The sequence below is a fragment of the Streptosporangium sp. NPDC004631 genome (genome assembly GCF_053601935.1).
This window is the reverse complement of the sequence record NZ_JBSGCR010000009.1, coordinates 1-214,518: the sequence shown is the minus strand read 5'-3', so window position 1 is coordinate 214,518 and position 214,518 is coordinate 1. Positions and strand designations below refer to the sequence as shown.

Below are 214,518 nucleotides of genomic sequence, written 5' to 3'. Positions count from 1 at the left end.
CCAACATCGCCGCCGCCACCGACCACTACCGCAGCCACCCCGCAGACGGTCTTCAGCTACTCGGTCTCACGACGTGAGAACGCTTCGGCCCTGGGGTGTCAAGAGCCTCGTGAGATCACCGTCGACACCGACGGAACCAAGGGCACCAAGACCGGCGTGGTCATCGCCACCGATACCCCCCTTCTGGGTCAACCTACGCGAATGGGTACCGGCCACCCGGCTCACCCCCGGAGCCTGGCTACGCACCAGCACCGGAACCCACGTCCAGATCACTGCCATTACCAAACAAACCGTGGGACATCAGCGAGTCCACAACCTCACCATCGCCGACACCCACACCTACCACGTCGGTGTCGGGACCGAAAACGTCCTCGTTCATAATACTGGTCTCTGCAATGTTGGAATCGATGCGCTTAATGACGCGCGAGCCATGAACTATAAGCGTTTCGCGAGCAAGCTTACGAAGTATCGAGACAATATCGAAATCACTCTATATGGCACTGGAAATGTGAAATTTGAGGTTCGGGTGTCCGGTAGAGCGCCAGGATCATATGCGATTTATCGCAAAATTGTTGACGTCAACGGCAAGACACTATCGGTTCAGAAGGTTACTATCGCTCCAGACGGAAGTGTCGTCCACATTAAGGACAAGATGTGATGCCCGAAGAGGTGAACGAAGATCGTCGCGGCTTGCTTAGGGATCTGATTGAGCTGCGACGATCGGTATCCAATCTTGTCGATAGGCTTCGCGAATATTCGTGGGATGTTGACTTCCCTCTCGTGTCCGTCGAGGTTGAAGATGTTGTGCGAATCCTTGACTTCTATCTGTCCGGGCGAATTCTCGGGACTACTGTAACGGAGTGGGCTGATGCGCTAGAGATGAGAGAAAATGTGCAAATTAATGAGCATCTCTCCGAATTCTTCTCTGAAGCTTCTTCTCCTGAAATATACGAGCCGATATCGACGAAATTTGCTGCACGATGGATATTGCGCCTGAGGTTAATGTTAGGCCAGTAGTGGCTGCGTAAGAGAGAATTCCAGGGCGATTCTATTAGCCCTGGAGATTCGTTTGACGGCTACGCGAACCGTGATCGTTTTCTGACGGCTACGGTTCGGGGCTGTCGTCGAGGGCGTCGTTCATACGGTCGATGGCGTCGCGTTGGAGGCGGAGCCGGACGTGGGCGTAGACATCGGCGGTGATCGAGATGTGCGCATGGCCGAGGAGTTCCTTGATGACGATCAGGTCCTACGCCCTGATCGAGCAGGAGCGAGGCGCACGAATGCCACAGGTCGTGGAAGCAGATCGGGTGGATTCCGGCGCGCTGGAGTAGGGCTCGGAAGGCACGGCCTAGGTTGATCGGGGTGCCGACGCGGGTGGTGAAGACGAGCCCGGTGTCCGGCCAGTCCGCGCCGAGGGTCGCGCGCTCGTCGTCGTGCTGGTCACGATGGGCGGTGAGGGCGTCGATGCAGGGGCCAGGTAGGGGATGAGGTAGAGCCACAAGCAGGCGCGGTAGCGGGCCAGGGTGGAGGCCCGGACGGCGTGCACGGCCACGTGGTCGAGCCAGTTCGTAAGGTAGTCGGCCAGCAGCAGGTCCCGGGTGGTGCGCGGAGTGCTGTGCTGATGGTCGGCGATCTTCTTGGTGAGCTTGTCGGCGGCCTCGCGGCGGGTCTTGCCGTAGACCCGGACGCGGGTGGTCTGCCCCTTGGCGCTCAGGACGTAGGCGGCCCCTTCCCACCGACCGTCGGTGCGCTGGTAGAGGGTTCCCTCCCCGCTGGTCCGTCTGTGCAGGGTCCGGGCTTTCCTGGTCTGCGAAGTGGTGGGCTCTTCCTCAGGAGAGCCGATCAGGGTTGTGGTCATGCTGCGGCCTCCTTGTCGGTCAGGCGGATGACGTAGTCGTGCAGGGCAGAGAGCGGGATGCGGCGTGCGCCGTCGATGTGGATCGAGGAGAGCGCGCCGCAGGCGAGCAGCTGGTAGAGCTTGCTGCGGGAGATCGACAGCGCGGCGGCGGCCTCGGGCACGGTGAGCAGGAGCGTGATCATGTGTCACCTCCTCCCGGACTCATCGGGCCGGGCGGAGGCCGGTCGGTGATCTCGGCGAGAACTTGCTCCAGGGACGGCGCACGGCCGAGGTAGCGCCACTGGTTGATGACGAGGATCGAATCCTGGTCGGGGATCTCAAGGACAAGCTGAAGGTCGCCGAAAAGGCCCGGGAAGCCGCCCAGCACGCCTTCTCAGCATGCGCCAGACCGAACAGCTTCGTGCCCGGCACCCTCGTGCTGATGGCCGACGGCACCCACAAGCCCATCGAACAGGTCAAGACCGGCGACAAGGTCCTGGCCACCGACCCCGACACCGGCAAGACCAAGGCCAAACCCGTCATCGCGCTAATCACCGGCGAAGGCGCCAAGAACCTCGTTCAGATCACCGTCGACACCGACGGCACCAAGGGCAACAAGACCGGCGCGATCATCGCCACCGACACCCACCCCTTCTGGGTCACCAACCTGCGCACCTGGGTCCCCGCCACCCGGCTCACCCCCGGAGCCTGGCTCCGCACCAGCACCGGAACCCACCTCCAAATCACCGCCATCACCAAGCGAACCGTCAACAACCAACAAGTCCACAACCTCACCATCGCCGACATTCACACCTACTATGTAGCGGTCGGTGAGGTTGATGTCCTCGTTCACGACGCTGGCTGCTGGTCGACAGCCTACGAGAATGCCAGTGATCTCGCTAAGAAGTACAAGGAGGGGCAGTCGACTCGGGATCCAGCATCGCAGTGGTATCACGAAGAGCTGAGCAACAAAGAACTCCCGGACGCGATCAACAACGCCGCAGATGGAGACGGGATTGTCGTCTCGCGCAATGGGAGGATTCTTGGAGGTCATCACCGTTGGGACGAACTCCTGCGAAGAATCAAAGGTGGGCGTATCGACCCAAAGACGAGAGTCCGTATCGACGTCTACGGCGGAGAATAGTGCTCTGATGTCTATAATTCATTCGACTGACCCCGATTTTCGGGTGTGTCAGATCAGTTTCGATACTCTGCTTGAGATCCAATTGGAGGCGGAGGGTCGAGGCTGGGCGACTCGGTGGAGCTCGGTGGACGCACTTCGCAGCCAGGTCAAGGAAGAAATCGTATTCCTCCAATCACTGATGCGTGAGGAGCGAGGAGGGGTTGTTCGAGCCTACCGATGCCTCCTGATCTTCTCGACCGTGAATGGCAAGGATGCTGGCGGAATTGCCACGATCGATCTTGATCCGGGGAGATTTGAATCGCTGGGTCGGCTCGATCGAGACCCGGATGTTCGGAAGGCGCTTGTCCGGATTTTCTCACTTGCGCTAGGTGAGATTTCGGCGGTCTCAAAGAAGTAGCGGGGCGGCCCGACGGGATGATCGATTTCCATGAGTCCAGCCGATGCGGAGCTTGTCCAAGATTTTCGCGACTGCATTGGCGCCCTATTGAGAATGGGGGCATTGATTGCGGAATCAAGGACTCTGTGGATTCATGGTATTGGCGCTGTTTGATGGCTACGCGAACCGTGATCGTTTTCTGACGGCTACGGTTCTGGATGATCGCCGAGAGCGTCATTCATGCGGTCGACGGCCTCGCATTGAAGGCGGAGGCGGACGTGGGCGTAGACGTCAGCGGTGATGGAGGTGTGAGCGTGGCCGAGTAGAAAATGTCCGAAAAGTTCCTAAATGAGGATGATGATGGCGTAGCGTCCCGTCTGGAAGTACGGGAGGCCGCCGATGCCGGGGAAGGGCGCCGCGTATCCGGCGGACCTGTCCGATCCCGAAACGGAGGTTCGCGGGGCGTTGGGGGGCGGTGACCGCCACGCCGAGGCCGCGCGGTCTGGCATGCTGTACATGATCTCGGCGAAGGACACCAAACCGCACCTTATTCCGATATACATATACGGATAAAATGGGATTCCTTCCCTGCCCTGTCCGCTCAGTGGCCGCCCGCGAGCCCTTCGCTCCGCCCTACCATCTCCCTGCGGCGCTCAGGCGCGAGGGAGATCGGGGAGCAGGTGCGGAACAGATCGAAGCCGCAGGGGGCATTCGCGGTCATCGGATGGACGGCCCTGTCCGTCGTCGCGCCGGGGGCCGCCCACCTGCGCGCCGGATGGCGGAAGACCGGACTGGCACTGCTCTCCACTCATACGGCGCTACTGCTGGGCCTGCTCTGGACCGCGCTCACCGCGGACCTCGGCGAGCTGGCCGGACGGCTGGTCACCTCGTCCTGGCTGACCGGCGTCACGGTGATCTCCCTCACCCTCGGCGTCGCCTGGTTCACACTGGTCCTGCACTCGTTCATCGTGCTGAACCCCGGCACGCTCCCGAGGGTCCGGCGGGCGATCGCGGGCGGCGTCGCGGGGGTGCTCGCGGTGGCGGCGCTGCTGCCGTTCGGTCTGGCCGGGCAGTACGCCATGGTTTCGCAATCGGCGCTGGACCGGGTCTTCAACGCGGCGCCCACCCCCGCCCCCTCCCAGACCTCGGGGATCTCCGAGGCCTCGGCCCAGCGGGAGGAGGACCCGTGGGCGGGGCGCGATCGGGTGAACATCCTGCTGCTCGGCGGTGACGCCGGCGCCGATCGGGTGGGTGTGAGGACCGACAGCATCAACGTGGCCAGCATCGACGTCAAGACCGGCAACACCGTGCTGCTGAGCCTGCCGCGCAACCTGGAGAACGTCCGCTTCGTACCGGGGTCCCCGATGGCCAGGCGGTTCCCCGGCGGCTTCCGGCTGCCCGCCAATCCCGACGGCTCGCGGGAGGACCTGCTGTTCGCGGTCTGGGAGTACGCCGACGCCCATCCCGAGATCTTCGGTGGTCGCAGGGGGCAGGGCACCAGGACGCTCATGGAGACGGTGGGGCACGCCCTCGGCCTGAAGATCGACTGGTACGCCCTGGTGAACATGTGGGGCTTCGCCCGGCTGATCGACGCCATCGGCGGCGTGCGGCTGACCGTACCGCAGGACGTGGTCTTCGGCAGATACAACGAGGGCCTGGTCAAGGCGGGAACCCGCAGGCTGGACGGGGCCGACGCCATGTGGTTCGCCCGCTCGCGCACCTACAGCGACGACTACAGCCGGATGGGACGCCAGCGTTGCGTGCTGGGCGCCCTGCTCCGGCAGGCCGATCCGGCGACCGTGCTCTCCCGGTTCAACCGGATCGCGCTGGCCACCAGGGACCTGCTGAGAACCGACATCCCACGCCCGATGCTGGAGCACCTGGTCCCGCTGGCCCTGAAGGTCAAGAACGCCAGGGTGACCACCGTCCAGTTCGTCCCGCCGCTGATCAGCACCGGCTACCCCGACTGGCGGAAGATCCGCGCCGTCACCGCCCGGGCCGTCCGCGCCTCGGCGGCCTCCCCGGAGCGTTTCGATATGACCGCCGCACCCGTGGCCGCGCCCTCCTCCTCACCCGCCACTCCCGCCCCCTCGCGGGTCACCACCTCGCCCACGGGTACGCCCACGGCCTCACTCACGCCCGCTCCCACCGGCACGCCGACCGCCGGCCCGGCCGACACGGCGACCACCAGGCCGAAGGGCGGGTCCGAGGCCAGGCGGAGGGGTCCGGCCGTGCCGAAGGGCATCACCGAGGGCTGCGCCTGACCTCAACCGAGACGGACGGCCCCGGCACCGTCCGGAGAAGGCCGCCCAGGGAAGGGGCTCGGTCACGCCGCCGCATCTCGCCGGTTCGATTTCTCATCGATACGCTCTGGAACATCGATGGATCGTAGGAGAACGTAATTGCCGGCCTCCGCCGTGAGGTAAGAAAACCAAAGATGATGGCTTGAATGGACTCCGGGTTCGGGCGATCGGTTTCTCCTGATCGCCCGAACCAGGTCAGCGGTCGAACTCGCCGGTCTTGACCCCACCGACGAAGGATCGCCATGCGCCGGGGGTGAAGAGCAGCTTGGGGCCGCCAGGGTCCTTGCTGTCACGAACAGCGACCACTCCAGGCAGGTTGGCCACCTCCACACACTGGCCACCATTGTCCGAAGAACGCGATGACTTCCGCCACACAGCGGCGCTCAGGTCCATTCCCGCTTCACTTCCTCGATCTTTTTGAGGGATATGTGCTCAGGATAGGTCCATAGCCGTATCGCCTCATAGCGCTTCCAGATCGAGATCACAATGTCGTGGTCGGTCGTGACCTGCCCCTGGGCCGGTGAGTCTGCATGGACAACATTCGGCTCTCCATTCGGAAGCTCAGCGATCATAAAGGCTCCTGCCAGCCCCGCTACACATTCCGAATCCACAACCTGGATGGAGATGGTGGGCCGCTGCGCGGCCTCCAGCAGGTAAGAAAGTTGTTCCCGCATCAGCTCAGGACCGCCGATTCGACGGTGCAGCACACCCTCGTCGATGAGGACCAAGAACATGGGTGGGTCTTCCCTGTCAAAAATCCGCTGTCGCCGCATGCGGGCCTCGACACGTTGCTTCACCTCTTCGCACGCGACCTGAGGGCCTCGGCTGAAGAGGTGATGTGCATAGGCTTCGGTCTGGAGAAGTCCCGGCACGAGCAGAGGATCCCAGGAACGCAGGACGAGGGCGATAGGTTCGACCTCCTCGGCCCAGCTCCGGAACCAGACCGGACCGCCGGGCTGGGCGACGATGCGCTGGTAGAACCGGACGAAGGAGACGCCGTCGGCCGCTCCGAAGAGCCGGTCCAGCCTCTCGGCGTCGGACTTCGACGGGGTCCGGGTGGCCTTCTCCAGGCGGCTCACCTGGGTCTGGGTGCAGCCGAGGCGGGGGGCCACGGCGGCCTGCGAGAGCTGCGCGGCCTCCCGCATGCGGCGCAGCTCGACGCCGAATCGCACGCGCGGGGACCCAGGGTCGAGAGCCGGCACCACTTCCATCGCATTTCCTCCCGAATTATAAAAAACGGACTTAACATCCCGGCGGCGATACCGAATTCAGTCCAGGGCAGACCAATGAGTGTCATCATCTCCCCTGCTCTGGACTGCCGAACCGGTCACCGACCAGATGCCAGAAGGGCATCCTAAACGCAGATCTTCTCGTCCGGGAAGCGCAAAAGAGAAAGTAAGCCATCACCTTTCAAACCAGGAATGAATCACGTCGCCCGTGGATACGGCGGCGCTATTTCGCACCCCGGTCACTTGCGTTGGAAAGCACTTTGGAGGCGGCCTATGACGGCGGGCGAGCAATACGAAAGGTTCGAGCATCTGGTCCGGCTGAGCTGGGCGCTGCACGCCCTCGGCATCTGCACCTCGCTGGTCCTCCCCGTGACCGGGCAGCCGGTCCTGGAAGTCCGGTCGGTGTCCGGCTCCCTGGTCCGCATCACCGTCATATGGCGTTCCGGCTGGGTCTTCACCTGGCGCCCGTGGTGGGCACGCCTGTGGCTGTGGAACAAATGGGTGGTGGCCCACGCCGACAACGCCGCCGACATCATCATGGCGGAGGTAAGCGCGTGAGAGGCCAAGGGGCGATCCACCACTACGACGCCCCGCCACGGAAGACCTACACAAATGCGCCGTACGGCACCTGGAAGCGAGAATTCCCAGGAAAGGAGATATCCGTCCCTATCGCCCGAAAATGGGCACATGAAGTGCTGGCCGGGCGAATCGCGGCTCCGGTCCTCGACGACGTGCTGCTCCTGCTGAGCGAGCTGGTCACCAACGCGGTCACCCACTCGGACTCGGGGCGTACGCCGGACGGACAGGTCATGGTGCGGGTGCCCCACTTCCCCGGCGACATCCGCGTGGAGGTGACCGACGGCGGGTCCGCCACCAGCACACCAACCGTGCGCAGGCCCGAATCCGACGAGGACGGCGTGCGAGGCCTGTGGCTGGTGGACCTGCTCGCGACCGCGTGGGAGTCACACCGTGACGAGGCCACCGGATCGGCCTGGTTCCAGGTGGCCAAGTGCTGACAGGCGAACACGGAAAGAACGTGGCGGCGGCGAGCCGATTGAGTGAAGATCGATACGTCTCAGCGTCACCCACCCCGCGGAGGTAAGGCATGCGCGTCACACGGCTACTGGCCATTGGCTTGATACTGGCAATAGCGGCATCGGGATGCACCACTTCCGAGCCGTCCTTGAAGGAAGCCGCAGCAGAACTCCAGAAAGACACCCAACGCCTGGAAACCGACGACCTTTTCAAAAATCCCCTTATGAAGCTCCGCGTCCTACAGCGCCCAGACAAAGACATTCCCTGTGGGGAGGATGGGTTCAAACGGGTACTGCGGGCGACGGCCGACGAGGAACGGGGTAAAGAACAGTCTCTGGACTCGCACCTGGACGGAGCCGAGAGAGTTATGGAGAACACTCTTTCCCGGATCCTGGGATATAAGATGGAATATGATATCAGCCAGGTAGACGCTCCGGAAGGACGATTCATCAAAGGCAGCAAGAAGACAGGGATCACCGTGAACGTGTATGTGTCACCGGAGGCCCCGACCTGGCGGTTGCACGCACAAACCGATTGCCTGCCACGGTGAGGAAATCACTGCGTCATTTCGGGATCCTCAATAGGCTTTCAGCCAGATCGCTGCTCTGAAAGCGCGAGGAATACTCAATTTTTTTGTCGAGATTTCCGTTTTCATCCATCCAGTCCTCATAAACGTCCAGTTTCTTCTGGAGCACCTGCTCCCACTTCTTGGTGCCGGTGGCCTCCCGCTTGGCTTCGGCTACGAACTCTTCATACGTCTTGAGAGTGCCGTTGGCCGTACTGATGAGCTCTTGAGGAGGTTTGCTCACCGGATAACCGCCGCTGTAGAGAAGGTGCGCCATATCGAATTTCATACGTCTAGTGAGGTCGACCCGTTTCCCCGTTGCCACTTCTACTTGCTTCTCAAAGTCGGCGGCCCAATCATCCGATACAGAGCTGAAGACGTACGATTGGAAGACCTCCCAGCTGAGTGCTGCGATCTCATTTAAGGGTGAAATTCTACCCAATGCAAAGCCAGCGGTGTTCTTAATGAAATTACGAGCACTCAAACGTGCTGCGTCTTCCTCGCCGAGCACGTCCTTCGTCGCCTTGAACGCGACACTGCCAAAATCGCCAAACATCATCGAGATGTCATGAAAGTGGTCAGTACCGCTCTGCACGTCCAGGCGAGCGGCTGCCAGCAGGATGTCATGGCGGAACCTCGCCACCGTCGCATTGAACTCGCCAGCGGACTTCTCTTCGCCGACGAAGGTTCTCATGAAGCGATAGGTGTCTCCGGGACTGAGGTAAAACGCGGGGATCACCCCGGGAAGGGGGAGCCAGTGCTCAGGCATTGTGAATCCGGAGGCCCGATACGCGGCCCTGTCAAAGCGGGTGCCCGAGACCAGTTCATGGACGTACGATCTGGCGATCACTCCCATGGAGTCCTTAGCAGTTATCGGCAAGTTGGTGCCGAAGGGGCCTGCGGCCAGCATCGTGTCCAGGGCGAAGGCGGCGGCGGCCGGGCTGTGCTGCCCCGGCTTCTCCTCCACTGCCCCGGCGCCCGCCTCCATGACTCGGCCGAAGGCGTCGGCCACATCGTCCCCGGTCCCCACGCTCTTGGCGTAGTCGAGGAAGCGTTTCATCTTCTCGGTCCGGCTCAGCTTTACCTCGGCTCCGCCCATCGTGGCGAAAGCGTCTCGCACCGCCGTACCGTCCCCGGCGAGCACCTCCAGAGCCAGGGCGACCACGTCGGAGGACAGGCCGTACGCCTTCATCTCGGTGAAGGCGGCGCCGCGCCAGTCCTGGTGGGGGTTCTTCATGAAGTCGTCCAGGGCCAGCGCGCGGGCCGCCGCGACGCGCACCTTGGAGGGGGCGTTCGCACCCTTGAGCAGTGCGAGCCGGTTCCACGCGGCGACCTTGCCGCCGACCGGTTTCACCAGGTCGGCCCTGACCTTGGCGAACGCCGGGACGAGGGCGGGGGCGCGCAGGGCCGCGCCGAGGGCCTCGCTGAAGGCGGCCAGGTCCTGCTTGGCGGTCTTGCTGCCGGTGGCCGCGATGACGCTGGGCAGGGCGTCGCGGACCTTCGACGGCAGCAGGGCGAAGAAGGCTGCGGCGGCCTGGGGGTTGTCGGCCAGCCGGGCGATCTCGTCGGCGTGCTCGTGGATGAGCGCGGCCTGAAGCTCGCTGTTGCGTTGCACCAGAATGTCGTCGCCGTACATCCGGGCCAGCCCCCGGGCGAATTCGAAGCCTTCCAGCTCGTCGGGCAGGCGGATCAGCCCCTGACCGCCGCCTCCACCGTCCGGCTCCGCGGTGCACTTGGCCGGTACCACGGCGGCGCCGCCCAGCTCGGGAGCGCCGCTACCCAGATTTCTGACCAGGTCGATCCGGTTGTGGAGCATGGAGACCTGGGTGCCGCCCCAGTCGGCGATGTGGGCGATCTCGCGCAGCGCGGGGGTGCTGATGCCGTGCCGGCGGAGTGTGATCTCGAACTCCCCGCTGAACGCGGTCAGCCGGTCGGCCGCGCCGCGCAGAGAGGTGGCCAGCTGTCCCATCTCATCGGGGTCGATCCCGCAGAACTCTTCGGTGGGCGCCACGGAATCTTCCCCTCAATGGTCACGACGATCACGTGCGGCCGGCCATCTCCCGGCGCATGGCGTTCGCCTCGGTCTCCGTCACCAGCGGAGGATGCCGGCGCAGCTCCTCCTCGATCGCCTCCACCACCCGCCGCGCGAGCTGTCCCAGACGCTGGTGCCGCTCTCCCAGCTCGGTGGTCCATGTGACGGCCGTCGGCCCCGTCCAGACCTTTCCCGACCGCATCGCCGCCAGGGCGTGCTGGTAGGCCTGCCGTACCTCGTGCGCCCTGGTTTCGGCCTCCAGCAGCAGTTGCCTCAACCGCTCGTGCCGAGGGCTGGGCACCATCCGCTCGGCCATGCCGCCCCGTCTCCCCAGACCCATTATGGACGAAAAAGCCAGATATCACACTAAACACTGGACATTCATAACGACAAGACCCGGCCCCCGCCAGTGCCGCACTCCTGCCGCCGTCGTTTCGTTTACTTCGCCCGCTTCAGCTAATGCGATTACGAGGGGAAGATAGACGTGCCCGGCATTCACGTCAAGCTCTCGATCCCCCCGGGAGCGATAGACGTCCAGATCGCGGCCCGCGCCGCCAGATGGATCGAGAATCGCCTCAGGCGGCACCCCGGCGAGGCGGCCGTCCCGCTCACCGTGGGGTCCGGCGACGAGGAGGCCCTGATCTTGCCACGCGAGGCCGTGAACCTGCTCGCCTGCGCCCTGACGCAGGTCGCGGAGGGACGGGGCGTGTCGGTCATTGCCTCGCACACCGAACTGACCACCCAGCAGGCGGCGGACATATTAAACGTGTCCCGCCCCTACTTGATCGGGCTGCTGGAATCCGGCGCGATCCCCTACCGACTGGTGGGAAAACACCGCCGTATCACCGCCGAGGACCTCATGAAGTACACACACCGACGATGACCGGAGAACAGCTTTCCGTCGCATCATTGTCATGATCGCATGGAGCAGAATAGCCTGGCTTTCGGGTCGTCTCGCATCATACCGACCACTCCGTTCACAAGGAGCGCGTTAACGAATGTCGTTTTTCGACAGAATCATCGACGCCATGGAGACCGCCACTAAAATCGTGTTATGGGGAAGCGTCATAACCGGTCTCGCGCTTCGCTTCACCAATCATGTGGGCATGCCCTTGGCCATCTCGGTAACCATCACCTTCGTGTCCCTGGTCATCCTGTGTTCCATCAGGGAACCCCAGGAACACTGGAATGACAGGGCCGCCGAAGAGGTGGTGCTACGGCGTGAGCAGCTGCGGGCGAACCGTGAGATCGAGCTGCGCCGCGAGATTCGGCGGCTACAGCAGCAGGAGCAGAGGCGTTAACCGTACGGCTCGCGCCGGGTTCTCCCGTGATCACGGCCTGAAATGTCATGCCCTTCGCCATGAGGGGTGAGACGGTGCTCGAACGTCCCGATGAGGCCCGGATCCGGTGCGAACTGGAGGAGATGGTCGTTCACGATCGCCACAACCCCTCCACGGCGACGGTGAGTTCGGGGAACGCCCGACCGGCCGTTACACCCTGGGCAGGCTCGCCCCGGAGAGTGGGGTGGTCGAGCCGGACCCGACTGGGCCTGGACGGATCGGCCGAGGGTCGGCGGGTCGATTCCCGCGCTGCACGCGAAGGTCGTCGCCGCGGACGAGGACGTCGCACTGCTCGGCAGTGCGAACCTCACCGATCGGGCGCTCGCCCACAACCTCGAAGTCGGTGTGGTTCTCCGCGATCCCGACGTGGTGCGCAGACTCGTCGGGCATTTTCGCGCGCTCATGCGGCCGCAGGACGGCCCGCTGCGGCCCATCGGGTAACGGCCGGGGACGGCCGGTCCCTCCGCTCCGCGCCGCCGGGAGACGTCACCGGGGACGGTCAGATCGCGTAGGAGTCCTTGGCGAGGCGGCGGACGCGGGTCACGTCGACGGTGTGGCCGAGGCCGGGCTGGGTGAGGGGTACGGCCACGACTCCGCCGGAGGCGCCGACCGGCGGGGTGACGATCTGGGCGCTGCGCGGGGGCTCGGCCACGTCGCAGGGCAGCCCGCAGCCGGGCAGGCTGGCGGCGGCGACCGTCGCGGCCCTGGCCAGGCCGGTGCCCCGGCCTCCCGCGCAGGCGATCTCCCAGCCCGCCGCCACGGCCCGGTCGTGCATCCGCCGTACCTCGCGTAAGGAGCCCACCTCCGCGGGGCGCAGCAGCAGCGCCCGGCCCGCGTCCGCGCCGATCGCCTCGTCGAGTTCAGCCACCGAGGACGCCTCAAGCAGCACCGGGGCCGCGACGCGCTGTTGCAGGTCGGCGTGGCCGGTGAGGTCGGCGAACGGGCGCTCTATGGACGAGAGCGTGTAGGCGTCCAGCGCCTCCAGGGCGTCGATGTCGGTGTAGGCGGCGCGGGCGTCCACGCCGATGCCGAGCGCGGGGTACGCCCGGCGGACGGCGCGGAGCGGCTCGATGTCCCAGCCGGGGTGGATGTCCAGGGTGACGTGGGCGTATCCGGCGCAGACATGGCGGTTCACCCGCGCGACCAGGCTCTCCAGGTTACGCTCGGCGCCGATCCTGACGGTGGCCGTCAGCGAGGTACGGCTGCCGCCCAGCGCGTGGGCGAGCGGGACCCCGCGCATCCTGGCCCACAGGTCCCAGCAGGCCATGTCGGCGGCGGAGCCCCCGGGGACGTCGCCCAGCTCGTCGGGGTGTTCCCAGTCAAGGCCGACCAGCGCCTGTCCGAACCCCTCCTGCAGGAGTGCCCAGGTCTTGGGGTCGGGATCGACGACCTCTCCCCATCCGGTCATGCCCCCGTAGTCGGTGAGTCGGACGAGGATGCTCTCGGGCCGTCTGCCGTAGGGCAGGACCAGCCGGAACACCTCAAGCTCACACACGCGCGGCATGGACCCCCCTCGATCTCTCACAGTCCGGGAGAACGCGAATCCCGCCGGGGGCGGGGCTCGTCCGTCACCACGGAGCGGTTCGGCGTTCCTCCCATGGTGTCATGGCCTTCAGGTCCTGAAGCGCCCCCCGACCAGCACGCCGGTGCCCGCCAGGAGCGCCGTCAGCCCGAAGCAGGCCAGGTAGACGGGGCCGGCCGCCCCGAAGACCGCGACGATCGCACCGACGACGGCGACCGTGACCACGGTGAAGACCAGCTCCCCGATCCCCAGCGAGGCGCTGTTCTCCCCTTCCTCGCCGGGGTTCGACATCTCCAGGACGAGGACCGACAGTGTCGGGTAGACCAGCCCGATGCCGAACCCGGCGATGACCTCACCGAGGACGGCCACCAGGACGGGGACGCCCTGGAAGACGGTCAGGGCCATCAGCAGGATGCCGGCGGCGATCAGGGCGGGGCCGATCCGCAGGATCAGGACACGGTCGTACCGTTTGTGCCCCATGATCCACGCGGCGGCGGACCAGGCCAGCGCGCCCGAGGTGAGCACCATACCGGCCTGGGTGGGTGACAGGCCGCGCTCCGCGGTGAGCATGAGCGGCAGGAACACCTCGCTGCCGAGGACGGTGCCCGTGACGATGCCGCGCAGCGCGATCACCGCCGGCAGGCCGCGGGCGGCACGGAGGGTGCCGGGCGGCAGCAGCCTGGGCAGCGACAGGATCAGGACGGCCAGGCCGATGGCCAGCAGGACCGTTCCGGCGCCGCGCGCCGCTCCGCCGTACTGCATGAGCACGGCACCCACGGCCGTCAGCACCGTCCAGCCCAGTTTTCTGAGGATGGGGATGCGCTTGCCGGTCTCCGGGAGGTTTCCGGCCGAGCCGGAGGTGGTGGAGGCTGGGGCGAGACCGCGCCAGAGCAGCAGCGCCGCGGGGAGGACGAGCAGCGGCACCCCGAGGAAGACCCAGCGCCAGCCCAGATGTTCCACCACCGTACCCGCGACCGCCGGTCCGACCATGGAGGGCACCACCCAGCACGCGGCGAAGACGGCGAAGACCCTGGGATGCATGGCCGCCGGATAGACCCGCGACACCAGCACGTACATCGAGACCTGGAAGATCCCGCCGCCGAAGCCCTGGACGAAACGCCCGAGGACGAACACGTCCATGGTGTACGCCAGCCCGGCGATCACCAGGCCGCCGGAGAAGGTGGCGACGCCCGTCCAGAGCGGGGCGACCGGCCCGCGCAGGTCCGCCCACCGCCCGCCGAGCACGGTTGCGATCATGCTGGCGGCCAGCGTCCCGCTGAAGGCCAGGGCGTACAGCGAAAGCCCTTTGAGATCGTGTCCCACGACCGGCATGGCCGTCGCCACCGCGAGCGACTCGAACGCCACCAGGACGATCAGTGCCACCATGCCGACCGTCAGCGCACGGTACGGATGCCCGAATATCCCCGTAGATGGCGCGTTAGTCGCCGTAACCGTCATAGTCGGACAATACGGCTAACGCTCGGCCCACCGGCCGACGTCCCGGCGTTCGATGGCCGCGGCCATGAGACCGGGAAAGGCGTCGGGGGTGCAGGCGAAGGCGGGCACGCCCAGGGCGGCGAGCGCGGCGGCGTTGTCGTGGTCGTAGAAGGGCGCCCCCTCGTCCGAGAGCGCGAGCAGCACGATCACCTGCACTCCGGCCGCCGTCATCTGGGCGACCCTGCGGAGCATCTCCTCCCTGACACCGCCCTCGTAGAGGTCACTGATCAGGATGAGGATCGAGTCGGTGGGCCGGGTGATGAGGCCCTGGCCGTAGGCGATGGCCCGGTTGATGTCGGTGCCACCGCCGAGCTGCGTGCCGAAGAGCAGCTCGACCGGGTCGTGGAGCCGGTCGGTGAGATCGACGACCGAGGTGTCGAAGACCACCAGCGACGTCTTGAGCGAGCGCATCGAGGCGAGCACCGCGCCGAAGACACTCGAATAGACGACGGAGGCGGCCATCGACCCGCTCTGGTCGACGCAGAGCACGACCTCCCGCTGGACCGCCCGCTGCCGCCTGCCGTACCCGACGAGCCTGGAGGGCACCACGGTGTTCCGCTCGGGAAGATAGTTCTTCAGGTTGGCCCGGATCGTACGGTCCCAGTCGATGTCGGCGGCCCGTTTGGGCCGGTGGGTCCTCGCCGATCGGTCCAGTGCGCCGGTCACGGCCGCCTTCGTCTTCCGCGCGAGCCGGCGTTCGAGATCGGAGACGACCTTGTGGACCAGTGCCCGGGCGGACTCACGCGCCCTGTCCGGCATCACCCGGTTGAGTGACAGCAGCGTGCCGACCAGATGGACGTCCGGTTCGACCGCCTCCAGCATCTCCGGCTCCAGCAGCAGCCGGGTCAGGTTCAGCCGCTCGACGGCGTCCTTCTGCATGACCTGGACGACGGTCGAGGGAAAGTAGGAGCGGATGTCGCCCAGCCAGCGCGCCACCCTGGGGGCGGAGGCGCCGAGTCCCCCGCTACGCCCGCCCTCGCCGCCCGCGTTGTAGAGGGCGGCCAGGGCTCCGTCCATCCGGGTGTCGGTCCCGTCGAGCGCGCACCCGGTGCCGTCGGCGTCCCCGCCGAGCACCAGCCGCCAGCGGCGCAGCCTCTCGTCCGTCACGTGATCTCCGTCCTTCCCAGAATCGCCAGTACGGTCCGCACGGCCGCCGCCGCGCGCTCGTCGTCCACGTCCTCCAGGACCGCGGCCCCCTCTCCGGCCTCCAGCGACCGGATCCGCGAGCCGATCGAGCGCCGTTCGGGCGCGGCGAAGGCACCGAAGGTACGGCGGAGCAGGGGCAGCACGTCGACGAACGTCTCCGGGGCGAGCCCGGTGAGCCACCCGTCGACCAGCGCGAGCAGCCGGGCGTCGTGGACGAGCAGCAGGCCGCCTCCGGCCAGGAAGCCCTCGACCCAGGCGGCCGCACGGGCCGGTGGATGCCCCGCCGACATGGCCCTGGACATCAGCGTGCCCGCCTGATCCGGGTCAAGATCCCCGGCGTCCAGCAGGATCCTGGTGAACCGTCCCTCGATCACCCCGTGCAGGTCGGAGCGGCCGGACATCCCCCGCAGCGCGGCCAGCCACCGCCCCCGAGGCGTTTCCTCAGCGGAGGCTCCGGCCATACGGGACGTCCCGGAACGGCCGGACGTACGGGAATCACCCGGATCGCCGGAGCCGCCGGGGGGACCGCCACCGAAGGTGCCGGGGAGACCGAAGGCGTCGGGGAGCAGGGCCACGGCGGCGTGCACCGCGTCGACGTGCCCGAGCAGGTCGCGGGCGGCGTCGTCGTCCAGCCCGGCGACCACGCCCCCCAGCCCGACGCAGACCCTGGTGAGCAGGGCGTCGACGATGGCGGCCAGCCCGATCGCGGGGGTGCCGCGCACGTCGCCGTAGCGCTCGGCGCGGACCATCGCGGGAAGCGCGGCCATCAGGTGGGTGACGTCGCCGTCCAGCGCGGCCCGTTCCGACAGCGCGTCGAGCACGTACGGCAGCGCGTCCGGAAGGTCCGCGAGCAGGCACCGTTCCACCAGCCCGGTGAGACCCGCCAGCGAGGCTCCGGGGGCTGCCGCCCTCCCCGGCCCGCCTCCGGACGTACCCCGGCCACCCGGCGCCCCCGGACCACGCGACCCCGGGCCGGGGGACGCGGCCCCCTGTGCCGTGGCCGGGCCGGGTGCCCGTCCGCCGGCCGCCAGGTCGCGGACGCGGGCGGTGGCCGCGGCGGGGACGGTGGTGCCCCAGGCGCCGGCCTCGATCAGGTCGATGTCGAATTCGGGCCGCCAGGCGAGCGTCCAGGACTCGCGGAAAGTACCCTTGCCCCGGCTCTCCCGCTGGGTGCCCCAGTCGACGCCGAGCAGGCGCAGCCGGTGCAGCAGTCTGCTGCGCTCCAGGTCGAGGGGCTTGCGCAGATCGAGGTCGTGTTCGCGGCCGAGCGCCTCGGGCTTGAGCTTGAGCCGCCGCTGTTCCTGGCGGAGGTGGCGCTGGAGGGGGACCATCGGGGTCGAGTCGGGAACGTGGCCGAGCCGCTCCCCCACGACCAGGCGCCGCTGGATCAGCTCCACCGGCAGGTCGTCGCCCTCGCAGAGCACGGCCCTGACCGCTTCGGTGACCTCCGCGAGCCCGGCCAGCGGGCGCCCCCGGAGCGCGGCCAGACTCCGCGCGAGGCGTACCGCCTCGATGACGTGCGCGGAGGAGACCGGCAGGTCCTCTTCGCGTAGCACGCCTGCGGCGGCGGTCAGCCATCGCTCCACCGGCCGGTCGGGGGAGGCGAACAGGTGGTGGTACCAGCCGGGCGAGGTCACCCCCGCGCCGTAGCCACTCCAGGCGGCCAGCCGCCCGTACGTCCACGGCACCCATGTGGTCTCCACCTTGACTTTGGGCAGCCCCCGCAGCAGCGCGTCGTCGGCTCTGACGGTGGGCAGCCCGGCGCCCCAGGCGGATCCCCCGTCCTGCGACCCGGCCAGCGCGGGCACGTGCCAGGCGCCGCAGACGACGGCGATCCGCTCGAACCCGTCCCTGACCGCCCTGCGGATCGTACGCCGCATGAACGCCTCACGCCGGGCCTCGTGCCCGTCGGCGCGGTGGCCCTCGCGGACCGCCGCCATCGCCTCGGCGATGACCCGGAACGGTGTGTCCCCCCGGTGCTCGACCACGTCCTCCCACCAGCGCTCCGGATCGTCGTATCCGGCGGCGCGGGCCAGGACCCCAATCGGATCGACGTGTACGGCGGGCGTTCCGGCGTCCGGGTCGCCTGGGGCATCCGAGGTATCAGGGGTGTCCGGCCGGTTGGCGAGGCTGTGCGCGGCGGGCAGGTCACAGAAGCGGACCGGGACACCCGTCCGCACGGCGTGACGGATCGCCTGCCACTCGGGCGAGAACACCGCGAACGGCCAGAACGCCGCCCTGGACGGTTCGCCGGGCACATGGGCCAGGAGCGCCACCGGCGGTTCGAGGCCCGGATCCCCGGCCGGCTCGACCAGCGCGTCGGCCTCCGGCGGCCCCTCGATGAGCACGATGTCGGGTGCGAGGCGTTCCAGCTCGTCCTTCAGGGACCGGGCCGACCCGGGCCCGTGGTGCCGCACCCCCAGCACGGAGACGTTCATCGGCGATCTCCAGACCCCGTGACACCCCTCTGCCCGGCCGGTCCGCGCCGCACCGAACCCGGCCCACCGGCCTCAGTCCGCGTCACGGCAGGCCCGGTAGAAGTCACGCCAGTTCTGGCGCTCGCGGACGACGGTTTCCAGGTACTCGCGCCAGACGACCCGGTCGGAGACCGGGTCCTGGACCACGGCGCCGACGATTCCGGCGGCCACGTCGCAGGGGCGGAGCACACCGTCGCCGAAGTGGGCGGCCAGGGCGATGCCGTTGGTGAGGACCGAGATGGCCTCGGCCGTGCTGAGGATGCCGCTGGGAGACTTGATCTTGGTGCGGCCGTCCTCGGTGACTCCGGCGCGCAGCTCCCGGAAGACCGTGACGACCCGGCGGATCTCCTCCAGGCCGGTGACGGCCGGGGGCAGCTCCAGCGAGCGGCCGAGCTGGCCGACGCGGCGGGAGACGATGTCCACCTCCTCCTCCGCGGTGGCGGGGACCGGCAGCACGACGGTGTTGAACCTGCGGCGCAGCGCGCTGGACAGGTCGTTGACGCCCCGGTCGCGGTCATTGGCGGTGGCGATGACGTTGAACCCCCGGACGGCCTGGACCTCCTGGTTGAGCTCGGGGATCGGCAGCGTCTTCTCCGACAGCACGGTGATCAGCGCGTCCTGGACGTCGGAGGGCATGCGGGTCAGCTCCTCGACCCGGGCCAGGCGCCCCTCCGCCATCGCGCGCATCACCGGGCTGGGGGTGAGCGCCTCCCTGGACGGCCCCTCGGCCAGCAGCCGCGCGTAGTTCCAGCCGTAGCGGACGGCCTCCTCCGGGGTGCCCGCCGTACCCTGCACCAGCAGGGTGGAGTCGCCGCTGATCGCGGCGGCCAGGTGCTCGGACAGCCAGGTCTTGGCGGTGCCGGGCACACCGAGCAGCAGCAGGGCGCGGTCGGTGGCGAGGGTCGCCACGGCGACCTCCACGATGCGCCTGGGGCCGATGTACTTGGGGGTGATCCGGTCGCCGTCGCCCAGGATGTAGCCGGTCACCGCCCAGGGGGACAGTTTCCAGCCCGGTGGACGGACCCGGTCGTCGTCCTTGGCCAGGATCGCCAGCTCCTCGGCGTACTGGTCTTCGGCGTGGGCCCGCAGAACCGTTGTCACTGAAGCTCCTTCACCATGTCGTCGCGGAAACGCAGGAGGGCGGCGACCTCCTGGATGGGCGGTTCGGGGGAGAGCCCTTCCGCCAGGCCGTACAGAGTGGGGTCGATGCGTTCACCGGCGAGCCTGGTCAGCTCGCCGAGGTTCCAGGGCTGGGTGCCGGCGACCTCAAGGATCTTCTCCAGCACCGCCTGCGCCAGGTCCGGCCCCCAGGGGGCCGAGGCGCCGCCGAGGACCATGATCAGCTGGCCGTCCAGCCCATGCCTGCGGACGAAGTCGACCGTGACCCCCTCCCGCTCGGTGCGGGGCAGCACCGCCAGCAGGTCGGCCAGCGGATCCCAGGCGAACAGCTCCCGGGCCCACTCGGGGTCGCCCTGGAGCACGGCGGCCCTGACCCACCCGGCGGTGACCTCTCGGCCCCAGTCGGCGGCCCTCAGGCGGACGAGCTCGCCGGGCGGGCGGCCGAGCAGCCGGGTCCAGACGTCGAGCGGGGTACGGGCCACGGCCTGCTGAAGCCACCAGCCCCGCTCGCCGGTCCCCCTGGGCGGCCTGGCCCGGATGCCGTCGCGCTCCATCGCGGCGTCGCAGGCGGTGGGCGGGGTGACCTGGATCCTCCCGTCCTCGACGGCGAGGTAGCGGGTGGCCCGCTCGGCCATCCGCCGGCCCAGCCGTGAGCCGGGCAGCCGGGTGAGCAGGTCGGCGGCCTGGTGCCGGACCTCTCGGCGGCGGTCGTCGAGCGCGGCCTCCAGGAACGGCTCGTCGTCGAGGGAGAGCCGGTCGGCGAGAACCTCCAGGAAGGCCGCCCGGTCGTCGGGGGTCTCCGTCCCCCAGGTGGTCTCCAGCAGCAGCCTGGCCGCGGCCGGGTCCACCGCCCGCAGCGTGCCGAGGTGGGCACGGCGATCGCCGGGGGTGCCCAGTTCCCAGGTCTCCCGGCAGATCTCCCGGACCACGTCGGGGCCGGCCGCGCGGGGCGCGGTGATCTCCTGGAGCAGGAAGCCCCAGGCCGGGTTGAGCCCGGCCAGCCAGCGGCCCCGGTCGCCGGCGAGGACGCCGAGGTGCGGGCGGATCGATCGGTCCGCGGCGCCCTGTCCGAGAAGTTCGGGCAGCAGGTGGGGCGGGACACGGCGGCCTCGCGCGGCTGCGGTCTCCAGCCACTCGGTCAGCAGTCTCGGCTGCTCGCCCCCCAGGATCCGGGCGAGCCGGTCGCCCGCGGCCCGGGAGACCACGGGCTGCGTCTCGGCGGGGGCGGCGGCGAGCGGTCCGCCCTGGCGGAGCGTCTGACCGGCCCGCGCCCGGACGGTCCGTACGGCGGCGCGTTCGAGCAGTTCGACCTCGCTCGCCGCGGCTCCGGGGAGAGGGCGGCGGCCGGTGCCGACGAGCGCGGTGGAGACCAGGTCGTCCCATTCGGACGGAGCGTTCACAGCACGATCACCCTGCCTTCGGCGTCCCAGGTCGTGAGGGGGCGCAGGCCCCTGGGGGTCCACTCGGCGGCCACGGTCAGCGGATGTCCGCCGGAGGTGGCGACGAGCCGCCACGGGGTGCCCGCGGACGGGTGCAGCGGGAGACCTCCGGAGGGGCCGGTGAGCAGCCAGCGGCCGTTTCGCGCAGGGATGCCCGCCGAGGTCGCCGGGGGCATCGGGGTCACCGGGTCGAGCACGACGGGCCAGGAGTCCAGCCAGGGGTCTTTCGCAAGGGCCGCCGCCACCTCCGCGAGCGCCCGCTCAGGGGCGACCCCGGACGGCGGGGCCGCGGGAGCCGCTCCGTGGTGGACGGCGACCAGCGCGCGCAACGGCGCCGACCCGGGATAGAACGCCAGGTCGGCGTCGAGGGCGGTACCGGTGGCGGGCGGGGCGTCGAGCGCCTGACCGGCGTGGGCGTAGGAGAGCAGGAGCGCCACCCTGCCGGTGGTCCTGCCGAGGAGCCAGACCCGCCGCGCGGTCAGCCGGTCGTGCTCCTCGTCCCGGCCTCCCAGCACGTCCCAGACGTCGCGGACGGCGGGGGCGGCGAGCACCTCCTCCCTGGCGACCGGGAATCCGGCCCGCTCGCGGACCGTGTGGAGCAGGCCGGCCTCCGGACCCGCGCCGGACCGCTCGGCCCCGGGCAGCCGCCGGTACGCCACGGCGAGCAGGTACAGCAGGGCGTATTCGCCGAGCAGCCTGCCGGGCCAGTCGTCGGCGGCCAGGACGGCGCCGAGCCGTGAGACGGCGCCGGCCACGGCCGGGGCCTGAGCGTCGATCAGACGTTTGGCGAGGTCGTCCCAGTGGTCGTGCCGGGTCCCGGCGAGGCCCTGCCTGACCTGGTCGGCCAGTCGGCGCTCCAGCTCCGCCAGGCCCGCCGCGACCCGCCGCTCACGCTGCCCGGCCCGGCGGGGGTCCGGTCCCGTTCCCGGCTCCGCCGCCTGGGCGGCGCCGGGAAGGGGGACGACGCCGCGGGCGGAGGCAGGGCCGGGAACAGGGCCGGGAACAGGGGTGGCCGCGTGGGCGGAGACGGGGACCGGGCCGGGAACGGGGGCGGCGGCACGGGCGCGGCGCCGGTCGAGCCACTCGGTCACCCAGGCCGCGGGCTCGGCGACGGCCGGGACACCGTCCGCCGACCACAGGAGCAGCAGGCCGAGGACGTGCTTGCACGGGAACTTCCGGCTGGGGCAGCCGCACCGATAAGCGGGACCGGACAGATCCACGCACGCGCGGTAGGGTGTGGCACCACTGCCCGCGCACTCACCCCACAGCGCGTCGGCGGTGGCCCCGGCGCCGGACCATTTGCCGGGTGAGGAGACCCCCTGAGCCGCTTTTCTGGACGGGGCGTCGGGTGCGAGCGCGAGCACCTGATCCCGGTTCCACCGTTCGATCACGGTCGGAACGCTAGCCAAGCCCTCCGACAGAAAAGCCGCCGCGAATCGGTCTGGCGCATATCGGACATTCCGTCTATTGTATTCAAAACTCAGTATTCACCACATGACATACCACTGTCCGCCCAAGGAGCAGCATGGTGAAGAAAATCCACGTCATCGCAGGGGTCGCGATCGTCAGCGGGCTCACGATGAGCGGCTGCGCCACCGGAGGCGGCCCCGTCAAGGACGGGCCGAAAATCGCGCAGAGCCCCAGCGCCAAGCTCTCCGGAGAGATCAAGGTCTGGTCGTGGGACGTGGCGGCGAAGGCGCTGCAGCGCATGGCCCCCGCCTTCGAGAAGGCCAACCCCGGGGTGAAGGTCGAGGTGGTGGACATCGGCTACGACAACGCGTACGACAAGATCACCGTCGGCCTCAAGTCCGGCTCCGGCCTGCCGGATGTGATCACCCTGGAGGACACTCAGATCCCAGGGTACACCGAGAACTTCCCCGGCGGCCTGGTAGACCTGACCAGCGTCGCGAGCAAGTACAAGGCGGACTTCGACCCGGCCAAGTGGGCCGCGTCCTCCTCCGCCAAGGGCCTGTTCGCCCTGCCCTGGGACTCGGCCCCGGTGGGACTGTTCTACCGCCGTGACTACTTCAAGCAGGCGGGGATCGACCCCGAGTCCATCGTCACCTGGGACGACGCGGTCAAGGCCGGCGAGAAGATCAAGCAGGCCACCGGGAAGCGGCTCTTCGTCTCCGACCTCACCAGGCCCGACGGGTTCACCATGCTGCTCCAGCAGCTCGGCCAGGGCTACTTCAAGGACGGAAAGGTCGCGGTGAACAGCCCCGAGGCCGTCCGGGCGCTCACCCTGCTCAAGACCCTCAAGGACAAGGACCTGATCCAGAACGAGAAGGGCTGGGACGGCCGGGTCACCGCCACCAAGCAGGGCAAGGCCGCCACCCAGCCGACCGCCGCCTGGTGGAGTGGGACGCTGACCGGGGAGATGGCCGAGCTGTCGGGCAAGTTCGGGGTCATCCCGCTGCCCGCCTTCGACGCGAACGGCAGCCGCACCTCGGTGAACGGGGGCTCGGCGCTGTCGATCACCTCGCAGACGAAGAACCAGGACCTCTCCTGGGCGTTCGTCGAGTGGCTGCTCGCCAACAAGGAGAACCAGGTCTCCATGATGCGGACCGAGGCGCTGTTCCCCGCCTACCTGCCCGCGCTGGCCGACCCGCTGTTCGACGAGCCGCAGCCGTACTTCGGCGGGCAGCAGATCAACCGCCTCTTCGCCGACCAGGTGAAGGACATCCCCCCGGTGGAGCTGACCGGGGACGACACCCAGGCTCAGGAGTTCCTGAAGAAGGCGGTCTCCGCCTCGCTGCTGAACGGCGCGGACCCCAAGGCCGAGCTCGACGGTGCCGCCAAGCGGATCGCGACCGCGACCAAGCGCCCCCTGGCCCAGTGACGTCGCCGATGACCTCTCCCGTGACGTCGTCGGCGACCCGTTCGCCGCGCCGCGCCGCCCCGCCCCCGGCGCCTCCCTCCAGGAGGTCCGGGGTGCCCGGGCGGGGCCGTACGATGCCGTGGATCTTCGTGGGGCCGGCCGCGGCACTGTTCGTGCTCTTCTTCGCCTACCCGCTGGCCGCGTCGTTCCTGCAGAGCCTTCAGACCACGGAGGCCGGGGTCGCCGAGTGGACCGGTGTCGGCCAGTACACGCGCATGCTGGACGACCCGTCGTTCCTGCAGTCGCTCAGCAACGTCGCGCTGATCCTCGTCGTCCAGGTCCCCATCATGATCGGCCTGGCCGTGGTGCTGGCCTACGTGCTCAACCAGTCGTGGCTGCGTTTCCGGGCCACCCTTCGCGCCGCCTACTTCCTGCCCGCCGTGACGACCCTGGTCGCCTACGCCGTGGTCTTCCGGGTGCTGCTCAAGACCGAGGGCGGCGCGGTCAACCAGATCCTGGGCGTGGAGGTGGACTGGCTCAACGACCCGTTCTGGGCCAGGGTCGCGCTGATCGCCTCGATCACCTGGCGGTGGACGGGCTACAACGCGATCATCCTGCTGGCCGGGCTGCAGGCCGTCGGCCGCGAGCAGTACGAGGCCGCGGCGATCGACGGCGCGGGGCCGCTGGTAACGTTCCGGCGGGTCGTGCTGCCCCAGCTCCGGCCGGTGGTGCTGTTCTGCTCGATCACCTCGACGATCGGCACCCTGCAGCTCTTCGACGAGCCGCTGGTGCTGACCGGCGGCGGTCCCGCGGACTCCACGCTCACCCCGATCCTCTACCTGTACCAGGTGGGTTTCCGCCAGTTCGACTTCGGCTACGCGGCGGCCATCGCCTGGGTCGTGGTGGCGCTGATCGGCGGCCTGTCCTATCTGCAGTTCCGCTACTTCGGAAGGGAGCGGTCGTGAAGCGGACCCTGTTGTGGCTGGCGGCCGCGGCGGGCGCGGTGGTCAGCGTGGTGCCGTTCTACTGGATGGTCGTGGCGTCCACCCACGACAGCGGCGAGCTGTTCGCCGCTCCCCCGCCGTTCCTGCCGGGCGCCGAGCTGATGGCCAACCTGGCGGGCCTGGAGGAGACGATCCACTTCTCCCGGGTCATGGTCACCAGCGTCTGGACCGCGGTCGTCTACACGGTGCTCAGCGCGCTGGTGTCGGCGATGTGCGGGTACGGCCTGGCGAAGTACCGGTTCAAGGGCCGGGGGATGCTGCTCGGGGTGGTCCTGGCCACCATGATGATCCCGTTCCAGGTGCTGCTGGTCCCGCTGTTCCAGATGATGGCGAGCGTCGGCTGGGTGGACACCTATCAGGCGATCATCATACCGTTCCTGGCCAACTCGTTCGGCATCTTCCTGATGCGCCAGGCGTTCGTCGACTTCCCCGACGAGCTGCTGGAGAGCGGCCGCCTGGACGGCGCGGGAGATCTGCGGATCTTCTATCGGATCGTCCTGCCGTGTGTACGGCCCCAGCTCGGCGCGCTGGTCATCTTCACCTTCATGGGGCAGTGGAACGCGTTCATCTGGCCGTTGCTGATGCTCAACACCGAGGAGAGGTTCACCGTCCCGGTGGCGCTGAACCATCTGATCGGCCTGTCCCACGTGGACTACGCGGGGCTGATGCTGGGGGCGTTCCTGGCCACCCTTCCGCTGACGCTGATCTTCCTGCTGTTCCAGCGGCAGTTCGTCTCCGGTCTCCTCGGCGGCGCGCTCAAGGGGTGACGGTCACCCGATATCAGATCAAATATCCACTCAAAGGGTGATGCCCACCCGGGCTCCCACCTCACCCCTTCCGTATGATCTAACCGCGACGGCGTGACGCCCTTCCCCGCCGGGGGAAGGATGCGACCACAACCGAAACGAGGAGGTCAGCGGTGACCGACGAGATCGTCTCTGTCATCGGCGGAAAGCACGCTCTCCCCGGCGCGGCCTACGACTCGGTCAATCCGGCCCGGCCGGACGAGGTGGTCGCCCGGGTTCGGCTGGCGGACGCGGAGACGTTCGCCGCGGCGTGCCGTACGGCCGCCGCGGCACAGGCGGAGTGGGCCCGGGTGCCGGCCCCCGTCCGGGGCCGGGTGATCGCCTCGATGGGCCGGCTGGTCGAGGCCAACGCCGAGCCGCTGGCCCGCCTGGTCACCCGGGAGATCGGCAAGCCGTACGCCGAGGCTCTGGGGGAGGTCCGCGAGATCGTCGACACGTGCGACTTCTTCCTCGGCGAGGGGAGGCGGCTCTACGGGCAGACGGTGCCCTCGGAGATGCCGGACAAGAACCTGTTCACCTTCCGGGTCCCGGTCGGGGTGGCCGCGGTGATCACGGCGGGTAACTTCCCGGTCGCGGTGCCCTCCTGGTATCTCGTCCCGGCCCTGCTGTCCGGCAACGCGGTCGTGTGGAAGCCCGCCGAGTACGCCGCGGCCTCCGCGCACGCCCTCTACCTGCTCTTCGCGGCGGCCGGGCTCCCCGAGGGGGTGCTCAATCTGGTGCTCGCCGACGGCCCGGCGACCTTCGAGGGCCTCGGGACCGCGCTGGGCGAGGGCACGGTGCACAAGGTGGGGTTCACCGGCTCCACCGAGGTCGGCCGGAGGATCGGCGAGCTGTGCGGGCGGCACCTGCAGTCCCCCTGCCTGGAGCTCGGCGGCAAGAACCCGATGGTGGTCATGCCCGACGCCGACCTGGACCTGGCGGTGGAGGGCGCGCTGTTCGCCGGGTTCGGCACCGCGGGACAGCGCTGCACCTCGCTCGGCACGGCGATCGTGCACGAGAGCGTCCACGGCGAGTTCCTCGCCCGCTACGCGCGCGCCGTGGCGGACGCGGCGATCGGCGACCCGGCGGGGGACGTGCTGTGCGGGCCGCTGCTCGATCGGAGGTTCGCCTCCCGGTACGAGGAGTATCTGGGCTGGATCCAGCCGCACCACACGGTCGTCTCCGGGCCGACCGGCCGGATCACGCCGGAGAACCCGCGCGGGGACTTCACCGGGGACGGCGGGCTCTACTACCACCCGGTGATCGTGGACGGCGTGCGCGCCGACGACCGGCTGTTCCTGGAGGAGACCTTCGGCCCGATCGTGGGCGTGACCGGTTTCGCGACGCTGGACGAGGCCGTCGAACTGGCCAACCTTCCCGGTTACGGACTCTCGTCCTCCATCTACACCACCGACCCCGCGGCCGCCTTCCGGTTCCGCGCGGGCATCGGCGCGGGCATGGTCAGCGTCAACAACTCCACCTCCGGCGCGGAGGCCCACCTGCCCTTCGGCGGGAACGGCAAGTCGGGTAACGGCAGCCGCCAGTCGGGCGTCTGGGTGCTCGACCAGTTCACCCGCTGGCAGGCGATGAACTGGGACTACTCGGGCAGGCTGCAGAAGGCCCAGATGGACGTCGCCGAAATCATCCCGGATCTGGACTTCAGGCTCTGACTTTGCCATGCCGGGAGGTTCTCCCCATCATGATCGCGGGATGCCTCCTGGTGAGGACGGACGGGTACCGCGACGGCCGGTGTGCCCCTCGGGGCGGACCGGCCGCGCGCCGGCCCCCGGCGGGCATCCGGAGCCCCGCCCTCGTCACTCCGCCCACCGGTCCGCGCGCCGTACCGGGAACGTCCTGGTACGGCCCGCGCGGCCGCCACCCGCCTGGAAGGTCGTCAGACCTGCCGGGGACACGTGAGGGGCCGCGTGCTGCGGCGCGGCCCCTCACGGACTCGGTCTCCTCGGTGGTGCATGACTCAGTGGTGCATGACGACGTACTCGACGATCGTGAAGCCGGTGAGGAGCAGGAACGCGCTCCCGAGCAGAGCGTAGAGCAGGACGGGCTGCCGCTGACCTCCGGGCACGGGCCCCGTCTCCGTCTTCTCCGTCGTCTCCGTCTTCTTCTCCGCGTTGTTGGTGACGGGCGTCCCGGCGTCCTTGGCGACGGCCGCCCCGAGCCTCGTACGGCCCACGGGCGGCCGTGTCGTCCTTCCGGTGGTCATGGTGCCGGGTCTCACGGCGAGGCCCGCCGCGGCGACCTGGTACGAGCGGCTACCCGGCGGGAACACCGTCACCCGGCTGTGCCCGCAGTCCGGGCAGGTCATTCCCGACCAGGGCGGCTGGACCATGGTGCCGGCTCGGAGCCAGACCACGACGTCGCGACCGTATTTGTTGGTCAGGTGCCGGACGACGTATTCCTCCAGCCAGATGTGCCAGCAGTGCAGGCACTCCATCGGCCAGGTCTCGCGAGTGCTGAACTCCTCGTTCACGAGGATCACCCCCACTGTGACTCCGATATTTGACCGAGTGTGGGCGCGCTCTCTCACCGCAACAAGCGTCCTAACCATACAAAATCCTAATCATCAGGTTTTGATATGATTTCTCATTAAATCTGAGACAAACGCTAAGTTCTCCGGCAAGACGTCCGGGAAGGACCAGCATGTCCCGCCGACGGCGATCAGAGCCGGACTTCCGGCCGGGCCGGCCGGAAGTCCGGCTGCGGTCAGAGCTGTTGTGTGATCTTGACGTCGTCGATTCCGGCCTCGACCAGCGAGGCGCCCGCGGCGTCGGCCGCCTCGACGAGGATCCGGACCGTCTGCCCGGCGAAGGCGGAGATGTCGACGGCCGCGGCCGCCCAGGAGCCGTTACGGTTGCCGGCCGCACCGAGCTGCTGGAACACCTGGGTCGTGGTGGAGCCGACCACCTTCACCCGCAGGAAGTCGGCGCTTGAGGCGTTGGCCGCGTGGGCGAGATACCAGGAGAAACCCAGCTTGAGGGAGCCGCCCGGCGGCAGCGTGATGGCCGGTGACCGGATGCCGGTGGTACCGCCGTCGACGTCGTGCTCTCCGGCGGAGGCGCCGGCCGACCGGCCGGTGACCAGGTCGTTGACGCCGCTGACCGTGGTGCCGAGCTGCTTGGCCCCGCCGGAGGCGGTGGCCTCGGGGTCACCGCGCTCCCAGGCGCCTGAGGTGGCGGTGTCGGTGCCGCCCGGGTTGACGGTCCAGCCGGTCGCCGTCTCGAAGGTGTCGGAGTAGACCGGCACCGGCGGGTTGCCGGCGCCGCAGTGCCGGGACTCCTCGCCGATGATCCGGTAGACGCAGTCGGAGTACTCCAGGAAACGCAGCATGGCCTCCCGATTGCGGGTCGTCTGCGGGACGATCTGCTCGTCGGGTGGGTAGAAGCCCGGGGACACGCCGGTCGGATACATCTCGACGGTGTAGCTGAAGATCTTGAAAGAGGCCCACATCCAGTCCTCGATCGAACCGTCGGTGATGTAGAGGTCACTGGCCTGCTGGGGGGTGTAGCCGTTGGTGGAGGCCATGTTCCGGCCCAGGGCCGCGAAGGCGTCGCGGTCGTCCTGGGTCAGCCCGGGGGCGGTGTCGCTCACGGTGTAGCCGAAGGGCCACAGGATCAGCTCGCTGTAGGTGTGCCAGTCGATGTGCGACCTGATCTGCTGGACACCGCCGACCACCCGGCCGCGCACCCAGTCGGCGACCGCCTTGACCTCGGGTGCCGACTCGGGGGCCTCACCGCGGTAGGTGTCGCTGGAGGGGGATCCCGAGGAGCCGCCGCAACAGCCCCACTGGTGGGCCCAGTTGCGGTTCATGTCAACGCCCACCGCGGTCGAGCCGGGGTTGGGCCGGCGGTTCTTGCGCCAGTAGCGGTAGGAGCCGCCGGCGATGTCGTACTCGCCGCCGTCGGGGTTGAGGTCCGGCATGACCCAGATCTCACGCGAGTTCACCAGGTTGGTGATCCTGCCGTCGGTGCCGTAGCCGTCGGTGAGCGTGTTGAGGATGTAGAGCGCCATCTCGACGGTCAGGTGCTCCCGGGCGTGCTGGTGGTGGGTGAACAGCACCTCGGGCTCGTTCTCGTCCGTCCCGGCGTTGTCGCTGATCTTGATGGCGATCAGGTCACGGCCCTCATAGGAGGTGCCATAGCTGCTCCTCCTCGCGATCTCCGGATGGTCGGCGACAATCTTGTTGATCTCGGCGACCATCTCGCCGTAGTTGTGGTAGCCGGAGTCGGCCGGCGGGAAGTCGAAGGCCCGCGCGCCCAGGGACGACGGCCTGAGGATCTCTGCGACGGTGTAGCCGAGCCTCTTGATCGCGGCGACCTCGGCCTTGTCGGCGGTGACCACGACCCCGCCGGGCTCCACCAGGTCGATCGCGGCGCCTGTGGCCGCGACGGCGGTCCGCTGCGCGGAGTCGCCCGGGCCCCGCACCCTGTACTGGCCGTTGGGCGGCGGTTCGGCCGAGGCTCCCGCCCCGGTGACGCCAACGCACAACAGCGTCAGGACCGCGAGTAACACGGTCAGGCGACGTCTCACCTGTGTCCTCCTCGGGCGCGCGCTAGGGGGTTTTCACGCGCCTTCACCGAGAGTCAGGCAAGGCTGTCGATTGGCAAAGGCCCAAAACCAGGAGATCGCTGTGTTTTTCAACACAGCGCGTTTTTCAACACAGCGTCAGAAATCGACCTCGAACCACACCGTCCTGCGCCCGCCACGGCCGTCGTCCTTGATCCCCCACCGCGACGCGAGCAGGTCCACCAGGAACATCCCCCGCCCGCTCTCCGCCTCCGGGTCGTTGCGCACATGCGGCGCCGACGCCCCGGAGCCCGCGTCGGACACCTCCACCACCACGGTCCCCGGGCCCGCCGCCACCGTCATCGCGACCTCCCCGCCACCACAGGAGGTCGAGTGAACCACCGAGTTGGTCACCACCTCGCTCACCAGGAGGACGACCTCGTCGGACGCGGGATGTCCCGCACCGAGAAACCTCCTGACCCGGCACCGCGCCGCCGAAACCGACTGCGGCACGCCCCGCAGGGTCGTCGTCGACCCAGGCGGAAGGCTCCGCCGCGCGATCGCCATGATCGACCTCGCTCCCCGACACACATATTTCCATGCGCGTCGCGCTCTGAGATGGCACACTCACTCACGGTGAACTGTTCTATCAGGGACTTCAACAGCTCATATTGAGATTCCTCAGTTTTGTTGCCATCTGACGGAGAACGGAGGTGCCGCATGGCTTCACGGCGCAGCCCCACGGCCCGCCATCGCCGCCTGATGGCCGAGCTGAGCCGCCTGAGGAGGAGCAGCGGACTGTCGCGGGTGGAGGTGGCCGAGCGGATCGGCTCCACCGACACCACCATCTGGAGATACGAGACGGGTCTGACCCGCCCGAGACCCTCCGACGTGTCGGTCCTCACCGAGGTGTACGGCGTGACCGGGGAGGCCCGCGACTCCCTGATCCAGATGGCCGGGGAGGCCCGCAGGCGTGGCTGGTGGCACCGGTACCGGCAGGCGCTGAAACCCGGCTTCGACTCCTACATCGGGCTGGAGGCCGAAGCCGCCGTGGTGCGCTCCTACGAGCCGCTGGTCGTCCCCGGCCTCATGCAGACCGAACCGTACGCGCGGGCCGTCATCGAGGCGACCGCCATCACCCAGACCCCGGCCGAGGTCGACGAGAAGGTCTCCGTGCGCGTCTCACGTCAGCGGTTGCTGCACGGCCCCGGTGACCCGATCCAGCTCGTCGCGCTCCTCGACGAGGCGGTGCTCCGGCGCCGGATCGGCGGCCCCGGGGTGATGCGCGAGCAGCTGGAACACCTCGTCGATCTCGGCGGGCTGCCCAACGTGGAGATCCGGGTCGTCCCGTTCTCCGCGGGGGCGCACGCGGCGATGGACGGCAAGTTCTGCCTGCTCAGCTTCCCCGACCCCGAGGATCCCGACCTGGTCTACCTCGAACAGGCCACGAGCGGGCTCATGCCCGAGGACCCGGAGGAGGTGCGCCGGTACACGCTGATGTTCGGGAGCCTGACGGCACTGGCCCTCGGCGCGGAGGCGTCGGCCGCCTTCATCGCCCGGACGGCGCGGAGATGTTCCAGCCATTAGGAAGAGAGATGCGAGGATCACGATGGATCTGTCCAGCGTCGTGTGGCGCAAGAGCAGTCGCAGCACCAACGGAGGCGACTGCGTGGAGGTGGCGGTCGTCCCAGGCGACCCGGCTCTGGCCGCCCACAAGGCCGGTGCCGGCGAGCTCTACCTCGTCCGCGACTCCAAGAACCCCGACGGTCCGGCACTGGCCTTCACCCGGGGCGAGTGGGACGCCTTCGTCGGCGGCGTGAAGGACGGCGAGTTCGGCTGAGACGCGTCCGGGGGGAACCGGGCACCTGAGGTTCCCCCCGGATGTGTGCGGCACGACCGTACCGGCGCCCGGCGGCTCAGAGCCGCTCGACGTCGGCGCCCCGGCACCGGTCGCGCGTGTCGAAGACGAACGCGGCCGTCCGCTGGATGAGCTCGTAGTCGAAGCAGTCGTGGTCGGTGAGGATGACGACCACGTCCGCCTGGGTCAGCTCCACGGTCGTGGGCTCGACCATCTCGATCCCCGGTGGCAGCATGAAGTCGTCCACGTGGGGGTCGGCGGCCAGCACGTCGGCCCCCAGCTTGCACAGGATCCTGGCCACCTCGATCGCCGGGGACTCGCGGCAGTCTCCCGCGTTCTTCTTGTAGGCGAGCCCGAGCAGCAGCACCCGGCTGCCCTTGATCGGCTTGCAGCGCTGGTTCAGCGCGAGGATCAGCCGGTGGACGACGTGCTCCGGCATGTGGTCGTTGATGTCGTTGGCCAGCTCCACGAACCGGAAGTTGTGCCCGAGACTGCGCTTGACCTTCCACGACAGGTAGGACGGGTCGATCGGAAGGCAGTGGCCTCCGACACCCGGCCCCGGGGTGAAGCGCATGTAGCCGAACGGTTTGGTGGAGGCGGCGTCGATGGCCTCCCAGACGTCGATCCCCAGTTGCTGCGCGAAGATGGACAGCTCGTTCACCAGGGCGATGTTGACGTGCCTGAAGGTGTTCTCCAGGAGCTTGCACAGCTCGGCCACCCGCAGCGAGGAGACGGGCACGACCTGATGGACGATCCGCTCGTAGAACGCCTGGACCCTCTTCAGGGAGGCGGCGTCGAGGCCGGAGACGACCTTGGGGGTGTTCTCCAGGCGCCACCGCGCGTTCCCCGGGTCGATCCGTTCCGGGCTGTAGCCCAGCAGGAAGTCCTCGGGCGCGCGCAGCCCGGACCCCTCCTCAAGCAGGGGGCGGAGATACTCCTCGGTGGTTCCGGGATAGGTGGTGGACTCCAGGATCACCGTGGCGCCCGGCCGCAGCAGCGGGGCGATGGACTGGCCGGCCGAACCGATGTGCCGGAGGTCGGGTGCCCCCTCGCGCAGCGGTGTCGGCACCGTGATCACGCAGATGTCGAACGCCTCCGCGTCGGCGTAGCGGGTACCGGCCAGATAACGGCCGGAACGGTGGGCGGCGGCCAGCACGTCGTCGCCGACGTCCTCGACGTACGACTCGGCGGCGTTGAGCCGTTTGACCCGCCACTCGTCGACGTCGACCCCCACGACGTCGAACCCCGCCTCGACCGCCCGCATCGCCAGCGGCAGTCCTACGTACCCCTGGCCGACGACGACCAGCTTCTCTCCCATGTCGGGACCCCCGTCGCTTCGAGATGAGATACGACCCGACTGTAGGAGTCCGGGCTTCCCACGGTGGCGATTCGGCGCCGGTCCCGGCGTGTCGCTCCAGATCAGGTGAGCTCAACCCGGAGAAGCGGACCGATACGGCCGGCAACACCATGACCACCCCGCCAAACAACACACAATTCTCGAAACACCAATACATATCGCCATAAATACAAATTTCCACCGATCAATCGACGGCCAGAAACGGTGCGCGAACCAAAAATCGGCCCCCACCCCAAAGAAGGGCGTCGAACGGAGAACGCGGGGAGCCTTTTGACGCTCCAAGGTAAGTAATGACCGGGCGTATTCACGAGTAAAATCCATTCCAATATCACAGGAAAGGAGATTCTTGATCGAACATTAGCGCTCAGCGCCCTCCCGTTCAAGGCGCGGCCACCACCCGCGCTGTGACGCCCTCTCTCATATGACGACATTTCTCGTCATCGACATTCTCCAGGTTTCATACGCAATGCGAAGAACCCGGCAGAGCTGGAACGAGGACCACGAGGTTGACCCCTGGTGGGCCGTGGGCCACCCGCCGGACCGGACCCCTGACACGGCACAGGATCAGTGAGGTAAGGAGTTGTGTCGCATGTCCAACTTCCATGACGACGCACCCGGCCGGGCAGCCGGTACGGCTGCGCAGGCAGAATCAGGAGACACGGCCGGCCCCCGGCGACCCCCCGGGGATCCGGCGGAGGCGGTCGCCCGCCGTACGGAACCCACCCGCGAAACCACCGCGACCACGCGGGGGGCCGGCCGCCACCGCTCACCGCGGCGCGGCACCGGACGCCGCTGGCTGAGGGTGTCCTTCGCCGCCGTGCTGGCGATGGGAGTCGTCACCGCGACACCGGACAGGGCGGACGCGACACCGGTGAGCATCGGCAACGCCGCACCCTACGGGGTCCTCGCCGGAAACGCGGTCAGCAACACGAACCTGACCGCGATCACCGGGAACCTCGGGGTGAGCCCGGGGTCGTCGGTGACCGGCTTCCCGCCCGGCACCGTGTCGGGAGCCGTGCACGCGGGCGACTCCGCCGCGGCGCAGGCCAAGACCGACCTGGTCTCCGCCTACAACGACATCGCGGGGCGGACCCCCGACGCCACCCTCCCCGCCCAGCTGGGCGGCACCACCCGGAACCCCGGCGTGTACAACTCGACCGGCGGGACCTTCACGATAACCGGCACGCTCACCCTCGACGCCCAGGGCGACCCGGACGCCGTCTTCGTCTTCCAGGCCACCACCCTCACCGCGTCGAACGTCAGCAACATCAACCTTCTCCGCGGCGCCCAGGCGAACAACCTCTTCTGGCAGGTCGGCAACTCCGCGACGCTCGGCACGTTCTGCACCTTCCGCGGGAACATCCTCGCTCAGAGCGGGGTCACGGTGGGCAGCGGCGCGGCCATCTTCGGCCGGGTCTTCTCCCTCGGCTCCACGGTCACCACGGTGGGCACGGCCAGTCCGCCGGCCACCCGCGTCACGGTGCCGAACGACCCGCCGACCACGACCACCCTGGCGTCCTCGGCCAACCCCTCCTGGAGGGGCGCGCCGGTCACCCTCACCGCCACGGTACAGGCCAACTCCGGCTCGGTCGTCCCCGCCGGCGAGGTGGTCTTCAAGGAGGGGACGACCGCTCTCGGCTCGGACTTCCTCGACCCGTCCGGCGACGCCGTGTTCACCACCGCGGCCCTCTCCCGGGGGCAGCACGCGATCACCGCCGTCTATCTGGGCGGAGACACCTTCAGCGGCGAGCAAATGATCCACTTCGCGCCGAGCACCTCGGCCGTGCTGAACCAGACCGTGTCGGACAGCCTCTGGAACGCCGCCGCGACCCCGGACACCCCGATCCACGAGGACTCCCGGGCGGTCACGCTCGGCGTGAAGTTCAGGGCGTCGACCGCCGGAACCGTGACCGGAGTCCGCTTCTACAAAGGCTCCGACAACACCGGCACCCACACCGGAAGCCTCTGGGACAGCACCGGCCAGCTCCTCGCCACCACCACCTTCACCGGCGAGACCGCATCCGGCTGGCAACAGGCCACCTTCGACACCCCCGTCGCCATCACCGCCAACACCACCTACATCGCCTCCTACCACACCCCCTCCGGCTACTACTCGACAACACGCCCGTACTTCACCTCGTCCTACACCAACGGCCCCCTCACCGCACTCGCCGACGGCACGGACGGCGGCAACGGCGTGTACGCCTACAACGCCGTCGACACCTTCCCCATCAACACCTACCAATCAACGAACTACTGGGTCGATCCGGTGTTCGCCCCGTCGGACAGCCTGTGGAACGCCGCGGTGATCCCGGGAGCCCTCACCGCGATCGACTCCCAGGCGGTCACGCTCGGCGTGAAGTTCAGGGCGTCGACCGCCGGAACCGTGACCGGAGTCCGCTTCTACAAAGGCTCCGACAACACCGGCACCCACACCGGAAGCCTCTGGGACAGCACCGGCCAGCTCCTCGCCACCACCACCTTCACCGGCGAGACCGCATCCGGCTGGCAACAGGCCACCTTCGACACCCCCGTCGCCATCACCGCCAACACCACCTACATCGCCTCCTACCACACCCCCTCCGGCCACTACTCGACAACACGCTTCTATTTCGAGTTTTCCTACACCAACGGCCCCCTCACCGCACCCTCCGGCGGCAACGGCGTGTACGCCTACAACGCCGTCGACACCTTCCCCACCAACGTCTACGACTCAACGAATTACTGGGTGGACGTGATGTTCCACGGCTAGCCGGCGGTCCCGGCGACCGCCTCTCCGTCGGAGGGCGGAACCCCTATCGGAGATGTCCCCTGCCGGCCGCATGTCAGTTCGCGAAAACGGCGCCGGCCACCGGTACGGTCGAATATTCGGAGCCGAGTATTGAGACCGTGCCGACGGCCGGCATTGGCTGCGAACCGCCTATGAAAAGGGCCATCTCATAATGATTATCAGTAAGCATCGCACTTCTCGACGGAATATCAGGGGCTCCCTGCCGGCGGCCCTCGCCATCGTCCTGGCGATGGGCGCGCTCACCGGGACACCGGTGAGCGCGCATGCGCAACAGCCGCCCGTGAATCTCGGCAACGCCCGGAGTTACGCGGTCATGGCCGGGACCGCGGTCATCAACACGGGCCTCACCCGGGTGGTCGGGAGACTCGGGGTGAGTCCCGGCACCTCCGTGACCGGCTTCCCGCCCGGCTTCGTTTTCGGCAGGGTGCACAGGGGGGACAGCGAGGCGGCCTCGGCCATGGCGGACGTGGTGGCCGCCTACGCCGACATCGCCGGCCGGACGCCCGACGCCACCGTGCAGGCCGAGCTGGGCGGGACGGCGATGGCCCCCGGGCTCTACGAGTCAGTGGGGGGAGGTTTCACAATAAACGGGACACTCACCCTCGATGCCCAGGGCATCCCAGGCGCGGTCTTCATCTTCAGGGCCGACACCCTCACCACGGCGGGGGTCAGCAACATCAACCTCGTGGGCGGCGCCCAGGAGAACAACGTGTTCTGGGAGGTCGACTCCGCGACGCTGGGCACCTACTCCGTCTTCCGGGGGAACATCCTGGCACTAAAGTCGATCATGGTGGGTGCGGGGGCGGTCCTCCACAGCCACGCCCTCGCCATCAACGAGACGGTCATCATCCAGGGCACCCCCCGCCGGCCCGCCACCCGCCTCGCCCTGCCGGACAGGCCGCCGACCGCCACGACCCTCGCCTCGTCTCTCAACCCCTCCACGGCGGGGCAGGCGGTCACCTTCACCGCCACGGTGCAGGCGATCACCGGTTCAATCGTCCCCACCGGTAGAGTGATCTTCAGAGACGGCTCCACCATCATCGGCGTGGCCCGGCACGGCAGCGGTGTCCCCGCGGTGTTCACGACATCGAGCTTGGCGGTGGGAGCACACCAGATCACCGCCGTCTATCTGGGCGGCAAGACCGCCGTCAACGAGGCGTGGATCAACTTCGCCCCGAGCGTGTCGCCCGTACTGATCCAGACCGTCAACAGCTGAACCCTGAGATCTCCGGACGGTCCCCTCCGGAGATCTCAGCGCGCCCCTCCCTTCGGGCCGCGTCACCGGCCCCGGAACCGCCCGTCACCGGTGACAGAGACCTTCAGGCGGGCACCTGAATTCTGCTGTGATCGCCCACCATCAGCTCGTGGGTGTTCGGCATGCCCGTCGCGCGGCTCACCTCGACGTTGCGCCCGATCAGGGAGTGCGCGATGCGCGACACCCCGTGGACCGAGGAGCCGTCGAGCACGATCGAGTAGTCGATCTCGGCGTTCTCCACCAGGCATCTCGCCCCGATCGAGGTGAAGGGCCCGATGTAGGAAGAAGTGATCTTGGTGTCCGCCCCGATCACGATCGGCCCGCGCAGGATCGAGTTCTCCACCACCGCGCCCCGCTCGACGACGACCCTGCCGGTGATCTCACTGAGCCGGTCCACCGTGCCCCTGACGCCGGGCTCGATCCGTTCGAGAACGATGCGGTTGCACTCCAGCATGTCCTGCAGCCGCCCGGTGTCCTTCCAGTAGCCGTCGACGAGGTGTGAGTGGACCCGGGAGCCGTGGTCGATGAGCCACGTGACGGCGTCGGTGATCTCCAGCTCGCCGCGCGCGGAGGGCGTGATCGCCCGGACCGCCTCGTGGACGGCCGGGGAGAAGATGTAGACCCCGACGATCGCGAGGTCGCTCCGCGGGTGCTCCGGCTTCTCCTCCAGTCTCAGGATCTCGCCCGCGGGCCCGAGTTCGGCGACCCCGTAGAACTGCGGCTCGGCGACCCTGGTGAGCAGGATCTGGGCGTCGTAGTCCGCCCGGCGGAAGGTGTCCACCAGGCCGGCGATGCCGCCCACCAGGAAGTTGTCCCCCAGGTACAGCACGAAGGGCTCGTCTCCGAGGAACTCCCTGGCGATCAGAACGCAGTGGGCCAGGCCGAGAGGAGCCTCCTGGGGAATGTAGGTGACGTCGAGGCCGAACATCGAGCCGTCCCCGACGGCGGCCCGGACCTCGGCCGCGGTGTCGCCGACCACGATGCCCACGCCGGTGATGCCCGCCTCCCGGATCGCCTCAAGCCCGTAGTAGAGCACCGGTTTGTTGGCGACGGGTACCAGCTGTTTCGCCGAGGTGTGGGTCAGCGGGCGCAGCCTCGTCCCTTTGCCACCCGCTAGAACGAGTGCCTTCACGTTCTGTGGTTCCTTTCGCGAGGAAACGCATGGCCGCGGTGACCACATGCCGTCGGAGTTTACAGTGGGCTTGAATCGGCGTTTCTTCACCGTCGCGCACCTTTGCCGAAGGGCGTGGGAGACGTTGCCGGGCTCACACGTTTCCGCGATTACGGAAGGTCCATGTCCGGTGGATCGCATAACTTAGCGGAGGACTCATGACTATTATCATCGCCTGCGCCACCATGATGGGAATTCCACAGAATTCCACCAGAATCGGCAGCCCGATGAGTGATGCGGCCAGGAAGGCCGCCCCGACCAGGTAGAACCGCAGGTAACCGGCCAGCCACGGCTCCCCGGAGACACGGAAGACCACCAGCCGGTACCACGGATAGACAATCACCACGGTGATAAAATGGCTGACCACGACCAGGAAAAGATAGGCGACCCCACCTTTGGTCGTCAGCAATCCTAGACCCAGGAGAGCGTAATAGAGCGCGGCCGTCATGGCGCCGGCCAGCAGATATGTGATGCGGTGGCCACCAAGAGCCGAGATCACAGCTCTCCGTCCCAAATGTGAATCCCTGTCACGGGCGGTTCGACTTTCGACGTCAACCATGTGGCGGTCACTCCGGATCACGGTCGGGCAGCGGAATCGACGAAATCCTAGTCGGCTCCGGATAACAGTCGGGGGATCAATGTCAGTGTCGGTGGTTATTCCGTGTTACCGCTCCGCGCGGACTCTTCCGGCGCTGGTGGCCAGGCTCACCCAGGTTCTCTGTGACATGTCCGTCCGCCACGAGGTGATCCTCGTCGTCGACGGAAGCCCGGACGACACCTGGAGGACGGCCGCCGAACTGGCCCACCGGATCGACGGCGTCCGCGCGGTGCACCTGTCCCGCAACTACGGCCAGCACAACGCGCTGGTCGCCGGGGTCAGGGAGGCCCAGTTCGAGGTCGTCGTCACGATGGACGACGACCTGCAGCACCTGCCGGAGCAGATCCCCCTCCTGCTGGCCGCGCTTGAGGGCGACCATCTCGACCTGGTGTACGGCGTGCCGCACCGGGAGGAGCACGGATTCGTCCGCAGCCTCGCGTCCCGGTCGGTGAAGGCGGGCATGGCCGGCGCGCTGGGCATCCGCACCGCCCGGACGATCAGCGCCTTCCGCGCCTTCCGGACACGCCTGCGGGACGGGTTCGAGGAGCTGTCCGGACCACACGTGTCGATCGACGTGGCCCTGTCCTGGGTCACCACGAGGGTGGGCTCGGTCAGGGTGCACATGAGCGGACGCGACCACGGGCGGTCCAACTACACGCCGCGCCTGCTGATACGGCACGCGGCGAACATGCTCCTCGGCTACAGCACGGCTCCGCTGCGCGCGGCGAGCTATCTCGGGTTCCTCGCCGGGCTCGTCGGCCTGGCACTGGGCTGCGCCGTACTGTGGCGCTTCGCCACCGGTGACACGACGGTGGCCGGGTTCACCACCGTCGCCTCGATGATCGCGATCTTCTCCTCAGCCCAGCTGATGTCCATCGGCGTCCTCGGGGAGTACGTCGGCCGGATACACGGCAGCGGAATGGGACGGCCGGCCTACGTGGTGTGCGAGCGCGCCGGGGGTGCCGGCGGCCTCGACGTGCCCCGGCAGTCCGACGGGCTCGGCCTGCCCGTGCACGCGGGGATCGGCTCCGGACCGGACGAACGGTGAGAGCAGGCCGGGCGAGACCAGGTGAACGGTGAGCAGGGTCCGCACGGGTTCGAACCCGTACCTCGCCCAGGCCCGCTGCACCCGCGTGTTGTGGCCCTGGGTGGAGATGACGACCTCGGCGGCGCCCCGCGCCGACGCGCGGTCCTCGACGGCCTTCAGCAGGTGGGCGTAGACGCCGCGCCCGCGCGCCTCGGGGACCACCCCGGCCAGCAGGATCTCCGTACGGCCGGCGGTCTCCTCCAGCGTGGCCAGCCCGAGGACGCTCCCGGAGCCGTGATCCCGCAGGGCCAGGCAGCCGCCCTCGGCGGCGGACCTCAGCGCCCACTCCCGGTAGCCCGCCAGCGCGCCGGCGGCGTCGAACAGGGGGTTGGCCAGGTAGTGGTTGCCGTACCCGGCGAAGATGGCGGACACCGGCCGGCGCGCCACCTCGGGACCGACCGGCTCCGCCGTCCACGGATCCGGCGACGGTCCGGGTGCCCGCCCCCGGCCGGCGCGCAGCCGCCAGTACACCAGCGAGTCCGCGAACACGGCGGTCCGGCCGAGCACGGTCAGTTCCGCGAACCAGCCGACATACTCGGCCGGATATCGCAGCACGATGACGTCGGCGGCCGACCCCAGCACGGCCTCGCGGACCACGGGGAACGGGGTCACCGCCGCCGCGGAGACGGTGAGCCGCTCCACGGAACGGCCGAACCGGGCGGACTCCAGGGGGGACTCCACGGCCTGTACGGCCCGCTCCTCCATCACGTCGTCCCAGCCCATCAGCGCATCCGGCAGGTCACGACGGCGTCGATCACCCGGGCCGTCCCGGCGTCGCCCAGGTCGGCGAAGAGCGGCAGCCGTACCAGGCGGTCGGCGACCTCCTCGGTCACCGGGCACCCGCCGGGGGCGACCCGCCCGTGGCGCAGACCGGCGGGCGCGGTGTGCAGCGGCTGGTAGTGGAACGTCGCCTGCACCCCCCGCCCCGCGAGGTGGCCGATGAACGCCTGCCGGTTCTCCAGGTCGGGAAGGAGCAGGTAGTACAGGTGTGCCGGATGGGCGCAGCCGTCCGGGACCATCGGCTGGGCCACCCCGTTCTCCGCGGCCCAGTCCGCCAGCCCCTCGTGGTAGTCGCGCCACACGGCGTGCCGCCGGAGCTGGATCCCGCCGAACGACTCCAGCTGCGCGGTCAGCTGCGCGGCGAGGACGTCGGACGGCAGGTAGCTCGACCCCACGTCGACCCACCGGTACCTGTCGACCTGGCCGCGGAAGAACCGGCTGCGGTCGGTGCCCTTCTCCCTGACGATCTCGGCGCGGGCCACCAGGTCGGCGTCGTTCAGCAGGAGCGCACCGCCCTCACCGCACTGCGCGTTCTTGGTCGCGTGGAAGCTCTGGGTGGCCATCCGGCCGAACGATCCGAGGGGCCGTTCCCGGTAGGAGCCGCCCAGGCCGTGGGCGTTGTCCTCGATGAGAGCCAGGCCGTACCGCCGGCAGAGCTCGCCGAGGGCGTCCATGGCGCACGCGACCCCCGCGTAGTGCATGACCACGACGGCCCGGGTGCGGTCGGTGATCGCGGCCTCGACCAGTTGCTCGTCCAGGTTCAGGGTGTCCGGCCTGCAGTCGACGAACACGGGCACCGCCCCGCGCAGGACGTAGGCGTTGGCGGCCGACACGAAGGTGAACGACGGCATGATCACCTCGTCGCCGGGCCGCAGGTCGAGCAGGATCGCCGACATCTCCAGCGCGTGGGTGCAGGAGGTGGTCAGCAGCGCCTCACCGGCGCCGGTCATCTCCCTCAGCAGCCCGGCGGCCCGCCGGGTGAACGGCCCGTCCCCGCAGGTGAACCCCTGGCGTACGGCCTGTGCCAGGTAGTCGAGCTCGTTGTCCGAGATATGCGTTCGATTGAATGGGATGCTCTTCAGATCGGTTTCGCTCACGGTCGCAGTGAACACCGGCCTGATCGGCCGACACGCATTACACTCTCATTTCCTGGCGAACCATTACGTAAGCCTTACATAATGCCGATCCATCCAGCACTCCACAAAAAAGGGGATTGTCAGAAATGGCAGCCCACCGTTCCTGAAAAGGCTACGGAAGGGCATTGCCCCCGCCACAAATGATCTTCTGACATAAGATCGGAACCGGCGCTCGTTCCGCGAGGAAACCCCCTTCTCCCTCGGTAATATTGCCCGGAACTCGGACATCGCCGCCTTTCGCCCGCCCCTGCCTCTCCCCGGCCGCCGGGGGCTCCGCCGCGAGGTCGCGATCAGAGGCTGCACGCGACGCACAACGAGGAGAGGTCTCATGCGACGGCGGATGTTCCCGATCGCGGTACTCGCCCTTGGGGTCTGCACGGCCGTCACGGCCGTCACCCCGGGGGCCGCCTGGGGGCTGGCCCCCGTCCCGCGCATCGGCCAGAGCGATGCGCGGGCGGGGAGCACCGATGGCCCGGAAGCCCCGCCCGCGCAGGAGGGCGCCCCGCAGGTGGCGGCGGATACCCCCCTCCCGGAGGGAGTACGGTCTCCGCGAGACGCCCGTCCCGCGGAGACCGGCCCGGCCCCGGCTGCGGACGCCGCCCAGGAGACGGCGCCGCCCGCCCCACCTCCCGCCGCCCCACCTCCCACCGGTCCGGCATCCGGCCACCCGGCGCCCGGCGGGGAGAACACCACCCCCGTGGAGACCGGCTCACCGGGTGAGGAACAACCGGATGGGGAAAAACCCGGAGTAGAACGGCCCGTCGGGGAAAAACCCACTGAAAATAGCCAAGGCAGAGCGAGAAAGGCCACGAACCCCGGTAACCGGGCATTCCGTGCCGCCTGCCCGCCGACTTCCGTGATCTGCCTGGAGAACAGCCTCCCCGGTAATCCCTCCAGCGAATGGAACATCCCGGGAGCGGGCAGCAGCAACATTCAGGGATATGCCACCAAAATAAGCGTCAACCACGGCGAAACCATACAGTTCAAGGTGAACACCGCGGCGACCAGCTACCGGATCGACATCTACCGCATCGGATATTACGCCGGAATGGGGGCGCGGAAGATAACGACCGTCAACCCCTCGGCCTCCCTGCCCCAGACGCAGCCGGCCTGCGTGAACGACGCGGCGTCCCAGATGGTCGACTGCGGCAACTGGGGGGTCTCCGCCTCCTGGGCGGTGCCCGCCGACGCCGTCTCGGGGGTCTACATCGCGAACCTCATCCGGCAGGACGGGACCAGCGGCGCCAGCCAGATGATATTCGTGGTCCGGGACGACGAGCGCGGCGCGGACATCCTCCTCCAGACCTCCGACGCCACCTGGCAGGCCTACAACACCTACGGCGGGACCAGCCTCTACCTGAGCAGCGGCCCGCCGGGGCGGGCCTACAAGGTCAGTTACAACCGCCCGTTCACCACCCGCGGCAGTAGTTGCTGTAACGGCTCGGTGGAGAGCTGGTTCTTCAACTCCGAGTACCCGATGGTCAGGTGGGTCGAGGCCAACGGATACGACGTGAGCTACACCACCAACGTCGACACCGTGACGCGGGCGGCGGAACTGCTCGAACACAAGATCTTCATCTCCTCCGGTCATGACGAGTACTGGTCGGACGAGATGCGGACCAACGTGACGAACGCCGGGAACGGCGGCGTCAACCTCGCCTTCTTCTCCGGAAACCAGAGCTTCTGGAAGACCCGGTGGGAGAACAGCATCGACGGAACCGGCACACCGTACCGGACGCTCGTCTGCTACAAGGAGACGCTGGCCAACGCCAAGATCGACCCGAACACCCAGTGGACCGGGACATGGCGCGACCCGCGTTTCTCCCCGCCGTCGGACGGCGGCAGACCGGAGAACGGCCTGATGGGGACGTTGTTCAGCGTCAACGGCGTCGTCAACGACGCGATAACCGTCCCCGCCGAGTACGGCGACATGCGGCTGTGGCGCAACACCTCCATCGCGACCCTGCCCGCCGGCCAGACGGCCACCTTCCCCGCGGGAACGCTCGGCTACGAATGGGACGAGGCCCCCGACAACGCCGTCACGCCGTCGGGGCTGGTGAGGTACTCCCAAACACCGCTGAGCGTTTCGTCCTATCTGCTGGACTTCGGCAGCACCTACGGCAACGGGGAGGCGGTTCACAACCTGACGCTGTACAAGGAGGCGAGCGGAGCCCTCGTCTTCGGCGCGGGCACCACCCAGTGGGCGTGGGGGCTCGACGCCAACCACGACCGGTCCGGCTCACCGACGGACATCCGGATGCAGCAGGCGACGGTCAACCTCTTCGCCGACATGAACACCCAGCCGGTCACCCTTCAGGAGGGCCTGGTGCCGGCGACCGCGTCGACGGACACCACTCCCCCGACGTCGGCCATCACCGCCCCGGTGAGCGAGGCGTCCGTGCCGACCGGAGCGGAGGTGCTGATCCAGGGAACGGCGGCCGACACCGGGGGCGGCGTCGTGGGGGGCGTCGAGGTGTCACTCGACGGCGGCACCACCTGGTCCTCGGCGGTCGGCCGCGCCACCTGGCAGTTCGTATGGACACCGACCACCACCGGACCGGCGACGATCACGGTCAGGGCGGTCGACGACATCGGCAACCTTCAGGCGCCCCCGACGACCACGACCGTGAACGTGACCTCGGGATGCCCCTGCACCCTCTGGTCGCCGACCGCCGTACCCGCCGAAGCCTCGCACAACGACCCCGCCCCGGTCGAGGGCGGGGTGAAGTTCCAGGCCGCGAACTCGGGTTTCGTCACGGGGATCAGGTTCTACAAGGGGGAACTCAACACGGGCACCCACGTCGGCGACCTCTGGACCGCCGGCGGGCAGCTCCTCGCCACGGCGACGTTCGTCAACGAGACCGCCTCCGGCTGGCAGCAGGTGGACTTCCCGACCCCCGTCCAGATCACCGCCGGCACCACCTACATCGCCTCCTACCACACCACCTCGGGCTTCTACTCGGTGTCGAGACCGTACTTCACCGCACCGCTGACGAACGGGCCGCTCACCGCGCTCGCCGACGGGGCGAGCGGGGGCAACGGCGTCTACGCCTACGGCGCGTCGAGCGCCTTCCCCAGCAACACCTTCGAGTCCAGCAACTACTGGGTCGACCTGGTGTTCATTCTGGAGAACAGCCTCTGGGACAACACCGCGGTCCCGGATGAGGCGTCCCACGACGACGCCCAGGCGGTCACCCTGGGGACGAGGTTCACGGCGAGCACGACCGGCACGATCAGAGGCGTCCGGTTCTACAAGGGCGCGCTCAACACCGGCACCCACACCGGCAGCCTCTGGACCGCCGACGGGCAACTCCTCGCCACGGCGACCTTCACCGGCGAGACCGTCTCCGGCTGGCAGCAGGTGAACTTCTCCACCCCCGTGCCCATCACCGCCGGCACCGTCTACGTCGTCTCCTACCACACCACCTCGGGCTTCTACTCGGTGTCGAGACCGTACTTCACCGAGCCACTGGCGAACGGGCCGCTCACCGCGCCCGCCGACGGGGCGAGCGGGGGCAACGGCCTCTACGCCTACGGCGCGTCGAGCACCTTCCCCAGCAACACCTTCCAGTCCAGCAACTACTGGGTCGACGTGGTGTTCGCGCCGTCGAACACCCTGTGGACCTCCCTGACCTCACCGGAGGTCGACTCCAACAACGACGCCCAGGCGGCCACGCTGGGGGTGAAGTTCACCTCGACCACGACCGGCCTGGTCAGGGGCGTCCGGTTCTACAAGGGGACGCTGAACACCGGCACCCACACCGGCAGCCTCTGGACCGTCGGCGGGCAGCTCCTCGCCACGGCGACGTTCGTCGACGAGACCCCTTCAGGGTGGCAGCAGGTGAACTTCTCCACCCCCGTCCAGATCACCGCGGGCACCGTCTACGTCGTCTCCTACCACACCACCTCGGGCTTCTACTCGGTGTCGAGACCGTACTTCGTCTCACCGCACGTGAGGGGACCGCTCACCGCGCTCGCCGACGGGACGAGCGGAGGCAACGGCCTCTACGCCTACGGCGCGTCGAACACCTTCCCCACCGGTTCCTTCCAGTCCACCAACTACTGGGTCGACGTGGTGCTCGACTATCTCTGAGAACCTCGCCCGGGGATGAGTCCCCGGGCGCAGACGAGCCCGGCTCCCCGGGAAAGGGGAGCCGGGCATTCAGGGGGGTTCGGGTGTTCAGGGGGCGTCGGGAAGCCGGTAGACGGCGTAGTCGCCGGAGCGGAAGCGGAGATCGGCGACATCACCGATCCGCGAGCCGAGGCCCAGGCCGCGCTCGTCGGCCAGAAGCCAGCGCACACCGTAGCGTTCCCTCAGCAGCCGGACCGCGTCCGCCGACGGCGCGGCGAAGACCGCCTCGTTGGCCCGCATCAGCTCGCCGTCCCAGAAGGGACGGTACTGGGGCGGCACCTCCGAACCGCGGCGGTCCATGTTCGTCGAGGTGTAGGCCCAGCCCTCGACCAGCACGTGCCGCTCGGTCAGCGCGGCAGCCCAGAACTGGCTGCTGTCGCACGGGCTCTCCCGCCCCCAGCGGCAGTGCGTGTTCGTGGCGATCAGGTCGTCGGGGGCCGAGTGGGCGCGCAGCCATTGACCGGCCGTCAAGGCCCCCGCGGGGACCCGGCCGAGCTCCGTCCATCCGCTGTCACCACCGGTCTGATAGGCGGGCCAGCCCCTGTAGACGAGGGAGAGGACACGCGCGTGCGCGGCCGACGGCAGGCCGACGGCCGCGACCATGACGAGCAGCAGAGCCCGGGCGCGCAGCCTGTGCCGCCCGGTTCCAAGCCCCCTGGCGGCCCGCCTTACGGCCACGCGCCGCCCGGCGAGGGCCAGTACGGCGAAGGCCAGGATCACCACGGCGACCAGCGCGGCGTAGGGACGGTACAGGGCATCGGCCGCCTGGCCCGGATCGAGCGGGACCCGCACCCCGCAGGCGACGGGGACCAGGTAGGCGGTGGTGGCCCCCGCGGCGGCGGCGCACGCCGTCGCGCCGAACGACGCCCGCGCCCGGCGCAGGACGACGAGGAGCCCGTAGACGGCGACGATCACCGGATAGGGGGAGGCGCTCCGCAGGAAGTAGAGCTGGCTGAGGCCGGGATGGGCGAGAAGGAGCACCGCGCCGAGACCCGCCACGCCCACGCCGAGCATGAGGACCACGGCGGGCCGTACGAGCAGGCGCGGACGGCTCAGCAGCCCGAGGACACCGCACCAGGCGACGGCCCAGCACAGCAGGTAGACCGCGGTGAAACCGAGCGCCGCCCCCGGTGACGGACCGGCCTCGCCGCCGGGGCCGGCCAGCTTCTCCCACGTCAGGTTGGTGAACGAGAGGGGGGAGACGACCGTGCCCTGCCGTACCTGCCCGAAGAGCACGAGCTGCGCGAAGATCAGGCATGCCACGGTCATCCCCAGCGCGGCGAGCGAGGGCAGGTGCGGACGGCGCCGCCGGATCGTCTCCGTCACCGTCACCGCCGCCAGGCCGGCGGCGAGCAGGGGCAGGTAGGTCGCCTTGGCGCCCATCACCGCGATGAGAAGGACACCCAGCAGGAGCCAGGCGCCGCCGTCACGCCTGGGGCGTTCGAGCAGGTCGACGAGAATGACGACGGCCGGGGCGAACAGCAGTGCCCCGAAGGTCTGGGTGGGACTCAGCCACGCGATCTCCTGGATGCTTCCCCAGGTGAAGTTCGGGTTCGCGCCCAGATACAGGCTCGGGGCCGCGACGAAGAGCGTGGAGACGACGGCCACCAGCGCCCCGGCCCACGAGTTCATGATCTGCCGCCCGGTCATGGCCAGGAGGACGACGAGCGCGGCCAGGATGGGCAGCATGCCGAGACGGAGCAGCAGCACCGCCGGTTCCACTCCGGTCACCCAGCTCGCCGCCGCCAGGTGCGCGTAGACGAACCAGTGGTAGAGGAGGGGCTCCCCCTCGACCCAGGGCACCGAGGGAGGCATGTGATGCCGCAGCTCGCCGACGAGGGCCAGGTGGAACGGCATGTCGATCGCGGCGGCGGCACGGTCGGGCCAGGTGAGGGCCTGCCTGCCGAAGAACGTCAGGGCGCTCCAGACCACCAGGAAGGCTGTGACCAGTGCCAGGGACCACGACCACCAGAGCGGTGACTCCCGCAGGTGGGACGCGTCTCTCCAGTGTCTCCGCAGCCGGGGGACGGTCAGGAAGACCGCGTACGTGGTGATCGGCCACAGGAGCACGAGCAGTGGTGCCCCGGCCGCGCGGGCCACGATGTAGGCGATCACCTCGACGGCGTAACCGAGCGTGGTGCCGAGCGCGACCTCCTCGGCCCGGGTGCGCGTGCCGCCGTACAGGGCGCGGATCAGCAGCAGCCCGGGCAGGGTGAGTCCCAGGACGACATAGGCCGCGAAGAGGGCCGTGTCCGCGAGGGAGACTCCGTGGAAACCCAGCACCACCACGGTGAGGACGGTCACGGACGCCGCGGGCGACCACCTCGACACACGGGGGCGCCACGGTCTCCGGCGCCGGATGGAGGGCGTTTCCCCACCGGGACGCCGGGCGGCCTCGGTACCCGCGCCGAGCCCGGACGGGCCCGGCGCGGGATCATGACGGAGCGAAGGCTTGATCATGGGCGCAAGTCTGGCGACACGAACTCCGGGGCCGAGCCGGGACGTTTACGCTCCGCGATGTTTTGCCCGTCTTTTCCGCGGGACGGACCGGTGTCGCCGGGACAATGGCACGACCTTGACCGAGCCACCACGACACGCCTTCCGACGACCTTGACCACGACGGCCGATCCGGACACTCTCGGTTAGATCACGATCACCCTGAGCGTCGACCGGAAGGGGATACCGTCGTGACGGCAGAAGACCGGGCAGACCTGCGACGCGTTGCGCTCGTCATCAACCAGCTGGGACGGGGAGGCGCGGAGGCGCAGCTGTCCCTGCTCGCTCAGGGGTTGCGGGCGAGGAACATCGACACGCATGTGATCCTCACCTGCGAGAGCGGACCACACCTGACGGCCCTGCGCCTGGCGGGGGTGGAGGTGCACCAGCTCGACTTCGTCCCCTCCCTGACGTCCCTGGTGCGGCCGTCGGCCCTGGTCCACAACCTCGGCGCCGGCATGCGCCTGCTCCGCCTGCTGCGACGGCTGCGACCACAGGTGCTCCACGCCTTCCTGTACTTCGACTATGTGCTGAGCGCGCCCGCCGCCCGGCTGTCCGGGGTTCCGGTCGTCGTCTCGGGCCGCCGCAGCCAGGGCTTCTACAAGCGGGGGCGCCGATGGGTCTTCGCCCTGGAGCGGGCGGCGACCCGCATCACCGACCACGTGGTGGCCAACGCGGTCGCCGTCGCGCAGGACGCCCGCGCATCCGAGCGTCTGCCGGCACGCAAGTTGAGTGTGATCTACAACGGCCTGCCGGCGTCGGCGTTCGAGCCGGTCGAGCCGGAGGAGGTCGGCACCCACCTGCCCGTGATCGTCTGCGTGGCCAATCTCCATCCGGTGAAGGGGCACCGCTTCCTGCTCGACGCCGCCGCGACGCTCGCCCGGCGGGGGCGGCCGTGCACGCTCGTCCTCGCCGGCGACGGGCCCGAGCGCGACCGGCTGGAGCGGCAGGCCTCCGTACTCGGCCTCGACGTCCGCTTCCGGGGGTCCGTCGACGACCCCCGGGGGCTCGTGGCCCGGGCCGACGTGGTCGTCCTCCCCTCGCTCTCCGAGGGACTGAGCAACGCCGTCATGGAGGCGATGGCCGCGGGGCGGCCGATCGTCGCCACCTCGGTGGGCGGCACCCCCGAGCTGCTCGACGGCCGGGGGGTGCTGATCCCCGCCTCGGACCCGGCGGCTCTGGCTGAGGCGGTCCTGCGGCTGCTCGACGATCCGGAGCTCGGCGCCGGGCTGGGAGCCGCCGCACGAGCCTGGGCCGCCAAGAACCTCGACATGACCGTCATGGTCGAGGAGCACATCGCCCTGTACCGACGACTGCTGGAGGCCAGATGTGCGGAATAGCCGGAATGGCGTCGATGCTCCACCCCGACCCGGAGCTCGTCCGGCGCATGTGCGACGTCATCGTGCACCGGGGTCCCGACGGCGACGGCTACCACCACGACGAACGCGCGGCGCTCGGCATGCGCCGGCTGGCGATCATCGACGTGGCCACCGGCGGCCAGCCCGTCTACAACGAGAACGAGCGGATCGTCGCCGTCTTCAACGGTGAGATCTACAACTTCGCCGAGCTCCGTCAGGACCTGGCACGGCGGGGGCACCGGCTGCGCGCCGCGGGTGACTCCGAGTGCCTCGTCCACCTCTACGAGGAGCACGGCGCCGACCTGGTCCAGCGGCTCCGCGGCATGTTCGCCTTCGCCGTCTGGGATCGCGACCGGGAACGGCTGGTCCTGGCCCGGGACCGGGTGGGAAAGAAACCGCTCTACTGGCGGGCCGACCAGACCTCGATCTGGTTCGGCTCGGAGCTGAAGTCCCTCGCGCAGGATCCGGGGATGCGCCGCGAGCTCGATCCGGTCGCCCTGCACCACTATCTGACCTACAAGTACGTCCCCGCGCCGTGGTCGATCTACCAGGACGTGCACAAGCTTCCCCCCGGACATCTGCTCGTCTGGGAGCGCGGCCGGGTCACCGTGCGCCGCTACTGGGAGCCGGACCGCACCCCTCGGACGGTGACGGACGAGCGGGCGGAGGAGGAACGGCTGCGCGAGCTGCTCCTGGAGGCGACCCGGATCCGGATGGTGAGCGAGCGGCCCCTCGGGGCGTTCCTGTCCGGTGGGGTCGACTCGTCGGCGGTCGTGGCGGCCATGGCCATGCAGAGCCGGGAGCAGGTCAAGACGTTCTGCATCGGTTTTGAGGAGAGCCGCTACGACGAGCGGCACAAGGCGCGGATGGTCGCCGAACGGTACGGCACCGACCACCACGAGCTCGTCGTGACGACCGACCTGCTCGGCGTCCTGCCCCGTCTCGCCTGGCACTTCGACGAGCCGTTCGCCGACTCCTCTGCGATCCCCAGCTTCTACGTGGCGCAGCTGAGCCGCGACCACGTCACCGTCGCGCTCAACGGCGACGGCGGAGACGAGAGTTTCGGCGGCTACCAGCGCTACGTCCTGATGAACCAGACGGGCCGGGTCCCGGCCCTGCCCTCCGCCCTCGCGGCGATGACCGCCCGGCTCGGCACCCTGCTCACCGAACGCGGCGACACGGGGACCACGGCCAGGCGGCTCGGCTGGCTGCTGCGCTTCGCCGCGGAACGGCCGGCCCGGCGCTACCCCCATCTGATGTCCTGCTTCACCCGGGAGCAGAAGTCCGCGATCTACAGCGACGCGTTCCGTGACCGGGTGGCGGGGGTGGACAGCCACCACCTGCTGGAGACGGTCTTCGACCGCTCGTCGGCCGACACCGATCTCGGCCGTGTCATGGACGTCGACACCGTGACCTATCTCCCCGGTGACCTGCTGGTGAAGGTCGACATCACCACGATGGCCAACTCCCTGGAGGCCCGCTCCCCGTTCCTGGACCACCATCTGATGGAGTGGGCCGCCGGCCTTCCCCCGGCGTCGAACATCCGCGGCACCCGGACAAAACTACTGCTGAAGAGGGCGGTCGCCCCCTGGCTGCCCGAGGAGCTGCTGCGCTGCCCCAAACAGGGGTTCGGCGTGCCGCTGGCCGCCTGGCTCCGCGGCGAGCTGCGGGAGCTGGCCCACGACACGCTCACCGACGACACCGCCCGGGACAGGGACCTGTTCCGGCCGGCGGCGATCCGAGCCCTGCTCCGGCGGCACATGGAGGGCGCCGACCACGGCGAACGGCTGTGGACGCTGCTCCAGTTCGAGCTGTGGCACCGGGCGCACGCGGTCCCGGGCGGCGCCACCACGGCGGCGGCCGGGTGCCCGGCGCCGCTGACATGAGCCCGACCACCACCAGGATCGTCCAGACCGCGGCCAGTAACGGGCTGCGGCTGGCGCTGTCCGCCGCGACGACCGTGCTCATAGCGCGCACGCTGCAGCCCGAGGGCCGAGGCGTCTACGCGATGATCGTGACCACGGCCACCACGGCGATCGTCGCGGGCCACCTGTCGGTGGGGAAGTCGCAGATCGCGCTCTGGCCCGACCCCACGCGGCACCGCTCCCTGACGGGCAACGGGCTTCTCCTCGGGCTGCTCTTCGGCACGGTGTCCGCCCTGTTCACCCTCGGGGTGGTGATCACGTTCGTACCGGGCCTGACACCCCACCCGCTGGGCATCGCCCTGCTGGCCGTACCGTTCGGCATCGCGTCGAGCAACCTCAACGGCATCGCGCTCCTGCAGTTTCGGACGGCCCTGGCCAACCGGGGGGTCATCCTGTCCGCCCTGGTGCTCTCCCTGCCGGTCGTGGTCCTCGCGGTCACCGGAAACCTGACCGTCACCTCGGCGGTCGTCTGCTGGGCGATGGCCACGACCGCACCCGTCGCGCTGTTCCTGCGATCACTCGGTCCCGCCGTACTCCGCGGCGACGCGACGCTCGCCCGGCGGCAGCTCTCCCTGTCGGGCCGCTACCACATCGGGCTGATCTGCCACCATCTCCTGCAGACCGCGGACGTGTTCCTGCTGAACATCTTCGTCTCGGAGGCCGAGGTGGGCCTGTACGCCGCGGCCGGCGCCCTCCTGGCCCTCGCGTGGGTACCGACCGACGCGATAGCCCAGGTCACCGTGTACCGTCAGGCGGGCGAGGACGAGGGCACCGCCCGGGACGTGACGGCTCGCGCGCTCCGGTTCAACCTGCTGCTCTGCTCGGCCGTCACCGCCGTGCTGGCGATCGCCTCCCCCACGCTGATCCCCCTCCTGTACGGCGACGCCTACACCGGCAGCGTGGCCCCGCTGCTCCTGCTGGCTCCCGGTGCGATCGCACTGTCGCTGACCCGGCCCACCGACCAGTATCTCGTACGGCTCGGCCGGCCCCTGAGCATGGCCGTCCTCCCCCTCGGGGCCCTCGCGCTCAACCTCGCGCTGAACGTGCTGCTGATCCCGCGGTGGGGTGCCGCCGGGGCGGCTCTGGCCTCCAGCCTGGGCTACACGGCGCTGGCGGCGACGGCGGTGGGGTGGTTCGCGTGGGTGGCCGGGGTGGGGGTACGGGAGCTGCTGCCCCGGGCCGACGATGTGCGCTGGGTGATCTCGCTGCTCCCCCGGCGGCCCGGCCCGGCCGCCCGGTCTGCGACCGGTGGGACCGGGCCGGAGGACGGGATTCCGTCAGGTCCGCGCGGGCGCGGTGAAGACGTACTCGTTGCAGCCAAGGCTGCCCCGGCACGTCTTCAGAAAGCTCAGCTCGAACCCACGGACATGGAGGAATGAGAAGATCTGCTCGGGCGAGGCGACCTCGAACGGGAAGCCCCCGATCCAGTCGACGAGATCGTGCCGGAACGACATCCCCCTCGGGAGGGCGCCATCCGCTGGCGTGCCCGACGCCGCCTTGACCAGCCTCACCATGACCTGCCGGGCACCGAAGTACGCTCCCCCCACCGCGACGAGCGTGTGCCTCGTCAGCGGGCCGGCCTGGACGTAGCGCCGCTTCACGCGCCACCACAGGCGGCTGGCCGGGCCCTGATCGTTGTAGATGGAGACGAACAGCGACCCGCCCGGCGCGACCAGGGAGGAGGCGCCGCCGATCGCGCGCCACATCTCACCGGTGTGGTGCAGAACGCCCCAGGAGTAGACGACGTCGAAGACGCCGAGTCCCCCGATGTAGGTGTCGTCGAGGATCGAGCCCCGCTCCACGGTCCATTCGCCACGCCGATCCCCGGCGAACCTCTCTCTGAGCCGTCCGCACGCGGCCACCGAGTCGGGGTCGTAGTCGAACGAGTGGACCCTGGCCCCCAGGCGGAGGGCCGCGAGTGAGAACAGCCCGCTGCCGCAACCGATGTCGAGAAAGGCGCGGCCGGTCAGGTCTGTGACGCCGAGGGCGGCCGTCAGCGACGCCGCGGCCTGCTCGACGCGCCGTTCGTCCACGAGCTCGATGAATTTCAGCCAGTTGTCACCGAAGGCGAAGCGGTCCCGGGAGGCCGTCTCCATTCGACTCATCGTCACGGCTTGGCTCCGATCCTAAAAAGTGCACTGCAGAGGGTGAGACAGCGGGTAGAGAACAGAGGCGGGGCGAGAAGGGCCCGGCTCGGGAATCCAGCTCATCGACCTGCGAAAGCGGGCCTTTCAACCGGGAGTGAGTCCGAGGGCTCCGGGCTTTCCGACGAAGGGCTTTCCACGGAAGGGCCTTCTGGTGAAATCCTGGTCCATGCTAATGCCGCCAGCAGGCTTGTGATCATGACGATCGGCATGCGCTGGCGAAAGATAAGCCCAATGTTGGCCATGGTCGTCGCATAGGCGATCGTGCTCGGAACGATGAAGAGCAGGAGAATCATCAGCATCGCACGGTCGGTTCTCCAGAGCCGCCGAGCCCCGCGGACGGCGCCGTGGAGAAGGAAATACCACACCAGCACGTCGACCTTGCCGAGTTGCAGCGCCAGGCTCCCCCCCGTCCAGGGAAAGGGAGAGAGAAGCGTGTAGAGGAGTTTGGGGCCGAGGGCACCCCACGGGTCACCGCCGTCGTCGAAGACGACACCCGAGCCCTCGTCGGTGTTGGCGCGGATGGCGACCTCCGACTGCCCCTGGTCCAGTTGCCCGCGCATGGCGCCTATGGGCGTCTCCTCATCGGCGCCCCCCAGGAGGAGCAGTACAGACGCCAGCAGCGCGGAGAAGACGAGCAGGGCACGCGGGGAGAGGCCGCGACCGCGGTTGACGGCGGCGAAGAGCAGCGGCACGGCGCACATGAAGACCATGTACGGGCGCACGTACCACAGCGCCCAGAGCAGAATCCCGAGCAGGAGCAGTTTCCGCACACCGAACCGGCGCATGTTCGAGACCGCGAGACCGAGACAGGCCACGACCAGGAGCGCGTTGAAGCCGTCCTTGAACGTGTCCGAGGTGTGCAGCAGGAACGCGGGCATGAACGCGGTCACGCACAGCAGCCGGAACGACGCGTTCTCGTCCGCGCCGACGAGCCTCGCGAACCGGTACACCACAGTGCACAGCGCGCAGGCCAGGAGGGCCACCACCGCCGTGCAGGCCAGCGAGGCCGGGCCGCCGCACAGGTAGATGACGACCGCGAAGACGTTGCACGGCAGGCTCGCGTCGTAGAGGTAGGGCATCTGCTCGGAGGTGACGTACTGGAAACCCGCGTGCCTCCAGTACTCGACGACGTCCAAGGCCCTCATCTCGTAGCCGACGTTGTCGCCGCCGTATCCGATGACGGTGCCCCGCAGCACCAGGACATGGACGACCAGCCGGACGGCGAACGCGGCGAGCAGCACCGGGAGCACCCGCCGCGCGACCTTCGCCTCCAGGCCGGCGTGCACGAGAAGGACCAGCACCACCGCGGCCGCGACGACGATGAAATATTCCATTGGCAGTCACCCTCAGCCGCTTTTCTGGATCGCGCCGCGGAGGCCGGCGGTCGGCTGAATCACCGGCAGGCGGCTTTGCAACGGCGACGCTAGCGCCGGGAAGATGCGACATCGCCCCCCGGGGCCGTTCCTGGTCCGGCGATTACCACCGCATGCGGTTTCTTTCCGATCCGCCGCCGCAAAACCGTGATCCGGCGGCCACGCGCGGGCCTTTCCCACCGATCGGGTCACGACCGGCCCCCCGAACAACACCAGCGACCGTCACATACAACCAACAGGTCACCGAAAACCGTAAATCGGGCGTGTCCTTGTCTAATCCTTTGTCAATCACCCGAAATATGGATCTCGCGCCGACGAGGTATCGCGGTTTGTCGGGACTGCGCCCACATCCGGCCCGGTGAACGCCCCGAGCGGAACAACTCGATCATGCGGAGGTAGGGAGCGGGAAAACATTTCGCCGCCGCCGTGACGGTGGCGGCGAACAGGTCAAACGGCGAGCTAGCTTCTCCGGGGTGACCAGGCCCACCACTGAGGAGCCAGTAATGAAGCCGGATAGACGGATTCGTGTCATGGAAATCATCGCACGCATGAATGTCGGCGGCCCGGCCACCCAGGTCTTGGGGGTGTACGAGCGACTGAACCGTGAGGAGTTCGACCATCGCCTCTACACCGGGGAGGTCGACGCCAGCGAAGGCGATCACCTCCGGCTCCACGAGGCCGACGTGCGGATCCACCGGGTCCCGGGTCTCGGCCGGTCGGTCCGGCCCGCCGACGACCTCCGCGCCCTGATCCACCTGACCTCCGCCATGCGCGAGTTCCGCCCACACGTGGTGCACACCCACACGGCCAAGGCGGGCGCGCTGGGGCGTACGGCCGCCCGGCTGGCCGGCGTCGGCTCCGCCAGGGTGCACGTCTTCCACGGCCACCTCCTGCACGGATACTTCTCATCGCCCAAGCGCCACCTCTACATCTGGTCGGAGCGGCTGCTCGCCACCATGTCCGACCGGCTGGTGGCCGTCGGATCCCAGGTGCGCGAGGACCTGCTGAGGGCCCGGATCGGCCGGCCCGAGCAGTACGCCGTGATTCCGACCGGTGTCGAGCTGGGTCACGTTCCCGAACGGGGGGCGGCCCGTGCCGCGCTGGGTCTTCCGATGGACGCGCCCGTCGTGGCGTACGTGGGCCGCCTCACCCAGGTGAAGCGGCCCGACCGTTTCCTGGCGGTGGCCGACGCCGTGCTCCAGCGGGTCCCGGGATGCCGCTTCGTCGTCTGCGGAGGCGGTGAGCTGAGCCGGGAGGTCGAGCGGAGCATCGAGCCCGTCCGCGACTCCTTCCACCTGCTGGGGTGGAGAAGAGACGTGGAGACGGTCTACGCCGCGGCCGACGTGGTCGTGCTGACCTCCGACAACGAGGGCACACCGCTGACCCTCATCGAGGCCGGGATGACCGGGACCCCGGTCGTCTCCACCCGGGTGGGGAGCGTCGCCGAGATCGTCAGAGACGGTCACACCGGTCTGCTGGCCTCGGCCGACGTGGGCGAACTGGCGGCGCACACCGTACGGCTGCTGTTCGATCCGGGGCTGGCACGGCGGATGGGCGAGTCCGCGCTCTACTGGACGACCGCCTCGTTCGGAGTGGAGCGCCTCGTCGCGGACACCGAGGCGCTCTACCGGTCGCTCTGCGGCGCGCGCGGGTCCCGGCCGGTCGCGGAGGGAACACTCCGATGAGATTCCTTGTCACCGGCGGCGCCGGGTTCATCGGCGCGAACCTCTGCCGCGCGCTCACGACCAGGCCGGAGACCGAGGGCGTCACGGTGCTGGACGACCTGAGCAGCGGAGATCCGGCCAACCTGGACGGCCTCGGGGTGGACCTCGTGACGGGCAGCATCCTGGACGGGGAGCTGCTGGCGAAGCTCGTCGCGGACGCCACCCACGTGATCCACCTGGCCGCGCGGCCCTCGGTGCCGCGGTCGCTGGCCGACCCCCTGGCCTCCCACACCGTCAACGCCACCGGAACCGTCCACGTCCTGGAGGCGTGCCGCCCGAGGAGGCCGCATCTGATCCTCGCCTCCTCGTCCTCGGTGTACGGCGACAGCATGGAGCCGCACAAGCACGAGGACCTGCCCACCCGTCCGCTCAGCCCGTACGGCGCCGGCAAGCTGGCCGCGGAGGCGTATGCCCTGGCGTACGCCGAAAGCTACGGCCTGCCGGTTCTGCCGTTCCGCTTCTTCAACGTCTACGGCCCCCTGCAGGCCGCCGACCACGCCTACGCGGCCGTCATCCCGATGTTCGTCTCCGCAGCCCTGCGGGGGCGGCCGGTGCCGATCCACGGCGACGGAGAGCAGGCACGCGACTTCACCTATGTGGGATCGGTGACCGACGTCCTGGTGGACGCGGCCACCCGGCGGGTGACAAGTGGAAAGCCGGTGAATCTGGCATTCGGCACACGCGTCTCACTGCTGTCTCTGAAGGACGTCCTCGCCTCGGTCCTCGGCCAGCCGGTCGAGGCGACCTTCCTGCCGCCGCGGACGGGGGACATCCGCGAGTCGCAGGCCGCTCCCCACCTGCTGGCCGGGCTGTTCCCCGGTGTCCGTCCCGTCTCCCTGGACGACGGCCTCCGCAGAACCGTGGCGTGGTTCGAGAAGACCGTGGATTCACGTCGCGGTGACGGGCGGGGACTCGGCACGTGCACCTGACGCCGTGCTCTCGCCACCCGCAAATACCCAGCAGTCTCCATCCCACACGAAATTCGGGAGAAGTCGGTGAGCAACTCAACAGCAAACACCTACCTGATAACCGGAGGGAGTGGTTTCGTCGGATCCCATCTGACCGACGCGCTGCTCGCACGCGGTGACTCGGTCGTGATTCTGGACAACCTGTCGACCGGACGCTCGGCCAACCTTCTCCAGGTCACGGGCCACCCCCGGCTACGCGTCGTCCACGGCTCGGTCCTCGACGAACTCATGGTCGACGAACTGGTCCACCGGTGCGACGTGGTCGTCCACCTGGCGGCCGCCGTCGGGGTCAAACTGATCGTGGAACAGCCGCTGCGCTCCCTGACCACCAACATCCGCGGCTCGGAGATCGTCATCGAGGCGGCCCACCGCTACCGGCGGAAGATCCTGATCACCAGCACGAGCGAGATCTACGGCAAGAACTCGGGCGGCCCGCTCACCGAGTCCTCCGACCGCATCCTGGGCAGCCCGGCGGTGGTCCGCTGGGCCTACAGCACGGCCAAGGCCGTGGACGAGATCCTGGCCAACGCCTACCACAAGGAACGCGGCCTGCCGACGATCATCGTCAGGCTCTTCAACACGGTGGGACCGCGCCAGAGTCCGGCCTACGGCATGGTCATCCCCCGGCTCGTCCGGCAGGCGCTCGGCGGGAGACCGCTCACCGTCTTCGGCGACGGCGGGCAGACCCGCTGCTTCGCCCATGTCAAGGACGTGGTCGACGCGCTGCTACGGCTTCTCGACCACAAGGACGCGATCGGCCAGACCTTCAACGTCGGCTCCAACGACGAGGTGAGCATCCTGGAACTCGCCAAGTTGATCACCGAGCTCACCGGCACCACGGCCGGGGTCGATCTCATCTCCTACGCCGAGGCCTACGAGGAGGGCTTCGAGGACATGATGCGCAGGGTGCCCGACACCACGAAGCTCCGCGAGCTCACCGGGTGGACGCCGAGGCGATCCCTCGACGACATCCTTACCGAGACGATCGCCGAGGCCCGTGCCGATCTGGCGGCGTCGCCGCGGTGAACGGCGTCACCGTCCTCACCGCGGGAGCGGTCGGCTGCCTGCTGAGCGCCGGAGCCACCCGGACGCTGGGGCGTCTCGCACTGCGCTGGGGTTTCACCGACCGGCCGGGCGGCTACAAGGCGCACGAGCGACCCGTTCCCTACCTGGGCGGCGTCGCGATCATGCTCGGTACGGTCACCCCGCCGCTCGGCCTCCTCGGCCTGGTGGACGACCAGGTCACCGCGATCATCATCGCCGCCGTGGCGGTGTCGCTGCTCGGACTGGTGGACGACCTCGCACCGCTGTCCCCGTTCACCAGACTGGCGGTCGAGTCGGTGGCCGCCGGCGGGGTCGTGCTGAGCGGGGTCCAGGCACCGGTGACCGGGTCGTGGCTGGACGCCCCGATCACCCTGCTCTGGATCGTCGTGATCACCAACTCGTTCAACCTGCTGGACAACATGGACGGGGCTCTCGGATCCGTCGCGGCGGTCAGCGCCGCCTTCCTCGCGGGAACGGCCTTCGTGTACGGCCAGCCGGTGGTCGGGGTGCTTCTGCTGACCCTGGCCCACGCCGGCATGGGCTTCCTGTTCTACAACTGGGCACCGGCGAAGGTGTTCATGGGGGACGCCGGTTCGCTGTTCATCGGCTTCGTCATCTCCTGCTCGGCCGTCCTGCTGACCACCGGCCGGGGTATGGGCACGGCGGTCGCGGGTCTGCTGCTGCCGACCTTCGTGGCGGCCGTGGACACCGCGGTGGTGATTCTGGCACGGAGAAGGGCGGGCCGTCCGCTGCTGCAGGGTGGCACCGACCACATCTCTCACCGGCTGCGCCGCCTCGGCCTCAGCACCAGGCTGACCGCCGCCATGCTCGCAGGCACCGCGGCCGTCACCGGCGCGCTCGGCCTGACGGTGGCGCTGGGATGGATCTCACCGCTCATCGCGACGATCGCCGCGGTAGGACCGGGCCTCGTCCTCCTCGACCTGCCCCAGCGGATGCGGGCCCGTCCGCCGGCCCAGCCTGCGACCCCTCCGACAGTCATCCATGAAAGGCGGCGATAGATCAGTGGAAATGCTCTACTACCTACGGCTCGTGGGCAGGAACTGGCTGCTCGTCCTGGTCTCACTGATCATCTCGGTGGCCGCCGCGCTCGTCGTCACCTCCAACACACCGCCCCGGTACATCGCGACGATCTCCATGCTGGTCTCCGGCCAGGACAGGGAGGGCAGCCTCTCCACCGCCTACCAGGCGGGAATGCTGTCGGCGCAGCGGGTGAAGTCCTACGCCAACCTGCTGACCAGCCGCCGGGTGGTCGGCCAGATCACCGAGAGCGAGGACGTCGAGCGTCTGCAGAGCAACATCACCGCCGAGGCGGTCCCGGAGACCGTGCTCCTGCGGGCCACGGTCACCGACACCGACCCGGCTCGGGCCGCGCGGCTGGCGAACGCCCTGGGGGTCGCGTTCACCGAGCTGATCAGCCAGATCGAACGGCCCACCCCGGCCAGCCGCCCCACCATCAAGGTGACGACGGTGGACGAGGCGGAGACCCCGGTGACCCCGATCAGTCCCCGGCCGCTGGCCAACCTCGCGCTCGCCGTGCTGGCGGCACTGTCCGTCTCCATCGGCGCGCTCATCCTCCGTGACCGCCTGGACACGACCATCAAGACGAGCGAGACGCTGCAGCGCGTGTCGAAGAGCTCGATCCTCGGCGTGATCGGCTACGAGCGGGACGCGCGGCGCCACCCCCTCATCGTCCGGGACCAGGGCCGCTCCTCCAGGTCGGAGGCGTTCCGCTCGCTCCGCACCAACCTGCAGTTCATCGGGGTCGACCGGCAGCCGAAGTCGCTGGTGGTCACCAGCTGCCTGCCGAGCGAGGGCAAGTCGTCCACCTCGGCCAATCTGGCGATCACGCTCGCGCAGGCCGGGTGGCGGGTGATCCTGGTGGACGGAGACCTCCGCCGGCCGAGCATCCCGCGCTATCTCGGGATCGAGGGGGCGGTCGGCCTGACCGACGTACTGATCGACAAGGCGCAACTGCCGGACGTCATCCAGACGTGGAGCGAACCGAACCTGTCGATCCTGCCCAGTGGCCGTATCCCGCCGAACCCGAGCGAACTGCTCGGCTCGCAGGGGATGCGGCAGCTGCTCGCCCGGCTCACCGAGGCGTACGACATGGTGATCGTCGACGCGCCGCCGCTGCTGCCCGTCACCGACGCCGCGACGCTCGCGGCGGTCTGTGACGGCACGCTGCTGGTCGCGCGGTACGGCAGGACCCGGCAGGAGCACATCACCCGTGCCGTGGAGATGCTGTCGTCGATCAACGCCCGTGTGGTGGGCAGCGTGCTGAACTTCACCCCGGCCAGGAGCGACCAGTACCGCGGCTACGGCTATGGCTACGAGCCCCAGGTCAAGACGTTGACGACTGTGTGAGCAACCGGAGCGGGACGGCGAGCGACCTGGCGATCCCCCGTCCCGCCGCCCGGTAGGCCCAGCGGGAACGCCGGTAGGGGTCCGGGATGTCGGGCCGATCCACCCGGACCAGCCCGCGCAGCGCCCGCGCCTCGGCCACCAGGGCGCGGGCCCGCCGTACCGGATCCCGGTGGCCGGCGATCCTCTCGGCCGGTACCGCGCGGGCCAGCGCGCCGAACTCGGCGATGGTGAAGGCCCGGGTTGCCGCGGGCAGGTGCCCGGCCACCGCTTCGGCGCGGTGCTGGGCGGTGGCGGTCAGCACCAGGTCGGCGGCGGCCACCAGTTCCGGGGTCAGCCGCCGGGAGACGAAGCCGCCGGGATCGCCACCGAGACGGACGAGGACGCGCCGCGCGTGCTCGGTCATCGCCCTTCCCTGCTCCGCGTGGGTGCCCGCGCTGGTCACCTGGAACGCCGGGCACGACCCGAGCGCCGACCGCGCCAGCCGTTCGGCCAGCGGGGAGCGGCAGATGTTCCCCGTGCACACGAACAGGATGTGGAAACCGGTGTCGTCCCCCGGCATGGGCATCGCTCTGTACATCCCTCCAGGATCGCGGATCGAGATCGTCGTGTCCGGGGGTCTCCGGGGCGTCAGGAGTGGCCGCCGGGGAGCGCGCAGCCCCGTGGGTCCTGGGTGATCCCGGTGTGCTGGGGACGGACCAGCGGCTGTACCGGAACCACCGGTGGCGCGCCGGAGGCGGGTTCCATCAGGTCGAGCTCCAGCGTCCTCGACTGCCCCGGGTTCAGCTCCAGCAGCGTCGAGTAGACGGGATGGGAGCGTTCGACCTCGCTGATGACCGACACACGGTCACCGTCGAGCCGTGCCGCGCCGAGTTCCGCGCCGACCCCGGCGTACAGCGAGACCCAGAGCAGGTTGGAGCCGACGACGTGCGGACGGCCGGGCGAGTCGAGACGGCCGGTGACGTAGCCGGGCAGTCTCCCCGCCGGCACGTCGTTGGTGAGCCGGACGCGGACCCTCACCGGACGCGTCCCGCCTCGGCAGGGACCCAGCTCGTAGTCGAGGGAGCGTTCCAGGTAGTAGTCGAGCTTGCCGCCGGCCGAGTTGTTGATCACCAGTCCGGCGAACGGGCCCGGCCGCCGGGACAGCACTCCGCCGAGCGGCGTCTCCGCCAGGTACCGCTGCTCGGCGGGCCTGCGGCTCCAGATCTGGAGCCGCCGCTCGCTCACCATGCGGGACAGCACGGTGAACAGCCTGGTGGGTCCCGCGGACGACTCGGTCAGCGCGTCGCCGACGGCGCCCGCGACTCCGACGAGGAACCGCTTGCGCTCCAGGGGGTCCGGATATCGGGCGTAGGCCGTCCGCTCGGTGAGGTCGACGACGTTCTCCGCGGTCAGCGTCTCCCCGCTGGGGAGGGTGACCGGGCCGATCAGCTCCAGCAGGTAGGAGAGCCCGACCGGGTCGGTCGCCACCGCGCCGTCCAGCCGCCGGTGGCTCTGCCGTTCCCAGAGCGCGGACCAGGTGGCCGCGGCGTACGGGAAGTGCGGGGAGAGGTTGGAGACGGAGAGCAGCCGGGTCGCGCCGGTCCCGTATCGGGACCGGTAGGCCGGGCCGTGGTCGGTGACGGGGACGGCGCTCTCGTCGAGGCCGGTGTTGGCGGAGAGCCGCCGGATGCCGATCTTGCCGCGATCGGCGTCCACCAGGCCGAACGCGCCGACCAGGCCGCCGGTGCCCCGCGCCTCGGCGTTGGTCTGGAAGGCCAGGAAGTAGCGGCGCGGGCCGTCGTGGCCCAGCATCGGGGGCAGCAGGGCGGCGGCGGTCGCCGCGTCACCGAGCCAGCCGCTCAGCCGATCCACTTCGCGCAGCGCCGTGTCGCGAGCCTGGTCCAGTACCCCGGCCCCGGTGTCCGCCGGGGTGACCGCCAGGCGGGCTCTCGCCCGGGCGAGGCGGGCGGCGGCGGTGTGCAGCACCGGGGCCGCCGCGTCGAGGTCGGCCAGCATCTGCCGCACGTCGTCCAGGGAACGTGTTCCGCCGGTGACGAACGCGTCCCCGGCCCGCTGAACCCCGGCCAGCACCTCGGTCAGCTCGGCGGCGGTCTCGGCCAGCCCGCGCACGGTCGCCGCGCCGTTCCCCACCAGCGGGGCGTGAGTGAGCAGCGACCAGTCGAGGCCGCCGGTGAGCCGGCGCGCCTGGGCCGCGGGCCGGCTCGCGTCCGCGAGCGCCCCGGCCAGATGGCCGAGGTCGCCCTCGTTCGCCAGGGCGCGCAGCCGGAGCAGCGCGCCTCTGGTCTCCTCCAGCCGATCTCGCACGCTCAGGCCGAGATAGGCCGACCAGCCCCCGGCCAGCGCGAGAACGGCGGCCGGGGCCAGCAGGCCGATCGCGACGACTCGCCGGCGCCTCTTGCCCGTCCTACCTGGCACTGGAAGTGCGACGGCGCCGTACGGAGATCAGGCTGCTCGCAGCCCCGGCGACCAGCAGTGAGGCACCCGCCGCGGCCACGGCCGACAGTGGCGCCCCGGTGAGGGGCAGTTCCTCAGAGGCCCGGTGCTCCCTGGTGAAGGCGGCCCGCTCGATGAGCTCCGCGCAGCGGGCGTCACCGCACTCGAAGCCGTCGGCGGACCTGTGCTCGGCCCCCAGGGCGTGGGCGTTCCGATGATGGTGGTGGTGGGCACTTCCGCCACCGCCACCGCCACCGCCACCGCCACCACCGCCGCCACCGCCCCCGCGACCACCACCGCCCCCGCCGCGACCACCACCGCGGCCACCGTTCCCGCCGTCGTCGTCATCGTCGTCGTCATCGTCGTCACAGGGGCGCGGTGGGTAGGGCGGCTTGTCCGGCGTGGACGCCGCGGCGGACAGACAGCCGGTCCAGGCAACCGCCGGTCCCGCGCTTATGAGCATCGGCCCGCCTCCCACGACCACCGCGAGAAGAACGGACACCGTGTATTTTCCAGCCATTTCAAAACTCCCCGCCAGCGTTGATCAAGGCTCGGGACACGTCATTCGGAATACGAATAAACATCTCCACGGAACCCGTTATATCGACCACCGCGAAAAGCGGCCCGCGCAGTCCGCGCCCCTTACTGAACGATCACCGACTGTTCTCTGTCCATTGACGGTCCGCCGGGGCCCGCCGGACGGCGGACTCCGTCCGGCCGCGCGGCGGGGTCAGCGCGCGCCTTCCAGCCGGTAGACCGGACCGGTCAGGCTGAGCGCGTACAGTTCGCCGTCGTGATCCTCACCGAAGGAGGACAGCTGCTCCACCCGGCCCTCGACCTCGCCCCGGCCCGGCTGGTCCGCGGGGGCCGACCTGACCCATCCGGCGCAGAAGTCACCGTAGAGGAAACGCCCGGCCAGGCCGGGGATCCGGCTGCCGCGATATACGTATCCGGCGATGACCGAGCAGTTCCCGTCCTCGCGCAGGGAGTACTCGATAACCGGGTCGACCGCGTCGCCGGGCGCCTCACCGGCGAACGGGTGGCGGCCCTCCCTGCGATTCCAGCCGTAGTTCCGGCCCCCCTTTCCCCGAGGCTCGAAATCGACCTCCTCCCAGGAGTTCTGGCCGACGTCACCGATCCACATGTCGCCCGTTCTCCGGTCGAAGGTGAACCGCCAGGGGTTGCGCAGGCCGTACGCCCAGATCTCGGGCTTCGCCCCCTGCCTGCCGACGAACGGGTTGTCCCGGGGCACCCGGTACGGCGTGCCGCGCGGGTCGATCCTGAGGATCTTCCCAAGCCAGGTGCCGGTGTTCTGGCCGTTGCCCTGTGGATCTCCCGCGCCGCCGCCGTCGCCGAACGCCACGTAGAGATGGCCGTCGGGGCCGAAGGCGAGCTGTCCGCCGTTGTGGTTGGCGTACGGCTTCCGCTGCACGAGCACGTCCCTGCGGCCGGTGGCCCTGCCGTCGGCGAAGGCCCACTCGGTGACGTGGACGTGGCCGTCGCGGTCGGTCCAGTCGAGGTAGAGGAAGTCGCCGCCGGGGTGGAAGGCCACCCCGAGCAGCCCCTGCTCGTTTCCCCGGCTCACCTCCGCCGAGAGGTCGACGACGGGTTCCGCGGTGACCTTGCCGTCCACCAGCGCGCGCAGCCGGCCCGGCTGCTCGGCCACGTAAAGGGTCCGGTCGCCCTTGCGCACGGCCATCGCCACCGGCATGTCCAGCCGCGCGACCTCGGCGAACCGCACCCGCTCCGCGGTTTTCCAGGTCGCCGGGCCGGAAGCGGCGGGGCGGGTGGGCGCCGAGCCGGCCGCGGAACAGGCCGCCAGCGTCGCGCAGAGCACGGCCGCCCCCACTCCGGCCCGGTAGAGAATCGGCATGTTCGTCATTTCTCAATGATGGGCGACGGCGGGCGGCGGAACGCGCGGGTTGCCGAATCCGGCCGGGCGGTCTCTAGACTGCGGACATGCCTTCAGCACTGATCACGGGCGCGACGGCCGGCATCGGTGCCGCGTTCGCCCGCCGCCTGGCCGCGGACGGATTCTCCCTTGTCCTGGTCGCGAGGGACAAGGATCGCCTGGGCGCCTCCGCCGAGAGCCTGCGCCTGCGTTACGGGGTGGGGGTCGAGGTGCTCCCCGCGGACCTGTCCACCGACGAGGGGCTGGGGAAGGTCGAGAAACGGCTCGCCGAGGGGGTCGACCTGCTGGTCAACAACGCGGGCTTCGGTCATCCGGGCTCCTTCCTCGACGTCCCGGTCGCCGAGGAGCTGCGGATGCTCAAGGTGCACTGCGAGGCGGTGCTCCGGCTGACCATGGCCGCGCTGCCCGGAATGCGGGAGCGGGACCGGGGCGCGGTGATCAACGTGGCGTCGGTCGCGGCGTTCTTCACCCGGGGCAGCTACAGCGCGTCCAAGGCGTGGGTGGTCAGCTACAGCGAGTCCGTGGCCGCGGAGCTGACCGGCACCCGGGTGCGGGTGATGGCGCTGTGCCCGGGGTTCGTCCGCACCGAGTTCCACGAGCGCGCCTCGATGGACACCTCGGGCATCCCGGCTTTCCTGTGGTTGTCGGCGGACGACGTGGTGCGGGAGGCCATGCGGGATCTGGCCAGGGGCAGGCGGGTGAGCGTTCCCGACCTGCGCTACAAGGTCATCGTCGGGGTCGGCAGGTTGATCCCCAAGGGCCTGGCCGGTCAGGTCTCCCGCCGTCTCGGCCGCGAGTAGGAGGCGGTCCCGCCCCGGCGGGGAGAGCGGAACGTTCAGACGCGGGCGGCGGCCGGGTGGCCGATCGCCAGACCCGAGACCGGGTCGAAGAAGTGCAGGTTGTGGGTGTCGACGGCCAGGTCGACCTGCTGGCCGGGGCGGACGTGGCTGCGGGAGTTCACCCGGGCGGTCCACAGCGACTTGTCGCCGACCAGCGGCAGGGTCGCCTCCTCGTCCTCACCGGCGTCGGCCGCGGCGACGGTGTCCTGGTGCTGGACGGGCGGGGCGTCGATCAGGAACAGGACGTTGATCTCGGAGCCGAGCTCCTCGGTGACCTGGGCGCGGACCTGCAGACCGCTCCAGCCCCCGGCCGTGCCGTTGGCGGCGACGGCGTCGTCGAAGTCGGAGGGGCGGATGCCCAGGATGAGCTTCCTGCCGAACCACCGGTCGAGGCCGGGCTTGCCGGCGAAGGTCGCGTCCGGCACCGGGAGGCTGAAGCCGGCGAAGGTGACGGCCGCGCCGCCGTCGCCGCGGACCAGCTCGGCGTTGACGAAGTTCATCGACGGGGAACCCATGAAGCCCGCGACGAACAGGTTGACCGGCTGGTCGAAGAGGTTCTGCGGGGTGTCCACCTGCTGGAGCAGGCCGTCGCGCAGCACGCAGACGCGGTCGCCGAGGGTCATGGCCTCGACCTGGTCGTGGGTGACGTAGACGGTGGTCACGCCGAGGCGCTCGTGCAGGGTGTTGAGTGAGGCGCGCATGGAGACGCGGAGCTTGGCGTCCAGGTTGGAGAGCGGCTCGTCCATGAGGAACGCCTGGGGCTCTCGGACGATGGCGCGGCCCATCGCGACACGCTGGCGCTGACCGCCGGACAGGGCGGCCGGCTTGCGCTTGAGGTACTGCTCCAGGCCGAGCATCTTGGCGGCCTCGTTGACCCGCTTGGAGATCTCCGTCTTGGGCATCTTGCGGAGCTTGAGGCCGAAGGCGAGGTTCTCCTCGACGGTCATGTGCGGGTAGAGCGCGTAGTTCTGGAAGACCATGGCGATGTCGCGGTCTTTGGGAGGCAGGTGGTTGACCACCCGGTCGCCGATGGAGATCTCGCCACCGCTGATGTCCTCAAGGCCGGCGATCATGCGCAGGGCGGTGGACTTGCCACAGCCGGACGGGCCGACCAGCACCATGAACTCGCCGTCCCGGATCTCAAGGTCGAGACCGTTCACGGCTTTGACACCGCCCGCGTAGATCTTGTCGACTTTGCTGAGCACGATGGATGCCATGGAGAATCCTTAGCTCCTCGGGCCAACCCCGCGTTCACCCGGTGTGGATACGTTTTCATGCATCTCACCGGAAACGGACATCCGTGTCAAGAGTTCTGCCGACCTCGCCTAGTCAGCACCACATCTTTTCTCCCTGCGCACTGGATCAACTACAGAAAATATGTTGGAATCGTTTCCATGAACATGCGTCGTACCACCATCAAGGACGTCGCCGAGGCGGCGAGGGTGGGGGTGGCCACGGTGTCGCGGGTGCTGTCCGGCGGCTCGGCCAGTCCCGAGACCAGGGAGCGGGTGCTGAGCGTCGCGGCCCAGCTCGACTACCGGCCGAGCGCGCTCGGCCGCAACCTGCGTCAGCGGCGCTCGGGCGGGATCGGGCTGCTGCTGCCCGACATCACCGACACCCTCTACGCCCGCCTGGCCGACGGCGTGCTCACCTGCGCGCGCTCGGCGGGCGAGCCGGTGATCCTGGGCGCGACGGGTGACGACGAGGAGCGCGAGGCCGAGCTGATCGGCATGCTGCTGGAGCAGGGCGTGGACCGGGTGATCGCGGTCCCCTCCGGCGACGGCGAGACCTGGGCGCCCACCCTGCGCGCCGGGCTCACCACGGTGTTCGCGCACCGGATCGCCGCCGGGCGCGACGACGTGCCCGCGGTGCTGGCCGACGACCGCACCGGGGTGCGGACCGCAGTGGACTACCTGACCGGACTGGGCCATCGCCGCATCGCCTACCTCGGCGGCCCGGGGCAGGAAAAGCGGCTCTCGGCGTTCCGGCAGACGCTGGGCCCCCTGGTCGACGAGGAGCTCATCGTCCTGGCTCGCGGCACCCGCGACTCCGCCTACGCGGTCGCCGCCGGGCTCTTCCAGCACCGGCCCGACCTGACCGCGGTGCTGGCCGGGGGCAACCTGCTGGGCGAGGCGGCGGTGCTGGCCGCCAGGGAGCTGGACCTGCGGGTGCCCAGGGACCTGTCGCTGGTCATGTTCGACGACGTGCCCTGGGCCGAGCTGTGCTCTCCTCCGCTGACCGTGATCGCCCAGCCCGCGCAGGACATCGGCTACCGCGCGGCCGAACTGGTGCTGCGCGCGGGCGGCCGACGGCCGCGGAACGTGCTGCTGCCCACCGAGCTGATCGTCAGGGGGAGCTGCGGGCCTAGAGGGACTTCTCGATCGCCTCGATGACCGCGGGGTCGCCGGGCTCGGTGCCCGGGCGGAAACGGGCCAGCACCTCTCCGTCACGCGAGATCAGGAACTTCTCGAAGTTCCACCGGACGTCCCCGGCCTCCCCCTCGGCGTCGGCGGCCTGGGTGAGCGAGGCGTAGAGGGGGTGCCGGTCGTCACCGTTGACGTCCGTCTTGGCGAGCAGCGGGAAGTCGGCACCGTAGGTGGTGGAGCAGAACTCCTGGATCTCCTCGGCGCTGCCCGGCTCCTGGCCCATGAACTGGTTGCAGGGGACTCCGACGACGGTGAGACCCGCCTCGCCGTAGGTGCGCTGGAGCTGAACCAGGCCCTCGTACTGCGGGGTGAGCCCGCACCGGGAGGCCACGTTCACCACCAGGGCCGCCCGGTCACCGGCCAGCTCGGCGAGCGTGGTGGGCGCGTCGGCGAGAGTGCGGATGGGGATGTCACGAATACTCATGATCTACACCCTAATCCTTTATCAGGTTTGGGAGTTATGTCATCTATGGCGTGAAATGTGAGAGGGCCACCGGCGAGACGGCGGGCCTCTCACCGGGGGCCGGTCCCTTCCCCGCCGATCCGAGGAGCGCCGGGAGGCGCCACGGCTCGCCACGCACGGGCGTGGACGCGCCTCCAATCACCCGGCCGGCACTGATCCAAACCCCATGCCGGAATGATTTTCACCTCGTCCCGCCGCATAGGTGAACCGCCGGCGGTCAGTCGGACCCCGCCGAACCACCCGTAGACCACGAAGATCGGGCAAACACCTTCTCTCCGCATGTCGCAATCACCTCTCGCCGCTCCTCCGGCGTACTAGAAAGCGGCCTAGAGAAACCGTCGTGGTGTCTCATGCCGGAAACGGGCCGGCGAGACCACGCGGGTATTCCCCGTCCGAGCCACGGGCGCCGGAACGTCAGGCGCACGGGGGGCCATGTCCCCCGCGCGCCCCCCGCACGCGGCCAGCGGACAAGGATGAATGTGAACAGCTACCGCGTTCTGCGCAACACCGTTGTGACCATGCTCGCCGCCTCAACCATGGTCGGGTCGATGGCGATCGGGCGAGCCGAGGAGATGGGGCAGGCCGAGGAGGCCGGTCAGATCGGGCAGATCGGGCAGGCCGAAGCCGAGCAGGCCGGGGAGATCGCGGAGCCGGCCCTGAGGGCGCCGACGAGGACGATCCACCGGGCCGTCTGGTTCACCCGGACCGCCCCCAGGGTCAGGCCGGTCGTGCGAGCTCCGAAGGTCAGGAACAAGGCGATCGCGTTCCGCCTCGTCGCCCGCCGCTCGTGGTCCCACGACCAGTTCCAGTGCCTGGACAGCCTGTGGACCAGGGAGAGCAACTGGAATCATCAGGCGCACAACCCGTCATCGGGTGCCTACGGCATCCCCCAGGCGCTGCCGGGCTCGAAGATGAGCGACAGCGGCGGGGACTGGCGGTCGAACCCGATCACGCAGATCCACTGGGGTCTGCGCTACATCAAGAGCCGCTACGGGTCACCGTGCGGCGCCTGGGGTCATTTCCGGTCCAGCAACTGGTACTGACCGCGCGAGGAGTATCCAGGGGAAGGGAGCACTCCTCGGACGCCCGGGGCCTCCGGGTCCCGGGCGTCACCCCGCGAGCCGTACGGCGATCGCCTGGATGAGCAGGTCCAGGCCGAACGCGAACTCCGCCTCGTGGTCGCACTCGGCCAGCTCAGCGGCCACCCCGTTCACCCGCGGGAACAGCAGGGGATCGACATCGCCGACCTGGATGTCGGAGCAGTGCACCGGGGCGAACGTCGGGGTGACCCCGACCTCGCGCAGCAGCGAGCCCACGATGTAGGCGATGAACACCCGCAGGACGCGCAGCGCGTCACGCCCGTCGAACCCGGCGCTGTGCAGCGTGGCCAGGGCCCGCTCGACCGCCGGAAGCCCCGCGGTCGACTGGAGCCGACGGCTGACCACCACCATCGTGCAGCGGGGGTGGTGGTGCGCGATCTGCCGGAACGCGAGCGCCTGCGCCCGCACCCGATCGGGCCAGCCGGCGTCCGGATCGTCGATGAACTCGATCTTCGAGAGCACGGTCTCGGCCACCCCGTCCAGCAGCGCGGACTTGTTGGGCACGTGGTTGTAGAGGGACATCACCCCCACCCCCAGATCCGCCGCGATCCTGCGCATGGACACCGCGTCGGCACCCTCCCGCTCAATGAGGTCGATGGCGGCGGCGACGATTCGCGGTCGGGAGAGCGGCTCGGCAGACATACGGCCCATTGTCTACTCCTCCCGGCGCCCGCACGCCGTACACGCGCGACTCCGTACGCCCCCCGCCGGGACGGCGTACGGCTCACCGGAACGGGCGGCCGGCGAGCAGGTCCGGCGGGACCGCGCGCCCCACCGGGCGGGACCGCCGGAGCCCTCCCGGGCCGGCGTCCGGAGCCCTATCGGATCAGCATGAAGACGGCTGCTCCGGCGGCGACGGCGAGGGTGGCGAACCAGGCGATGAGGGCGTCGGCCCTGTTGTCGAGGGGGCTGCACTCGTGGAGGGCCCGCTGGACGCGCTGATAGCGGATACCGGTGCGGGCGAGCAGGAGCGCACCGCAGGCCGCGGCCAGGACGAAGGGGATCGCGGCGGGCGGTGGGACGCCGGCGCGCAGCGCGACACCCCCCGCCCCCAGGCTGCCGACCGCCAGCAGGGCCGCGGTACGGACCCAGGCCAGCCGGGTCCGCTCACTCTGCAGGCCCTCGTCCCAGATGCGGGTCATCGGCCCATCAGGATAAGGATCATGGCGAGCACGGCCACGGCCGCCACGCCGTACCCGAGGACGGGGGCCAGCGCGGGCGCCGGTAGCGGGGCGGCGCTGCGCAGGGCGCGCTCAACCCGGCGCCAGCGGGGGTAGGCCATCGCGGCGGACAGGGCCGACAGCGACACCAGGGTCAGCGCCAGCACCGTCCGCATCCACGGGACGAAGACATCGGCGGAGACCGCGGCCATCGCGACACCGCCCGCGCTCAGCGCGAGCGACGTGCTCAGCCAGGTCAGAAAGGTGCGTTCGTTCGCGAGCGTGAACCGAGGGTCCGGTTCGTCTCCAGACGTAGCCATACCACCGACGCTACTTCCACCCCTTTTCCCCTAGAGAACCCGGGAATGTTTCTCACCGGGAGCTAGGGGGAAAGGAGCCGGACCTCAGCTGCAGGCGGAGGTCAGCTGCTCGACCCACTTCACCGAGTCCGTCGCGACCTTCTGCGCCGCGTCGACCGCGCCGTTGGCGTCGGTGACGTTCAGGCCCTCCAGGGACTTGCCGATCCCGTCGGCGGCCTCCTTGAGCGTGGTGTTGGACGCCTTGTCCGCCAGGTCGCCGAGCTTGGCGCCCCCGTCGTTGAGCGCCTTCTCCATCGCGGCGGGGTCGTCGACCAGGCCGGTGATCTTCTGCAGGGTGTCGGTGACGATGCCGGTGGCCTGCAGGCACTGCTGAGCCCTGTCGATGCCCTCGGACGCCTGCTGAACCTCCGAGCATCCGGTGGTGACGACAAGAGCGGCCAGCGCGGAGGCGGCGAGAACGGGGATCCGTCGCGAAAGGGGGCGCATGCCCAGACCCTACCCAACGAACCGATATCACAGGCGCATACATACCGGCTCGTTACCGGTCGGTTCCGGCGGGCGCGGAGAACAGAAGGGGCGGGAGTAAGGTGGAACCGCCCTCGGCGTTCGGCTGAGCGTCACCCCGAGTGACCACGGACCGCCACAACCCGCGACGGGGACCCGCCGGCATCCGCGACGCCACCCGGCGCCCGCGGCGGATCGGCCGGCCTCCGGGACACGGTCCTCCAGGACCGTCAGAGACCCACGAGGGAGAACATGCCTACCTGCGAACATCTCACGTCGGCCCAGGACCCGTCCCCGCGCACGCCCGAGGGATGCCAGGAGTGCCTGGCGATCGGCAGCAGATGGGTCCATCTGCGCAAGTGTCTGTCCTGCGGGCACGTCGGCTGCTGTGACTCCTCGCCCAACAAGCACGCCACCGCCCACTTCAAGGAGGTCGGCCACCCGGTCATCGCCTCCTTCGAACCGGGCGAGCACTGGCGGTGGTGCTATCTCGACAACATCGTCGGCTAGCTCCGCGACCGGCTCGTGATCGGCCCGGCGGGCTAGTCGCGCTCCAGGGTGGCCTCTTCGAAGTCGAGCTCGTGGATGACCCTGTTGAGCACCTCGTCGTCGATGCGCCCCTCGTCACGCAGGCGTACGAACACCTCGCGCCCGGCCGCCAGCATCTCCCTGCGCAGCCGCCGGTAGACGGTGCTCGGCGTCTCCTCGCCCTCGGGCCCCGTCCCCCCGCCGAGCCGTTCCCAGGCGGTGAGCGCCCGGCGTTCGGCCCGGGACCTGAGCTGCTCCACGACCTCCTCGTGCACGTCGGCGACGCCCTCGGCCACCAGTTCCTCCAGCCGGGCGAGCTCGGCGGCGGCCGCCGCCTGCTGGGCCTCGGCCTCGGCGAGGTTGTCGGCGAAGACCTCCTCCTCGTTGGAGACCCGCAACCGCCGGATGAGCGCCGGAAACGACATCCCCTGGACCAGCAGGGTGCCGATCACCACCACGAAGGTGAGGAAGAGCAGCGTGGGCCGGCCGGGAAATCCCTGCGGGATGGCGAAGGCCGCGGCCAGGGAGACCACCCCGCGCATGCCGGCCCAGCCCACCACGACCACGTTCTCCCAGGGCGGCGGACGCGGCTCGCGCCGCCGGACCCCCCCGAAGAGGACCCTGGGCAGGTAGACGCTGGGCACGATCCAGACGGCCCTGGCGAGGACGGTGGCGGCGAAGACCGCCAGCGCCATCCCGGCGAGCCTCCAGGGGCTCTCCCCCTCCAGCGCCCTCATGATCGGCCACAGCTGCAGGCCGATCAGCACGAAGACGACCGTCTCCAGGAAGAAGTCCACCACCCGCCAGACGGCGTCGGACAGCAGCCGGGTGCCGAAGCCCGCGCGGGGCATGCGGTGGCCGACGTAGAGGCCGACGATCACCACGGCGATCACGCCGGAGGCGTGCGCGGCCTCGGTCGCGAGATAGACGCCGAACGGGATGAGCAGCATGACGGTGTTCTCGACGAGCGCGTCCCGGAGCCTCATCAGTATCCACGTCAGGCACCAGGCCAGGACGAGGCCGATCACCACGCCGCCCGCCGCGGAGTAGAGAAAGCCTGTGGTGGCCTCCAGCCAGCTGATCCCCTCCCCCAGCGTGGCGGCGACGGCCACCCGGTAGACGGTGAGCGCGGTGGCGTCGTTGAACAGGCTCTCCCCGATCAGGATGGTGACCACCCTGCGTGGAAGCCCGAGTCTGCGCGCCACCGCGACCGCGGCGACCGCGTCGGGCGGCGCGACGATCGCGCCCAGCGCGAACGCGGCGGCCGGCGGCAGGGCGGGCAGAAGCAGATGGGTGACCCAGCCGACGACCAGCGTGGTGAACAGCACCAGGCCGACCGAGAGCAGCGCGACCGGACGGCGCACCGCCTTGAGCCTCAGGTAGGAGCTGTCGATGGCCGCGGAGTAGAGCAGCGGCGGCAGGAAGACCAGCAGGATCAGTTCGGGGTCCAGCTCGTAGCCGGGCACCAGCGGGGACAGCACCAGCCCGGCCGGCACGAGCAGCAGCGGCGCCGGCCAGCCCCTGCGCCTGGCCACGGCCGCCACCGCGATGGCGACGATCGGCACGGCCAGCAGTCGCACGGCCGACACCTGATCCATGCCACTCCCCACCCGTTTACGGGTGATCAGCCTACGGGAGACCCGCTACCCGCGCGGCATCCGCCACGGCGGGGCCCCGCGGCTCACCACTCGCGGCGCTCGTCGCGGTCGTCACGGCGCTGCTCGTCGTAGCGCTGCTCCGGGCGAAGCCGCTCACCGGTGGAGTGCGGCGGATCCTGGACGTAGGGGCGCGGCACCCGCTGGCCGGGCTGCCGGCCGCGCAGTCCCAGCGGGTCGGACGGGTCCACCTCCTGCTGGTAGGCGGGCGGCGTACCGTACAGGTCGCGCAGGTCCGCCGGATGACCGGCCTGCGGGGACCGCTGGGCGCCGAACCCGTAGGGGTCGGGCTGGGCGGGGGCGGGATAGCCGTAGGGGTCGGGCTGCGCGGTGCCGTAGGCGGGCTGCTCCGGGAATCCGGAGGGGTCGGTGGAGTGCCCGGGCGGAGGGTGGGGTGCCGGGTGCGGCCGGTGGCCCGAGGCCGGGAACTGCTCGGCGTGGGGGGCGAAGGGGTCCACCGGCTGCTGCCTGGTGGGCGGGGGGGCGAAGGGGTCCACCGGGGCCGGGGGGGCCGTGCCGTACGGATCCGGCTGCCGGCTCTGCGGCGGCATGCCGTACGGGTCGGGCTGCGGGCCCTGCGACGGCGCGGCGAACGGGTCGGCCTGCGAGGGGGACGGGGTGAACAGATCGGGTTGCGGGGACGGTCCGGCGAACGGGTCGGGCTGCCGGGCGGTGCCGTACGGATCCGGCTGACGGCCGTGGGACGCCAGGCCGTACGGGTCGGCCTGGCGGGCCTGTGGCGCCCCGTAGGAGTCGGGTTGCGGGGACGGCGCGCCGTACGGGTCGGGCCCCTGCGGCGCGTAGGGGTCGCCGGGCAGCTGGTAGGGCGGGTCGCCGGGACCGGAGCCGAGCGGGTCGCCCGGCTGCGGCTGCCCGTAGGCCAGGGAGTCGTTCACGATCATGTTCTCCCGCGGCACCGCGTCGGCCGGGCCGTATCCGGCGAGCGCCCGTTCCTGGGATCGGTCCAAAGGCGACGCGACACCGCGTGCGACCAGCACATCGGTGGGGCTGAGGGCCGCGGCCTGGCGCGGTTCCTCCGGCGGGGCGATCACCTGGGGGGCCGGGTCGGGGTGCTGCGGCGGCCGGGGGTAGTCCTCGGGACGGGGCCGGGCGTACTGCCCGGTGCCGGGGAACTCGCCGTGCGCCGGGTAGCCGGGCCGGTCGGCCGTCTGGGGCTGCTCGTCGACCTCGTCGGGATACTGGCCTCCGGCCTCGACGAAGCCCTCGTCAAGGGTGTCCACCAGGCGTCCCACGTCGTTCATGGGCATGCGGAAACTCGCGGTGCACATCTCACCGCGCCACAGGCTCAGCACCAGGGTGCCTTCGTGCCAAGTGACCCGGAGCACCCGCTCCTGGCCACGCTCGTCAAAGAACACCTCGCCGAACGACGGCAACGGGACAACTTCCGACATGGAGGACATAGTGCTTTAACCAGCCTTTATTAGTCCACTCAACCTCGGGAAACCCTACCGAACCGGTCTTTCCGTCCCCATCCTCCGCCTGGTTAACACCCCAGCGGACGATCTTCCTTGACCTTATCCAGGTCGGCGAGCCGGATGATCCAGCCAGTTTGCCATGCGATACGAGCCTCACGTTCCGGAATACCGGGATGCGTCCGCCAGATGACTCCCCGGAGCCAGCCACGTCTGTCGGGAGGAGCGGGTACGGTTGGCTGTCGTGCCGACCGACTCCATCGCTCCCGCCGAAGACGCCTCCGCCGCAGGGGACATGCCCCCGGTCGAGGAGCTGCTCAGCACCGCCGTGACCGCCGTGGGCGGGGTCGAGCGCCCCGGCCAGGTCAAGATGGCACAGGCGGTGGAGGAGGCGATCCGCTCCGGCGACCACCTCGCCGTCCAGGCGGGCACCGGCACCGGCAAGTCCCTGGCCTACCTGATCCCCTCGATCCGGCACGCCATGGCCTCCAAGGGCGCCGTGGTCGTCTCGACCGCCACCATCGCGCTCCAGCGCCAGCTCGTCGACCGCGACCTGCCCCGGCTCGCCGAGGCGCTCGCCCCGGAGCTGCCGCACGAGCCCACGTTCGCGATCCTCAAGGGCCGCCGCAACTACCTGTGCCGTTACAAGGCCAGTGCGGGATGGCCCGACGAGGAGCAGGACCAGCTCTTCGACCCGCGTGAGGTGAGCACGACCGGGCGGATGGTCCAGCGCATCCAGGAGTGGGCCCAGGAGACCGAGACCGGCGACCGCGACGAGCTGGTCCCGGGCGTCAACGAGCAGTCCTGGCGGCAGTTCTCGGTGAGTTCCAGGGAATGCCTGGGCGCCACCCGCTGCCCGAGCGGAATGGAGTGCTTCGCCGAGCTGGCCCGCGCCCGCGCCGGTGAGGCCGACATCGTCGTCACCAACCACGCGCTGCTCGCGATCGACGCCATGGAGGACTTCTCCCTCCTGCCCGAGCACGACGTGGTCGTGGTGGACGAGGCCCACGAGCTGGTCGACCGGGTCACCTCGGTGGTGACCGGGGAGCTGTCGGAGCAGACGGTGGCGCTGGCCGTGCGCCGGGTCGGGAGGCTGATCGAGCAGTCCGTCTCCGACCGGCTGCTGGAGGCGGGGGAGGACCTGAAGTCCCTGCTCGCCGCCGCGCCCGCCGGACGCCTCGACGAGCTCCCCGATGTGCTCGGGCTGACCCTCGCCCTGGTGCGCGACTCGGCATGGGGGTGCGTCACCGCGCTGGGCCCCCGGATGGGCGGCGACAAGGACGACCCGGAGGGCGCGGGGCTGCGCAAGGCGGCCTTCACCGCCCTGGACGAGGTCCACGACACCGCGCAACGGATGCTGGAGGCGTTCGGCCACGCCGAGGAGGTGGACCGGGCCGAGGTGGTCTGGCTGGAGGCGGGCACCGAGCGGCGCCCGCCCCTGCTGCGGATCGCCCCGCTGACCGTGGCGGGCATGCTCCGCGACAAGCTCTTCGGCGACCGCACGGTGGTACTGACCTCCGCCACGCTCGCCCTGGGCGGCGCCTTCGACGGCCTGGCCCGTCAGTGGGGCCTCGGAGCCGGCGACGAGAAGGACAGGCGGGCCGGCTGGACCGGCCTGGACGTCGGCTCGCCCTTCGACCACCCGCGCAGCGGCATCCTCTACATCGCCAGGCACCTGCCCCAGCCGGGCCGCGACGGCCTGCCCGAGGTCTACCTTGAGGAGATCACCGAGCTGATCCAGGCCACGGGAGGCCGGACCCTGGGCCTGTTCTCCTCGATGCGCGCCGCCAAGGCCGCCACCGAGGCGCTCCGGGAGAGGCTCGGCGTGCCCCTGCTCTGCCAGGGAGACGACTCCACGATGCTGCTGGTCAAGCGGTTCGCCGAGGACGAGCCGACCTGCCTGTTCGGCACCCTCTCCCTCTGGCAGGGCGTGGACGTGCCGGGGCCGTCCCTGCGGCTGGTCGTCATCGACCGCATCCCTTTCCCCCGCCCGGACGATCCGCTGAGCTCGGCCCGCCAGCGCCACGTCGCCGCCAAGGGCGGCAACGGCTTCATGTCCGTGGCGGCCACCCACGCCGCCCTGCTGCTCGCCCAGGGCGCCGGGCGCCTGCTCCGCAGCCAGCACGACCGGGGCGTGGTCGCGATCCTGGACCCCCGGCTGGCCACCGCCCGCTACGCCGGCTTCCTCCGCGACTCCCTGCCCCCCTTCTGGCCCACCCACGACCCCGCCAAGGTCCGCGACGCGCTCAGGCGCCTCGGCGCCTCGTAGGACTCCGCTCCGGGGGGCGTCTCAGGAGACCGGGACGGAGCCGGGCCAGGGGGCGTTCAGGGGGCCGGGCCGGAGGCGGGGGCACCGGGCCGGAGGCGGGTCAGGGGAAGATCGTCAGGTCCGGGCGCTTGGGGTCGAGGCCATCGCCGGAGGAGCGCCCTCGCAGGCGGCGGGCGACCCACGGGCCGAGATGCTCACGCACCCATCGGACGTCCTCCGCGCGCCTGACCCGGGGGTCCAGCCGCCCGCGCGGCGGCCACGTCCTGCGCCAGTCGTCCTCGCAGTCGATCCCGAGCACCTCGCACACCTTGGCTGCCACCATCCGGTGCCCCTCCTCGTTCATGTGCAGGCGGTCGTCGCTCCAGGCCCGCCAGTCGCGCAGGCCCTGCATCGACCACTGGTCCACCAGGCGGCAGCCGTACAGGTCGGAGATGGACCTGACATGCAGGTAGAAGATCGCGAACGTGCCGCGGGCGCGGCGCATGATCGGGGTGTCGCGCGGATCCACACCGGTGAAGAGCAGCACCTCGGCACCGGTGGCGCGCAGGTCGCGTACGGCTCCCGCCAGCCTCTTGGCCATCCGGTCGGGGTCGCTGCCGGGGCGGAGCAGGTCGTTGCCCCCCGCGCAGAGGCTGACCAGATCGGGCCGGAGCCCGATCGCGCGCGGGACCTGCTGCTCGACGATCTGGTCGATGAGCCTGCCCCGCACGGCGAGGTTGGCGTAGCGGAACTCCGGATCGAGCGCGGCCAGCCGCTCGGCGACCCGGTCGGCCCAGCCCCGATGGTGCCCGAGCCCCACCGGTCCCGTGCCGCCCCCGGTGGGGACGGGGTCGTTCAGCCCCTCGGTGAAGCTGTCGCCCAGGGCGACGAAGGAGCGGTAGCTCACTCCTGGCTCTCCGCGACGGCGTGCAGCGCGAGCACGTAGGACCTCAGCCCGAAGCCCGCGATGGTGCCGGTGGCCACGGCGGCGACCACCGAGGTGTGCCGGAACTCCTCGCGGGTGGCCGGGTTGGTGATGTGCACCTCGATCAGGGGCGCGGTGCGCTGGGCGATGGCGTCGCGCAGCGCGTAGGAGTAGTGGGTGAACGCCGCCGGGTTGAGAATCACCGGGATCCGGCCGTCGGCCGCCTCGTGCAGCCAGGTGACCATCTCGGCCTCGTCGTCGGTCTGCCGGACCTCCACCGACAGGCCCAGCCCCCGGCCGGTGTCCCGGCAGAGCGCCGCCAGGTCGGCGAAGCTCTCGGCACCGTAGACGTCCGGCTCCCGGACGCCGAGCCTCGACAGGTTGGGGCCGTTGAGAACGTACACGGGCCTCATCTGGTCACTCACCGTTCCTCGCCGGCCGCCTGTCCCCGGCGGAGTCCATGTCGCCCAGCCGCCGTGAGAGCGCCGCCGGGCTCACCGGGCGACCTCGTGGTAGGCGGCTTCGAGCAGTTCCTCAGGCGGGTCCTCCAGCAGGGACACCTTGGCCAGGTCGTCCAGGACGACGAAGCGCAGCCTGGCTCCCCGGCTCTTCTTGTCCAGCCGCATGTGGTCGCGGAGCTCGGGCCAGGCGTCGCGGCGGTAGGAGGTGGGCAGCCCGACCGAGGCCAGTACGGACCGGGTGCGCTCCACGACGCCGGAGCCGATCCGGCCGTCCAGCCGGGACAGCTCGGCGGCGTAGACCATGCCGATGGCGACGGCCTCGCCGTGGCGCATCCGGTACCCCTCGACCCGCTCGATGGCGTGGGCCAGGGTGTGGCCGTAGTTGAGGATCTCCCGCAGGCCGCCCTCGCGCAGGTCGGCCCCGACCACGTCGGCCTTGACCTGGATCTTCCGCTCGATCAGCTCCCTGGTGTGCCGCCCCTCGGGGCGCCGGGCGCCGGCCGGGTCGTCCTCGATGAGCGCCAGGATCACCGGGTCGGCGATGAACCCCCCCTTGATGATCTCGGCGAGGCCGGCGACGTAGTCGTCACGGGGCACCGAGAGCAGCGTGGCCAGGTCGCACAGAACGCCCGCCGGGGGGTGGAAGGAACCGACCAGGTTCTTGCCCTCGGGGGTGTTGATCCCGGTCTTGCCGCCGATCGCGGCGTCGACCATGCCGAGCAGCGTGGTCGGCACCTGCACGACCTTGACACCGCGCAGCCAGGTGGCGGCGGCGAAGCCGGCCAGGTCGGTGGTGGCTCCCCCGCCGACACCGACCACGGCGTCGGAACGGGTGACGCCGTGACGGCCGAGGTCCGACCAGAGCCCGGCGACCACCTCGACCGTCTTGGCCTGCTCGGCGTCGGGCACCGGCAGCGGGACGACGTGGTATCCGCCGGCCTCGATCGCTCCGCAGACGGGCCGGGCGAGCTCCGGCAGGCCCGCCGGGTGGATCACCGCGACGGTGCGGGCCGAGGGGCCGAGCAGCCCCGGCAGCTCACCGAGCACACCGGTGCCGACCACCACGTCGTAGGGGGCCTCACCGCCGACCTTGATCCTGGAGATCGTCATTGCTCCAGTCCCTTCAGGATCTCGTCGGCGACCTCGTCCGGATCGCGCTCGTCGGTGGCCACGGTGAGCACCGCCAGCCCCTCGTAGATCGGGCGGCGGGCGTCCATCAGCTTCTTCAGCCGGCTGCGCGGGTTCAGCACGAGCAGTGGGCGCGCCGAGGCCAGGCCCACCCGCTGCACGGCCTGCGACAGGCCGACCTCCAGGTAGACGACCGGATGACCGGCCAGCAGCTCCCGAGTGGCCTCGGCCAGGACGGCGCCGCCGCCGAGGGAGAGCACACCGTCGTGTTCGGCGAGCGCCTGCCGTACGGCCCACGCCTCCAGCTCCCGGAAGTGCTCCTCGCCGTCCTCGACGAAGATGTCACTCACCGGCTTGCCCGCTGTGATCTCCACATCGGCGTCGGTGTCGCGGAAGCCGACCTGCAGCCGGTCGGCCAGCAGGCGGCCGACGGTCGACTTGCCCGCTCCGGGGGCACCGACCAGGACCACGCGAGGACTCACTGCGCCTCCTCGGCGGGCGTCCCGGCGGGCCGGGGGACGGATCCGTCCCGGCCGCCGATCCGCCCGCTCACTTGATCACCATCGACGAAAGGTAACCGGACAGGTTGCGGGCGACCTCCTCGACGGAGTCGCCGCCGAACTTCTCGATCGCGGCGTCGGCGAGGACCAGCGCGACCATCGCCTCGGCGACGATCGCGGCGGCCGGGACCGCGCACACGTCGGAGCGCTCGTGGTGGGCCCTGGCGGCCTCGCCGGTCAGCACATCGATGGTGGCCAGCGCCCGGGGCACCGTGGAGATCGGCTTCATCGCCGCGCTGACCCGCAGCGGCTCACCGTTGGTCATGCCGCCCTCGACCCCGCCCGCCCGGTTGGTGATGCGGCGCACGCCGGCCTCGGTGTTCTCGATCTCGTCGTGGGCCCGGGAGCCCCGGCGGCGGGCGGTCTCGAAGCCGTCGCCGACCGCGACCCCCTTGATCGCCTGGATGCCCATCAACGCGGCGGCGAGCCGGGAGTCGAGACGGCGATCCCAGTGGGTGTAGCTGCCCAGGCCGGGCGGCAGGCCGTAGGCGAGCACCTCGACGACGCCGCCGAGGGTGTCGCCCTCCCGGTGCGCGGTGTCGATCTCGGCCACCATCGCGGCGCTGCCGTCCGCGTCGGCGCAGCGCACCGGGTCGGCGTCGACCGCCTCCATGTCACCGGGACCGGGGAGGACGCCTTCGGCGACCCGCGCCTCACCGATCGAGACGACGTGGCTGACGATGTCGACGCCGAGGGCCTGCTTCAGGAAGTTGCGGGCGACCTGGCCGAGCGCGACACGGGCGGCGGTCTCACGGGCGCTGGCCCGGTCCAGCACCGGGCGGGCGTCGTCGAAACCGTACTTCTGCATGCCCGCGAGGTCGGCGTGGCCGGGGCGGGGGCGCGAGCGCGGCGCGTTACGGGCCTGGCCCTCCAGCAGGGCCGGATCGACCGGGTCAGCCGCCATGACCGTCTCCCACTTGGGCCACTCGGTGTTGCCCACCCGGACGGCGACGGGGCTGCCAAGCGTGCGGCCGTGCCGTACGCCGCCCACGATGTTCACCACATCCTGCTCGAACTTCATCCGGGCGCCCCGGCCGTAACCCAGGCGACGCCTGGCCAACGCCCTGTCGATATCGGCCGTGGTCACCTCCACCCCGGCGGGCAATCCCTCCAGGATCGCGACGAGCTCGGGGCCGTGGGACTCTCCGGCGGTCAACCAGCGCAACATGGTGACAAGTCTTCCATGTGCCGCCCACTGAAATGGCCGCGGCTCACTGACTGAGACGTCGATGGGCGAGGCCCGATCTCCCGGCCGGCCCAGCCCCCGTCCCCGCCCGCCTGCCCTCGGACGGGGCGGGGGCCGGATCGCCGTACGCAGGCGGATCCAGCGGATCTAGAGGCCGACCCCCACGAGCACCGCGCCGAACGCGCCAATGATCATAAAGGGGCCGAAGGGGATCTCGGTCTTGCGGTGTGCCCGCCGCAGCGCGATGAGCAGCACGCCGTAGAGGCCGCCGAGCAGGTAGGTGAGGAAGGTCCCGGTGAGCAGGTGGGTCCAGCCGAGCCAGCCCATCGCGCTGCCCAGGGCCAGTGCGAGCTTGGCGTCGCCCAGCCCGACTCCGGCCGGGTTGATGAGAAACAGGAGCAGATAGAAGGCGCCCAGCACCAGGCCGCCGAGGACGGCCCGCGCCAGGTCGCCGGAGCGCTGCTCGGTGAGGGCCGTCACCGACAGCAGGGCGATGAAGCCGGCGTAGGCGGGCAGCGTCAGCCGATCGGGGAGCCGGTAGACGGCCAGATCGACGAAGGCCAGCGGGACCGCGAGCACGGCCAGCCAGCCGAAGGCGGCCAGCTCGCCGGGGGAGGCGGTCTCCGCCGCGAGGCTCAGCAGGAGCAGCGCGGTGATCAGCTCGACCGACAGCGGCGGGGGGCCGATCGGCACCGCGCAGTTCGGGCAGCGACCGGTGGGCCACAGCGCGGGCCACTCCCCCGCCCTCTCCGGCAGCAGGCGGCGGGCGCAGGCGGGGCAGCGGACACGCGGAGGCCGGTCATGACCGACCGAGTGGCGGAACACGGCCGCGCGCTGGGGACTCCCGGCCACCAGCGCGACCGCGATCGACGTCATGACCCACCAGGGTGGGATCACAGGTCCATCCCGTCGGGCCCGTCCGGCTCACCCGGCCGCGTCCGCGGACCGTCGCCGCCACGGAGTCGTCCGCCGCGCTCAGCCACGGCCCGGCCGCGATTCACCACGTTCGTCCACGGTCCGACCATAAACGGGGTGAGGTGCCGGTGTCCCGGGAAACCCAGGTCAGCCGCGCCCGCGGAACGGCCAGCCGAACCGGCGGCGCCGGGAGGCGGGGGCGGCCTCCGCCATCCGCGCCACGGTGACCTCGGGTCCCAGCCGGTCGACGGTGCCCGACTCGGCCGCGGCGAACGCCCGCAGGACGCCGCCCTCGATCACGAAGGGCACCGGGCCCGCCACGTCGACGACCACGGCCGCCGCGTCCTCGTGCACCGCCGCCTGACAGACCTGAGGGGTCGTGGCCTGGATGGGGCGGGCGTCGGGGCGCCAGAGCCTCAGCGACTCGATCCCGGTGAAGGCGAGCACGGCCTCGCGCCCGTCCCCGCCGACGAGCTTCGGCAGGGCCATCTCGCTCTCCTTCTCCTGCCGCAGCCCGTCCGCCCCGACCTCGGACTCCGTCAGCAGGGCCACCACCGGGACGAGCAGCCGCGCCCCGCCCAGCGCGGCCAGCACCGCGCCCGCGTCGGCGCCACCGGCCGAGAAGGCCGCGAGCGTGGACGACACGGCGGCGTCGGCGGCACCGTCGTCGCCGGGGACCAGGGGCTGGGGAATGCTCGGCACGTCTCGGGAGCCTACCCGCGCCGGAGACGGGGTGGAACACGGAGAGTCAGCCCAGGTCGGCGATGGCGGCCACCGGCCCGCCGCCGCTGGGGCCCTGGTGGACCGCGGCGACCGAGACGAAGACGGCCGGGTCTCCGGTGACGCTGGCCGCGACGCCGCCGACCGTGGCCTTGATCTGGCGGTGCCAGTGCACGTCGGAGTCGTCGAGCATGATGTTGCGGCGTCCCCGGACGCTGCCCGACGGGTCGGCCTCGCACTTCATGAAGACGTTGACCAGCCTGCCGCCCAGGTCGGAGGGGTGGGGGCGGTCCGGCAGGTCGATCCCGCTGGAGCGGATCGCCGCCCAGATGCCGTCGGCGTCCAGCGCGTCCTTCATGACCGAGTGGCCGATCCGGTAACGGCCGCCGATGCCCCGGACGTTGCCGACGACCACGATCTGCGCTCGGTCGAGCTCGACGCCCGAGGAACAGGACGCGACCGAGGAGTAGAGCGACAGGTCGCGGTGGATCTGCCCTGCCGCGGGCATCTCGATCTCGCCGAGCGCGACGGCGACGCCGAGGGCGGTGGTGGAGTTGGAGATGTCCATGGAGGGACCGGTGTCCTCGATGACCACGTCCCTGCCCCGGGATTTGGCGTCGTTGATGGTGGCCAGGGTCAGCAGGGGTGTCTTGGTCTGGACGTAGTGGACGTCGGCGGGGTCGTCGATACCGGCGATCTTCATGGCCTCGCGGACGCCCGCCGCGACCTTCTCCACCATGGCGGGGCGGCCGATGTCCTCGGGGAGGATGACGTCGCTCATCGCGACGCCGACGCTGACGCGCGGCTCATCGCCGGGCTCGGCGTTCGCCGTGGTGGCGAAGATCGTCGCATGCGGGCTGAGCACGCCGTCGGTGCCGCCGGACCACACCAGCGGGACGCTCTCGGGGGACGGATGCCCCTTGGCGGCGAGCACCTCGCGGAAGGCGCGGTCGGCCAGGATCCGGGTGTAGTCGTTCACGCCGCCGTTGCCCTCGGTCTTGCCGATCACCGCGAGCACCCGGTGCGCCTCGATCACCCCGTCGTCGATGAGCCTGCTCAGCCCGGAGGCGTCGGTAACGCTCTCGATCGCCACCTTGCGCACTTCAATCGGTTCCGGCATCACTGCCACCTTTCGGTCCTTCGACAGGGCACGTCAATCGGGTCAGACTCACTCTCGCACCACGGTGTCCGCCTCCCCGGTGACCGCCGCTCCGAGACAGGCCGGGCAGGTGCGCGTCACCCGGTCGCCACCTCGCTCGGCGGAGGTCGCCCTGGGTGTGGCACACCCGGCGACCGGCCGGCGCGGTCAGCGGTCGTTCACCCACACGGCGACGCTAACCGCCTCTCCTGCCCGACTCATGGTCACTCTTTGCCCAAGCAGACGCCGTTCTTCGATGAGAATCGCCGTCTTGGATACCGGCGAGGCCTCTCGGTCACCCCCTTTTCCGTCTCTCCGGTCACCCCGAACGCGGCAGCCGGCACCATCTGCCACCCCCTGAGAGACGAAGTACCGAAAATAGCTAAACAGCATCCAATGACATCTACGCGCGACGCGCTCCCCGGAAACCCCCTGCCGCCGAGGTCGTCACCGATGGTCAGAGGCGGCATCCGTTCACCGGGCACATCCTCCGACCTGCCGAAGGAGAGAGGGGCAACCGTCTTCTCAGCAACGTCGGACGCGCCGGACCGGCCGTCGGCCATGGCGGATAAGAGCGGCAGAGCTCTATCCTTTTCCAAAGGCGGTTAGGAAATCCAACATAGAATGAAAAAATCACCTTTATGCCATCAATGCCACCCGAACCGCCACTCAACTCCATGAGGAAAGCCCATGTTCACCGCGGACACATTTCCGGCTCACCCTACACAAAAAGACTCCGGGGCCTTGTCTCGCCACGCTTAATCTGCATAATATCTGAGCAACTGTTCAAGTATTGAGGGACGGATCTCGGGATGGGTCACGGACATGGTCACGGGCACGGGCACGGGCACGGGCACGGGCACGGGGCGAACGCCGACCGGCGTTATCTCGGGGCGGCGCTGGTGCTGCTGGTGGTCTTCATGGCGGCCGAGGTCATGGTCGGCATCCTCGCCAACTCGATCGCGCTGATCTCCGACGCCGGGCACATGCTCACCGACGCGGCCTCCATCGCACTGGCCCTGATCGCGATGAACATGGCCGCCCGCCCCGCCCGGGGCGCCTACACCTTCGGCTGGAAGCGCGCCGAGATCCTGTCGGCGGCGATCAACGGGCTGACGTTCGCGCTGCTCGTCGTCTACTTCGTCTACGAGGGTGTCCGGCGGCTGATCGAGCCGCCCGAGGTGCAGGGTCCCGCGGTCCTCGGCACGGCCCTGGCCGGAATCGCGGTCAACGCCGCCGCCGCGTGGCTCATCGCCAGGGCCGACCGGAGCAGCCTCAACGTCGAGGGCGCCTTCCAGCACATCCTGAACGACATGTACGCCTTCGTCTCCACCGCGATCGCGGGCGCGGTCGTCTGGTTCACCGGCTGGGGCCGGGCCGACGCGATCGCCGCCCTGGTCGTCGCGGCGCTGATGGGCAAGGCCGCCTACGCCCTGCTGCGCGAGGCCGGGCGCGTCCTGTTCGAGGCCGCGCCCGCCGGCACGCATCCGGCCGAGGTGAGCGCGGCGATCGCCGCCCACGCGGGGGTCACCGGCGTGGCGGATCTCCACGTGTGGACGGTGACCAGCGGTTTCCCCGCGCTGTCGGCGCACGTGACCGTCGAGCCCGGCGGTGACTGCCACCGGGTCCGCCGCGAGCTGGCCGAGCTGCTGCACGAGCGGTTCCACATCGAGCACACCACCCTGCAGGTCGACCACATCCCGGGTACGGACTGCCGGATCACAACGGTCCGCGACGGCTTCGAGGCACGGACGAGAAGGAGACAGGCCGGAGCGCCGGGGGCCGGCAGGAGCAGGACGGCCTCACCATAGTTGTGAAGGCCGCCCCACGGAGAGGGGGCGCGGGCGCTCACCCCCTGAGACAGGCTTCGAAGACCCCCGTGAGCCGTGCGACCACCGTCTCGTGGTCGGGTGAGTCGAGCGCGTCCGGGCCGTAGAGCTGGCGGAGCGTGCCGGCGCCGGTGATGAGCGAGGCGGCGACGGTCGCCCGGAAGACCGCGTCCGGCCCGGACAGCCGCGCGGTCAGCGGCTCCAGGATCGCCGAGGTGACCCGGTCCCTGATGATCCCGTGGATCTCCGGGCTGGTGGACGATCGGCTGAGCGCCGCCATCACCGGACTTCCCTGGTCCGAGCGGAGCCGTTCGGCCACGTACTCGGCCAGACGGCGGGGCAGTTCCTCCTCCGGGACCTCCAGCACGCCGGGGAAGCGCCCCCGCATGGCCAGCACCTCGGCGAACAGTTCCCGTTTGGCGCCGAAGTAACGGTTGATCAGCGCGATGTTGGCGTCCGCCTCCGCCGAGATCAGGCGCATCGTCACCTGGTCGTAGCCGAGCTCGGTGAACAGCCGGTGGGCGGCGTCGAGAATCCGCCGTCTCGTGCCCTCCCTGTTCCGGTGCCGTATCTCCTCCACCTGCCCGATCCTTCCAGATTTGACGAGTAAACAAGCGTCTACTAATTTCATATGCATCGTACATATATTGAGGGATGACTCATGCTGACCGGACAGCAGGTCCAGGCCGAGGTGACACCACGTTTCACTCACAGACAGGTGCTGGAGATCCTGGCCGGGCTGATGCTCGCCATGCTGACGTCGATGATCTCGACGTCCGTGGTGGGAACGGCGCTGCCGACGATCGTGGGCACGCTCGGCGGTCAGGATCAGCTCGCCTGGGTGGCGAGCGCGACACTGCTCACCATGACGGCCTCCACCCCGCTCTGGGGCAAGCTGTCGGACCTGTACGGCCGCAAGCTCATGTTCCAGGCCTCCCTGTTGATCTTCGTGATCTCCTCCATCGCCGCCGGTTTCTCCCAGGACATGCCCCAGCTCATCGCGGCCAGAGCCGCACAGGGCATCGGCGCCGGCGGCCTCGCCGCGCTGCCGCAGATCATCCTGGGTGACGTGGTGGAGCCCCGCGAGCGGGGCCGTTACTCCGGCTACATCGGCGCGGTCTTCGGCGTCTCGACCGTGGCCGGGCCGCTGCTCGGCGGGTTCGTCGTGGACAACATGTCCTGGCGCTGGACGTTCTGGATCTGCGTGCCGCTGGCCGTGGTCGCGTTCACGGTCATCCAGAAGGTGCTCAAGCTGCCGCTGATCCGCCGTGACACCAGGATCGACTGGTGGGGGGCCACCTTCATCACCGGCGGCACCACCGCGCTGATGCTGCTGCTCTCCCTCGGCGGCCAGGGGTTCGACTGGAATTCCGGCTGGACCTACGGCCTGGGCGCGCTGAGCCTGGCACTGTTCGGCCTCGCCGTCATCGCCGAGCGCGGGGCCGCCGACCCCATCCTGCCTCCGCACCTGTTCCGCGATCGCACCGTCGTGCTCACCAGCGTCGCGTCCCTGCTCATCGGCGCCGCGATGTTCGGCGCGCTGATGTTCCTCCCGCAGTATCTGCAGATCGTCAAGGGCATGAGCCCCACCGGCTCCGGCCTGATGACCGTGCCCATGGTGATCGGCCTGCTCGTCTCCTCGATCGCGGTCGGCCGGTTCGTCACCAGGACCGGCCGCTGGAAGATATTCCCCGTGGTGGGCATGCTGCTGGTGGCGGTCGGACTGTTCCTGCTCTCCCGGCTGCACGTCGACAGCTCACTGACGATCATCGGTGTCGACACCACGGTGCTGGGCATCGGTCTCGGCGCCTCCATGCAGATACTGATCCTGGCCGCGCAGAACGCCGTCACCCGCGCCGACCTCGCCTCCACCACCTCGGCGGTGACCTTTTTCCGCTCGCTCGGCGGCGCGGTCGGCGTGGCCGCCTTCGGCGCGATCCTGTCCAACCGGCTCAGCGCGGAACTGATCTCCCTGGCCGGGGCCGCCCACCTGCCTCTGACGGGCGGCGTGGAGGGCGGCCTCGGCTCCCCCGAGGCCATCCGCCACCTGCCGGCCCCGCTGCTGGAGGTGATCCTGGAGGCGTTCACCCGAGCCATCCACATGGTCTTCCTGGTGGGCGTGCCGATCGCCCTGCTGGCCGCGGTGGCCGCGGTGATGCTGAAGGAGCTCCCCCTCCGCTCCGCCCGGCCCGCCCCCGCCGAGGAGACCGCCCCCCCTGTCCCCGCCTAACCGGGAACACCCTCACACCGCCCGGGATCGGCCCACCTCTCCGCCGGTCCCGGGCGCTCGCGCGTCGTCCGGCGAGGCCACCCGGCAGGGGTCAGGTCGACCGGTCGCCCGCCGTTGTCAGGACGCGCAGTTCCCGGGCGGCGGGCAGGGTGCGAGCCCGCGCGGGAAGGGACGCGTACACGCGGGCCGCCATGCGTGTCACGGCGGTGGTCCGGTGCCCGGCGGGCAGATCGGCCATGGCGGACCCGGCCGCGTTCAGGCCGTCGCGGACCTCCCCCCTATTGACGAGGTACCACCCCATCTTCAGTTCCGCACGAGCACGGCTGCACCGGTCTGCCTGCCCATAGCGTGCGATCTCACTGGCAAGGTCGTCATACACGTCGGCATCCCCGGTCGCGGTCAGAACACCGGTGCGAACCGACAGCAGCCGTTCCTCGGGATATCCCCAGATCGCCGCCCGCTCGCCGGTCACGTCCGCGGGCAACCGCTCGAACAGGTCCCGCAGCTCGTCAAGTGCCCGCCGAGCACTTTCAGTGTCCTGGGAGCCATCTAGCTTCGCGCGGGTTGTCAGGGCCTCCGCGAGACCGCAGCTCGGCCGGTCGTCCGCGAGCTGCTCCACATCGCGAAGGAGCCTCAGAGCCAGCGTGTTCATTCCGACGGTCTGAGCGACAAGGGCCTGCCTGCCAAGCGTCCAGATGCTCAGTTCCCGGTCGCCGGAGGCGTCAGCGGTACGCCGGGCGATGCGCCACCAGCGCGAGGCCGTGAGAAAGTCGCCGGTCTCACTGAGCGCCATGGCCATCAGTGCGGCGAATTGAGCACCCACTCGCCGCATTCTCACCCGATCAAGGTCAGGTCTGCGATCGAGAGCATGTTGAAGCTCGGCGATATCGGCGGACAGATAACCGATCAGAGCGGCCGGAGACATCACACGGAGCGCGCACGCGTGGTCATAGGCAGTCCGCTCCCAGTCCTCCACGGCCAGATCATCGGTCGCGCCAAGGACACGGCCCAGACCTGAGCGAAGGATTTCCAGGGCATCCATCGGTATCGCCGCCCCGGCTGTGAGCGTGGTGAGGATCTGTGTGACCGCGCGGCGTTCCATGTCGTCTCCATCTGGCACCTTCCGAATGAACCTATCTCCGGGTGGCCACTTCCGATCGAAGACGCGCGGCGCGGAGTCGGCGAGCGCCACGAACAATGACTCGACCAGGGCGTCGTCAACACGTCCCTGTGTCGTTGGCACCGCGTCCCGGGGGAACGACCCGCCATCGAAAACGGCCGACGGGCGGCTCTGCGGCGGCATCGAGGGCGCGTCCTCGGCGGCGAAGAGTTCCGCTTCCGCCATGTCGAACACCCGGCAGTACAGGATGCGGTACGGGTCCCTGGGCTGGTGGTTCCCAGCCTCATACGACTTGATCGCATGATCGTGTCAGGCGGGGTTCCAGCCTTACTCCGCCCTGAAGGACGGAGTCTGCGGCCCGCAACAAGTTCGATCAGTCGCGAGGCGGTTTTCGGCTTCGCGGCCGGACACACGAACGGTGGGCGCTCCGGAGAGCGCCCACCGCCTGCCGCGGGGGATCAGATCGAGGCCAGGGCCGCCTCGGACTCCAGGACCGCGGCGACCGCGTTGACGACCGCGGCGATCCGGACGGCCTCCTGCACCTGCTCGCGGGGCATGCCCGACTGACGGAGCACCGACTCGTGGGACTCCAGGCAGCGGCCACAGCCGTTGAGGGCGGAGACCGCCAGGCACCAGAGCTCGAAGTCGACCTTGTCCACACCGGGGTTGCCGATGACGGTCATCCGGAGCCTGGCGGGCATCGCGGCGTACGTCTCGTCACCGATCAGGTGCATCGACCGGTAGTAGACGTTGTTCATCGCCATGATCGCAGCCGCGGCCTTCGCGGCCCGGAAGGCCTCGGCCGACAGGTTGTCGGCGGCCTCGGCGGCGACCTCGGTGATCACCCGCGAGGACTTCGTCGCCACGGCGCAGGCGAGCAGCGTTCCCCAGAGCTGCTGTTCACCCAGCGACGAGGTGGTGACGAGCGAGCCCAGGTTGAGCTTGATGTCCTTGGCGAACTCGGGAAGGGCACTCTTGAGGCCGTCGATCGACATCAGGCGCCGGCCAGCAGCTTCTTCGCGTCCAGCACGGCCTCGCCCTTGTTCCAGTTGCACGGGCAGAGCTCGTCCGACTGGAGCGCGTCGAGGACGCGGAGGACCTCCTTGACGTTGCGGCCGACGGAGCCCGCGGTCACCATGACGAACTGGATCTCGTTGTTCGGGTCCACGATGAAGGTGGCGCGCTGGGAGACGCCGTCGGCACCCAGGATGCCCAGCTCGGCCGAGAGCTCGCGCTTGATGTCGGACAGCATCGGGAAGGGCAGGTCGCGCAGGTCGGGGTGGTCCTTGCGCCAGGCGTGGTGGACGAACTCCGAGTCGACGGAGAAGCCCAGGATCTGGGCGTCACGGTCGGCGAACTCGCCCTCCAGACGGCCGAACTCGGCGATCTCGGTCGGGCAGACGAAGGTGAAGTCCTTCGGCCACGCGAAGTAGACCTTCCACTTGCCCTCGTAGGACTTCTGGTTGATCTGGGAGAAGGCGTTGTCCGCGTCCAGAGAGACGCAGGCGGTCAGCTCGAACTCAGGAAAGTGGTCACCGATGGTGAGCAAGTCCGGATCTCCTTCACAGGGGACGTCGTTGTCGTATCCCACACTGCCTCACGTACCATTGATATGAGAAATCGAGTAGTCGAACGAGTCTGAGAGGTGTTCCCTATCAGTGAGCCGGTCCCCACCCTCGCTCAGCTGCGCGCATTCCTCGCGGTCGCCGACCACCTGCACTTCCGGGAGGCGGCCGTCTCGCTCCGGATGAGCCAGTCCGCGCTGTCCAGCGCGGTGTCGGCCCTGGAGGAGACCCTGCACACTCAGTTACTGGAACGCACCACCAGGAAGGTCCTGCTGACCCCGGCGGGCGAGCGGGCCGCGGCGCACGCGGCCCGGGCGCTCAAGGCGGTCGAGGACCTGATGGACGAGGTCGCCCACAACCGGGAGCCCTTCCGCGGCCCGGCGCACCTGGGAGTGATCCCCACGGTGGCCCCCTACATCCTTCCCGCGCTGCTGCCGATGTTCTCCCGGAGGTTTCCGAGGCTCAAACTGACCGTGCACGAGGCCAAGACCGAGACCATCCTGGAGGAGGTGCGCGAGGGCCGGCTGGACATGGTGCTGCTGGCGCTGCCGACCGAGGCCACCGGGTTGATCGAGGAACCCCTCTACGAGGAGGACTTCCTGCTCGCCGTCCCCGCGGGTCACCCGCTGTCGGGCGACGACGGGCCGGTGGACAGGAACGTGCTCAAGGGGCTGGACATCGTGCTGCTCAACCAGGGACACTGCCTGCGCGAGCAGGCCGTCGACGTCTGCCGCGAGGTGGGCGCGCGGGCCACGGCCGCCACCTACGCGACCAGCCTGCCCACCCTGGTCCAGCTGGTCGCGGGCGGTCTCGGCGTGACGCTGCTGCCGGAGTCGGCGGTCCAGGTGGAGACGGGAAAGCGAGTACGGCTGGCGCTCCGCCGCTTCCGGCCCCCCGTCCCCGGCCGCACCATCGGCCTGGCCTACCGCGCGAGCTCCGCCAGGGCCGCGGAGTACGGCCAGCTGGCGAAGGCCGTCCGCGCCGCCCTCCGCGCCCGGCACCTCCCGATCCGCATCACGTCGTGACCGGTGCGGCTCACACCCGCGATCCGATGGAGGGGGCGCCCGGCCGCTCTCAGCCGCCGCCTCCCGCGAGGCGGGCCAGACGGTTCACAGCCTCGTCGATGACCTCGTTCTTCTTGCAGAAGGCGAAGCGGACGAAGTGGCCGCCGCGTTCGGGGTGGGCGTAGAAGACCTGGGTGGGGATGGCGACCACGCCCGCCAGGGACGGGAGCTCGCGGGTGAGGGCGAGGCCGTCGGTGAAGCCCAGGGGCCGGATGTCGGTCTGGACGAAGTAGGTGCCCGCCGGGCGGTAGACCTCGAAGCCCGCCGCCGAGAGGCCGGCCGTCAGCCGGTCGCGCTTGGCCTGCAGGTCGGCGCGGAGGGAGGAGACCCAGTCCAGCTCGTGGCGGAGACCGTGGGAGACGGCGAGCTGCCAGGGCGCGGCCGCGGTGAAGGTGAGGAACTGCTTGACGGTCTGGACGGCGCGGACGAACCGGGGCGGGGCGCAGATCCAGCCCGTTTTCCAGCCGGTGACCGAGAAGCTCTTGCCGGCCGATGAGATCATCACGGTGCGGTCGCGCATGCCGGGGAGGGTGGCCAGGGGGATGTGCTCGACGCCGTCGAAGGTGAGGTGTTCGTAGACCTCGTCGGTGACGGCGATCAGGTCGTGCTCCCGGCACAGGAGGGCGATCTCGTCCAGCTCGGCACGGGTGAAGACCGTTCCGGTGGGGTTGTGCGGGGAGTTGACGAGGATCATCCGGGTACGCGGTCCGACGGCGGCGCGCAGCTCCGCCGGGTCGAAGGTGAAGCGCCCTCCGGCCGGGCGGAGGGTGACCGGGCGCAGCACGGCTCCGGCCAGGGCGATGGAGGCGGCGTAGGAGTCGTAGTACGGCTCGAAGGCGATCACCTCGTCGCCGGTCTCGCAGAGCGCCAGGATCGAGGCCGCGATCGCCTCGGTGGCGCCGACGGTGACGAGGATCTCGCCGTCGGGGTCGTAGTCGAGGCCGTAGTGGTCCTTGCGGTGCTCGGAGACGGCCTGGCGCAGCTCGGGAACGCCCGGCCCCGGCGGATACTGGTTGAGGCCGCCGCGGATCGCCGAGACCGCCAGGTCGAGCATCGAGGCGGGCCCGTCGGTGTCCGGGAAGCCCTGTCCCAGGTTGATGGAGCCGGTCTGTACGGCGAGCGCCGACATCTCAGCGAAGATCGTCGTACCGAAACCACGCATGCGCGCCACCAGGGGATCATTCACACGGCCCAGCGTAATCCCGGCCGGTGGGGAGATCGAGTCCCCCACCGGGACCGGCGCGGCCCATCGGAGGCGGCACGGGACCGGCGCGGTACGGCCCACCGGGATCCACAGGACCGGCGCGGCGCGGTGTCCGGGAACGTCCGCGGCCGGACACCGGGCGGCCCCCGGATCCGGGATCGGCACATCGGCCGCAAGGAGGATCCGGCCGGATGACTTGCCTTACTTATGGACTTATGGCGGGAATTGTCGATACGACTTACTCATGTGATGGTACGTCTGGTTTCTGTGACCCGAAGGCTTCACGAACTGGACGCGCTCCGCGGATTCGCGGTGTGCGGGATCATGCTGGTCAACACCTGGCAGCACACGCGCGAGCACGTGGGGGCCACGGAGCGGAACACGGTGGACTGGGCGGTCGAGAACCTGCTGCAGAGCAGGTTCTATCCGATCTTCTCGTTTCTGTTCGGGCTCGGCGTCGTCCTCTTCCTCAGGTCGGCGGCCCGGCGGACCGGCAGTCCCCGGCTGGTGCTGCTGCGCAGGCTGGCGGTGCTGGGCTGCCTCGGCGCGGTCCACCAGTTGGTGAACCCGGGCGAGGTGCTCCTGCCGTACGCGGTCTTCGGGGTGCTGATCCTGCTGCCCGCCTCACTGCTCCCCCGGGCGGCGGTCCTGCTGCTCGGGATCGCCGTGACGGCCTGGGGGGTGCGCCAGGGAGGCGGGACGGTCCTCATCCCGGGGCTGTTCCTGCTGGGCATGGCCATGATGGAGTACGCGCCGCCCGAGCGGCTGCTGGCGCCCGTCTTCCTGATCTCCGTCGTGGCGGCGGTCGTGCTCGGCTACCTGTGGATCCGCTTCACGGGCGGAGACCGCCTGCTGTACTTCCGGGGGGTCTACCCGGCCGCCGGACTGGCCGCCGCGACGGCCTACTGCACCGGGCTGCTGCTGCTCCTGCGGACCCGGCTGCGCGACCCGCTGCTGGCACTGCTGAGCCCGCTCGGCCGGATGGCGCTGACCAACTACCTGACCGGCACCCTGATCATCCTGCCGGCGCTGCCGGCGCTCACCGCGGATCCGACCCGGATCACCGGGGTGGCACTGGCCGTCGCCGTGCTGGCGGGCCAGATCGTGTTCGGCAGGATGTGGCTGGAGAGGTTCCACTACGGCCCGCTCGAATGGCTGTGGCGGTGCCTCACCTGGATGGAGCGGGTGCCGGGAGGCCGGATAGGGTCACCCCTGTGACCCGTATCGCGCTCTGTCAGATCCCGGTCTCCGAGGAGCCCGCCGTCAACCTGCGCCGGGCCCGCGAGGCCCTGGCGGAGGCCGCCGCCGACGGCGCCGAGCTGGCGATCCTCCCCGAGGCCACGCTCACCCGGTACGGCAGGCGGATCACCGGCCTGGCCGAGCCGCTGGACGGCCCCTTCGTCAGCGCCCTGGCCGAATCCGCCAGGACGTTCGGGCTGTCGGTGATCGCGGGGGTCTTCGAGCCCGGAGACGGCCGGGTCCACAACACGGCGGTCGCCATCGACCCGTCGGGCGTGATCCGGGCGGCCTACCGGAAGATCCACCTGTTCGACTCCTTCGGCGCCCGGGAGTCCGAGCTGGTCTCGCCGGGTGAGAGCCCGACCGTGGTGGAGCTGGCCGGGCTCCGGATCGGCCTGGTCACCTGCTACGACGTCCGGTTCCCCGAGCTGACCCGGGCGCTGGTGGACCAGGGTGCCGAGCTGTTCGCGGTGATCGCCGCGTGGGGCTCGGGGCCGATGAAGGAGGAGCACTGGGCGACCCTGGTGCGGGCACGCGCGATCGAGAACACCACCTGGGTGGCGGCCGTCGGGCAGGCGCCGAACCCGGAGGCCGGGGACGGCTTCGGAATCGGCCGGAGCATGCTGGTCGACCCGATGGGCGTCGTCCGCGCCGACCTGGGCCCGGCGCCCGCTGTACAGACCTGCGTCCTCGATCCTCAGATCACGATTGCCACCCGGAATGCCCTACCGTGCCTGGAACACCGACGCCTTAAGGTCAGCAGATCGTAAAATGCGTCCGTGAGTGAGCCACCTGGGCGTAGAACGCAGATGCAGAAGGTCATCCCGCCTCGGCTGCTCGTGCCCTATCTGGCCGGCCGGCGGACCGTTGTCTCGGGATACGTCTATCGGGTGCAGGACTGCGCCCGCCTGACGACCCCGGCGCAACTCTTCGCGGGCCTCGACCTGGGGTTCGAGGGGTCGGAGCTGACCGTCACGAGCCCGGAGCTCTACCTGATGCGCTGGTTCGCCCGTGACGTCGACAACTACGCCGTTCCCTACGGTCCGCACATGGGTGGTGACTGGAACGATGCACCGCCGTTCGCCGGAAACGGCTTCACCACCTCGCGCGAGCACATGGTGCCGCAGTTCCACACCGCGCCCGTACCGATCCCCGCGGGAGCTGAGATCATCCACATGACCGCCGACGAGGAGCGCCTGTTCGGCCGCTACGACGGGCTCGGCTGGCGGCGGGCCTCATGACCGGCGGAGTCGAGCCGACGGCCTCGGGGTTCGTCGCCCACCACGGCGGCCGGACCTACGCGGCGGCCATGGGCCCCGGCGAGTCCGAGGTGGTGCTGTTCAGCGAGGAGGCCCTGGAGGGCTTCGAGGCCGCCTCCGGCTACTGGCGGGCGACGGTTCCCCGCGAGGAGCTCGACTGGCTGGTGCTGGTCCGCACCGTCGGCGCGTTCGGCGGCGAGCCCTGCCTGGTCCTCGACGTCTCCGAGGAGAACGGCGAGGAGAGCCTGCACATCGCCTACACCGGGCACAGCGGGCTGAAAGCCGAGGCGCTGGGCTACTGGATGGTCGACCACGGCGCCTACGAGGTCGTCGTCCCACGCGACGAGGTGTTCTCCATCAGGGTCGAGCGCGTCCCGATCCCGCTGACCCCGCCGGGAGGCGAGCCGTGACGCCCCCGCCTCCCGCACGGCCCCGGGCCGGGGCTCAGGCCCCGAGGGCGCGGTAGCGGGCCAGGCGGGCGGCGCGGCGGGCGGTGCCGTCCTGGCCCAGCAGGGCGGCGATCTCGTGTTCGAGCGTGCCGGCCACCCGGCGGCAGAACGCCTCGGGCTCGTAGACCGCGTCCGGCAGCTCCGGGATGATCCGGTCCACGATACCGTCGCGCCGCAGGTCGGCGGCTTTCACGCCCTGCGCGGCGGCGATCTCCGGGGCGAAGTCCACGCTGCGGTAGAGCAGCGCGGAGGCGCCCTCGGGAGGGAGCGGGGCGAGCCAGGCGTGCTGGGCGCAGAGCACCCGGTCCGCCGGGAGCAGGGCGAGGGCCGCGCCGCCCGCCCCCTCGCCGAGCAGCAGGCAGACGGTCGGGGCGTCGAGCGTCACCAGTTCGGCCAGGGACCGGGCGATCTCGGCGGCCAGGCCGCCCTCCTCGGCCGCCTTGGAGAGCGCGGCCCCGGAGGTGTCGATCACGGTGACCAGCGGCAGCCCCAGCTCCGCGGCCAGGCCCATGCCCCGCCGGGCGACCCGGAGCCCGGCCGGGCCGAGCGGGGCCGCCGTCCGCCGCCGGCTCCGGTCGTGGCCGAGCACGACGGCGGGAGCCGCGCCGAACCTGGCGAGCGCGATGAGCAGGCCGGGGTCGCTCTCCCCCGCGCCGGTGCCGTTGAGCGGGGTGACGTCACAGGCGCCGAACCGGAGCAGCTCCCGCACGCCGGGACGGTCGTCCCTGCGGGAGCGGCCGATCGCGTCCCACGCCCCGACCGGCTGGACGCGCCCGTCGGGCTCCGGCCCCGGCCGCAGCCCCGCACGCGGGGCGCACAGGACGGCGAGCACCCTGACGGCGACCTCCCGGACGTCCTCGGCCGAGACGACCGCGTCCACCAGGCCGTGGGCGAAAAGGTTCTCGGAGACCTGCACCCCCCCGGGGAAGGGGTAGCCGTGCAGCGACTCGAACACCCTCGGGCCGAGGAATCCGATCAGCGAGCCCGGCTCCGCCGCGGTGACGTGCCCGAGCGAACCCCAGGAGGCGAGGACGCCGCCTGTGGTGGGGTGGCGCAGGTAGACGACGTACGGCAGGCCGGCGGCGCGGTGGGCGGTCACCGCCGCGGTGATCTTCACCATCTGGACGAAGGCGAGCGCCCCCTCCTGCATCCGGGTGCCGCCGGAGGCCGGGGCGGCCAGCAGCGGGAGCCGCTCGGCCGTGGCGCGCTCGACCGCGGCGGTGAGGCGTTCGGCGGCGGCCGCCCCGATCGATCCGGCCAGGAAGGAGAACTCGCAGGCCACCACCGCGACCCGGCGTCCGTCCAGCAGCCCCTCACCGGAGATCACCGACTCGTCGTACCCGGTCCTGGCGCGGGCCGCGGCGAGTTCCTCCGCGTAGTCCGAGCCCGGCGGGGCGGGGTCGGCGGGTGTCTCGTCCCACGACCGCCACGTTCCCGGGTCGAGGACGGTGTCGATCAGTGTGCGGGCGTCGGGCCGGGCGGGGTTCACGGGCGGAACCCTCCGGCTCGGTCGTGATGCCGTGATAAGTGCGATGGGGATGTCAACCTTCACGTTCCTCCAGCCAGGCGAGCACCGTGTCATTGTGCTGACCGAGAGCGGGCGGGGCGCTGTGGCGCATGGGAGGCTCGCCGTCGAAGCGGAGCGGCGGTCCCGGCAGCTCGATGGCGCCCAGCACGGGGTGGTCCACCTCGACCAGCAGCCCCTGGGAGCGGGTCTGCTCCCAGGTGTAGACCTCGTCGATGGACCTGATCGCCCCGGCGGGGATGCCGATCCCGTCGAGCGCGGCCAGCCAGTGGGCGCGGTCGTTCTTGGCGAGCACTCGCTCGATGTCGGCGATCAGCTCGTCCCGGTGCGCAAATCGCTCCCGATTTGTCGCATATTTCGGTATATCTGGATCGATATCAAGCAGGGTGGCCACCTTCCGCCACTGCACGTCGTTGGCCACCGCGATCTGGACCATGCCGTCGGCGCAGCGGAACGCGCCATATGGGGCGATGGAGACGTGGTGGTTGCCGGAGCCCCGCTGCACCTGACCGCCGACCGTCCAGGCCGTGCCGTGGTAGGAGTGCACGCCGGTCACCGCGGCCAGCAGGGAGGTCCGCACGACCCTGCCCCGCCCGGTCCGCTCCCGCTCGTAGAGCGCGGCGACCACACCGTAGGCGCCGTGGATGCCGCCGAGCAGGTCGGCGATCGAGGCGCCCACCCGGTAGGGCTCGTCGGGCGAGGGGCCGGTCAGGCTCATCAGACCGGCCTCCCCCTGGGCGATCTGGTCGTAGCCCGGCCTGCCGCCCTCCGGGCCGTCGTGACCGAAGCCGGTGATCGACAGCACGACCAGGCGCGGGTTGAGCTCGTGCAGGCGCTCGACGGGGAAGCCCAGCCGGTCCAGGACACCGGTGCGGAAGTTCTCGATCAGCACGTCGCTCTGCCGTACCAGGCGTTCGATCAGGCCCCTGCCCTCGGCGGACTTGAGGTCCACGGCGACCGACCACTTGTTACGGTTGGCCGCGAGGAAGTAGGTGGAGATGTCGCCGCCGGGACCGACGAACGGCGGCCCCCAGCCCCGTGAGTCGTCGCCCGTTCCGGGCTGCTCAATCTTGATCACCCGAGCGCCCAGATCACCGAGCATCTGGGCGGCGTGCGGTCCCGCCAGCGCGCGGGACAGGTCGAGGACGACGATGTCGCCGAGGGCTCCTTGCAAGATCAACCTCCGTCGGTGGTCGCCGAGCCTAGCCGAACCGCGACGGGAAGAGTACACCCGCCGCCACCGGCCAGCCTGCCAGGCGGCGGTCACCGTTCCGCACCCAGGTGGGCACATCCGGTGTCTCCCCCCGGAGGCCCCGGGAGCGGAGGCTGTCACCATGGACGGGTGGATGCGATCGTCTCCTTCGAGGACCTCGCCGGTGCGATCCGGGAGCTGCCTCCATCGTGCGGGCCGGTCCGGGTCGTCGCGGTGGACGGCCCCGGCGGATCGGGCAAGACCACCTTCGCCGGGCGGCTCGCGGAGGCGCTGGAGGCTCAGGTGATCCACAGTGACGACTTCCCCGTGCCGTGGGACGAGCCGCCCGCCACGTGGTTCGGGCACGTGGAGACCCAGGTGCTCGGCCCGCTGGCGGCCGGTGAGCCGGGGTGCTACCGGCGCTACGACTGGGTCGGCGGCGTCTACACCGGCCGGGTGGACGTACCGGTCGCGCCGGCGCTGATCCTGGAGGGGGTGAGCACGGCCCGGCGCACCGCCCCGGCCGCCTTCACCGTCTGGGTGGAGGCGCCCCGGGAGATCCGCCTGGCCCGCGTCCTGGCCAGGGACGGCGCCTCGCTGGCACCGCAGTGGCGGCACTGGATGCGGGCCGAGGCCGAGTGGTTCGCCGCCGACGACACCCGCTCCCGCGCCGACCTCGTGCTCGACGGCGCGGCGGTCCCCGGCGAGTTCGTCGCGCTCTGAGGCCCCGTCCCACGGTGGGTGAACGGCGCGGGGGCCGGGTGCCGGAGACAGGCCGCCGCGCCACCGCCGCCGGGGAACGGAACACTACGGCCACTGCGCGGGTTCGGCTCTGCAGGGCGCGTCGCCGCAGGCGTCGACGACCATGCCGTCCCTGAGGAAGTGGGCCTTCTGCACGCGGGCCTCGGAGGCGTTGCGCGGGTCCTGGTGGGGGTCCCTGCCGTACTGCGGGCCGAGCGGCGGGAGGTTGGTCGTCGGCGGGGCGGGCGACCCGCTGTCCCAGACGATCAGGGCCGATCCGGCGTACGGTCCGCGGGGCAGGGGCTTGATCCCCCAGAACGGCGTCACGTCGGGGCTGCGCCCGGCGGCGAGGGCGGGCTGGTGGATCCGCGCGCCCACCGTCCGGGCCTCGACCTCGGCGGTCACCGTGGAGACCTGGTGGTCGCCGAAGGCGACGTGCAGCAGCACACGGTGGCGGGGCGAACCGGGCAGCGGGTCGTCGGTCAGATGCTGGGCGTACCCGTTGGTCTCGGCCCGGTCCCAGAGCATCTGGACCAGGGCGAGACAGAGTTGCTGGGTCAGCCTGTCGGGGTAGGAACCGTTCATGATCCGCTGAAACGGCTGGAAGTCCACGCTGCGGTTGAGCAGCGTGCTGTAGTTCATCCCCGCCACGCCGAGCACGGCGTTGCGCACGTCGGGGGAGACGGCGACCAGCGCGCCGCCCTCGACGGCGCCCTGGCTGTTGCCGTCGTAGGCGAGACCGGCCCGCCAGTCGATCAGCGGCTCGCCCCGCTCGTCGCGGAAGGCCTTGTCGCTCGCGAAACCGTCCTGGCTGATCATCGCCCGGCCCAGCAGGACGAAGTTCAGCAGGCTCTGCTGGAGCCGGTCGGCGACCGTGCCGAACCGGGAGAAGTCCTCGAACACCTTCGCCACGTGCTGGATGTCCTCATCGGACATGCCGATCCACCTGGTGGCGCAGAAGGCGAAGCCCTGCTCCCCGGCCATCCTCCGCACGTCGCGGGTGCGCACCTCGGTATGCCTGCCGAGCAGGCCGTGGCCGTACAGGGAGGGGTGCGCCGGGTGTTTGAACGCCGAGCGCGGGATCTCGCACTGATAGCGCGCCCTCAGCGTGTCGCCGAGCGGGCGAGGCAGTCCGTCGGGGCCCCGGTTGAGGTTCGATCCCGGCGGGCCTCCGGGCTTGTCGAGGTAGTTGGGCACCAGGATGTCACCGGCGACCTCGCGGGCGATGTCGGGGTCCTGTCCCACGGTGAGATCGGTGACGGAGTCGACCGTGAAGCCGGGTGAGCCTCCCTTGAGCGTGCGCAGCGTCTGGTCCCGCATGCTCAGTACGGGGCCGGCGATGCCCTGCTCGTCGGCCACGGTGAAGTCCCAGGCGAGGTGGAGTCCTCCGGCCTCCACCCCGGCCCTGGCGAGGACGGCGAGCGTCTGACGGAGCGCGCGCTGCCGTGCGGCGAGCGCGTCGCCCGGGGGGAGCTCGCCTCCCAGCAGCCTGGTGAAGGTCTGCGGAGCCGGGATGTTCTCACCCCCGGCGTTCTTCAGGCCGCGCAGCGCGACGGCGTAGCGGCGGCCCTCCAGGAAGTTCTTCGCCGGCCTGATGATCAGCATCTGCCGGGCCGGGTCGGTGGCGCCCGCGTCGAGTTCGGCCCAGTAGGGCCAGCGCTCCCCGGTCACCGTGTCGACGATCACGATGGGGGCGTCGAGGCGCAGGGACCACCCGATGTCGGTGACGGGCGCCACTCCGGACTTGGCGAGGTCCAGGCCGGGCACGTGGGCCAGCAGCATGGAGCCCGGGGAGAAACCGTCGGCCGTGTTCCAGAGCGCCGGGTCGATCGGGGTGCCCGCCGCGTTGCGGGGCATGGCCCGGGCGGAGAGGTTCACCCGCAGCCCGGTGGAGGTGGGCGCCTTCGTGGTGAACCAGTCGTTGGGGAACGGCAGCAGGCACTGCGCGCCGGCGATCGGGTCGCACCCGGCCTCGGCCGCCGGGGCGGGGGCCAGGGGTGCGGCGACATCGGGAGCGGACGACGGGTGGCCCAGCAGTGACACCGAGGGCACCGGGGACGCCTCGGACGTCGCGGGCGGCAGAGACACGGCCGCCGCCATGGCCAGCACGAGACCGGCCGCCGCCATCCGCACGCGCATGGCCCTCCCTCCTCGAACCTCGCTGATCGGGCATCGCGCTGATAGCCGCAGCAGATCGTAGGACGGGGCGCACGTCAATGGAGATCAGGAAACCGGTTTGTGATGGTACGTTCCACCACCGGCCGACTCACTCACCCGGACCGCCGACCCCACCCAGAGTCACCCCCCTGTCACCGAAAGCCCGCGACCGGCCCCGTCCCCCGCGGCTCGGCGGGACGTCGGATGACGTCAGATGAGGTCCACCTCCGCGTACGGCAGACCACCCGACAGCGAGGGGAAACCGGGGCCCCGGTCGAAGAACGGGACGACGGCCGGCCGGAGCGCGCGGAGCTCGGCGCGGCGCAGGGCGGTGGCCTCGGTGTCGACCCGGACGTCGTCCGGCGGGCCGTACAGGACGACCCCGTAGTCGTCGCGGGCCCCCTCCGCCGAGACCTTGCCGTCGCGGACGTCGGCGGCCACCAGGACGGGGTCGCGGTCCAGCGGCGACCCCCACCCGCCGCCGCCGGTGGTGCGCACCCGGATGACCTCGCCCGCGCGGACCGGTGAGTCGTCCACGAGGCCCTCCATCCGCCTGCCCTCGATCTCCACCAGGAACGGCCGCCCCGCCCCGCCGCCGTTCACGCCCCAGCAGGACAGGATCGAGCGGTCGGCGACGGACATGAACGAGGCGTCGCGGAGCATCCGCAGATGCTTGTCGTAGCCGAGACCTCCCCGGTGGAGGCCGGGACCGCCGGAGTCCACGGCCAGGCCGAGCCGTTCGACCCTGAACGGCCAGCGGGACTCGGCGAACTCGACCGGGATGTTACGCGAGTCGGGGACCACGTGGATGGTGTCCTCGCCGTCGGCGTACCACCGCCCACCGGAGCCCCCGCCGAGAACCTCCCGCATCAGGTACGGCCCGCCGTCGACGTCGTCGCCGTGGACGCCGGTGTAGCGGATGGTCTCCTGGTCGGCGGGCATCCGGCCGCCGGTGGCCTTCGCGAGGACCCCCGCGAGCACGCCGAGCAGCCGCAGGATCACGAACGTCCGGGCGTTCGTGGGCGCCGGGAAGACCGGCGTGAGCAGCGTCCCCTTCGCCGGGAAGCGCATCTCGACGAGCGGCACGACACCCTCGTTGACGTCCAGCTCCGCCATCCGCTCCGGGGTCTCGGCCAGGTTCCGCAGGATCGGCGCCAGCCACTTCTTCAAAAACACCCCGTCCGCGTAGTCGCCCGCGTGGTTGATCGGCCCCTTGGCCTGTGGCGACGTGCCCGTGAAGTCGATGAGCAGCGGCGCCGGCGCGGAGTGGTCGACGGTGAGAGTGATCCGCTGGGTGTGCAGGCGCGGCTCGTCGACGCCGTCGTGCTCGGCGTAGTCCTCCCACACGTAGGTGCCCTCGGGGATCCTGTCCAGCAGCTCCCGGCGGAACGTCTCGGTCGTCCTGGCGACGATCGCGTCGAAGCAGGCCTCGACCGCGGCACGCCCGTAGCGGGCGAACAACTCCCCCAGCCTCCGCGCGCCCATCAGGCAGGCCGAGCACTCGGCGTCCAGGTCACCGGCGAGCGAGTCGGGCATCCGGGAGTTACGCGTCATGATCGTGAGCGCCGCCCGGTTGGGCACGCCCGCGTCCCACAGCCTGATCGGCGGGACCATCAGGCCCTCCTCGAACACGCTGCGCGCGTGCGAGGGCATCGACCCGGGGACCGCCCCGCCGATGTCGTCGTGATGCCCGAACGCCTGCACGAACGCGACCACCGCGCCGTCGTGGAAGACCGGGACCGTGACGCACAGGTCGGGCAGGTGACCGATGCCGCCCTCCGACAGGTAGACGTCGTTGTGGAAGAACACGTCGCCCGGGTTCATCTCCTCGACGGGGAAGTCCCTGACCACGGGCTGGACCAGCGCCGAGTAGGACCTGCCGGTCAGCTTGCGCAGCCGTACGTCGTGGATGCCCGCCCGGAAGTCGTGGGCGTCACGGATCATCGGTGAGCGGGCCGTGCGCGCGATGGCGGTCTCGACCTCCCGCTCCACCGACGCGAGGGTCCCTTCGACGATCTCCACCAGCACCGGGTCGGCGCCGCTCCCCGGCCGTCCGTCCGTGCTCACCGGCGCACCTCCAGATTTCCGAACGCGTCGGCGGTGGCCGTGAAGCCGGGGTGCACGGGCAGCGTGGAACCGTACTCCTCGATGACCGCGGGGCCGGAGACCGCCGACCCGGCCGCCAGGTCGGCGCGGCGGTGAATCGGCGCCGGTCCCCACCCGTCGTAGAAGACCTCACGTTTCCCGGGCGGCCGGGGGTCCGCCGTGCCGTACGGCCTGCGCCCGACGGCCGGGCGGGTGATCGGGCCGATGCCGGAGACGCGGAGGTTGACCCACTCGACGGCGTGCCGGGGGTCGTCGCGGTAGCCGTACCCGTAGAGCCTCCGGTGCGCCAGGTGGAAGCGGTCCAGCACCTCGGCGCGCCACGCCTCGTCCAGCGGCCCGGCGGGGGCCGGCACCCGGACCTCGTACGCCTGGCCGTAGTAGCGCAGGTCGGCGCTGCGCGCGTAGACGTGCCGGTCGGCGGTGAACCCCTCACGGTCGAGGGCCCGGGCCGCCTGCCCCTCCAGCTCGCCGAAGATCTCGGCCGCCGCGCCGAGGGAGAGGTCCCGGGTGACAAAGGTGCGCACGTAGTCGTTCTTGACGTCCACGGTGAGCAGGCCGAACGCCGACACGTTGCCCGGGTCGGGCGGGACGATCACCGACGGCAGGCCGAGGATGTCGATCAACCGGCAGACCAGGAGCGGTCCCGAGCCGCCGAAGGCGACCATCGGGAAGTCGCGCACGTCCAGACCCCGCTTGACGGTGAGCCGCCGAATCGCGTTGGACTGGTTGAACGCGCTGATCTCCAGGACGCCGGCCGCGGTCCGCTCGGGGCTCAGCCCTATCCTGCCGGCCAGCGCCTCGACCCCCTGCCGGGCCGCGTCGGCGTCGAGCGGGATCTCCCCGCCGAGCAGGTGCGGCGGGATCCGGCCGAGGAAGACGTGCGCGTCGGTGACGGTGACCTCGGTGCCGCCCCGGCCGTAGCAGAGCGGGCCCGGATCGGCCCCCGCCGACCGGGGGCCGACCTTCAGCGTGCCCTCCGGGGAGATCCACGCGACGGATCCGCCGCCCGCGCCGACGGTCACGATGTCGATCATCGGGATCCCGCAGGGGTAGCGGCCGATGCTGCCCTCGGTGGTCAGCGAGGGTTCGCCGTCGGCCACCACCGCGACGTCGGTGGAGGTGCCGCCGCCGTCCAGTGTGATCACCGAGGGGTGCCCGGCGGTGGACGCGATCAGCGCGGCGCCGAGCGCGCCCGCCGCCGGCCCCGACAGAACCGTGGTGATCGGCTGGTGCACGACCTCGGCCGCGGAGAGCACGCCGCCGTTGCTCTTCATCACCGAGAACGGCAGGCTCCGCCCGGCCGCCGGGCCCCGCGCGGCACTCCCCTCCGGCGCCCCGGCCCTCTCCGGCACCCCGGATGCCCCCGGGGGTTCCGGTGCCCGGCTCAACCGCTCCAGGCGCTCGGACAGGGCGGCGAGATAGCGGCGCATGGTGGGCTTGACCGCGGCGTCCACCAGGGTCGTGACGGACCGCTCGTACTCGCGGTACTCGCGCAGCACGTCGCTGGAGATCGAGACGACCGCGTCCGGGTGCTCTCGTCCGAGGACCTCACGCATGCGCGCCTCGTGCCCGGGGTTGGCGTAGGAGTGCAGGAAGCACACGCCGATCGCGGTGATCCCGCGCTCCCGGAACCAGCGGGCCGCCGCCACGGCCTGCCCCTCGTCGAACGGCCGCACCTCCGCGCCGGTGTGGTCCAGCCGCCCGCCGACGGTCCTGACCCGGTGCACCGGGACGATCCTCGGCGGTTTCACCCAGAAGTAGGAGTTGCCGTAGCCGTCGGGAACGCTCTGCCTGGCGATCTCCAGGATGAACTCGAACCCCTCGGTGGTCACGAAACCCAGGTCTGCGACGCGGTCCTCAAGGAGCTGGTTGGTGGCGACGGTGGTGCCGTGCACGACCGCCGTCACGGCCGCCGCGCCCGCCTTCACCAGGACCTTGCCCACCCCCTCCATGAACCCGTTCGCCGGGTCGGCGGGGGTGGAGGGGGTCTTGGTGGTGGTGATCTCGCCGGTCTGCTCGTCCACCGCGACCACGTCGGTGAACGTGCCCCCGGTGTCGACTCCTATACGGACGCTGCGCATGCCCCCGTGTCTACCCAGCCGGACCGCGTTCCCAAATCGGCGGACCCTGCCGAAGCTGCCCCGGTCCGTTGGGCACTGTTGGCGACACCGCCCCCGGCGCCGCCGACGCCCCTGCCGGCGGCGCCGTCCGCGGCACGTGTCAGCGGCGGCGGGGGCCCATGGTGGAGCCGATCACCGCGTCCGCGTCGTGGGAGTGCACCTTGGCGGCGAGGCGGATGGCCATCTCGTTGGTACGGCGCAGCTCGGCCTCGACCCGATCCTTGCCCGACTGGCCGACCTGCACGCCGAAGTAGGCGCCGATGATCGCGCCGGAGACGCCGACGAGACCGGCGAACGGGGCGGCCGAGTCGCCGCCGTGTATCGCGACGACCGCGAAGGCGATCAGGATGACCAGCAGGCCCGTGACGACGACGTAGAACCCGTAGCGCCAGCGGGCCGCCTCGGCCTTGGCGGCCACGGCCTCGTCCTCCGTCATCATCGCCGCGAGCGCGCTGGGGATCTCGACGGTCTCGCCTGGCTGCGTGGCGGGGGGCATGGCGGAGGACGTCGCCGCGGGCGTCTTGTTGAGGGGCGGGGCAGAGGTCTTGGCGGTCGTCACAGGTTCTCCCACTTTTCGAAAGGCCAGTATGAATCTCCCACGCTTTTCACAATCAAGCCAAGTCAGGCTCTGTACCGCAGGATCCGACATTCCTACCAGCTCACCGCCTGCCCAAACTCTGACATCCGACCCAGTAGGCTGGCGCCCCGTGATCGAACTGTCCGCGCTCTCCGCCGTCCCCGCCGGAACCAGGGACGGGGTGCTGCGCTTCTACTTCGGCCCGATGGACTGTGGCAAGTCCACGCTGGCCCTGCAGATGAACTACAACCACCACCGCCAGGGCAGGCACGGTCTGGTGCTGACCAGGCACGACCGCTCCGGCGGCCCGCAGGTGACCAGCCGGATAGGGCTGGGCAGCGAGGCCGTCGAGGTCGAGGAGGACCTCGACCTGGTCGCCCTGGTGCGCTCACACCACCGGGTCGACTACCTGATCTGCGACGAGGCGTGCTTCTACACCGTCGCCCAGATCGAGCAGCTGGCCGACATCACCGACGACCTCGGCGTCGACGTCTACGCCTTCGGTCTGGCCTCGGACTTCCGGTCACAGATGTTCCCCGCCGCCCAGCGGCTGTTCGAGCTGGCCGACGAGATCAACCGTCTCCAGGTCGAGGTGCTCTGCTGGTGCGGCCGGCCCGGCCGCCTGAACGCCCGTGTGGCCGGCGGCAGGCTGGTCCGCACCGGCGAGCAGGTGGTCATCGGCGACATCGGTGACGGCGGTGGCACGGACGAGGCCCCGATCCGCTATCAGGTCCTCTGCCGCCGCCACTACCGCTCCGGCGACCTCGGCGACTCCTGAGGGCCCCGCCGGCACTCAAGGGTCCGCGGCGATCTCTTCGAGCCGGGCGGCGAGCTGGGCGGGCTCGCCGTCGACCAGGGCGGCCACCCCGCGCCACCAGGCGAACCACTCGCCGCTGCGCCACATCCAGTCGGCCTGCTCGATCGCCGTGACGACCTCGCCCCTGACCCGCCAGGGCCCGCCGACCTCGTCGGCCGTGGCCCCGTGCCGCAGGGCCCAGGCGCGCAGCGTCTCGGCGGCCGCGGGCTCCACCGGCCGCGCGTAGGGGTCGGGGTCCTCCCCGCCCAGCGGGTGCGGGCCAAGACCGGCCGCCACGCCCCAGCTCCACTGGGCCTCGGCCGGGCGGGAGTAGCGCAGGGAGTGAAAGTCCAGGTTGGAGCCGAGCTCGCCGCCCTGACGTTCGACCACCACCGCGTCGAGCCGGCCGCCCGCGTCGAAGGAGATCACGATCCGCCGCCCCGGGACGGCGTCGGGGGGGAGCTCGACCCGGTCCTCGGCCTGCCAGGAGTTGAGGTCGGCCGCCGCGACCGGCCGCCCCCAGACCTCGTCCGCGGCGTCGTCGGCGATCCAGGCGGCGAGCATCTCCAGCACGGTCAGGTCGCTCCACGGGTCGATCGCGGTCGCGGTGCCCAGCACCTCGTCCGGCGAGGGCAGCTTCTCCCCCCGCGCCCGCCGCCACCACTCGCCGCCCAGGTCACGGGTGCCGACCAGCAGCCCGGCCAGCGCCGCGAGCTCGGTGGACCTGCGGGTGAGGGGGGCACCGCGGGCGAGGTCGGCGCAGTGTGCGACACGGCCGGCGCCGAGTACGGCCTCCGCCTCGCCGAGCAGGGCCACGGCGCCGAGTCGCTCCTCGCCCAACAGGTCATGGATCAGTCTTCTGGCCTCGGTCCGAGCATCCTCCGCACGTTCCTCGCGCATACCGGCCAGGCTACGTCGCGACTCCGGCCCGCGCGAGGTTTCCGCGTCCGGGGCCGGTGCCGCCGGGCCTGGAGACCAGGCCCGTAAAGGGGTCGCCGAGCGCGTGACGCCGCTGGAGACTCAAGCCCTCCTGCCGGTACGGCCGAGCAGCCAGCCGATCACCGCGCTGCCGAGCGCGACGCCCGCGCCCATACCGAACGCGGCCAGGACCGGCCACGCCGGGCCCGGTGTCCTGGGCTGCCCGGCGGGACGCTCGAAGACGCGCCCGGTCCCGACCTGCTCGGCCCCGTCCCTGTCCCCGGCCCCGTCCCTGTCCCCGGTCCCATCCCTGTCCTCGGCTCCGGCTCCGGCTCCGGCGGGGAGGGAACCGTCCGAAAGATGGCTCTCGACGGCGGAGAAGAACTCGCCGGCGGTCTTCTTGGCGACCGAGCTGAGCATGCGCTGGCCGACTCCCCCGATCATGCCGCCGATCACGGCCTCGGCGTCGTAGTCGATCCGGGTGCCGCCGCCGACCTCGCTGAGCCGGACCCGCACGGTGGCCTCCACGGTGCCGGGGGCGCCCTGACCTCGGGCCCTGAGCACGAACCGCCGGGGGGCCTCGGGCTCGGACAGGGCGACCTCCCCCTGGTAGACGCCCCTGATCGAGGCCACCCCCGCGGTGACCGTCATCCGGTAGGTGTCGGGCCCCGTCTCCTCCAGGCGCTCGCAGCCCGGAATCGTGCGCGCGAGCACGGCCGGGTTCTGGAGCGCGGACCACACGCGATCTCTGTCGATGCCGAGCACGGCACTGCCTGCGAGCTTCACATCAGCACCCTAGGCAATCACCCGCCGGATGGATAACAGCAACATCTGCCCGCCGGCGGGGCGTGCGGTTGTCACAGCGCGGCCCCGGCACGGCTCCGCTCGGGCGACGTCCGGGCAACCCGTTCGAGCGGCGTCTTCGGGCCACGTGTTCGGGTGGCGGGTTCAGTGGCGCGTTCAGGCGCTTTCGGTGGCGCGGCGCCCGCCGGCCCTCAGGGGCGCCCCCACCTCGTGCAGGTGCCGCAGCACCTGGCCGTAGGAATCGGCCAGCCCGCACTCCAGGTAGGGGATCTTCAGCTCCGCGCAGTACTCCTTGACGATCGGCTGGGCCCGGCGCAGGTTGGGGGTCGGCATGCCGGGGAACAGGTGGTGCTCGATCTGGTAGTTCAGGCCGCCCAGCAGGGTGTCCACCACCCATCCGCCGCGCACGTTGCGCGAGGTCAGCACCTGGCGCCGGAGGAAGTCGAGCTCGTCCTCACCGGTGAGCATCGGCATCCCCTTGTGGTTGGGGGCGAAGGTGCAGCCCAGGTAGACGCCGAAGATCGCCTGGTGCACCAGGAGGAACACCACCGCCCTGCCCGGCGACAGCACGGTGAACAGGGCGGCCAGGTACGCCGCGACGTGCGCGAGCAGCAGCCCGGCCTCCAGCGCCCGATGCTTCAGCGAGGGGCGCCTCAGCGCCCGGAAACTGGCCACGTGCAGGTTGAACCCCTCAAGGGTGAGGAGCGGGAAGAACAGGAACGCCTGCCTGCGGCCGATGAACCTGGGCAGCCCCCGGCTGGCCTCGGCCTGCTCGACCGACCAGACCAGGACGTCGGGAGAGACGTCGGGGTCGTGCTCCTCGTGGTTGGGGTGGGCGTGGTGGCGGGTGTGCTTGTCCATCCACCAGCCGTAGCTCATCCCGATGCCGAGGTTCCCGACCAGCAGACCGGCGGCCTGACCGGCCTGGCGAGTACGGAAGACCTGCCGGTGGGCCAGGTCGTGCGCGACCAGCGCGACCTGGGCGAACACGAGTGCCAGGAAGGCCGCCACCAGAAGCTGGTACCAGGAGTCGCCCACCACGAAGAAGGCGGCCCAGCCGGCGACGAACAGGGTGCCGACGAGACCGAGCCGCAGGGTGTAGTAGCCGGGGCGCCGGTCCATCAGCCCCGCCTTGGCGATGCGGCGCGACAGGCGTGCGAAGTCGCTGCCCCGCGCCCCGTCCCCGGCACCGGCCGATCGGTCCGCGGGGCCGATCACGGTTGAGTTGGTCACGCTTCTCCTCGGTTGAGCCGGATCACTGCACAGCACTACATCAGCCTTGCGCGCCGAATAACCAAATAACTGGATAAATCCACGAACAGCCCTGGGAATAGGGGCTTCACAGAATTCCGATATTTACCATGACCGCACACCCCTGCCTCCTCCCCAGCTCACAGTAGTGCCGACCCCCCTCGGACGCGCATCACCTCAGGTCGGATCGGCCGGAGCCGGATCGGGGTCCGGCGGACAGCCTCAAGGACACCAGACCACATAGCGCCCATTTGCTCGCGAAAGCGATATTCCCGACAGATGATCTGATGAGCGTTTCACTGGCCGGTTGGAGCCCCCGCTGCTGGCAGGATGGTGGCCCATGGCATCGGGGACGTCATGGACGATCAGGACGGGGGCCGCGCTGACGGCGCTGGCGGCGGGCGCGGGATGCACGGCCGGCCCCCGCGACGCGGGCCACGCTCCCGGCGCGGAGACCGCCCCCGCCTCTCCCCGCGCCACCCTCCACCCCACCGTCTCTCCCACCCGTCCGCCGGGACCGCCGGGCGCGCTGCCCAGACCGGGAGAGGTCGGCCGAATCCCCCGGCCCGCGGACGGGCTGCCACCGGTGATCAGCTCCATCCCGACCGAGCGAAAGGTCGTCTTCCTCACCATCGACGACGGCTGGGAGCAGGATCCGGGCTTCCTCGCCCAGGTCCGCGACCGGCGGATCCCGGTCGCGGCCTTCGTCACCCGCGACGCCGTGGAGGCCAGGGGCGCCGCCGACCCGACCGTCCAGGGCGGCAGGTTCCTGGGGGCGGGCAAGTGGGACTACGTGCGCGACCTGCGCGACGCGGGAGCGATGATCGAGAACCACACGCTGACCCATCCGAACCTGACGGCTCTCGGCTACGAGGGGCAGCGGGCCGAGATCTGCGGCGCCTCCCGGCTGATCCGCAGGCGGACGGGGAGCCCGCCCACCCTCTTCCGGCCGCCGTTCGGCAACCAGAACGTCCTGACCCGCAGGGCGGCCAAGTCCTGCGGCGTCCACGCCCTCCTGCTCTGGACCGCCACCGTGCAGCCGGGCGGGAAGATCGCCTATCAGGTGCCCGACAAGAAACTCCGCCCGGGTGACGTGCTGCTGATGCACTTCCGGCCCAACCTGTCGCGGGACTTCCGCGTCCTGGTCGACAAGATCAGGCGGCGGGGCTTCGAGCTGGGCAACCTCGACGCCTACCTGAGGGCCGCGACCGGATAGCCCGCCGCCGACCGCGGGCCCGCGCTCCCCCGGCGCTCCCCCGCGTTCTCGTGCCCCCTCCCGCCCCCGGGCTCCCCCGGCCCCCGCACACCCCCGGACTCCCCGTCTCCGGCGAGGGACGGGGCCGGGGTCCGCCGCCCGGCGTACCCCGAGGTCACCCCAGCGGCTGACGCCCGGCCGGCACCGCGTGCCCCACCATGGGTCATGTGCTCGCGGGGACCGTTGACCGGCGAGCGCTCCCGGAACGGAGGGCGCCACATCCGCTCCGTCCGGGACGTCCGGGAACCGTCCCGGGCGGCGGGGAAGGAGCCGGCGCCGCGAGCCCGAGGGGATGATCCCGGTCCGGCCGGGAAGTGCGGTCCCGCACCGGACCATGTGACAAGGATCGCAGGGGCTCGCGGCGCCCCCCTCTCCCGATGCTCTACAGCTTGTAGTACTACTGTTGGTAGAACTACAACTTGTAGAGCTCCATATCCGTGAGGGGAAGATGGACGCACTGGACCTGGCACGGTGGCAGTTCGGGGTCACCACCGTGTACCACTTTCTGTTCGTGCCCCTGACGATCGGCCTCGGGGTCTTCGTCGCCGGACTGCAGACGGCATGGCACCGCACCGGCAAGGAGCACTACCTGACGCTCACCAAGTTCTTCGGGAAGCTCTTCCTGATCAACTTCGCGATGGGCGTGGTCACCGGCATCGTGCAGGAGTTCCAGTTCGGTATGAACTGGAGCGAGTACTCGATCTTCGTCGGTGACGTCTTCGGCGCCCCGCTGGCCCTGGAGGCGCTGCTCGCCTTCTTCCTGGAGTCGACCTTCCTCGGCCTCTGGATCTTCGGCTGGGACAAGCTCCCCAAACGCGTCCACCTGGCCACCATCTGGGCGGCGGTCATCGGCTCCAACCTGTCGGCCTACTTCATCCTCGCCGCCAACGCCTGGATGAAGCACCCCGTCGGCTACGAGGTGGTCGACGGCAGAGCGCGCATGACGGATCTGTGGGCGGTGCTCACCAACTCCACCGCGCTCGCCCAGGTGCCCCACGTGGTGGCCGCGGCCTTCGTGGTCGCGGGCGGGTTCGTGCTGGCGGTGTGCGGCTACCGAATCCTGCGGGAGCGCCGGAACGGTCCCGGCCCGGCCGGGCCCGACCGGCGGAGCCGGGTGGACGTGTGGCGGACCCCGATGCGGGCCGCGCTGCTCATGACGGCGATCGCGGGGGCCGTGGTCGCGGGCAGCGGGGACATGTCCGCGAAACTGCTGTACGAGCAGCAGCCGATGAAGCTGGCCGCCGCCGAGGGGCTCAGGCACGACACGGCCGCCGCGCCGTTCTCACCGGTGCCCGGGGTGGAGATCCCCATGCTGCTGAGCTTCCTGTCCACCGGCGACCCCGGGGCGGTCGTCGGCGGCACCGAGGACCTGCAGGCGCGGTTCACCGAGCGGTTCGGCCCCGCCGACTACCGGCCCAACCTGCCGGTGGTCTTCTGGTCCTTCCGCGTGATGATCGTCTTCGGCATGACCACGGTGGGCCTGTCCGTTCTCGGCCTCTGGCTGACCCGCAGGCGCCGCCGGAACCCGGGGCCGCCGCGCGAGATCCCCGCGTGGTTCGCCCGCGCCTGCCTGCTGGGGCTGCCGCTGCCGACCGCCGCGATGACCGCCGGCTGGCTGCTCAGCGAGATCGGCCGCCAGCCGTGGACCGTCCAGGGTGAGTTGCTGACCGCCGCGAGCGTGTCGCCGGGCGTCGGCCTGGGCGAGGTGGCCATCTCACTGGCGATCTTCACCGCCCTGTACGGCGCGCTCGCGCTGGCCGAGGCCGTGCTGCTCGTCCGCCACGTCAAGGCGGGCCCCGAACCCGCCCCGGCCGATCCCCCCCGCGTACCGCCCTCCGGCTGGGGCGCCGACGCCGGGGACGGCGGGGAGACGTCCCCGCTGCTCCAGCCGACCCTCATGTACTGAAGGCGGAGACGATGGAACTCACCACGTTCTGGTTCGCGGTCATCGCGTTCCTCTGGACCGGCTACTTCGTCCTGGAGGGGTTCGACTTCGGCGTGGGCCTGCTGCTCCCGGTGCTGTCGCGTAACGAGGCCGAGCGCCGGCAGGTGCTCGGCACGATCGGCCCCGTCTGGGACGGCAACGAGGTCTGGCTGATCACCGCGGTGGGCGCGATGTTCGCCGCCTTTCCCGCGTGGTACGCGGGACTGCTCAGCGAGTTCTACCTGCCGCTCGTGCTGGTCCTGGTAGGGCTGATCGTGCGCGGCGTCGGCCTGGAGTGGCGGGGCAAGGTCCACCACGCCTCCGACCGCTTCTGGTGCGACCTGGGCGTCCTGGTCGGCAGCGGTCTCCCGGCGTTCCTCTGGGGCGCGGTCTTCGCGGACCTGCTCCGGGGCAGCGCGACGGCCGCGCTGGTCGGCGGGGCGTTCTCACTCTCCCTGTGCGTGCTGCACGGCGCGGTCTTCGTCACGCTCAAGACCTCGGGCCCGGTGCGCGCCCGGGCCCGCCGTACCGCGATGACCGCCTCCGCGGTGGCGCTGCCCGTCGCGGTGGTGGCGCTGTCCAACATCCCCGCCACGGGGAAGGGCACCGACTGGGCCGCCTCCCCGTGGCTCTGGGCGTGCTCGCTGGCCGCGATGGCGGCGCTGGCCGCCGGGACCGCGCTGACCTGGCGCGGCCGGGACGGGTGGGCGTTCACCGCCACCGCCTCGGCCGTCGCGCTGGGCTCCGCCGCCCTGTTCGGCGCCCTCTGGCCCGCCCCTCTGCCCGGCCTGACCGTCGCCGAGGCCGCCTCCGGCCCCTACACGCTGGGCATGCTGACCTGCATCGGGCTGATCGCGCTGCCCTTCGTGCTCGGTTACCAGGTCTGGTCGTACTGGGTGTTCCGCAGGCGCCTGACCGCCGAGGTGTCCTGACGCCGCCGGTCCCACCGGCCCGGCAGGGTGCCGGCGGATCGGCGCGGAGAGTCCGGCGGAACCGCCACGGGGAGCCGGACGCGATCGGGCGGGACCGTCACGGGGGTCGGATGCGACCCGGCGAGACCGTCACGGGGGGTCGGGCCGGGTCCGGGAGGCGCCCCGGCGCAAGTCGAACAGCTCCGACGGAGAGATCGGCATCCTGTCGATCCGGATCCCCTCGGCGTCCTCGACGGCCGAGGCGATGACCGCCGACACCGGGATGACGCCCGCCTCGCCGGCGCCCTTGACCCCGAGGGGGTTGAGCGGGGACGGAGTCTGCAGGTGGGCGGTCTCCACGAACGGGATCTCCGTCGCGTAGGGCATGAGGAAGTCCATGAACGAGGCGTTCAGCAGCTGGCCGTGCTCGTCGTAGACCATCCGCTCGTACAGCGCGCCGCCGACGCCCTGGGCGACACCGCCGTGGATCTGCCCCTCGACGATCATCGGGTTGATCAGGTTGCCGCAGTCGTGGACGACCGCGTAGCGCAGGATACGGATCTCGGCCGTCAGCGGGTCGGTCTCGACGATCGCCGCGTGCATGCCGGAGGCGAAGGTCGAGCGGATCGGCGAGTAGTAGTCGCGGCCCTCAAGGCCCGGCTCCTCCCCCTCGGCGACCGGCGGCCTGTCGGGGGAGGGGGTGCCCGCGAACTGGGTCGCGCGGGCCGCCTCGGAGTCGAAGGCGTAGCGCAGCGGGTTGGACAGCACCGCCACGGTCGCCAGCGGGATGGAGGCGCCGGGCGAACCCATCACCCGCACCTCACCGTCGACGATCTCCAGGTCGCGCGGATCGGCCTCCAGCGCCTCCGCGGCGATCCGCAGGGCCTTCTCCCTGACCTTGCGGCACGCCAGCGCGATGGCGTTGCCGCTCATCACCGCCGCCCGCGAGGCGAACGTGCCGACCGCGTAGCCGAACCTGCGGGTGTCGCCGGTGACCACCGAGACCCGCTCCAGCGGCACGCCCAGCTCGGCCGCCGCGACCTGGGCGAACACCGTCTCGTGCCCCTGCCCCTGAGAGGTCAGGCCGGTGGAGACGTGCACCCGGCCGTCGGAGGTGATCTGGACGTGACCGCCCTCGTACGGCCCGACCCCGGTGCCCTCGACATAGCAGCCGAGGCCGATCCCCAGGCTGCGCCCCTCGGCCGCGGCGGCGGCCTTCAGCCCGGGGAAGGAGTCCCAGCCGATGAGCTCCTTGAGCATCCGCAGCGACCGGGGGTAGTCGCCGCTGTCGTAGATCAGCGGGCGGCCGTCCTGGAAGGTCATCCCCTGGTCGTAGGGGAACTCGTCCGGCTGGATGAAGTTGGCCTCGCGCACCGCCGTACGATCGGCCCCCAGATACTCGGCGATGTGGTCCATCGTCCGCTCCATGCAGAAGACGGCCTGCGGGCGGCCCGCGCCCCGGTAGGGCGTGACCTGGACGGTGTTGGTGTAGACGGAGGAGAACTCGACCCGGTAGGCGCCGATCTTGTAGGGGCCCAGGAGCTGGGTGGAGGTGATGATCGGCACGATGATCCCGTACGGCGTGTAGGCGCCGTGGTCGTGCAGGATGTCGACCTCCAGGCCGAGCACCCGGCCGTCGTCGTCGAAGCCGACCCGGACGGACTGCGCCTGGGCCCGCTCGTGCGCGGCGGCGACGAAGTGCTCGCGCCGGTCCTCGGTCCACTTCACCTCCCGGCCGAGCCGGATGGCCGCCCACGGGACCAGCACCTCCTCCGGCCACGGATGCACGATCTTGACGCCGAAGCCGCCGCCCACGTCGGGGGCGATCACCTCGACCTTGGGCAGCGGCAGGCCGAGCTTGGCCGCGATCGCCATCCGGACGCTGGTGGAGGTCTGGGTGCTCGAATACACGCGCAGGGACTCGTCGTCGGCGTCCCACCGGGCGTACACGCCCCGCCCCTCCAGCGGCATGGACGCGCTCCGCTCGATGTCGAGCCGGAAGGCCAGCGTGTGCGGCGCGGCCTCGATCGCCTCCCGCGCGCCGAGCCCGGCCGCCGAGGGCACCTCCTGCACCAGGTGCGCGCCCACGTTGCCCGGCACGTCGTCGTGGACGAGCCGGGCGGACTCCGCCGCCACCGTCAGGCCGACCACCGGCTCGCGGACCTCGTAGTCCACCCGGACAAGCCCGCAGGCGTCCTCGGCGAGATAGCGGTCGCGGGCGACGACCATCACGACGGGCTCGCCGACATGCCGGACGACGTCACGCGCGAGCGGCCGGGCGGTACGGCCGTGGGTCAGGGCCGGGTGCGGGATGAGCAGCGGCAGCGGTTCGGCGAGCAGGGCCGGCAGGTCCTCCCAGGTGTAGATCGCCACCAGGCCGTCCACGTCGATCGCGGCCGAGACGTCGATGTCGCGGATCAGGGCGTGCGCGTGCGGGGACCGGACGAACGCGACCTCCAGCGCGCCCGCGCCGAGATCGTCCACGTAGCGTCCACGGCCGGTCAGCAGCCGGGGGTCCTCCCGGCGCCGTACCGGCTCGCCGAACAGCTTGGTCGTCATGTTCTCCCCGTCCGGCGGCATGCCGGTCTCCGGCGCCCCCGGCCTCCCGGGGAGTTCCGGGACTCCGGAAGCCCCGGACCTCCCCGCGTTTGCGGGACCCCCGCTCCGCTCGCTCACGACTCCTCCGCGAGGATCTCGGCCGCGCGGTGAACGGACCTGACGATGTTCTGGTAGCCCGTACACCGGCACAGGTTGCCGGAGACGCCCTCCAGCACCTCCTCCCTGGTCGGCGCCGGGTTCTCCCGGAGCAGGGCGGTGACCGTGCACAGGAAACCCGGGGTGCAGAAACCGCACTGCAGGCCGTGGCATTCGGCGAAGGCCCGCTGCACGGGCGACATCGCGCCGCCGGGGCCGGCGAGCCCCTCCACGGTGGTGATGTCGTGCCCGTCGGCGGTCACCGCGAACATCAGGCAGGAACGGACCGGCTCCCCGTCCAGCAGCACCGTGCAGCACCCGCAGACCCCGTGCTCGCACCCGACGTGCGTGCCGGTCAGCCCGAGGTCGTGCCGGATGCAGTCGGACAGCAGCCGCCGGCCGGGCACCTCGACCCGCCGTACCAGGCCGTTCACGGTCAGTGTGATCGCGATGTCCGCCGTCTTACCCATCGGCCGCCTCCCCTGCCGCGTCACGCAGTGCCCGCTCCGCCAGCACCCCGACCAGGTGCCGCCGGTAGTCGGCGCTCGCGTGGATGTCCGCCTCCGGTTCGACCCGCGCCCGTACGGCCCGCGCCGCCGCGCCCCAGTCGGCCGAGCCCGGCGGCCGGTGGCCGCAGACCTCGGTGACGTCGGCGAGCATCGGGACGGGGCCCACACCCACACACGCCACCCGGGCTGCGGCGATCCGCAGGTCGTCGTCGAGCCGGACCAGTGCCGCGACCCCGGCCAGGGCGTAGTCGCCGTGCCGCCTGGCCACCTCGTGGAAGGCGGTGCCCGAGCGCGGGGGCAGCGCGGGGAACAGGGCGGAGACGGCCAGTTCACCCGGCTCGATCGCCGACTCCAGGGGGCCGGTGAAGAAGTCGGCGGCGGAGACGTCCCTGACGGCGCCGGGGCGTGCCAGCCGTACCGAGCCGCCGAGCAGGGCGAGCACGGCGGGCAGTTCGGCGGCGGGGTCGGCGTGCACCAGGCTGCCGACCACGGTGCCCCGGTTGCGGATCACCGGGTGCGCGACCAGCCGGAGCGCCTGGCGGAGCAGGGGCTGTGCCGCGGCGACCGGCCGGGAACGCTCCACCTGGGCGTGCCTGGCCAGCGCGCCGGTCCGGACGCCGCCCGGCTCCACGGTGACGGCGGCCAGCTCGGTGAGCCGGTTGATGTCGACGATGTGCCCGGGGGCCGCCAGCCGCATGTTCAGCATCGGGATCAGGCTCTGGCCGCCCGCGAGCACCTTGCCGTGCTCCCCGGCGTCGGCGAGGGTCTTCAGCGCCTCGCCGACGGAGCGGGGGGCGTGATAGTCGAAGGGGGACGGCTTCACCCGGACGCCTCTCGCTCGTGCGAGACCGGCCCGGCGGAGGCGTCCGCCCCCGTGCGGGACAGCGCCCGCAGCAGGTGATAGCCCCCCACCACCACGATGGTGCCCAGCGCGATGCCCTCCAGCGCGAAGGTGGAGCCGACCATGTGCCTGACCGGGCCGATGGCGAGGATGATGCCCGCGCCGATCGGCACCATGTTGATCGGGTCTGAGAAGTCGACGCGGTTCTCGACCCAGATCTTCGCGCCGAGCAGGCCGATCATGCCGTAAAGGATCACGGTGATGCCGCCGAGCACCCCGCCCGGGGTCGCCGCGATCAGCGCGCCGAACTTGGGGCAGAGGCCGAACAGGATCGCGATGACGGCCGCGATGTAGTAGGCGGCCGTGGAGTAGACCCTCGTCGCGGCCATCACCCCGATGTTCTCGGCGTAGGTGGTGGTCGGGGAACCTCCGAACGTGCCGGCGACCGCGGTGGCGACACCGTCACCCATGATCGCCCGGCCCATGTAGGGGTCCACGTCGACACCGGTCATCTCCCCGACCGCCTTGACGTGGCCCACGTTCTCCGCGATCAGCGCGATCACGGCCGGGAGCACCAGCAGCACGGCGGAGAACCTGATGTCGGGCAGGTGGGTGCCGGGCCATCCGATCCAGGGGGCGTCCGCCACGGCGGCGAAGCTCACCCGCGGATGCGTGTCGACCTTGGCGGTGACCGCGTTGTAGGCGGTGATGTTCCCGAAGATCCTGTCGGCCCCCCAGGAGAGGAGGAAACCGGTGACCAGGCCGAGCAGGATGCCGATCCGGCCGACGAAGCCCTTGAAGACCACGATGATCACGAAGGTGACGGTCATCGTGATCAGGGCGATCCACTGGTCCTGCGGCCAGTAGACGTCTGCGACGACGTAGGCCAGGCCGAACCCGATCAGCATGACGACCGCGCCGGTCACCACCGGCGGGAAGATCCGGTTGATGATCTGCACGCCCAGGTAGTGGATCGCCACACCCACGAGCGCGAGCACCAGGCCGACGACGAGGATCGCCCCGGTGACGATCGCGTCGGCCGCGGGCGTGTCACCGCCGTACAGCGCCCGGATGGCGAGAACCCCTCCCACGAACGAGGCGCTCGTCCCGAGGTAGCTGGGGATCCTCCCGTTCACGATGAGCAGGAACATGATCGTCGCGACACCGGAGAACATGATGGCCACGTTGGGGTCGAGCCCCATGACCAGCGGGAAGACGAACGTCGCGCCGAACATCGCGACGACGTGCTGCGCCCCGAACCCCAGCATGCGCGGCCAGGACAGCCGCTCGTCCGGCCTGACGACCTCTCCCGGCGCCAGGGTCCTGCCGTCTCCGTGTTCCTTCCAACCTGCAACCATCAAGCCCTACCTCTCACCGGGCCGTCGGTCGGTGTCCGCCCCGCAGGCATCCCTCCGGCGAATCCCCATGCTGTCGTTGCGGGCACATTAGGTCGGCGACCATTCCCTTACACCGTCATGATCTGCCAAATCTGAGGCGCCGACCGGTGAACGCCTTGTGCGCCGGCCGGCGGCACCCGGCCGGAGGTCAGGCGCCGGGGGCGATCACGTGGATCTCGAAGCCGTCACCCGCCACGACCTGGCCCGCGCGGATCTTGCAGGTCTTCCGGAGTTCGACCTCGCCGTCGACCATGACGTTGCCCTCGGCGATGAAGTGCTTGGCCTGGCCGCCGGTGTCGGTGACGGCGCAGTACTTCAGCAGATCACACAGCGGGATGTAGTCGGTTTCCAGCTCAAAGGTCTCGTTCACCATCGAGAGTCTAGATGCCGCGCATCCGCAGGACGTGCAGCGCGAGGGTGAGGTTCAGCCGCAGGTGGGCGTCCTCGGTGAAGTTCCCGAGCATCCGTTCCAGCTTGCCGATCCGATAGCGCAGCGTGTTGTAGTGAAAGTGCAGCCTGCGGGCCGTCTCGGCGACGTTGAGGTTGGTCTCCAGCAGCACCTGGAGGGTCCGGCGGAGATCACCGCTCTCGGCGTCGGTGTCGGAGGCGAGCGGGCCGAGGGTCTCGCGGACGAAGGCGTGCAGCTCGGCGGTGTCGCTGACCAGGGAGAGCAGGCGGTAGACGCCGAGCTGGTCGAAGTGGGCGACCGCGCCGGGGCCGTGCAGCTGGCGGCCCACCTTGGCCGCCTTCAGTGCCTGGCCGTACGCCTCGGGCAGCGCCTCGGCCCCGGCGGCGGTACGGCTGGCACCGGTGGAGAAGGTGGCGGGCAGGCATTCGGCGAAGGCCGTGACGGCGTCCTTGGCGAGGCGCGCGGTGTCGACGCCCGCGCCCACGACGGTGACGACCTCGTGGGAGAAGCCGGCCACCGCGCCGCGCCGGTCGTGGCGGCGCATCGCACTGGTCCAGCAGGTGACCAGGCGGTCCTGGGCGACACGCTCGTCGCCCTCGGGGTCGAGCTCGGCCACCAGCACGGTGACCGGGCGCTCCAGATCCCAGCCGAAGGCCCTGGCCCGCGCGACGACCCGCTCGGAACCTCCGGCCCGGCCGGCGAGCACGTCGCGCAGGAAGTCCGCGCGGTACTTGCTCTCCACCGCGTTGACCGCCTCCTGCCGGGTCACCACGAGCGCGGCGACCGTGGCGGCACGTTCCAGGATGCCGACGTCGCTGTCACCGATCGCCCCCGCGGCGTCGCAGGCGACGATCCGGCCGTGGTGGTGGCCGCCCGCGACGACGGGGACCGAGGTGTGGAGGCCGTCGGGGTCGGCGCGCAGCAGGGCCACCTGCTCGGCGGGGCCCGCGGCGGCCAGCACCTGACCGGCCCCGTCCAGCACGGCCACGGCCACGCCCAGCAGCGCGGTGACCTCGGCGGTCACCTCGCGCAGCCCGCCCCCGGCGAGCACCACCTGGACCAGCGCCCGGTGCGCCTCCTCTGCCCTGGCCAGCACGGCGGCCTGCCGGTTGAGGATGTCGGTGAGGACCTGGTTGAGGATGTCGTCGAAGCCGACGTCGTCGGGGAGCTGGATCAGCGGGAAGCCCAGCCGGTCGGCCTGCCTGACCATCTCGTCGGGCAGCCGGTCCAGATAGCGGCCGAGTTTGATCGCCAGCGCGGCCAGGCCGCGTTCGTCCAGGTCGGCCACGAGCCGGTCGAGCGACTGGGGGGTGTTGCGCAGCGGATAGCCGGTGGTGAGGAGCAGTTCGTGCGGCTTCACCCAGGCCAGGACGTCGGGAACCTCCATCACGTTGAGCCGCTGCACGACCCGGCCCAGACCCCGTTCTCCGGCGATCAGCCGGGCTCCGGCCAGTGTCGAGACGCCGAGGACCTCGCCGACCGCGACGCCGTGAGTGATCGTTCCAGTGCTCGCCAGACGAACGGGAGGTTCCATGACGTGATTGTGGCGGATGGGACCGTCTGTCAGGAAGAGCCAACCTTTGGGCTGACTGTTGGCAGCTTTCTCCGTACGGGGGAGATCCGGGAACGTTCTACCGTCGGCTCAGGTGGATGGGGGGGTCGTGAGCGAGCAGAGCGGCAGGACCGGCGGGAACGGCGTGGTCACCGGTACAGGCGCGACCGGAGACACCGGGACGGGTACGGGCGCCGGCGGAACGGGCACGGACGCGGGCGGGGACACGGGCGGGGACGCCGCCACCGGTGCCTGCACCGTCACGGACGCGGGTATGAGCGCTGTCGTGGACACGGATAAGGACGCCGTCACGGAGACGGAACCCGCGGGGAGGGGCCGATGACCGTTGGAACGCGGCCCAGACCCAGGCGTGCCGCCGAACCGGCTCACGCGACCGGCGCGGCCAGCACGGCCCTGCGCCCGGTGCTGGAGTCGCCCAAGAGCCCCGCCCGGGTGCTGGCGGCCTTCCCCGTCGGGATCTACCTGGAGGTCCGTACCGAGCTCGAACCACACGTGATCGCGGTGGTGACCGGGGAGGCCGTACGGCTGCCCAACGCGATGGTCGTCGGCGGCCCGATCCCCCGGGTCTCCGTGGGGGACGACGCGTACGTGGGGGACGGTTCGATCGAGATCGGGCGGCTCAGCCTGCGGGCGCACCGCTGGTGGGACCCGGCCCCGCCGCTGGGCCCGGTGGATCCGGCGCTGCTGGCCTCCTCGCTGCCGATGATGGCCGAGTTGTGCGACCGCTCGGCCAGGCGGCCGGGTCTTGAGGGCAACGACGCGGCCGGACTGCTGGCCGAGGGGTGCTCCACGGCGTCGCTGCTCCACGCCGTCACGGCCGCCGAACAGCTCATCGGCCTGGGGCCGGGGCTCACCCCCAGCGGTGACGACATGCTCGCCGGACTGCTGGTCGCCCTGCGCCACCTGGGCACCTCGGCCGGCGTGGACCGGGCCGTCTGGCTGGCCGACTGGCTGGCCGCCGCGGTCACCTTCGGCGCCCGGGGCAGGACCACCTCCATCTCCGCCGCGCTGCTGCACTGCGCGGCCCGGGGTGAGGCCGGGGGTGAGGTGCTGGCCGTACTGCGGGGCCTGGCCGGGCTGCAACCGCTGCCGCTCGCGCTGCACCGGCTGCTCCGGCTCGGTCACACCTCGGGGGCCGACCTCGCCTGGGGGGTGCGGATCGGCCTGGCCGCCGTCGTCGATCTGGAGGGGAGGGCGGTTGAGCGCTGATCTGGTCCGGGTGCACCAGGGGGTGTACCACGACTCGGTGAGCCTGATGCGGGTCAGCCAGGCGGTCACCGGACTGCCCGGGGTGGAGGTGGCGGTCGTGGCGATGGCCACGGAGCTCAACCTCGGCATCGCCGCCGACCTGGGTTTCGACCTTCCCGAAGCGGGGCCGGGGGATCTGCTGATCGCCCTGCGCAGCGGCGGCCCGGCCGAGCCGGAGGCTCTGCGGGCGGCGGACGCCGAACTCGACCGGTTGCTGGCGGGGCTCGCCGTCCGAGCGGCCGGTGACCTCTCGGGCGCGGGCGGCGGCCACCCGCCGCGCACCGTCCGCACCGCCGCCCGTGACACCGCCCACGTCACCGCCCGTGGCGGGGCCGACGGAGGAGGCGCCACGCTGGCCCTGGTCTCGGTGCCCGGACCGTACGCGTTCGCCGAGGCGTTGGACGCGATCGAGGCCGGCCTCCCTGTGATGATCTTCAGTGACAACGTGCCGGTGGAGCAGGAGGTGTTCCTCAAAAGGCGCGCCGGGGAACTGGGCGTCCTGGTCATGGGGCCCGACTGTGGCACCTCGGTGATCGGCGGCGCCGGCCTCGGTTTCTCGAACGTGCTCCGGCCCGGCCCTGTCGGGGTGGTGGCCGCCTCCGGAACCGGCGCGCAACAGGTGACCTGCCTGCTGGACCTGGCCGGTGTGGGGGTCAGCCACGTGCTGGGCGTCGGCGGCAGGGACCTGTCGGCCGAGGTGGGCGGGCTGTCCACCCTCCGGGCCCTGGAGGCGCTCGACGCCGACCCCGGGACCGAGCTGATCATCCTGATCTCCAAGCCCCCGGCCCCCGAGGTCGGGGACACGGTACGGCGTGCCGTCGGAGGGCTCGCCACCCCGGTGGTGACCGCGCTGCTCGGCCCCGGCCGGGACGATCTGACCGCCGCGACCGAGACCGCTCTGCGCGCGCTCGGCGTGCCGGTCCCCGTCTGGCGGTCCTGGCCCGCGCCCGCCCCGGCGGACGATCTCCCAGACGGAATCCGCCCCGGGAACACGGGACACGCGAAGGGCGCGAAGGGCGTGGCGGGCACGGGGACGCCGTGGGGCGGCGCGGAGGGCGTGGCGGGCACGGGGGCGCTGTGGGGCGTCTACTCGGGGGGAACGCTGTGCGCCGAGGCCCGGCTGGTCGCCGGGACCGGGGAGTTCACCGACTTCGGCGACGACGCCTACACCCGGGGCCGGGCCCATCCGATGATCGACCCCTCGCTCAGGCTGGAGGCGCTGGCGAAGGTACCGCCCGGTGACGTCGCCCTGCTCGACGTGGTCCTGGGGCACGGCGCCGACCCCGACCCCTCGGCCCGGCTCGCCCCGGGCATCGCCACGGCCGTGGCCCGGGGGGTCCGGGTGGTCGTCGCGCTGGTCGGCTCCGGAGGCGACCCGCAGGGGCTGGAGGTCCAGGCGGAGACGCTGCGGGCCGCGGGGGCCTCGGTCTTCGCCTCCAACGCCCGGGCCGCCGGATACGCGGCGGATATCGTCGCGAGCCTCCGATGATCCGGCCGCCGCACGGCGGTGACAACCGTCCGGTCGTGAACCGCCGTTCCTCACTCAGGAGGGGTCCATGACGCCGCCCATGCTCTCCGGGGAGCCCCGCGTGATCACGGTGGGGGCCGAGATGCTCGGCGAGGCGCTGGACGCGCAGGCCGTGCCCAGGGTGGGGGTGGACTGGCGCCCGCCGATGCCCGGCACCGCCGGCGACCTCGCCCGGGTGCTGGCCGACCCGCGCAGGGTCCGCGCCAACGAGACGGCCGTGGGCCGCCTGCTGTCGGCCAGGCCCCGGCTCGTCGGGGTACGGCGGGCACGCGAGGCGCTGGATCTGGCCGAGGGCCGTTTCCTGCACGCCGGCCCGCCGATCGGCTGGGAGCGCGCCTCGGGCCCGATGCGGGGCGCGCTCATCGGCGCGATGCTGCTCGAAGGGCTGGCCTCCGACGTCTCCGACGCCGAGCGGCGGCTCGCCGCGGGGCACGCCCGTCTGGAGCCCTGCCACGGCCGGCGGGCGGTGGGGCCGATGGCGGGTGTGGTCAGCCCGTCGATGTGGATGTTCGAGGTGCGTGACGCCGAGCACGGTGGCACCGCCTACTGCTCGCTCAACGAGGGCCTGGGCAAGGTGCTGCGCTACGGCGCCTACGGCCCCGAGGTGCTGGGGCGGCTGCGCTGGATGGGCGAGGTGCTCGGTCCGGCGCTGCGGGACACCCTGGAGCTGACGGGGCCGCTGGACCTCAGGGCGCTGATCGCGCAGGCCCTGCAGATGGGCGACGAGCTGCACAACCGCAACCGCGCCGCCACCTCGCTGCTGGTGCGGGAGCTGGCCTCCGGGATCGTGGACGCCGCTCCCCGCCACGCGGCCGAGGTGCTGCGTTTCATCGGCGGCAACGACCACTTCTTCCTCAACGCGGGGATGGCGGCCTGCAAGGTGAGCGCGGACGCCGCCAGGGATGTCCCGGGCTCGACCCTGGTCGTCGCGATGGCGCGCAACGGCACGGACTTCGGCGTCCAGGTCTCCGGGCTGGGCGATCGCTGGTTCACCGGTCCCGCGGGCGTGCCCGACGGGCTCTATCTCGGCGCGTACGGCCCGGCGGACGCCAACCCGGACATCGGTGATTCCACGATCACCGAGACGGCCGGCCTGGGCGGCTTCGCGATGGCCGCCGCCCCGGCGATCGTCCGGTTCGTCGGCGGCGACGTGTCGGACGCGACCGCGGCCACCCGATCCATGTACGAGATCACCCTCGCCGAGCACCCCTCCTACCAGATCCCCGGTCTCGGCTTCCGGGGCACACCGGTCGGCGTCGACGTCACACTGGTCGCCAGGACGGGGCTGCTGCCCACCGTCAACACCGGCATCGCCGGCCGGATCGCGGGAACGGGACAGGTGGGCGCGGGTCTGGTGAACCCGCCCGCCTCGGCTTTCACCTCCGCCCTGACCGCACTGGCCGAGGCCGCGGACCGTAGCGCAAAATCGGATAAGTGATCAAATAAGCGATAAATCTCGGCGAGAAACCGGCCGACCCGGCCGTAGCGACGACGGCCGGCCACGTCGTCCGACGTCAGAGCGCGGATGACGCCCCCTCCTCCGGGAAGGGTCCGCCGCCGACAAATGTCACAGTGCGCTTTCTGTAAACATCAACTTCCTTGCCGATTGGAACCCCGATATCGTGGCCAACCTTGCGAATAGGGTTGGTTACGGGGAAGGAGCATGATCGCTTGCTCGGCGGGACCCCCATCGGTTCGGAGGACGAGAAAATCAGCGCGACCGCATCGGACGGACAGGGCAGGCTGGTCGGCAGGCGCTATCGCCTGATGTCGCCGGTCGGCCGCGGCGGCATGGGCATGGTGTGGCACGCGCACGACGTCCTGCTCGACCGCGACGTCGCGGTCAAGGAGCTGATCCTCCCCTACGGCCTCGACCACGCCGGGACGCAGGTGGCCCACCGGCGCATGATGCGCGAGGCCCGCTCCGCGGCGCGGCTCAGCCACCCCGGGATCGTCACCGTCCACGACGTGGTCGAGGAGGACGGCCGCCCCTGGATCGTGATGGAGCTGGTCCGCGCGTGGTCCCTGGAGCAGGCCGTACGGCAGAGCGGCCCACTGCCGGTGCCCCAGGCCGCCGAGATCGGCATCCGGGTGCTCGACGCGCTCCGCCACGCCCACGCCTCCGGGATCCTGCACCGTGACGTCAAGCCCGGCAACGTGCTGCTCACCTCCGACCGGGTGGTGCTCACCGACTTCGGCATCGCCGCCATAGAGGGCGACGTCACGATCACCCAGACCGGCCTGCTGATGGGCTCACCCGCCTACATCCCGCCGGAGCGGCTCTCCGGCCGGCCGTATACGCAGGCCTCCGACCTGTGGTCCTTCGGTGCCACGCTCTACGCGGCGGTCGAGGGGCGGCCGCCGTACGAGGGGCCCGACGCGGTGGCCGTGCTCGGCGCGATCCTCACCCAGGAGCCCGGCCGGCCGCAGCGGGCGGGGGCGTTGATAACCGCCATCGAGGGCCTGCTCCGCAAGGAGCCGGCCGACCGGATGACCGCCGCGCAGGTGTCGGATCTGCTGGAGCGGGTGCTGCGCAGCCACGGCTCGCCCACCCCCGACCGGGAGCCCGTCACGCAGGAGCCCTCACCGGCCCTGGGCGGCTCGGTGCCGATGCACCTCATATCGCGCCCGGACAGGCCCGCCGGTCCGATGCCCTCACGGATCATCGAGACCCCCTCGGGCCCGGTGCGGGTGCCGTACGACCCGCCGGTGGAACCGCGGGCGGACCACGCGGCCCCCTACGGCGCGCTCTCCGGTCTCGCGGGCGGACGCCCGGACCCGTCGTCCGCGCCGGGACGGCCCGTCGCGGGGGCGGCGGTGGCCGGAGTCCACGCCGGAGGGCACGGACGCGGTTACGACGCGTTGCGCAGCCCCGTCGGCGATCTCGGACGACCACCGCCGGAGGGCCCCTCCGGCGAGTTTCCCGGTGCCGCGCCCTTCGGCCCGTCGTCCGGGCCGCCCGCCTCGGCCGCCGAGATCGCCACCTCGGCCGAGGCCGCGCTCTGGCCCATCGCCCCCCAGGGCGGCCATGACGCCGCGCGAGACCCGAAGCCCTCGGCCGTGTCCGGCCGGTCCGGAGGCCGCAGGGGCTCGCGGCGCCGGGCGCCGGACGACGGCGCCTGGATGCGCGACGGCCGTCCGACACCGCGCCTGCTGCTGCTGGCCGGGGGCGTCGCGGCGCTGGTCACGGTGCTCGTCGTGCTGGTCACCACGCTGCTCGCGCCGTCCTCCTCCGGCGCGCCGGGCACCGGCGCGTCCCCCGCCTCCTCCGATCCGATGTCACCGCCCCGGGTGTCCTCCGAGGTCCCGGACGGCTACCAGACGCTGAGCGAGGGCCGCGTCTCCGCGGCGCTGCCCAAGGGCTGGACGGTGAAGACCCGGGACGGCGGGGCGGTGACCTTCTCGGGGCCGAAGGACAGCGGGCAGGGCGTCGCCGTCACCGAGGTCCCGGTCGGCGACCCGATGTCCGCGCTCGAACGGGCCGACAAGGGGGGCCTGGACGAGTACACCGAAATCGGAATGGCGCCCGTGCGGTACGGCACGTGGCGGGCCGCCGACTGGGAGTACACCTACGTCCAGCCCGGCGGCGCCGTTCCCATGCACGGGCTGACCCGCTACGTCGCGGTCAACGGCCAGACCGCCTACCTGATCACCTTCACGGTGCAGGACCTCGACTGGGAGAAGAGCGACGAGCTCCGGCAGATCTTCTTCGACACCTTCGCCTCGGCGAGCTGACCCTGGGCGGTACGCGCCCTCTGGCCACCTGACCAGTAATGACAAAATTCGCATGTGGCCATAATCCCCTCAGATCCCGTCATTTCCCCTAAGAAAACCGTAGAAGTCGCCGCCCTGCAGCGGCGGATGCTCATCGTGCTGTCCGGCGCGCAGATCACCAGCGGGATCGGCGCCGCGATGGGGCTCTCCCTCAGCTCGCTGGTGGTCGCCGAGCTCTCCGGCTCCGTGACGATCAGCGGACTGGCCGGAACGGCCACCGTGCTCGGCGCCGCGCTGCTGGCGCTGCCCACCGCCAGAACCTCGGGCAGGGGCGGACGGCGGGCCGGGCTGACCCTGGCCTACGGGTGCGCCCTGCTCGGCAGCCTGATCGCGGTGATCGCCATCACCGTGCGGTCGTGGCCGCTGCTGCTCGGCGGGCTGGTGCTGTTCGGCGGCGCCAGCGCGGGGAACCTGGCCTCCCGTTACTCCGCGACCGACCTGTCCCCGCCCGGTCACTCGGCCCGGCACCTGTCATGGGTGGTGTGGGCCGCCACGATCGGCTCGGTGGCCGGGCCCAACCTCGCCGAACCCGCCGAGCACCTCGGCCGTCTGCTCGGGCTGGCCCCGGACACCGGCCCGTTCGCGCTCGCCCTGCTGACCTTCGCGATCGCGCCGGCCATCATCATGGTCGGCCTGCGCCCCGACCCGCTGTTGCTGGCCCGCTCGATCGCCCCTCCCCCGGCCGTCCAGGACACGATGGGCAAGTCAGGCAAGCCGGGCAAGGGCACGCTGCGCACCGCGTGGCAGACCCTGCGCGAGACGCCGGCCGCGGCTCGGGCACTCGTCGCGATCGCGGTCAGCCACACGGCGATGGTGTCGGTCATGTCCATGACACCGGTGCACCTCAACCACGGCGGCGCGACCTACGCGGTCATCGGCATCGTGATCAGCCTGCACATCGCGGGCATGTACGTCCTGTCCCCGCTGGTCGGATGGCTGGCCGACCGGATCGGCCGGATCCAGGTGCTCGTGCTCGGCATGGGTCTGCTGCTCGCCTCCGCCGTCCTCTCCGGCCTGGCGGACGCGGACGACGTCGTGCAGGTGACCGCCGGGCTGGCGCTGCTCGGCGTCGGCTGGTCCTGCGGGCTGATCGCCGGGTCCGCCATGCTCACCGAGGCCGTTCCGCTGGAGCGCCGACCGGCCGTACAGGGGCTGTCGGACCTGCTGATGAACGTCTGCGGAGCGACCGGCACGGTGATCGCCGGAGTGATCGTGGGCACCCTCTCCTACGGCGTGCTCGGCGCGGGCGTGGCGGTCATGGTGACGATCACCGGTGTGTGGCTGACGCCGAGACGGACGTGACCGGCCGCCCTCACTTGGCGTCGGCGTAACACCGCACCGCGACGGCCTGCATCGGGAAGCGCACCGGGGTCGGGCCGAACAGCAGCCGGGTCGCCTCCTCGGCGGCCCGGCCCACCGCCGCGATCACCTCGTCCGCGAGCCCGGCGGGGCAGTGCACCATCACCTCGTCGTGCTGGAAGAACACCAGCACGGCCGGTGCGGGCAGCAGCCCGCGCAGCACGGCCATCAGGGTGAGCGCCCACTCCGCCGCGGTCGCCTGCACCACGAAGTTACGGGTGAACCGGCCCCGATCGCGGGCCGCCCGCCCGCCGTCCGGGCCCAAGACCAGCTCCCGCCAGCGGGCCGAGGGCGGCGGGGAGGTACGGCCGAGCCAGGATCGGACTGATTTGCCCTCCTCCCCCATCCGGGCGGCCTCCTCCACGAACCGGTAGGCCCGGGGGAAGCGCTGCCGCATCACGGCCAGCAGCTTGGGCGCGTCACCGCTGGTCCCGCCGTACATCGCCGACAGCATGGCGATCTTGGCGTGGTCACGCTCACCGCCGAACGCCTGGGCCAGCGCCTGATAGAGGTCGATCTGCCCGGCGGCCCCGGCGAGCCCCTCGTCGCCCGCCATCGCGGCCAGCACCCGGGGTTCGAGCTGGGCCGCGTCGGCGACGACCAGCGTCCAGCCCTCGTCCGCCACCACGACCCTGCGCATCACCTTGGGGATCTGCAGCGCGCCGCCGCCGCTGGTGGCCCAGCGGCCCGACACCACTCCGCCCACGACGTACTCGGGCCGCAGCCGGTGGTCGCGGACCCACTGGTCGGCCCAGGACCAGCCGTGGAAGCTGTGGATCCTGGCCAGCTCCTTGTAGGCGAGCAGGGGCGCCACGCCCGGATGGTCGACGTCCTTGATCTCGTGAGCCCGGGTGGAGGCGACGGGCACGCCCGCGGACTTGAACGCCTTGACGATCTGCTGCGGGGAGTCGGGGTTGAACGGCGCGCCGAAGGCGGCCGAGACCTGGTCGGCCAGGGCCTGGAGCCTGGCGGGCCGCATGCCGTGCACCGGACGCGGGCCGAGCAGGCCGGTCAGCAGCTCGTCGTGCACGTCCTCCCGCCAGGGGATGCCCTCGTGGCCCATCTCCGCCGCGATCAGCGCCCCCGCCGACTCGGCGGCCACCAGCAGCCGGAAACGCCCGGGGTCGGCGGTGGCCTCGATCCGCCGGAGCTGATCGGCGTGGACCTCGGCGACCAGGTCGGCGTCGGGCGGCGGAGGCTCCTCACCGAACAGCGTCGCCTGCCGCGCCTGCGGACCGTGGTGATCCTGTGGCACCTCCAGGCCGTGCAGCCGGGCGTGGGCGGCCCGGATCGACCTGGGCTCGCCGTGACGCCCCTCGTAGCCGAGGAGGAGACTCTCGGCCAGCGCCAGGTCGTGACAGCGCGCCAGGCGCACCCCGGCGTCGAGGAGCGCGGGATAGACCTCCCGGGTGTCGGCCCAGATCCAGCGGGGCCGCCCGGACTCCAGCTCCCGCACGGCCGCCGCCAGGTCGGCGACGGTCTCGGCACCTCGCCCGTCGGGTCGTAGGACGCCCGCGATGCCGGGGCCGGCGGCGACTGCCACGTTCATCCGCCCACCCTGTCACGCCGGGCCGACAGTTCCCGGCGGGGGGAGCGGGATCTCGACCTCGTCCTCCAGCGGGGGCTCCACCTCCTGCGGCAGGCAGCCGGTGGCGGCGAAGCAGCGGATCCTCAGCGTCCTCGGGGTCACCGAGACGTGCAGGAAGCTCTTGAAGAACGGCGGGGTGTCCCAGTCGGACAGCTCGGACAGATAGCGGTGGAAGACCGGGCCCACCGGCAGCCGGAACGGCATCGGCCGGCCGCCGAGGATCCCGGCCGCCCACCGCATCCGCCGCGTGATCGGGATGGGCGGGATGTCCCTGGGCGGGGTGTTGCCGATCCGCTCCGACATCAGGGCCACCCCCTCCTGGGGGGTGAGGTAGAGCCAGCGCATACGGAACCGTTCGCTGTAGAGCTTGCTGTAGAACGACAGCGAGTCGCCGCGGAGCGGGTAGCACCTGTAGTCGTCCTCGTGCACACCGCCGACCGTGATCCGGGGAATGGTGTGGGTGGCGTGCATGAAGGCCCCCGAGCCGCCCGCCACGATGTACTGGATGGTCCGGTCACCGGTCCTGACCGGGAAGCGCTGGTAGTTGTGCACGTCGCCGCCTATCGCCGCGACGTAGTTGTGCGCGGGGTCGGTGACGATGTCGTCGATCGTGCCGCCGCCTTCGAGCCTGGACGGCTTGTACTCGTTGCGGGTGTAGATCGGCTTGCCGGTGATCAGCACCTTGGGCCGGGGATCCAGCGAGACCTCGCGCAGCCACCGCGCCTGCTCGGAGTCCAGGCTGCTGTGGATCCCGGTGTCCACCCCCACGATGAGCAGGCCGGACGTCTCCAGCGCCCAGTACGGCGCGGGCTGCGCGGCCCGCTGCTCGGGCAGCGCCCTGCGCTCGCGCGCCCTGGCCAGGGCGGCCTCGTCGACCTCGTCCGGCCTGCGCCAGAGCAGCTCGCGCAGTCCGGCGAGCGAGAACCCGGCCCTGTCCCGCGCCGCCTCCGGCGCGGGGGCGTCGCAGAAGACGCGCATGAAGCCGCCGAGCCCGTCGTACCAGTCGTGGTTGCCGGGGACCGCGTAGATCGGCGCCCGGTAGTCCTTGTAGGGACGGAAGAACTTGTCGTCGTACTCGTTGCCGGAGCCGGCGGGGTAGATCACGTCACTGGCGATGACGGCGAACGCGGTGCCCTCGCCGACCTTGAGCAGGCCGGGGACGACGGCGTACTGCGAGGCGTCCCCCTCGCCGGTGTCGCCGAGGACGAGGAAGGAGAACTCGGGGCCGACGTCCACGGGAACCCGGAAGGAGGGATCCACGCCCCGCTCCCGCTGGGAGGCCGTCCAGCGGGAGCGGAGCCGGCCCGAGGGGTCGCCCAACAGGCCCGCGATGATCTCGTTCCTGGACTTCCAGAGGGTCCGCGGCCGGAACCAGGTGAAGGTGTCCCTGTTGGGACGCAGGTCCTTGAAGCCGCCGATCTGAACGCAGGACCAGCCGGCCCCCTCCTCGGAGACCCGGGAGGAGACCTCCCGCCCGCGCTCCGCGACCCGCCCTATATCAACCATGACCGTATTTTGGCGTTGATCTTACGAAGACGCACCCGGGTCGGGGAAGCCGGCGACCTCAGCAGCGGGGGCGGGCGGCCGTCAGCCGGCCGGCCGCCGGGGGATCAGCACACCGGGGTTGAGAACGCCCTCCGGATCGAGCCGGTCCTTGATCCCGCGCAGGATCTCCACGCCCAGCTCGCCGATCTCGGCCGCGTGGGCCTCACGGTGGTCGCGGCCGACCCCGTGGTGGTGCGAGATCGTCCCCCCGGCCGCGACGATCGCCTCACCGGCCGAGCGCTTGGCCGCCTCCCACTGCGCGAGGGGGTCGCCGCTCTGCGCCGTGACGACCGTGAAGTAGAGGCAGGCACCCGTGTCGTACACGTGGGAGATGTGGCACATCACCAGCGGCGAGCCGAGCGAGGCGTGCAGCGCGCCCCGCACGGCGTCGTAGAGCCGGGGCAGGTTGGACCAGAACCCCGCGGTCTCCAGCGTCTCCACGGTGGCCCCCGCGGCGAGCAGGGAGTCGCGCAGATAGGGGGCCGAGTAACGGCCGCGCGCCCAGGACTCGCCCGGCTCCGGGCCGAGGTGGACACCGCCGAGCCCGGAGAGCACGGCCGCGGCGCGCTCGCGCCTGGCGGGCACCTCCTCGCCGCCCTCGTGGCCCACGACGACCAGGCAGCCCGCACCGGCCGCGAGGGTGCCGATCCCGTCCGGTCCCGCCAGGCCGACCATCGTCTCGGTCTCGTCGGAGAGCCGGAGCACGGTAGGCAGCGGGCCGTCCTGGGCGAGCCGCCGGAGCGCGGCCGAGCCGGCCGCGAACGACTCGAACCGCCAGCCCTCGTAGCGCCGCTCGGCGGGGGCCCGCCGGACACGGAGCCGGAGCGAGGTGATCACCCCGAACGCGCCCTCCGAACCGAGGAACACCTGCCGCAGGTCGGGCCCAGCGGCCGACCTGGGCGCGCGGCCGAGGTCGAGGGTGCCGCGCGGGGTGGCCACGGTCATGCCGACGACCATGTCGTCGAACCGGCCGTATCCCGCCGAGGACTGGCCGCTGGACCGGGCCGCGGCGAAGCCGCCCAGCGTGGCGTACTCGAACGACTGGGGGAAGTGGCCCAGGGTGAGCCCGTGCCCGGCGAGGAGCCGCTCGGCCAGCGGCGCGCGCAGCCCCGGCTCCATCTCGGCCACCATCGACTCGGCGTCCACCGAGACGAGCCGGTCGAGCCGGCTCAGGTCCAGCGCGACGACCCCGGAAAAACCCCGCCGGGTGGCCACCAGGCCACCGACGACCGAGGTGCCCCCGCCGAACGGGACGACCGCGACCCGGTGGGCGGCACAGACCCGCAGCACCTCCAGCACCTCGGTGTGGGAGCCGGGCAGCACCACGGCGTCGGGCGCGTCGGAACCGTCACCCGCGCGCATCCGGATCAGGTCGGGGGTGGACTTGCCCCGGGTGTGCCGGATACGGGCGTCGTCGTCGAGGCGCACGTGACCGGCGCCCGTGACGGCGCGCAGTTCGGCGAGGACGGGCGCCGGCAGCGCCACGGCGGGCAGCCGCACCTCGCCGAGGCTCACGGCCGGGGTCTCCGGCGCGCGCACGCCCAGCATGTCCCCCAGCAGTCGGCGGACCGGCTCGGGCAGTTCGGCGGCCCTGGCGGGGTCGCCCCAGCCGGACCAGAGCATGGGTGTCGCACCGCCTGTCGGAGTTTTCACCTTTACACTGTGACATATGACGTCTATTCGTCACAACGCATCCGGAGACGGCGACCCCGGTTCCGCCTCCGCTCCCGCCCCCGGCTCGGCCTCGGCCTCCGCTCCCGACCGGCCTTCCGGCTCGGCGTCCGGCACAGCCGTGCCCGGTCCGCCTCCCGGCCCGGTCCCCCCGCCGTCGCCCGGTCCGGCCGCTCCGGACCCGGTTCTGGACCCGGTTCTGGACGCGGCCAGGGAGGTGGTGCTCGCGGTCGGGGTCCGGCGGACCACGCTCACCGAGGTGGCCCGCCGGGCCGGGCTCTCCCGGATGACGATCTACCGCCGCTGGCCCGACGTACGCGCTCTCGTCGCCGACCTGATGACCCGCGAGTGGGTGCTCGTCGCCGGCCGGTTCGCCACCGAGGACCCGGTCACCGCGGCGGTGGCGGTGGTACGGGCGCTGCGCGACCACCCGCTCTGGCGCAAGATCGTCGAGGTGGACCCGGAGCTGCTCCTGCCGTACCTGCTGCGGCGCAGGGGCTCCAGTCACGAGGCCATGCTCTCGCTGGTCGAGTCGGCCCTCATCCGGGGTCAGGCGCTGGGCACCGTACGGCCCGGCGACCCGGCGAGGCTGGCCGGAGCGATCATGCTGACCGCCCAGTCGTTCCTGCTGTCCGGCCCGGCCATGCTCACCCCGCTCACCCGCGACGACCTGGACGCCGAGCTCACCACCCTCCTGGAGAGGTACCTCCGACCGTGAACCCCTCACTCAACGCCGCGCGGCGCTCGCGCGAGCTCGCCGAGGTCCGCGACCTCGTGGTGGACGTGCTGGTCGCCGGGCTGGGTGCCACCGGTGCCGGCGCGGCGCTCGACGCGGCCTCCAGGGGGCTCTCCGTGGCCGCGATCGACGCCCACGACCTGGCGTTCGGCACCTCCCGGTGGAGTTCCAAGATGATCCACGGCGGGCTCCGCTATCTGGCCAGGGGGCAGGTGGGGGTGGCGTACGAGAGCGCCGTGGAACGCGGGATCCTGCTCCGCCGCACCGCCCCGCACCTGGTCGGCGCCCAGCCGTACCTGCTGCCGCTGACCCCGGGGGTGTCCGGGGCGCGGGCGGCGGCGGTGATGGCCGGCTACCGGCTCGGCGACGGGCTGCGGACGGCCGCGGGCACGCCCCGCCGCCTGCTGCCCGGCCCGGCGCGGATCCGCGCCGGACGGGCACTCGGCCTGGCCGCGCCACTGAGCCCGCGGGGGCTGCGTGGCGCGCTGCTGTCCTGGGACGGCCGGCTGGTGGACGACGCCCGGCTGGTGGTCGCGCTGGCCAGGACGGCCGCGTCGTGGGGGGCCAGGGTACTGACCCGCTGCCGGGCCCTGGAGGTGACCGGGGACGGGGCTCTGGTCCGTGACGAGCTCACCGGGGACGTCTTCACGATCCGGGCCAGGACCGTGATCAACGCCACCGGGGTCTGGGCCGCCGGCCTCACCCCGGGCATCGAGATGCGGCCCTCGCGCGGCACCCATCTGGTGCTCCGGCCACAGACCCTGCCGGGGCTCACCGCCGGGCTGCACGTGCCGATCCCCGGCGAGGGCAACCGGTTCGTCCTGGTGCTCCCCCAGGCCGACGGCCGCATCCACGTCGGGCTCACCGACGAGCCGGTGGAGGGGGCGCTCCCCGACGTCCCGGAGGCCCCGGAGGAGGACGTGACGTTCCTGCTCGACGTGCTCAACTCGGTGCTGGAGACGCCGGTCGGCCGGCACGAGGTGGCCGGGGCCTACGCCGGGCTGCGCCCGCTGCTGGCCGCGCGGGGGCGGACCGCCGACCTGTCCAGGAGGCACGCGCTGCTGACCTCGCGGGACGGGGTGGTCACGATCGTGGGCGGCAAGCTCACCACCTACCGGCGGATGGCCGAGGACGCGGTGGACCGGGCGGTGTCGCTCGGGCGTCTCGGCGCGGGCGAGAGCCGCACGGCGCGGCTGCCCCTGGTCGGCGCCACCGGCGCCACCGGCGGGGTGCCACGACGGCTGGTGGAGCGTTACGGGGGCGAGGCCGCGGCGGTGCGGGCGCTGGCGGTGGAGGATCCGGCCCTGGCCGAGCCGCTGCCCACCGGGATCACCGGGGCCGAGTTCGTCTGGGCCGTCCGGCACGAGGGGGCGCTGAACGTGGACGACCTGCTCGACCGCCGCACCCGGATCGGCCTGGTCCCCGAGGATCGGGCCGCCGCCCTTCCGGCGGCGACGGCGGCGCTGGCCCGCTGAGCGGAGCCGGCCGGGAAGGGCGGCCGCCTGACCCTGACCGCCGGCTCAGCGTGGAACGCACCGGCCCGCCGACGGGAGGTCGCCGGTCGCCGGACCCTTGGCCCGGCACCGGGCTATTGAAGCAGGGCCCATCGGCCCGGCAGAGTGGAACGACTTTATTGGGCGGCTCTGTTGACACGTGCCCGCCCGAAGGCGTAGAGCGGACACTCCCTGATTTCCGGTCGTCTCACATCACACCTTCAAGGCTGTTAGGTTAGTCTTACCTAAGTTTGCATAGGGGGTAGGTGTGACCACGGGGAGTGTTTCGGATATGACGGTCAGGGGCTGCACGCATCCCGCGGGCTGTCACACCGGCGACCTGCCCGTTCTCGCCAGCGCCACGGTGGGGGCACGGTTCTGGCTGCTCGTCGAGCACTCCGGCCCCTGGGCGTCCCACCTGGAGGACTGCCGACTTCCCGAAGGTGTGCACACCCTTATCAAACGGGCCACAGACCTCGGCGTCCGCCCCCAGCTGATCCGCCGCCCCGGGCGCCGGAACCCCGCGGAGACCGGCATTCACGTCATGGTCGCCGACTCCGCGGCCGCCCAGCCGTGGCTCGCCGAGGGCGTCGTCGCAGGTCCACACGATCTTGACCTGAACGCCTTGGTGGCCGGAGTGGTCCCGGAGTCCTGCATACTTATGAGTGAGCCGGTTTTTCTGGTCTGCACGCATGCCAAGCGCAACGCGTGCTGCGCCCGCATTGGACTACCTCTCGCTCGGTCACTGGCGCGTGTGCTGCCGGACAGAGTATGGGAAACATCACATGTTGGTGGCGATCGATACGCCGCCAACCTAGTGTGCTTGCCACACGGCCTTTACTACGGCAGCATGTCTCAGGCTGCCGCGATCGCGGCAGCCGATGCGTACCGGTCCGGCGAGGTCATCCTCGACCGTTTCCGGGGACGCGCAGGCATCCCTGAGCCACTGCAAGCCGCCGAGCATTTCGTCCGTGCCCACACGGGCGAGCTCTCGGTCGGCGGAGTGGCCGTGGAGTCCTCCAGGTCGGACGGCATCACCACCGAGGCGTTTGTGCGCGGTAGTGGCGCTCGTTTTCGGGTAGTGGTTGAACCCATGACGCTGACAACGCCATGTGGTACGGCTTGCGCCGACACGATCACTACCTATCGGCTGGTCTCGCTGGACAGGCTCACCCCTGTGCGGTACACCACGCCCGTCTTGATCTGACCAAGGGAACATCACGGCCAATCCAGGCGTTGGACCCAGGGGCGTTGTAAGCGTCCAATGCGGCATCAACCCGGAATACCTCTCACTAGAAGGTGGTTTTCTCATGTCTCAGGTACGTCGGCAGACCGCCCGGCCACGGCCCAGCTGGGGCTGGCAGGATGACGCCGCGTGCCGGGGCGAGGACCTCGTGCTCTTCTTCGGTCCTGACGGTGAGCGTCAGCCTGAGCGTGACATCCGTGAACGGAAGGCCAAGGCCATCTGCGCCCAGTGCCCGGTCCGCGCGGAGTGCCTGGACTACGCACTGTCCCGTCCGGAGAAGTACGGCACCTGGGGCGGTCTGAACGAGGACGAGCGCGCCTCCGAGCGTCGCCGTCGTATGCGCCGCGCCGCCAGCGCCGGCATCAGCGCCGTCGCCTGAGCAGTACCCTCCACCCGGCTTCCCCCTTGACGTGTGATCTCGCTGATTCCCCTGCGAGATCACACGTTGTTGTGTACGGCCGGATGCTCCGCCCGCCGGCGGAGAAACGCGGAGAGACCCCGGTCAGCCCTGCGGCGGAATCGGCGGAATGTCCCTCCGGCCGCGTGACGGCAGGGGCTTCACCTGGGAGGCCGAGCAGTTAGGGCAGCTCTGGTCCACCCACGGCGGAGTGGTGATGATCCCCTTTCTCCGCCACATGACGGCACGCCCGTCGGCGGCGTGATAGGCCTCGTAGAGATCTCCCCAGATGTGCAGGCAGCGCAGGCACTGGAAGTCCCAGTCCTCGGCGATGGCGTGAATCTCTCGCATGTGCTCTCTCTTCGCATCGGTGCTGTGGGGTCCGGACGGCAAGCCGTCGGGCCTATATGCGAGAGACACCCAGCAGGATCAGCCGATGGGCCCCGGCCGGCGACGGGACCGGGAAGAACGCGGCGGCCACCGTACGGCCCGGCCGTACGGCCGGGAGCGGGCCCGCCGCGGGGGCGCGGAACGGTCCCGGCGCACCGGTCGGCGCACACGGGCCTCGCCGGTAGCCGACCTCCTGAGAGGCCGGCGCGGCCGGCACCTCGTCGAGGGGGTGCGGGTCACCCGTGACCGTCTCGGCGCACGGCCGCTCGGCCATCAGAGCTGGATCGCCCGGATGCCAGCCGAGGCAGAGCCCCAGGCAGAGGAGGATCGCGATCCACCGCGCCGCCCTAAGGCGCCTGGAGGATGCGCGTCCCCGCGAACCGGCTGTCACACTTAAAGGTTTACCTACTCAGAGTTAGCAAAACTCAACTCAGAGTGATGATTGGCGGACTGCCGAGAACAGAACAGTCGCCGGGTCGCTGAAACGGACGGCTCCCAGCCGGACCCGGGTGACGTGGGCGAACACCCGCCGCGCCCTCCGGCCCCGGCGCACCGGGGCCGGAGGGCGTGCGTCACCCGGACGGCTCCGGATGTCAGTGACGGTTCCGGCCGGACCTGCGCATCTCCTTGTGGATGATCTTCCACTTGTTCTGCAGTTCCTTACGGAGCCGCACGTCACCTCTGGACGCCATCCAGGTGGCCTCGCGCTGGAGTTTGTTCCAGCTGTCCAGCCGCCGTTCGGGGAGCGAGCCGTCCTCGATCGCGGCGAGCACCGCGCACCCGGGCTCGCTGTCGTGCCGGCAGTCGGCGAAACGGCAGCGCCTGGCGAGATCCTCGATGTCGGAGAAGGCCATGTCCACGCCCTCCCCCATGTCGTACAGGCCGATACGGCGGATGCCGGGCGTGTCGATGACGAGACCGCCGCCGGAGAGCGCGATGAGCTCGCGGTGCACCGTGGTGTGACGGCCCCTGCCGTCTCCGGCCCTGACCTGCTGGGCCTCCATCACCGGCTCCCCCGCGAGCGCGTTGACCAGTGTGGACTTGCCCGCGCCCGAGGCCCCCAGCACCACGGCGGTGCGCCTCCCCTCCAGATGGCCGCGCACGATGTCGACGCCCTCTCCGGTGAGGGAGCAGACCGGGTGCACGTCCACCCCCGGCGCCGCGGTGGCGACCTCCCGCATCAGGAAGTCGAGGCCCTCGCCGATGAGGTCGGCCTTGGTGACGAGCACCACCGGCCGCCCGCCGCTCTCCCAGGCCAGCGCGAGCAACCGCTCGATCCGGCCCAGGTCGGCGGTGTCGGTGGCGTGCAGGGCCGGTTCGGCGACGAACACGAGGTCGACGTTGGCCGCGAGCACCTGCCCCTGGGAGTCTCCGGACAGGCCGCTCCGGGAGACCCTGCCGACCCCGCCGCGCACGAACGCGGTCCGGCGGGGCAGGAGAGCCTCAAGCTCGAAGCGGCCCTCCGGCAGCTCGCGGAGCGCGGCCCAGTCCCCGACACAGGGCAGGGCGACCGGGTCGGCGGCGGCGGCCCGCCGTACCTGGGCGCCGTAGTGGACCTGAAGCCGGCCGGAGGCGTGCAGCACCTCGGCGGCGCCTCGGTCGACCCGCGCCACCCGGGCGGGGGTCAGACCTGCGGGGAGCTCGTCGGCGAGAGAGTCGTTCCAGCCGAGCGAGAACAGAGAAGAGAAATCGGAAAAAGCAGAAGAGAACAACGTGGGTACACCCTTTGGGATGGCGGGTGCCCCTGCTCGACGTCGGCTAGACGGGCACCCGGAGGCTGATTGACGGCAGGCTCATCAAAACGACCCGCATAGTCCTCACCTCCAGCACCGGTGGCCGCCCGTCTCCGTGACCGCGACCTCGGCAGCACCATACCTCAGGCCCACCCGTCCCCCGCAAACCCTTTTTCGCCGTGTCGCCCCCGGTGTTCCCGCGCCTCCCCGCCGATATCCGCGTGTCCCCGTACGGCGGGCACGCCAAAAGGCCCCGGGAGTCCACCGTGGATCCCGGGGCCGCACACCGATCAGCTCACAGGCCGGGAGCCGGGAAGTGGCCGGTCATCTCCCGCACCTCACCGTGGACGCGGGTGACGACGTGCTTGGCCTCGTCCTCGTCCTTGGCCAGGGCACTGACGACCTGGTCGATCCAGGCGCCGATCTGCCGCATCTCGGCCACGCCCATGCCCCGGCTGGTCACGCCGGCGGTGCCGATCCGGATGCCCGAGGGGTCGAACGGCTTGCGCGTGTCGAAGGGCACGCTGTTGTAGTTGGTCTCCAGACCGGCCCGGTCCAGGGCCTGCGCGGCGGGCTTGCCGCCGATGCCCTTGGGGGTCAGGTCGAGCAGGATCAGATGGTTGTCGGTGCCACCGGAGACCAGGTCGAAGCCCCGGCCCTTGAGCTCCTCGGCCAGCGCCTGGGCGTTCAGGACGATCTGGCGCGCGTAGTCCTTGAAGTCGTCGGCCGCCGCCTCCTTCAGCGCCACCGCGATGGCCGCGGTGGTGTGGTTGTGCGGGCCGCCCTGCAGGCCGGGGAAGACGGCCTTGTTGAGCGCCGTGGCGTGCTCGTCGGAGGTGGCCATGAGCATCGCGCCCCGGGGACCGCGCAGGGTCTTGTGCGTGGTGGTGGAGATGACGTCCGCGTGGCCGACCGGCGACGGGTGGGCGCCACCGGCCACCAGACCGGCGATGTGGGCGATGTCGGCGGCGAGGACGGCGCCGACCTCACGGGCGATCTCGGCGAAGGCGGGGAAGTCGATGGTGCGCGGGATGGCGGTGCCACCGCAGAAGATCAGCTTGGGCCGCTCACGGAGGGCGATCTCCCGCACCTCGTCCATGTCGACCCGGCCGGTGTCCTGGCGCACGCCGTACCGGACCGGGGTGAACCACTTGCCGGTGGCCGAGACCGACCAGCCGTGGGTGAGGTGACCGCCGAACGGCAGGCCCATCCCCATCACGGTGTCGCCCGGCTTCAGGAAGGCCAGGTAGATGGCAAGGTTGGCGGGCGAGCCCGAATAGGGCTGCACGTTGGCGTGGTTCACGCCGAACAGGGATTTGGCCCGCTCGATGGCGAGGGTCTCGATCTGGTCGATGACCTGCTGGCCCTCGTAGTAACGCTTGCCCGGATACCCCTCGGAGTACTTGTTGGTGAGGACGGTGCCGGTGGCCTCAAGAACGGCCTTGGAAACGTAGTTCTCCGAGGCGATCAACTTGACGGTGTCGGCCTGGCGGCGCTCCTCCGCCCTGATGAGCTCGGCGATCTGCGGATCGACGTTAGATAGAGAACCCATGGCGCCTTCACTCCCCTGTCATGGTTGACAACGCACGGAGACCCAGGCGTACGGCCTCCGCTTCTTCCGCTCCCCGGTGGTCTCTCCCACCCAATGCGCCAGTCGCGCTTTAGACGATAGCGGACCTGTGGTACTCAGCCCGCACGGGCGGCACGGCCCGAACCGTCCACAGGCCAGAGCCGGTCCACCTCCGCGTTGAGCGTCGCTCCGATGAGCACCGCCAGCGCGGTGATGTACAGCCACAGGAGCACCGCGATCGGAGCGGCGAGCGAGCCGTAGATGGAGACCGGGGAGAACCAGACGGCCAGCACCGCGCGGAGTACGGCGGCGCAGGCGATCCAGATGATGAGGGCGAGTACGGCCCCCGGCAGCTCCCGCCACCAGCGCGTCCGCACCGGCACGCTCACGTGGTAGAGCAGGGTGAGGAAGAACACCGAGCCGACGACGACCACGGGCCAGTAGAGGCTGTTCACCAGCCCGGCGTAGTCGAGGGGCAGGGCGGCGCGCAGCACCACCGGGCCCAGCACGAGTACGGGCATGACCAGCAGCCCGACCATCAGGCCGGCGAGGTAGAGGCCGAAGGACATCAGGCGGGTGCGGATGATGCCGCGCTCCTCGCCGAGCCCGTAGGCGACCGAGATCAGGTCCACGTAGACGAACAGGGCCCGCGAGCCCGACCAGAGCGCCAGCAGGAAGCCCAGCGAGATCAGCGAGACCTGGTTCTCGGGGTTCAGCACGTCGTCGATGAGCGGGGTGACGACGGTGTTCACGGCGTTGTCGGTGAAGAGCAGATGGGCCTGGGTCTCGATCCAGGTTCTGACGTTCTGCACCGTCTCCGGGCCGAACACCCGGGTGAGCTGACCGAGCACGCCGATCAGGCCGAGCATGAACGGCGGCAGCGACAGCAGCGCGAAGAAGGCCGCCTCACCGGCCAGACCGGTGACCCGGTAGGTGACGCCCGCGTTCGTGGTGGCGCTCGCCAGTGCCCACGTGTCCGTGCCACGCACCCAGGACAGGCCGGCACGCAGGCGGGCCCGGCGCCCACGCGGTGGGCGTCTGCTGGGGCCGCGCCGGCCTGCCGGAGCGTCGGTGGACGTCATGCCACCCAACGGTATGCCCAGTGTCTCTTGATCACGAGTTCACCCGGCAACGATCGAATCTCGGGTGCGTTGCCGCCGCTACCTGCGGTAAAACGCGTCGGCGTCATCCACGTCGACGATCCGGGCGCCCAGCGGCAGCAGCGAGACCGGGATCAGCTTGATGTTGGCGATCCCCATCGGGATGCCGATGATCGACAGGAAGAGCGGGATCGAGGTCAGCAGGTGACCGATGGCCAGCCAGATCCCGGCCACGACACACCAGATCACGTTCCCGACGGTGGACAGGCACCCCGCGCCGGGGTCGCGTACCACGGTTCGCCCGAAGGGCCACAGCGCGTAGGCGGCGATCCTGAACGACGCGATGCCGAACGGGATCGTGATGATCAGAATGCAGCAGACGATGCCCGCGACGACATAGCCGATGGCCAGCCAGATCCCCGCGAACACCAACCAGATGACATTCAACAGAGTGCGCATGATCTGAGCATGTCAGGTGGAACACGACCCGCTCCATCGGGTGCGTCCCTGAGAGATCCCCGATGCGAGAGGGGTCCGCCCCCTACCCGGCGCCCCGGCGAACGCCTGGGCGATCCCCGCCCACGCCCGCGCGGTCTCGCCCCGCACCTCCAGGAAGGTGTCGTCGAGATGGCGGCGCTGGACCACGAGCAGGCAGAAGTCGAGGGCGGTCCCCCTGATCAGGTCCGGAGCCCCTACCGGCCCGGCCGTCCACCACGACCCGTCGGGCATGGTCAGCTCCACCCGCAGCGGGCGGGGCGGTGGCGGCAGGCCCCGCACCGCGAAGCCGTACGGGATGGCCAGGACCCCGATCGTCACCACGTGCCTGAGCCTGGCGGTGGGGATCCGCACCACCCCGAGGGCGTCCGCCACGTCCTGCCCGTGAGCCCAGGTCTCCATCAGCCGCGCGGTGACAAAGGACGCGGCGGACATGTCGGGTCCGTACCAGGGCAGCCTGGTGCCGGGGTCCAGCCGGGCGAAGACCTCCAGGCACCGGGCCCTGGCCTCGCGGAACCAGTCGTGGAGCCGGGCGGGGCCGAGGTCGCGGGTGGAGACGGCGATCTCGTCCGCCGCGGAGTCGCCGCGGGCCAGGAAGGCCGGCAGCGTGGCGCGGAACCCTTCGGGGTCGGTCGCGGCGGTGACAGCGGCGTCGTCGAAGTAGGCGAGGTGGCTGATCTGGTCGCGCACCGCCCAGCCCTCCGCGGGGGTCGGCAGCTCCCAGGCGGCCGGATCGAGTCCTTGGATCATGGTGTCGAGCTCGTCGGTCTCGGCGCGTAGATCCGCCAGCAGCTCGCCCATCAGGCCCACGGCACCTCCTCGTCAGGGTTCAGGCAAGGGTAACGGAGCGATGTTCTGGAAGGAACTCCCTTAGAGATCTTCTGTGCCGGTGTTCCGCGCAGAACTCCCGCACAGGCTCCCGCACAATGGGAGGGTGATCTGCGACAGGTGCAAAGACCGCAGGCACGACGAGTGCCGGGGCGGCTCATGGTGCGACTGCCAGCACCAGGCCCCCGATAACGCGGATGAGGTCAAGGAGTCCGGCCTGAGCTGGCCACGCCAAGGTTGAGCCTGGGAAGAGTCCAGATTTTGGACCACACATTGGACATCTCGGGTCATCAAGGTATCGTCGTGACCATGCCAGCGGACCCGTTGCTCGTCGTGCGACGCCACGTCGACCTCCTGCGTGTCCGCAGTGCCATCTGTTGCGACGTCCGTTGACCGTCGCCCCTTGCTGATTTCGTCCAGCCCGGGCGCGTGACAGGCGTCCTTCTCTTTCGCGACCAAACACCTCACCGCGCTCGACCATGAGGCGGCGAGAATCGCCTGCGCGCGTCCGGAAATCACTCACCGATTTGCCGAAGGAGATGCGCGCTTATGACGACTCCCGCTCAACCCGCCACCCCCCCGCGTAACGAAGGCCAATGGGCCCTCGGGCACCACCAACCCCTCAACCAAAACGAGGAGAACAAACACCTCGACAACGGCCTCAACGTCCGCCACCGCATCATCAACACCTACGCCAAACAGGGCTTCGACTCCATCGACCCCACCGATCTCCGCGGCCGCATGCGCTGGTACGGCCTCTACACCCAGCGCAAACCCGGCATCCACGGCGGCAAAACCGCCATCCTCACCCCCGAGGAACTCGACGACCGCTACTTCATGCTCCGCATCCGCATCGACGGCGGCCGCCTGACCACCACCCAGCTCCGCGTCATCGCCGACATCTCCACCCAATACGCCCGAAACACCGCCGACGTCACCGACCGCCAGAACATCCAACTCCACTGGATCCGCATCGAAGACGTCCCCGACATCTGGGACCGTCTGGAAACCGTCGGTCTGTCCACCACCGAGGCCTGCGGCGACACCCCCCGCGTCATCATCGGCTGTCCCCTCGCCGGCATCGACGCCGACGAAACCATCGACGCCACCGACCACATCCGGCAAATCCACGACACCTACATCGGCGACCCCGCCTACGCCAACCTCCCCCGCAAATTCAAAACCGCCCTCAGCGGCTGCCCCGCCCACTGCACCGTCCACGAGATCAACGACGTCGCCTTCGTCGGCGTCACCACCCCCACCGGGCAGGCCGGCTACGACCTCTGGGTCGGCGGCGGCCTGTCCACCAACCCCATGCTCGCCCAACGCCTCGGCGTCTTCGTCGCCCCCGACCACGTCAACGCCGTCTACGGCGCCGTCCTCAGCATCTTCCGCGACTACGGCTACCGCCGGCTCCGCCACCGCGCCCGCCTGAAATTCCTCCTCAACGACTGGGGGCCGGAAAAATTCCGGCACATCCTGGAAACCGAATACCTCGGCCACCCCCTGCCCGACGGACCCGCCCCCGCGCCCCCTCGCGGCGGCCGTCGCGACCACGTCGGCGTCTTCCCCCAAAAAGACGGCAACCTGTCCATCGGCTTCGCCCCCAAAGCCGGCCGCCTCAACGGCACCCTCCTGCATCTCATCGCCGACCTCGCCGAACAACACGGCTCCCACCGCGTCCACACCACCGTCGAGCAGAAGATGGTCATCCTCGACGTCCCCCCCGGCCGAGCCGACCACCTCGTCACCGAACTCCACGCCCACGACCTGCCCGTCCACCCCTCCACCTTCCGCCGCCAGACCATGGCCTGCACCGGCATCGAATTCTGCAAACTCGCCATCGTCGAAACCAAAACCGTCGCCGCCGACCTCATCGACGAACTCCAGCGCCGCCTGCCCGACTTCGACCAGCCCCTGACCATCAACGTCAACGGCTGCCCCAACTCCTGCGCCCGTATCCAAACCGCCGACATCGGCCTCAAAGGACAACTCGTCACCGACCACACCGGGCAACAGGTCGAGGGATTCCAAATCCACCTCGGGGGCTCCCTGGGCACCGCCCCCGGCTTCGGCCGCAAAATCCGCGGCCTCAAAACCACCACCCGCGACCTGCCCGACTACATCGAACGCGTGCTCGGTGCCTACACCAAACAACGCGACCCCGACGAAACCTTCTCCCAGTGGGCCCGTCGCGCCGACGAGACAGACCTCACATGACCCCCCACCACCACAGCGCCGGCGCCGGCCACAAGCACACCCACACCAGTAGCGACCACGACCACCGCGCGGGGAGAAGCCGATGAGCGAGCGAGCCGTCCCCTTCCACTGCCCCTACTGCGGCGAGGAGGACCTCCAGCCCCACGAGGACCACGGCGGCTGGTACTGCCGCTCCTGCGCCCGCGCCTTCAAACTCACATTCCTCGGACTCGGAGCCCGGTCATGACCCGGAGCCAAGGCACGACCACCCACCCGGTGCAGAGACAAAGACAGAAGCAGGAGCAGAGGAAACACAAACACCCGGAGAAGAAGGAGGTGAACAGCCGATGACCACCGTCGACGTCGACATCCGATCACCCCGGCACCGCGACCCCCTCGACCTGCGACACCTCGTCGAATCCGCCGGACGATTCCTGCACGACGCCCCCGCCCCCGAAATCATCCGCTGGGCCGCCGCCACCTTCGGCGACCGCCTCTGCCTCACCTCCTCCATGAGCGACGCCCTCCTCATCCACCTCGTCAGCCGCGTCAAACCCGGCATCGACGTCCTGTTCATCGACACCGGCTACCACTTCCCCGAAACCCTCGGCACCCGCGACGCCGTCCGCCACGTCCACGACATCAACCTCATCGACGTCACCCCCACCCGCACCGTCGCCGAACAGGACCACGACCTCGGCCCCCGCCTCTTCGGCCGCAACCCCGACCTCTGCTGCCACCTGCGCAAAGTCGAACCCCTCAACCACGCCCTGCGCCCCTACCTCGCCTGGATCTCCGGCATCCGCCACGACGAGACCACCACCCGCACCACCGTCAAACCCGTCGAATGGGACCCCAAACGCCAGATGGTCAAGATCAACCCCATCGCCCGCTGGACCCAGCACGACGCCGACACCTACATGGCCGACCACGCCATCCTCCTCAACCCCCTGCATCACGACGGCTACCCCTCCATCGGCTGCGCCCCCTGCACCCGCCGCGTCGCCCCCGGCCACGACCCCCGCAGCGGACGCTGGGCCGGAACCGCCAAAACCGAATGCGGCCTCCACCAATGACCCGGTACACCCGCAACACGACCACGGCCTGGTACCCGCGCGAGGCGACCACGGCCCGGCGCGTGTGCGCCGGGCCGTCCGGGCCGCCGCTGGTCGCGGTGGCGCACGGGTCACGCGACCCGCGCGCCGCCGCGACGGTGGAGGACCTGCTCGACCTGGTACGGCGGGCACGCCCAGAACTCACCGTGCGTACCGCCTACCTCGACCACGCTCCCCCGACGATCGCCATGGCACTGTCCGGGCTGTCGGAGGCGGTGGTGCTGCCGCTGCTGCTCACCGCCGCCTACCACAGCCGCGTGGACATCCCCGGCGTGCTGGCCGAGGTGACGGCCCGCAGACCGTTGCACGTGCACCGGGGCGCCACGCTGGGCCCGCATCCGCTGATGGTCGCCGCTCTGGAGCGGCGACTGGCCGAGGCCGGGGTGGAGCCGGGCGACCCCGGCACCGCGGTGGTGCTGGTCTCGGCCGGTTCCAGTGACCGGCGGGCCAACGCGACGGTCGCCGGAATCGCCGGAGACTGGGCCCGGGGGCGCGACTGGTGGTCGGTGACCGCCGCCTACGCCTCGGCCGCCGGGCCCACACCCGCGCAGGAGGTCCGGCGGCTGTTCGACGCCGGGGCGCCACGCGTGGTGGTGGCCCCCTATCTGCTGGCCCCGGGGCACTTCGCCGACAAGGTCCGCGCCGACACGCTGGCCTCGGGCGCCGATGTCGTCGCCGACGTGCTCGGTGCCGCCCCGGAGCTCGCGACCATACTGGTCGAACGCTACGAGCAGGCCCTGCACCCGGCGGTCCAGCCGGCCACCGCCTGACCTCGGTCCCGCCGACCGGGAAGGGTCACCACCCCGCGGGCCCACGCCCCGGGGTGGACGGCCTAACGGTGCGGATCGGACGGCGGCAGAGACTGCCGAGGCTCGCTCATGAGCTCGCCGCGCAGCTCACGCCACTGCTCCCGCCAGGCGGCCCAGGGTTTCTTGACGGGTTTGGCCCGGGAGTCGCCGATCACCTTCACATCGCCCATGATCACATAGGCTCGAACCCGGATGAGCGGCACGTTCGTACCGGCGGGCGCCTCGATGACCTGGACCTTCTTGTCCCCCATGATCGCGACGCCGTCGAGTTCGACATCCACCCCATCCGGAACGATGATCTTCACATCGCCCATGATCACGGTGGCGACGATGTCCACCACGTCGGTGCGGACCTCGGCCTCACGCAGATCGAGCACGACGTCGCCCATCACGGCGACGGCGCCGAGCCCCTGGTCGATCCGCCACTTGCCGCGCCGCTTGGAATCCCCCATCACGGCCACGAACCACCGCCGCGCCTTGCCCTCCCGCGCCGCCACGGGCTGGGCGGGGACGTGGGCGACCCCGGGCGCCCCCTGACCGTCGGACGGCAGGTCCGAGGTGATCACGACCAGCTCGGCCTGGGTGACGGCGGTGTAAGCCGCCTCCGTGCGCTCGGTCAGCTCTCCAAGTGTCAGACGGCCCTCGACGGAGGCGACACGCAACCGCTCGACGGCGGCCTCCCGCTCGGCGTCTGAGACCCGTATTGCACCGGGATCGTTCATAACTCACAACATATCGCGAGTTGGTGGAACGGTGGATCCTTCGTAAGGAGGACTCCGTGGACTACACCTACCGGAACCGGAACCGGCCGAGCGGACCCCACTGAGGCCGGGGAGCCGGACCCGAACCGGAGAACGGGACGAGACCGGGGCCGGGACCGGGATGAGGCGGGGAAAAGGGGGTCGGGCCGGAGAACGAGGACGGGACGGAGACAGGACCGGGACCGGGACCGGGACCGGTGGACACTTGGGCCGCCCCGGACCCGCCTGTGCGGCGGGACAGGTTAGGGTCCCCATCATGTACGAAGAACTTCTGGACGCGGTGGCCGTCGACGACGCCGAGCGGGTGGAGCGCCTGCTCCAGGGTGGGACGAGTGCGGATCCGGACGGCGCGGCGGAGACGACGGCGCTGTACGCGGCCTCGGCCGGCGGCCGGGTGGCGATCGTGCGCGCGCTGCTGGCCCACGGAGCCGACCCGAACCGGATCAGCGGCGGTGAGGAGGAGGGCCTGCCCCTGTGCGCGGCCGCGGCCTGGGACCACGTCGAGGCGCTGGAGGCGCTGCTGGGCGCCGGAGCCGCTCCGGCCGGGCGGGAGAGCCAGGGATGGACCGCGCTGCTCTGGGCCGCCTCCAACGGGCAGGACGACGCGCTCCAGACGCTGCTGAAGGCCGGGGCCGACCCCGAGGACGCCAACGACGACGGCGAGACCGCGCTCACCCTGGCCGTCCGGCGCGGGGCGCTGGGCGCCGTACGCGCACTGCTCGGCCACGGGGCCGACCCCTCCCGGCCGGACGGGGAGGGCGACACGCCACTGGCCATCGCCTACGACTGGCTGGGCACGCAGTTGGAGAGCGCGCTGCTGGAGCAGATCACCGAGCAGGCTCCCGACGGGTCCCAGTTCGTGGTGGGCCGGACCCGCGCCAAGGACGGCACCGACCTGGTGACCGTCGCCGCCGTGGGACCCGACGGGGAGCGCGTGATCGAGTTGCGGTGCCAGCGCGGTCACGCGGCCGTCGCGACCCTGCTGGAGGACGCGACCGCGGAACGGCTGCCCTTCGACGAGCTGGCGGAGCGGGCGCTGCCGTACCGGGACGTCGACGAGGAGGCGGAGACCTGGTGGACGGTGGCAGGCTCGCTGAGCCGGCGGGGGGACGAGGAGACCTTCGAGGCCGCGGCGCGACTGTGCACCGCGGAGGATCCGCGTAAGCGGGAGTTCGCCGTGGACGTGCTCGCGCAGTTCGGCTTCACCGAGGACGGCAAACCGTTCCTCGAACGGACGCTGCCGATCCTGCGGCGGATGGCGGCCACCGAGGGCGACGAGCGGGTGCTGCGCTCGGTGCTCGGCGCGCTCGGCCACCACGCCGACCCCCGGGCCCTGCCCGAGGTGCTGGAGATCATCACCGCCGGCGGCTGGACCCGCACCCAGGCCGACCCCGCCGCGCTGGCCGCCGTCCTGCCGCCCGGCCACGCCGACGGGCTCGCGCTGCTCATCTCGATGTCGGAGGACTCCGACGAGGAGGTGCGCGATTGGGCGACCATGGGTCTGGCGTGCCTGACGGAGGACACCGAGCAGATCCGGGACGCGCTGGCCGCACGGCTCGACGACGAGGACCTGACCACGGTGGCCGAGGCCACCCGGGGCCTGGCCGTCCGGAGCGACCCGCGGGCGCGACGAGGTGTGTCCCGGGTGCTCGCCGAGAGCGACGAGGACGACGACTACATCCGCGACCTGGTCAAGGATCTCTGACCGCGGATGGAGCCGGAACCCCGTCGCGGCCTCCCGGGGCGGGCGTGGTTTACCCGTGTGCTTGCGCGAGCACCGGAGGCCGGGTTCTGTGGAGTGCGACAGTCCTAGAAAACGAGACATTTTTGTCAGAATCCGGCGAAGGTTTGGCCGGGTTCCCGGAGGCCGCGCGTGACCCATGATGTCTTCAACCAGGCTCCCCCGTTCACCGGCCACGACCTGTCGTCCTCGGACGCCGCGCTCCTGAGCGGGGTGGTCCGGGAGAACGCGGGCTGGGCCACCGGGGAGCTGCGCCGGCTCGGCGCGCTCGCCGGCTCCGAACGGGCCGGGGAGTGGGGGCGACTGGCCAACGAGCACCCGCCGATCCTGCGCACCCATGACCGGTACGGCCGGCGGATCGACGAGGTCGAGTTCCATCCGGCCTGGCACGAGCTGATGACCGTCGCGGTAGAGAACGGCCTGCACGCCGCCCCCTGGGCAAGCGACCGGCCGGGCGCGCACGTGGCCCGCGCGGCCAAGTTCTACCTCTGGACCCAGGTTGAGGCCGGGCACGGCTGCCCGATCTCCATGACCTACGCCGCGGTCGCCGCGCTGCGCCAGGACCCCGCGCTCACCGCCGAGTGGGAGCCGCTGCTGGCCTCCCGCGACTACGACTTCGGGCTGCGTCCACCACTGGACAAGCGCGGGGTGCTCGCCGGGATGGCCATGACCGAGAAGCAGGGCGGCTCGGACGTCCGTGCCGGCACCACCCGCGCCGAGCGCCTGGGCGACGGTTCCTACGCCCTGACCGGGCACAAGTGGTTCAACTCCGCGCCGATGTGCGATGTGTTCCTGGTCCTCGCCCAGGCCCCCGGCGGTCTGTCGTGCTTCCTGCTGCCCCGGGTCCTGCCCGACGGCACCCGCAACGCCGTCCACCTGATGCGGCTGAAGGACAAGCTGGGCAACAGGTCCAACGCCAGCGCGGAGGTGGAGTATCACGGCGCGACCGCCTGGCTGGTCGGCGAGGAGGGCCGGGGTGTGCGGACGATCATGGAGATGGTCAACATGACCCGGCTGGACTGCGTGATCGGCTCGGCGGCCGGCATGCGGTACGGCGTGACACGGGCCGTTCACCACGCCACGCACCGCGCGGCGTTCGGCAGGAGGCTGATCGACCAGCCGCTGATGCGCAACGTCCTGGCGGACCTGGCCCTGGAGTCGGAGGCCGCGACCACGCTGATGACCCGGCTCGCCGGGGCCGCCGACCGGGCCGTCGCCGGGGATCCCGCCGAGAGCGCGCTGCGCCGTACCGCACTGGCCGCCGGCAAGTACTGGGTGTGCAAGCGCGCGCCCGCCCACGCGGCCGAGGCGCTGGAGTGCCTGGGCGGCAACGGTTACGTCGAGGAGTCACAGCTGCCCCGGCTGTTCCGCGAATCCCCGCTCAACGGCATCTGGGAGGGTTCGGGGAACGTGGCGGCGCTGGACGTGCTCCGCGCCCTGGGCCGCGAGCCCGAGGCGCTGGAGGCGTTCTTCGCCGAGGTCTCGCCGGCCGCCGGGGCCGACCGGCGGCTGGACGAGGCCGCCCGGCGGCTGCGCGGGTCTCTGGGCGACCTGACCGACGTCGAGGCCCGCGCCCGCCGCGTCGCCGAGGAGATGGCCCTGGTCCTGCAGGGCTCCCTGCTGGTACGGCTGGCTCCCCCGGCCATCGCCGACGCCTTCTGCGCCTCCCGGCTGTCGGCCGGGGCCGGTCGCGCCTTCGGCACCCTCCCCGCGGGCCTGGACCTCAAGGCCGTCATCGACCGGGCCGTCGTCGGCTCTCCCGTCGACTCTCCTTGAGCGTGGGCCCCCGGGCTCCCGCCCCGGGGAGAAGGTCAGCCGTCCGTCCCCGGCGCCTCCGCTGAGAACCCATCGGCCGCCGCCCGGCCGTCAGGCCGAGGAGCCGTTATCTGACCCATCCCTGGCGCCTCTGATGGTAGGCCGCCACGGCCGAGGCGGCCTGGGCGTCGTCGGCCAGCAGCCGGGCGAGCCGGTCCAGCCGGTGGCTGGCGCAGAGGGCGTAGCTCTCGGCCCACCACTCGGAGGAACAGTCCCGGTATCGGTCCAGGACGAGGAGTGGGCGGCAGGAGCTCATGATCCGCCGCCATTCGGGGGTCTCGTCCATCTCGTCCAGGTCACACAGCACGTGCCCGATCATGTGATGGACCAGTGCCCCCGACGAGTGCGCCCCGCCCGCGATGACGATCGTGCGGCCCACGTAGATTCCCGCGGAGTGCGCCGCCACCCGGGCGTCACAGGAGTCGTCCGGCTCGGGCGGCTCGGGAAGCACGTCCGCGCCGAGCCAGATCCCGTCGAGGTCATCGGCCAGCCGGGTCGCCAGATGGGCCGGGAGAACGGCCAGTTCGTCCACCGCGATCACCAGATCACGGCGCGGCGTCCCGGACCAGTGCCTGTGGATCACCCGCTCCAGCACGCCGCAGTCGCGGGTGCCGTCCCGCGGCAGCGGGTCACGGTGTCCTGTACGGCTCGAAGGGGGGGTCCTCATGCGGAGCGCTCCGTTCTGCCGAAGAAATGTTCTCCGGTGGTAAACGTCCACCGGAGTGGCGTTCATTACAGGTGGAGACATGGATATTCATTGATTTCAGCGAGGCAAAGAAGCGATCTTTCAGCGGCGCGTGTCCATTGGCTGGTCTACTCTCGGCCCTCGAAAGGCGATCGATATCGCAGTCGCGATCGATTCCCCCAAAAAGGATTAATCATGAGAATCAACCTGAATGGACCGGGGGCGGCCTGTGTCCTCCTCCTGTCGGGCACCCTTGTCGCCCCGCCGCCGGCCTCCACCGCCGACCCGCCCTCCCGGTGCGCGGCCGAGATCGCGCGGGCGGTCGAGGAACAGCTCGCGAAGGCGCCGCAGGCACGGTTTATCCCGCCGGACACGCTCTCCTACGGCGACGGCTCCGAGGTGATAACGTTCCGGCCGCCGTCCTGCGGGCCGGCCCGCCGAAGCGCGGAGCGCGACTGCGACGGGGACGGCGTCCTCGACAACGCGGTGTGCCTCTACGACCGCCGGGCCTTCGAAGGGTCCCGGCAGGCCATCAAGGCGACGGGGGCGAGGAGACTGAACTGGACGGGCGTCATCATGTCCATCAGGAACGACCGTCCTTTTGTTTTCCTCGTCAAGAAAAGCCGCGGTGACGACGGAGCCTGTTTCCCCTCCGGGGAGGGCTACGGCAATGTGAGCGACATCAGCGAACAGCGCTGGGTGAATGCCCATCCCAGCCTGCGCAGATGTCCTTGACCCCCGGACGCCTCGAACGGCCGTGACTCCGGCGGGACGCCGGCCGCGGCATCCCGTCCGATCGGCCGGGGGCGGACCGTGAACGGGTCGCGGATCGACGGCGGCTCAACGGCGCGACGGCCACGGATCGACGGTGACCCGGCGGCGGCCCCGCTACAGCCCGGGGCCCCGCCGGTCACAAGGTCCTCCCGGCCCCGTTCACCCATCTGCCGGCGAGATACGTCCGATACTCCTCGACGGCGGGACGGGCTCCCCCCGGGCCGCCCGTCCCCCCGGCCCTGATCAGCTCGGTCGCCAGAAGCCCCCCGGTCGCCGGGCTGACGACGAACACCCCCAGCAGCGGGCCGTCCTCGAATCCGAACGCCTCCCCGGGTCTCCCGCTCCGGTCCCTGACCCGCCCGAACAGCCTCAGGTCGTCCTGGGCCGCGAAGACCCTCCACAGAGCCGCCGACAGCGCCGGCTCCACCACGTCGTGGGAGTGCAGGTTCTCCATCGCCCTGACCAGGCGGCGCGTCACCGTCATGGTGGTCTGCGGCTCACTGCCGAGGAGCTGCCCGCGCAGCTCCGGGGCCGAACGCGACAGCTCGGCCGCCCGTGGCCGCAGATCCGCGGCCAGGCCGGTGTCCCGATCCGCGACCGGGCCGACGCCCCGGCCCGCCGGAGGCCGGGCCCGCGCACCCACCGGGATCTCCGCCTCGCCGCCCCCGAACGGCCTGCCGGCCGTCCTCACCCTGAGGTAGGTCCCCCGCCCGCTCACCGGCGTCCATCGCCGGACCACCCACGGCACGACCTCCGAGGTGGTGCCGTCCGGTGCGACGGTGGTGGCGGGCAGCCACTCCTCGGTCGTGACGTAGCTCCACGGGCGCGTCACGGGGCGCGGCCGGTCCGCCGCGATCGCCGCCAGCTCCAGCAACCTGGCCGACGCCCTGGGGAAGACGGTCATCGGGCGCGGCGACGGGGCCGGCAGGGGCTCGGTGTTGGAGATGCGCGTGATCCTCGCCAGATCCTCCGTGATCCGCGGGCCGACGCGTCCGGCGACGGGGGACGGTACGGCTCCGGCGGGGGGCGGGGTGCGCGGGGCGCCGAGCGGGAGATACAGGGAGATCACCGTCGCCGCCGCGGCGCCCAGGGCCGCGACCGCCAGGGCCGACCCCCTCCTTCGGGTCCGCCGGGAGGCGATGTCACGCAGGATCCTCCGGAGGATCTCCTCCTCGTCCCCCCGGCCCATCCTCTGCCGCACCTCGTGCGGGAGGACCGGATTGTGCCTGACCATGAGCTCACGGACCTCGTCGCGGCCCTCGGCGGTCACCTGCCCCCCTCCCCGCACCACAGGCGCATGCCGCGCAGCAGCTCGGCCAGCCGCAGCCGGGCCCGGCAGAGCCGTACCCGGACCGCGTTAGGGGTCAGGCCGAGGACCCTGCCGACCTCCTCGATCGCGAGGTCCTCCCAGTAGTGCAGGCGGAGAATCTCCACGTCCTTGGGGCGCAGGCGCGCCATGGCCGTCTCCATCGCGGTCCTGACCTCTTCCTCGTCGTGTGCTCCGTCGCCGGGCTGGTCGGGCGGGAGCTGTCTCAGCAGCCCGACCAGCCGCTGTCTGCGCCCCTCTCCACGCGTGGCGTTCCGCACGTGCCCCCAGGCCACGCGGTACAGCCAGGCGACGACGGCCCGTTCGTCGTCCCTCGGGATCCGGTGCCTCTTGTGCCAGGCGGTCTGGAAGGTGCAGGAGGCGATGTCGTCGGCCCCCGTGAGGCCGACCCGGCGGGCCGCATACGCCCATACGGGCTCATAGAAGGCGCGGAACATCCAGTCGAACCACTTATCCTCTTCCTCCTTCGACATGGCCGCCCCTTCTCCACCCGCCGTCATAGTTCTTATGTCCAGCACCAAGGGATCGATTACAGATGCCACCCGTACGGTCACGGAAAGTTGTGGCGGGTCACGGCGGGGGCGGTGCCGCGCGGCCCGGGTGGCGGCCGGAAAGACCGACGGCGACGGACGCTCCGGGGACGAACTCCGTGATCTCGGCGAGTAGGGTCGGTCGTGGTTAACGCTTCGTGATCGAAAGGACATCGGCATGGCGACGACACGCACCGCGACGACTCAGTGGAAGGGCGCGCTCCTCGACGGATCGGGCACCGTCTCGCTGGACTCCTCCGGGGTGGGCACATTCGACGTCTCCTGGCCCTCACGGGCGGAGAAGGCCAACGGCAAGACCTCGCCGGAGGAGCTCATCGCGGCCGCGCACTCCTCCTGCTTCTCGATGGCCCTCTCCCACGGGCTGGCGCAGGCGGGCACCCCGCCGCAGTCCCTGGAGACCCGGGCCGACGTGACCTTCCAGCCGGGTGAGGGCATCACCGGGATCGTCATCTCGGTCCGCGGCCAGGTCGAGGGGCTGTCGGCGGAGGAGTTCCAGCAGGCGGCCGAGACGGCCAAGGCCAACTGCCCGGTCAGCAAGGCCCTCGCGGGCACCACGATCAGCCTCAACGCCGAACTGCTGAGCTGATCACCCCCCGTCCGTGACCGCGCCCCGCCCTCCAGTGGCGCGGTCACGCACGGGGGAAGAGGGCGCCGAGCGCCCTCCGCCGTCCCGGTTCACCCCGCCCCACGACCGGTGAGCGCGCACGTCAGAGCCTCACCGCCGAGGTTCCACCAGTACCCGGGGACACATACACTCAAGGCCCCGCCCCACCGGGCAGACCATCCGAAGGCCAAGGCGCCCGACCTCGTCGTGCCCACCCCCCGCGGCCGTCCGGCGGAGGCTCGTCCCGTTCCGGCCGCTCACCGGCGATCAACGGAGCAGACGGCCTGAGAAGAGGACGTGACACCCCGTGGGCTCCCCCGCTCCCGCAGGACGGACCCGAGCCCGTCCGACCATTCGTGTTCCCCCGCCGGCAGGGCGACAAGAACGACGACACCCTGCACACGAGGGCTTAACTGAGGGAGAATAGGGCCACATGCGCGAGATCTGGCCGGGAGAGGCGTATCCACTCGGCGGCACCTGGGACGGCGCGGGCACCGGATTCTCGCTGTTCTCCGAGGTGGCGGAGCGGGTCGAGCTGTGCCTTTTCGGGGACGACGGCCGCGAGGAGCGCGTTGACCTGCCCGAGGTGGACGGGTTCGTGTGGCACGGCTACCTCCCGGGGATCACACCGGGACAGCGGTACGGCTACCGCGTGCACGGCCCCCACGACCCCTCGCGGGGCCACCGGTGCAACCCCGCCAAGCTGCTGCTCGACCCCTACGCCAAGGCCGTCGAGGGCGGTCTGACGTGGGACGAGTCGCTGTTCTCCTACTCCTTCACCGACCCGGCCACGCGCAACGACGACGACAGCGCCCCCTTCATGCCGAAGAACGTGGTGGTCAACCCCTTCTTCGACTGGGGCAACGACCGGCTTCCCCGCACGCCGTACCACCAGACCGTGATCTACGAGGCGCACGTGCGCGGGCTCACCATGCGCCACCCGGCGGTGCCCAAGGAGCAGCGCGGCACCTACGCGGGGCTGAGCCATCCGGCGGTCATCGACCACCTGCTGAGCCTGGGCGTCACCGCGGTCGAGCTGATGCCGGTGCACCAGTTCGTGCCCGAGCACGCGATGGCCGCCCGGGGGCTGACGAACTACTGGGGCTACAACACGGTCGCCTACCTGGCCCCGCACGCCGCCTACTCCGCTTCCGGGCAGCGGGGCGAGCAGGTGCTGGAGTTCAAGGCGATGGTGCGGGCGCTGCACGACGCCGGGATCGAGGTCATCCTCGACGTGGTCTACAACCACACGGCCGAGGGCGACCACATGGGGCCCACACTGAGCTTCCGCGGCATCGACAACACCGCCTACTACCGACTGCACGACGGCGACCGGCGCTACTACCTCGACTACACCGGCTGCGGAAACTCCCTCAACGTCCGCTCGCCGCACGCGTTGCAGCTCATCATGGACTCGCTCCGCTACTGGGTGCTGGAGATGCACGTCGACGGGTTCAGGTTCGACCTGGCCGCCGCCCTCGCCCGGGAACTGCACGACGTCGACCGGCTGAGCGCGTTCTTCGACCTGATCCAGCAGGATCCGGTCATCTCCCAGGTGAAGCTGATCGCCGAGCCGTGGGACGTGGGGCCCGGCGGCTACCAGGTGGGCAACTTCCCGCCGCTGTGGACGGAGTGGAACGGCAAGTACCGCGACAGCGTGCGGGACTTCTGGCGCGGGAACGGGTCCGCGCTGCCGGAGTTCGCCTCCCGGCTGACCGGCTCCGCCGACCTCTACGCCACCTCCGGGCGCCGCCCCGTGGCCTCCATCAACTTCGTCACCTGCCACGACGGGTTCACGCTCACCGACCTGGTCTCCCACAACCGCAAGCACAACGAGGCCAACGAGGAGAACAACCGCGACGGCACCGACGACAACCGGTCGTGGAACTGCGGCGCCGAGGGCCCGTCGGAGGATCCGGAGATCCTGCGCCTGCGCCGCCGCCAGCGCCGCAACCTCCTGACCACCCTGTTCGTCTCGCAGGGCGTGCCGATGCTGTCGGCGGGCGACGAACTCGGCCGGACCCAGGGCGGCAACAACAACGCCTACTGCCAGGACAACGAGGTCTCCTGGGTCGACTGGTCACTGGTCAACGAGGAGAGAGAGCTGCTGGACTTCGTCCGGAGCCTGTCCGAGCTGCGGCGCGGGCATCCCGTCCTCCAGCGGCGCAGGTTCTTCCACGGCCGCAAGGCGGACGACGGCACCCGGGACATCGTCTGGCTCACCCCCTCCGGCGAGGAGATGTCGGCCGCCGACTGGCACACCGGCTACGCCAAGTCGCTGACCGTCTTCCTGAACGGCGACGCCATCACCGAGCCGGGTGCGCGGGGCGAGCGGATCGTGGACGACTCCTTCCTCCTGCTCATCAACGGTCACCACGAGGACATGACCTTCACCCTGCCCGACGCGAGGTACGGGACGGAGTGGCAGGTCGTGATGGACACCGCCGACGAGGGGCCCGGGGACCCGCTCGCCGACCGGTCCCTGCGTCCGGAGACCGGGACCGCGGTGACCTCGCGCTCCATCCGGGTCCTGCGCTGCCGCCGCCCCTAGAACCCGCTCGCGACCGCCGCGCTGAGCAGCACCAGGACGAACGTGGTCACCCCCGCCACACCGTGCAGCAGGACGGCCAGGACGGGGAAGCGCTGCTCGGCGCCGCGCGCGTGCCGGCCCCCGCCCAGCCAGCGGGTGAACATGGCGAAGCCCAGCAGGGCGGACGCCGCGAGCACGCCGAAGGACAGCCAGGCGTAGGTCCGGTCGGCGGTGAGCACGTAGGTCACCCAGCACCCCAGGGCGGAGACCGCCAGGGCCGGGTGGGCGAAGACCAGCGCGGCGGGAAATCGGGTGACCTTCGTCGCCTGCTGCCGCAGCCCCCCGCCGGAGAGCCAGAGATGGAGCAGGTAGACCCCGAGTATCGCAGTGATCAACCATGTCACGATCGCGACCAGCCCCACACAACCTCCCCGATGTTCTGGAGGAATCATGTAACGACACCCGCCCGATGTCACTAGGAGCGTCTAATCCGTTATCGTCCGTGTTGGGAACGTTCCATACGGCCGCCATGCCGACCCCCGCCCGGCCATCCGGCCGGGCCCTCCGTACCGGCCCCCGCACCGGGGCAGGAGTCTCCGCTGTGCCAGGGTGGGGGAATGCGCCTCATCCATCCCTCGGTCTCGGACGACGTCGACCTCGCGCGGGCCTACGCCTATCCGGACGGCCGGTGTGTCCGGCTCAACATGGTGGCCAGCGCCGACGGCGGGACCTGGCTGGAGGGGCTGTCCGGCGGACTGTCGGGCGGCGGTGACCGGCGGATCTTCGGGGTGCTGCGCGGCCAGGCCGACGTCATCCTGGCGGGGGCGTCGACGGTCAGGGCCGAGGGGTACGGCCCGGCCCGGCCGAGGGAGTCGTGGCGTGAGCTGCGGCGGGGACGCGCGGCGGCCCCGCCGGTGGCCGTGGTCACCCGGCGGCTCGACCTGGACCTGACGGGCCGGCTGTTCGCCGAGGCCGAGCCGTACGCGCGGACCATCGTCGTCACCTGCGCCGCGGCGCCCCGCGAGCGACGTGAGGAGGCCGCCAGGCACGGCGAGGTGATCGTGGCCGGGGACGACCGGGTGGACCTGGCGGAGGCGGTCGGGCAGCTGGCCGCGCGTGGCCTGGAGCGGGTGCTGTGCGAGGGCGGGCCGAAGATCAACGCGCAGCTCGCCGCGGCGGACCTGGTCGACGAGCTGTGCCTGACGGTGAGCCCCATGCTGATCGGCGGCGACGCGGCCCGGGTCCTGAACGGCCCGGCATCGGTCACCCGCCTCCGGCTGGCCCACGTGCTGGAGGAGGACGGTTTTCTTTTCACCAGATACGTCCGGACGCCCGGCTGAGCGGGCGGGCAACGGGCCCGGCATCGGGACCGCCCGCACCGGCGCCCGCCCGCGCCCTCGGAGGTCCAAAGGCCCGGGACGGCGCCGCGCCCGGCGACATCCGAACCGGTTAAAACGGTGTTCGCATAGACACGAAGGCCAAGAAGCGTTATATCTCGAACATGGCACGATCATCATCATCGGGCGACGAGCTGCGAGCCGCCGTCGGAGCCCGCCGCGAGCTCGGCCCCGAGTACGAGGACTCCCTCATCGAGGGTTTCCTGGAGAAGGTGGACCTGGAGATCGACCGGCGGGTGGACGACCGGGTCGCCGCCCGTGCCAAGAAGGAGAGCCCCGCGATCCGTCCCTCGCTGGACGCCGGCCAGCGGCTGGCCCTGGCCATCATCTCCCTGGCGCTGGGCGTGCCGGGGACGGTGGGACTGGCCTTCGCCGATCTGGGCGACTCCCTGGGCTTCGTCCTGGTGCTCATGTGGGTGGGGATCATCGGGGTGAACGCCTCCTTCACCCTCGGCCGGCGGCACCGCTCCGGCTGACTCCCGGGCACGGACGCCCCCGGTCAGCCGTCCGCCTCGTCACGCGCCCTGCTGGGCTGGACGCGTTTCGGCTCACCGGGCATCTTCGGATAGGTCGGCGGATAGGGCATGTCCTCGCCTCCGTCACGCTCGAACCACTCCAGCAGAGGCTCGATGGAGAACGCCCGCCCGTCGATCGCGGCGTGCACGTCGCCCAGTTCGGCGAACCGGGCGGGGACCGTACGGATGTCGAAGTCGCGTGGGTCGGCGTCCACCAGCTCGTCCCAGGTGAGCGGGGCCGAGACCGGGGCGTACGGCCTGGCCCGCACCGAGTAGGCGGCCGCCAGGGTCCGGTCACGGGCGTTCTGGTTGTAGTCGAGGAGGACCCGCTCCCCCCGCTCCTCCTTCCACCACGCGGTGGTGGCCAGTCGCGGCAGGCGGCGTTCCACCTCCCGGACGAAGGCGATCGCACCGTGACGCACCTGGACGAAGTCCCAGCGCGGTTCGATCCGCACGCCGACGTGGACGCCCCGGCCACCGGAGGTCTTGGGAAAACCCGTCATACCGAGCTCCCCGAGGACCTCGCGGACGGCGAAGGCCACCTCGCGCGCCTGCTCGAACCCGGTGCCCGGCTGCGGGTCGATGTCGATGCGCAGCTCGTCGGGGTGGTCGACGTCACAGGAGCGGACCGGCCAGGGATGGAAGTCGATGGTCCCCAGGTTCACGCAGTAGGCGACGGCCGCGACCTCGGTCACGCGGAGCGTCTCGGCGGTGCGCCCGCTGGGGAAGCGGATCCCGACCGTCCTCACCCACTCCGGGTGCCCGGGAGGCACGCGCTTCTGGTAGATCTCCTCCCCCTCGATCCCGCCGGGACAGCGCCGGAGATAGGTGGGGCGGTCGTACAGGGCGCGCAGGACCCCCTCCCCCACGCTCAGGTAGTACTCCATCAGCTCACGCTTCGTCGCCCCGATCCGGGGAAAGTAGATCTTGTCGGGATTGGTGAGCTTGACCGTCCTGCCTCCGACGAGAAGCTCCGTGTGCGGCGACGCCATACGTCCGACCGTACTCTCCGTGACCGCTCACACCCGGTTCCGCCCCGGCCTCGTCCCGGAACCGTGCGGGCAGGGGGTGGGCGGGACGGGTGGGTCCGCCCCGGAGCCGCTGCGGCGGCGGGACCGCGCACTCAACGGGACGGACCGTATGACCACCCGTCTCGCTCTCCGGTCCCGGGCGCTGGCGCGCCACCCGGCCGGCGGCATTTCCAGCCGTCCAGTTGATCCTTGGACGACCTGACGGATGATCTCACCCCTCAACAGGAAGGCGAAATACCCCCCACATCTATAAAGACGCCAAATCGGGCATCAATGGATGCTTCACCCTCAAGATTTTTCCGAGTCCCGGCGGTCCGCCCCCCTCGGTGCCCTGGGAGAACGCCTCCCGGCGGTTCCGGACGGCGGCGTCCCCTCCCCTTCCACCGTCGACACCACGGGGAGCGCATAGGCTTGGGACATGGACAAGGTGGTCAAGAGCGACGCCGAATGGCGCGTCCAGCTGTCTCCCGAGGAGTTTCACGTCCTCCGCCAGGCGGGCACAGAGCGCCCTTTCACCGGCGAATACGTCGGCACCAAGACCGAGGGCGTCTACAGCTGCCGGGCCTGCGGAACGGAGCTGTTCCGTTCGGACACCAAGTTCGACAGTCACTGCGGCTGGCCGAGCTTCTACGAGCCGTCGAAGTCCGACGCGGTCACCCTGATCGAGGATCGCTCGCTGGGCATGGCCCGTGTCGAGGTCCGCTGCGCCACCTGCGACTCCCATCTCGGCCACGTCTTCCACGGCGAGGGCTACTCGACCCCCACGGACGACCGCTACTGCATCAACTCGGTGTCCCTGCGGCTGGAGCCCGCCGAATAGGCCCCGGACGGGCCCCGCGTCCACCGGGGACGCGTCCCGCGCCCCGGACACCGCAATCGACCTCGCGGGAAGGTGAGGACGACCGTTCGCCGGGTAAGGCGACATCACTCGTGGTATGCGAGCACCTCCGAAACGTGTTCTTGCTCAAGGAGCGGCCGTGCATCTCCGGCACAGGTGGGAGATCGTGGAAACCATCGGCAGAGTGATCACCCAGCGCTGCAGAATCTGCGGCAAGACCAGGGTCCGGGTGATCTGACCGGGCGGGAACGTTCCCGAATCCTCCGCCCCGGGCCGGGTGGCTATTTTCCGGGCTTGGGATGGGTGACACGGCAGTCGGAGTCACCGGGGCCAAGGATGTTGGCGAGGATGGGATTGCCGTTCTCACCGAACCTCGCCTGGACGAAGACCACCGGCCTGGGCTCGCCGAGTTCTCCGACGAGATAGTCCCGGCCCGTCTCGCAGAGCTTGAGGGCCTGCTTCGAGTTGCTCGCCGACTCCGGAAGGTTCGTATATATCCGCAGATAGCCACCCACTATCCGGATGTCCTTGAGCCGCTTGGTCGCCTTGTGGCCCACGAAGTAGGCGAGAGCCTTCCGGTCGGTGTGCTTGGACAGCCCCGCCGCGCGGGTCTCGTCCGCCCGCCGTACCTCCCCATCCGGTGATGTCCCGTCCGGTGTCACGGCCGCCGCCTGATCCTCCCCGCCGGTCTCCGGCACGATCACGTCGGCCGACGTGGCCTGCCACTGCGTCTGCGGCCTCGCCGGCAGCAGCGCCCCACCCAGGGCCAGCAGTGCGGTCGCCAGCGCGGCCACTCCGACCGAGATCTCCAGGATCCGCGTCCGGCTCCTCCTGCGGCGCCCGCCCGTCCTCTCCCCGGACCGTGCCGGCTCCTCGCCCCTTTTCAATCCTCGGCCTCACGTAGACGGGTGACTTTCCCCGAGTATTACAAATGCCGGGGGTCGTGGCTAACCCTTCGCCAGGGCGTTCCCGGCGTCGCCTCCCGGCGTCCGCTCTCCCGGAACTCCCTGGAACACCGGAACTCCCGGAAACGGCCGCCCCGGCGCCACCGGGCGCGCGCACCCGCGGCTTGCGGGCCCCGCGGTGCGCGGGCGGCTACGGCAGCGAGGCGATCAGCTCGCTGACCGGCTTGCGGATGCCGGTGTAGAAGGGGATCTCCTCCCGGGTGTGCCGCCGCGCCTCGGCCGCGCGCAGAGCGCGCATCAGGTCGACGATGCGGTGCAGTTCGTCGGCCTCGAAGGCGAGCATCCACTCGTAGTCGTTCAGGGCGAAACAGGCGACGGTGTTGGCCCGCACGTCGGGATACTCGCGGGCCATCTTGCCGTGCTCGGCCAGCATCCGGCGGCGGTCGGCGTCATCCAGGAGATACCACTCAAGGGAGCGGACGAACGGGTAGACGCTGACGTGCCTGCGCGGCTCCTCCTCCGCCAGGAAGGCCGGGATGTGCGACTTGTTGAACTCGGCCGGGCGGTGCAGCGCCATGGCCGACCAGACCGGCTCGGTCAGCCGCCCGAGGTCGGTGCGGCGGAACCGGGAGTAGGTCTCCTGCAGATCCTCGGCGGTGGGAGCGTGCCACCAGAACATGAAGTCGGCGTCGCCCCGGAATCCGGCCACGTCGTACAGGCCGCGGGTGACCACGTCCTTCTCCGCCACCTGGGCCAGGAGGTCCTCGACCTCGTCGGCCATGCCCTCCCGGCTGGCCGGGCAGCGCTCACGCAGCCTGAAGACCGACCACATCGTGTAGCGGATCACCTGGTTCAGGTCACGCGCCTTCGGCCGTGGATTCTCGTCCGTCGTCCTCACCCCTTTGTGAGTTCTGTCAGCGACTCGTCTTTCGGCTGCCATTCTCCCGCGGGATTCAGGTGGTCCAGAATCCGGGCCGCCGCGGTGCGCGCGGTGGAGACGCAGGCGGGGATGCCGAGGCCGTCGTAGGCGGCACCGCACAGGGCCAGGCCGGGCAGACCGGCGACGGCGCCGCGGATGCGGGCGATCCGGTCGAGGTGCCCCACGTCATACTGCGGCAGGGAACCGCCCCAGCGGGTCACGCGGGAGTCGCGCGGCACCCCGCGCACGCCCGTGACCTCGGCTGTCTCGGCCATCGCCAGCGCGACCAGCTCGGCGTCGTCACGCTGGAGCAGCGCCTCCTCGCCGAGGCGGCCGATGGAGCAGCGCAACAGGATCAGGCCGGGGTCCGCCTCGGCCAGGTGCGGCCACTTGACCGAGCTGAAGGTGGCCGCCTTGATCGGGCGCCCGTCGACGGGCGGGACCAGGTAGCCGCTGCCGGTCGGCGGCTCGGGGAACGCCTCCCGGGGGTAGGCGAGCGTGACGACGGCCATACTGGCGTATTCGATCCTGGCCAGTTCCGCGGCCGCCCGGGGCGCCTCCGCGGCCAGCAGGCGGCTCGCCGAGGGGGCGGGAACGGCGACGATCACCGCGTCGGCCTCGATGACCTCGGGCTCGGGCACCGGCCCGGCCACCAGCCGCCAGCCGGTCTCCGTCCGGCTCATCTCCCGGACCGTGACCCCGGTTCTGATCTCCGCCCCGGAGGCCGCGGCCACGGCTCCCGGCAGGGTGCCCATCCCCTGCCGGAGCGTGGTGAAAACGGGCCCGGCGTCCTTGGGCGTCTCGGCGACGATCTCCCGCGCGGCGGTCAGCAGCGACCGCTCCGAGCGGGCCGCGACCGCGATCCGGGGCATCGTCGCCTCCAGCGACAGCCGGTCGGCCCGGCCGGCGTAGACGCCGCCGAGCATCGGCTCGATCAGCCGCTCGACCACCTCGCCGCCCATCCGGGCGCGGATGTACGCGGCCACCGACACATCGGTGGTGACAAGCGTGGGCGGCAGGATCCGGTCCAGCGGCACCCGGGCGAGGCCGCCGGGGCTGAGGATGCGCGATCCGGCGAGCGCGATCAGGTCGGACGGGACACCCATGACCTGTCCCGAGGGCAGGGGCCGGAGCACGCCCCGGCTCAGAACGGCCGCCCGCGTGGTGCCGGGGTGCCGCAGCTCGTCGCCCAGGCCGACCAGCCGGGCCAGTTCCCCGCCCTCGGGCCGCCGTGCGAGCATGGCCTCGGCCCCGGCGTCCACCGAGACCCCCGCGACCTCGCCGGCGTGCAGCTTGCCGCCGATCCGCCGGGCACCGTCGAGCACGGTCACCCGGACGCCTTCGCCGCCCTGCCGCAGATACCACGCGGCGGCCAGCCCCGCGATCCCCCCGCCGACGACCACCACGTGGCACCGGTTGCCTTCCATGTCCCCGACCGTACCGCCCCCCGTGCGCGCCCACGTTCCCGGCCGCCCACCCCGATGAGCGGGCGGTAAGGAGAACGTGACTCCATCGTGACTCCCGACCCCAAACCTCACCGGCGTGGCGCGCGTCATGAAGAGCATGAGCAGACTCCGGTACGGCTTACGCCTGGCGGCCCCCCTCGCGGGCACCGCGTTGTTCCTGTCGGCCTGCGGAGGCATGGCCCCGCAGTCCGTCTCCGACTCCGGCGGAGCCCCGGCCGTCGCCGCGGACTCCGCGGAGGGGACGGCGTACCAGGGAGGTGGCACGGCCGAATCCGTGGCGCGCGCCCCGGGCTCCACGACAGCGCAGGCGGCCGGGCAGACGAAACTGGTCCCGCAGGACCGGGCGATCGTCTACCGGGCCGACATGACGGTCCGGGCCAAGGACGTCGCCGTGGCGGCCGACAGGGCCCGGGGGGTGGTCACCACGGCGGGCGGCTACCTGGCCACCGAGAAGTCCCAGGCCAACTCCGGCGGCAAGGGGTCGGCGAGCCTGGTCTTCAAGATCCCGCCCGCGGCCTATCCCGGCGTGCTGGACCGCCTGGGCAAGGAGCTGGGCACCCGCGAGTCACTCCAGCAGGACACCGAGGACGTCACCGAGCAGGTGGCCGACGTGGAGAGCCGGCTGAAGTCGGCCAAGGCCTCTCTCGACTCGCTGCGCACGCTGATGGGAAAGGCCAAGACGATCGGCGAGGTGCTGAAGGTCGAGCGGGAGGTCTCCGAGCGGGAGTCCGAGCTTGAGTCGCTCCAGGCCCGGCAGAAGACGCTCACCTCACAGACGAGCATGGCGACGCTGACCCTGAACCTGATCGGCCCGGCGGTCGTGGTCCGCAAGGCCAAGAAGGAGCCGTCGGGGTTCCTCGGCGGGCTGCGGACGGGCTGGCGGGCCTTCGGCACGGCCGTGAAGGTGGGTCTGACCGTGCTGGGCGTGCTGACCCCCTGGTTGATCGTGGTGGTGCCGCTCTGGCTGCTGACGGCCTTCGTGCTGCGCCGCAGAAACCGCGGGAGCGGAGACGCCACCCGGGCCGCGTCGCGGCCGACGCCGGCCGACTCCGCCGAGACGGCCGACGCCGTCGGCCCCGGTCAGGGCGGCGGAGCGGCCGACCTCGGCGACCCGGGGCAGGAGGACGGGGCTGACCCGTCCGGACGGCCGTAGACCCGATCCGGCGGCGGCTCCCGCGACGAGCCGGCCGCCGGGCGGCGAGGCGTCCCCCCTCGCCGGGAAGGGAGCGTCCACCTCCGAAAGGCGGGGCTCCCCGCCGCGGGCGGGTCAGCGGGCGGAGGTCTCGTGCACGAAGTCCGTCAGACGGGCGAGCTGGTCGGGGTCGGTGGCGGGCAGCACGCCGTGGCCCAGGTTGAAGATGTGCCCCTCGGCCTTGGCCCCGCGGGCCAGGATGTCAGCCGCTCGGCGCTCGGCGACCTCCCACGGGGCGAGCAGGATCGCCGGGTCCAGGTTGCCCTGCAGCGCCTTGCCCGGCCCCACCCGCCGGGCGGCCTCGTCGAGCGGGACCCGCCAGTCGACGCCGACCACGTCGGCCCCGGCCTCGCCGAGCAGGCCGAGCAGTTCGCCGGTGCCGACGCCGAAGTGGATGCGCGGGGCGCCCAGACCGGCCAGGCCGGCGAAGATGCGACGGGTGTACGGCAGGACGAACTCGCGGTAGTCGTCGGGGGCGACGGCGCCGACCCACGAGTCGAAGAGCTGGACGGCCGAGGCCCCCGCGGCGAGCTGGACGCGCAGGAAGCCGAGCGTGATGCCGGTCAGCCGGTCCATCAGGGCGTGCCACAGGTGCGGCTCGCCGTACATCATCGCCTTGGTGTGGTCGTGGTTCTTGGAGGGACCGCCCTCGATCAGATAGGAGGCGAGGGTGAACGGCGCGCCCGCGAACCCGATGAGGGGGGTCGGGCCCAGCTCGGCGGTCAGCGCCCGGACGGCCTCGGTGACGTAGGAGACGTCGTCGGGCTCGATCGGGCGGAGCGTCTCGATCGCGGCGGCGTCCCTGATCGGCTCGGCCACCACCGGGCCGACGCCGGGCTTGATGTCAAGATCGATCCCGATCGCCTTGAGCGGCACCACGATGTCGCTGAAGAAGATGGCCGCGTCCACGCCGTACCGGCGGACCGGCTGCATCGTGATCTCGACGATCAGGTCGGGGGTGGCGCACGCGGTGAGCATGGAGACCCCTCCGCGCACGGCCCGGTACTCGGGAAGCGAGCGACCCGCCTGGCGCATGAACCACACGGGCGTGTGCGGGACGGGCAGGCGACGGCAGGCGCGCAGGAACGGAGAGTCGGCAAGCTCGGGAGTCACCTCACCAGGGTGCCATGCCGGGTGCCCGGTCCGCTCAGCAAGGCCGTTAGCGGATGTTCTGGGTACGAAATCGCCGGTTATTAAATGAGATCACACCTAACAACGCCTAGACAGCTTCAAGTCATGATGACGATAGGGTTCTACCCGTTTCGAGTGCTTCGTCCACCGGAAACCAATGTCAGCAGGCTTCCGACGACGCCGGACGGCGCAAAGCGATCATGTTTCCGGGTAAAGTTCCTTCCATCGACGAACACGGTCCCGGCCCCGGCTGATCCAAATGTTCGCCATGTCACCGCGCGGCATCGATTCCGGCACCACTTTCGGGACACGCCGAGCACGTTGCGCGGAAATGTCGGCGCGACGTGCCAACGTCGGACCACGACCCGACGAAAGGCCCGTGCGATGTCCACGATGTGGAGTTCACCCGAACACCGCGGTGAGCACTGTGCTTCCTGTGCCGACGAGCGGGTTTTCGACCAACCCTCCTGCCTCGACGGTCACCGAGCGGGCCACCGCCCCGAACGGGCCTGTGCCGAGCGCGGTCACGCACTGTTTCCCGGTGTCTCCGCAGACGGAGACACGTTCGTTCCCCGCCGACCGGCGGCAGTGGCTTGATCGGCTCCAATGGCTCCTACACACACCCCAGTGGTCCCCATGCGCTCAGTTCCGACTTACGCTTCCGATATGACCGTCGGTGACGCTCCGCCTGCTCCCGCCGCCTTCCAGCGCGCGGCGGCGAGCATGCGCCCCACCGAGGTCAGACCGGAGATCGAGCTGGAGGACATCCCAGCGCCACAGCGTCTCGCCCCCTACTCGGCCGCCATCGGCGCATCGGTCTACCGCGACGACGACGAGCTCGCGGTCGGCCGTCTCATCATGCTCTTCGACCCGGACGGCCAGCGCGGCTGGGAGGGCCGCTTCCGCCTGGTCGCCTACGTCCGGGCGGACATGGAACCGGAGATCACCGAAGACCCGCTACTCGGTCCCGTCGCGTGGAGCTGGCTCACCGAGTCACTCGACGCGCACGGCGCCACCTACGCCGCGGCCGGAGGCACCGTCACCAGGGCGGTGTCCGAAGGCTTCGGCAACAAGGCCGAAGATCCGGTGGCCACGGAGCTGGAGCTGCGCGCCTCCTGGTCTCCGCTGGAGGAGGACCTCTCCGGCCATGTCGCCGCCTGGTGCGATCTGATGTGCCTGGCGGCCGGCATACCACCCCTGCCACCCGACGTGGCGTCCCTGCCGCCACGCCGTCGCGAAGATCCGGAGTCCTTCCGAACGTGACCGACGAGACAACCATCGTTCCGCTGCTGGAGCCACGAGAGGGAATCCCACCCGTCATCGAGGACCCAGCCGACCTCGCACGTGCCGTACGTGCCTTCGCCCAGGGCACCGGGCCGGTCGCCATCGACGCCGAGCGGGCCTCCGGCTACCGCTACAGCGGCCGCGCCTACCTGGTCCAGCTGCGCCGCGCGGGCGCGGGGAGTGCACTGATCGACCCGGTTCACTGCCCCGACCTGTCGGAGCTCAACGCGGCCCTGGCGGACACCGAGGTGGTGCTGCACGCCGCCTCCCAGGACCTTCCATGCCTGGCAGAGCTCAACTTCCATCCCCGCGAGCTGTTCGACACCGAGCTGGCCGGGCGACTGCTCGGCTACGAGCGGGTCGGGCTGGGCATGATGGTGGAGAACGTCCTCGGTCTCCGGCTGGAGAAGGGGCACTCGGCCGCCGACTGGTCCACCCGCCCGCTGCCGGAGGACTGGCTGCGCTACGCGACCCTCGACGTCGAGGTCCTGATCGAGCTGAGGGACATCCTCTACCAGGAGCTCGACGCCGGCGGAAAGCTGTCGTGGGCACAGGAGGAGTTCGCCGCCGTGCTGGCGCACAAGTCCCCCACGCCGCGCTCGGACCCGTGGCGGCGCACCTCCGGAATCCACAAGGTCCGCTCACTGCGGGGGCTCGCCGTGGTCCGGGAGCTGTGGACGCTCCGGGACGACCTGGCCCGCGAGTCCGACCTGGCGCCGGGCCGGGTCCTGCCGGACTCGGCGATCGTCACCGCGGCCCTGGAGCTGCCCCGCACCACCAAGTCGCTCACCGACATCCCCCCGTTCACCGGCCGCAGCGCCCGCCGGCACCTGCGCGAGTGGCTGGCCGCGGTCGGCAGGGCTCGCGCGCTGCCGGAGTCACAGCTCCCGCAACCCAGCGCCCCGGGGGACGGGCCCCCGCCGGCCAACCGGTGGATGGACCGCGACCCGGTCGCCGCACGACGGCTGGCCGCGGTCAGGGCCGTGGTGGCCGCGCTCGCCGACGAGCACCACATGCCGACGGAGAACCTGGTCCAGCCCGACGCCGTACGCCGCCTGACCTGGGAGCCCCCGCCGGCCATCGACGACGAGACCATCGCGGCCCGGCTGCGCGAGCTGGGCGCCCGGGAGTGGCAGATCGGGCTGACCGCCCATCCGATGGCCAAGGCGCTTCTCCGGCTGGAGGCCAAGGGCGAGATCTGACAGTGACGACGATGTGAACGAGCGTCTCCTTCACGCCCCCTCGTCCGCTCCCAGGAGCGGCCTCAGCTCGACCGCGCAGAACCGGGCGCCCGGCAGGCGCCCGGCGATCTCGGCCGGGCCCGGTCTCCCCAAAGCTAGTTACCGATGAGTAGCATAGGGTGGAAGCCAACCAGCAACGAGGAGCGAACCCGTGCCTTCGTCTCGTGACGTCGTATTCGTCGACGGTGTGCGCACACCCTTCGGCAGATCGGGCCCCAAGGGCCTGTACGCCGAGACCCGCGCCGACGACCTGGTGATCCGCGTCATCCGCGAGCTGATGCGGCGCAATCCGAACCTGCCGCCGGACCGTGTCGACGAGGTGGCCATCGCGGCCACCACGCAGATCGGCGACCAGGGCCTGACCATCGGCCGCTCCGCCGCCGTCCTGGCCGGACTGCCCAAGAGCGTGCCCGGCTACGCGATCGACCGCATGTGCGCCGGGGCCATGACCGCGGTGACCTCGGTCGCCGGGGGCATCGCCTTCGGCGCCTACGACGTCGCCATCGCCGGCGGCGTCGAGCACATGGGCCGCCACCCGATGGGCGAGGGCGTGGACCCCAACCCCCGGTTCCTGGCCGAGCGGCTCGTGGACGGCTCCGCCCTGATCATGGGGATGACCGCGGAGAACCTGCACGACCGCTATCCGGCCATCACCAAGGAGCGCGCGGACGCCTTCGCCGTCGCCTCCCAGGAGAAGGTCGCCAAAGCCTACGCGGACGGCAGGATCCAGCCCGACCTGGTCCCGACGGCCGTCCGGTCGGCCGAGCGGGGCTGGGGCCTGGCGACCGCCGACGAGGCCCCTCGCCCCGGCACCACCCTCGATGGGCTCGCCGCGCTGAAGACCCCGTTCCGCCCGCACGGCCGGGTCACCGCGGGCAACGCCTCCGGGGTCAACGACGGTGCGACCGGCTGCATCGTGGCCGCCTCGGGCGTCGCGGAGGAGCTGGGCCTGACGGCCCGGATGCGCCTGGTCTCCTACGCCTTCGCGGGCGTGGATCCCGAGGTCATGGGCGTCGGGCCGATTCCGTCCACCGAGCGGGCGCTCCGCCTGGCCGGGTTGTCGATCTCCGACATCGGGCTGTTCGAGATCAACGAGGCCTTCGCCGTACAGGTGCTGGCGTTCCTGGAGCACTTCGGCATCGCCGACGACGATCCCCGGGTGAACCCCTACGGCGGCGCGATCGCCTTCGGTCATCCGCTGGCCTCCTCGGGGGTGCGGCTGATGACCCAGCTGGCCCGCGAGTTCGGCGAGCGCCCCGACGTCCGATACGGCGTGACCACGATGTGCGTCGGCATGGGCATGGGCGGAACGGTCATCTGGGAGAACCTGGGCTGGGAAGGTAAGAAGTGACCGACATCAGGGAACTGTTCGCCGACGAGATCGTCACCAAGGCGGTCGTCCGCGACGTGGAGCTGCCCTACGGCGCGGGCACCATGGCACTGATCACGCTGGACAACGGCTTCGACCACACCAAACCCTCGACCTTCGGCCCCGCCGGGCTCACCTCGCTGAACGAGGCCCTCGACGCGGTGGCGGATCGCGGCGACCTGACGGCGGTGGGTGTCGTCGGCAAGCCGTTCGTCTTCGCGGTGGGCGCCGACCTCAAGGGCGCCGCCCTGGTCACCGAGCGGGACCAGGCACTGCGGATCGGCCGGCTGGGCCACGACGTCTTCCGCCGCCTGGGCGAGCTGGACGTGCCGTCGTTCGCGTTCGTGAACGGCGCGGCCATGGGCGGTGGCCTGGAGGTGGCCCTGCACTGCACCTACCGGACCATCTCCTCGGGTGTGCCGGCGGTGGCGCTGCCCGAGTGCTTCCTCGGCCTGGTGCCCGGCTGGGGCGGCACCCAGTTGCTCCCCCGCCTGATCGGCCCGGCTGCGGCCATCAAGCTGATCATCGAGAACCCGCTCTCGCAGAACCGCATGATCAAGGGCAGGGACGCCTTCGCCGCCGGCGTCGCCGACGCGATGTTCGATCCCGCCGACTTCCTGGAGGAGTCACTGCGCTGGGCCGCCCGGGTGCTGCGCGGCGAGGTGACCGTCTCCCGCGCCGACCACACCGCCGAGGACTGGTCCAAGGCCGTCGCCGACGCCCGCTTCCTGGTCGACCTGAAGCTGCGCGGCGCCTCCCCCGCCCCCTACCGGGCGCTGGACCTGATCGAGCTGGCCCGCACGGCCTCCCGCGACGAGGGTTTCGACGCCGAGGACCAGGCGCTGGCCGACCTCTTCATGGGCGACGAGCTCCGCGCCGGCCTCTACTCCTTCGACCTGGTGCAGCGCCGGGCCAAGAGGCCCGCCGGAGCCCCGGACCCCGCGTCGGCCCGCAAGGTCACCAAGGTCGGCGTCGTCGGCGCGGGCCTGATGGCCTCGCAGATGGCGCTGCTGTTCGCCCGCCGCCTGGAGGTCCCGGTCGTGCTGACCGATCTGGACCAGACCCGGCTGGACAAGGGCGTCGGCTACGTCCACTCCGAGGTCGACAAACTGCTCGGCAGGGGCCGCGTCTCCGGCGACCAGGCCAACCGGCTCAAGGCCCTGGTGACCGGCTCGCTGACCAAGGACGCCTTCGCCGACGCCGACTTCGTCATCGAGGCGGTGTTCGAGGACCTGGAGGTCAAGCGGAAGGTGTTCGCCGAGGTGGAGGCCGTCGTCTCCGCCGAGTGCGTGCTGGCCAGCAACACCTCCTCGCTCTCGCTCACCGAGATGGCCTCCGGGCTGCGGCATCCCGAGCGGGTCGTCGGCTTCCACTTCTTCAACCCGGTCGCCCTGATGCCGCTGCTGGAGATCGTCAAGGGCGCCCGCACCGACGACACGACGCTGGCCACGGCCTTCGCGGTCGGCACATCACTGAAGAAGTCGTCCGTGCTGGTCAAGGACGCGCCCGCGTTCGTGGTCAACCGGCTGCTGACCCGCTTCATGGGCGAGGTCATCGGCGCCGTCGACGAGGGCACCCCGCTGGAGGTCGCCGACCACGCGCTGGACGGGCTCGGCCTGCCGATGACCCCCTTCACGCTGCTCCAGCTCGTCGGCCCGGCCGTCGCGCTGCACGTCGCCGAGACCATGCGCGCGGCCTTCCCGTCCCGCTACCGCGTGTCGGAGAACCTCGCCCGGCTGGTCGCCGCCGGAAAGCCCGGCGTCTACGCGCCGGACTTCTCCCTGGACGCCGAGGCGGTGGCCCTCTTCTCCGGCGGCGCCTCCCCGTCGACCGCCGAGGAGGTACGGTTGCGCGCGCTGCGGGCTCTGGCGGAGGAGATCCGGATCATGCTCGACGAGGGCGTGGTGTCCGCCGCCCAGGACATCGACCTCTGCATGATCCTGGGAGCCGGCTGGCCGTTCCACCTGGGCGGCGTCACGCCGTACCTGGATCGGACCGGGATCGCCGAACCTCGTTTCCTGCCGCCGGGCACCGCCTCCGTCCCCGGGTAGGCTCCCGCGGCCCCACGACCACTCTCTCAGGTCACCGTCTCGGGTCGTCGTCCCAAGGTCACCGCCTCGGGCCGTCCTCTCGCGCTCACCGCCTCATCGCGTCCCACCGACGCTGTGAGCCTCCCGCCCCGCCGTCCGTCCCGCCATCCCCCCGCTGTCCGCGGCGGGGAGCGCGGGCGGCGGGGCGGATTCGGGGAGCAGGCGGATCTTTGACCCGATCCGGATCGAATCCTTGTCCCGCGTGGGAATACCCCCTGACATGAGAACCGTCAAGATCGTGTCCGCCGCCGCGGCGTTCGCCTGCGCGACCGCGCTGCCCACGACCTCGTCGCCCGCCTCGGAGCGGACTCCCTCCCCCGCACGGGAGTCCGCCTCGGGCGGCAGGTCGTCCCTGACGCTCAGCCTCTCGGTCGCCGGCGGACCGGCCAAGACCGTCTCCCTCCGGTGTGACCGGGACGACGGCGCCCACCCCTCCCTCGTCACCGCCTGCGGCATGATCCGCAGGGTCGGAGGGGACCTGTCGCGGCTCACCTACGACATCGACATGATCTGCGGCGAGGAGTACGTCCCGCACACCGTGAGCGCCCTCGGAACCTGGGAGGGCAGGCCCGTGCGGTTCGACAGGACCTACGACAACCGGTGCGAGATGACCGCGCTCACCGGCCCCCTGTTCTTCTTCTGAGGAAACCCCGGGCACACGGCTCGGTGCCCGCTGTGGCCGGGGCTGCGGCCGGGCCCGCCGAGGACGGGGTCAGCGCGGGCCGACGCCCTGCCTTCCGTCCGGAGACGGCTCCGCCAGCCGGCTGTGGCGGTAACCGTACCCGGCGTAGACGACGACTCCGATCAGCATCCAGATGACGAACCTGAGCCAGGTCTCCACCGGCAGGTTGAGCATGAGGTACAGGCAGGCCAGCACCGACAGGACCGGCACCAGCGGCACCAGCGGGGTGCGAAACGAGCGCGGCAGGTCGGGGCGGGTGCGGCGCAGGATGATCACCGCGACCGAGACGATGACGAACGCGAAGAGCGTGCCGATGTTGACCAGCTCGGCGATGGTGGACAGCGGAACCAGCCCGGCCAGCACGGCGACGATGACGCCCATCAGGATCGTGATCCGGTACGGCGTGCCGAACCTCGGGTGGACCGTGGCCAGCCCGCGCGGGAGCAGGTTGTCCCGGGACATCGCGAACAGCACCCGCGACTGGCCCATCATGAGGATCATCACGACGGTGGTGAGGCCGGCCAGCGCGCCGATGCTGATGAGTGTCGCCGCCCACGTCTGACCGACCGCCTTGAACGCGTCCGCCAGCGGCGCCGACTCGCTGAGCTGCGAGTAGGGCTGCATGCCGACGACGACCAGGGAGACCGCGACGTACAGCAGGGTGCAGATGACGAGCGAGGCGATGATGCCGATCGGCAGGTCGCGCCGGGGGTTACGGGTCTCCTCCGCGGCGGTGGCGACCACGTCGAAGCCGATGTAGGCGAAGAACACGATCGCCGCGGCGCTGAAGACGCCCAGCACGCCGAACGCGACGGGGGTGATCCCGAACAGCACCTGGATCAGCGGCGCGGTCAGCCCCTCCACCGCGGCGGTCGGCTTCGCGGGCGGGATGAACGGCCGGTAGTTCGCCGCGTTGATGAAGAACGCCCCGGCCACGATCACCAGCAGGACCACCGCGACCTTGATCGTGACGATGATCAGGTTGACCCGGGAGGACAGCTTGATCCCGGCGATCAGGACGGCGGTGAGGATCAGCACGATCAACGACGCGGGCACGTTGAAGAACGCCTCCTCCCCGGCTATGGCACTGGGCAGGGGTATGCCGAGGGACTCCAGCAGCGAGGTCAGGTAACCCGACCAGCCGACCGCGACGACCGCGGCGGCGAGCGCCATCTCCAGCATCAGGTCCCAGCCGATGATCCAGGCGGGGAACTCTCCGAGCGTGGCGAAGGCGAAGGTGTAGGCGGAGCCGGCCACCGGCACGGTGGAGGCGAACTCGGCGTAGCAGAGCGCGGCCAGCGCGCAGACGATCCCGGCGGCCACGAACGACAGCGCCACCGCCGGCCCCGCCAGGTCCCTGGCGACCCGGCCGGTGAGCACGAAGATTCCGGTGCCGATGATGACGCCGATGCCGAAGACGGTCAGGTCCAGTGCGGAGAGATCCTTGCGCAGCCGGTGCTCGGGAGCCTCGGTGTCCTTGATCGACTGCTCCACCGATTTAACGCGTAAAGCCCCCATGGAACCCCCCTTGACCATCTGCAGTCGCCCTCTCCTATAGATCGAGTCATGCCCATCCGATCAGTGGCTGAACGGTGAACTCGGGGTTCTTTAGGGGAAAGTCCCGATGCCGGGGCGGCCTCCCCGGTCGCAGCATGGGAGACATGCTTCTGGACACCCTGGGCCGGCTGGACCCCTGTCTGGTCGGCGCGGTGCTGCTGGTGCTGCTGGCGCTGGACGGCTCACTGCTGATCGGAGCCGTGCTCCCCGGAGACATGGCGATCGTCGCGGCGGGAATCGCGCTGACCGGACCCGCGGAGGTCGCGGTGGTGACGGTCGCCGGTACGGCCGGATCCCTCGTGGGTGCCACCGGCGGCTGGCTGATCGGCCGCCGGTACGGCCCACGCGTCCGTCACAGCCGCGCCGGACGGTGGATCGGTGAGCACCGCTGGGCGCGGGCCGAGCGGATCGCCACGGGCGCGGGCGGCGGCCCCGCCCTCGCCGCCGCCTACTTCCTGCCCGTGGTCAACGCGCTGACCCCGGTCCTCGCCGGGAGTCTGGGTCTGCCGTACCGCCGCTTCATCCGCTGGGCGCTGACCGGCAGCGCGGCCTGGGTGACCACCTACCTGACGCTGGGCTCCGTCGCGGGCGAGTTCGTCCGGCACAACCAGCACCTGATGGTGCCGGTCGCCGGATGCGTCGCCGTCCTCGTCGCGGGCCTCGCCGTGATCAACCTGCGGGCCCGCGCGAGCAGGGCCGCGGGGATCAGCGGGACGGCTGGTTCTCCAGAGCCGGAGACCGCTTCGCCACCGCCTCGGTGATCTCCCGGGCGATGCCCTGCGCGGTCAGGCCGATCTCGCTGAGGATCTTCGCCCGCTTGGCGTGGTTCAGGAAGCGCTGCGGGACGCCGTAGGTGCGGACCGGGACGTCCACGTCCGCGTCCCGCAGCGTCCGGGCGACCGCGTCGCCCACCCCGCCCACCCTGCCGTTGTCCTCGACCACCGCGACCAGCTTGTGCCTGGCCGCGGCCGGCGCCAGCGCCTCGTCCAGCGGCTTGACCCAGCGCGGGTCCACCACGGTGGCCGAGATCCCCTGGGCGTCGAGCAGGGCAGCCGCCTCCACGCACAGCTCGGCCATCGGCCCCGCGGAGACCAGCAGCACGTCGGGGGTGTCGCCCTCGCGCAGCACGTCCATCCCGCCGAGCCGGCCGACCGCCTCGATCTCGGCGCCCACCGGCCCCTTGGGGTAGCGGATCACGGTGGGGCCGTCGTCGACCTCCACCGCCTCCGAGAGCAGCTCGCGCAGGCGCGGCTCGTCACGAGGGACGGCGACGGCCAGGCCCGGGACGACCTGCAGGATCGACAGGTCCCACATGCCGTTGTGGCTGGCGCCGTCGTCACCGGTGACACCCGCCCGATCCAGCACGACCGTGACCGGCAGCCGGTGCAGGGCGACGTCCATGAGGAGCTGGTCGAAGGCCCGGTTGAGGAACGTGGCGTAGACGGCCACGACCGGGTGGAGACCGCCGAGGGCCAGGCCCGCCGCACTGGTCAGGGCGTGCTGTTCGGCGATGCCGACGTCGTAGAGGCGGTCGGGGTAGGCCTCGGAGAACGGGATCAGGCCGGTCGGGCCGAGCATCGCGGCGGTGATCGCCACGATGTCCTTGCGCTCGGCGCCGAGCCGTACGATCTCCTGGCCGAAGACGTTGGTCCAGCCGTGCGGCTTGGGCTTCTCCTCACCGGTCAGCGGGTCGAAGGCGCTGGGCGAGTGGAAGCAGTCCTCGTCGTGGTTCTCGGCGAAGGAGTAGCCGTAGCCCTTCTTGGTGAGCACGTGCACGATGACCGGGCGGCGGAACCCCCGGGCCTTGCGCAGCGCGGCCTCCACGGCCTGCTCGTCGTGGCCGTCGACCAGCCCGATGTACTTCAGGCCGAGGTCCTCGAACATGACCTGGGGGGCCAGGACGTCCTTGATGCCCTTCTTCACGCCGTGTAGCGCGTCGTAGACCGGGGCGCCCACCACCGGGACCTTCGCCAGGTTGTCCTTGACGAACTCCAGCACGTCCTCGTAGCGCTGGGTGGCGCGGAGCGAGGCCAGATGTGAGGCGAGCCCGCCGATGGTCGGCGAGTAGGAGCGGCCGTTGTCGTTCACCACGATGATCAGCGGCAGGTCCCTGTGCGCCGCGATGTTGTTGAGCGCCTCCCAGGCCATGCCGCCGGTGAGCGCTCCGTCGCCGATCACCGCCACCACCGTGCGGTCGCCCTCACGGCGCAGCCTGTACGCCTTGGCCAGGCCGTCGGCGTACGACAGCGCGGTGGAGGCGTGGGAGTTCTCGATGACGTCGTGCTCGGACTCCGCCTGGCTCGGATAGCCCGACAGGCCGCCCTCCTGGCGGAGGGTGTCGAAGCGTCCGGCGCGGCCGGTGAGCATCTTGTGGACGTAGGCCTGGTGCCCGGTGTCCCAGAGAATGCGGTCACGTGGCGAGTCGAAGACCCGGTGCAGCGCGATCGTCAGCTCGACCACGCCGAGGTTGGGCCCCAGATGGCCGCCGGTCCGCGCCGTCGAGCTGATCAGCAGATCCCGGATCTCCGCCGCGAGCCGGGGAAGCCGGTCCGCCTCCAGCGCCTTGAGATCCCGTGGCCCCTTGACCGACTCCAGAAGACTGCCAGGCCGTCCGGTCCGCTCGCTCACGGAATCATCCCCTCTGTCGGTCAGCATCAGACCGAGTCTAGTCGCGCGGGGAGCACCTCCCGCGGGGAGGAAGATTCTGCACGTTTTCTCCCCACTTGCAATAGCCTTTGGCTCACCATGAGCACTCTCCCCTTTAGCCAACTATCATCACTTACCGTCGCATCCTTGGCGTTTTCTCTGGTCACGGGGGTCGGCCCGGCGGACGCCGAAGCTCCCTCGACCCCCTTGGCCTCTTCGGCCGCCAAGGCCCCGGTCTCCGCGACCTCCGCCGCGAAGACCTCCACCACCGATGTCTCCGTCACCAAGCTGACGGTGCCCCGCGGCCGCGTCGCCGCGACGGCCAACCCCCTCTACCGCACAGGCACCCTTCCCACGATGCGCTGCGGGGCCGGACAGATCCGCGCGGGGAGCGCGGTCTCCTACCGGTACTTCATGACCCGCGTCAACCGCTGCCTGAACCTGGCCTGGAAAACCCAGTTCAGGAAGGTCGGACTACCCTTCGCCCAGCCCACACTGCGCTTCGTCGGCTCCAGGGTGAGCAGCCCCTGCGGCCGCTGGCCCAAAGGCGCGGGCGGCTACTACTGCTCCACCAACCGCACCATCTACATCGGCGTCACCCGAGAGGTGCTGAAGAACCCGTTCGGCCCCAACCACGCCCAGTTCATGGCCCATGAGTACGGCCACCACGTGCAGCAGCTCGCGGGAATCATGAGCTACTACGGTCAGAGCGTCTGGCGCGCCAGGCCGTCCACCAAGCTCGCCTTCTCCCGCCGTCTCGAACTACAGGCCGACTGCCTGGGCTCCGCCTTCCTGCGGCAGGTCTCCGACGACCTGCCGGTCGAGCAGGACCAGTGGGACTCGATGGTCCGGTGGGTCGCCGAGAACGGCGCCAAGACCTGGGCCTCCAACGACCACGGCAGAGGGCGCAGCCAGGCCTACTGGATGGAGCACGGTTTCGGCGCCGGCTCCCCGTCCGGATGCAACACCTGGACCGCGCCAAGCCGTACCGTCGCCTGACCTCCTCCGGTCCGGCGCGAGCACCGTCGCCGCGCCCGTACCGGTGCGGCCGTACCCCTCGGGGTACGGCCGCATTTCGCTTTACCCGCTCTTTTACCTCCATTAAGGTGCGGGATCATGCGTATCCCCCTCATCCCCTTGGTTTCCGGCGTGCTCGCGAGCCTGCTGCTCACCGGCACGGCCGGCGCGGGCGCCCTGGAGCAGAACGGGCCGGTGCCGACGGGCAAGAGCGCCCAGACCAACAACCCGATCTACCGGAGCGGGCAGTTCGAGATCAAGACGTGCGAGGAGCAGCCCGTCAAGCCCGACGATCTGGACGCCGCCCGGGTCTATCTCGAATTCGTGGTGGACTGCCTCAACACGAGCTGGCGGGACCAGATGTCCAAGGCCAAGCTGCCCTTCTCCAAGCCCGGGTTCGTCACGACCTCGCGCACCGGCGTCCCCACCGGCTGCGGCAAGTTCCCCAAGGGCGCCCAGGCGGTCTACTGCCCGCTCAACAAGAAGATCACCTTCCTGCTCGATCCGGGAATCCTCTCCCAGGCGACCGAACTGTTCCTGTTCGAGGTGATCGCCCACGAGTACGGCCACCACGTGCAGCAGCTCTCCGGGATCATGAGCTCCTTCAACACCAGGAAGTACAGGAGCCAGAAAGCCTACCTCGCCGAGGTCCGCAAGATCGAACTCCAGGCCGAGTGCCTGAGCGGCGCCTTCATCGGCAGCGTCTGGCGCTCCCTGGACCGGGTGGAGTCCGACTTCACCTACGTCGTGGAGGCCGCCTACGACACCGCCAGCCACGGCAAGTCCAAGAACATCGCCTACTGGGTCAAGCGAGGCTTCGACACCGAGAGCCCGAACGCCTGCAACACCTTCTCCGCCCCCAAGTCCAAGGTCTCCTAACCCCCTCGTATCCGCCCCGCCCCCAACCGGCATCGGCCTCTGACCCGATCTCGCGGCGGTCGACCACCTGACGGCCGCACCTAACCATCCCCCCCGTCCGCACCCTCCTGAAGCCACCCGTCGCCGCCCCACAGCCGCGCGACGGGTGGAGTTCAATCGTCGTCCGGTCGTTCAAAATAGCCTTGACGATCTCGTCCTTGAATTCTTCGGAGTAGTTCTTCCCCGCCACGCACTTTTTCCTTCCGGCCGGTCAGCACCCTACTGGGCACTGTGTCCGAAAGACGCGGAGCACCTCACCTTCACAGGCCCCGTCTTTTGGGATCTCCACCCGCATGCCGCACAAGCGGCACTCTGCGCCGTCGCAGTAAACCACATGTTTACTGCAGCATTGGCGCACGTCCATGAATTCAATTAGAGGTAGGAGCCGGCCACGGATCAAGACCAGGGTCAGAATACAGACACGTCAAGGGGCGATGTGCTCTGATAGCCAACTCCAGCCCTTCTTCGAATGTCCTGCCCAGCTCCCAGATCCAGCCCATTCCCGTGGCGACCATCCGTCCCGCCACTTCCAGGAATACGCTTGAGTAACTTAGCCACTCTCCGATGGGAAAGTAGCTGCCTCCGAGAATATCTTCAACTTCTTGAGCCAGCCTACGTTGGCCTGACCCCGCTGAAATTGGGTCAAAGTCAAAGGGGTCTTCATTCGTGAAGTTGGGTCCGACTGTATTAGTCGGCTCAATCACCAGTCCTCCCAGAGAGGACAGCACCTCCATCGCAAGAGGACTTACGTAATACCCCTCAGCCATCAGAGGATCCAGCCACCGAGAAGTTTCCACCTGTCGCCCAGGCGACCATCCCGATGCGCTGAGCGCCACCAACACATCGGAATGCATTGATTCGAACGTGATTTTAGCCATGACATTTAGTAACTGATGTCTAGGTTACCCAGGAGGGTGCTGCATCGACCGCAGGGTCGAGCAGGCAAGCCATGATCCGCTGTATTTGATGTCGGCATTTGATTGTTCCGTGAATGTACGGTGCTCATGCTGCCCCCCTTGATCGCGTCAGGTCCCTCTTGGGCCTGCGCCTTGATCAGGCACTCTACCTCGGCGCAACCACCATGATGACCGCTTTTTTTAAGCTCCTCCGCCAAAGGGTTACTCGCCTCTCGGCCATGACGATTGCGTCCGTAATATTTTTCCCCCGAACGAGAAGTGTATTCAGAAGCAAATTTCGTGCCCGGCAGGTTACGTACCTTGTCGGCATGTTCCTGTAAGGGATCGCAGCCGGGGTTGGTGTTATGGACGAGGACAGCCTGGTCGCCTGCCACCACATGGTAGGTGTGGGAGCCGTCGACCGTCAGGTTGTGGACGCGCTGGTGAGCGGTCCACTTCTGGAGTGCGGTGATCTGAACGTAGGTGCCGGCGCCGGTCCGCAAAACCATGCCGGGGAGGAGTTCGCTCGCTGTGACCCAGCGGTGGAGATTAACCACCCAGAACGGATGTCCGTCCGTGGCGACCACGTCGCCGACTTTCCCAGCCGGTCCGTCGAGGGAACTGATGATGACACGGACCAGATGCTTCTCACCCTCACCGACGATCAGGTGAGTGACCGGTTCCGCGGTGACTTGTCCGGACTCCGGATCGGCGGCGATCACCTGATCACCGACCTTGACATCCTCGATTGGTTTGTGTGTGCCGTCAGCTATCAGCACACGCGTCCCGGGTACGAAACTGTTGCCTCCGGGCGGACACTCCGAAGATTTCGGGGGATCAGTGGAGTTGAGTGGCGGCGCTGGAGGTGCCGTGGTGTCCACGATGACGCCGACGGGGCCTGCGATGACAGGGATGACGACCAGAGGGGCGAGGGTTTCGATTCCCGCTATCAAAGGGGTGAAGACGCCGACTATGCACACCGCGCAGTAGCGATCCGATTCGCCGCCACCGCCGATGATGTCAACGCCACGGTGACCGGTATAGCTCTCCGTGCACGGCCCGTACGTGCACGTATGGTCAGTCCATTCTTGCGGAGTCCGGTCCGAGCCGGGACCCCGATCGTTCGTTACGTTGTTCGGGTCATCTTTAAATTCTTTGCTGTTCGGATCGAAGTCCGGTTTGTACGGCTCGGGCTTCTTGGGTTCTGGTTTCTTCGGTCCCGGACTCTTGGGTCCATTGTTACCACAGCCGTAGCAAGGATTTTTGTTTCCCGTCGGCGCGGTTCCGATCGTCCCCTTGATGCCGTTCTTTCCGGTTGTGGCGCTGCCACTAGTCGCTTTCATGCCGTTTTTGCCGTCGGGAGCGCTGCCGGTGCTCCCTGTCAGTTCGTTTCCACGGCACTGCGGCCGCGGGTCTGTTTTACCTTTGCAAGGACCCTTGGGGGTATCGTTGCCCCACTTTATCGAAACATCCGGGCAGGCAGGGTGCCATGGCCAAAGGCACAACGGATAGTGCCCGGTGGGGTCGACATGGGTCAGTGGGCTGCCGTTGGCGTATCCGTAGCGGTTGGCCTGAATCGACGGACTGGGGTCGAGAGTCCAGCCGTCGCGAGAGGTGAAGGCGCCGCTGCCGGGCTGGTACCAGCGGGCGCGCATGTTGACCTTGCCGGTGTCCGGGTCGGTGTACTCACCCTGGTAGCCGAGGGATCGTTGGGTGCCGCTCTGGTGACTGATCTGGCCGAACGGGTCGTAGGCAGTCGAGTCGATCAGTGCGGTGCCCGAGAAAGTCCCGACGACGTCGCCGTGCAGGTCGCTCATCACGCCGAGGGTGGTGGTACCGCCCTCTTGCAGGCCGAGCAGGCCGCCGAACGGGTCGCGGCCGTACTTGGCCTGGATCGCGCCTGTGCCGTCGGTGATGACGGCGATGTCGTTTTCCAGGCCGGAGTAGACATAGCGCCGCTGATCGGTGCCCTTGGTGCGGGAGGTGAGGCGGCCTAGGGCGTCGTAGCCGTAGGTGGTGTCCCCGTCGGAGATCAGCCGGTCGAAGGCGTCAAAGGTCAGGTTCTTGATGACGCCGTTCTTGGTCTCGGTGGCCGAGGTGCCCCGAGGGGTGTAGGTGTAGTCAACGTCGTCGCCGGAGGTCAGCCGGTTGCGTTCGTCGTAGACGTAGGTCTTGGATCCGGCCTTGGTTCGGTTGCCGGCGTCGTCCCATTCGTAGTCGGCGGTCGTGCCGCCGGGGGCGGTCCAGGAGATCAGTCGCCCGGAGCGATCGTAGGTGTAAGCGTTGGTTCCGGCCCCGGCTGTGCCCGAGGTGGTTTTGCCGGTGAGGTTGTCGTCCTTGTCCCACCCATAGACGATCTTCGCCAGCTGGGTGCCGCCGCTGTTCTTCAAGGTATGGGAGGTGATCCGGTCGACGGCGTCGTAGCTGTAGCTTTGACTGTTGACCGTCCCGGTGGAGGTCTGGCTGGTCAGCCGGTCGGCGTCGTCGTAGCCGTAGGTCCAGGTCCGCCCCGTCACCGGGTCGCTGGCTGTGGCCAGCCGGTTGGCGTCGTCCCAGGTGTAGGTGGCGGTGCCGGTTGGGTCGATACGCTGGGTGGGATTGCCTCGGTTGTCGTAAGCGTAGGTGGCCACCGGGCTGGTGGCTTTGGAGACCTTGGTCAGCAGGCTGCGGTCGTTGTACTCGAGGGTGTAGTCGCCGATCGCGGTGGTGCGGCCCGTCAGGTCGTAGGTGATGTTGCGCTCTGGGGTGGTGACCGACGCGCCGGTGCCGGTCTGCTTGGTCATCCGGCCGAGCTGGTCGAAGGTCCGGTCGATGCGTACCCCGCCCGGCTGGAGGGCGGCCACCGGGTTGCCGGTGGCGTCGTAGCCGGTGGTCCAGGTACGGTCAGCCACGCTCGGGTGGGCTGTGGTAGACGGTTCGATGATCGTTTCGGCCAGACCAAGGGTGTTGTAGGTGGTCCAGGTGGCGTTGCCGCGGCCATCGGTCAGGCGAGTGCGGGCACCGGTGGCGTCGTAGCCGAATGTGGTGGTGATCGTCTTAGTGGCGGTGACCGGCTCGACGAGCGAGGTCACCCGGCCCATCGCGTCGAAGGTGCGGGCGGTGACGTGCCCCTCGGCCGAGGTGGTGCTGGTCGGGTTGCCGGCCGCGTCGTAGCTGGCCTCGAACGTGCGCACCGTCGCGCCGGTGCTGTCGAGGTCCTTGGCGGTGGTCTGGCGGCCAGCCAGGTCGTAAGCGACCTCGGTGGCGTTGTCCAGCGGATCGGTGACCTTGGTGGTTCGTCCGAGGATGTCGTAGTCAAAGGTGGAGGTGTAGAGCAGCGGGTTGGTGACGATTTTGACCTGTCCAGCGGCGTTGACCGTATAGGTGGTGGTCTTGTCGCCCGGGACGACGCTCTTGGTGAGGTTGCCCGCGGTGTCGTAGGTCAGCCTCGTGGTCAACGCCGCGGTGATCGGTCTGCGCTCGATCTGGGTCTCGGTGATCCTGCGGCCGAGGTCGTCGTAGGTGGCCTCGACCCGAGCGCCGGTAGGGTCAATCGCCGCCAGTTCCTCACCCAGCAGGTCGAACTCCGATGTCCATTGGCCGCCTGGTCCTGACGGCCCTGGATCAGTCACCCGTACCGGGTTGCTGAGCGCGTCGTACTGCGTCGTGGTGACGTATCCGCGTTCGTCGGTGACGGTGGTCACGCGGCTCGCCGCGTCGTAGCCATAGCTGATCTTCGGGATGACCGTGCTACCACCGGGCGGAGTGTAGGCGGGTGAGCTGTTCGCGGTCAGACGCCCAGCTTTGTCGAAGGTCGAGGTGATCGTTCGTCCCTCGGCGTCCACGATCTGGGTGCGCAGGCCTGCGGTGTCGTAGCCATACTTGGTTGTGGGTCTGACGTTGGCGGTGGCGGTGCCGTTCTTCTCGATCGTCACCTGCGGCGCCTTGGACTCCACCAGCTGCCCGACCAAGTCGTAGCGCAGCATGGTGGTGAAGTCGGCGGCGGTGGCACCGGAGGCGTTGCCGCGCGGGTCGGTCTGCGCGGTCAGCAGGCCCCGGTCGTCGTAGGCCCAGGTGGAGACCAGATCGACGGTCCCGTTCTCCACGGTCTGCCGGGTCACCTGCCCCAGCGCGTTGTAGACGTAGTCGGTGGACTCAACCCGGGTGCTGCCCGCGCCGGTAAGCGCCTTACTGATGACGTTGCCGAGCGCGTCATAGGTGTAGGCGGTCTTGCGCTTGAGCGTGGCCGGGTCGAACGTGGTGGAGGTCGTACGGCCAGCGGCGTCGTAGACGTGGTCAACGGTGGCCTTGCCGCCCCCGGTGACCTGCGTGGTGAGGTTGCCCGCCGCGTCGTAGACGTTGTCCTCCAGCACCACGTTCGCGGGAGTGGTGGACCCGTTCAGCCGAGCGCCGTCGGCGATGACCTGCGACAGACGATTGTCGGCGAAGTAGGTGTAGGAGGTCTTGCGTCCCATCGCGTCGACCTTGCCGGCCAACCGGCCGCCGGGGTCGTAGGCGTACGACTCCAGCACCACGTCCTGGGCGGCCTGAGGGCTGACCGGGCTGCCCGTCCAGTTTTTGAGCGTCCTGGTGGCTGGCTCGCCACGCTTGGTGTAGGCGAAGGTGGAGACCGTGCCCAGCGGGTCGGTCGCCGAGACGCGGGCACCGACGGTGTCCCAGGTGGAGTGGGTCACACCGCCCTCGGGGTCGGTGACCGACGCGACGCGGCCACCTCCGTCGTAGGTGTAGGTGGTGGTGCGCGCCGGGTCGCCACCGGTCAGGTCGGTGAGGGTCTCGGTGAGCCGGTTGCCGTCCGCATCGTAGGTGTAGCTCGCCCTGGCGGTATGTATGACGTTCGTGACCTCGTTCTTCACGCCGGTGCCGGTCTGGGTGAGCAGCCGGCCTACTCCGTCGTAGGTGAGCGTCGAGGTGACCCCGCCCGGGTTGGCCTGCGAGATCTCCTTACGCGAGAGCACCCGGCCCAGCGCGTCGTAGGTGAACGCGGTCTTCAAACCGGATGGACTGGTCTGCTCGGCCAAATCCCCGGCCGCCGTGTAACGGTAGATCGTCTCATCGTTCTTGGCGTTCTTCTGCGACTTCAACAGTCCTGCGGGAACGGTACCGGAGTCGGTCGCGGACTCGGTGCCATCGGTGTAGGTATAGGTATCCGACCGCCCTGTGGGAAAGTCCGGTGTCGCAGGGCTCGTCTGCTTGGCCAGGTCCCCGTAAGAGGTGTACTCCAAGGTGGTGGCGTAGGTGTTGTCGCTGCCGCTGGTCGAGCGCGGGTCCCGGTAGGCGATCCGGCGGTCGTTTCTGGGGTCGAACTCGTCGCCGGTGTTGAGATAGTAAGCGTGCCATTCCGGGGGGCGCTGTGAAAGCGCACAACTGAACAACATGTCGGACGGGCTCTGACCCGCGGAACACATCGTTTTGGTCAAGACATTGCCGCGCTTGTCCTGGGTCGTCATCGTGACGTTCTGGTTGGCGTCGGTGACCGAGGCCACGTATCCGCCGGTGTCGTAGGTGTAGCCAGTCTTCTTGCCGAGTTGGTCGGTCTGTGACACCAGCCGGTAGCCGCGCTGAGCGTCGTGTTCATAGCTCAGCGATTCGTTCTTGGGGTCGGTCACCGTCACGGTGGAGATCCCGGTGGCGGGTGCGTAGACCGGTTCACCGATCTTCCAGGTACCGCCGTTGGCGTCGGTGTGGGTCTTGATCCGATCAGTCGCCGGGTCGTAGACGTTCTCCATCCAGACGCGCCCGGATGGGAGGGTGACCTTCGTCAGCAGGTGCGGGGCGGCCTGCGCGGCGGCGTAGTGCTTGGCCAGGTCGGCCGCGCTCAGCGAATGGTCGTAGACGGCGAACTCGTCGATGCCGCCGGTGAAACCCCACTCCGCGCTCTGGCCGACCGGCACCGAGATCGAGGAGGGCCAGGCGGCGGTCGTCCTGCCGTTGCCGATGGTGGCGTAACGCAGCCAGTTATGGTCGATGGCGCCGGTCAGGGATCCAACTGGGGCACCGTCGAGGTAGAGGGTCTGCGTCGTTGCCGAGGCGGTCAGCGCGACGTGATGCCAGGTGCCGTTGTTGACCGCCGCGGTAGAGGTGATCGGGGACACAACCACGCCGCTGGTGTCGGTGACCCGGAACTGGCCGCGTAGCTTGCCGTCGACGCCGACGTACAGGAGCGGCTGGCCGTTGCCCGCGAACGTCCCCCCGATAGAGGTGTCGGAGGCGGAGGCGATGATGCCCGAGGAAGTGGTCTTGAACCAGGTCTCCACCGACAGCTGCCCGCTCAGACGGGGAATGAGGTGGTCGGGCAGGGCTACCGAGGAGGTGCCGGAGAAGGTGGCCGAGGTGTCGGCCGAGCCGTTCAGCGCCCCGGACTGGGCCAGGGTGACACCGGTGTAAGTGGCGGTTGTCGAACCCCAGCCCAGGTTGATCGCCTCGGTGGTCGGCTGCGGCTGGCACGCCACAGGCATGATCGAGCAGATCGGGCTGGGTGGAGGAGTGGGGCCGGTGGCCGGTTCACCCAGCCGCCAGTAGCCCACCGGTTCGTCGTCCTGCACGATCCCCTGGTACAGCGAGCCGCTGGTGTAGGTGTAGGCGGTGCAACCTGCCGCTCCCAGCGGGGAGCACACCTTTGTCAGCTTCTCGCCTTGATACTCGTACGTCCACGTCAGAGCGGTGCCGTTCACCGGGTCGGTGGACACGCTCGCCACCCGCGTACCGCTCCAGGTGAACGTCAGCGACCGTCCGCCGACCCCGACCACCTTGGTGAGCTTGCCGTCGGTGCCGTAGACGAGGTCCTGAATGCGACCTCGGTTGTCGACCACCTTCGTCAGCCGCCCCTGGGCGTTGAACACATATGAGGTGGAGGACTTGTCCATCAGCTTCCAGCCACCCGCGGAGACTTCGGCCAGGGTGGCGAACATTCCCGGCGGTGGCTGGAAACCGCCGTCGCCTCGGGGCGCGAAGCGCAGCCTGCGCCCATCGGGGTAGGTGACCAGCAGCGCTGTGCTCGGCTCCGCCTCGATCTTCATGTCGAACCGGGTCGACCAGCCCGCGCCGAAGATCCCGTCGTGGCGGACGTCCCTGCTGTTGTAGGAGCGGGACACGTTCAGCGGCGGCCCGGTCGTGGACACTGAGGCGTCCACGGTCTCGGTGGTGTAGTTGCCCGCCAGCTGCTGGAATTCCTGGCCGTTGACACCTCGCGCAGCGAGTTGGGAGGCGATGGTCGGCTGCCTGGCCCCGGTGATGAACGTCCGCTTCTCCGACGCCGTACTCACGCCCCCGGAGGCTGCGGAGACCGATACCCACCAGACATAGGAGGTGGCCCAGGCCAGCTTGCCTGCGGGCACCTTCCAGGAGTTCACCTCTGCCGGCAGCAGGCCTGAGGTAACGACCGCGTTCGGGAACAGTAGGCAGCCCTGCAGAATGTCACCGGGGTCGTTCGTGTCCTCGGGCATCCGGCAGATCGTGAAGTTGTAACGTACCGGTGACGGACCGGCTGTCCCGTAGGCGACCAGGGTGGGGGTCACCGAGCCCAGCTGCGCACCGTGCAGCGGCCACAGATCCACCACTTGGGGATCAGAGGCCGAGGTAAGCGTCTTCGCCGCGCGCCCTTTTTCGGAGGACTTCTTCGACGACGTCGCCGCGCCCTTGTACGGCCGGACGGTGCGATCGTCGACAGGCAGCGCCCCTTTGGGAACACGCGCTCGCCGCTTTGCTCGCTTTGCCCTGACCGAGGTCGTGGTCACCGCCCTATCCACCAGATGTGGCAGTCCCGCAGCAGATCCTGATAACTGGTCCGGCGTGTCCGGCGGTTGCGCCAGAAGAGCCCCCCGCGCGGCGGCTGCGGGGAGGGCGTTAATCTGCACCAGGCCGGGGAGAGCCACGAGCGTGACCCAGAACACCCAGCGGACAGAATTCGGCCATGACAAAGTACGGCGCATATGCCGCCACCCTCCGAACCGCTCAGCGCGACGACCAGCGCCCCGCGTCACCCCCTACCGAAGGAAACTCCAGCAGTAAGCCGGAATTGGCGGTTCGGGGCACAATCAGCACAAACGATCAAAATGTATACATCGATCGTTCCAGTACACAAGATCTACATAAGAAATAAATAAACAAACCAGGGGCCAGGGGTCAAGAATGCAACATTCTCACACGCGTGATCACTGACAGTGACAGTCGTGAGGCTGACGCGGGGCACCATGATGCGAGAAACACGCTGACGGGTTTCCCCGCGTCTCTGAAACAAACTGCACGACAACGGACCCGGGTCACGTTTCAGCAGCGGATGAAGGTTGCCCGCGGCAATCTATTTCTGTTCCGATGGAAACGCCAGCCCCTTGGTGGCGACATTCCATTGTGGCCGATAACGATTCAGGGACGGAGGTTCAGCCGATGGTGTTCTGGGCTATGAGGGCGAGGGCCGAGGCACTGGCGAGAATGAGGACGGCGATTCTGACACGGCCGCCGTCGAGGAAGCGCCGTAGCGGTCCGGAGACCAGGAAGCCCGCGATCAGGAAGGGGATCAGCAGTGCCCCGAAGGTCAGCGCCCGGAGTGGGAGCCTGTCCAGCACCGCCAGGACGATCAGTGACTGGACGGCGCCGAGCATGAAGAACATCCCCAGGGTGGCCCTGATCTGCGGCCCCTTGGCGTTCTGGTAGACCAGGGCCATCGGCGGGCCGCCGATTCCGGTCGCGGTGCCGGCGATTCCGGAGATGAAGCCCGCCCCCGTGACGGTCCGCCCGGTGCGCGGCACGCTCACCACCCAGGCGGTGAGACCGACCGCGACCAGCACCATCATCCCGACGAGCAGGCCCAGCGCCCGGGTGGAGACCTGGACGACGACCAGGCCGCCGAGGAGGCTGCCCGGCACCCTGCCCAGGAGCGCGAAGCCCAGCCCTCGCCAGTCCACTCTGCGCCACTCGGCGGCCAGCGTGAACATCGGCATCACCGCGCTCACCACCTGGACGGCCCCCGGCACGACCCCGGGGTTGAGCAGCATGACCACCGGCGCCGCCACGATCCCCACTCCGAAGCCGACCGCCCCCTGCACGATCGCCCCGACGAACACCGCCAGTCCCACCGCGCAGAGCAGGAAAACCTCATGGTTCATGAGTGTGACCGTACGGCCTGCGCCGCCGAGCCGGGCGACCGGCCGTCTGCCACCGGGCGAAGGCGAAGGCGGGCGGACACGTGATCCGCCGAACCGGCGGCGGAGGCCCGGCGGAGAGGGTGACGTCCCCCGGGAGCACGGAGCCGCCCGGCGGGATGATGTTCCCGCCGGGCGGCCGTCGTCCGGGGTCTCCCCCGATATGGGCGGGGGACCCGTGGACCCCGCCCGCCCTCGCTCAGCTCTTGGCCAGCAGGGAGCGCAGGACGTACTGCATGATGCCTCCGTGGCGGTAGTAGTCCGCCTCTCCGGGGGTGTCGATGCGTACGACCGCCTGGAACTCCCTGTCGCCGGCCCTGACCGTGACGGTCCGCGGCACGGCGCCCTCGTTGAGCCGCTCCACCCCGGTGATGTCGAAGGTCTCCTCGCCGATCAGGCCCAGTGACTCGGCCGTCTCGCCCTCGGGGAACTGCAGCGGCAGCACGCCCATGCCGATGAGGTTGGAGCGGTGGATGCGCTCGTAGGACTCGGCGATCACGGCGCGGACGCCGAGCAGCGCGGTGCCCTTGGCCGCCCAGTCACGGGAGGAGCCCGAGCCGTACTCCTTGCCGGCCAGGACGACGAGCGGGATGCCCGCGGCCTGGTAGTTGGCGGAGGCGTCGTAGATGAAGGACTGCGGGCCGCCGTCGAGGGTGAAGTCACGGGTGTAGCCGCCCTCCACCCCGTCGAGCAGCAGGTTCCTCAGCCGGATGTTGGCGAAGGTGCCGCGGATCATCACCTCGTGGTTGCCTCGGCGGGAGCCGTAGGAGTTGAAGTCCCTGACCTCGACGCCGTGCTGCCGGAGGTAGTCGGCGGCGGGGGTGCCGACCTTGATGGACCCGGCCGGGGAGATGTGGTCGGTGGTGACCGAGTCGCCCAGCTTTGCCAGCACCCGCGCGCCGGTGACGTCGGTGACCGGCTGCGGCTGCGGGGGCATGCCGTCGAAGTAGGGGGCCTTGCGGACGTAGGTCGAGGCCGGGTCCCAGTCGAAGGTGTTGCCGGTCGGGATCGGCAGCGACCGCCAGGTCTCGTCGCCCTCGAACACGTCGGCGTAGTCGCGCAGGAACATGTCCTGGTCGATCGAGGAGGCGACGACCGCCGAGATCTCCTCGGGCGAGGGCCAGATGTCGGCGAGGAACACCGGCTCGCCGTCGGTCCCGATGCCCAGCGGCTCGGTGCTCAGGTCGATGTCCATGGTGCCCGCGAGGGCGTAGGCGACGACCAGCGGCGGCGAGGCGAGGTAGTTCATCTTGACGTCGGGGTTGATCCGGCCCTCGAAGTTGCGGTTGCCGGACAGCACCGCGGTGACCGCGAGGTCGTTGGCCTGGATGGCGGCGGAGATCTCCTCCTGCAGCGGGCCGGAGTTGCCGATGCAGGTGGTGCAGCCGTAGCCGACCAGGTTGAAGCCGATCTTGTCGAGGTACGGCTGGAGGCCGGCCCGGTCGAAGTAACCGGTGACGACCTGCGAACCCGGGGCCAGCGAGGTCTTCACCCACGGCTTGCGGGTCAGGCCTTTGTCCACCGCGTTCTTGGCCAGCAGCGCGGCGCCCATCATGACGTACGGGTTGGAGGTGTTGGTGCAGCTGGTGATGGCCGCGATGGTCACCACACCGTGGTCGATCTCAAAGCCGGTGCCGTCGGAGAGCGTGACCTGGACCGGCCGGTATGGGCGGTCGCCGTTGAGGTCGGCGGCGTGCGGCCGGTCGGCGTTGCCGCCGTGGGAGATCGCCGGGGAGTCGGAGGCCGGGAACGACTCGTCGGACGACTCGTCGGTCGGGCCCTGGATGCTCGGGGTGTAGTCCTTGACGGCGGCGCGCCAGGCCCGCTTGGCGTCGGACAGCGCGATGCGGTCCTGCGGGCGCTTGGGGCCGGCGATGGACGGGACGACCGTGGACAGGTCCAGCTCGATGTACTCGGAGAAGACCGGCTCCTCGGCCGCCGGGTCCAGCCAGAGGCCCTGGGCCCTGGCGTAGGACTCCACCAGCGCGACCTGCTCCTCGGAGCGGCCGGTGAGCCGGAGGTAGCCGATGGTCTCGCCGTCGATCGGGAAGATCGCGCAGGTCGAGCCGAACTCGGGGCTCATGTTGCCGATCGTGGCCCGGTTGGCCAGCGGCACGCTGGACACGCCCTCGCCGTAGAACTCCACGAACTTGCCGACGACGCCGTGCTTGCGCAGCATCTCGGTGATCGTGAGCACCAGGTCGGTGGCGGTGGCCCCGGCGGGGAGCTTGCCGGTCAGCTTGAAGCCGACCACGCGCGGGATCAGCATGGAGATCGGCTGGCCGAGCATCGCGGCCTCGGCCTCGATGCCGCCGACGCCCCAGCCGAGGACGCCGATGCCGTTCTCCATGGTGGTGTGGGAGTCGGTGCCGACGCAGGTGTCGGGGTAGGCCTTGCCGTCGCGGATCATCACCACGCGGGCCAGGTGCTCGATGTTCACCTGGTGCACGATGCCGGTGCCCGGCGGGACGACCTTGAACTCGTCGAAGGCGGTCTGGCCCCAGCGCAGGAACTGGTAGCGCTCGCGGTTGCGCTCGTATTCCCGGTCGACGTTGCGCTGGAAGGAGTCCGCCCCGCCGAAGAAGTCGACGATCACCGAGTGGTCGATGACCATCTCGGCCGGCGCGAGCGGGTTGATCTTGGCGGGGTCGCCGCCGAGGTCGCGTACGGCCTCGCGCATGGTGGCCAGGTCCACGACACAGGGCACCCCGGTGAAGTCCTGCATGATCACGCGGGCCGGGGTGAACTGGATCTCCACGCTGGGCGCGGCCGCCGGGTCCCACTGGCCGAGGGCGCGGATGTGGTCGGCGGTGATGTTCGCGCCGTCCTCGGTACGGAGCAGGTTCTCCAAGAGGATCTTCAGGCTGTATGGGAGACGTCCCGACCCCTCGACGGCGTCCAGCCGGTAGATCTCATATTCCGCGTCACCGACGCGGAGCGTGTCACGGCTGCCGAAGCTGTTCGCGGACACGGTTCGCCTCCCTTATCACCCGGTTGTCTGACGCACCCACATAAAAGGCACACCTGAATCCTGCCGCACCACCGGAGCGCCCACGTCGATGAGGTATGCCTAACCGACGGGTCTTCCACAGGTTGCAGCGGATGTCTCGACATCAAGATATCGCGGAATATATCTCGACATCAAGTTACTCTTCAGTAAATTCAGGACCGCACAGAACGCTCAGGCCTGCACAAGCCGGAAGTACAGCAACCCGACGACGACGACGGAGAGGACCGGGGCCAGGAACTTCTGCTCGAAGGCGCGGCCCGTCTTGATGCCGATCTTCCACGGCAGCAGCCAGCGCTGCCTCATCGGCCACAGCACCGGGCACCCCTGTTCCGTGCAGCAGTCCCCCACGACGTGCACCAGACAGCCGACCGCGACGGCCACCCCCAGCCAGGCATAGCCCACGTGGTCGTTGCGGAACACCGCGAACAGCCCGATCGTCAGGCCGATGTTGACCATCGCCGAGGCGAACTTCTTGCCCGGGACGCCGACGCCGACGGCCCGCAGCGCCAGGCCGATGAGGAGCAGGACCATGACGTCCCGGCCGATCGGATAGGTGCTCGCGAGGTAGTGGGCGCCGAACCCGGCCCCGATCGCGAACAGCAGCGAGTGGGTGGCGTGGCGGTGACCTCCGCTCAGCCACGCGACGGCCTTGCTCAGCCCCCAGGTGATCGGGCCGAAGGTCTGGGCGATCGTCGCGCTGGGGTGGTCCAGGTCGGGCAGCATCGCGGCACCCGCGCAGATCAGCGCTCCGGCGATGAACTCGGCGGGGGTGAGCGCGTGCACCATGACGCCGGTCTCTATGAACCTGGAGGACTCCGTGAGCAGCGGCAGGGCGGCCAGCGTCGGCGCCACCCCGAGCCAGGCCACCGCCCCCGTCAGCGCGTGCGTGTGCCCCATCATTGGCCAAACACTCCCATCATGATCACGCTGGGCGACTGTACGGCAAAGCCCGACTTAAGCAGAGGACCGTGCCATTCTGCACTACCGGCGCGTCGTTCCGGCGAGATCAATCTGACACATGAGAGCCATTCGTTTTTGCTGGATTCCGGGATTACCCGCACGCACCGGGCGCCCGCCGTACGCGCCGATGCCAGACCGCTCCGGGGGAGCCTGAGACCACGCCCCGGACCTTTGGGACCGCGCGCCGGGCCGAGGTGACTGCCGGGAGGCACGACCGGCGGTGCGCGGGGATCCGCCCGCTGGAACGTTCCCGTACCGCGAGAGCACCGGATGAGCGGTCGTCGAGGCCGACACCTGGGACGGGCCGGGGGCCGGCGATGGGAGATCGGCGCGGCACACCTGGCCGACCTGCGGGAATCTCCGGCGGAGGGGCGTCCGCCAACGCCCGCCGCGCGAGGGGTTCACCGAAAAATCTCCGGCGAATCCCGTCTCGCGCCTGAGAAACAACAGACGGGACCGTTCCGCACCGAAAGCACCCCCCAGCCCTTCCGGCACGGAACGAATCCCGTCTATGTCCTTTGTAACGTGCAGGTCTCGGTACTTGTTCCAGATTCGGCCGAGAATTACGTGATCTACGTCACTTTTTTGTCGAGTCATGGAATGACCACTCTCCGTGACTGTCGAAAGAGGGGGCGGAGTCGTCGGGCGAGGGTTGTCGTTAGAATGTTCTCGATATATCTTTGAAGCATCGAGAGCGATCGAAAGACGATCGCGATAAGGGAGGCACCGTGACTTCCGCAGAAGCGATGGGCGGCCCCTGGGCCCACGCCAACCCACACGAGATCCGGCGCCGGTTGAAGCGGGCCGCGCGGGAGACCTTCAGAGGCATGGCCGCCGACTGGCGGCACGGGGCTCCGGGCCCGCACGAGCACGGCCCCCACGACCACGGCCCGCACGGTTTCGGTCCACACGAGCACCGGCACAGGGAGCGGCGCGGCGGGCCCTTCCCCGGCGGCTCCTTCCCCTGGGACTTCGGCCGCGGCGGCCCGTTCGGCAGGGGTGGCCCGTTCGGCGGCGGCGGTCCCTTCGGCGGCGGCGGTCCCTTCGGCGGGGGAGGCCCGTTCGGGCGGGGGCGCAAGGCCAAGCGGGGCGACGTCCGCGCCGCGATCCTCGCCCTGCTCTCCGAGGAGCCGCGGAACGGCTACCAGATCATCCAGGAGATCGCCCAGCGCAGCCAGGGCGGGTGGAAGCCCAGCCCGGGCGCGGTCTACCCGGCACTCCAGCAGCTCACCGACGAGGGCCTGGTCCTGTCCGAGGAGAACGACGGCCGCAAGTCCTTCCGGCTCACCGAGGCGGGCCTGGCCTACGTGGCCGAGCACCCCGACGAGGTGCGCGCCCCCTGGGAGGAGATGACCCCCGACATCGGCGACAGCACCTGGGAGCTGATGGACCTGGCCCGCCAGTCGGGGTTCGCCATGCTCCAGGTTCTGCAGACCGGGAGCGAGGCGCAGATCCGGCAGGCCAGGCAGATCATGATCGAGACGCGCCGCAGCCTCTACCGGATCCTGGCCGACGGCGACCCCGGCGAGGAGTGACCCCACGATGACGTCCCCAGACGATCTCCGCATCGGAGACGCCGAGCGCGACGCGGCCATGACGGCCCTGCGTGAGCACTACGCGCAGGGCCGGCTGACCCACGAGGAGCTCGACGAACGCCTCGAACTGGTCCTGTCCGCGCGGACCGGCCGCGACCTGGCCCTGGCGGGCGCCGACCTCCCCGACCTGTACGGCTCCCACCCCGGCCGGCCTGAGGGCCCCGACGGGGCCATGGGCGGCGGGGAGGGCCCGTGGCCGCCCTGGGCCGGTCATGCCGGCCCCGGGGAGTGGCGTGGAGCGCGCGGGCGTCTCCGGCACCACCGGGGGTGGGCCGATCCGCGCCCCGCGGCCCGGCACCACCACCGGATGGGCCACCGGAGCGGGCCGAGGGCCTTCCCCCTGCTGCTCGTGGCCCTGATCGCGGCGACGGCCCTCACCGGGTTCGCGGTGTTCAAGTTCATCCTCGTCGCCTGGCTGGCGATGGCCGTGCTGGGGATGTCGCACCGCGGGCGCCGGCACCACCCGGCCGAGGCGCACGCCCGGCGGCTCGGCCGCCGCGTCAGGTGGTCGGCCGGGGGAGAGACTCCCTGAGCCGCCGCATCTCCCCCGCGATCCGATCCGGCGTCCAGTGGGCGTTCAGCCCGCTGGGGTTGGGGAGCACCCAAACGGCCGCGTCGCCGATCCCGGTCTCCTGAGGTCCGATGGCCGCCCTGGGCCGCCCGAACGCCGTCCGGTAGGCGGTCACCCCCGCCACCGCCAGCACCCGGGGCCGGACCTCGGCGACCAGCCTCGCCAGCCGTACGCCTCCCTCGCGGAACTCCTCGGGGGACAGTTCCGCCGCCTGCGCGGTGGCCCGCGCGACCACGTTGGTGATCCCCAGCCCGTAGGAGGGCAGCTCCCACTGCTCCGCCGGGGCGAACAGCCGGGGCGTGAACCCCGACCGGTACAGCGCGGGCCAGAAGCGGTTGCCGGGGCGGGCGAAGTGGTGCCCGGTGGCCGCCGAGTAGAGGCCCGGGTTGATACCGCAGAACAGCACGTCCAGGGACGGCCCGAGCACGTCGTCGATCGTCCGGTCCGCGGCCGCGTCGAGCTCGGCCCTGGTCGGCGGCGCGGTCCGCGCCGGAGGTACGGGGTTCGCCGGAGGCATGGGGGAAACCTAACCCATGTCCTCCAGTTTGCGCCCCTTGGTCTCCCGCACCTTGAACCACACGAAGACCAGCGACAGCGCGGCGAAGACGGCGTAGCCCACATATGCTCCGGCCAGGCTCCACTTGGCCAGGGACGGGAACGAGACGGTGATCAGCCAGTTGGCCACCCACTGGGCCGCGGCGGCCACCGAGAGCGCGGCGGCCCTGATCCGGTTGGGGAACATCTCGCCGAGCAGCACCCAGACCACGACACCCCACGACAGCGCGAAGAACAGCACGAAGACGTGCGCGGCGACCAGGGCGACGGCCCCCTGCGTCGAGGGCAGCCTGACCGTGTCCCCACTGGGGATGCCCGCGCTGAACGCCCACGCGGCCACGCCGAGCGCGACCGTCATGCCGGCCGAGCCGATCAGCAGCAGCGGCCTGCGGCCGATCCGGTCGACCAGCGCGATGGCGATGAAGGTGCCGACGATGTTGATGATCGAGGTGGAGAAGCTGATCAGCAGCGAGTCGCTCTGGTTGATGCCGACCGACTGCCACAGCGACGCCGAGTAGTAGAAGATGACGTTGATGCCGACGAACTGCTGGAAGACCGAGAGCAGGATGCCGATCCAGACGATCGGCAGCAGCCCGAGCGACGGGCCGCGCAGGTCGCGCAGCGTCGGCCGGCGCTCGCTGCGCAGCGAGTTCTCGATCTCCCTCAGCCGCTCGTCCAGATCGACGCCCTCGCCCTCGACCTCCCTGAGCACCACGCGCGCCGTCTCCGTCCTCCCCACCGCGATGAGGAACCTCGGCGACTCGGGGATGATGGTCGAGAAAAGCAGATAGAGCAGAGCCGGTACGAGACAGGCGCCGAGCATCCACTGCCAGGCCTCCAGGCCGAGCAGTCTGTTGTTGACGTTGCCCCCGGCGAGTTGCGCGATCGCGTAGTTGACGAGCTGGGAGACCGCGATGCCCAGCACGATCGCGAGCTGCTGGAAGGAGCCCAGCCGTCCCCGGTAGGCGGGCGGTGCGACCTCGGCGATGTAGGCGGGGCCGATCACCGAGGCCATGCCGATCCCGACGCCGGCCAGCACCCGCCAGAAGGCCAGGTCCCAGATCGCGAACGGCAGCGCCTGGCCGATGGAGCTGACCGCGAAGAGCAGCGCGGCCACCTGCATCGTCCTGGTACGCCCCCAGCGGTCGGCTATGCGCCCGGCGATCCACGCACCGATCGCCGACCCCAGCAGCGCGATCGCGACGACGAACCCGATCTGGACCGGACCGACGCCGAAGTGTCGCTGAATACCGGTGACGGCGCCGTTGATGACGGCGCTGTCATAGCCGAAGAGGAAACCGCCGATCGCAGCCGCGGCCGTGATGAAGACGACGTGCCCCAGGTTCTCACTGGATGTGCCCGATGGGGTGGTACCGACCATGACAGTCCTTTCCCCGAAACACACATGCGTAACAGGGCCGCTTCCACGAGATCGCCCCGTTCCCGATCATGGTGTCGCCTCTGCTCTGAACTGCGGAAACTCAGTTTCTCCCCTAGGGTGAGTGTCTCATGGTGGTCGGATGAGGACTCGGTGTGGTCATCCGGCCACCACCCTCCCGAGGGCGGACCGCCGGAACCGGTCGTGGGCGGCGGGGCACCCGGCTACCGTTGGGTCGCGACCACGGCCCGGCGGCCTGGCGCTCGGGAGGAGCGGCACCCGGCGACCCGCTCCGTCACCCGCGGGAGAACCTCAGGAGAACCTCATGGGAAAGCCCGTTCCGGACTGCGGACAGTGCACCGGAACAGGCAAGATCACCTATGAACGACCCAGAAAACAGGAAGACGGATCGGTTATATGGGTGAAGTCCCCAGAGAATTGCCACATATGCGGCGGGAGCGGGAAGTGTACGTAGCCGAAGGCGCGCACCACTGCGAGCTGCCATGCCGATGGTGCGACGGCGACGGAACCTGGGCTCCGGAGAAACCCCGCGTCCAGGAGAACGGAGAGATCGTCTTCGTCCGGGTGGCCGAGGAGTGCCGGATGTGCATGGGCACCGGGCAGTGCATGCACGCCCACGCCGGAGACCGGACCGGCGAGCCGGAGACGTAGGGACCGCGGGCGGGAGAACCGGAGAGACGGGAGACGGCGGCCTGGCCGGGTGACCCGGCCGGCGGACCACGGGCGGGAGCCCCCTCACCGGCCTTACCAGCGCAGAATCGCGGCGACCCCGTCGAACTCGGCGAGCGTCTCCGCGGCCTCACCGTCCAGGACGATCACCTCGGCGTCGATGTCCAGTGCCCGCTCGATCATCCGCTCCCCCATCGTGGGCTCCCGCACGAGCGTCTGCGGCGACTCCCCCTCCGCGACCACCTCCGGCGGGTAGAGGCGCCCGTCGGCCGCGCGGGTGCCGCTCCACTCGCGGGACTCGTCCAGCAACAGCTGCGACACCCTGCTCTCGTTCAGCGCGGCGAGCGCCGGTCCCAGGCCCAGGGCGCCCTGCCCGCCGGACAGCGCGGCGTCCTTGACCCGGTTCACCAGCCCCACACCGTGCCGGGTCCTGGCGGCCAGCAACTGAGGCTCCACGTACTCGGCGAGCTTCGACGGAGGCAGCGAGTCCACCACCGCGTCGACCTGGATGACGTCGCCGCTCACCGCCGGCGCCGCCATCTCGGTCAGCTGGACGTCTCCGAGCAGCACGATCGTCTGCCAGCCCCGGCTGCCGGCCTCCTCGGTCACCCGGGACCCGGCGGTGCGCAGGTGCCTGGCGAGGTTCTCCTCGACGCGCCGCTCGAACTTGTCCCGGTGCGTCGCGGCCTGCCGGGCCTGCTCCGAGGACGCGGGACCGCGCATCTGCTTCCAGTCCTCCGAGACGATCTCGAAGGGGGTCCTGCCGATGTCCTCGGCCAGGCCGTACCGATAGTCGATCATGCGTAGCCCGTCGCGGGACAGGACGACGAGCCCGGCGGGCGGCGCGGCCTCGACCGTGTTGACCAGCGGGCGCACGTAGGCCGTCGACTCCATCACGATCTGGTCGGCGACCGGCAGCTGGAAGGAGAAGGCCCGGACCTCGCCGTCACCTACCGGGACGAACATCACCCGGCCCAGCCCCGACTCCGACGGGTCGAGCAGCTGCCGGAAGTCGAGTTCCAGCTCCTCCAGCCGCTTGAGCACGGCCATCCGCCGCGCACGGTCCGGATCCGCCGCCACCCGCTCCCGCAGGGCGGACAGCTCGTTGCCGAAGCGGATCCGCCATGCGGGCCGGACCGACGACTCCTCCCGCGGGGAGGCGGTCACGTAGAACGACAGCACCCCCAGCGCATCGTTCATGGAGACGACCTCTCGCAGCGCCGCACGATCGAAATGCCGGAATTCCACGACGTTCCCCCCTGGTGGTTCGAATCTCCACACTAGGGAGCGGGACGGAGGGGACCATCGTCGCAATCGGTAATATGCCCTCCTTCTTCACCGGTCTTTACCCGGGAATCACAGACGCGGGTCCACCGGCTCGGACTCCAGCGCCAGAATCGCGAAGACGGCCTCGTGCACCCGCCAGAGCGGCTCGCCCTCGGTCAGCCTCGACAGCGCCTCCAACCCCAGGGCGTGCTCGCGCAGGGCGAGCGAGCGCTTGCGGCCCAGCGAGCGGTGGCGCAGGATCTCCAGGCTCTCGGTGTAGTCGGGGCCGTAGATGATCCGCAGATACTCCTGCCCGCGCACCTTGATCCCCGGCTGCACCCGGGTCCCGCGGCCGGCCTCACCCGGCCTCGTCTCCGTCACCCGCGCCTCCGCCGCCTCCGTGGGATCGGCGCCGCCCTCCCCCGTCCAGACCGGCCGGTCCAGTGGCTTGACCACCATGCCCTCCCCACCGGCGGCGGTGAGCGCCGACCACCAGACCGTCGCCGCGTCCCTGGACTCCGGTACGGCCAGGTCCACGAACACGTGCCGGGTGGGCGCGACAAGCGGGTCGTCAAGCCGGGAGAGCATCTCCAGATGCCAGGAGTGCGGCTCGTGCACGGCGGTCGCCCGCCCCTCACAGGCCAGGATCTGGAACGGCGCCAGCCGTACCCCGTCCAGGCCGGAGACCGGCCAGCAGTAACGCGCATAGGCGTCCCTGAACCGGGCAGCGTTGACGTGGCGGCGGCGGGTGCGGCCCAACAGATCGCCCACATCCACCCCGCGCCCGGCCGCCGCCTCCAGCAGGGCGACGGCCTCGGGCAGCGCGGTGCGGGCCGCGGCGCCCACCGCCGCGTACTGGCTGCGAATCAGCCCCTCCGCCTTGGCCGACCAGGGCAGCAACTCGCAGTCGAGGACGAGCCAGTCCGATCCCAGCTCGTCCATGAGCGGCGCGCACGCCCGCCTGAGCCGGTCCACCAGCTCGGTGGTGTCGTCGAAGAAGGGCCTGCCCGTCCGGGTGTGGACCACCCCGGCGGTCCCGTCGGTGACCCCGAACCGCGCCGCCGCGACCCCCGGGTCCCTGGCCAGTACGGCCACCGCCCGCGACCCCATGTGCTTCTCCTCGCACACGACCCGGCCGACCCCGGCGGCTGCGAACTCGGCGAACGCCTCGGCCGGGTGCTCCAGGTAGCCGTCGAGCCCGGAGGTCTCCGGCGGCGCCATCGTGGGCGGCAGGTAGACCAGCCAGCGCGGATCGACCGCGAACCGGCTCATGATCTCCAGCGCGGCGGCCGAGTTCTCCTCCCGGACCTTGATGCGGCCACCCCCGTACCGCACCTCGATGTGCTTGGCGCCCCGGACGTCCTCGATGGAGAGCACGCCGGGCTCGCGGTGGCCGGGGGCGGTGAGCGGCCTGGCCGGCTCGTACCAGACCCGCTCCGCGGGCACCGAGACGATCTCCCGCTCCGGGTAGCGCAGCGCGGTCAGCCTCCCGCCGAACACCACGCCGGTGTCGAGGCAGATCGTGTTGTTGATCCACTCGGGCTCGGGGACCGGGGTGTGACCGTAGACGACCATGGCCCGGCCGCGATACTCCCTCGCCCAGGGGTAACGCACCGGCAGACCGTACTCGTCGGTCTCGCCGGTGGTGTCTCCGTACAGCGCGAAGGAGCGCACCCGGCCGGAGGCGCGGCCGTGGTACGCCTCCTTCAACCCGGCGTGCGCCACGACAAGCCTGCCCCCGTCGAGCTGGTAGTGACTGATCAGGCCGTCCATGAAGATCAGCGCGGCCTTGCGGAACTCCTCGGGGCAGGCGTCGAACTGGTCCAGGGACTCCCCCAGCCCGTGGGCGACCTTGACCTTGCGCCCGTTGAGCGCGCGGGCCAGCTTCTGCTCGTGGTTACCCGAGACGCACAGGGCCGTCCCCGCCTCGACCATGCCCATGACCAGGCGGAGCACGCCCGGCGAGTCCGGCCCCCGGTCCACGAGGTCACCGACGAAGACCGCCGTCCGGCCCTCGGGGTGTGCCGCGCCGACGCCGCCGGGATCGACCTCCCAGCCCAGGGCGCGCAGCAGCGTCTCCAGTTCGGCGCGGCAGCCGTGCACGTCGCCGACGATGTCGAACGGCCCCGCCAGCTCGCGCCGGTCGGTCCAGGCCCGCTCCCGGGCGACCACGGCGGCCTCGATCTCCTCGACCCCGCGCAGCACGTGGACCCGCCGGAAGCCGTCCCGGGAGATCTTTCCCATGGACCGCCTCAGCTCCTTGCACTGCCGCCGGACCACGTGCGGCCCGAAGGCCCGGTCGGGTCTGTCCGCGTTGCGGTCGATCGCCACCCGCTCGGGCACGTCCAGGACGATCGCGTCGACCAGCACGTCGTGTGACCTGGCCAGGTCGATCAGCCTCTTCCGCGCCTCCCACTGGACGTTGGTGGCGTCCACCACGGTCAGCAGGCCCCGTCGCAGGCGGGTGGCGACGATGTAGTTGAGCACGTCGAAGGCGTCGGGGGTGGCGGACTGATCGTTCTCGTCGTCGGCGATCAGGCCCCGGCAGAAGTCGGAGGAGATCACCTGGGTCGGTGTGAAGTGCCTGCGGGCGAAGGTCGACTTCCCGCTGCCCGACACCCCCACGAGCACGACCAGCGACATCTCCGGCACCGCGATGTCAACCATTTCCGCCTCCCTCTCCTGCGGCGTCCCGGGTCTCCTCCCCGCCGCCTCCGGCGTTCCCGCCGTCCACGACGGCGAACAGGGCCATCTGGGTGGGTGGCCCCACCTGTGGGTCGTCGTCGCCGACCGGGCGGAACGCGACACGGTAGCCGTACTCGTCGCAGACCCTCGCCGCCCACGCCCGGAACTCGGCCCGGGTCCACTCGAAACGGTGGTCGGGGTGACGCATGCCGTCCAGGAACTCGTAACGCACGTTGTACTCGGCGTTGGGGGTCGTCACGATCACGTTTCCCGGCCGGGCGGCACCGAAGACGACCCGCTCCAGCGCGCCCAGCCGAGGCGGATCGACGTGCTCGACCACCTCCATGAGCACGGCGGCGTCATATCCGGCGAACCGCTCGTCGGTGTAGGTCAGCGCGCCCTGGAACAGCTCCAGCCGCTCCCGCAGCCGGTCGGGCATCCGGTCGAGCCTCAGCCTCCTGGCCGCGAGGGCCAGGGCCCGCGCCGACACGTCCACGCCCGCCACCTTCGTCAGCCCCGGTCTGCCCAGCAGTTCCCCGACCAGCTGCCCCGACCCGCACCCCAGGTCGATGACCGTGCGCGCGCCCAGTTCCTCCAGCACACCGAGCACCGCCTCGCGCCGCAGGACGTTCAGGGGCCGCCTGGGCACCTCCCCCGCCTGCCCGGAGCCGGGCTCAAACCCGGAGACGGGCTCGGGGACGGGCGCCGGTTCGGGAACAGAGCCGGGGAGGGGCTCGGCGGTGGACTCGGGACCGGGAGCGATCCGGGACGCCGAGACGGCCTCGGAACCGGAGGCGGGCATCGGGGAGTCCTCCTCGACCGGGGGGTCGAGGTCCTCCTCCACATCGTCGCCCAGCTCGGCCAGGCGGGCGAAGGCGGCGCGGGTGAGTGCCCGGCTGCGGCCCAGGTAGCGGCGGGTGATCAGGCTCCTCTCCGGGTGGGCCGCCAGCCAGGACTCACCCGCCCTGATCAGCTTGTCCACCTCGTCGGACGCGACCCAGTAGTGCTTGGAGTCGTCGAGCACCGGGAGCAGCACGTACAGGTGGTTGAGCGCGTCGGCCAGACGGACCTCACCGCGCAACGACAGCCGGACGTAGCGCGAGTCACCCCACTCGGGAAACCCCTCGTCCAGCGGTACGGCGTCCGCCCCGACCGCCCAGCCGAGCGGTTCGAACAGCCGGTGCGCCAGGTCCGGGCCGCCCCTGCACGGCAGCACGGGCAGTGCGATCTCCAGTGGGATCGGCCCGGCGGCCAGCTCGGGACGGCTGCGGCAGTGCCCGGCGCGCGCCGTGCGGAACACCTCCGCCAGCGCGACCGCCAGCAGCGACGACGCGGCGTAGGGCCGGTCGTTGACGTACTGCCCCAGCGCGTGGTCGGGCGTGGACCGGCCGCGCGAGCGCGCCAGGCCGATCGGGTCGACGTCGAGCAGCAGCGCCGCTGTGCAGCGCTCCTCGCCCGCCTCCGGGTAGAAGACCCTGGCCACGCCGTACGACTGGGCGAACTCCTGAACCCGGTCCGGATGCTTGTGCAGCAGGAATCCGAGATCCGTGGCCGGCCGCAGGGTCGTGGAGATCGTGAGCAACACCTGGCTCAGTCTGCCTGATGTCCGATCTACCCGGCCATGGGTTATTGATGACTTGACGGAGATGAACATCATTATCCGGGCACTACGGACGGCATCCGTAGAAAGCCAACGCCGTGGCGGGGACACTTGCTAGCGTTCGGACCTCCGGTGCGCCACGTGACGGGTCGAGCACTCCCCGCGATCGCCCGGTGCAGCCGAGGAGGTGGCCCCATGCCGACGACGACGGACCGTCCCACCGCCCGCCGCGCCCGCGAGCCCGGCACCCCGCCCCGGTCCGTCATCGCTCTCGCGTGGGTCGCGCTCGTCACCGGGACCGGCGTCGCGATCTGGCTGCTGCCCGCCAAGCCGGACGAGCACCTGGGCCGCCCCGCGCCCCCCGCCACCGCCACGGCGCCCCCCTCACCGGCCGCCCGGCCCGCCGACCGGCCGCCCGGACGGATCACCCGCCCGTCGGGGTTCGTGACCTTCGTGAACGCGGCCCGCGCCCCGCTCCCTCCGCTGCCCAGGCCCGCCAGGCGGGGCCGTGTCCGCTGGTTCACCCTCGGACACCTCACCGCCGGACCGGGCGGCTGCACCCCAGGCTGGGCGGGGCCGCGGAGACGAGGTGGCGTCCCCGCCCCCACCCGGCTGGGCCGCCTGCGCGCGGCGGGCGGCGACGCCGGGCTGGTCTTCGGCGGCCCCGTCGGGCGCGAGCTGGCCGCCGCCTGCACCGACCCCGGCCGTCTTCTCAACGCCTACCGGCAGGCGGTCGACGCCTTCGGCGCCGGCTACATCGACTTCGAGATCCGGGGTCCGGCCGACGGGGAGACCGTACTGCGCCGCGCGAGTGCGATCGCGGCCCTCCAGCGGGAGGCCGCCGCCGGCGGCCGTCCCCTCACGGTGAGCTTCACCCTGCCGGTGACCGGGGCCGGGCTGACCCGCGACGACCAGGAGATGCTCCGCACCACCAGGGAGGGCGGCGCCGAGATCACCACGGTCAACCTCCTGGTCCCGATCCAGGACGGGGCCGCCGGACGGCCCCGCCTGCGTTCGGTCGCCTCGGCCGTCCGCACCGCCCACCCTCAGATCGCCCGATCCCTGGGCGGCTCCACCTCCTGGCGCCGGGTCGCCCTCACCCCCGTCCTGACCGGCCCCCGCGACCTGAACATGGCCGACGCCCGCAGACTCGCCGCCTTCACCAGCCGTAACGGACTGGCCTGGCTCTCCACCCGGGGCGCCACCCCCACCACCGGCGTGACACGCCTCCTCGCCGACATCGCCCGCTAGAGGTGATAGCGCATCCCGCGGGCCAAAGGCTAGACCGCGTCCTTGACCAGCAGGGTCACGCACTCCACGTGGTGGGTCATCGGGAACAGATGAAATTTCCATCCTCGGAGCTCACCCCCCACTTCCCGCCTCATGATCAAGCTCCATGCGCATCTGGTGCGCATCGATCTTCGACCAGGCCGCCTCGATCTCCCCGTGCGCGCCGGGGGCGAGATGCGCATACCGAAGAGTTGTCTGATACGACGAGTGGCCGAGGAGATCTTTAACCCGGTACAGATCAACCCCGGCCTGCACGAGCCAACTCGCCGCCGTATGCCGACAGTCATGCGGGTCGTATCGCGGCACCGGCTCAACCCGCTCGGCGACGGGCAGCCCGCGGTTCGCCGCGCGGATCTTCTCGTTCGCGGCGTCGATCGCCTGGTACCAGACGACCCGCCAGTTCGCCCCCGACAGGAGGGCGTACTCATTACTCCCGGGCGACCGGCGCCGGGCGACGAACACGAAGGCGTCCCGGCCCCGGTCGGCAATCAGCGGGGCCATCCGGTCGAGTGCCCACCGGGGCACCGGCACCTCACGACGAGAAGAGGAGTTCTTCGGGTACTCCTTCCATTTCCCCTGCTGCGAGACAACGCCTCGGATCGCGAGTTTCCCGCGGAGCCAGTCAATCGGGTTGCCTCTGCCGTCGTCACGCTCAGCGCCGCAGACGCCGGCCGCCTCTCCCCACCGGGGTCCGGCGTAGCACATGAGGTCGGTCATCACCCCGTGCCCCTCAGGAAGTTCAGCAACAATCGCAGCGACCTGCGCCGGGACGAACCACAATGGGAGCTTCGGCGGCGTCGCGGGCAGCGTGACCTTCTGACACGGCGACACCGGGATGATGCCCTCCAGGACAGCATCGCCAAGCATGCTCGCCAGGAGGTTGTACGACCTGCGGATCGCGTGCCGGCCGACACCTTTCTTCTCCATCTGCCGCACCCACTCTTGGACGTTGATGCGGCCGATATCGCCGAGTCTCCATTCCTTCCAATAAGGAAGAATGCGCAGCCGAAATTGAGCATCATCACCGCGGCGGGTCTCATCTTCGACGACGCGGGCTGGCCACCAGGTGTCGTACCACTCCCCCGCCGTGAGACGACCAGCTCGCGGGTCGACCTTGTACCCCTGGGCGATCTTGGCTTCCTGTTCCTTCGCCCACTGCTGGACGGCCGCCTTGAGCTTGTCGGATGCGGTGATGCGCCGCCCAGACGGCAGATCGACGGTCGCCTGCCATTTCCCTGACGGCAGGCGTCGGTAGCGCGCCATCGGTAGTCGGTCCTCCGAGAGGGTAGGGGGATTACTGCATGAGACGCATGAACTGTGTGGCATGCGCGCCGAGCCGCTCGGCGAGGTCGGCCTTCATGAGATCCCGGTCGACGCTGAGGTGGATCACGCCGGGCGCGATCTCGACCATCGCCAACCCCGATCCTGGCACTTGCCGGACGCGGTGGACCCGGAGCTCGACGGCCGGATCGGCTGCGGGGCCATCTGGCCGCCAGTCGTATATAGACGTGGTGCCCTCCCCGATGGTCTCCAGCGACGGTATGAGCGCAGGGTCGAGCTGGGACATGTCGACGTACGCATAGATCGCGTGCCGGCTCGGCACTGCACGGATCAGTACCGGATCGAGCGACACACGGTCAGGCGGCAGCGGCCTGTAGCGGACTTTGTACATAGGGGCGACCATCCGGCAATTGGAACGGTTGACGCTATTCGTACAGACGTCCGAGTATGCCCGTGAGGATGATGCGTCATCACCGCAGTTAGCAAAGCGTAACTTTACCGCTACTGACTACCGTCAGCTTCACCTGCGAGCCGATGTGCGAGACTCCGTGCGGTCTCGATGACGATCTGCCTGTCGGAGTCACTCAGGCCGGGTGGGACCTCAACGGTGATCCACTCCCCCTCGCCCGCGTCTACGAGGTCGACTCCGATCCACTGGGCGGCAGCCAACCTCTTCACGAGCTCGACCTCGACTCCCATCCCCGCTGCTAGAGCACGATATCGCCATGGCTCCGGCGAGCGAGGGACCCGCCCTTCGACCAGATGTCTCACCCATTGAGGTAGGAGTTCTTCGCCTGTTTCGGGGTCCCGACATCGCCTGGCGAGAGCCAGGACCGAGACCCCTGTGCGTGTCATGTAGTCCTCGACGTACCTGCTGAGCCGCGCGCCGGTCCCACTCCGGTGCTCACCCACAGTCCGCGTCCCCTCAAGTATGCGGTGATGACCCACCACCGATTTGTTGCAACTTGTCCGTTCTACACGCTACGAGCGCATGCAACAAGATGCCGACATTAAATCAATGCCCTTATCAATGCGACCCGGCTCGCCGAGATGAGTAGACATTCCAGCTCTCCAATCGTAAAGTGATGATGCATCACCACCTAAGATTGCCTACATCTCTTCGGGAGGTACCAGCATGCCCGGCCGTCCACAGATGGTGCTGACGGACCGCGCCGAGCTGAACCGGCTGATCGACGGCCGGTTCAACTCCGCCGTCGCATTGGCCGCCGCCAGCGGGGTCAACAGGCAGACGATCGGCTGGCTGCGCAGTGGCCATCGCCGCTCGACGAGCCGCAGATCGGCCGACGCCCTCGCCTCCACCCTCGGCGTCCCCACCGACACCCTTTTCCGTCCCTGGAAAAATGGTGATTCATCATCACCTCAGCCGGAGCCGATGCTCCTGCGGATCGACGAAGTCGCGGACGCTCTCCGAGCCAGCGAGACCCACGTATATCGGCTCATCGCCGCAGGAGAGCTGGACACAACCGACGTCGCGACCCCCGGAAGCAGCAAGTCGAAGAGCCGCGTCCCGCGCGAGTCCTTGCACGCCTATGTGCGGCGCCAGACCAGGAGCACGCCGCGGCCGGGCCGCTCGCCGGCTTCCACCCCCTGACCCCCACCCGATCCCGACGAAAGGACACCCATGACTGACCGAGCCGAGTACATCAAGGGCCTGCGCACCCTGGCCGATTTGCTGGAGCAGCACCCGCACCTGGGCCTGCCCTACGAGGGCGGTCTTGAGCGGCCGGTGACGGTCTTCGTCAGCCACCTCGTTGTTGGCGGCGTGGTCCGGCAGGCCGTCGTCTACGCCGCGGCGATGGACCGGCCTGTCGCGCGGCTCAAGCCGTTCAGCGATCAGCCCGATCACTGGCTGGAGATCACAGGCTCTCTCGGTGGCCTCCACGTGGAGCTCATCTTCCGTACCGCGGCGGCGTGCGAGCGGGGCGCCGGCGGGTGGGTGCTCCCGGCCGGGCTGCGGGGGCTGGTCGAGGTCGCCGCTGATGAGTCTGGGATCTCGCGGGAGGGGCGATGAAGACCCGCGTCCGCCCGTGCTGTCCCCGCGAGACTTTCGCGACCGAGGCCGAGGCCCAGCGCCGGTGGGACCGCATGAAGGCCATGGGGGTCTCCCGGGTCTTGCCGGTCCGCGCGCGCAAGTGCCTCAACGGCTGGCACTTGGATTTCCCTACCTCGGACACCGGGCCGTCGGCGAAGACCCGCGCGTTGGTCGAGGCGCGGGACGGCGGCCGGTGCGTGCGATGCGGCAAGGCGCCGGCCCGCGACGAGGACTCCATCCATCACCGGATCCCCCGCGGCCGGGGCGGTGAGAACACCGCGGTGAATCTGCTGCTGCTGTGCGGGTCGGGCACGACCGGCTGTCACGGCTGGGTGGAGAAGAACCGGGCCGCGGCCTACGGCCTGGGCTACCTGGTGGAGACCGGGATCGACCCCGCTGACGTGCCGGTGGCCGTCGCCGGCCAGGGGTGGCGCTATCCCACGTCGGTCGGCTCCTGGATCGCTCCGGAGGAGTACGGGGCGGATCCGGCGGATCTGGAGGAGGCGACGCCGTGATGGAGCCGCCCGCCCCGTCGACGCCCTCCTGTCCGACCGAGACCGGTGAGCCCTGCGGCTGCTGCCCCCGGGACCTCGCTCTTCAGCAGATGGATCCCCGGTACGGCTCCCCGTCCGACCTGACTCCCTGACCCCCGGTGCTCCCTGCCCGGTCTCGGGCGGGGCCCCGGCCCACCCCTCATCCCCCATCACCTCAAGAAGGAGAAGATCCGATGATCGTCGAGGACGAACACGGACGTGAGTACGACCTGAACGACCTGGCCGACGACCGCGAGCCTGAGCCGCCGGACGACGAGCTGGCCCCGCTGGACCTCAGCGCGATCGCCGACGCCTACCACAAGGCCCTCGGCGAGGACCTGTCCGGCGTCCCTGAGCACTGCCGGGAGGTCCTGGCGGCCGTGTCCGGCCTACTGGCTCAGGCGCATGACCTGCAGGAGGCGCTGGCCTACTGGCGGGGGCTGCCTGTGCGTGAGGAGTACGGCGTCACCGCTGACGGTGGCGATCCGGATCAGGCTCCGGCCACCCCGGCGCGGGACGCGGATCACGCGCTGCGGCTGGCCCGTCGGCCTGGCCGGCAGGCGTGGGTGCGGTCGCTGACCGTCCACGGCTGGCTGCAGCTGAGCACCGAGCCCCCGTTCTGATGGTTCACCGTCCCGACCGCCGTGAGCCCGGCCGTCACCGGGCTCCGCGCCGGTGCGGCCACCTGACCCTGCTGCTCCTGGCGGTGGTCCTGCTCGCCGGGCTCCTGGCCCTCGCCCTTCATCTCGCTACCTGAGCGACCCCCGCCGTCTCTTACACGGCGGGGGCCACCCCAAGGAGGATCCCATGCAAGATCCGTATCCGCACCATCGCACCGACGAACCTGAGCAGTTCGAGGTCCGGGCCAAGCTCAACCTTCGCGGCGGCGCCGAGTTCACCGGCGTTCGCCACCACCCTCACGGCTCCCCCACGTCGGGGCTGCGCGTCTGCGGAGTGGACATCGAGTTCGTGACCCCCGACGAGGCCGACCGGTTCGCGTCGGCCGCCCAGGTCATGGCGGCTCAGATGCACATCGCGTGGGAGCGCAACGGCCTCCTGCCGCGTTCGGAACCGACTCCGTCGGCGTACCCGCTGTGACCCGCGCCCTGGCCGCGCTCGCGACGGCCCCCACCCTTCATCACCACCCCGGAGTCCCGATGACCCCCTGCTGGACCCTCACCTACCCCTGCGGCACCGACGCGGGTGACACCGACGGCGTCCCCCACTTCAGCACCGAGGAGCTCGCCCAGGAGGAGGCGTCCACCTACCGCGGGCCCCTCGGGACGCCGGCGCCGCGCCGCCTCGACCAGCCGTGCGTGGTGGTCCGTTGCGGGTGCTGCGAGTACGTGTTCGACGAGGACGAGGACGGTCAGATGCACTTCGTCGATCTGGCCGAGGCGGCAGGGGTCCTGCCCCAGTACGGCTGGACGCAGGTCAGCGGCGCCTGGCGGTGCGAGACCTGCGCGGCGGGCCCCTGCGACCTGGAGGCCGACACCCATGGCTGACCCCCGCCGCGTCCGAGTCGTCGGCGACCTGTTCCACGGCCGTGTCCCCGCTGGCGCGGTCTACGTCGGCCGCGCCGCCCCGGGCCTCAAGGCGAGTCCCTACGCCAACCCCCACTCGGTCGGCGGCACGGGGTGCCGCAGGTGCCCGGGCCGGGTCCACGACCTCAACGAGGCGAGCTGGCTCTACGGCCTGCACCTCGACCACAACCCCGA

General features: G+C 70.4%; 186 protein-coding genes, 1 pseudogene and 1 riboswitch. Of the genes and pseudogenes, 89 read left to right on the top strand and 98 right to left on the bottom strand.

Annotated features, from left to right (window positions below):
- Positions 1–73: 73 nt before the first annotated feature.
- Positions 74–658 carry a polymorphic toxin-type HINT domain-containing protein gene (locus tag ACWEF2_RS12575; protein ID WP_453814604.1) on the top strand — a complete coding sequence of 195 codons (585 nt, stop codon included), beginning with the start codon at positions 74–76 and terminating at the stop codon, positions 656–658.
- The gene (locus ACWEF2_RS12570) at positions 658–1,017 is read left to right on the top strand and encodes a hypothetical protein (protein ID WP_453814602.1); all 360 of its coding nucleotides are present in this window, start codon (positions 658–660) and stop codon (positions 1,015–1,017) included. Before ACWEF2_RS12575 ends, ACWEF2_RS12570 begins: the two co-directional genes overlap by 1 nt.
- Positions 1,018–1,348: 331 nt before the next feature.
- Here the strand turns inward: ACWEF2_RS12570 and ACWEF2_RS12565 are convergent, their stop codons facing one another.
- Both ACWEF2_RS12565 and ACWEF2_RS12560 read right to left on the bottom strand, forming a co-directional pair.
- Positions 1,349–1,858 (bottom strand): hypothetical protein, encoded by a 510-nt coding sequence (locus ACWEF2_RS12565; RefSeq protein ID WP_453814600.1) that lies wholly within the window; start codon positions 1,856–1,858, stop codon positions 1,349–1,351.
- A complete protein-coding gene (locus ACWEF2_RS12560) occupies positions 1,855–2,040 on the bottom strand; it encodes a helix-turn-helix domain-containing protein (RefSeq protein ID WP_453814598.1) in 186 nt (61 codons plus the stop codon). The genes ACWEF2_RS12565 and ACWEF2_RS12560 overlap by 4 nt, the downstream gene beginning before the upstream one ends.
- Positions 2,041–2,102: 62 nt before the next feature.
- On the opposite strand from ACWEF2_RS12560, the gene ACWEF2_RS12555 reads away from it, so the two are divergent.
- The 3 genes from ACWEF2_RS12555 to ACWEF2_RS12545 all read left to right on the top strand — a co-directional run bounded on the left by ACWEF2_RS12555 (position 2,103) and on the right by ACWEF2_RS12545 (position 5,621).
- Positions 2,103–2,981, top strand: coding sequence for a polymorphic toxin-type HINT domain-containing protein (locus ACWEF2_RS12555; RefSeq protein ID WP_453814596.1), 879 nt, complete (start codon positions 2,103–2,105; stop codon positions 2,979–2,981).
- Between the two features lie 124 nt (positions 2,982–3,105).
- Complete coding sequence (locus ACWEF2_RS12550) at positions 3,106–3,378, top strand: hypothetical protein (RefSeq protein ID WP_453814594.1); 273 nt, start codon at positions 3,106–3,108, stop codon at positions 3,376–3,378.
- Between the two features lie 659 nt (positions 3,379–4,037).
- The gene (locus tag ACWEF2_RS12545; protein WP_453814592.1) at positions 4,038–5,621 is read left to right on the top strand and encodes an LCP family glycopolymer transferase; all 1,584 of its coding nucleotides are present in this window, start codon (positions 4,038–4,040) and stop codon (positions 5,619–5,621) included.
- 234 nt (positions 5,622–5,855) lie between these two features.
- On the opposite strand, the gene ACWEF2_RS12540 is transcribed toward ACWEF2_RS12545, so the two are convergent.
- Both ACWEF2_RS12540 and ACWEF2_RS12535 read right to left on the bottom strand, forming a co-directional pair.
- The gene (locus ACWEF2_RS12540) at positions 5,856–6,053 is read right to left on the bottom strand and encodes a DUF397 domain-containing protein (RefSeq protein WP_453814590.1); all 198 of its coding nucleotides are present in this window, start codon (positions 6,051–6,053) and stop codon (positions 5,856–5,858) included.
- Positions 6,044–6,871, bottom strand: coding sequence for a helix-turn-helix domain-containing protein (locus ACWEF2_RS12535; protein WP_453814588.1), 828 nt, complete (start codon positions 6,869–6,871; stop codon positions 6,044–6,046). Before ACWEF2_RS12535 ends, ACWEF2_RS12540 begins: the two co-directional genes overlap by 10 nt.
- A gap of 291 nt (positions 6,872–7,162) precedes the next feature.
- Here ACWEF2_RS12535 and ACWEF2_RS12530 point away from each other — a divergent pair, with 291 nt between their 5' ends.
- From ACWEF2_RS12530 to ACWEF2_RS12520, 3 genes are all read left to right on the top strand, one after another.
- Positions 7,163–7,447 (top strand): hypothetical protein, encoded by a 285-nt coding sequence (locus ACWEF2_RS12530; RefSeq protein WP_453814586.1) that lies wholly within the window; start codon positions 7,163–7,165, stop codon positions 7,445–7,447.
- Complete coding sequence (locus ACWEF2_RS12525) at positions 7,387–7,905, top strand: ATP-binding protein (protein ID WP_453814584.1); 519 nt, start codon at positions 7,387–7,389, stop codon at positions 7,903–7,905. The genes ACWEF2_RS12530 and ACWEF2_RS12525 overlap by 61 nt, the downstream gene beginning before the upstream one ends.
- A gap of 89 nt (positions 7,906–7,994) precedes the next feature.
- On the top strand, positions 7,995–8,474 hold the full coding sequence (locus ACWEF2_RS12520) for a hypothetical protein (RefSeq protein WP_453814582.1): 480 nt from the start codon (positions 7,995–7,997) through the stop codon (positions 8,472–8,474).
- Between the two features lie 13 nt (positions 8,475–8,487).
- Here ACWEF2_RS12520 and ACWEF2_RS12515 read toward each other — a convergent pair whose 3' ends face one another.
- Both ACWEF2_RS12515 and ACWEF2_RS12510 read right to left on the bottom strand, forming a co-directional pair.
- Positions 8,488–10,500: a hypothetical protein gene (locus ACWEF2_RS12515; RefSeq protein WP_453814580.1), complete on the bottom strand. Its 2,013-nt coding sequence runs from the start codon at positions 10,498–10,500 to the stop codon at positions 8,488–8,490.
- A gap of 28 nt (positions 10,501–10,528) precedes the next feature.
- On the bottom strand, positions 10,529–10,837 hold the full coding sequence (locus ACWEF2_RS12510) for a hypothetical protein (protein ID WP_355590645.1): 309 nt from the start codon (positions 10,835–10,837) through the stop codon (positions 10,529–10,531).
- 168 nt (positions 10,838–11,005) lie between these two features.
- On the opposite strand from ACWEF2_RS12510, the gene ACWEF2_RS12505 reads away from it, so the two are divergent.
- The 3 genes from ACWEF2_RS12505 (at position 11,006) to ACWEF2_RS12495 (ending at position 12,302) form a co-directional block, all read left to right on the top strand.
- Positions 11,006–11,404, top strand: coding sequence for a helix-turn-helix domain-containing protein (locus tag ACWEF2_RS12505; protein ID WP_453814579.1), 399 nt, complete (start codon positions 11,006–11,008; stop codon positions 11,402–11,404).
- Positions 11,405–11,519: 115 nt separating this feature from the next.
- Positions 11,520–11,822, top strand: a complete 303-nt coding sequence (locus ACWEF2_RS12500) for a hypothetical protein (protein WP_453814577.1) — start codon at positions 11,520–11,522, stop codon at positions 11,820–11,822.
- Positions 11,823–12,101: 279 nt separating this feature from the next.
- Positions 12,102–12,302 (top strand): phospholipase D-like domain-containing protein, encoded by a 201-nt coding sequence (locus tag ACWEF2_RS12495; protein WP_453814623.1) that lies wholly within the window; start codon positions 12,102–12,104, stop codon positions 12,300–12,302.
- A gap of 58 nt (positions 12,303–12,360) precedes the next feature.
- Here the strand turns inward: ACWEF2_RS12495 and ACWEF2_RS12490 are convergent, their stop codons facing one another.
- The 7 genes from ACWEF2_RS12490 to ACWEF2_RS12460 all read right to left on the bottom strand — a co-directional run bounded on the left by ACWEF2_RS12490 (position 12,361) and on the right by ACWEF2_RS12460 (position 22,470).
- Positions 12,361–13,365, bottom strand: a complete 1,005-nt coding sequence (locus tag ACWEF2_RS12490; RefSeq protein ID WP_453814575.1) for an enolase C-terminal domain-like protein — start codon at positions 13,363–13,365, stop codon at positions 12,361–12,363.
- A 108-nt stretch (positions 13,366–13,473) separates the two neighbouring features.
- Entirely contained in the window at positions 13,474–14,769 is a 1,296-nt protein-coding gene (locus tag ACWEF2_RS12485) for an MFS transporter (RefSeq protein WP_453814573.1), read from the bottom strand.
- Between the two features lie 87 nt (positions 14,770–14,856).
- Entirely contained in the window at positions 14,857–15,987 is a 1,131-nt protein-coding gene (locus ACWEF2_RS12480; RefSeq protein ID WP_453814571.1) for a VWA domain-containing protein, read from the bottom strand.
- The gene (locus ACWEF2_RS12475; protein WP_453814569.1) at positions 15,984–18,464 is read right to left on the bottom strand and encodes a DUF5682 family protein; all 2,481 of its coding nucleotides are present in this window, start codon (positions 18,462–18,464) and stop codon (positions 15,984–15,986) included. Before ACWEF2_RS12475 ends, ACWEF2_RS12480 begins: the two co-directional genes overlap by 4 nt.
- Before the next feature lie 72 nt (positions 18,465–18,536).
- Positions 18,537–19,604, bottom strand: a complete 1,068-nt coding sequence (locus ACWEF2_RS12470) for an ATP-binding protein (RefSeq protein ID WP_453814567.1) — start codon at positions 19,602–19,604, stop codon at positions 18,537–18,539.
- Complete coding sequence (locus ACWEF2_RS12465; protein WP_453814565.1) at positions 19,601–21,022, bottom strand: DUF5691 domain-containing protein; 1,422 nt, start codon at positions 21,020–21,022, stop codon at positions 19,601–19,603. The genes ACWEF2_RS12470 and ACWEF2_RS12465 overlap by 4 nt, the downstream gene beginning before the upstream one ends.
- Entirely contained in the window at positions 21,019–22,470 is a 1,452-nt protein-coding gene (locus tag ACWEF2_RS12460; RefSeq protein ID WP_453814563.1) for an SWIM zinc finger family protein, read from the bottom strand. Before ACWEF2_RS12460 ends, ACWEF2_RS12465 begins: the two co-directional genes overlap by 4 nt.
- A 116-nt stretch (positions 22,471–22,586) precedes the next feature.
- Between ACWEF2_RS12460 and ACWEF2_RS12455 the strand changes: the two genes are divergently transcribed.
- From ACWEF2_RS12455 to ACWEF2_RS12440, 4 genes are all read left to right on the top strand, one after another.
- Positions 22,587–23,900, top strand: a complete 1,314-nt coding sequence (locus tag ACWEF2_RS12455) for an ABC transporter substrate-binding protein (protein WP_453814561.1) — start codon at positions 22,587–22,589, stop codon at positions 23,898–23,900.
- An 8-nt stretch (positions 23,901–23,908) separates the two neighbouring features.
- Positions 23,909–24,844 carry a carbohydrate ABC transporter permease gene (locus ACWEF2_RS12450; protein ID WP_453814559.1) on the top strand — a complete coding sequence of 312 codons (936 nt, stop codon included), beginning with the start codon at positions 23,909–23,911 and terminating at the stop codon, positions 24,842–24,844.
- Positions 24,841–25,650 carry a carbohydrate ABC transporter permease gene (locus ACWEF2_RS12445; RefSeq protein WP_453814558.1) on the top strand — a complete coding sequence of 270 codons (810 nt, stop codon included), beginning with the start codon at positions 24,841–24,843 and terminating at the stop codon, positions 25,648–25,650. The genes ACWEF2_RS12450 and ACWEF2_RS12445 overlap by 4 nt, the downstream gene beginning before the upstream one ends.
- 152 nt (positions 25,651–25,802) lie before the next feature.
- The gene (locus tag ACWEF2_RS12440) at positions 25,803–27,338 is read left to right on the top strand and encodes an aldehyde dehydrogenase family protein (RefSeq protein WP_453814556.1); all 1,536 of its coding nucleotides are present in this window, start codon (positions 25,803–25,805) and stop codon (positions 27,336–27,338) included.
- A gap of 305 nt (positions 27,339–27,643) precedes the next feature.
- Here ACWEF2_RS12440 and ACWEF2_RS12435 read toward each other — a convergent pair whose 3' ends face one another.
- The 3 genes from ACWEF2_RS12435 to ACWEF2_RS12425 all read right to left on the bottom strand — a co-directional run bounded on the left by ACWEF2_RS12435 (position 27,644) and on the right by ACWEF2_RS12425 (position 30,756).
- Positions 27,644–28,156 (bottom strand): hypothetical protein, encoded by a 513-nt coding sequence (locus tag ACWEF2_RS12435; protein WP_453814554.1) that lies wholly within the window; start codon positions 28,154–28,156, stop codon positions 27,644–27,646.
- 233 nt (positions 28,157–28,389) lie between these two features.
- A complete protein-coding gene (locus ACWEF2_RS12430) occupies positions 28,390–30,213 on the bottom strand; it encodes a M14 family zinc carboxypeptidase (RefSeq protein WP_453814552.1) in 1,824 nt (607 codons plus the stop codon).
- A gap of 135 nt (positions 30,214–30,348) precedes the next feature.
- Positions 30,349–30,756 (bottom strand): ATP-binding protein, encoded by a 408-nt coding sequence (locus tag ACWEF2_RS12425; RefSeq protein ID WP_453814550.1) that lies wholly within the window; start codon positions 30,754–30,756, stop codon positions 30,349–30,351.
- Positions 30,757–30,909: 153 nt separating this feature from the next.
- Between ACWEF2_RS12425 and ACWEF2_RS12420 the strand changes: the two genes are divergently transcribed.
- The gene (locus tag ACWEF2_RS12420) at positions 30,910–31,776 is read left to right on the top strand and encodes a helix-turn-helix domain-containing protein (RefSeq protein WP_453814548.1); all 867 of its coding nucleotides are present in this window, start codon (positions 30,910–30,912) and stop codon (positions 31,774–31,776) included.
- Positions 31,777–31,798: 22 nt separating this feature from the next.
- On the top strand, positions 31,799–32,029 hold the full coding sequence (locus tag ACWEF2_RS12415) for a DUF397 domain-containing protein (RefSeq protein ID WP_355590700.1): 231 nt from the start codon (positions 31,799–31,801) through the stop codon (positions 32,027–32,029).
- Between the two features lie 76 nt (positions 32,030–32,105).
- Here the strand turns inward: ACWEF2_RS12415 and ACWEF2_RS12410 are convergent, their stop codons facing one another.
- A complete protein-coding gene (locus ACWEF2_RS12410) occupies positions 32,106–33,365 on the bottom strand; it encodes a nucleotide sugar dehydrogenase (RefSeq protein ID WP_453814546.1) in 1,260 nt (419 codons plus the stop codon).
- A 628-nt stretch (positions 33,366–33,993) separates the two neighbouring features.
- On the opposite strand from ACWEF2_RS12410, the gene ACWEF2_RS12405 reads away from it, so the two are divergent.
- Both ACWEF2_RS12405 and ACWEF2_RS12400 read left to right on the top strand, forming a co-directional pair.
- Positions 33,994–36,156, top strand: a complete 2,163-nt coding sequence (locus tag ACWEF2_RS12405) for a DUF4082 domain-containing protein (RefSeq protein WP_453814544.1) — start codon at positions 33,994–33,996, stop codon at positions 36,154–36,156.
- A 190-nt stretch (positions 36,157–36,346) separates the two neighbouring features.
- Positions 36,347–37,411 (top strand): ice-binding family protein, encoded by a 1,065-nt coding sequence (locus ACWEF2_RS12400; RefSeq protein ID WP_453814542.1) that lies wholly within the window; start codon positions 36,347–36,349, stop codon positions 37,409–37,411.
- A 103-nt stretch (positions 37,412–37,514) separates the two neighbouring features.
- On the opposite strand, the gene ACWEF2_RS12395 is transcribed toward ACWEF2_RS12400, so the two are convergent.
- Positions 37,515–38,582: a glucose-1-phosphate thymidylyltransferase gene (locus tag ACWEF2_RS12395; RefSeq protein WP_453814540.1), complete on the bottom strand. Its 1,068-nt coding sequence runs from the start codon at positions 38,580–38,582 to the stop codon at positions 37,515–37,517.
- 133 nt (positions 38,583–38,715) lie between these two features.
- Positions 38,716–39,120 (bottom strand): GtrA family protein, encoded by a 405-nt coding sequence (locus ACWEF2_RS12390; RefSeq protein WP_453814538.1) that lies wholly within the window; start codon positions 39,118–39,120, stop codon positions 38,716–38,718.
- A gap of 151 nt (positions 39,121–39,271) precedes the next feature.
- Between ACWEF2_RS12390 and ACWEF2_RS12385 the strand changes: the two genes are divergently transcribed.
- A complete protein-coding gene (locus ACWEF2_RS12385) occupies positions 39,272–40,267 on the top strand; it encodes a glycosyltransferase family 2 protein (protein ID WP_453814537.1) in 996 nt (331 codons plus the stop codon).
- A gap of 63 nt (positions 40,268–40,330) precedes the next feature.
- Here ACWEF2_RS12385 and ACWEF2_RS12380 read toward each other — a convergent pair.
- Positions 40,331–41,011: pseudogene (locus ACWEF2_RS12380) on the bottom strand (GNAT family N-acetyltransferase); the annotation flags it as partial.
- A gap of 17 nt (positions 41,012–41,028) precedes the next feature.
- Complete coding sequence (gene rffA, locus ACWEF2_RS12375) at positions 41,029–42,183, bottom strand: dTDP-4-amino-4,6-dideoxygalactose transaminase (RefSeq protein ID WP_453814535.1); 1,155 nt, start codon at positions 42,181–42,183, stop codon at positions 41,029–41,031.
- A gap of 1,027 nt (positions 42,184–43,210) precedes the next feature.
- Here rffA and ACWEF2_RS12370 point away from each other — a divergent pair.
- Entirely contained in the window at positions 43,211–46,315 is a 3,105-nt protein-coding gene (locus ACWEF2_RS12370; RefSeq protein ID WP_453814533.1) for a DUF4082 domain-containing protein, read from the top strand.
- Positions 46,316–46,402: 87 nt separating this feature from the next.
- Here the strand turns inward: ACWEF2_RS12370 and ACWEF2_RS12365 are convergent, their stop codons facing one another.
- Entirely contained in the window at positions 46,403–48,658 is a 2,256-nt protein-coding gene (locus tag ACWEF2_RS12365) for a hypothetical protein (RefSeq protein WP_453814531.1), read from the bottom strand.
- A gap of 383 nt (positions 48,659–49,041) precedes the next feature.
- Here ACWEF2_RS12365 and ACWEF2_RS12360 point away from each other — a divergent pair, with 383 nt between their 5' ends.
- Genes ACWEF2_RS12360 through ACWEF2_RS12350 form a run of 3 tightly spaced genes read left to right on the top strand, consistent with a single transcriptional unit; the run spans position 49,042 to position 53,512 of the window.
- Positions 49,042–50,190: a glycosyltransferase gene (locus tag ACWEF2_RS12360; RefSeq protein ID WP_453814529.1), complete on the top strand. Its 1,149-nt coding sequence runs from the start codon at positions 49,042–49,044 to the stop codon at positions 50,188–50,190.
- A complete protein-coding gene (asnB, locus tag ACWEF2_RS12355; protein ID WP_453814527.1) occupies positions 50,178–52,094 on the top strand; it encodes an asparagine synthase (glutamine-hydrolyzing) in 1,917 nt (638 codons plus the stop codon). The genes ACWEF2_RS12360 and asnB overlap by 13 nt, the downstream gene beginning before the upstream one ends.
- Positions 52,091–53,512, top strand: a complete 1,422-nt coding sequence (locus ACWEF2_RS12350) for a lipopolysaccharide biosynthesis protein (RefSeq protein ID WP_453814525.1) — start codon at positions 52,091–52,093, stop codon at positions 53,510–53,512. The genes asnB and ACWEF2_RS12350 overlap by 4 nt, the downstream gene beginning before the upstream one ends.
- On the opposite strand, the gene ACWEF2_RS12345 is transcribed toward ACWEF2_RS12350, so the two are convergent.
- Together ACWEF2_RS12345 and ACWEF2_RS12340 are read right to left on the bottom strand one after the other, a co-directional pair.
- Positions 53,411–54,238: a class I SAM-dependent methyltransferase gene (locus ACWEF2_RS12345; RefSeq protein WP_453814621.1), complete on the bottom strand. Its 828-nt coding sequence runs from the start codon at positions 54,236–54,238 to the stop codon at positions 53,411–53,413. The two genes, ACWEF2_RS12350 and ACWEF2_RS12345, sit on opposite strands and share 102 nt — an antisense overlap.
- Before the next feature lie 101 nt (positions 54,239–54,339).
- The gene (locus ACWEF2_RS12340; RefSeq protein ID WP_453814523.1) at positions 54,340–55,614 is read right to left on the bottom strand and encodes a hypothetical protein; all 1,275 of its coding nucleotides are present in this window, start codon (positions 55,612–55,614) and stop codon (positions 54,340–54,342) included.
- A 569-nt stretch (positions 55,615–56,183) separates the two neighbouring features.
- Here ACWEF2_RS12340 and ACWEF2_RS12335 point away from each other — a divergent pair.
- The 5 genes from ACWEF2_RS12335 to ACWEF2_RS12315 all read left to right on the top strand — a co-directional run bounded on the left by ACWEF2_RS12335 (position 56,184) and on the right by ACWEF2_RS12315 (position 61,777).
- Positions 56,184–57,338 carry a glycosyltransferase gene (locus tag ACWEF2_RS12335; RefSeq protein WP_453814521.1) on the top strand — a complete coding sequence of 385 codons (1,155 nt, stop codon included), beginning with the start codon at positions 56,184–56,186 and terminating at the stop codon, positions 57,336–57,338.
- Complete coding sequence (locus ACWEF2_RS12330; RefSeq protein WP_453814519.1) at positions 57,335–58,306, top strand: NAD-dependent epimerase/dehydratase family protein; 972 nt, start codon at positions 57,335–57,337, stop codon at positions 58,304–58,306. The genes ACWEF2_RS12335 and ACWEF2_RS12330 overlap by 4 nt, the downstream gene beginning before the upstream one ends.
- A 66-nt stretch (positions 58,307–58,372) precedes the next feature.
- Positions 58,373–59,371: an NAD-dependent epimerase/dehydratase family protein gene (locus ACWEF2_RS12325; protein ID WP_453814517.1), complete on the top strand. Its 999-nt coding sequence runs from the start codon at positions 58,373–58,375 to the stop codon at positions 59,369–59,371.
- Complete coding sequence (locus tag ACWEF2_RS12320) at positions 59,368–60,408, top strand: MraY family glycosyltransferase (protein WP_453814515.1); 1,041 nt, start codon at positions 59,368–59,370, stop codon at positions 60,406–60,408. Before ACWEF2_RS12325 ends, ACWEF2_RS12320 begins: the two co-directional genes overlap by 4 nt.
- Positions 60,409–60,418: 10 nt before the next feature.
- On the top strand, positions 60,419–61,777 hold the full coding sequence (locus tag ACWEF2_RS12315) for a polysaccharide biosynthesis tyrosine autokinase (RefSeq protein WP_453814620.1): 1,359 nt from the start codon (positions 60,419–60,421) through the stop codon (positions 61,775–61,777).
- Here the strand turns inward: ACWEF2_RS12315 and ACWEF2_RS12310 are convergent.
- The 4 genes from ACWEF2_RS12310 to ACWEF2_RS12295 form a co-directional block, all read right to left on the bottom strand.
- Positions 61,755–62,342, bottom strand: a complete 588-nt coding sequence (locus ACWEF2_RS12310) for an arsenate reductase/protein-tyrosine-phosphatase family protein (protein ID WP_453814513.1) — start codon at positions 62,340–62,342, stop codon at positions 61,755–61,757. The two genes, ACWEF2_RS12315 and ACWEF2_RS12310, sit on opposite strands and share 23 nt — an antisense overlap.
- 62 nt (positions 62,343–62,404) lie before the next feature.
- Positions 62,405–64,192: a DUF4012 domain-containing protein gene (locus tag ACWEF2_RS12305; protein WP_453814511.1), complete on the bottom strand. Its 1,788-nt coding sequence runs from the start codon at positions 64,190–64,192 to the stop codon at positions 62,405–62,407.
- Positions 64,182–64,730, bottom strand: a complete 549-nt coding sequence (locus ACWEF2_RS12300) for a hypothetical protein (RefSeq protein ID WP_453814509.1) — start codon at positions 64,728–64,730, stop codon at positions 64,182–64,184. The genes ACWEF2_RS12305 and ACWEF2_RS12300 overlap by 11 nt, the downstream gene beginning before the upstream one ends.
- A gap of 210 nt (positions 64,731–64,940) precedes the next feature.
- A complete protein-coding gene (locus ACWEF2_RS12295) occupies positions 64,941–66,083 on the bottom strand; it encodes a PQQ-dependent sugar dehydrogenase (RefSeq protein WP_453814507.1) in 1,143 nt (380 codons plus the stop codon).
- 86 nt (positions 66,084–66,169) lie between these two features.
- Here ACWEF2_RS12295 and ACWEF2_RS12290 point away from each other — a divergent pair, with 86 nt between their 5' ends.
- A complete protein-coding gene (locus ACWEF2_RS12290) occupies positions 66,170–66,922 on the top strand; it encodes an SDR family NAD(P)-dependent oxidoreductase (protein ID WP_453814505.1) in 753 nt (250 codons plus the stop codon).
- A gap of 35 nt (positions 66,923–66,957) precedes the next feature.
- On the opposite strand, the gene ACWEF2_RS12285 is transcribed toward ACWEF2_RS12290, so the two are convergent.
- Complete coding sequence (locus ACWEF2_RS12285; RefSeq protein ID WP_453814503.1) at positions 66,958–68,178, bottom strand: ABC transporter ATP-binding protein; 1,221 nt, start codon at positions 68,176–68,178, stop codon at positions 66,958–66,960.
- Between the two features lie 177 nt (positions 68,179–68,355).
- Between ACWEF2_RS12285 and ACWEF2_RS12280 the strand changes: the two genes are divergently transcribed.
- Positions 68,356–69,354: a LacI family DNA-binding transcriptional regulator gene (locus tag ACWEF2_RS12280; protein WP_453814502.1), complete on the top strand. Its 999-nt coding sequence runs from the start codon at positions 68,356–68,358 to the stop codon at positions 69,352–69,354.
- Here the strand turns inward: ACWEF2_RS12280 and ACWEF2_RS12275 are convergent.
- Positions 69,326–69,811: a glutathione peroxidase gene (locus tag ACWEF2_RS12275; RefSeq protein ID WP_453814500.1), complete on the bottom strand. Its 486-nt coding sequence runs from the start codon at positions 69,809–69,811 to the stop codon at positions 69,326–69,328. The genes ACWEF2_RS12280 and ACWEF2_RS12275 overlap by 29 nt on opposite strands.
- 518 nt (positions 69,812–70,329) lie before the next feature.
- On the opposite strand from ACWEF2_RS12275, the gene ACWEF2_RS12270 reads away from it, so the two are divergent.
- Positions 70,330–70,893 (top strand): aggregation-promoting factor C-terminal-like domain-containing protein, encoded by a 564-nt coding sequence (locus ACWEF2_RS12270; RefSeq protein WP_453814498.1) that lies wholly within the window; start codon positions 70,330–70,332, stop codon positions 70,891–70,893.
- A 66-nt stretch (positions 70,894–70,959) separates the two neighbouring features.
- On the opposite strand, the gene ACWEF2_RS12265 is transcribed toward ACWEF2_RS12270, so the two are convergent.
- From ACWEF2_RS12265 to ACWEF2_RS12250, 4 genes are all read right to left on the bottom strand, one after another.
- On the bottom strand, positions 70,960–71,601 hold the full coding sequence (locus ACWEF2_RS12265) for a TetR/AcrR family transcriptional regulator C-terminal domain-containing protein (RefSeq protein WP_453814496.1): 642 nt from the start codon (positions 71,599–71,601) through the stop codon (positions 70,960–70,962).
- A 167-nt stretch (positions 71,602–71,768) separates the two neighbouring features.
- On the bottom strand, positions 71,769–72,092 hold the full coding sequence (locus ACWEF2_RS12260; RefSeq protein WP_453814494.1) for a DUF202 domain-containing protein: 324 nt from the start codon (positions 72,090–72,092) through the stop codon (positions 71,769–71,771).
- Complete coding sequence (locus ACWEF2_RS12255) at positions 72,089–72,430, bottom strand: YidH family protein (RefSeq protein ID WP_355590789.1); 342 nt, start codon at positions 72,428–72,430, stop codon at positions 72,089–72,091. The genes ACWEF2_RS12260 and ACWEF2_RS12255 overlap by 4 nt, the downstream gene beginning before the upstream one ends.
- A gap of 84 nt (positions 72,431–72,514) precedes the next feature.
- On the bottom strand, positions 72,515–72,916 hold the full coding sequence (locus tag ACWEF2_RS12250) for a hypothetical protein (RefSeq protein WP_453814492.1): 402 nt from the start codon (positions 72,914–72,916) through the stop codon (positions 72,515–72,517).
- A gap of 270 nt (positions 72,917–73,186) precedes the next feature.
- Between ACWEF2_RS12250 and ACWEF2_RS12245 the strand changes: the two genes are divergently transcribed.
- Positions 73,187–73,444 carry a ubiquitin carboxyl-terminal hydrolase 14 gene (locus tag ACWEF2_RS12245; RefSeq protein WP_453814490.1) on the top strand — a complete coding sequence of 86 codons (258 nt, stop codon included), beginning with the start codon at positions 73,187–73,189 and terminating at the stop codon, positions 73,442–73,444.
- 32 nt (positions 73,445–73,476) lie between these two features.
- On the opposite strand, the gene ACWEF2_RS12240 is transcribed toward ACWEF2_RS12245, so the two are convergent.
- Entirely contained in the window at positions 73,477–75,060 is a 1,584-nt protein-coding gene (locus tag ACWEF2_RS12240) for a Na+/H+ antiporter (RefSeq protein ID WP_453814488.1), read from the bottom strand.
- An 83-nt stretch (positions 75,061–75,143) separates the two neighbouring features.
- Positions 75,144–76,529: a hypothetical protein gene (locus ACWEF2_RS12235; RefSeq protein ID WP_453814486.1), complete on the bottom strand. Its 1,386-nt coding sequence runs from the start codon at positions 76,527–76,529 to the stop codon at positions 75,144–75,146.
- Between the two features lie 316 nt (positions 76,530–76,845).
- Between ACWEF2_RS12235 and ACWEF2_RS12230 the strand changes: the two genes are divergently transcribed.
- Positions 76,846–78,819, top strand: a complete 1,974-nt coding sequence (locus tag ACWEF2_RS12230) for an ATP-dependent DNA helicase (RefSeq protein WP_453814618.1) — start codon at positions 76,846–76,848, stop codon at positions 78,817–78,819.
- Positions 78,820–78,919: 100 nt separating this feature from the next.
- Here the strand turns inward: ACWEF2_RS12230 and ACWEF2_RS12225 are convergent, their stop codons facing one another.
- The 8 genes from ACWEF2_RS12225 to bar form a co-directional block, all read right to left on the bottom strand.
- The gene (locus ACWEF2_RS12225) at positions 78,920–79,705 is read right to left on the bottom strand and encodes an SGNH/GDSL hydrolase family protein (RefSeq protein ID WP_453814484.1); all 786 of its coding nucleotides are present in this window, start codon (positions 79,703–79,705) and stop codon (positions 78,920–78,922) included.
- Complete coding sequence (gene aroQ / locus ACWEF2_RS12220; RefSeq protein ID WP_453814616.1) at positions 79,702–80,136, bottom strand: type II 3-dehydroquinate dehydratase; 435 nt, start codon at positions 80,134–80,136, stop codon at positions 79,702–79,704. Before aroQ ends, ACWEF2_RS12225 begins: the two co-directional genes overlap by 4 nt.
- Positions 80,137–80,217: 81 nt before the next feature.
- Positions 80,218–81,294, bottom strand: coding sequence for a 3-dehydroquinate synthase (aroB, locus tag ACWEF2_RS12215; protein WP_453814482.1), 1,077 nt, complete (start codon positions 81,292–81,294; stop codon positions 80,218–80,220).
- Positions 81,291–81,794, bottom strand: coding sequence for a shikimate kinase (locus tag ACWEF2_RS12210; RefSeq protein WP_453814480.1), 504 nt, complete (start codon positions 81,792–81,794; stop codon positions 81,291–81,293). The genes aroB and ACWEF2_RS12210 overlap by 4 nt, the downstream gene beginning before the upstream one ends.
- Before the next feature lie 67 nt (positions 81,795–81,861).
- The gene (gene aroC, locus ACWEF2_RS12205) at positions 81,862–83,040 is read right to left on the bottom strand and encodes a chorismate synthase (RefSeq protein WP_453814478.1); all 1,179 of its coding nucleotides are present in this window, start codon (positions 83,038–83,040) and stop codon (positions 81,862–81,864) included.
- Positions 83,041–83,205: 165 nt separating this feature from the next.
- Positions 83,206–83,955 carry a prepilin peptidase gene (locus ACWEF2_RS12200; protein ID WP_453814476.1) on the bottom strand — a complete coding sequence of 250 codons (750 nt, stop codon included), beginning with the start codon at positions 83,953–83,955 and terminating at the stop codon, positions 83,206–83,208.
- Between the two features lie 165 nt (positions 83,956–84,120).
- Positions 84,121–84,675 carry an SseB family protein gene (locus ACWEF2_RS12195; RefSeq protein ID WP_453814474.1) on the bottom strand — a complete coding sequence of 185 codons (555 nt, stop codon included), beginning with the start codon at positions 84,673–84,675 and terminating at the stop codon, positions 84,121–84,123.
- A gap of 46 nt (positions 84,676–84,721) precedes the next feature.
- Positions 84,722–85,813: a barbiturase gene (gene bar / locus ACWEF2_RS12190; RefSeq protein ID WP_453814472.1), complete on the bottom strand. Its 1,092-nt coding sequence runs from the start codon at positions 85,811–85,813 to the stop codon at positions 84,722–84,724.
- An 830-nt stretch (positions 85,814–86,643) separates the two neighbouring features.
- Here bar and ACWEF2_RS12185 point away from each other — a divergent pair.
- On the top strand, positions 86,644–87,642 hold the full coding sequence (locus ACWEF2_RS12185; protein WP_453814470.1) for a cation diffusion facilitator family transporter: 999 nt from the start codon (positions 86,644–86,646) through the stop codon (positions 87,640–87,642).
- Positions 87,643–87,679: 37 nt separating this feature from the next.
- Here the strand turns inward: ACWEF2_RS12185 and ACWEF2_RS12180 are convergent, their stop codons facing one another.
- The gene (locus tag ACWEF2_RS12180) at positions 87,680–88,240 is read right to left on the bottom strand and encodes a TetR/AcrR family transcriptional regulator (protein ID WP_453814468.1); all 561 of its coding nucleotides are present in this window, start codon (positions 88,238–88,240) and stop codon (positions 87,680–87,682) included.
- A gap of 81 nt (positions 88,241–88,321) precedes the next feature.
- Here ACWEF2_RS12180 and ACWEF2_RS12175 point away from each other — a divergent pair, with 81 nt between their 5' ends.
- A complete protein-coding gene (locus tag ACWEF2_RS12175; protein WP_453814466.1) occupies positions 88,322–89,890 on the top strand; it encodes an MDR family MFS transporter in 1,569 nt (522 codons plus the stop codon).
- Positions 89,891–89,981: 91 nt separating this feature from the next.
- Here ACWEF2_RS12175 and ACWEF2_RS12170 read toward each other — a convergent pair whose 3' ends face one another.
- The 3 genes from ACWEF2_RS12170 to ACWEF2_RS12160 form a co-directional block, all read right to left on the bottom strand.
- Positions 89,982–91,235: a hypothetical protein gene (locus ACWEF2_RS12170; protein ID WP_453814465.1), complete on the bottom strand. Its 1,254-nt coding sequence runs from the start codon at positions 91,233–91,235 to the stop codon at positions 89,982–89,984.
- Between the two features lie 233 nt (positions 91,236–91,468).
- Entirely contained in the window at positions 91,469–92,005 is a 537-nt protein-coding gene (locus ACWEF2_RS12165; RefSeq protein WP_453814463.1) for a carboxymuconolactone decarboxylase family protein, read from the bottom strand.
- Positions 92,005–92,559, bottom strand: coding sequence for a peroxiredoxin (locus tag ACWEF2_RS12160; protein WP_453814461.1), 555 nt, complete (start codon positions 92,557–92,559; stop codon positions 92,005–92,007). Before ACWEF2_RS12160 ends, ACWEF2_RS12165 begins: the two co-directional genes overlap by 1 nt.
- A gap of 96 nt (positions 92,560–92,655) precedes the next feature.
- Here ACWEF2_RS12160 and ACWEF2_RS12155 point away from each other — a divergent pair, with 96 nt between their 5' ends.
- Positions 92,656–93,600 carry a LysR substrate-binding domain-containing protein gene (locus ACWEF2_RS12155; RefSeq protein WP_453814459.1) on the top strand — a complete coding sequence of 315 codons (945 nt, stop codon included), beginning with the start codon at positions 92,656–92,658 and terminating at the stop codon, positions 93,598–93,600.
- Between the two features lie 49 nt (positions 93,601–93,649).
- On the opposite strand, the gene ACWEF2_RS12150 is transcribed toward ACWEF2_RS12155, so the two are convergent.
- On the bottom strand, positions 93,650–94,801 hold the full coding sequence (locus ACWEF2_RS12150) for a pyridoxal phosphate-dependent aminotransferase (RefSeq protein WP_453814614.1): 1,152 nt from the start codon (positions 94,799–94,801) through the stop codon (positions 93,650–93,652).
- Between the two features lie 309 nt (positions 94,802–95,110).
- Here ACWEF2_RS12150 and ACWEF2_RS12145 point away from each other — a divergent pair, with 309 nt between their 5' ends.
- From ACWEF2_RS12145 to ACWEF2_RS12130, 4 genes are read left to right on the top strand one after another with little or no spacing between them, the layout of a single operon-like run.
- Complete coding sequence (locus ACWEF2_RS12145; protein ID WP_453814457.1) at positions 95,111–96,061, top strand: DUF418 domain-containing protein; 951 nt, start codon at positions 95,111–95,113, stop codon at positions 96,059–96,061.
- On the top strand, positions 96,058–96,852 hold the full coding sequence (locus tag ACWEF2_RS12140) for a carbon-nitrogen hydrolase family protein (protein WP_453814455.1): 795 nt from the start codon (positions 96,058–96,060) through the stop codon (positions 96,850–96,852). The genes ACWEF2_RS12145 and ACWEF2_RS12140 overlap by 4 nt, the downstream gene beginning before the upstream one ends.
- A gap of 9 nt (positions 96,853–96,861) precedes the next feature.
- Positions 96,862–97,323, top strand: a complete 462-nt coding sequence (locus ACWEF2_RS12135; protein WP_453814453.1) for a hypothetical protein — start codon at positions 96,862–96,864, stop codon at positions 97,321–97,323.
- Entirely contained in the window at positions 97,320–97,751 is a 432-nt protein-coding gene (locus ACWEF2_RS12130; RefSeq protein ID WP_453814451.1) for a hypothetical protein, read from the top strand. Before ACWEF2_RS12135 ends, ACWEF2_RS12130 begins: the two co-directional genes overlap by 4 nt.
- 34 nt (positions 97,752–97,785) lie before the next feature.
- On the opposite strand, the gene ACWEF2_RS12125 is transcribed toward ACWEF2_RS12130, so the two are convergent.
- Positions 97,786–99,279 carry a carboxyl transferase domain-containing protein gene (locus ACWEF2_RS12125; protein ID WP_453814449.1) on the bottom strand — a complete coding sequence of 498 codons (1,494 nt, stop codon included), beginning with the start codon at positions 99,277–99,279 and terminating at the stop codon, positions 97,786–97,788.
- A 52-nt stretch (positions 99,280–99,331) separates the two neighbouring features.
- Positions 99,332–100,489 (bottom strand): CaiB/BaiF CoA transferase family protein, encoded by a 1,158-nt coding sequence (locus tag ACWEF2_RS12120; RefSeq protein ID WP_453814447.1) that lies wholly within the window; start codon positions 100,487–100,489, stop codon positions 99,332–99,334.
- Between the two features lie 168 nt (positions 100,490–100,657).
- Here ACWEF2_RS12120 and ACWEF2_RS12115 point away from each other — a divergent pair, with 168 nt between their 5' ends.
- The gene (locus tag ACWEF2_RS12115) at positions 100,658–101,230 is read left to right on the top strand and encodes a uridine kinase family protein (RefSeq protein WP_453814446.1); all 573 of its coding nucleotides are present in this window, start codon (positions 100,658–100,660) and stop codon (positions 101,228–101,230) included.
- Between the two features lie 84 nt (positions 101,231–101,314).
- Here ACWEF2_RS12115 and ACWEF2_RS12110 read toward each other — a convergent pair whose 3' ends face one another.
- From ACWEF2_RS12110 to ACWEF2_RS12095, 4 genes are all read right to left on the bottom strand, one after another.
- Positions 101,315–103,387 carry a hypothetical protein gene (locus tag ACWEF2_RS12110; RefSeq protein WP_453814443.1) on the bottom strand — a complete coding sequence of 691 codons (2,073 nt, stop codon included), beginning with the start codon at positions 103,385–103,387 and terminating at the stop codon, positions 101,315–101,317.
- Between the two features lie 228 nt (positions 103,388–103,615).
- Complete coding sequence (locus ACWEF2_RS12105) at positions 103,616–105,472, bottom strand: hydantoinase B/oxoprolinase family protein (RefSeq protein ID WP_453814441.1); 1,857 nt, start codon at positions 105,470–105,472, stop codon at positions 103,616–103,618.
- On the bottom strand, positions 105,469–107,592 hold the full coding sequence (locus ACWEF2_RS12100) for a hydantoinase/oxoprolinase family protein (RefSeq protein ID WP_453814439.1): 2,124 nt from the start codon (positions 107,590–107,592) through the stop codon (positions 105,469–105,471). The genes ACWEF2_RS12105 and ACWEF2_RS12100 overlap by 4 nt, the downstream gene beginning before the upstream one ends.
- Before the next feature lie 139 nt (positions 107,593–107,731).
- Positions 107,732–108,190, bottom strand: coding sequence for a hypothetical protein (locus tag ACWEF2_RS12095; protein WP_453814437.1), 459 nt, complete (start codon positions 108,188–108,190; stop codon positions 107,732–107,734).
- A gap of 148 nt (positions 108,191–108,338) precedes the next feature.
- Here ACWEF2_RS12095 and ACWEF2_RS12090 point away from each other — a divergent pair, with 148 nt between their 5' ends.
- Positions 108,339–108,986, top strand: coding sequence for a thymidine kinase (locus ACWEF2_RS12090; RefSeq protein WP_453814435.1), 648 nt, complete (start codon positions 108,339–108,341; stop codon positions 108,984–108,986).
- A 15-nt stretch (positions 108,987–109,001) separates the two neighbouring features.
- Here ACWEF2_RS12090 and ACWEF2_RS12085 read toward each other — a convergent pair whose 3' ends face one another.
- The 3 genes from ACWEF2_RS12085 to ACWEF2_RS12075 form a co-directional block, all read right to left on the bottom strand.
- Positions 109,002–109,904 carry a hypothetical protein gene (locus ACWEF2_RS12085; RefSeq protein ID WP_453814434.1) on the bottom strand — a complete coding sequence of 301 codons (903 nt, stop codon included), beginning with the start codon at positions 109,902–109,904 and terminating at the stop codon, positions 109,002–109,004.
- 120 nt (positions 109,905–110,024) lie between these two features.
- Positions 110,025–110,708: an SRPBCC family protein gene (locus ACWEF2_RS12080; protein WP_453814432.1), complete on the bottom strand. Its 684-nt coding sequence runs from the start codon at positions 110,706–110,708 to the stop codon at positions 110,025–110,027.
- Between the two features lie 174 nt (positions 110,709–110,882).
- Complete coding sequence (locus ACWEF2_RS12075) at positions 110,883–111,848, bottom strand: fatty acid desaturase family protein (RefSeq protein ID WP_453814612.1); 966 nt, start codon at positions 111,846–111,848, stop codon at positions 110,883–110,885.
- Between the two features lie 469 nt (positions 111,849–112,317).
- Here ACWEF2_RS12075 and ACWEF2_RS12070 point away from each other — a divergent pair, with 469 nt between their 5' ends.
- The 3 genes from ACWEF2_RS12070 to cydB all read left to right on the top strand — a co-directional run bounded on the left by ACWEF2_RS12070 (position 112,318) and on the right by cydB (position 116,088).
- Positions 112,318–113,193: a polysaccharide deacetylase family protein gene (locus ACWEF2_RS12070; RefSeq protein ID WP_453814430.1), complete on the top strand. Its 876-nt coding sequence runs from the start codon at positions 112,318–112,320 to the stop codon at positions 113,191–113,193.
- Positions 113,194–113,680: 487 nt separating this feature from the next.
- Positions 113,681–115,138 carry a cytochrome ubiquinol oxidase subunit I gene (locus ACWEF2_RS12065; protein ID WP_453814428.1) on the top strand — a complete coding sequence of 486 codons (1,458 nt, stop codon included), beginning with the start codon at positions 113,681–113,683 and terminating at the stop codon, positions 115,136–115,138.
- Positions 115,139–115,149: 11 nt separating this feature from the next.
- Positions 115,150–116,088 carry a cytochrome d ubiquinol oxidase subunit II gene (gene cydB, locus ACWEF2_RS12060; protein ID WP_453814426.1) on the top strand — a complete coding sequence of 313 codons (939 nt, stop codon included), beginning with the start codon at positions 115,150–115,152 and terminating at the stop codon, positions 116,086–116,088.
- 129 nt (positions 116,089–116,217) lie between these two features.
- On the opposite strand, the gene cutA is transcribed toward cydB, so the two are convergent.
- The 6 genes from cutA to ACWEF2_RS12030 form a co-directional block, all read right to left on the bottom strand.
- Positions 116,218–118,626, bottom strand: a complete 2,409-nt coding sequence (cutA, locus tag ACWEF2_RS12055) for an aerobic carbon-monoxide dehydrogenase large subunit (protein WP_453814424.1) — start codon at positions 118,624–118,626, stop codon at positions 116,218–116,220.
- 113 nt (positions 118,627–118,739) lie between these two features.
- Positions 118,740–119,231, bottom strand: coding sequence for a (2Fe-2S)-binding protein (locus ACWEF2_RS12050; protein WP_355590896.1), 492 nt, complete (start codon positions 119,229–119,231; stop codon positions 118,740–118,742).
- Positions 119,224–120,093, bottom strand: coding sequence for an FAD binding domain-containing protein (locus ACWEF2_RS12045; RefSeq protein WP_453814421.1), 870 nt, complete (start codon positions 120,091–120,093; stop codon positions 119,224–119,226). Before ACWEF2_RS12045 ends, ACWEF2_RS12050 begins: the two co-directional genes overlap by 8 nt.
- Positions 120,090–121,469 carry a uracil-xanthine permease family protein gene (locus ACWEF2_RS12040; protein WP_453814419.1) on the bottom strand — a complete coding sequence of 460 codons (1,380 nt, stop codon included), beginning with the start codon at positions 121,467–121,469 and terminating at the stop codon, positions 120,090–120,092. The genes ACWEF2_RS12045 and ACWEF2_RS12040 overlap by 4 nt, the downstream gene beginning before the upstream one ends.
- Positions 121,470–121,656: 187 nt before the next feature.
- Positions 121,657–121,881, bottom strand: coding sequence for an RNA-binding S4 domain-containing protein (locus tag ACWEF2_RS12035; protein ID WP_453814417.1), 225 nt, complete (start codon positions 121,879–121,881; stop codon positions 121,657–121,659).
- A gap of 7 nt (positions 121,882–121,888) precedes the next feature.
- Positions 121,889–123,451, bottom strand: coding sequence for a PucR family transcriptional regulator (locus ACWEF2_RS12030; protein WP_453814415.1), 1,563 nt, complete (start codon positions 123,449–123,451; stop codon positions 121,889–121,891).
- A gap of 357 nt (positions 123,452–123,808) precedes the next feature.
- Between ACWEF2_RS12030 and ACWEF2_RS12025 the strand changes: the two genes are divergently transcribed.
- The 5 genes from ACWEF2_RS12025 (at position 123,809) to ACWEF2_RS12005 (ending at position 131,342) form a co-directional block, all read left to right on the top strand.
- A complete protein-coding gene (locus ACWEF2_RS12025; protein WP_453814413.1) occupies positions 123,809–124,699 on the top strand; it encodes a DUF2877 domain-containing protein in 891 nt (296 codons plus the stop codon).
- On the top strand, positions 124,689–126,227 hold the full coding sequence (locus ACWEF2_RS12020; protein WP_453814411.1) for an FdrA family protein: 1,539 nt from the start codon (positions 124,689–124,691) through the stop codon (positions 126,225–126,227). Before ACWEF2_RS12025 ends, ACWEF2_RS12020 begins: the two co-directional genes overlap by 11 nt.
- Before the next feature lie 67 nt (positions 126,228–126,294).
- Positions 126,295–127,704: a DUF1116 domain-containing protein gene (locus ACWEF2_RS12015; protein ID WP_453814409.1), complete on the top strand. Its 1,410-nt coding sequence runs from the start codon at positions 126,295–126,297 to the stop codon at positions 127,702–127,704.
- A gap of 233 nt (positions 127,705–127,937) precedes the next feature.
- Positions 127,938–130,001: a protein kinase domain-containing protein gene (locus ACWEF2_RS12010; RefSeq protein ID WP_453814407.1), complete on the top strand. Its 2,064-nt coding sequence runs from the start codon at positions 127,938–127,940 to the stop codon at positions 129,999–130,001.
- 126 nt (positions 130,002–130,127) lie between these two features.
- Positions 130,128–131,342: an MFS transporter gene (locus ACWEF2_RS12005; RefSeq protein WP_453814405.1), complete on the top strand. Its 1,215-nt coding sequence runs from the start codon at positions 130,128–130,130 to the stop codon at positions 131,340–131,342.
- Between the two features lie 10 nt (positions 131,343–131,352).
- Here ACWEF2_RS12005 and ACWEF2_RS12000 read toward each other — a convergent pair whose 3' ends face one another.
- The 3 genes from ACWEF2_RS12000 to ACWEF2_RS11990 form a co-directional block, all read right to left on the bottom strand.
- Positions 131,353–132,948, bottom strand: coding sequence for a bifunctional 3'-5' exonuclease/DNA polymerase (locus ACWEF2_RS12000; protein ID WP_453814403.1), 1,596 nt, complete (start codon positions 132,946–132,948; stop codon positions 131,353–131,355).
- Positions 132,949–132,960: 12 nt separating this feature from the next.
- Positions 132,961–134,493 carry a metallophosphoesterase family protein gene (locus ACWEF2_RS11995; protein ID WP_453814402.1) on the bottom strand — a complete coding sequence of 511 codons (1,533 nt, stop codon included), beginning with the start codon at positions 134,491–134,493 and terminating at the stop codon, positions 132,961–132,963.
- Between the two features lie 81 nt (positions 134,494–134,574).
- Positions 134,575–136,155 (bottom strand): FAD-binding oxidoreductase, encoded by a 1,581-nt coding sequence (locus ACWEF2_RS11990; protein ID WP_453814610.1) that lies wholly within the window; start codon positions 136,153–136,155, stop codon positions 134,575–134,577.
- Positions 136,156–136,201: 46 nt separating this feature from the next.
- On the opposite strand from ACWEF2_RS11990, the gene ACWEF2_RS11985 reads away from it, so the two are divergent.
- The 4 genes from ACWEF2_RS11985 (at position 136,202) to ACWEF2_RS11970 (ending at position 140,057) form a co-directional block, all read left to right on the top strand.
- Positions 136,202–136,921 (top strand): TetR/AcrR family transcriptional regulator, encoded by a 720-nt coding sequence (locus ACWEF2_RS11985; RefSeq protein ID WP_453814400.1) that lies wholly within the window; start codon positions 136,202–136,204, stop codon positions 136,919–136,921.
- Positions 136,918–138,414: a glycerol-3-phosphate dehydrogenase/oxidase gene (locus ACWEF2_RS11980; protein WP_453814398.1), complete on the top strand. Its 1,497-nt coding sequence runs from the start codon at positions 136,918–136,920 to the stop codon at positions 138,412–138,414. Before ACWEF2_RS11985 ends, ACWEF2_RS11980 begins: the two co-directional genes overlap by 4 nt.
- A 286-nt stretch (positions 138,415–138,700) precedes the next feature.
- A complete protein-coding gene (locus ACWEF2_RS11975; protein ID WP_453814396.1) occupies positions 138,701–139,639 on the top strand; it encodes a sucrase ferredoxin in 939 nt (312 codons plus the stop codon).
- 103 nt (positions 139,640–139,742) lie between these two features.
- A complete protein-coding gene (locus ACWEF2_RS11970; RefSeq protein ID WP_012893126.1) occupies positions 139,743–140,057 on the top strand; it encodes a WhiB family transcriptional regulator in 315 nt (104 codons plus the stop codon).
- 123 nt (positions 140,058–140,180) lie between these two features.
- Here ACWEF2_RS11970 and ACWEF2_RS11965 read toward each other — a convergent pair whose 3' ends face one another.
- The 7 genes from ACWEF2_RS11965 to ACWEF2_RS11935 all read right to left on the bottom strand — a co-directional run bounded on the left by ACWEF2_RS11965 (position 140,181) and on the right by ACWEF2_RS11935 (position 146,164).
- Positions 140,181–140,426, bottom strand: coding sequence for a hypothetical protein (locus ACWEF2_RS11965; RefSeq protein WP_355590937.1), 246 nt, complete (start codon positions 140,424–140,426; stop codon positions 140,181–140,183).
- 52 nt (positions 140,427–140,478) lie between these two features.
- A complete protein-coding gene (locus tag ACWEF2_RS11960) occupies positions 140,479–140,739 on the bottom strand; it encodes a hypothetical protein (RefSeq protein ID WP_453814393.1) in 261 nt (86 codons plus the stop codon).
- A gap of 319 nt (positions 140,740–141,058) precedes the next feature.
- On the bottom strand, positions 141,059–142,177 hold the full coding sequence (gene rsgA, locus ACWEF2_RS11955) for a ribosome small subunit-dependent GTPase A (RefSeq protein ID WP_453814391.1): 1,119 nt from the start codon (positions 142,175–142,177) through the stop codon (positions 141,059–141,061).
- A 316-nt stretch (positions 142,178–142,493) separates the two neighbouring features.
- Entirely contained in the window at positions 142,494–143,750 is a 1,257-nt protein-coding gene (glyA, locus tag ACWEF2_RS11950; protein WP_453814389.1) for a serine hydroxymethyltransferase, read from the bottom strand.
- Between the two features lie 33 nt (positions 143,751–143,783).
- Positions 143,784–143,866, bottom strand: a riboswitch (ZMP/ZTP riboswitch).
- An 18-nt stretch (positions 143,867–143,884) separates the two neighbouring features.
- Positions 143,885–144,850 (bottom strand): YihY/virulence factor BrkB family protein, encoded by a 966-nt coding sequence (locus ACWEF2_RS11945; protein ID WP_453814387.1) that lies wholly within the window; start codon positions 144,848–144,850, stop codon positions 143,885–143,887.
- A 78-nt stretch (positions 144,851–144,928) separates the two neighbouring features.
- Positions 144,929–145,327, bottom strand: a complete 399-nt coding sequence (locus ACWEF2_RS11940; RefSeq protein WP_453814385.1) for a YccF domain-containing protein — start codon at positions 145,325–145,327, stop codon at positions 144,929–144,931.
- A 12-nt stretch (positions 145,328–145,339) separates the two neighbouring features.
- Positions 145,340–146,164: a TIGR03084 family metal-binding protein gene (locus ACWEF2_RS11935; protein WP_453814608.1), complete on the bottom strand. Its 825-nt coding sequence runs from the start codon at positions 146,162–146,164 to the stop codon at positions 145,340–145,342.
- A 336-nt stretch (positions 146,165–146,500) separates the two neighbouring features.
- Here ACWEF2_RS11935 and ACWEF2_RS11930 point away from each other — a divergent pair, with 336 nt between their 5' ends.
- From ACWEF2_RS11930 to ACWEF2_RS11910, 5 genes are all read left to right on the top strand, one after another.
- Positions 146,501–146,584 (top strand): putative leader peptide, encoded by an 84-nt coding sequence (locus tag ACWEF2_RS11930; protein WP_350917820.1) that lies wholly within the window; start codon positions 146,501–146,503, stop codon positions 146,582–146,584.
- Positions 146,585–146,740: 156 nt separating this feature from the next.
- A complete protein-coding gene (locus ACWEF2_RS11925) occupies positions 146,741–148,411 on the top strand; it encodes a nitrite/sulfite reductase (protein ID WP_453814383.1) in 1,671 nt (556 codons plus the stop codon).
- 82 nt (positions 148,412–148,493) lie between these two features.
- Positions 148,494–148,637, top strand: coding sequence for an Insertion element protein (locus ACWEF2_RS11920; protein ID WP_355590958.1), 144 nt, complete (start codon positions 148,494–148,496; stop codon positions 148,635–148,637).
- Between the two features lie 100 nt (positions 148,638–148,737).
- Positions 148,738–149,466 carry a phosphoadenylyl-sulfate reductase gene (locus tag ACWEF2_RS11915; protein WP_453814381.1) on the top strand — a complete coding sequence of 243 codons (729 nt, stop codon included), beginning with the start codon at positions 148,738–148,740 and terminating at the stop codon, positions 149,464–149,466.
- A complete protein-coding gene (locus ACWEF2_RS11910; RefSeq protein WP_453814379.1) occupies positions 149,463–150,275 on the top strand; it encodes a sirohydrochlorin chelatase in 813 nt (270 codons plus the stop codon). Before ACWEF2_RS11915 ends, ACWEF2_RS11910 begins: the two co-directional genes overlap by 4 nt.
- A gap of 62 nt (positions 150,276–150,337) precedes the next feature.
- Here ACWEF2_RS11910 and ACWEF2_RS11905 read toward each other — a convergent pair whose 3' ends face one another.
- Positions 150,338–151,036 (bottom strand): DUF1707 SHOCT-like domain-containing protein, encoded by a 699-nt coding sequence (locus tag ACWEF2_RS11905; RefSeq protein WP_453814377.1) that lies wholly within the window; start codon positions 151,034–151,036, stop codon positions 150,338–150,340.
- Positions 151,037–151,331: 295 nt separating this feature from the next.
- Here ACWEF2_RS11905 and ACWEF2_RS11900 point away from each other — a divergent pair, with 295 nt between their 5' ends.
- Together ACWEF2_RS11900 and ACWEF2_RS11895 are read left to right on the top strand one after the other, a co-directional pair.
- Positions 151,332–152,780, top strand: coding sequence for an ankyrin repeat domain-containing protein (locus tag ACWEF2_RS11900; protein ID WP_453814375.1), 1,449 nt, complete (start codon positions 151,332–151,334; stop codon positions 152,778–152,780).
- 168 nt (positions 152,781–152,948) lie between these two features.
- Positions 152,949–154,592 carry an isovaleryl-CoA dehydrogenase gene (locus tag ACWEF2_RS11895; protein ID WP_453814373.1) on the top strand — a complete coding sequence of 548 codons (1,644 nt, stop codon included), beginning with the start codon at positions 152,949–152,951 and terminating at the stop codon, positions 154,590–154,592.
- Between the two features lie 106 nt (positions 154,593–154,698).
- On the opposite strand, the gene ACWEF2_RS11890 is transcribed toward ACWEF2_RS11895, so the two are convergent.
- Complete coding sequence (locus ACWEF2_RS11890) at positions 154,699–155,298, bottom strand: hypothetical protein (RefSeq protein ID WP_453814371.1); 600 nt, start codon at positions 155,296–155,298, stop codon at positions 154,699–154,701.
- Positions 155,299–155,511: 213 nt separating this feature from the next.
- Here ACWEF2_RS11890 and ACWEF2_RS11885 point away from each other — a divergent pair, with 213 nt between their 5' ends.
- The gene (locus tag ACWEF2_RS11885) at positions 155,512–156,051 is read left to right on the top strand and encodes a hypothetical protein (RefSeq protein ID WP_453814369.1); all 540 of its coding nucleotides are present in this window, start codon (positions 155,512–155,514) and stop codon (positions 156,049–156,051) included.
- 175 nt (positions 156,052–156,226) lie between these two features.
- Here the strand turns inward: ACWEF2_RS11885 and ACWEF2_RS11880 are convergent, their stop codons facing one another.
- Together ACWEF2_RS11880 and ACWEF2_RS11875 are read right to left on the bottom strand one after the other, a co-directional pair.
- On the bottom strand, positions 156,227–157,360 hold the full coding sequence (locus tag ACWEF2_RS11880; protein WP_453814367.1) for a hypothetical protein: 1,134 nt from the start codon (positions 157,358–157,360) through the stop codon (positions 156,227–156,229).
- Positions 157,357–157,890 (bottom strand): RNA polymerase sigma factor, encoded by a 534-nt coding sequence (locus ACWEF2_RS11875; protein ID WP_453814365.1) that lies wholly within the window; start codon positions 157,888–157,890, stop codon positions 157,357–157,359. Before ACWEF2_RS11875 ends, ACWEF2_RS11880 begins: the two co-directional genes overlap by 4 nt.
- A 235-nt stretch (positions 157,891–158,125) precedes the next feature.
- Here ACWEF2_RS11875 and ACWEF2_RS11870 point away from each other — a divergent pair, with 235 nt between their 5' ends.
- On the top strand, positions 158,126–158,554 hold the full coding sequence (locus tag ACWEF2_RS11870) for an OsmC family protein (RefSeq protein WP_453814364.1): 429 nt from the start codon (positions 158,126–158,128) through the stop codon (positions 158,552–158,554).
- 451 nt (positions 158,555–159,005) lie between these two features.
- On the top strand, positions 159,006–161,123 hold the full coding sequence (glgX, locus tag ACWEF2_RS11865; protein ID WP_453814362.1) for a glycogen debranching protein GlgX: 2,118 nt from the start codon (positions 159,006–159,008) through the stop codon (positions 161,121–161,123).
- On the opposite strand, the gene ACWEF2_RS11860 is transcribed toward glgX, so the two are convergent.
- On the bottom strand, positions 161,120–161,524 hold the full coding sequence (locus ACWEF2_RS11860; protein ID WP_453814360.1) for a hypothetical protein: 405 nt from the start codon (positions 161,522–161,524) through the stop codon (positions 161,120–161,122). The genes glgX and ACWEF2_RS11860 overlap by 4 nt on opposite strands.
- 195 nt (positions 161,525–161,719) lie before the next feature.
- Between ACWEF2_RS11860 and ACWEF2_RS11855 the strand changes: the two genes are divergently transcribed.
- Entirely contained in the window at positions 161,720–162,442 is a 723-nt protein-coding gene (locus ACWEF2_RS11855; RefSeq protein ID WP_453814358.1) for a pyrimidine reductase family protein, read from the top strand.
- A gap of 161 nt (positions 162,443–162,603) precedes the next feature.
- Positions 162,604–162,975, top strand: coding sequence for a hypothetical protein (locus ACWEF2_RS11850; protein WP_453814356.1), 372 nt, complete (start codon positions 162,604–162,606; stop codon positions 162,973–162,975).
- A 23-nt stretch (positions 162,976–162,998) separates the two neighbouring features.
- On the opposite strand, the gene ligD is transcribed toward ACWEF2_RS11850, so the two are convergent.
- The gene (gene ligD / locus ACWEF2_RS11845; RefSeq protein ID WP_453814354.1) at positions 162,999–164,006 is read right to left on the bottom strand and encodes a non-homologous end-joining DNA ligase; all 1,008 of its coding nucleotides are present in this window, start codon (positions 164,004–164,006) and stop codon (positions 162,999–163,001) included.
- 457 nt (positions 164,007–164,463) lie between these two features.
- Between ligD and msrB the strand changes: the two genes are divergently transcribed.
- The gene (msrB, locus tag ACWEF2_RS11840) at positions 164,464–164,865 is read left to right on the top strand and encodes a peptide-methionine (R)-S-oxide reductase MsrB (protein ID WP_453814352.1); all 402 of its coding nucleotides are present in this window, start codon (positions 164,464–164,466) and stop codon (positions 164,863–164,865) included.
- Between the two features lie 299 nt (positions 164,866–165,164).
- Here the strand turns inward: msrB and ACWEF2_RS11835 are convergent, their stop codons facing one another.
- The 3 genes from ACWEF2_RS11835 to hemG form a co-directional block, all read right to left on the bottom strand.
- Positions 165,165–165,770: a hypothetical protein gene (locus tag ACWEF2_RS11835; RefSeq protein ID WP_453814350.1), complete on the bottom strand. Its 606-nt coding sequence runs from the start codon at positions 165,768–165,770 to the stop codon at positions 165,165–165,167.
- Between the two features lie 208 nt (positions 165,771–165,978).
- Positions 165,979–166,686, bottom strand: coding sequence for a hydrogen peroxide-dependent heme synthase (gene hemQ, locus ACWEF2_RS11830; protein ID WP_453814348.1), 708 nt, complete (start codon positions 166,684–166,686; stop codon positions 165,979–165,981).
- Entirely contained in the window at positions 166,683–168,134 is a 1,452-nt protein-coding gene (gene hemG / locus ACWEF2_RS11825) for a protoporphyrinogen oxidase (protein WP_453814345.1), read from the bottom strand. Before hemG ends, hemQ begins: the two co-directional genes overlap by 4 nt.
- Positions 168,135–168,270: 136 nt before the next feature.
- Between hemG and ACWEF2_RS11820 the strand changes: the two genes are divergently transcribed.
- Complete coding sequence (locus ACWEF2_RS11820) at positions 168,271–169,326, top strand: DUF4349 domain-containing protein (protein ID WP_453814343.1); 1,056 nt, start codon at positions 168,271–168,273, stop codon at positions 169,324–169,326.
- Positions 169,327–169,440: 114 nt separating this feature from the next.
- Here the strand turns inward: ACWEF2_RS11820 and hemE are convergent, their stop codons facing one another.
- Positions 169,441–170,478, bottom strand: coding sequence for a uroporphyrinogen decarboxylase (hemE, locus tag ACWEF2_RS11815; RefSeq protein ID WP_453814341.1), 1,038 nt, complete (start codon positions 170,476–170,478; stop codon positions 169,441–169,443).
- A 684-nt stretch (positions 170,479–171,162) separates the two neighbouring features.
- On the opposite strand from hemE, the gene ACWEF2_RS11810 reads away from it, so the two are divergent.
- The 5 genes from ACWEF2_RS11810 (at position 171,163) to ACWEF2_RS11790 (ending at position 177,123) form a co-directional block, all read left to right on the top strand.
- A complete protein-coding gene (locus tag ACWEF2_RS11810) occupies positions 171,163–171,759 on the top strand; it encodes a DUF3000 domain-containing protein (protein WP_453814339.1) in 597 nt (198 codons plus the stop codon).
- Positions 171,756–172,982: an HRDC domain-containing protein gene (locus tag ACWEF2_RS11805; RefSeq protein ID WP_453814337.1), complete on the top strand. Its 1,227-nt coding sequence runs from the start codon at positions 171,756–171,758 to the stop codon at positions 172,980–172,982. The genes ACWEF2_RS11810 and ACWEF2_RS11805 overlap by 4 nt, the downstream gene beginning before the upstream one ends.
- Positions 172,983–173,172: 190 nt before the next feature.
- A complete protein-coding gene (locus ACWEF2_RS11800; RefSeq protein ID WP_453814335.1) occupies positions 173,173–174,372 on the top strand; it encodes a thiolase family protein in 1,200 nt (399 codons plus the stop codon).
- The gene (locus ACWEF2_RS11795; protein WP_453814333.1) at positions 174,369–176,441 is read left to right on the top strand and encodes a 3-hydroxyacyl-CoA dehydrogenase NAD-binding domain-containing protein; all 2,073 of its coding nucleotides are present in this window, start codon (positions 174,369–174,371) and stop codon (positions 176,439–176,441) included. Before ACWEF2_RS11800 ends, ACWEF2_RS11795 begins: the two co-directional genes overlap by 4 nt.
- Positions 176,442–176,700: 259 nt before the next feature.
- Positions 176,701–177,123, top strand: a complete 423-nt coding sequence (locus tag ACWEF2_RS11790) for an SSI family serine proteinase inhibitor (RefSeq protein ID WP_453814331.1) — start codon at positions 176,701–176,703, stop codon at positions 177,121–177,123.
- 69 nt (positions 177,124–177,192) lie between these two features.
- Here the strand turns inward: ACWEF2_RS11790 and ACWEF2_RS11785 are convergent, their stop codons facing one another.
- A complete protein-coding gene (locus ACWEF2_RS11785) occupies positions 177,193–178,680 on the bottom strand; it encodes an amino acid permease (protein ID WP_453814329.1) in 1,488 nt (495 codons plus the stop codon).
- A gap of 134 nt (positions 178,681–178,814) precedes the next feature.
- On the opposite strand from ACWEF2_RS11785, the gene ACWEF2_RS11780 reads away from it, so the two are divergent.
- Positions 178,815–179,480 (top strand): DedA family protein, encoded by a 666-nt coding sequence (locus ACWEF2_RS11780; RefSeq protein WP_453814327.1) that lies wholly within the window; start codon positions 178,815–178,817, stop codon positions 179,478–179,480.
- Here ACWEF2_RS11780 and dxs read toward each other — a convergent pair.
- Positions 179,425–181,374 carry a 1-deoxy-D-xylulose-5-phosphate synthase gene (gene dxs / locus ACWEF2_RS11775; RefSeq protein WP_453814325.1) on the bottom strand — a complete coding sequence of 650 codons (1,950 nt, stop codon included), beginning with the start codon at positions 181,372–181,374 and terminating at the stop codon, positions 179,425–179,427. The genes ACWEF2_RS11780 and dxs overlap by 56 nt on opposite strands.
- 198 nt (positions 181,375–181,572) lie before the next feature.
- Here dxs and ACWEF2_RS11770 point away from each other — a divergent pair, with 198 nt between their 5' ends.
- Both ACWEF2_RS11770 and ACWEF2_RS11765 read left to right on the top strand, forming a co-directional pair.
- Positions 181,573–182,364 carry a neutral zinc metallopeptidase gene (locus ACWEF2_RS11770; protein WP_453814323.1) on the top strand — a complete coding sequence of 264 codons (792 nt, stop codon included), beginning with the start codon at positions 181,573–181,575 and terminating at the stop codon, positions 182,362–182,364.
- A gap of 117 nt (positions 182,365–182,481) precedes the next feature.
- Entirely contained in the window at positions 182,482–183,261 is a 780-nt protein-coding gene (locus tag ACWEF2_RS11765) for a neutral zinc metallopeptidase (RefSeq protein ID WP_453814321.1), read from the top strand.
- Positions 183,262–183,668: 407 nt separating this feature from the next.
- On the opposite strand, the gene ACWEF2_RS11760 is transcribed toward ACWEF2_RS11765, so the two are convergent.
- The 5 genes from ACWEF2_RS11760 to ACWEF2_RS11740 form a co-directional block, all read right to left on the bottom strand.
- Positions 183,669–184,154 carry an SUKH-3 domain-containing protein gene (locus ACWEF2_RS11760; RefSeq protein ID WP_453814606.1) on the bottom strand — a complete coding sequence of 162 codons (486 nt, stop codon included), beginning with the start codon at positions 184,152–184,154 and terminating at the stop codon, positions 183,669–183,671.
- Positions 184,155–184,183: 29 nt separating this feature from the next.
- Positions 184,184–191,929: an RHS repeat-associated core domain-containing protein gene (locus tag ACWEF2_RS11755; protein ID WP_453814319.1), complete on the bottom strand. Its 7,746-nt coding sequence runs from the start codon at positions 191,927–191,929 to the stop codon at positions 184,184–184,186.
- 642 nt (positions 191,930–192,571) lie between these two features.
- A complete protein-coding gene (locus ACWEF2_RS11750; protein ID WP_453814318.1) occupies positions 192,572–193,297 on the bottom strand; it encodes a sulfite exporter TauE/SafE family protein in 726 nt (241 codons plus the stop codon).
- 235 nt (positions 193,298–193,532) lie between these two features.
- A complete protein-coding gene (gene acnA, locus ACWEF2_RS11745) occupies positions 193,533–196,304 on the bottom strand; it encodes an aconitate hydratase AcnA (RefSeq protein ID WP_453814316.1) in 2,772 nt (923 codons plus the stop codon).
- Between the two features lie 210 nt (positions 196,305–196,514).
- Entirely contained in the window at positions 196,515–197,243 is a 729-nt protein-coding gene (locus ACWEF2_RS11740) for a metal-dependent hydrolase (protein WP_355591058.1), read from the bottom strand.
- 788 nt (positions 197,244–198,031) lie between these two features.
- On the opposite strand from ACWEF2_RS11740, the gene ACWEF2_RS11735 reads away from it, so the two are divergent.
- On the top strand, positions 198,032–198,838 hold the full coding sequence (locus ACWEF2_RS11735) for a PadR family transcriptional regulator (protein ID WP_453814315.1): 807 nt from the start codon (positions 198,032–198,034) through the stop codon (positions 198,836–198,838).
- Positions 198,839–198,845: 7 nt separating this feature from the next.
- Positions 198,846–199,430 (top strand): DUF1707 SHOCT-like domain-containing protein, encoded by a 585-nt coding sequence (locus ACWEF2_RS11730; protein WP_453814313.1) that lies wholly within the window; start codon positions 198,846–198,848, stop codon positions 199,428–199,430.
- On the opposite strand, the gene mug is transcribed toward ACWEF2_RS11730, so the two are convergent.
- Both mug and ACWEF2_RS11720 read right to left on the bottom strand, forming a co-directional pair.
- Positions 199,399–199,986: a G/U mismatch-specific DNA glycosylase gene (gene mug, locus ACWEF2_RS11725; protein WP_453814311.1), complete on the bottom strand. Its 588-nt coding sequence runs from the start codon at positions 199,984–199,986 to the stop codon at positions 199,399–199,401. The two genes, ACWEF2_RS11730 and mug, sit on opposite strands and share 32 nt — an antisense overlap.
- 9 nt (positions 199,987–199,995) lie before the next feature.
- Positions 199,996–201,405, bottom strand: a complete 1,410-nt coding sequence (locus ACWEF2_RS11720) for a sugar porter family MFS transporter (RefSeq protein WP_453814309.1) — start codon at positions 201,403–201,405, stop codon at positions 199,996–199,998.
- A 462-nt stretch (positions 201,406–201,867) separates the two neighbouring features.
- Here ACWEF2_RS11720 and ACWEF2_RS11715 point away from each other — a divergent pair, with 462 nt between their 5' ends.
- Entirely contained in the window at positions 201,868–202,074 is a 207-nt protein-coding gene (locus ACWEF2_RS11715) for a hypothetical protein (protein WP_453814307.1), read from the top strand.
- A gap of 93 nt (positions 202,075–202,167) precedes the next feature.
- On the opposite strand, the gene ACWEF2_RS11710 is transcribed toward ACWEF2_RS11715, so the two are convergent.
- From ACWEF2_RS11710 to ACWEF2_RS11700, 3 genes are all read right to left on the bottom strand, one after another.
- Positions 202,168–203,292, bottom strand: a complete 1,125-nt coding sequence (locus tag ACWEF2_RS11710) for a VLRF1 family aeRF1-type release factor (protein WP_453814305.1) — start codon at positions 203,290–203,292, stop codon at positions 202,168–202,170.
- 156 nt (positions 203,293–203,448) lie between these two features.
- The gene (locus ACWEF2_RS11705) at positions 203,449–206,025 is read right to left on the bottom strand and encodes a polynucleotide kinase-phosphatase (protein ID WP_453814303.1); all 2,577 of its coding nucleotides are present in this window, start codon (positions 206,023–206,025) and stop codon (positions 203,449–203,451) included.
- Entirely contained in the window at positions 206,018–207,628 is a 1,611-nt protein-coding gene (locus tag ACWEF2_RS11700; protein ID WP_453814301.1) for a 3' terminal RNA ribose 2'-O-methyltransferase Hen1, read from the bottom strand. The genes ACWEF2_RS11705 and ACWEF2_RS11700 overlap by 8 nt, the downstream gene beginning before the upstream one ends.
- A 210-nt stretch (positions 207,629–207,838) precedes the next feature.
- On the opposite strand from ACWEF2_RS11700, the gene ACWEF2_RS11695 reads away from it, so the two are divergent.
- Positions 207,839–208,894 (top strand): hypothetical protein, encoded by a 1,056-nt coding sequence (locus ACWEF2_RS11695; protein ID WP_453814299.1) that lies wholly within the window; start codon positions 207,839–207,841, stop codon positions 208,892–208,894.
- A 111-nt stretch (positions 208,895–209,005) separates the two neighbouring features.
- Here ACWEF2_RS11695 and ACWEF2_RS11690 read toward each other — a convergent pair whose 3' ends face one another.
- Both ACWEF2_RS11690 and ACWEF2_RS11685 read right to left on the bottom strand, forming a co-directional pair.
- Complete coding sequence (locus tag ACWEF2_RS11690; RefSeq protein WP_453814297.1) at positions 209,006–210,196, bottom strand: tyrosine-type recombinase/integrase; 1,191 nt, start codon at positions 210,194–210,196, stop codon at positions 209,006–209,008.
- Between the two features lie 31 nt (positions 210,197–210,227).
- Positions 210,228–210,605 carry a hypothetical protein gene (locus ACWEF2_RS11685; protein ID WP_453814295.1) on the bottom strand — a complete coding sequence of 126 codons (378 nt, stop codon included), beginning with the start codon at positions 210,603–210,605 and terminating at the stop codon, positions 210,228–210,230.
- A gap of 744 nt (positions 210,606–211,349) precedes the next feature.
- Here ACWEF2_RS11685 and ACWEF2_RS11680 point away from each other — a divergent pair.
- The 8 genes from ACWEF2_RS11680 to ACWEF2_RS11645 form a co-directional block, all read left to right on the top strand.
- Complete coding sequence (locus tag ACWEF2_RS11680; protein WP_453814294.1) at positions 211,350–211,826, top strand: helix-turn-helix domain-containing protein; 477 nt, start codon at positions 211,350–211,352, stop codon at positions 211,824–211,826.
- Positions 211,827–211,856: 30 nt separating this feature from the next.
- Positions 211,857–212,246, top strand: coding sequence for a hypothetical protein (locus ACWEF2_RS11675; protein ID WP_453814292.1), 390 nt, complete (start codon positions 211,857–211,859; stop codon positions 212,244–212,246).
- Positions 212,243–212,782, top strand: a complete 540-nt coding sequence (locus ACWEF2_RS11670) for an HNH endonuclease (protein WP_453814290.1) — start codon at positions 212,243–212,245, stop codon at positions 212,780–212,782. The genes ACWEF2_RS11675 and ACWEF2_RS11670 overlap by 4 nt, the downstream gene beginning before the upstream one ends.
- Positions 212,783–212,994: 212 nt before the next feature.
- Positions 212,995–213,423 (top strand): hypothetical protein, encoded by a 429-nt coding sequence (locus ACWEF2_RS11665; protein WP_453814288.1) that lies wholly within the window; start codon positions 212,995–212,997, stop codon positions 213,421–213,423.
- Entirely contained in the window at positions 213,423–213,557 is a 135-nt protein-coding gene (locus ACWEF2_RS11660) for a hypothetical protein (protein WP_453814286.1), read from the top strand. Before ACWEF2_RS11665 ends, ACWEF2_RS11660 begins: the two co-directional genes overlap by 1 nt.
- 50 nt (positions 213,558–213,607) lie before the next feature.
- Entirely contained in the window at positions 213,608–213,898 is a 291-nt protein-coding gene (locus tag ACWEF2_RS11655; RefSeq protein ID WP_453814284.1) for a hypothetical protein, read from the top strand.
- The gene (locus ACWEF2_RS11650) at positions 213,895–214,305 is read left to right on the top strand and encodes a hypothetical protein (protein WP_453814282.1); all 411 of its coding nucleotides are present in this window, start codon (positions 213,895–213,897) and stop codon (positions 214,303–214,305) included. Before ACWEF2_RS11655 ends, ACWEF2_RS11650 begins: the two co-directional genes overlap by 4 nt.
- Positions 214,298–214,518, top strand: a 221-nt coding sequence (locus tag ACWEF2_RS11645; protein ID WP_453814280.1) for a hypothetical protein, incomplete at its 3' end; no start/stop codon positions are given. The genes ACWEF2_RS11650 and ACWEF2_RS11645, both read left to right, overlap by 8 nt.

Excerpts from the sequence above, each read along its gene's own strand:
- ACWEF2_RS12570 (WP_453814602.1), top strand. The coding sequence starts at position 658 with ATGCCCGAAGAGGTGAACGAAGATCGTCGCGGCTTGCTTAGGGATCTG.
- ACWEF2_RS12565 (WP_453814600.1), bottom strand. The coding sequence starts at position 1,858 with ATGACCACAACCCTGATCGGCTCTCCTGAGGAAGAGCCCACCACTTCG.
- ACWEF2_RS12560 (WP_453814598.1), bottom strand. The coding sequence starts at position 2,040 with ATGATCACGCTCCTGCTCACCGTGCCCGAGGCCGCCGCCGCGCTGTCG.
- ACWEF2_RS12540 (WP_453814590.1), bottom strand. The coding sequence starts at position 6,053 with ATGGACCTGAGCGCCGCTGTGTGGCGGAAGTCATCGCGTTCTTCGGAC.
- ACWEF2_RS12535 (WP_453814588.1), bottom strand. The coding sequence starts at position 6,871 with ATGGAAGTGGTGCCGGCTCTCGACCCTGGGTCCCCGCGCGTGCGATTC.
- ACWEF2_RS12530 (WP_453814586.1), top strand. The coding sequence starts at position 7,163 with ATGACGGCGGGCGAGCAATACGAAAGGTTCGAGCATCTGGTCCGGCTG.
- ACWEF2_RS12525 (WP_453814584.1), top strand. The coding sequence starts at position 7,387 with ATGGGTGGTGGCCCACGCCGACAACGCCGCCGACATCATCATGGCGGA.
- ACWEF2_RS12520 (WP_453814582.1), top strand. The coding sequence starts at position 7,995 with ATGCGCGTCACACGGCTACTGGCCATTGGCTTGATACTGGCAATAGCG.
- ACWEF2_RS12510 (WP_355590645.1), bottom strand. The coding sequence starts at position 10,837 with ATGGCCGAGCGGATGGTGCCCAGCCCTCGGCACGAGCGGTTGAGGCAA.
- ACWEF2_RS12500 (WP_453814577.1), top strand. The coding sequence starts at position 11,520 with ATGTCGTTTTTCGACAGAATCATCGACGCCATGGAGACCGCCACTAAA.
- ACWEF2_RS12490 (WP_453814575.1), bottom strand. The coding sequence starts at position 13,365 with ATGCCGCGCGTGTGTGAGCTTGAGGTGTTCCGGCTGGTCCTGCCCTAC.
- ACWEF2_RS12485 (WP_453814573.1), bottom strand. The coding sequence starts at position 14,769 with ATGGTGGCACTGATCGTCCTGGTGGCGTTCGAGTCGCTCGCGGTGGCG.
- ACWEF2_RS12475 (WP_453814569.1), bottom strand. The coding sequence starts at position 18,464 with ATGAACGTCTCCGTGCTGGGGGTGCGGCACCACGGGCCCGGGTCGGCC.
- ACWEF2_RS12455 (WP_453814561.1), top strand. The coding sequence starts at position 22,587 with ATGGTGAAGAAAATCCACGTCATCGCAGGGGTCGCGATCGTCAGCGGG.
- ACWEF2_RS12450 (WP_453814559.1), top strand. The coding sequence starts at position 23,909 with ATGACCTCTCCCGTGACGTCGTCGGCGACCCGTTCGCCGCGCCGCGCC.
- ACWEF2_RS12425 (WP_453814550.1), bottom strand. The coding sequence starts at position 30,756 with ATGGCGATCGCGCGGCGGAGCCTTCCGCCTGGGTCGACGACGACCCTG.
- ACWEF2_RS12420 (WP_453814548.1), top strand. The coding sequence starts at position 30,910 with ATGGCTTCACGGCGCAGCCCCACGGCCCGCCATCGCCGCCTGATGGCC.
- ACWEF2_RS12415 (WP_355590700.1), top strand. The coding sequence starts at position 31,799 with ATGGATCTGTCCAGCGTCGTGTGGCGCAAGAGCAGTCGCAGCACCAAC.
- ACWEF2_RS12410 (WP_453814546.1), bottom strand. The coding sequence starts at position 33,365 with ATGGGAGAGAAGCTGGTCGTCGTCGGCCAGGGGTACGTAGGACTGCCG.
- ACWEF2_RS12405 (WP_453814544.1), top strand. The coding sequence starts at position 33,994 with ATGTCCAACTTCCATGACGACGCACCCGGCCGGGCAGCCGGTACGGCT.
- ACWEF2_RS12400 (WP_453814542.1), top strand. The coding sequence starts at position 36,347 with ATGATTATCAGTAAGCATCGCACTTCTCGACGGAATATCAGGGGCTCC.
- asnB (WP_453814527.1), top strand. The coding sequence starts at position 50,178 with ATGTGCGGAATAGCCGGAATGGCGTCGATGCTCCACCCCGACCCGGAG.
- ACWEF2_RS12350 (WP_453814525.1), top strand. The coding sequence starts at position 52,091 with ATGAGCCCGACCACCACCAGGATCGTCCAGACCGCGGCCAGTAACGGG.
- ACWEF2_RS12345 (WP_453814621.1), bottom strand. The coding sequence starts at position 54,238 with ATGAGTCGAATGGAGACGGCCTCCCGGGACCGCTTCGCCTTCGGTGAC.
- ACWEF2_RS12340 (WP_453814523.1), bottom strand. The coding sequence starts at position 55,614 with ATGGAATATTTCATCGTCGTCGCGGCCGCGGTGGTGCTGGTCCTTCTC.
- ACWEF2_RS12335 (WP_453814521.1), top strand. The coding sequence starts at position 56,184 with ATGGAAATCATCGCACGCATGAATGTCGGCGGCCCGGCCACCCAGGTC.
- ACWEF2_RS12330 (WP_453814519.1), top strand. The coding sequence starts at position 57,335 with ATGAGATTCCTTGTCACCGGCGGCGCCGGGTTCATCGGCGCGAACCTC.
- ACWEF2_RS12315 (WP_453814620.1), top strand. The coding sequence starts at position 60,419 with ATGCTCTACTACCTACGGCTCGTGGGCAGGAACTGGCTGCTCGTCCTG.
- ACWEF2_RS12310 (WP_453814513.1), bottom strand. The coding sequence starts at position 62,342 with ATGCCCATGCCGGGGGACGACACCGGTTTCCACATCCTGTTCGTGTGC.
- ACWEF2_RS12300 (WP_453814509.1), bottom strand. The coding sequence starts at position 64,730 with ATGGCTGGAAAATACACGGTGTCCGTTCTTCTCGCGGTGGTCGTGGGA.
- ACWEF2_RS12295 (WP_453814507.1), bottom strand. The coding sequence starts at position 66,083 with ATGCCGATTCTCTACCGGGCCGGAGTGGGGGCGGCCGTGCTCTGCGCG.
- ACWEF2_RS12290 (WP_453814505.1), top strand. The coding sequence starts at position 66,170 with ATGCCTTCAGCACTGATCACGGGCGCGACGGCCGGCATCGGTGCCGCG.
- ACWEF2_RS12285 (WP_453814503.1), bottom strand. The coding sequence starts at position 68,178 with ATGGCATCCATCGTGCTCAGCAAAGTCGACAAGATCTACGCGGGCGGT.
- ACWEF2_RS12280 (WP_453814502.1), top strand. The coding sequence starts at position 68,356 with ATGAACATGCGTCGTACCACCATCAAGGACGTCGCCGAGGCGGCGAGG.
- ACWEF2_RS12275 (WP_453814500.1), bottom strand. The coding sequence starts at position 69,811 with ATGAGTATTCGTGACATCCCCATCCGCACTCTCGCCGACGCGCCCACC.
- ACWEF2_RS12265 (WP_453814496.1), bottom strand. The coding sequence starts at position 71,601 with ATGGGCCGTATGTCTGCCGAGCCGCTCTCCCGACCGCGAATCGTCGCC.
- ACWEF2_RS12260 (WP_453814494.1), bottom strand. The coding sequence starts at position 72,092 with ATGACCCGCATCTGGGACGAGGGCCTGCAGAGTGAGCGGACCCGGCTG.
- ACWEF2_RS12255 (WP_355590789.1), bottom strand. The coding sequence starts at position 72,430 with ATGGCTACGTCTGGAGACGAACCGGACCCTCGGTTCACGCTCGCGAAC.
- ACWEF2_RS12250 (WP_453814492.1), bottom strand. The coding sequence starts at position 72,916 with ATGCGCCCCCTTTCGCGACGGATCCCCGTTCTCGCCGCCTCCGCGCTG.
- ACWEF2_RS12245 (WP_453814490.1), top strand. The coding sequence starts at position 73,187 with ATGCCTACCTGCGAACATCTCACGTCGGCCCAGGACCCGTCCCCGCGC.
- ACWEF2_RS12240 (WP_453814488.1), bottom strand. The coding sequence starts at position 75,060 with ATGGATCAGGTGTCGGCCGTGCGACTGCTGGCCGTGCCGATCGTCGCC.
- ACWEF2_RS12235 (WP_453814486.1), bottom strand. The coding sequence starts at position 76,529 with ATGTCGGAAGTTGTCCCGTTGCCGTCGTTCGGCGAGGTGTTCTTTGAC.
- ACWEF2_RS12230 (WP_453814618.1), top strand. The coding sequence starts at position 76,846 with ATGCCCCCGGTCGAGGAGCTGCTCAGCACCGCCGTGACCGCCGTGGGC.
- aroQ (WP_453814616.1), bottom strand. The coding sequence starts at position 80,136 with ATGAGGCCCGTGTACGTTCTCAACGGCCCCAACCTGTCGAGGCTCGGC.
- aroB (WP_453814482.1), bottom strand. The coding sequence starts at position 81,294 with ATGACGATCTCCAGGATCAAGGTCGGCGGTGAGGCCCCCTACGACGTG.
- aroC (WP_453814478.1), bottom strand. The coding sequence starts at position 83,040 with ATGTTGCGCTGGTTGACCGCCGGAGAGTCCCACGGCCCCGAGCTCGTC.
- bar (WP_453814472.1), bottom strand. The coding sequence starts at position 85,813 with ATGCCGGAACCGATTGAAGTGCGCAAGGTGGCGATCGAGAGCGTTACC.
- ACWEF2_RS12185 (WP_453814470.1), top strand. The coding sequence starts at position 86,644 with ATGGGTCACGGACATGGTCACGGGCACGGGCACGGGCACGGGCACGGG.
- ACWEF2_RS12175 (WP_453814466.1), top strand. The coding sequence starts at position 88,322 with ATGCTGACCGGACAGCAGGTCCAGGCCGAGGTGACACCACGTTTCACT.
- ACWEF2_RS12170 (WP_453814465.1), bottom strand. The coding sequence starts at position 91,235 with ATGGCGGAAGCGGAACTCTTCGCCGCCGAGGACGCGCCCTCGATGCCG.
- ACWEF2_RS12165 (WP_453814463.1), bottom strand. The coding sequence starts at position 92,005 with ATGTCGATCGACGGCCTCAAGAGTGCCCTTCCCGAGTTCGCCAAGGAC.
- ACWEF2_RS12150 (WP_453814614.1), bottom strand. The coding sequence starts at position 94,801 with ATGCGTGGTTTCGGTACGACGATCTTCGCTGAGATGTCGGCGCTCGCC.
- ACWEF2_RS12130 (WP_453814451.1), top strand. The coding sequence starts at position 97,320 with ATGACCGGCGGAGTCGAGCCGACGGCCTCGGGGTTCGTCGCCCACCAC.
- ACWEF2_RS12110 (WP_453814443.1), bottom strand. The coding sequence starts at position 103,387 with ATGCGCGTGCGGATGGCGGCGGCCGGTCTCGTGCTGGCCATGGCGGCG.
- ACWEF2_RS12100 (WP_453814439.1), bottom strand. The coding sequence starts at position 107,592 with ATGCGCAGCGTCCGTATAGGAGTCGACACCGGGGGCACGTTCACCGAC.
- ACWEF2_RS12085 (WP_453814434.1), bottom strand. The coding sequence starts at position 109,904 with ATGCGCGAGGAACGTGCGGAGGATGCTCGGACCGAGGCCAGAAGACTG.
- ACWEF2_RS12075 (WP_453814612.1), bottom strand. The coding sequence starts at position 111,848 with ATGGACCGGCGCCCCGGCTACTACACCCTGCGGCTCGGTCTCGTCGGC.
- ACWEF2_RS12070 (WP_453814430.1), top strand. The coding sequence starts at position 112,318 with ATGGCATCGGGGACGTCATGGACGATCAGGACGGGGGCCGCGCTGACG.
- ACWEF2_RS12065 (WP_453814428.1), top strand. The coding sequence starts at position 113,681 with ATGGACGCACTGGACCTGGCACGGTGGCAGTTCGGGGTCACCACCGTG.
- cydB (WP_453814426.1), top strand. The coding sequence starts at position 115,150 with ATGGAACTCACCACGTTCTGGTTCGCGGTCATCGCGTTCCTCTGGACC.
- cutA (WP_453814424.1), bottom strand. The coding sequence starts at position 118,626 with ATGACGACCAAGCTGTTCGGCGAGCCGGTACGGCGCCGGGAGGACCCC.
- ACWEF2_RS12050 (WP_355590896.1), bottom strand. The coding sequence starts at position 119,231 with ATGGGTAAGACGGCGGACATCGCGATCACACTGACCGTGAACGGCCTG.
- ACWEF2_RS12040 (WP_453814419.1), bottom strand. The coding sequence starts at position 121,469 with ATGGTTGCAGGTTGGAAGGAACACGGAGACGGCAGGACCCTGGCGCCG.
- ACWEF2_RS12035 (WP_453814417.1), bottom strand. The coding sequence starts at position 121,881 with ATGGTGAACGAGACCTTTGAGCTGGAAACCGACTACATCCCGCTGTGT.
- ACWEF2_RS12030 (WP_453814415.1), bottom strand. The coding sequence starts at position 123,451 with ATGGAACCTCCCGTTCGTCTGGCGAGCACTGGAACGATCACTCACGGC.
- ACWEF2_RS12025 (WP_453814413.1), top strand. The coding sequence starts at position 123,809 with ATGACCGTTGGAACGCGGCCCAGACCCAGGCGTGCCGCCGAACCGGCT.
- ACWEF2_RS12015 (WP_453814409.1), top strand. The coding sequence starts at position 126,295 with ATGACGCCGCCCATGCTCTCCGGGGAGCCCCGCGTGATCACGGTGGGG.
- ACWEF2_RS12005 (WP_453814405.1), top strand. The coding sequence starts at position 130,128 with ATGCTCATCGTGCTGTCCGGCGCGCAGATCACCAGCGGGATCGGCGCC.
- ACWEF2_RS12000 (WP_453814403.1), bottom strand. The coding sequence starts at position 132,948 with ATGAACGTGGCAGTCGCCGCCGGCCCCGGCATCGCGGGCGTCCTACGA.
- ACWEF2_RS11995 (WP_453814402.1), bottom strand. The coding sequence starts at position 134,493 with ATGGTTGATATAGGGCGGGTCGCGGAGCGCGGGCGGGAGGTCTCCTCC.
- ACWEF2_RS11990 (WP_453814610.1), bottom strand. The coding sequence starts at position 136,155 with ATGCTCTGGTCCGGCTGGGGCGACCCCGCCAGGGCCGCCGAACTGCCC.
- ACWEF2_RS11985 (WP_453814400.1), top strand. The coding sequence starts at position 136,202 with ATGACGTCTATTCGTCACAACGCATCCGGAGACGGCGACCCCGGTTCC.
- ACWEF2_RS11970 (WP_012893126.1), top strand. The coding sequence starts at position 139,743 with ATGTCTCAGGTACGTCGGCAGACCGCCCGGCCACGGCCCAGCTGGGGC.
- ACWEF2_RS11965 (WP_355590937.1), bottom strand. The coding sequence starts at position 140,426 with ATGCGAGAGATTCACGCCATCGCCGAGGACTGGGACTTCCAGTGCCTG.
- ACWEF2_RS11960 (WP_453814393.1), bottom strand. The coding sequence starts at position 140,739 with ATGGCCGAGCGGCCGTGCGCCGAGACGGTCACGGGTGACCCGCACCCC.
- glyA (WP_453814389.1), bottom strand. The coding sequence starts at position 143,750 with ATGGGTTCTCTATCTAACGTCGATCCGCAGATCGCCGAGCTCATCAGG.
- ACWEF2_RS11945 (WP_453814387.1), bottom strand. The coding sequence starts at position 144,850 with ATGACGTCCACCGACGCTCCGGCAGGCCGGCGCGGCCCCAGCAGACGC.
- ACWEF2_RS11940 (WP_453814385.1), bottom strand. The coding sequence starts at position 145,327 with ATGCGCACTCTGTTGAATGTCATCTGGTTGGTGTTCGCGGGGATCTGG.
- ACWEF2_RS11935 (WP_453814608.1), bottom strand. The coding sequence starts at position 146,164 with ATGGGCGAGCTGCTGGCGGATCTACGCGCCGAGACCGACGAGCTCGAC.
- ACWEF2_RS11930 (WP_350917820.1), top strand. The coding sequence starts at position 146,501 with ATGCCAGCGGACCCGTTGCTCGTCGTGCGACGCCACGTCGACCTCCTG.
- ACWEF2_RS11925 (WP_453814383.1), top strand. The coding sequence starts at position 146,741 with ATGACGACTCCCGCTCAACCCGCCACCCCCCCGCGTAACGAAGGCCAA.
- ACWEF2_RS11920 (WP_355590958.1), top strand. The coding sequence starts at position 148,494 with ATGAGCGAGCGAGCCGTCCCCTTCCACTGCCCCTACTGCGGCGAGGAG.
- ACWEF2_RS11915 (WP_453814381.1), top strand. The coding sequence starts at position 148,738 with ATGACCACCGTCGACGTCGACATCCGATCACCCCGGCACCGCGACCCC.
- ACWEF2_RS11910 (WP_453814379.1), top strand. The coding sequence starts at position 149,463 with ATGACCCGGTACACCCGCAACACGACCACGGCCTGGTACCCGCGCGAG.
- ACWEF2_RS11905 (WP_453814377.1), bottom strand. The coding sequence starts at position 151,036 with ATGAACGATCCCGGTGCAATACGGGTCTCAGACGCCGAGCGGGAGGCC.
- ACWEF2_RS11900 (WP_453814375.1), top strand. The coding sequence starts at position 151,332 with ATGTACGAAGAACTTCTGGACGCGGTGGCCGTCGACGACGCCGAGCGG.
- ACWEF2_RS11890 (WP_453814371.1), bottom strand. The coding sequence starts at position 155,298 with ATGAGGACCCCCCCTTCGAGCCGTACAGGACACCGTGACCCGCTGCCG.
- ACWEF2_RS11885 (WP_453814369.1), top strand. The coding sequence starts at position 155,512 with ATGAGAATCAACCTGAATGGACCGGGGGCGGCCTGTGTCCTCCTCCTG.
- ACWEF2_RS11875 (WP_453814365.1), bottom strand. The coding sequence starts at position 157,890 with ATGTCGAAGGAGGAAGAGGATAAGTGGTTCGACTGGATGTTCCGCGCC.
- ACWEF2_RS11870 (WP_453814364.1), top strand. The coding sequence starts at position 158,126 with ATGGCGACGACACGCACCGCGACGACTCAGTGGAAGGGCGCGCTCCTC.
- glgX (WP_453814362.1), top strand. The coding sequence starts at position 159,006 with ATGCGCGAGATCTGGCCGGGAGAGGCGTATCCACTCGGCGGCACCTGG.
- ACWEF2_RS11855 (WP_453814358.1), top strand. The coding sequence starts at position 161,720 with ATGCGCCTCATCCATCCCTCGGTCTCGGACGACGTCGACCTCGCGCGG.
- ACWEF2_RS11850 (WP_453814356.1), top strand. The coding sequence starts at position 162,604 with ATGGCACGATCATCATCATCGGGCGACGAGCTGCGAGCCGCCGTCGGA.
- ligD (WP_453814354.1), bottom strand. The coding sequence starts at position 164,006 with ATGGCGTCGCCGCACACGGAGCTTCTCGTCGGAGGCAGGACGGTCAAG.
- msrB (WP_453814352.1), top strand. The coding sequence starts at position 164,464 with ATGGACAAGGTGGTCAAGAGCGACGCCGAATGGCGCGTCCAGCTGTCT.
- hemG (WP_453814345.1), bottom strand. The coding sequence starts at position 168,134 with ATGGAAGGCAACCGGTGCCACGTGGTGGTCGTCGGCGGGGGGATCGCG.
- ACWEF2_RS11820 (WP_453814343.1), top strand. The coding sequence starts at position 168,271 with ATGAGCAGACTCCGGTACGGCTTACGCCTGGCGGCCCCCCTCGCGGGC.
- ACWEF2_RS11810 (WP_453814339.1), top strand. The coding sequence starts at position 171,163 with ATGACCGTCGGTGACGCTCCGCCTGCTCCCGCCGCCTTCCAGCGCGCG.
- ACWEF2_RS11790 (WP_453814331.1), top strand. The coding sequence starts at position 176,701 with ATGAGAACCGTCAAGATCGTGTCCGCCGCCGCGGCGTTCGCCTGCGCG.
- ACWEF2_RS11785 (WP_453814329.1), bottom strand. The coding sequence starts at position 178,680 with ATGGGGGCTTTACGCGTTAAATCGGTGGAGCAGTCGATCAAGGACACC.
- ACWEF2_RS11780 (WP_453814327.1), top strand. The coding sequence starts at position 178,815 with ATGGGAGACATGCTTCTGGACACCCTGGGCCGGCTGGACCCCTGTCTG.
- dxs (WP_453814325.1), bottom strand. The coding sequence starts at position 181,374 with ATGCTGACCGACAGAGGGGATGATTCCGTGAGCGAGCGGACCGGACGG.
- ACWEF2_RS11765 (WP_453814321.1), top strand. The coding sequence starts at position 182,482 with ATGCGTATCCCCCTCATCCCCTTGGTTTCCGGCGTGCTCGCGAGCCTG.
- ACWEF2_RS11760 (WP_453814606.1), bottom strand. The coding sequence starts at position 184,154 with ATGCATTCCGATGTGTTGGTGGCGCTCAGCGCATCGGGATGGTCGCCT.
- ACWEF2_RS11750 (WP_453814318.1), bottom strand. The coding sequence starts at position 193,297 with ATGAACCATGAGGTTTTCCTGCTCTGCGCGGTGGGACTGGCGGTGTTC.
- ACWEF2_RS11740 (WP_355591058.1), bottom strand. The coding sequence starts at position 197,243 with ATGATGGGGCACACGCACGCGCTGACGGGGGCGGTGGCCTGGCTCGGG.
- ACWEF2_RS11730 (WP_453814313.1), top strand. The coding sequence starts at position 198,846 with ATGACGTCCCCAGACGATCTCCGCATCGGAGACGCCGAGCGCGACGCG.
- mug (WP_453814311.1), bottom strand. The coding sequence starts at position 199,986 with ATGCCTCCGGCGAACCCCGTACCTCCGGCGCGGACCGCGCCGCCGACC.
- ACWEF2_RS11720 (WP_453814309.1), bottom strand. The coding sequence starts at position 201,405 with ATGGTCGGTACCACCCCATCGGGCACATCCAGTGAGAACCTGGGGCAC.
- ACWEF2_RS11710 (WP_453814305.1), bottom strand. The coding sequence starts at position 203,292 with ATGAACGATGCGCTGGGGGTGCTGTCGTTCTACGTGACCGCCTCCCCG.
- ACWEF2_RS11705 (WP_453814303.1), bottom strand. The coding sequence starts at position 206,025 with ATGGTTGACATCGCGGTGCCGGAGATGTCGCTGGTCGTGCTCGTGGGG.
- ACWEF2_RS11695 (WP_453814299.1), top strand. The coding sequence starts at position 207,839 with ATGCCGACGACGACGGACCGTCCCACCGCCCGCCGCGCCCGCGAGCCC.
- ACWEF2_RS11690 (WP_453814297.1), bottom strand. The coding sequence starts at position 210,196 with ATGGCGCGCTACCGACGCCTGCCGTCAGGGAAATGGCAGGCGACCGTC.
- ACWEF2_RS11685 (WP_453814295.1), bottom strand. The coding sequence starts at position 210,605 with ATGTACAAAGTCCGCTACAGGCCGCTGCCGCCTGACCGTGTGTCGCTC.
- ACWEF2_RS11680 (WP_453814294.1), top strand. The coding sequence starts at position 211,350 with ATGCCCGGCCGTCCACAGATGGTGCTGACGGACCGCGCCGAGCTGAAC.
- ACWEF2_RS11675 (WP_453814292.1), top strand. The coding sequence starts at position 211,857 with ATGACTGACCGAGCCGAGTACATCAAGGGCCTGCGCACCCTGGCCGAT.
- ACWEF2_RS11670 (WP_453814290.1), top strand. The coding sequence starts at position 212,243 with ATGAAGACCCGCGTCCGCCCGTGCTGTCCCCGCGAGACTTTCGCGACC.
- ACWEF2_RS11665 (WP_453814288.1), top strand. The coding sequence starts at position 212,995 with ATGATCGTCGAGGACGAACACGGACGTGAGTACGACCTGAACGACCTG.
- ACWEF2_RS11660 (WP_453814286.1), top strand. The coding sequence starts at position 213,423 with ATGGTTCACCGTCCCGACCGCCGTGAGCCCGGCCGTCACCGGGCTCCG.
- ACWEF2_RS11655 (WP_453814284.1), top strand. The coding sequence starts at position 213,608 with ATGCAAGATCCGTATCCGCACCATCGCACCGACGAACCTGAGCAGTTC.